General features: G+C 66.5%; 214 protein-coding genes and 4 pseudogenes (2 of these 218 only partly in view). 145 read left to right on the forward strand and 73 right to left on the reverse strand.

Translation table 11 applies throughout. From position 1 onward, the window contains the following. Positions 1–829, reverse strand: the 5' portion of a protein-coding gene (locus tag KXD98_RS09100; RefSeq protein ID WP_260763469.1) for an RNA degradosome polyphosphate kinase. 1,340 nt of this gene lie to the left of the window's left edge; the window shows 829 of its 2,169 coding nt (coding positions 1–829); its start codon is at positions 827–829; its stop codon lies beyond the left edge, outside the window. A 64-nt stretch (positions 830–893) separates the two neighbouring features. Beyond that, positions 894–1,577 carry a 2-phospho-L-lactate guanylyltransferase gene (cofC, locus tag KXD98_RS09105; protein ID WP_396882765.1) on the reverse strand — a complete coding sequence of 228 codons (684 nt, stop codon included), beginning with the start codon at positions 1,575–1,577 and terminating at the stop codon, positions 894–896. A gap of 53 nt (positions 1,578–1,630) precedes the next feature. Between cofC and KXD98_RS09110 the strand changes: the two genes are divergently transcribed. The 3 genes from KXD98_RS09110 to KXD98_RS09120 are packed head-to-tail and all read left to right on the forward strand — an operon-like array spanning position 1,631 to position 4,884. After that, positions 1,631–2,608: an NAD(P)H-dependent glycerol-3-phosphate dehydrogenase gene (locus KXD98_RS09110; RefSeq protein ID WP_260765088.1), complete on the forward strand. Its 978-nt coding sequence runs from the start codon at positions 1,631–1,633 to the stop codon at positions 2,606–2,608. A 3-nt stretch (positions 2,609–2,611) separates the two neighbouring features. Next, positions 2,612–3,721: a cystathionine gamma-lyase gene (locus tag KXD98_RS09115; RefSeq protein WP_260763473.1), complete on the forward strand. Its 1,110-nt coding sequence runs from the start codon at positions 2,612–2,614 to the stop codon at positions 3,719–3,721. A gap of 59 nt (positions 3,722–3,780) precedes the next feature. After that, positions 3,781–4,884 (forward strand): D-alanine--D-alanine ligase family protein, encoded by a 1,104-nt coding sequence (locus KXD98_RS09120; protein WP_260763476.1) that lies wholly within the window; start codon positions 3,781–3,783, stop codon positions 4,882–4,884. 13 nt (positions 4,885–4,897) lie between these two features. Here KXD98_RS09120 and KXD98_RS09125 read toward each other — a convergent pair whose 3' ends face one another. Together KXD98_RS09125 and KXD98_RS09130 are read right to left on the reverse strand one after the other, a co-directional pair. Next, a complete protein-coding gene (locus KXD98_RS09125; protein ID WP_260763478.1) occupies positions 4,898–5,449 on the reverse strand; it encodes a DUF3515 domain-containing protein in 552 nt (183 codons plus the stop codon). Between the two features lie 26 nt (positions 5,450–5,475). After that, a complete protein-coding gene (locus tag KXD98_RS09130) occupies positions 5,476–5,718 on the reverse strand; it encodes an Lrp/AsnC ligand binding domain-containing protein (RefSeq protein ID WP_260763480.1) in 243 nt (80 codons plus the stop codon). Between the two features lie 105 nt (positions 5,719–5,823). Here KXD98_RS09130 and KXD98_RS09135 point away from each other — a divergent pair, with 105 nt between their 5' ends. Together KXD98_RS09135 and KXD98_RS09140 are read left to right on the forward strand one after the other, a co-directional pair. Beyond that, a complete protein-coding gene (locus KXD98_RS09135) occupies positions 5,824–6,786 on the forward strand; it encodes a thiamine-phosphate kinase (protein ID WP_260763481.1) in 963 nt (320 codons plus the stop codon). A gap of 18 nt (positions 6,787–6,804) precedes the next feature. Beyond that, the gene (locus tag KXD98_RS09140) at positions 6,805–7,482 is read left to right on the forward strand and encodes a uracil-DNA glycosylase (protein ID WP_260763484.1); all 678 of its coding nucleotides are present in this window, start codon (positions 6,805–6,807) and stop codon (positions 7,480–7,482) included. 62 nt (positions 7,483–7,544) lie between these two features. Here KXD98_RS09140 and KXD98_RS09145 read toward each other — a convergent pair whose 3' ends face one another. Further along, positions 7,545–7,850 (reverse strand): hypothetical protein, encoded by a 306-nt coding sequence (locus KXD98_RS09145; RefSeq protein ID WP_260763486.1) that lies wholly within the window; start codon positions 7,848–7,850, stop codon positions 7,545–7,547. Positions 7,851–7,961: 111 nt separating this feature from the next. Next, a complete protein-coding gene (rpmB, locus tag KXD98_RS09150) occupies positions 7,962–8,156 on the reverse strand; it encodes a 50S ribosomal protein L28 (RefSeq protein WP_260763489.1) in 195 nt (64 codons plus the stop codon). Between the two features lie 274 nt (positions 8,157–8,430). Between rpmB and KXD98_RS09155 the strand changes: the two genes are divergently transcribed. The 3 genes from KXD98_RS09155 to KXD98_RS09165 are packed head-to-tail and all read left to right on the forward strand — an operon-like array spanning position 8,431 to position 13,047. After that, a complete protein-coding gene (locus KXD98_RS09155) occupies positions 8,431–10,056 on the forward strand; it encodes a DAK2 domain-containing protein (protein ID WP_260763490.1) in 1,626 nt (541 codons plus the stop codon). Position 10,057: 1 nt separating this feature from the next. Continuing rightward, positions 10,058–12,343 carry an ATP-dependent DNA helicase RecG gene (gene recG, locus KXD98_RS09160; protein WP_260763493.1) on the forward strand — a complete coding sequence of 762 codons (2,286 nt, stop codon included), beginning with the start codon at positions 10,058–10,060 and terminating at the stop codon, positions 12,341–12,343. Continuing rightward, complete coding sequence (locus KXD98_RS09165; protein ID WP_260763495.1) at positions 12,340–13,047, forward strand: HNH endonuclease family protein; 708 nt, start codon at positions 12,340–12,342, stop codon at positions 13,045–13,047. The genes recG and KXD98_RS09165 overlap by 4 nt, the downstream gene beginning before the upstream one ends. Positions 13,048–13,052: 5 nt before the next feature. Here the strand turns inward: KXD98_RS09165 and KXD98_RS09170 are convergent, their stop codons facing one another. Then, positions 13,053–13,892 carry an aldo/keto reductase gene (locus KXD98_RS09170; protein WP_260763496.1) on the reverse strand — a complete coding sequence of 280 codons (840 nt, stop codon included), beginning with the start codon at positions 13,890–13,892 and terminating at the stop codon, positions 13,053–13,055. Between the two features lie 191 nt (positions 13,893–14,083). On the opposite strand from KXD98_RS09170, the gene KXD98_RS09175 reads away from it, so the two are divergent. The 14 genes from KXD98_RS09175 (at position 14,084) to smc (ending at position 29,190) form a co-directional block, all read left to right on the forward strand. Continuing rightward, complete coding sequence (locus KXD98_RS09175) at positions 14,084–15,187, forward strand: alpha/beta hydrolase (RefSeq protein ID WP_260763498.1); 1,104 nt, start codon at positions 14,084–14,086, stop codon at positions 15,185–15,187. Positions 15,188–15,217: 30 nt separating this feature from the next. Continuing rightward, positions 15,218–15,985, forward strand: a complete 768-nt coding sequence (locus tag KXD98_RS09180) for a DsbA family protein (RefSeq protein WP_260763500.1) — start codon at positions 15,218–15,220, stop codon at positions 15,983–15,985. Continuing rightward, positions 15,982–16,617, forward strand: coding sequence for a vitamin K epoxide reductase family protein (locus tag KXD98_RS09185; protein ID WP_260763502.1), 636 nt, complete (start codon positions 15,982–15,984; stop codon positions 16,615–16,617). The genes KXD98_RS09180 and KXD98_RS09185 overlap by 4 nt, the downstream gene beginning before the upstream one ends. Positions 16,618–16,658: 41 nt before the next feature. Beyond that, positions 16,659–20,051: a pyruvate carboxylase gene (locus KXD98_RS09190; protein WP_260765089.1), complete on the forward strand. Its 3,393-nt coding sequence runs from the start codon at positions 16,659–16,661 to the stop codon at positions 20,049–20,051. Further along, positions 20,048–20,614, forward strand: a complete 567-nt coding sequence (gene rsmD / locus KXD98_RS09195; RefSeq protein ID WP_260765090.1) for a 16S rRNA (guanine(966)-N(2))-methyltransferase RsmD — start codon at positions 20,048–20,050, stop codon at positions 20,612–20,614. Before KXD98_RS09190 ends, rsmD begins: the two co-directional genes overlap by 4 nt. 42 nt (positions 20,615–20,656) lie before the next feature. Then, the gene (gene coaD / locus KXD98_RS09200) at positions 20,657–21,133 is read left to right on the forward strand and encodes a pantetheine-phosphate adenylyltransferase (RefSeq protein WP_260763504.1); all 477 of its coding nucleotides are present in this window, start codon (positions 20,657–20,659) and stop codon (positions 21,131–21,133) included. An 88-nt stretch (positions 21,134–21,221) separates the two neighbouring features. Beyond that, the gene (locus KXD98_RS09205; protein WP_260763506.1) at positions 21,222–21,788 is read left to right on the forward strand and encodes a hemerythrin domain-containing protein; all 567 of its coding nucleotides are present in this window, start codon (positions 21,222–21,224) and stop codon (positions 21,786–21,788) included. 157 nt (positions 21,789–21,945) lie between these two features. Further along, positions 21,946–22,683 carry a cell division protein SepIVA gene (gene sepIVA / locus KXD98_RS09210; protein ID WP_260763508.1) on the forward strand — a complete coding sequence of 246 codons (738 nt, stop codon included), beginning with the start codon at positions 21,946–21,948 and terminating at the stop codon, positions 22,681–22,683. A gap of 43 nt (positions 22,684–22,726) precedes the next feature. Further along, entirely contained in the window at positions 22,727–23,317 is a 591-nt protein-coding gene (locus KXD98_RS09215; protein WP_260763510.1) for a DUF177 domain-containing protein, read from the forward strand. Continuing rightward, a complete protein-coding gene (gene rnc / locus KXD98_RS09220; RefSeq protein WP_260763512.1) occupies positions 23,314–24,021 on the forward strand; it encodes a ribonuclease III in 708 nt (235 codons plus the stop codon). Before KXD98_RS09215 ends, rnc begins: the two co-directional genes overlap by 4 nt. Before the next feature lie 3 nt (positions 24,022–24,024). Continuing rightward, positions 24,025–24,882: a bifunctional DNA-formamidopyrimidine glycosylase/DNA-(apurinic or apyrimidinic site) lyase gene (mutM, locus tag KXD98_RS09225; RefSeq protein ID WP_260763514.1), complete on the forward strand. Its 858-nt coding sequence runs from the start codon at positions 24,025–24,027 to the stop codon at positions 24,880–24,882. 9 nt (positions 24,883–24,891) lie between these two features. Further along, a complete protein-coding gene (locus KXD98_RS09230) occupies positions 24,892–25,308 on the forward strand; it encodes an OsmC family protein (protein WP_260763516.1) in 417 nt (138 codons plus the stop codon). After that, a complete protein-coding gene (locus KXD98_RS09235; RefSeq protein ID WP_260763517.1) occupies positions 25,292–25,576 on the forward strand; it encodes an acylphosphatase in 285 nt (94 codons plus the stop codon). Before KXD98_RS09230 ends, KXD98_RS09235 begins: the two co-directional genes overlap by 17 nt. Before the next feature lie 26 nt (positions 25,577–25,602). Next, positions 25,603–29,190, forward strand: coding sequence for a chromosome segregation protein SMC (gene smc, locus KXD98_RS09240; protein WP_260763519.1), 3,588 nt, complete (start codon positions 25,603–25,605; stop codon positions 29,188–29,190). Between the two features lie 21 nt (positions 29,191–29,211). Here the strand turns inward: smc and fni are convergent, their stop codons facing one another. After that, entirely contained in the window at positions 29,212–30,240 is a 1,029-nt protein-coding gene (gene fni, locus KXD98_RS09245; protein ID WP_260763521.1) for a type 2 isopentenyl-diphosphate Delta-isomerase, read from the reverse strand. An 81-nt stretch (positions 30,241–30,321) separates the two neighbouring features. On the opposite strand from fni, the gene ftsY reads away from it, so the two are divergent. The 6 genes from ftsY (at position 30,322) to KXD98_RS09275 (ending at position 38,896) form a co-directional block, all read left to right on the forward strand. Next, entirely contained in the window at positions 30,322–31,692 is a 1,371-nt protein-coding gene (gene ftsY, locus KXD98_RS09250) for a signal recognition particle-docking protein FtsY (protein WP_260765091.1), read from the forward strand. A gap of 174 nt (positions 31,693–31,866) precedes the next feature. After that, positions 31,867–33,216 carry an ammonium transporter gene (locus tag KXD98_RS09255; protein ID WP_260765092.1) on the forward strand — a complete coding sequence of 450 codons (1,350 nt, stop codon included), beginning with the start codon at positions 31,867–31,869 and terminating at the stop codon, positions 33,214–33,216. Between the two features lie 33 nt (positions 33,217–33,249). After that, entirely contained in the window at positions 33,250–33,588 is a 339-nt protein-coding gene (locus KXD98_RS09260; RefSeq protein WP_163889424.1) for a P-II family nitrogen regulator, read from the forward strand. A gap of 81 nt (positions 33,589–33,669) precedes the next feature. After that, positions 33,670–36,141 carry a [protein-PII] uridylyltransferase gene (locus KXD98_RS09265; RefSeq protein ID WP_260763527.1) on the forward strand — a complete coding sequence of 824 codons (2,472 nt, stop codon included), beginning with the start codon at positions 33,670–33,672 and terminating at the stop codon, positions 36,139–36,141. 72 nt (positions 36,142–36,213) lie between these two features. Further along, positions 36,214–37,770: a signal recognition particle protein gene (gene ffh, locus KXD98_RS09270; RefSeq protein WP_260763528.1), complete on the forward strand. Its 1,557-nt coding sequence runs from the start codon at positions 36,214–36,216 to the stop codon at positions 37,768–37,770. A 34-nt stretch (positions 37,771–37,804) separates the two neighbouring features. Continuing rightward, positions 37,805–38,896, forward strand: a complete 1,092-nt coding sequence (locus KXD98_RS09275; protein ID WP_260765093.1) for an amidohydrolase family protein — start codon at positions 37,805–37,807, stop codon at positions 38,894–38,896. Between the two features lie 18 nt (positions 38,897–38,914). Here the strand turns inward: KXD98_RS09275 and KXD98_RS09280 are convergent, their stop codons facing one another. Further along, complete coding sequence (locus KXD98_RS09280; RefSeq protein ID WP_260763530.1) at positions 38,915–39,748, reverse strand: D-alanyl-D-alanine carboxypeptidase family protein; 834 nt, start codon at positions 39,746–39,748, stop codon at positions 38,915–38,917. 94 nt (positions 39,749–39,842) lie between these two features. Beyond that, the gene (locus tag KXD98_RS09285; RefSeq protein WP_260763531.1) at positions 39,843–40,742 is read right to left on the reverse strand and encodes a D-alanyl-D-alanine carboxypeptidase family protein; all 900 of its coding nucleotides are present in this window, start codon (positions 40,740–40,742) and stop codon (positions 39,843–39,845) included. Between the two features lie 55 nt (positions 40,743–40,797). Here KXD98_RS09285 and KXD98_RS09290 point away from each other — a divergent pair, with 55 nt between their 5' ends. After that, positions 40,798–41,223, forward strand: coding sequence for a nuclear transport factor 2 family protein (locus KXD98_RS09290; RefSeq protein WP_260763533.1), 426 nt, complete (start codon positions 40,798–40,800; stop codon positions 41,221–41,223). Between the two features lie 21 nt (positions 41,224–41,244). On the opposite strand, the gene KXD98_RS09295 is transcribed toward KXD98_RS09290, so the two are convergent. Beyond that, entirely contained in the window at positions 41,245–41,739 is a 495-nt protein-coding gene (locus tag KXD98_RS09295) for a nuclear transport factor 2 family protein (protein WP_396882780.1), read from the reverse strand. Positions 41,740–41,823: 84 nt separating this feature from the next. On the opposite strand from KXD98_RS09295, the gene mgtE reads away from it, so the two are divergent. From mgtE to trmD, 5 genes are all read left to right on the forward strand, one after another. Next, positions 41,824–43,182 (forward strand): magnesium transporter, encoded by a 1,359-nt coding sequence (gene mgtE / locus KXD98_RS09300; RefSeq protein ID WP_260763535.1) that lies wholly within the window; start codon positions 41,824–41,826, stop codon positions 43,180–43,182. Between the two features lie 172 nt (positions 43,183–43,354). Beyond that, the gene (rpsP, locus tag KXD98_RS09305; RefSeq protein WP_260763537.1) at positions 43,355–43,900 is read left to right on the forward strand and encodes a 30S ribosomal protein S16; all 546 of its coding nucleotides are present in this window, start codon (positions 43,355–43,357) and stop codon (positions 43,898–43,900) included. An 8-nt stretch (positions 43,901–43,908) separates the two neighbouring features. Next, positions 43,909–44,151 (forward strand): RNA-binding protein, encoded by a 243-nt coding sequence (locus KXD98_RS09310; protein WP_098004435.1) that lies wholly within the window; start codon positions 43,909–43,911, stop codon positions 44,149–44,151. 35 nt (positions 44,152–44,186) lie between these two features. Continuing rightward, positions 44,187–44,723 (forward strand): ribosome maturation factor RimM, encoded by a 537-nt coding sequence (gene rimM, locus KXD98_RS09315; RefSeq protein WP_260763542.1) that lies wholly within the window; start codon positions 44,187–44,189, stop codon positions 44,721–44,723. 12 nt (positions 44,724–44,735) lie between these two features. After that, positions 44,736–45,422: a tRNA (guanosine(37)-N1)-methyltransferase TrmD gene (gene trmD, locus KXD98_RS09320; RefSeq protein ID WP_260763544.1), complete on the forward strand. Its 687-nt coding sequence runs from the start codon at positions 44,736–44,738 to the stop codon at positions 45,420–45,422. Here trmD and KXD98_RS09325 read toward each other — a convergent pair. Further along, positions 45,419–46,360, reverse strand: coding sequence for a hypothetical protein (locus tag KXD98_RS09325; protein ID WP_260763546.1), 942 nt, complete (start codon positions 46,358–46,360; stop codon positions 45,419–45,421). The two genes, trmD and KXD98_RS09325, sit on opposite strands and share 4 nt — an antisense overlap. 299 nt (positions 46,361–46,659) lie before the next feature. On the opposite strand from KXD98_RS09325, the gene rplS reads away from it, so the two are divergent. The 4 genes from rplS to KXD98_RS09345 are packed head-to-tail and all read left to right on the forward strand — an operon-like array spanning position 46,660 to position 48,977. Continuing rightward, positions 46,660–47,001 carry a 50S ribosomal protein L19 gene (gene rplS, locus KXD98_RS09330; RefSeq protein WP_098004431.1) on the forward strand — a complete coding sequence of 114 codons (342 nt, stop codon included), beginning with the start codon at positions 46,660–46,662 and terminating at the stop codon, positions 46,999–47,001. Between the two features lie 47 nt (positions 47,002–47,048). Further along, a complete protein-coding gene (gene lepB, locus KXD98_RS09335; RefSeq protein ID WP_260763549.1) occupies positions 47,049–47,876 on the forward strand; it encodes a signal peptidase I in 828 nt (275 codons plus the stop codon). A 16-nt stretch (positions 47,877–47,892) separates the two neighbouring features. Then, the gene (locus tag KXD98_RS09340; protein ID WP_260763552.1) at positions 47,893–48,675 is read left to right on the forward strand and encodes a ribonuclease HII; all 783 of its coding nucleotides are present in this window, start codon (positions 47,893–47,895) and stop codon (positions 48,673–48,675) included. Next, positions 48,672–48,977: a DUF2469 domain-containing protein gene (locus KXD98_RS09345; protein WP_260763554.1), complete on the forward strand. Its 306-nt coding sequence runs from the start codon at positions 48,672–48,674 to the stop codon at positions 48,975–48,977. The genes KXD98_RS09340 and KXD98_RS09345 overlap by 4 nt, the downstream gene beginning before the upstream one ends. Before the next feature lie 271 nt (positions 48,978–49,248). Here the strand turns inward: KXD98_RS09345 and KXD98_RS09350 are convergent, their stop codons facing one another. The 11 genes from KXD98_RS09350 to KXD98_RS09400 all read right to left on the reverse strand — a co-directional run bounded on the left by KXD98_RS09350 (position 49,249) and on the right by KXD98_RS09400 (position 61,726). After that, positions 49,249–49,755 carry a hypothetical protein gene (locus KXD98_RS09350; protein ID WP_260763556.1) on the reverse strand — a complete coding sequence of 169 codons (507 nt, stop codon included), beginning with the start codon at positions 49,753–49,755 and terminating at the stop codon, positions 49,249–49,251. Further along, positions 49,752–51,341 (reverse strand): MCE family protein, encoded by a 1,590-nt coding sequence (locus tag KXD98_RS09355; protein ID WP_260763558.1) that lies wholly within the window; start codon positions 51,339–51,341, stop codon positions 49,752–49,754. The genes KXD98_RS09350 and KXD98_RS09355 overlap by 4 nt, the downstream gene beginning before the upstream one ends. After that, positions 51,341–52,462 carry an MCE family protein gene (locus tag KXD98_RS09360; protein ID WP_260765096.1) on the reverse strand — a complete coding sequence of 374 codons (1,122 nt, stop codon included), beginning with the start codon at positions 52,460–52,462 and terminating at the stop codon, positions 51,341–51,343. The genes KXD98_RS09355 and KXD98_RS09360 overlap by 1 nt, the downstream gene beginning before the upstream one ends. Positions 52,463–52,488: 26 nt before the next feature. Next, complete coding sequence (locus tag KXD98_RS09365) at positions 52,489–53,814, reverse strand: MCE family protein (RefSeq protein ID WP_260763559.1); 1,326 nt, start codon at positions 53,812–53,814, stop codon at positions 52,489–52,491. Then, complete coding sequence (locus KXD98_RS09370) at positions 53,811–54,893, reverse strand: MCE family protein (protein ID WP_260763561.1); 1,083 nt, start codon at positions 54,891–54,893, stop codon at positions 53,811–53,813. The genes KXD98_RS09365 and KXD98_RS09370 overlap by 4 nt, the downstream gene beginning before the upstream one ends. Then, the gene (locus KXD98_RS09375; protein WP_260763563.1) at positions 54,894–55,922 is read right to left on the reverse strand and encodes an MCE family protein; all 1,029 of its coding nucleotides are present in this window, start codon (positions 55,920–55,922) and stop codon (positions 54,894–54,896) included. Beyond that, positions 55,919–57,091 (reverse strand): MCE family protein, encoded by a 1,173-nt coding sequence (locus KXD98_RS09380; RefSeq protein ID WP_260763564.1) that lies wholly within the window; start codon positions 57,089–57,091, stop codon positions 55,919–55,921. Before KXD98_RS09380 ends, KXD98_RS09375 begins: the two co-directional genes overlap by 4 nt. Positions 57,092–57,409: 318 nt before the next feature. After that, positions 57,410–58,750 (reverse strand): TetR/AcrR family transcriptional regulator, encoded by a 1,341-nt coding sequence (locus tag KXD98_RS09385; protein WP_260763565.1) that lies wholly within the window; start codon positions 58,748–58,750, stop codon positions 57,410–57,412. 51 nt (positions 58,751–58,801) lie between these two features. Further along, positions 58,802–59,380, reverse strand: a complete 579-nt coding sequence (locus tag KXD98_RS09390; protein ID WP_260763568.1) for a nuclear transport factor 2 family protein — start codon at positions 59,378–59,380, stop codon at positions 58,802–58,804. Between the two features lie 109 nt (positions 59,381–59,489). Then, on the reverse strand, positions 59,490–60,563 hold the full coding sequence (locus tag KXD98_RS09395) for an acyl-CoA dehydrogenase family protein (protein ID WP_260763570.1): 1,074 nt from the start codon (positions 60,561–60,563) through the stop codon (positions 59,490–59,492). After that, complete coding sequence (locus KXD98_RS09400; RefSeq protein ID WP_260763571.1) at positions 60,560–61,726, reverse strand: acyl-CoA dehydrogenase family protein; 1,167 nt, start codon at positions 61,724–61,726, stop codon at positions 60,560–60,562. The genes KXD98_RS09395 and KXD98_RS09400 overlap by 4 nt, the downstream gene beginning before the upstream one ends. Positions 61,727–61,862: 136 nt before the next feature. Here KXD98_RS09400 and KXD98_RS09405 point away from each other — a divergent pair, with 136 nt between their 5' ends. The 12 genes from KXD98_RS09405 to KXD98_RS09460 all read left to right on the forward strand — a co-directional run bounded on the left by KXD98_RS09405 (position 61,863) and on the right by KXD98_RS09460 (position 75,554). Further along, positions 61,863–63,503, forward strand: a complete 1,641-nt coding sequence (locus tag KXD98_RS09405; RefSeq protein WP_260765097.1) for a nitric oxide reductase activation protein NorD — start codon at positions 61,863–61,865, stop codon at positions 63,501–63,503. A 147-nt stretch (positions 63,504–63,650) separates the two neighbouring features. Further along, a complete protein-coding gene (locus KXD98_RS09410; RefSeq protein WP_260763574.1) occupies positions 63,651–64,502 on the forward strand; it encodes a CbbQ/NirQ/NorQ/GpvN family protein in 852 nt (283 codons plus the stop codon). A 70-nt stretch (positions 64,503–64,572) separates the two neighbouring features. Continuing rightward, positions 64,573–65,685 (forward strand): ABC transporter substrate-binding protein, encoded by a 1,113-nt coding sequence (locus KXD98_RS09415; protein ID WP_260763576.1) that lies wholly within the window; start codon positions 64,573–64,575, stop codon positions 65,683–65,685. Between the two features lie 4 nt (positions 65,686–65,689). After that, entirely contained in the window at positions 65,690–66,832 is a 1,143-nt protein-coding gene (locus KXD98_RS09420) for a spirocyclase AveC family protein (protein WP_260763578.1), read from the forward strand. After that, entirely contained in the window at positions 66,825–67,859 is a 1,035-nt protein-coding gene (locus KXD98_RS09425) for an SDR family oxidoreductase (protein ID WP_260763580.1), read from the forward strand. Before KXD98_RS09420 ends, KXD98_RS09425 begins: the two co-directional genes overlap by 8 nt. Beyond that, the gene (locus KXD98_RS09430) at positions 67,856–69,340 is read left to right on the forward strand and encodes an aldehyde dehydrogenase family protein (RefSeq protein ID WP_260763582.1); all 1,485 of its coding nucleotides are present in this window, start codon (positions 67,856–67,858) and stop codon (positions 69,338–69,340) included. Before KXD98_RS09425 ends, KXD98_RS09430 begins: the two co-directional genes overlap by 4 nt. A gap of 10 nt (positions 69,341–69,350) precedes the next feature. Continuing rightward, positions 69,351–70,565 (forward strand): cytochrome P450, encoded by a 1,215-nt coding sequence (locus KXD98_RS09435; RefSeq protein WP_260765098.1) that lies wholly within the window; start codon positions 69,351–69,353, stop codon positions 70,563–70,565. A 49-nt stretch (positions 70,566–70,614) separates the two neighbouring features. Then, a complete protein-coding gene (locus KXD98_RS09440; RefSeq protein WP_260763584.1) occupies positions 70,615–71,886 on the forward strand; it encodes a cytochrome P450 in 1,272 nt (423 codons plus the stop codon). 49 nt (positions 71,887–71,935) lie between these two features. Continuing rightward, a complete protein-coding gene (locus KXD98_RS09445) occupies positions 71,936–72,373 on the forward strand; it encodes a limonene-1,2-epoxide hydrolase family protein (protein WP_260763586.1) in 438 nt (145 codons plus the stop codon). 24 nt (positions 72,374–72,397) lie between these two features. Then, positions 72,398–74,035, forward strand: coding sequence for an MFS transporter (locus KXD98_RS09450; protein ID WP_260763587.1), 1,638 nt, complete (start codon positions 72,398–72,400; stop codon positions 74,033–74,035). Positions 74,036–74,049: 14 nt separating this feature from the next. Continuing rightward, positions 74,050–75,132 carry an NAD(P)-dependent oxidoreductase gene (locus KXD98_RS09455; protein ID WP_260763593.1) on the forward strand — a complete coding sequence of 361 codons (1,083 nt, stop codon included), beginning with the start codon at positions 74,050–74,052 and terminating at the stop codon, positions 75,130–75,132. Between the two features lie 35 nt (positions 75,133–75,167). Further along, a complete protein-coding gene (locus KXD98_RS09460; RefSeq protein WP_260763595.1) occupies positions 75,168–75,554 on the forward strand; it encodes a nitroreductase family deazaflavin-dependent oxidoreductase in 387 nt (128 codons plus the stop codon). A gap of 33 nt (positions 75,555–75,587) precedes the next feature. On the opposite strand, the gene KXD98_RS09465 is transcribed toward KXD98_RS09460, so the two are convergent. Genes KXD98_RS09465 through KXD98_RS09475 form a run of 3 tightly spaced genes read right to left on the reverse strand, consistent with a single transcriptional unit; the run spans position 75,588 to position 78,092 of the window. Next, complete coding sequence (locus tag KXD98_RS09465) at positions 75,588–76,595, reverse strand: oxidoreductase (RefSeq protein ID WP_260763597.1); 1,008 nt, start codon at positions 76,593–76,595, stop codon at positions 75,588–75,590. Positions 76,596–76,611: 16 nt separating this feature from the next. Next, complete coding sequence (locus tag KXD98_RS09470; RefSeq protein WP_260763599.1) at positions 76,612–76,806, reverse strand: ferredoxin; 195 nt, start codon at positions 76,804–76,806, stop codon at positions 76,612–76,614. Beyond that, a complete protein-coding gene (locus tag KXD98_RS09475) occupies positions 76,803–78,092 on the reverse strand; it encodes a cytochrome P450 (RefSeq protein WP_260763601.1) in 1,290 nt (429 codons plus the stop codon). Before KXD98_RS09475 ends, KXD98_RS09470 begins: the two co-directional genes overlap by 4 nt. A 416-nt stretch (positions 78,093–78,508) precedes the next feature. Here KXD98_RS09475 and KXD98_RS09480 point away from each other — a divergent pair, with 416 nt between their 5' ends. Continuing rightward, positions 78,509–79,213: a TetR/AcrR family transcriptional regulator gene (locus tag KXD98_RS09480; protein WP_260763603.1), complete on the forward strand. Its 705-nt coding sequence runs from the start codon at positions 78,509–78,511 to the stop codon at positions 79,211–79,213. Between the two features lie 3 nt (positions 79,214–79,216). Here KXD98_RS09480 and KXD98_RS28510 read toward each other — a convergent pair whose 3' ends face one another. Next, the gene (locus tag KXD98_RS28510; RefSeq protein WP_396883148.1) at positions 79,217–79,483 is read right to left on the reverse strand and encodes an AMP-binding enzyme; all 267 of its coding nucleotides are present in this window, start codon (positions 79,481–79,483) and stop codon (positions 79,217–79,219) included. A gap of 128 nt (positions 79,484–79,611) precedes the next feature. Between KXD98_RS28510 and KXD98_RS28515 the strand changes: the two are divergent. Then, positions 79,612–79,692: pseudogene (locus KXD98_RS28515) on the forward strand (hypothetical protein); the annotation flags it as partial. Between the two features lie 31 nt (positions 79,693–79,723). Here the strand turns inward: KXD98_RS28515 and KXD98_RS09485 are convergent. Beyond that, positions 79,724–80,920 (reverse strand): annotated as a pseudogene (locus KXD98_RS09485) (AMP-binding protein); the annotation flags it as partial. A gap of 15 nt (positions 80,921–80,935) precedes the next feature. Beyond that, positions 80,936–82,135 carry a MaoC family dehydratase N-terminal domain-containing protein gene (locus KXD98_RS09490; protein WP_260763606.1) on the reverse strand — a complete coding sequence of 400 codons (1,200 nt, stop codon included), beginning with the start codon at positions 82,133–82,135 and terminating at the stop codon, positions 80,936–80,938. A 253-nt stretch (positions 82,136–82,388) separates the two neighbouring features. Here KXD98_RS09490 and KXD98_RS09495 point away from each other — a divergent pair, with 253 nt between their 5' ends. The 7 genes from KXD98_RS09495 (at position 82,389) to KXD98_RS09525 (ending at position 90,669) form a co-directional block, all read left to right on the forward strand. Further along, complete coding sequence (locus KXD98_RS09495; protein WP_260763607.1) at positions 82,389–83,387, forward strand: acyl-CoA dehydrogenase family protein; 999 nt, start codon at positions 82,389–82,391, stop codon at positions 83,385–83,387. Further along, positions 83,371–84,543, forward strand: a complete 1,173-nt coding sequence (locus KXD98_RS09500; protein ID WP_260763627.1) for an acyl-CoA dehydrogenase family protein — start codon at positions 83,371–83,373, stop codon at positions 84,541–84,543. The genes KXD98_RS09495 and KXD98_RS09500 overlap by 17 nt, the downstream gene beginning before the upstream one ends. 137 nt (positions 84,544–84,680) lie before the next feature. Then, on the forward strand, positions 84,681–85,445 hold the full coding sequence (locus tag KXD98_RS09505; protein ID WP_260763629.1) for an enoyl-CoA hydratase/isomerase family protein: 765 nt from the start codon (positions 84,681–84,683) through the stop codon (positions 85,443–85,445). A gap of 50 nt (positions 85,446–85,495) precedes the next feature. Next, positions 85,496–85,864: a nuclear transport factor 2 family protein gene (locus tag KXD98_RS09510; RefSeq protein ID WP_260763632.1), complete on the forward strand. Its 369-nt coding sequence runs from the start codon at positions 85,496–85,498 to the stop codon at positions 85,862–85,864. A 41-nt stretch (positions 85,865–85,905) separates the two neighbouring features. Next, a complete protein-coding gene (locus KXD98_RS09515; protein WP_260763633.1) occupies positions 85,906–87,486 on the forward strand; it encodes an AMP-binding protein in 1,581 nt (526 codons plus the stop codon). Between the two features lie 55 nt (positions 87,487–87,541). Beyond that, positions 87,542–88,822 carry a cytochrome P450 gene (locus tag KXD98_RS09520; protein WP_260763635.1) on the forward strand — a complete coding sequence of 427 codons (1,281 nt, stop codon included), beginning with the start codon at positions 87,542–87,544 and terminating at the stop codon, positions 88,820–88,822. Next, the gene (locus KXD98_RS09525) at positions 88,819–90,669 is read left to right on the forward strand and encodes an NAD(P)/FAD-dependent oxidoreductase (protein ID WP_260763637.1); all 1,851 of its coding nucleotides are present in this window, start codon (positions 88,819–88,821) and stop codon (positions 90,667–90,669) included. Before KXD98_RS09520 ends, KXD98_RS09525 begins: the two co-directional genes overlap by 4 nt. A 100-nt stretch (positions 90,670–90,769) precedes the next feature. On the opposite strand, the gene KXD98_RS09530 is transcribed toward KXD98_RS09525, so the two are convergent. Next, entirely contained in the window at positions 90,770–91,651 is an 882-nt protein-coding gene (locus KXD98_RS09530; RefSeq protein WP_260763640.1) for a mycofactocin-coupled SDR family oxidoreductase, read from the reverse strand. A 405-nt stretch (positions 91,652–92,056) separates the two neighbouring features. Between KXD98_RS09530 and KXD98_RS09535 the strand changes: the two genes are divergently transcribed. Further along, positions 92,057–92,923: a hypothetical protein gene (locus KXD98_RS09535; RefSeq protein ID WP_260763642.1), complete on the forward strand. Its 867-nt coding sequence runs from the start codon at positions 92,057–92,059 to the stop codon at positions 92,921–92,923. A gap of 88 nt (positions 92,924–93,011) precedes the next feature. Beyond that, on the forward strand, positions 93,012–94,229 hold the full coding sequence (locus KXD98_RS09540) for a CaiB/BaiF CoA-transferase family protein (protein ID WP_260763644.1): 1,218 nt from the start codon (positions 93,012–93,014) through the stop codon (positions 94,227–94,229). A gap of 179 nt (positions 94,230–94,408) precedes the next feature. On the opposite strand, the gene KXD98_RS09545 is transcribed toward KXD98_RS09540, so the two are convergent. Beyond that, a complete protein-coding gene (locus KXD98_RS09545; protein WP_260763646.1) occupies positions 94,409–95,047 on the reverse strand; it encodes a TetR/AcrR family transcriptional regulator in 639 nt (212 codons plus the stop codon). 410 nt (positions 95,048–95,457) lie between these two features. On the opposite strand from KXD98_RS09545, the gene KXD98_RS09555 reads away from it, so the two are divergent. Beyond that, positions 95,458–96,753, forward strand: coding sequence for an amidohydrolase family protein (locus KXD98_RS09555; RefSeq protein ID WP_260763652.1), 1,296 nt, complete (start codon positions 95,458–95,460; stop codon positions 96,751–96,753). 248 nt (positions 96,754–97,001) lie between these two features. Here the strand turns inward: KXD98_RS09555 and KXD98_RS28520 are convergent, their stop codons facing one another. Next, on the reverse strand, positions 97,002–97,115 hold the full coding sequence (locus KXD98_RS28520; RefSeq protein ID WP_396882799.1) for a TetR family transcriptional regulator: 114 nt from the start codon (positions 97,113–97,115) through the stop codon (positions 97,002–97,004). Between the two features lie 259 nt (positions 97,116–97,374). Between KXD98_RS28520 and KXD98_RS09565 the strand changes: the two genes are divergently transcribed. The 9 genes from KXD98_RS09565 to KXD98_RS09605 all read left to right on the forward strand — a co-directional run bounded on the left by KXD98_RS09565 (position 97,375) and on the right by KXD98_RS09605 (position 108,146). Next, complete coding sequence (locus KXD98_RS09565; RefSeq protein ID WP_260763654.1) at positions 97,375–98,163, forward strand: spirocyclase AveC family protein; 789 nt, start codon at positions 97,375–97,377, stop codon at positions 98,161–98,163. A gap of 10 nt (positions 98,164–98,173) precedes the next feature. Then, complete coding sequence (locus KXD98_RS09570) at positions 98,174–99,370, forward strand: cytochrome P450 (protein ID WP_260763655.1); 1,197 nt, start codon at positions 98,174–98,176, stop codon at positions 99,368–99,370. 96 nt (positions 99,371–99,466) lie between these two features. Further along, complete coding sequence (locus KXD98_RS09575) at positions 99,467–100,957, forward strand: AAA family ATPase (protein WP_260763658.1); 1,491 nt, start codon at positions 99,467–99,469, stop codon at positions 100,955–100,957. A 21-nt stretch (positions 100,958–100,978) separates the two neighbouring features. Then, positions 100,979–102,025 carry a zinc-dependent alcohol dehydrogenase family protein gene (locus tag KXD98_RS09580; RefSeq protein ID WP_260763660.1) on the forward strand — a complete coding sequence of 349 codons (1,047 nt, stop codon included), beginning with the start codon at positions 100,979–100,981 and terminating at the stop codon, positions 102,023–102,025. A gap of 27 nt (positions 102,026–102,052) precedes the next feature. Next, the gene (gene ppsA, locus KXD98_RS09585) at positions 102,053–104,335 is read left to right on the forward strand and encodes a phosphoenolpyruvate synthase (protein WP_260763662.1); all 2,283 of its coding nucleotides are present in this window, start codon (positions 102,053–102,055) and stop codon (positions 104,333–104,335) included. Positions 104,336–104,371: 36 nt separating this feature from the next. Continuing rightward, positions 104,372–105,253, forward strand: a complete 882-nt coding sequence (locus tag KXD98_RS09590; protein ID WP_260763663.1) for a universal stress protein — start codon at positions 104,372–104,374, stop codon at positions 105,251–105,253. 62 nt (positions 105,254–105,315) lie between these two features. After that, a complete protein-coding gene (locus tag KXD98_RS09595; RefSeq protein ID WP_260763665.1) occupies positions 105,316–106,089 on the forward strand; it encodes an HAD-IIA family hydrolase in 774 nt (257 codons plus the stop codon). Between the two features lie 24 nt (positions 106,090–106,113). After that, positions 106,114–107,322: a CoA transferase gene (locus KXD98_RS09600; RefSeq protein ID WP_260763667.1), complete on the forward strand. Its 1,209-nt coding sequence runs from the start codon at positions 106,114–106,116 to the stop codon at positions 107,320–107,322. Beyond that, the gene (locus KXD98_RS09605; protein ID WP_260763668.1) at positions 107,319–108,146 is read left to right on the forward strand and encodes an acyl-CoA thioesterase II; all 828 of its coding nucleotides are present in this window, start codon (positions 107,319–107,321) and stop codon (positions 108,144–108,146) included. Before KXD98_RS09600 ends, KXD98_RS09605 begins: the two co-directional genes overlap by 4 nt. On the opposite strand, the gene KXD98_RS09610 is transcribed toward KXD98_RS09605, so the two are convergent. The 3 genes from KXD98_RS09610 to KXD98_RS09620 all read right to left on the reverse strand — a co-directional run bounded on the left by KXD98_RS09610 (position 108,103) and on the right by KXD98_RS09620 (position 112,286). Further along, complete coding sequence (locus tag KXD98_RS09610) at positions 108,103–110,598, reverse strand: AMP-binding protein (RefSeq protein ID WP_260763670.1); 2,496 nt, start codon at positions 110,596–110,598, stop codon at positions 108,103–108,105. The genes KXD98_RS09605 and KXD98_RS09610 overlap by 44 nt on opposite strands. A gap of 78 nt (positions 110,599–110,676) precedes the next feature. Beyond that, complete coding sequence (locus KXD98_RS09615; protein ID WP_260763672.1) at positions 110,677–111,516, reverse strand: DUF1206 domain-containing protein; 840 nt, start codon at positions 111,514–111,516, stop codon at positions 110,677–110,679. 95 nt (positions 111,517–111,611) lie between these two features. Continuing rightward, a complete protein-coding gene (locus KXD98_RS09620; protein WP_260763674.1) occupies positions 111,612–112,286 on the reverse strand; it encodes a GntR family transcriptional regulator in 675 nt (224 codons plus the stop codon). A 279-nt stretch (positions 112,287–112,565) separates the two neighbouring features. Between KXD98_RS09620 and car the strand changes: the two genes are divergently transcribed. From car to KXD98_RS09680, 12 genes and pseudogenes are all read left to right on the forward strand, one after another. Then, on the forward strand, positions 112,566–116,117 hold the full coding sequence (gene car, locus KXD98_RS09625; protein ID WP_396882805.1) for a carboxylic acid reductase: 3,552 nt from the start codon (positions 112,566–112,568) through the stop codon (positions 116,115–116,117). After that, positions 116,118–117,110: a hypothetical protein gene (locus tag KXD98_RS09630; protein ID WP_260763687.1), complete on the forward strand. Its 993-nt coding sequence runs from the start codon at positions 116,118–116,120 to the stop codon at positions 117,108–117,110. Positions 117,111–117,241: 131 nt separating this feature from the next. After that, positions 117,242–118,408 (forward strand): MCE family protein, encoded by a 1,167-nt coding sequence (locus KXD98_RS09635; RefSeq protein ID WP_260763689.1) that lies wholly within the window; start codon positions 117,242–117,244, stop codon positions 118,406–118,408. After that, on the forward strand, positions 118,405–119,433 hold the full coding sequence (locus tag KXD98_RS09640) for an MCE family protein (RefSeq protein ID WP_260763691.1): 1,029 nt from the start codon (positions 118,405–118,407) through the stop codon (positions 119,431–119,433). The genes KXD98_RS09635 and KXD98_RS09640 overlap by 4 nt, the downstream gene beginning before the upstream one ends. Beyond that, positions 119,430–120,521 (forward strand): MCE family protein, encoded by a 1,092-nt coding sequence (locus KXD98_RS09645; protein ID WP_260763699.1) that lies wholly within the window; start codon positions 119,430–119,432, stop codon positions 120,519–120,521. Before KXD98_RS09640 ends, KXD98_RS09645 begins: the two co-directional genes overlap by 4 nt. Continuing rightward, a complete protein-coding gene (locus KXD98_RS09650) occupies positions 120,521–121,885 on the forward strand; it encodes an MCE family protein (protein WP_260763700.1) in 1,365 nt (454 codons plus the stop codon). The genes KXD98_RS09645 and KXD98_RS09650 overlap by 1 nt, the downstream gene beginning before the upstream one ends. Continuing rightward, positions 121,882–123,087, forward strand: a complete 1,206-nt coding sequence (locus tag KXD98_RS09655; RefSeq protein ID WP_260763702.1) for an MCE family protein — start codon at positions 121,882–121,884, stop codon at positions 123,085–123,087. Before KXD98_RS09650 ends, KXD98_RS09655 begins: the two co-directional genes overlap by 4 nt. After that, the gene (locus KXD98_RS09660) at positions 123,087–124,637 is read left to right on the forward strand and encodes an MCE family protein (protein ID WP_260763704.1); all 1,551 of its coding nucleotides are present in this window, start codon (positions 123,087–123,089) and stop codon (positions 124,635–124,637) included. The genes KXD98_RS09655 and KXD98_RS09660 overlap by 1 nt, the downstream gene beginning before the upstream one ends. Next, positions 124,634–125,122 carry a hypothetical protein gene (locus KXD98_RS09665; RefSeq protein ID WP_260763706.1) on the forward strand — a complete coding sequence of 163 codons (489 nt, stop codon included), beginning with the start codon at positions 124,634–124,636 and terminating at the stop codon, positions 125,120–125,122. Before KXD98_RS09660 ends, KXD98_RS09665 begins: the two co-directional genes overlap by 4 nt. Positions 125,123–125,237: 115 nt before the next feature. Continuing rightward, positions 125,238–125,615 (forward strand): YraN family protein, encoded by a 378-nt coding sequence (locus KXD98_RS09670; protein ID WP_260763709.1) that lies wholly within the window; start codon positions 125,238–125,240, stop codon positions 125,613–125,615. Continuing rightward, positions 125,615–126,052: pseudogene (locus KXD98_RS09675) on the forward strand (magnesium chelatase domain-containing protein); the annotation flags it as partial. The gene KXD98_RS09670 and the pseudogene KXD98_RS09675, both read left to right, overlap by 1 nt. Positions 126,053–126,083: 31 nt before the next feature. Beyond that, on the forward strand, positions 126,084–127,529 hold the full coding sequence (locus KXD98_RS09680) for a recombinase family protein (RefSeq protein ID WP_260763714.1): 1,446 nt from the start codon (positions 126,084–126,086) through the stop codon (positions 127,527–127,529). A gap of 41 nt (positions 127,530–127,570) precedes the next feature. On the opposite strand, the gene KXD98_RS09685 is transcribed toward KXD98_RS09680, so the two are convergent. Beyond that, positions 127,571–127,888, reverse strand: a complete 318-nt coding sequence (locus KXD98_RS09685; protein WP_260763715.1) for a hypothetical protein — start codon at positions 127,886–127,888, stop codon at positions 127,571–127,573. Then, positions 127,875–128,243, reverse strand: coding sequence for a hypothetical protein (locus KXD98_RS09690; RefSeq protein WP_260763717.1), 369 nt, complete (start codon positions 128,241–128,243; stop codon positions 127,875–127,877). Before KXD98_RS09690 ends, KXD98_RS09685 begins: the two co-directional genes overlap by 14 nt. A gap of 618 nt (positions 128,244–128,861) precedes the next feature. Here KXD98_RS09690 and KXD98_RS09695 point away from each other — a divergent pair. Then, positions 128,862–129,236 (forward strand): WhiB family transcriptional regulator, encoded by a 375-nt coding sequence (locus KXD98_RS09695; RefSeq protein WP_260763719.1) that lies wholly within the window; start codon positions 128,862–128,864, stop codon positions 129,234–129,236. 676 nt (positions 129,237–129,912) lie between these two features. On the opposite strand, the gene KXD98_RS09700 is transcribed toward KXD98_RS09695, so the two are convergent. From KXD98_RS09700 to KXD98_RS09735, 8 genes are all read right to left on the reverse strand, one after another. Continuing rightward, on the reverse strand, positions 129,913–130,776 hold the full coding sequence (locus KXD98_RS09700; RefSeq protein WP_260763721.1) for a phage major capsid protein: 864 nt from the start codon (positions 130,774–130,776) through the stop codon (positions 129,913–129,915). A 157-nt stretch (positions 130,777–130,933) separates the two neighbouring features. After that, positions 130,934–131,473, reverse strand: coding sequence for a hypothetical protein (locus tag KXD98_RS09705; RefSeq protein WP_260763723.1), 540 nt, complete (start codon positions 131,471–131,473; stop codon positions 130,934–130,936). Beyond that, entirely contained in the window at positions 131,470–131,625 is a 156-nt protein-coding gene (locus KXD98_RS09710; protein WP_260763725.1) for a hypothetical protein, read from the reverse strand. Before KXD98_RS09710 ends, KXD98_RS09705 begins: the two co-directional genes overlap by 4 nt. Before the next feature lie 55 nt (positions 131,626–131,680). After that, on the reverse strand, positions 131,681–131,977 hold the full coding sequence (locus KXD98_RS09715) for a hypothetical protein (protein ID WP_260763731.1): 297 nt from the start codon (positions 131,975–131,977) through the stop codon (positions 131,681–131,683). 257 nt (positions 131,978–132,234) lie between these two features. Continuing rightward, positions 132,235–133,173 carry an AAA family ATPase gene (locus KXD98_RS09720; protein WP_260763734.1) on the reverse strand — a complete coding sequence of 313 codons (939 nt, stop codon included), beginning with the start codon at positions 133,171–133,173 and terminating at the stop codon, positions 132,235–132,237. Positions 133,174–133,493: 320 nt separating this feature from the next. Further along, the gene (locus KXD98_RS09725; RefSeq protein ID WP_260763736.1) at positions 133,494–133,655 is read right to left on the reverse strand and encodes a hypothetical protein; all 162 of its coding nucleotides are present in this window, start codon (positions 133,653–133,655) and stop codon (positions 133,494–133,496) included. A 185-nt stretch (positions 133,656–133,840) separates the two neighbouring features. Further along, on the reverse strand, positions 133,841–133,981 hold the full coding sequence (locus KXD98_RS09730; RefSeq protein WP_260763738.1) for a hypothetical protein: 141 nt from the start codon (positions 133,979–133,981) through the stop codon (positions 133,841–133,843). Continuing rightward, complete coding sequence (locus KXD98_RS09735; protein WP_260763741.1) at positions 133,978–134,181, reverse strand: hypothetical protein; 204 nt, start codon at positions 134,179–134,181, stop codon at positions 133,978–133,980. The genes KXD98_RS09730 and KXD98_RS09735 overlap by 4 nt, the downstream gene beginning before the upstream one ends. A gap of 259 nt (positions 134,182–134,440) precedes the next feature. Here KXD98_RS09735 and KXD98_RS09740 point away from each other — a divergent pair. From KXD98_RS09740 to KXD98_RS09760, 5 genes and pseudogenes are all read left to right on the forward strand, one after another. Beyond that, positions 134,441–135,517 (forward strand): annotated as a pseudogene (locus tag KXD98_RS09740) (YifB family Mg chelatase-like AAA ATPase); the annotation flags it as partial. Next, positions 135,517–136,647 (forward strand): DNA-processing protein DprA, encoded by a 1,131-nt coding sequence (gene dprA / locus KXD98_RS09745; protein WP_260763743.1) that lies wholly within the window; start codon positions 135,517–135,519, stop codon positions 136,645–136,647. The pseudogene KXD98_RS09740 and the gene dprA, both read left to right, overlap by 1 nt. 79 nt (positions 136,648–136,726) lie before the next feature. After that, positions 136,727–137,572 (forward strand): siderophore-interacting protein, encoded by an 846-nt coding sequence (locus KXD98_RS09750; RefSeq protein ID WP_260763744.1) that lies wholly within the window; start codon positions 136,727–136,729, stop codon positions 137,570–137,572. A gap of 36 nt (positions 137,573–137,608) precedes the next feature. After that, on the forward strand, positions 137,609–138,769 hold the full coding sequence (locus KXD98_RS09755) for a lactate 2-monooxygenase (protein WP_260763748.1): 1,161 nt from the start codon (positions 137,609–137,611) through the stop codon (positions 138,767–138,769). Between the two features lie 32 nt (positions 138,770–138,801). Continuing rightward, a complete protein-coding gene (locus tag KXD98_RS09760; RefSeq protein ID WP_260763750.1) occupies positions 138,802–139,704 on the forward strand; it encodes a tyrosine recombinase XerC in 903 nt (300 codons plus the stop codon). Positions 139,705–139,709: 5 nt separating this feature from the next. Here the strand turns inward: KXD98_RS09760 and KXD98_RS09765 are convergent, their stop codons facing one another. After that, positions 139,710–140,207 carry a M23 family metallopeptidase gene (locus KXD98_RS09765; RefSeq protein WP_260763753.1) on the reverse strand — a complete coding sequence of 166 codons (498 nt, stop codon included), beginning with the start codon at positions 140,205–140,207 and terminating at the stop codon, positions 139,710–139,712. A gap of 298 nt (positions 140,208–140,505) precedes the next feature. Between KXD98_RS09765 and rpsB the strand changes: the two genes are divergently transcribed. The 8 genes from rpsB to rlmN all read left to right on the forward strand — a co-directional run bounded on the left by rpsB (position 140,506) and on the right by rlmN (position 149,341). Continuing rightward, on the forward strand, positions 140,506–141,336 hold the full coding sequence (rpsB, locus tag KXD98_RS09770; RefSeq protein ID WP_260763755.1) for a 30S ribosomal protein S2: 831 nt from the start codon (positions 140,506–140,508) through the stop codon (positions 141,334–141,336). Between the two features lie 12 nt (positions 141,337–141,348). Further along, positions 141,349–142,164, forward strand: coding sequence for a translation elongation factor Ts (gene tsf, locus KXD98_RS09775; RefSeq protein ID WP_260763757.1), 816 nt, complete (start codon positions 141,349–141,351; stop codon positions 142,162–142,164). 102 nt (positions 142,165–142,266) lie between these two features. Beyond that, positions 142,267–143,682, forward strand: a complete 1,416-nt coding sequence (locus KXD98_RS09780) for an amidase (RefSeq protein WP_260763758.1) — start codon at positions 142,267–142,269, stop codon at positions 143,680–143,682. 106 nt (positions 143,683–143,788) lie between these two features. After that, complete coding sequence (locus KXD98_RS09785; RefSeq protein ID WP_260763760.1) at positions 143,789–145,804, forward strand: primary-amine oxidase; 2,016 nt, start codon at positions 143,789–143,791, stop codon at positions 145,802–145,804. A gap of 144 nt (positions 145,805–145,948) precedes the next feature. Then, on the forward strand, positions 145,949–146,704 hold the full coding sequence (gene pyrH, locus KXD98_RS09790) for a UMP kinase (RefSeq protein ID WP_260763762.1): 756 nt from the start codon (positions 145,949–145,951) through the stop codon (positions 146,702–146,704). 40 nt (positions 146,705–146,744) lie between these two features. Then, positions 146,745–147,302, forward strand: a complete 558-nt coding sequence (gene frr / locus KXD98_RS09795; RefSeq protein WP_260763764.1) for a ribosome recycling factor — start codon at positions 146,745–146,747, stop codon at positions 147,300–147,302. Positions 147,303–147,340: 38 nt separating this feature from the next. After that, a complete protein-coding gene (locus KXD98_RS09800) occupies positions 147,341–148,195 on the forward strand; it encodes a phosphatidate cytidylyltransferase (RefSeq protein ID WP_260763766.1) in 855 nt (284 codons plus the stop codon). 33 nt (positions 148,196–148,228) lie between these two features. Next, the gene (gene rlmN, locus KXD98_RS09805) at positions 148,229–149,341 is read left to right on the forward strand and encodes a 23S rRNA (adenine(2503)-C(2))-methyltransferase RlmN (protein WP_260763769.1); all 1,113 of its coding nucleotides are present in this window, start codon (positions 148,229–148,231) and stop codon (positions 149,339–149,341) included. Between the two features lie 5 nt (positions 149,342–149,346). Here the strand turns inward: rlmN and KXD98_RS09810 are convergent, their stop codons facing one another. The 4 genes from KXD98_RS09810 to KXD98_RS09825 form a co-directional block, all read right to left on the reverse strand. Continuing rightward, a complete protein-coding gene (locus KXD98_RS09810) occupies positions 149,347–149,790 on the reverse strand; it encodes a nuclear transport factor 2 family protein (RefSeq protein ID WP_260763770.1) in 444 nt (147 codons plus the stop codon). Then, positions 149,787–151,274, reverse strand: a complete 1,488-nt coding sequence (locus tag KXD98_RS09815) for an aldehyde dehydrogenase family protein (protein ID WP_260763773.1) — start codon at positions 151,272–151,274, stop codon at positions 149,787–149,789. Before KXD98_RS09815 ends, KXD98_RS09810 begins: the two co-directional genes overlap by 4 nt. Positions 151,275–151,338: 64 nt before the next feature. After that, positions 151,339–151,884 (reverse strand): TetR/AcrR family transcriptional regulator, encoded by a 546-nt coding sequence (locus tag KXD98_RS09820; protein ID WP_260763776.1) that lies wholly within the window; start codon positions 151,882–151,884, stop codon positions 151,339–151,341. An 82-nt stretch (positions 151,885–151,966) separates the two neighbouring features. Then, positions 151,967–153,106: an ecdysteroid 22-kinase family protein gene (locus KXD98_RS09825; RefSeq protein ID WP_260763777.1), complete on the reverse strand. Its 1,140-nt coding sequence runs from the start codon at positions 153,104–153,106 to the stop codon at positions 151,967–151,969. Between the two features lie 81 nt (positions 153,107–153,187). Between KXD98_RS09825 and KXD98_RS09830 the strand changes: the two genes are divergently transcribed. After that, positions 153,188–154,378 carry a CaiB/BaiF CoA-transferase family protein gene (locus tag KXD98_RS09830; protein WP_260763779.1) on the forward strand — a complete coding sequence of 397 codons (1,191 nt, stop codon included), beginning with the start codon at positions 153,188–153,190 and terminating at the stop codon, positions 154,376–154,378. Between the two features lie 4 nt (positions 154,379–154,382). Here KXD98_RS09830 and KXD98_RS09835 read toward each other — a convergent pair whose 3' ends face one another. Continuing rightward, the gene (locus KXD98_RS09835) at positions 154,383–154,946 is read right to left on the reverse strand and encodes a TetR/AcrR family transcriptional regulator (RefSeq protein WP_260763783.1); all 564 of its coding nucleotides are present in this window, start codon (positions 154,944–154,946) and stop codon (positions 154,383–154,385) included. Positions 154,947–155,025: 79 nt separating this feature from the next. Between KXD98_RS09835 and KXD98_RS09840 the strand changes: the two genes are divergently transcribed. Continuing rightward, positions 155,026–155,217 carry a ferredoxin gene (locus KXD98_RS09840; RefSeq protein WP_260763784.1) on the forward strand — a complete coding sequence of 64 codons (192 nt, stop codon included), beginning with the start codon at positions 155,026–155,028 and terminating at the stop codon, positions 155,215–155,217. A gap of 57 nt (positions 155,218–155,274) precedes the next feature. Here the strand turns inward: KXD98_RS09840 and KXD98_RS09845 are convergent, their stop codons facing one another. Beyond that, a complete protein-coding gene (locus tag KXD98_RS09845; RefSeq protein ID WP_260763786.1) occupies positions 155,275–156,105 on the reverse strand; it encodes a thioesterase family protein in 831 nt (276 codons plus the stop codon). A gap of 9 nt (positions 156,106–156,114) precedes the next feature. Then, positions 156,115–156,954: an SMP-30/gluconolactonase/LRE family protein gene (locus KXD98_RS09850; protein WP_260763793.1), complete on the reverse strand. Its 840-nt coding sequence runs from the start codon at positions 156,952–156,954 to the stop codon at positions 156,115–156,117. A gap of 129 nt (positions 156,955–157,083) precedes the next feature. Between KXD98_RS09850 and KXD98_RS09855 the strand changes: the two genes are divergently transcribed. The 7 genes from KXD98_RS09855 to KXD98_RS09885 are packed head-to-tail and all read left to right on the forward strand — an operon-like array spanning position 157,084 to position 163,963. Continuing rightward, entirely contained in the window at positions 157,084–157,788 is a 705-nt protein-coding gene (locus tag KXD98_RS09855) for an NIPSNAP family protein (protein ID WP_260765099.1), read from the forward strand. 13 nt (positions 157,789–157,801) lie between these two features. Next, entirely contained in the window at positions 157,802–159,025 is a 1,224-nt protein-coding gene (locus KXD98_RS09860; RefSeq protein WP_260763795.1) for a cytochrome P450, read from the forward strand. A 1-nt stretch (position 159,026) separates the two neighbouring features. Beyond that, entirely contained in the window at positions 159,027–159,995 is a 969-nt protein-coding gene (locus tag KXD98_RS09865) for a zinc-binding dehydrogenase (RefSeq protein WP_260763797.1), read from the forward strand. After that, positions 159,995–160,786 (forward strand): HpcH/HpaI aldolase/citrate lyase family protein, encoded by a 792-nt coding sequence (locus KXD98_RS09870; RefSeq protein WP_260763800.1) that lies wholly within the window; start codon positions 159,995–159,997, stop codon positions 160,784–160,786. The genes KXD98_RS09865 and KXD98_RS09870 overlap by 1 nt, the downstream gene beginning before the upstream one ends. Continuing rightward, complete coding sequence (locus tag KXD98_RS09875) at positions 160,783–161,517, forward strand: SDR family NAD(P)-dependent oxidoreductase (RefSeq protein WP_260763802.1); 735 nt, start codon at positions 160,783–160,785, stop codon at positions 161,515–161,517. The genes KXD98_RS09870 and KXD98_RS09875 overlap by 4 nt, the downstream gene beginning before the upstream one ends. 8 nt (positions 161,518–161,525) lie before the next feature. Continuing rightward, positions 161,526–163,034 (forward strand): NAD(P)/FAD-dependent oxidoreductase, encoded by a 1,509-nt coding sequence (locus KXD98_RS09880; protein ID WP_260763804.1) that lies wholly within the window; start codon positions 161,526–161,528, stop codon positions 163,032–163,034. Next, the gene (locus KXD98_RS09885; protein ID WP_260763806.1) at positions 163,031–163,963 is read left to right on the forward strand and encodes an alpha/beta hydrolase; all 933 of its coding nucleotides are present in this window, start codon (positions 163,031–163,033) and stop codon (positions 163,961–163,963) included. Before KXD98_RS09880 ends, KXD98_RS09885 begins: the two co-directional genes overlap by 4 nt. On the opposite strand, the gene KXD98_RS09890 is transcribed toward KXD98_RS09885, so the two are convergent. Further along, positions 163,942–164,430 (reverse strand): SRPBCC family protein, encoded by a 489-nt coding sequence (locus KXD98_RS09890; RefSeq protein WP_260763809.1) that lies wholly within the window; start codon positions 164,428–164,430, stop codon positions 163,942–163,944. The genes KXD98_RS09885 and KXD98_RS09890 overlap by 22 nt on opposite strands. Positions 164,431–164,545: 115 nt before the next feature. On the opposite strand from KXD98_RS09890, the gene KXD98_RS09895 reads away from it, so the two are divergent. Further along, positions 164,546–165,706: an acyl-CoA dehydrogenase family protein gene (locus tag KXD98_RS09895; protein WP_260763811.1), complete on the forward strand. Its 1,161-nt coding sequence runs from the start codon at positions 164,546–164,548 to the stop codon at positions 165,704–165,706. Here KXD98_RS09895 and KXD98_RS09900 read toward each other — a convergent pair. Then, positions 165,690–166,622, reverse strand: coding sequence for an LLM class flavin-dependent oxidoreductase (locus tag KXD98_RS09900; protein WP_260763813.1), 933 nt, complete (start codon positions 166,620–166,622; stop codon positions 165,690–165,692). The genes KXD98_RS09895 and KXD98_RS09900 overlap by 17 nt on opposite strands. Positions 166,623–166,726: 104 nt before the next feature. Between KXD98_RS09900 and KXD98_RS09905 the strand changes: the two genes are divergently transcribed. Next, the gene (locus tag KXD98_RS09905) at positions 166,727–167,647 is read left to right on the forward strand and encodes an LLM class F420-dependent oxidoreductase (protein ID WP_260763815.1); all 921 of its coding nucleotides are present in this window, start codon (positions 166,727–166,729) and stop codon (positions 167,645–167,647) included. Between the two features lie 13 nt (positions 167,648–167,660). On the opposite strand, the gene KXD98_RS09910 is transcribed toward KXD98_RS09905, so the two are convergent. Next, positions 167,661–168,722 carry an NADP-dependent oxidoreductase gene (locus KXD98_RS09910; protein ID WP_260763817.1) on the reverse strand — a complete coding sequence of 354 codons (1,062 nt, stop codon included), beginning with the start codon at positions 168,720–168,722 and terminating at the stop codon, positions 167,661–167,663. A 43-nt stretch (positions 168,723–168,765) separates the two neighbouring features. Continuing rightward, entirely contained in the window at positions 168,766–169,455 is a 690-nt protein-coding gene (locus KXD98_RS09915; RefSeq protein WP_260763820.1) for a DUF427 domain-containing protein, read from the reverse strand. A gap of 212 nt (positions 169,456–169,667) precedes the next feature. Between KXD98_RS09915 and KXD98_RS09920 the strand changes: the two genes are divergently transcribed. Further along, positions 169,668–171,098 (forward strand): wax ester/triacylglycerol synthase family O-acyltransferase, encoded by a 1,431-nt coding sequence (locus KXD98_RS09920; protein ID WP_260763822.1) that lies wholly within the window; start codon positions 169,668–169,670, stop codon positions 171,096–171,098. A 154-nt stretch (positions 171,099–171,252) separates the two neighbouring features. Continuing rightward, positions 171,253–171,858 carry a hypothetical protein gene (locus KXD98_RS09925; RefSeq protein ID WP_260763824.1) on the forward strand — a complete coding sequence of 202 codons (606 nt, stop codon included), beginning with the start codon at positions 171,253–171,255 and terminating at the stop codon, positions 171,856–171,858. Between the two features lie 19 nt (positions 171,859–171,877). On the opposite strand, the gene KXD98_RS09930 is transcribed toward KXD98_RS09925, so the two are convergent. Then, entirely contained in the window at positions 171,878–172,132 is a 255-nt protein-coding gene (locus KXD98_RS09930) for a DUF2631 domain-containing protein (RefSeq protein WP_260763826.1), read from the reverse strand. Between the two features lie 100 nt (positions 172,133–172,232). Here KXD98_RS09930 and KXD98_RS09935 point away from each other — a divergent pair, with 100 nt between their 5' ends. Continuing rightward, the gene (locus tag KXD98_RS09935; RefSeq protein WP_260763828.1) at positions 172,233–173,081 is read left to right on the forward strand and encodes a mycofactocin-coupled SDR family oxidoreductase; all 849 of its coding nucleotides are present in this window, start codon (positions 172,233–172,235) and stop codon (positions 173,079–173,081) included. Between the two features lie 12 nt (positions 173,082–173,093). Here KXD98_RS09935 and KXD98_RS09940 read toward each other — a convergent pair whose 3' ends face one another. Further along, complete coding sequence (locus KXD98_RS09940; RefSeq protein WP_260763835.1) at positions 173,094–174,440, reverse strand: deoxyribodipyrimidine photo-lyase; 1,347 nt, start codon at positions 174,438–174,440, stop codon at positions 173,094–173,096. 68 nt (positions 174,441–174,508) lie between these two features. Between KXD98_RS09940 and KXD98_RS09945 the strand changes: the two genes are divergently transcribed. Continuing rightward, complete coding sequence (locus KXD98_RS09945; RefSeq protein ID WP_260763837.1) at positions 174,509–175,390, forward strand: TIGR03619 family F420-dependent LLM class oxidoreductase; 882 nt, start codon at positions 174,509–174,511, stop codon at positions 175,388–175,390. Between the two features lie 96 nt (positions 175,391–175,486). On the opposite strand, the gene KXD98_RS09950 is transcribed toward KXD98_RS09945, so the two are convergent. Together KXD98_RS09950 and KXD98_RS09955 are read right to left on the reverse strand one after the other, a co-directional pair. After that, positions 175,487–176,068 carry a fasciclin domain-containing protein gene (locus tag KXD98_RS09950; protein WP_260763838.1) on the reverse strand — a complete coding sequence of 194 codons (582 nt, stop codon included), beginning with the start codon at positions 176,066–176,068 and terminating at the stop codon, positions 175,487–175,489. 191 nt (positions 176,069–176,259) lie between these two features. After that, the gene (locus KXD98_RS09955; protein WP_260765100.1) at positions 176,260–176,946 is read right to left on the reverse strand and encodes a fasciclin domain-containing protein; all 687 of its coding nucleotides are present in this window, start codon (positions 176,944–176,946) and stop codon (positions 176,260–176,262) included. Between the two features lie 183 nt (positions 176,947–177,129). On the opposite strand from KXD98_RS09955, the gene dxr reads away from it, so the two are divergent. The 7 genes from dxr to KXD98_RS09990 all read left to right on the forward strand — a co-directional run bounded on the left by dxr (position 177,130) and on the right by KXD98_RS09990 (position 184,923). Next, entirely contained in the window at positions 177,130–178,332 is a 1,203-nt protein-coding gene (gene dxr / locus KXD98_RS09960; protein ID WP_260763841.1) for a 1-deoxy-D-xylulose-5-phosphate reductoisomerase, read from the forward strand. Between the two features lie 13 nt (positions 178,333–178,345). Next, complete coding sequence (locus KXD98_RS09965) at positions 178,346–179,584, forward strand: RIP metalloprotease (RefSeq protein ID WP_260763843.1); 1,239 nt, start codon at positions 178,346–178,348, stop codon at positions 179,582–179,584. A gap of 22 nt (positions 179,585–179,606) precedes the next feature. After that, positions 179,607–180,773 carry a flavodoxin-dependent (E)-4-hydroxy-3-methylbut-2-enyl-diphosphate synthase gene (gene ispG, locus KXD98_RS09970; RefSeq protein ID WP_260763862.1) on the forward strand — a complete coding sequence of 389 codons (1,167 nt, stop codon included), beginning with the start codon at positions 179,607–179,609 and terminating at the stop codon, positions 180,771–180,773. 53 nt (positions 180,774–180,826) lie between these two features. Next, positions 180,827–181,690, forward strand: a complete 864-nt coding sequence (locus KXD98_RS09975; protein WP_260763864.1) for a GNAT family N-acetyltransferase — start codon at positions 180,827–180,829, stop codon at positions 181,688–181,690. A gap of 36 nt (positions 181,691–181,726) precedes the next feature. Continuing rightward, the gene (locus KXD98_RS09980; RefSeq protein WP_260763866.1) at positions 181,727–182,389 is read left to right on the forward strand and encodes a GNAT family N-acetyltransferase; all 663 of its coding nucleotides are present in this window, start codon (positions 181,727–181,729) and stop codon (positions 182,387–182,389) included. A 70-nt stretch (positions 182,390–182,459) separates the two neighbouring features. Beyond that, entirely contained in the window at positions 182,460–184,274 is a 1,815-nt protein-coding gene (locus KXD98_RS09985) for a penicillin-binding transpeptidase domain-containing protein (protein WP_260763868.1), read from the forward strand. 34 nt (positions 184,275–184,308) lie between these two features. Continuing rightward, entirely contained in the window at positions 184,309–184,923 is a 615-nt protein-coding gene (locus KXD98_RS09990) for a DUF1707 domain-containing protein (RefSeq protein ID WP_260763873.1), read from the forward strand. Position 184,924: 1 nt separating this feature from the next. On the opposite strand, the gene KXD98_RS09995 is transcribed toward KXD98_RS09990, so the two are convergent. Next, complete coding sequence (locus tag KXD98_RS09995; protein ID WP_260763875.1) at positions 184,925–185,311, reverse strand: PaaI family thioesterase; 387 nt, start codon at positions 185,309–185,311, stop codon at positions 184,925–184,927. 22 nt (positions 185,312–185,333) lie between these two features. On the opposite strand from KXD98_RS09995, the gene map reads away from it, so the two are divergent. From map to KXD98_RS10010, 3 genes are all read left to right on the forward strand, one after another. Next, the gene (gene map / locus KXD98_RS10000) at positions 185,334–186,194 is read left to right on the forward strand and encodes a type I methionyl aminopeptidase (RefSeq protein ID WP_260763877.1); all 861 of its coding nucleotides are present in this window, start codon (positions 185,334–185,336) and stop codon (positions 186,192–186,194) included. Then, positions 186,191–186,847, forward strand: a complete 657-nt coding sequence (locus KXD98_RS10005; protein WP_260763879.1) for a hypothetical protein — start codon at positions 186,191–186,193, stop codon at positions 186,845–186,847. Before map ends, KXD98_RS10005 begins: the two co-directional genes overlap by 4 nt. A gap of 64 nt (positions 186,848–186,911) precedes the next feature. After that, positions 186,912–187,475 carry an alpha/beta fold hydrolase gene (locus KXD98_RS10010; protein WP_260763881.1) on the forward strand — a complete coding sequence of 188 codons (564 nt, stop codon included), beginning with the start codon at positions 186,912–186,914 and terminating at the stop codon, positions 187,473–187,475. Positions 187,476–187,485: 10 nt separating this feature from the next. Here KXD98_RS10010 and ngg read toward each other — a convergent pair whose 3' ends face one another. Together ngg and KXD98_RS10020 are read right to left on the reverse strand one after the other, a co-directional pair. Beyond that, the gene (ngg, locus tag KXD98_RS10015) at positions 187,486–189,258 is read right to left on the reverse strand and encodes an N-acetylglutaminylglutamine synthetase (protein WP_260763891.1); all 1,773 of its coding nucleotides are present in this window, start codon (positions 189,256–189,258) and stop codon (positions 187,486–187,488) included. Further along, positions 189,255–191,060, reverse strand: a complete 1,806-nt coding sequence (locus tag KXD98_RS10020; RefSeq protein ID WP_260763894.1) for an N-acetylglutaminylglutamine amidotransferase — start codon at positions 191,058–191,060, stop codon at positions 189,255–189,257. The genes ngg and KXD98_RS10020 overlap by 4 nt, the downstream gene beginning before the upstream one ends. 266 nt (positions 191,061–191,326) lie before the next feature. Here KXD98_RS10020 and KXD98_RS10025 point away from each other — a divergent pair, with 266 nt between their 5' ends. From KXD98_RS10025 to KXD98_RS10050, 6 genes are read left to right on the forward strand one after another with little or no spacing between them, the layout of a single operon-like run. Next, the gene (locus tag KXD98_RS10025; protein WP_260763897.1) at positions 191,327–192,697 is read left to right on the forward strand and encodes a glutamine synthetase family protein; all 1,371 of its coding nucleotides are present in this window, start codon (positions 191,327–191,329) and stop codon (positions 192,695–192,697) included. Between the two features lie 34 nt (positions 192,698–192,731). Continuing rightward, on the forward strand, positions 192,732–193,472 hold the full coding sequence (locus KXD98_RS10030) for a gamma-glutamyl-gamma-aminobutyrate hydrolase family protein (RefSeq protein ID WP_260763898.1): 741 nt from the start codon (positions 192,732–192,734) through the stop codon (positions 193,470–193,472). Beyond that, a complete protein-coding gene (locus KXD98_RS10035; protein ID WP_260763900.1) occupies positions 193,469–194,833 on the forward strand; it encodes an aldehyde dehydrogenase in 1,365 nt (454 codons plus the stop codon). The genes KXD98_RS10030 and KXD98_RS10035 overlap by 4 nt, the downstream gene beginning before the upstream one ends. A gap of 33 nt (positions 194,834–194,866) precedes the next feature. Further along, the gene (locus tag KXD98_RS10040; protein WP_260763901.1) at positions 194,867–195,640 is read left to right on the forward strand and encodes a 3-oxoacyl-ACP reductase; all 774 of its coding nucleotides are present in this window, start codon (positions 194,867–194,869) and stop codon (positions 195,638–195,640) included. A gap of 5 nt (positions 195,641–195,645) precedes the next feature. After that, positions 195,646–196,368 carry a FadR/GntR family transcriptional regulator gene (locus KXD98_RS10045; RefSeq protein WP_260763903.1) on the forward strand — a complete coding sequence of 241 codons (723 nt, stop codon included), beginning with the start codon at positions 195,646–195,648 and terminating at the stop codon, positions 196,366–196,368. Between the two features lie 55 nt (positions 196,369–196,423). Next, a complete protein-coding gene (locus tag KXD98_RS10050) occupies positions 196,424–196,747 on the forward strand; it encodes a helix-turn-helix transcriptional regulator (RefSeq protein ID WP_260763905.1) in 324 nt (107 codons plus the stop codon). A gap of 138 nt (positions 196,748–196,885) precedes the next feature. On the opposite strand, the gene KXD98_RS10055 is transcribed toward KXD98_RS10050, so the two are convergent. Both KXD98_RS10055 and KXD98_RS10060 read right to left on the reverse strand, forming a co-directional pair. Then, positions 196,886–198,397, reverse strand: coding sequence for a HAMP domain-containing sensor histidine kinase (locus KXD98_RS10055; RefSeq protein WP_260763908.1), 1,512 nt, complete (start codon positions 198,395–198,397; stop codon positions 196,886–196,888). Continuing rightward, complete coding sequence (locus tag KXD98_RS10060) at positions 198,394–199,191, reverse strand: response regulator transcription factor (protein ID WP_313901289.1); 798 nt, start codon at positions 199,189–199,191, stop codon at positions 198,394–198,396. The genes KXD98_RS10055 and KXD98_RS10060 overlap by 4 nt, the downstream gene beginning before the upstream one ends. Before the next feature lie 318 nt (positions 199,192–199,509). Here KXD98_RS10060 and KXD98_RS10065 point away from each other — a divergent pair, with 318 nt between their 5' ends. Continuing rightward, the gene (locus tag KXD98_RS10065; protein ID WP_260765102.1) at positions 199,510–200,094 is read left to right on the forward strand and encodes a sigma-70 family RNA polymerase sigma factor; all 585 of its coding nucleotides are present in this window, start codon (positions 199,510–199,512) and stop codon (positions 200,092–200,094) included. A 43-nt stretch (positions 200,095–200,137) separates the two neighbouring features. On the opposite strand, the gene mtr is transcribed toward KXD98_RS10065, so the two are convergent. Together mtr and KXD98_RS10075 are read right to left on the reverse strand one after the other, a co-directional pair. Further along, positions 200,138–201,550: a mycothione reductase gene (mtr, locus tag KXD98_RS10070; RefSeq protein WP_260763914.1), complete on the reverse strand. Its 1,413-nt coding sequence runs from the start codon at positions 201,548–201,550 to the stop codon at positions 200,138–200,140. Continuing rightward, positions 201,543–202,574, reverse strand: a complete 1,032-nt coding sequence (locus KXD98_RS10075; RefSeq protein WP_260765103.1) for an alpha/beta hydrolase — start codon at positions 202,572–202,574, stop codon at positions 201,543–201,545. Before KXD98_RS10075 ends, mtr begins: the two co-directional genes overlap by 8 nt. A 113-nt stretch (positions 202,575–202,687) precedes the next feature. Between KXD98_RS10075 and mqo the strand changes: the two genes are divergently transcribed. The 8 genes from mqo (at position 202,688) to KXD98_RS10115 (ending at position 213,286) form a co-directional block, all read left to right on the forward strand. Beyond that, a complete protein-coding gene (mqo, locus tag KXD98_RS10080) occupies positions 202,688–204,235 on the forward strand; it encodes a malate dehydrogenase (quinone) (RefSeq protein ID WP_260763917.1) in 1,548 nt (515 codons plus the stop codon). A gap of 14 nt (positions 204,236–204,249) precedes the next feature. Continuing rightward, entirely contained in the window at positions 204,250–204,696 is a 447-nt protein-coding gene (locus KXD98_RS10085) for a GNAT family N-acetyltransferase (protein ID WP_260763920.1), read from the forward strand. Continuing rightward, on the forward strand, positions 204,693–206,573 hold the full coding sequence (locus tag KXD98_RS10090) for a magnesium chelatase subunit D family protein (RefSeq protein ID WP_260763922.1): 1,881 nt from the start codon (positions 204,693–204,695) through the stop codon (positions 206,571–206,573). Before KXD98_RS10085 ends, KXD98_RS10090 begins: the two co-directional genes overlap by 4 nt. Before the next feature lie 13 nt (positions 206,574–206,586). After that, positions 206,587–207,201, forward strand: a complete 615-nt coding sequence (cobO, locus tag KXD98_RS10095; protein WP_260763924.1) for a cob(I)yrinic acid a,c-diamide adenosyltransferase — start codon at positions 206,587–206,589, stop codon at positions 207,199–207,201. Further along, a complete protein-coding gene (locus KXD98_RS10100) occupies positions 207,198–208,568 on the forward strand; it encodes a cobyrinate a,c-diamide synthase (RefSeq protein WP_260763926.1) in 1,371 nt (456 codons plus the stop codon). Before cobO ends, KXD98_RS10100 begins: the two co-directional genes overlap by 4 nt. An 8-nt stretch (positions 208,569–208,576) precedes the next feature. Beyond that, entirely contained in the window at positions 208,577–209,785 is a 1,209-nt protein-coding gene (cobA, locus tag KXD98_RS10105) for a uroporphyrinogen-III C-methyltransferase (RefSeq protein ID WP_260765104.1), read from the forward strand. Positions 209,786–209,818: 33 nt separating this feature from the next. Continuing rightward, positions 209,819–211,450 (forward strand): MFS transporter, encoded by a 1,632-nt coding sequence (locus tag KXD98_RS10110; protein ID WP_260763929.1) that lies wholly within the window; start codon positions 209,819–209,821, stop codon positions 211,448–211,450. Positions 211,451–211,531: 81 nt separating this feature from the next. After that, the gene (locus tag KXD98_RS10115) at positions 211,532–213,286 is read left to right on the forward strand and encodes a proline--tRNA ligase (RefSeq protein ID WP_260763931.1); all 1,755 of its coding nucleotides are present in this window, start codon (positions 211,532–211,534) and stop codon (positions 213,284–213,286) included. A 4-nt stretch (positions 213,287–213,290) separates the two neighbouring features. On the opposite strand, the gene KXD98_RS10120 is transcribed toward KXD98_RS10115, so the two are convergent. Together KXD98_RS10120 and KXD98_RS10125 are read right to left on the reverse strand one after the other, a co-directional pair. After that, positions 213,291–213,758, reverse strand: a complete 468-nt coding sequence (locus tag KXD98_RS10120) for a ferritin-like domain-containing protein (protein ID WP_260763933.1) — start codon at positions 213,756–213,758, stop codon at positions 213,291–213,293. Then, entirely contained in the window at positions 213,755–214,294 is a 540-nt protein-coding gene (locus KXD98_RS10125; protein WP_260763935.1) for a hypothetical protein, read from the reverse strand. The genes KXD98_RS10120 and KXD98_RS10125 overlap by 4 nt, the downstream gene beginning before the upstream one ends. 136 nt (positions 214,295–214,430) lie before the next feature. Here KXD98_RS10125 and rimP point away from each other — a divergent pair, with 136 nt between their 5' ends. From rimP to KXD98_RS10155, 6 genes are all read left to right on the forward strand, one after another. Next, positions 214,431–214,958 (forward strand): ribosome maturation factor RimP, encoded by a 528-nt coding sequence (gene rimP, locus KXD98_RS10130; protein WP_260763942.1) that lies wholly within the window; start codon positions 214,431–214,433, stop codon positions 214,956–214,958. 3 nt (positions 214,959–214,961) lie between these two features. Continuing rightward, a complete protein-coding gene (gene nusA / locus KXD98_RS10135) occupies positions 214,962–216,017 on the forward strand; it encodes a transcription termination factor NusA (protein WP_260763944.1) in 1,056 nt (351 codons plus the stop codon). Positions 216,018–216,208: 191 nt separating this feature from the next. Beyond that, positions 216,209–216,523: a YlxR family protein gene (locus tag KXD98_RS10140; protein ID WP_396882837.1), complete on the forward strand. Its 315-nt coding sequence runs from the start codon at positions 216,209–216,211 to the stop codon at positions 216,521–216,523. 127 nt (positions 216,524–216,650) lie between these two features. After that, the gene (gene infB / locus KXD98_RS10145; RefSeq protein ID WP_260763948.1) at positions 216,651–219,389 is read left to right on the forward strand and encodes a translation initiation factor IF-2; all 2,739 of its coding nucleotides are present in this window, start codon (positions 216,651–216,653) and stop codon (positions 219,387–219,389) included. Next, positions 219,390–219,866: a 30S ribosome-binding factor RbfA gene (gene rbfA, locus KXD98_RS10150; RefSeq protein ID WP_260763949.1), complete on the forward strand. Its 477-nt coding sequence runs from the start codon at positions 219,390–219,392 to the stop codon at positions 219,864–219,866. It begins immediately after the preceding gene. Between the two features lie 1,090 nt (positions 219,867–220,956). Then, positions 220,957–225,549: a PE family protein gene (locus KXD98_RS10155; RefSeq protein WP_260763951.1), complete on the forward strand. Its 4,593-nt coding sequence runs from the start codon at positions 220,957–220,959 to the stop codon at positions 225,547–225,549. 9 nt (positions 225,550–225,558) lie between these two features. Here the strand turns inward: KXD98_RS10155 and KXD98_RS10160 are convergent, their stop codons facing one another. Continuing rightward, positions 225,559–226,368 (reverse strand): sulfotransferase, encoded by an 810-nt coding sequence (locus KXD98_RS10160; RefSeq protein WP_260763953.1) that lies wholly within the window; start codon positions 226,366–226,368, stop codon positions 225,559–225,561. 174 nt (positions 226,369–226,542) lie between these two features. Between KXD98_RS10160 and KXD98_RS10165 the strand changes: the two genes are divergently transcribed. Next, positions 226,543–227,553, forward strand: a complete 1,011-nt coding sequence (locus tag KXD98_RS10165; RefSeq protein ID WP_260763956.1) for a bifunctional oligoribonuclease/PAP phosphatase NrnA — start codon at positions 226,543–226,545, stop codon at positions 227,551–227,553. Between the two features lie 15 nt (positions 227,554–227,568). After that, on the forward strand, positions 227,569–228,888 hold the full coding sequence (locus KXD98_RS10170; RefSeq protein WP_260763964.1) for an MATE family efflux transporter: 1,320 nt from the start codon (positions 227,569–227,571) through the stop codon (positions 228,886–228,888). Positions 228,889–228,900: 12 nt separating this feature from the next. On the opposite strand, the gene KXD98_RS10175 is transcribed toward KXD98_RS10170, so the two are convergent. After that, positions 228,901–229,518: a class I SAM-dependent methyltransferase gene (locus KXD98_RS10175; RefSeq protein WP_260763967.1), complete on the reverse strand. Its 618-nt coding sequence runs from the start codon at positions 229,516–229,518 to the stop codon at positions 228,901–228,903. A gap of 51 nt (positions 229,519–229,569) precedes the next feature. Beyond that, on the reverse strand, positions 229,570–229,910 hold the final stretch of the coding sequence (locus tag KXD98_RS10180) for an enoyl-CoA hydratase (protein WP_260763969.1). 418 nt of this gene lie beyond the right edge of the window; 341 of the gene's 759 nt are visible here — the last part of the coding sequence; its start codon lies beyond the right edge, outside the window — the gene reads right to left on this strand; its stop codon occupies positions 229,570–229,572.

Consider the following 229,910-nt stretch of genomic DNA (forward strand, 5'->3'; position numbering starts at 1 on the left):
CCTCTTCGACTTCGAAGTCGGCGTTGCGGGTGATGCGGAAGGCATGATGCTCGACGATCTCCAGCCCCGGGAACAGCACCGGCAGGAACGCCGCGATCAGTTCCTCCATCGGCAGGAAGCGCACCTCGCGCGCGCTGCCGTCGCGACCGGGAAGCTCCACGAAGCGGTCGACGTTGTCGGGCACCTTGATACGGGCGAAGTGTTGACCGCCATCGTCGGGGTGCCTGACGGTGATGGCCAGGTTCAGGCTCAGACCGCTGACAAATGGGAACGGGTGCGCGGGATCGACCGCCAACGGGGTCAGCACCGGGAAGACCTGCTCGTGGAAGTAGGTCGACAGTTGGGCCCGTTCACCGTCGTCGAGCTGCGCCCAGTTGACGATGACGATGCCCTCGGCGGCCAGGGCGGGGCGCACCGAGTCGAGAAATACGTGTGCGTGCCGACTGGCGATCTGCTGGGTCCGTTCACTGATCTGCCTGAGTTGCTCACGCGGTGACAGACCGTCGGCCGAGCGGACCGACAGGCCCATCTCGTCGCGACGCTTCAGGCCGGCGACGCGCACCATGTAGAACTCGTCGAGATTGGAGGCGAAGATCGCCAGGAACTTCGCGCGCTCCAACAGTGGAAGCGACTGATCGGCCGCCAGTGCGAGCACCCGGGAGTTGAAGTCCAACCAGCTCAGTTCCCGATTGAGGTAGCGATCGTCAGGCAGTGCATCCTCGACAGCGGGCGAGGTAGCCGCCGGCGGCGCCTCGGGCGTGGAATCGGTGGTGGCCACCGGGGGCAGCGCCACCTCCGAGTTCTGCGGCCGGGTTTGAGCTTCGGTCATGGCTTCGATGATTCCCTATCAACCCTGGGTGGGGCCAGCGCACCGAGTGATGTGCGCCAGACGTTCACCGTTGCGCGGCGACGGCCTTGGTTGTGGCGGGGCCGATGCCGATGTCTTGGGCGGCGCGCAGATCGTCCGGGGTGTCGATGTCGCAGCGCAGCCCGGGCCAATCCCCGTTGAGCTCGACCGCACCCGAACGTCGATGTCGCTGCGCCGAATCGACGCCGAACCGCGGATTCAGCGGCGCCGCGAACGCCAACAGCGCCGACGTCCCGCTGCCATGCCGGTCGGCGACGAAACTGCGACCGTGCTCTCGGCCCTGCGCGATCGCCTCGGTCAGCTCGAAAGCTTGCAGTGCCGGCAGATCCCCTTGGAGGACAACGATGTTGGGGCTGTCTCTGGCCGCTGCTTCGGCAGCGGCGATCAAGGCGTTGTTGAGCGGGTCGGCGTGCCCGTCGGGTGTCGGGTCGCTCAACACCCGAGCCCCGGACCGGGCGGCTGCTTCGGCGGCGACGCGGTCAGGGGTGACCACGACGACTGAATGCACCGCCGGCGCGGACACGGCCGCCGAGATGGTGTCGATCAGCATGGCGAGCACCACATCCTCGCGTCCCGCAGCCGAGAACATCGACGAGAGCCGCGTCTTGGCCGCCGTGAGCCGCTTCACCGCGATCACCACTCCGACGTCGGCGTGCTGCGCCCGCACTGGGACGGCCGTGGTGGGGTCGATGCCGCTCACGGTCGCCATCCTGCCAGCCGCGCCGGGGCCGTTACGCTGAAGCGGTGGTCGATGCGGCGGTGATGGGTGCCGGGGCGTGGGGAAGCGCCTTGGCCAAAGTGTTGGCAGATGCCGGGAACAACGTCACGCTGTGGGTCCGTCGTCCCGAACTGGCCGAGGAGATCAATCGCAGCCACCGCAACGCGGACTATCTCGATGTCGCCCTGCCGGAGAGCATCCGTGCCACCAGCGACCCCGCCGAGGCACTTGCCGGTGCATGCACCGTGTTGTTGGCGGTGCCCTCACAGACTTTGCGTCCCAACCTCGGTCAATGGCGGGAATTCATCGGTGCCGACGCGACGTTGGTCAGCCTGGCCAAGGGCATCGAGCTCGACACCCTGATGCGAATGAGTCAGGTGATCGTGGCCGTGACCGGGGCCGACCCGGGCCGGGTGGCGGTGGTCAGCGGACCGAACCTGGCCAGCGAGATCGCCGAGGAGCAGCCTGCAGCGACCGTGGTGGCCTGCTCGGACTCCGGGCGTGCGGTGGCGCTGCAACGCGCGCTGTCCACCAACTACCTCCGGCCCTACACCAATGCCGACGTCATCGGCGCAGAGATCGGCGGCGCGTGCAAGAACGTCATCGCACTGGCCTGCGGGATGGCCGCCGGTGTCGGTCTGGGGGAGAACACCGCCGCGGCGATCATCACCCGCGGCCTTGCCGAGATCATGCGGTTGGGCATCGCGCTGGGGGCCAAGCCCGCCACGTTGGCCGGACTGGCCGGCATCGGTGATCTGGTCGCCACCTGCATGTCGCCGCACTCGCGCAACCGCTCGTTCGGTCAGCGGCTGGGCAGTGGGGGCACCATGCAGGCAGCGCTGGAGGCTACCGGGGGACATGTCGCCGAAGGCGTCACGTCCTGCGTGTCGGTGTTGGCTTTGGCGTCGAGCTACGACGTCGAAATGCCGCTGACCGAGGCGGTGCACCGGGTCTGCCACAAGGGGCTCTCGGTCGACGAGGCTGTTGCGCTGCTGCTGGGGCGCACCACCAAACCGGAGTGAACCGTGCCCGGTTACCACGGTGACTCCACCCGCAGCGTCAAAGCCACCGACAACGACGCGTTTCCGGGTTCGCCGGTGGCGCCCTATCCGGTCCCGGCCGCGGCTTATCATCTCGGGTCCGCCGAGGACGATTCACTCGACACCTACGGGCGCCGCTCCAATCCGTCTTGGCGGCAACTCGAGGCAGCGCTTGCGCAGCTCGAAAGTGCTTCTGAAGCAGTCGCTTTCGGTTCGGGAATGGCTGCCCTGACAGCGGCGCTGCGGGTGCTCGTCGAGCCCGGTCACACGGTGGTCGTGCCTGCCGACGGCTACTACCAGGTCCGCGCCTACGCCCGGGAGTTCTTCGCCCCGCGCGGGGTGACCGTCGTCGAAGCGCCTTGTGCCCAGATGTGCGACGCGGCCGCCGGCGCCGATGTGGTGCTGGCCGAGACGCCGTCGAACCCCGCTCTGGATGTGGTGGATCTGCACCGGCTGGGGCTGATCTGCCGGTCCCGTGGGACCACATTGATCGTCGACAACACCACCGCAACACCACTGGGGCAGCAACCGTTGTCGCTGGGTGCCGACCTGGTGGTGGCCAGTGCCACCAAGGGACTGGCCGGCCACCACGACCTGTTGGCCGGATACGCGGCGGGCAACCATCCGGAACTGATGGAACGGTTGCGGACCGAGCGGCTGCACGCCGGGCCCGTGCTCGGCGCCTTCGAGGCGTGGCTGTTGCTGCGCAGCCTCGGGACGCTCGGCCTGCGTTTCGATCGGCAGTGCCAGAACGCCGCAGCGGTCGCGGTGATGTTGCGCACACATCCGGCGGTGCGGTCGGTGCGCTACCCGGGGTTGCCCGAAGATCCGTCGCACCCGGTGGCGTCGATCCAGATGCGACGCTTCGGCGGGATCGTGGCGATCGAACTGGCCGATGCCCACTGCGTGCACGAACTCGTCGACCGCAGCGAACTGCTGGTCGGGTCGACGAGTTTCGGCGGCATTCACAGCTCGGTCGACCGCCGCGCCAGATGGGGCGACGCGGTGCCGGCCGGATTTGCCCGAATCTCGCTGGGCATCGAAGACACCGATGACCTGCTGGCCGATATCGAGCAGGCGTTGCCGCGGGTTTGACCCGTATCGGCCCCGCTGCGTGACCGCACAGTTCGCGCCGGACGGTAGCCTCTGCGGTTGTGACTGCCCGCACCCGCGTCGCCGTGGTCTACGGAGGACGCAGTTCTGAGCACGCGATCTCGTGTGTCTCGGCCGGTAGCATCCTGCGCAACCTCGATCCGCAGCGCTTCGAGGTGACCGCGGTGGGTATCACCGCGGAGGGGGCCTGGGTGCTGACCGACGGCCGACCCGAGACCTTGGCCATCACCGACGGAAAGCTGCCTGCGGTCGCCGCGTCCTCGGGCACGGAGCTGACGTTGGCCGCCGACCCGCAGCGGCAAGGGCAGCTGGTGTCGCTGGGCGACAGGGCCGGTGCCCTGCTGGCCGCTGTCGACGTGGTCTTCCCGGTTCTGCACGGTCCCTACGGTGAGGACGGCACCATCCAGGGGCTGCTTGAGCTGGCCGGGGTGCCTTATGTGGGGGCAGGGGTGCTGGCCAGCGCGGTGGGCATGGACAAAGAGTTCACCAAGAAACTGCTGGCCGCCGACGGCTTGCCGGTCGGGGAGCACGTCGTACTGCGGCCCGGACGAGGCAACGTGTCGTTCGAAGAACGCGAGCGGCTGGGGCTTCCGGTGTTCGTCAAACCGGCCCGCGGTGGTTCGTCGATCGGTGTCAGCCGGGTCACGTCCTGGGATGAGCTGATCCCCGCGGTCGAGCTGGCCCGACGCCATGACCCGAAGGTCATCGTCGAAGCCGCCGTTGCCGGTCGCGAACTCGAGTGTGGTGTGCTGGAGTTCCCCGACGGACGGGTCGAGGCCAGCACTGTCGGCGAGATCCGGGTGGCCGGTGTCCGTGGCCGCGAGGACGGGTTCTATGACTTCGAGACCAAGTATCTGGCCGACGCCGCCGAGCTCGATGTCCCGGCCAAGGTCGACGACAGCGTCGCCGAGCAGATCCGCGCGCTGTCCGTGCGAGCGTTCTCGGCCATCGACGGTCAGGGGCTGGCCCGCGTCGACTTCTTCCTGACCCCGGGCGGGCCGGTCATCAACGAGATCAACACCATGCCCGGGTTCACCACGATCTCGATGTATCCGCAGATGTGGGCGGCCAGTGGGGTGGACTACCCGACCCTGCTGGCCACCATGGTCGACACTGCTCTCGCCCGCGGTACCGGCCTGCGGTGAGCACACCGGCCGACTAGCGTGGCGGTCCGGGGTCGATCCGACGTTCGGGTAGCGACTCGGTGATCGCCGCCGACAGCACTTGAATGGGTGTCGGACCCGACCCCGCGGGCAGGGTCAGCGCGACATACACCGGTCGGTCGACGGCGAACCAGGTGGTCCGGCCGTCGGCGGAGCCGTCGTCGGTGACCCGCAGCCAGGACACCGCATCGACCATCTGCAGCGGTACGCCCACGACGAACTCACCCGGCCGCGACAGCCCGCAACGCAGAATCACCGCCTCTCCACCGTCTGGGTGCTGCCAGGCCGCCGCCCCCGTCGGTGCGGGCTCGACCAACTCTGCGCGCTGATAGTCGCCGAGCTGTTCGGGCAGTGCGTCGAGCAGGGACCGACAATGCGGGTCCTGCGCCTGCGGCGCGGGAAGTGCGGCCACCGACACCGGCCCCGGCCCGCCAGGGCGCTGCAACACCGCGACGACGACAAGGACGGCCAGGACCGCACCCACTGCCACCACCAGCGCGGCGATCAGTGCCCCGCGCGGCGGCCCGTCCTCGGATCGACTCTCCACCGGCCAAACTCTAAAGCGGGCACCCCTCAGATCTGTGCGCCGGTGCCGATCGGGCAGGTGAGCGTGCGGGTGATGCCCGAGACCTGCGCGACGGTGGGCACCACGGTGGCCTTCAGCTCGGTGAGGTCTGCTGCGCTCACCCGCACCACGACGTCGTAGGGTCCCGTCACATACTCTGCCGACAGCACAGCGGTCAGGCCGGCAAGCTGCTTGGCGACGGTTTCGGCGCGGCCGACCTCGGTCTGGATCAGAACGAAAGCCTCGACCACGCCGTCATCCCTTTCGTCTGGCTGCATAGACTCCACGCCGCAGGGCCCAAACCTACCGCAGGTGGGGCCGGCGTTCAGGTCAGGAAGCCGACCGGAGGAGCTCATATGGCCGCCGACGAGCCTGACTCGACCCTGGCCCAGTCAGGGGAATTCGCCGTCATCGACCGGCTGGTCAGCGGTCGCCGCCAGCCGAGTTGGGTCTCCGTCGGGCCCGGAGACGACGCTGCGGTGGTCGCTGCTCCCGACGGCAGAACCGTGCTGTGCACCGACATGCTGGTGCAGGACCGGCACTTTCGGCTGGACTGGTCCTCGCCATACGATGTGGGACGAAAAGCCATCGCGCAGAACGCCGCTGACATCGAGGCGATGGGCGCGCGCGCCACGGCCTACGTCGTGGGTTTCGCCGCTCCTGCCGACACTGTGACTGCGCGGGCAGTCGAACTCGCCGACGGAATGTGGCGCGAAGCGGAATTGACCGGTGCCGCGGTGGTCGGAGGAGACATGGTCCAGGCTCCGCTGTGGGTGATCTCGGTGGCCGCGATAGGGGACCTCGAGGGGCGCGATCCGGTGCGACGCAGTGGCGCAGCGCCCGGCGACACCGTGGCCCTCTGCGGTGAACTCGGTCGATCTGCAGCCGGATATGCATTGTGGGACAACAAGGTCGATTCTTTCCCGGGGATTCTTCGACGTCACCTCGTGCCGGAACCGCCCTACGGTCAGGGCCGGGTCGCGGCGCAGTGGGGGGCTACGTCGATGATCGACGTCTCCGACGGACTGCTCGCCGATCTCGCCCACGTCACGGCGGCCTCCGATGTCCACATCGAGTTGGCCATCGACGCCCTGACCGACGATATCGACGCGGTCACCGGGGCAGCCCGGGCTGTCGGAGTCGACCCCCGACAGTGGGTGCTCGGCGGTGGGGAGGATCACGCGTTGGTGGCGACGTTCGCGGCGGAGCTGCCGCCCCGTTGGCGCAGGATCGGCACGGTGCTGCCCCGCGACGGCGCGGCCAGGTTGACCGTCGACGGCGCCCAGTGGGGTGGGGCGCCGGGGTGGCAGTCCTACTGACCGCTAAGTTGGCCTCTCGTGACCGCCCGTCCTCTCGCCGAACTGATCGATCCAGCGTGGGCTCGTGAGCTCGCTCCCGTCGAGGCCCAAGTCGCCGAGATGGGGGAGTTCCTGCGCGCGGAGTTGGCCGCAGGCCACCGTTACCTGCCCGCGGGGCCGAACGTGTTGCGAGCGTTCAGCTTTCCGTTTGACCGCGTGCGGGTACTCATCGTCGGGCAGGACCCCTATCCCACCCCGGGGCACGCGGTCGGTCTGAGCTTTTCGGTTGCACCCGACGTGCGTCCGCTACCCCGCAGCCTCGACAATATCTTCAAGGAATACTGCGAGGATCTGGGCTACCCGAAGCCGTCCAGCGGGGATCTGACGCCGTGGGCGCAGCAGGGCGTCATGTTGTTGAACCGGGTCTTGACCGTGCGCCCGGGAACCCCGGCTTCGCATCGCGGCAAAGGGTGGGAAGCGGTCACCGAGCGTGCCATCCGCGCCCTGGTGGCGCGCAGGCAGCCACTGGTTGCAGTGCTCTGGGGGCGAGACGCTGCCACCCTCAAGCCGATGTTGGAAGACACCCGCACGATCGAGTCGGCGCATCCGTCTCCGTTGTCGGCCTCACGGGGCTTCTTCGGTTCGCGACCGTTCAGCCGCGCGAACGACCTGTTGGAGCAGATGGGAGCCGAAATCGTCGACTGGCGGCTGCCCTGACGGCGCGGTGCGGGGGACCCGCTGAACGGGGCCGTCGCGGATCCCGCCGCGCCGTGCTGTGATCAGCCCACCGGGCTGGTGGTCACCTCGGGCAGGTTGATGTCCGGTGCCGGGATCTCGACGGTGCCCGGATCGTCAGCGGGCGGAGCCTGACCATCGGCGGGGGGAGCCGGCTCGGTCATCTCAGGCGGGGTCGTCTCGGTCATCTCGGGTGGAGTGGTCTCGGTCACCGTTTGCTCGGTGTCGTTGACCCGCTCCGGGTCCGTGGTGCCGTTGCCGTTGTCACCGCAGGCTGCGACCAGCCCCGCAGCGGCTAGAGCCCCGAATGCAGTGATCAATGCAGAACGCAGACCTCTACTGTTGCTCATGCTGTATGGCCGTATCCTTCCCGGCCGAACCCTGTGCCCGGCCTCAGGACTGCCCGTACCCGGCCAAACCGGTGCCAAACATGAGCCCGGCGACGAAGCTGCGAAGGCGCTTCAGCCGCGGGTGACCTTGCCCGCCTTCAGGCAGGACGTGCACACGTTGACCCGCTGCTTGTTCCCACCCGGCCGGGTCACCGCGCGCACGGACTGGATGTTCGGGTCCCACCGACGGCTGGTCCGGCGATGGGAGTGCGACACCGACTTGCCGAAGCCGGGGCCCTTCCCGCAGATCTCGCACACGGCAGCCATAGTGAAACTCCTCGAGTCAGTTCTTGGGGTCCGGGTCCTCGGCCACCGGCACGGCGGCGCGACCCGACAACCCGACCAGGATACCGATTGGGCCGCGGTAGCCAAAATTCGCGGCTCGGCCAGGTCGCGACCGGGCAGCGACCGGCACCGCCGACCGGTGTCCACAAGGCTGCAGTCGGGTCTTCAGCCCTGTCGGCGCGGCTGACTAGGCTGACGCCCACGGTGGCGTCGGTGCGACGCCTCTCGGTGTGCGGCGCGGCGATGTGGAGGTGGGATGGCGGCTCGGCGGCTTGATGCACCCGCGTTGCGGCGTTGGGCCCATACCGCGGTGGCCGACTTGATCGCCCACACCGACGAGATCAACCGACTCAACGTGTTTCCGGTCGCCGACGCCGACACGGGTACGAACATGCTGTTCACCATGCGTGCCGCGTGGGCGCAGGCCGACAGCCGCAGCGCCGTCGACGACGTCTCGGTGCTGGCTGCCGCGATGGCTGACGGAGCGCTGCGTGGTGCCCGCGGCAATTCCGGTGTCATCCTGTCGCAGATTTTGCGGGCCGTGGCAGACGTGACCAGCTCGGTGGCCGCCGATCGCGGTGGGGTGCTCGCCGACATCGACGGTGCCGTGCTCGCCGCCACGCTGCGGCACGCCGTGGGTCTGGTGGTCACCTCGATGGGCGAAGCGATAGCAGGCACCATCGTGTCGGTGCTGCAGGCCGCGGCATCGGCAGCCGAGGACGCCGCGGGCGCCCACGCCGAACTCAGGGATGTGGTCGCGTCGGCGTCGGAGGCCGCTGCCGAGGCACTGGAACGCACACCCAGTCAGCTCGATGTGCTCGCCCAGGCCGGGGTGGTCGATGCCGGCGGACGCGGGCTGTTGGTCCTGCTCGACGCCCTGAGCACCACATTGACCGGCCAGGCACCCCGGCGGCGCCGCTATGAACCGGCACCGGCAGGTCCGCCGGCGCCGGCGTGCACGGCGACCCCGCAGTTCGAGGTGATGTACCTGCTTGCCGGGTGTGACGCCGCCGGTGTCGACACGCTGCGCGCCCGGCTCGACGAGTTGGGCGACTCGGTGGCGATCGCCGCTTCCGGGGAGGATGCCGACCGCTATTCGGTCCACGTCCACGCCGACGACGCCGGCGCCGCGGTCGAGGCGGCGTTGGCTGTGGGAACCCCCAGCAACATCCAGATCACCTCGCTGCACGGCGGTGGCCATCGCGCCGGTGCCTGGAGCCGGGAGCGGGCGGTCCTGGCCCTCGTGGACGGAGACGGCGCCGAAGACTTGTTCGGCAAGGAGGGCGCGCAGGTGTTGCGACCCGATCCCGATGCCCCGATCAGTGCTCATCAACTGCTACACGCCCTGGTCAACACCGGTGCAGCGCAGGTGATGGTGTTGCCCAACGGATACGTGGCCGCCGAGGAACTGCTGGCCGGCTGGGCGGTCGCCTCCGAGTGGGGGATCGACATGGTCCCCGTCCCGACGGGATCGATGGTGCAGGGCCTGGCGGCACTGGCGGTTCACGAACCGGATCGCCCACTCGTCGACGACGGTTACACGATGGCGCGGGCGGCCGGCGCGGCCCGGTATGCGTCGGTACGCATGGCCACCGAGGAGGCGCTGACCTGGGCTGGTAGTTGCAAACCCGGCGACGGCCTGGGCATCGCCGGTGACGAGGTTGTCATCGTGGGCGACGATCTCGTCGCCGCCGGGGCAGGGCTGATCGACCTGATGCTGGCGGCCGGCGGCGAACTGGTGACCGTGTTGCTCGGACAGGGCGTCGAACCCCGCATCAGCGATGCGCTGGCCGAGCATGTCCACCGTCAGCACCCCGGCACCGAAATGGTGCGTTTTCACACCGGCCATCGGGGCGACGCGCTGCTGATCGGGGTCGAATGACATGGCGACGCTGGGTGACCGTCTCGACTTCGTGATCGGCCGCAAGGCCGCTGACCAGCTGGCCGAACACCTCGGGCTGCACACCGTCGACGATCTGCTGCGCTACTTCCCGCGCAAGTACAGCGATGCGATGACCGTGCGCGCCGAGGGGGAGGAACTCGACCTGGACGAGGGCGAGCACGTCACGTTCGTCGACGTCATCACCAAGGCCGAGAGGAAGTACACCAACCGGACCCCGAAGCGGGAATTCCTGGTGGTCACCCTCGGCAATCGGCGCCCGAAGGTCACCGCGACGTTCTTCAACCCGCGCTTCCTCAAAGGCAAACTCGTCGAAGGCACCAAGGTGATGCTCTCCGGTGTCGTCGGCTACTACCGCGGGGTGCTGCAGTTGACCCACCCGGCGTTCCTGGTGCTCGACGCGCCCGGGGGCCGCGCCATCGGAACCAAATCGCTGACGGCCATCGCCTCTGCTTCCGAAGCCACCGGCGAAGCCCTGCTCGCCGAGTTCGAGCGCGAGTTCTTCCCGATTTATCCCGCCCATGCCAAGGTGCAGACCTGGGATATCTACGCGTGCGTGCGCCAGCTGCTCGCGGTACTGGATCCGATCGCCGACCCGTTGCCGGATTGGTTTGTCCGCGAGCACGATCTGATGTCGGAGAACGATGCGTTGCGCGCGGTGCACCTGGCCGAAACCCAGCGCGACCGGGCCAGGGCGATCGACCGGTTGACCTATGACGAGGCAGTCGGGTTGCAGTGGGGTTTGGTTGTGCGCCGGCACCGCGAGCTACACGGCACCGGCCCGGTCGCACCGCCCCGCGACGACGGCCTGGCCGCTGCGATGAGCGCACAGCTGCCTTTCGCGCTGACCGCCGGGCAGCGCGAAGTCCTCACGGTATTGTCCGCTGAGCTGGCCACCGCACAACCCATGAACCGGATGCTGCAGGGTGAGGTCGGCTCCGGCAAGACCATCGTGGCGCTGCTGGCGATGCTGCAGATGATCGATGCGGGCTACCAGTGCGCACTGCTGGCGCCCACCGAAGTTCTTGCCGCCCAACATGCCCAGTCCATCCGCGCCATGCTCGGACCGCTTGGCATGGCGGGCCAGCTCGGGGGTTCGGACACTGGAACACATGTGGCGCTACTGACCGGTTCGATGTCGGCGCCGCATAAGCGTGAGGTGCGCGCCTCGGTCGCCTCCGGGCAGGCCGGCATCGTGATCGGCACACACGCGCTGCTGCAAGATGCCGTCGAGTTCGACAGGTTGGGAATGGTCGTCGTCGACGAGCAACACCGCTTTGGCGTCGAGCAACGAGATCGTTTGCGTGCCAAGGCTCCTGACGGAATCACGCCGCACTTGCTGGTGATGACCGCAACTCCGATCCCGCGGACGGTCGCGTTGACGGTCTACGGTGATCTGGAAACTTCCACGCTGCGGGAGCTTCCGAGGGGTCGACAACCGATCACCACCAACACCATCTTCGCCCGCCAGCAACCGAGCTGGCTCGATCGTGCCTGGTCGCGTATCGCCGAGGAGGTACGAGCGGGTCGGCAAGCCTATGTCGTGGCATCGCGCATCGACGAGGGGGACAAGCCCGGTCGGGTCGAGGACGCCGACACCACGCCCAAGAGCAACGACAAGCGCGCGAAAACGTCCAGCAGCACCGACCAACGAGATTCGGGCCCCCCGCCGGTGACCGTCGTCGAACTGTTCGCCCGGCTGCAGCGCGGCCCGCTGGCGGGGCTGCGGCTGGGACTCATGCACGGGCGACTGCCCAGCGACGAAAAAGACGCCGTGATGGCCGCTTTCCGCGCCGGCAATCTCGACGTTCTGGTATGTACGACCGTCATCGAGGTAGGCGTGGACGTACCCAATGCGACCGTCATGGTGGTGATGGACGCGGATCGCTTCGGCATCAGTCAGCTACACCAACTGCGGGGCCGCATCGGGCGCGGTCAGCATCCCAGCCTGTGTCTGCTGGCGACCAACCTTCCCGACTCGTCCAGGGCCGGACAACGGCTGCGCGCAGTGGCCGCGACGCTGGACGGTTTCGCGCTGGCCGACCTCGACCTGCAGGAGCGCAGCGAAGGTGACGTGCTGGGTTTGCACCAGTCGGGCCGGGCTGTCACGCTGCGGTTCCTGTCCCTGGCCCATCACCTCGAGATCATCCTGGCCGCGCGTGAACTGTGCCAGACCGTCTACGAAACCGATCCCGACGACCCGGGAATGGCCGCGCTGTCAGCGCCGTTCACCGTGACCGATCGGGTCCAATTCCTGGACATGTCATGAGCCGCAAGCACATTCTGTGGCTGGCGGTGGCCAGCGCGCTGTCGGTCATCGTCGCCTATCAGGTCACCACCAGCGCGCAACGGCCCTCGGAGTACATCGCGGCCGCCGAGGTGCCCGTCGTCGCGCCCGGTGTCGACGTGCTGGCCGGGATCGCCGAAATCGAGGCCCGAACCCGCAGTAGTGATTACCGCCGCGACGCCTTCGGTGAATCGTGGACTGATGCCACCACCGCGCCCGGTGGGTTCAACGGATGTGACACCCGAAACGACATCCTGGACCGGGATCTGGCCGACAAGACCTATGTGGCGATCTCGCGGTGCCCGACCGCGGTGGCCACCGGCACGCTGCGCGACCCGTACACCAGCGCCACGGTGGCGTTCGTGCGCGGTGCGCAGACCGGCGCGTCGGTCCAGATCGACCACATCGTGGCGCTGTCCTACGCCTGGGATCTGGGTGCACGCGACTGGACCGAAGAGATGCGGACCAGGTTCGCCAACGATCCGGCCAACCTGCTCGCCGTCGACGGCCCCACCAACCAGGACAAGGGTGACAAGGAGCCGGCGGCGTGGATGCCGCCGAACCAGGCGTTCCACTGTCAGTACGCGGTGCAGTACGTCGCGGTCCTGCGCGGCTACCGTCTGCCGGTCGACGCGCCGTCGGCCCGCGTGCTGCGGGAAGCCGCTCAGACCTGTCCGACCGGGTGAGTCGCTCAGGCCCCGGTGTAGGTGTCGGGATCGGGGCGGAACCGGGTGCCGTCATCGAGAGCGTTGAGCGTTGTCATCTGCTCGTCGGTCAGCTCGAAATCGAACACCTCGAGGTTGCTCTTGATGCGCTCGGGCGACGACGAGCGTGGGATGACGGAGTTGCCCAGCTGCACGCTCCACCGGATCAGCACCTGGGCCGGGGTCTTCCCGTGCGCCTCGGCCACACCGGTGACGGTGGCGTGATCCAGGAGGCGGCCGACTCCCAGCGGGCCGTAAGCCTGGGTGACGATGCCGTGCTCGGCGTTGACCGCGCGCAGCTCAGTCTGGTTGAGCAGCGGATGGAGTTCGATCTGATTCACCGCAGGGGTGAAGAAGGACAAGTTGATGATGTCGTCGAGATGGTGGGCATGGAAGTTGCACACGCCGATCGAGCGCGTGTCGCCGAGCTCCTTGGCCTTCATCATGCCGCCCCAGCTGTCGATGTACTTTCCCTGCTCACCGGCCGGCCAGTGGATCAGGTAGAGGTCGACGTAATCCAGGCCGAGCCGATCCAGGCTGGCCTTGAGCGCTTCCCGCGACGCACTGAAGCCCAGGTCTTGGGGCGAGAGCTTGGTGGTGACGAACACTTCCTCACGCGGTACGCCCGAAGCCCTGACCGCCCGGCCCACCGCGGCTTCGTTGCCGTAGGCCTCCGCGGTGTCGATCAGCCGGCAGCCGGCTTCCAGCGCGGCCGTGACGGCACGTTCGGTGTCGGGCTCTGAGAGCTCGGCGACGCCGAGGCCGATCACCGGCATCGTGTGATCGTCGTTGAGAGTCACGCTGGGGATCGAATCCGCCGAGGTCATGTCACCTTCTTCTCTGAAGTGGAACGCTCGCGAAGACTATATTGCCGCCAGATATACCGACCTAATCAGTGCCCGGCCGCGCGCCACGCCGTAGTCTGACGCCCACTGTGCGCCGGTGCGGCAGTTCGCGCAATCGCCGCCTCGAGAGCCGACTGATGGTTGTCCGAGGCTCGGCCAGAGGAGGAACAGATATGACCGCCGACCCGAGCACCCTGCGGCCCTCGGCAGTCAGACTCTCCCGCAAAGACACCGTGATCAACTCAGTTGCGGGGCTGACCCTGCGCGGCATGCCGCATATCCCGCACGGCCTCAAACGGCTCGCGCTGGGCGGGCGTGCGGTGGCCATCGACGGCAACACCCTGGACACCACCCTGCAGTTGATGCTGGCCGGCCAGCAGATGATGGGCATCGACGGACTCGTCGCCGACAATGACCCGGTGATCGCCAGAGCCAACCTGGAGGCGCTGTCGGCCAGTTTCCGGCAGCGCATCGCGGTGCCAGGGGTAAGCGAGCTCACAGTCGACGGCGGGCAGGGTCCCCGCCGCGCGCGGCACTACCGAACCGATGAACCCGACGCGCCACTGCTGCTGTTCTTCCACGGTGGTGGCCAAGTGATCGGCAGTATCGATTCACATGACGACCTGTGCCGTGAGATCTGTCGCACGGGTCGTCTCCACGTGCTGTCGGTCGACTACCGCCTGGCGCCCGAGCACAAGGCGCCGGCCGGCGCTCAGGACGCCTACGCGGCCTACCTTTGGGCGGTCGGGCATGCCACCGAACTCGGTGCCGACCCGCAGCGCATCGCCGTCGGTGGCGACAGCGCCGGAGCAAACCTCTCGGCGCTGGTGGCCTTGCGGGCACGGGACGAGCAGGCACCGCCCCCGGCGCTACAGCTGCTGCTCTACCCGGTCACCGACTACTCCTGCCATACCCGCTCCAAGACGCTGTTCGCCCGTGGGTTCTTCCTCACCCAGCACGATCTCGACTGGTTCACCTCCCGATTTCTCGACGGTTCCGGCCTGTCTGCCGATGATCCGCAGGTGTCTCCGCTGCTGGCCGACGACCTGTCGGGACTGGCCCCAGCGTTGCTGGTGACGGCCGGTTTCGACCCGCTGCGCGACGAGGGGCGGCTCTACGCCGAGGCGTTGCGCGTCGCAGGCACCCCGGTCGACCTGCGTGAATATGGCTCACTCGTGCACGGGTTCGCCAACTTCTTCCCGTTGGGCGGCGACAGTGTCACCGCGATGGCCGAGATCATCTCAGCACTGCGGGCGCATCTGAGCCACGTGGGATAGGACCCTCGGGGACGCCGGTACGCTGTGCTCGTGGCGACCAAACCCAAGAAGAACGCACGGTATGACCTGAAGGCGGCCGACCGTAAGCGCAATCTGTTCGTACAGATCGGTCTGACGTCGGTCGTGGTCCTCTTCGCCGTCGCTCTGGTCCTCTACATCGTGATGTCGGCCGACGAGAAGCCCACCGCCGGGGAGACGAAGTCGGTGCGGGTGGCCTCGGCCAGTCTGATCACCAACGAGGGCACCGACGAGCCGAAGGCCGTGGTGTCGATGTACGAGGACTTCCTGTGCCCGCACTGCGGGCTCTTCGAGCAGCAGTTCGGTCCCACAATCAGCCGGCTCGTCGATTCCGGCGCCATCGCCGCCGACTACTACATGGTCGGGATCATGGACCGGCCACAGAACCGGAACTACTCGTCGCGGGCCGGCGGGGCGGCCTACTGTGTGGCAGACGAGTCGGTCGACGCGTTCCGCCGCTTCCACGCCGCGCTCTACGCCCAGCAGCCCGGTGAGGTCGGCGGGGCCTACCCCGACAACGCTCGGCTCATCGAGGTGGCCCGGCAGGCCGGTGTGGCCGGAACTGTGCCCGACTGCATCAACAAGGGCACCTACGTGGAGATGGTCCGCGGGCTGGCGGCAGCCACCGACATCCAGGCGACTCCGACGGTGCGCATCAACGGCGAGGACTACCAGTACAGCACCCCGGATGCGCTGGTCGACAAGATCAAGGAAATCGTCGGCGACGTGCCCGGCCTGGAGGCGGCACCCCCTGCGGCTGATCCGGTTCCCGCGTCATGACCGTCTCCGCGACCGAAGCCGTCGACTCGACCGACACGTCGGTCGAGAAGCCGACGCCGGCCGCGGTCCCGCGCAGCAGCGCGTTGTGGGTGCTCGTGGCCGGGGTCGTGGGCCTGGCATCGGCACTGGCCCTGACGATCGAGCGCATCGAACTGCTGATCAACCCGGACTACATCCCGACGTGCAGCATCAACCCGGTGTTGTCCTGCGGGTCGGTGATGATCACCCCGCAGGCCTCGTTGTTCGGGTTCCCGAACCCGTTGCTCGGCATCGTGGCGTTCACCATCGTGGTCGTTACCGGCGTGCTCGCGTTGGCCAACGTGGCGCTGCCGCGCTGGTACTGGGCCGGTCTGGCCGGCGGCACGCTGCTGGGCGCCGTCCTGGTGCATTGGCTGATCTTCCAGAGCCTGTACCGGATCGGTGCGCTGTGCCCGTACTGCATGGTGGTCTGGGCGGTGACCATCCCGCTCCTGGTGGTCACCACGGTGCTGGCAGTGCGTCCGCAGCTGTCCGGCAGCGCCGTGGTCAGGGCGCTGTACACCTGGCGCTGGTCGCTGGTCACGCTGTGGTTCACCGCGGTGGCGCTGCTGGCCCTGGAGCGATTCTGGAGCTTCTGGTCGACTCTGATTTGATGACGATCCGACGACGGTTAAGGTGAACCGTGACCGGTCGGATCTCCAAAGTCCTTGTCGCCAATCGTGGTGAGATCGCCATCCGTGCGTTCCGGGCCGCCTACGAGATGGGTATCGCGACCGTTGCGGTCTATCCCCACGAGGACCGCAACTCGTTGCACCGGCTCAAGGCCGACGAGTCCTACCAGATCGGGGAGCCCGGCCATCCGGTCCGGGCCTACCTGTCGGTCGAGGAGATCATGCGGGTGGCCACCGAGGCCGGCGCCGATGCGATCTACCCCGGATACGGGTTCATGTCGGAGAACCCCGAGCTCGCGGCCGCGTGCGCCGCGGCCGGAATCACCTTCGTCGGGCCCGGCGCAGACGTCCTGGAGCTGACCGGAAACAAGTCGCGGGCCATCGCCGCGGCGCGCGCGGCGGGGCTGCCCGTGTTGGCGTCCTCAGAACCCTCGGCCTCGCCCGAGGACTTGCTGGCCGCCGCCGAGGCGATGGAGTTCCCGGTGTTCGTCAAAGCCGTCTCCGGCGGCGGCGGTCGTGGGATGCGCCGGGTCACCGAGCGAGGCGCACTGGCCGAAGCCATCGAGGCCGCCAGCAGGGAGGCCGAATCGGCATTCGGAGATCCGACGGTCTACCTCGAACAGGCGGTACTGCGCCCGCGCCACATCGAGGTCCAGATCCTTGCCGACAACACCGGTGACGTGATGCACCTGTTCGAACGCGACTGCAGTGTGCAGCGCCGCCACCAGAAGGTGATCGAGCTTGCCCCGGCGCCCAACCTCGCCCCGGAGTTGCGGGCCCGGATCTGCGACGACGCCGTCGCTTTCGCCCGCCAGATCGGCTACACCTGCGCCGGCACCGTGGAGTTCCTGCTCGACGAACGCGGGCACCATGTCTTCATCGAGTGCAACCCGCGCATCCAGGTCGAACACACCGTCACCGAGGAGATCACCGACGTCGACCTGGTCGCCTCCCAGCTGCGCATCGCCTCCGGGGAGACGCTGGCCGACCTCGGACTGAGCCAGGACATGCTGACGGCGCCCCGGGGATTCGCCATGCAGTGCCGGATCACCACCGAAGACCCTGCCAACGGGTTCCGTCCCGACACCGGCCGTATCACCGCCTACCGCTCGCCGGGAGGTGCCGGCATCCGGCTGGACGGGGGCACCCATCTGGGTGCCGAGATCGGCGCTCATTTCGACTCCATGCTGGTCAAACTCACCTGTCGCGGAAGAGACTTCGACGCAGCAGTGAAGCGGGCCCACCGGGCTCTGGCCGAGTTCCGGGTGCGTGGCGTATCGACCAACATCCCGTTTTTGCAGGCCGTCATCGACGACGCCGACTTCCGCGCCGGTCACATCAACACGTCGTTCATCGATGACCGGCCCTACCTGCTGACCGCGCGCACGACCGCCGACCGCGGCACCAAGATCCTGAACTACTTGGCCGACGTCACCGTCAACCAGCAGCATGGTCAGCGGCCCTCGTCGGTGTATCCGCAGGACAAGCTGCCCGAGATCGACCTCGACAGCATGCCGCCGCGCGGGAGCAAACACCTGCTCTCCGAGGTGGGTCCAGAGGCCTTCGCCCGATGGATGCGGGAATCCCGGTCGGTCGGGGTGACCGACACGACCTTCCGTGACGCGCACCAGTCGTTGCTGGCCACCCGGATCCGCACCTCCGGTCTGTTGATGGTCGCGCCCTACATCGCGCGGATGACCCCGCAGCTGCTGTCGATCGAATGCTGGGGTGGGGCGACATACGATGTGGCACTTCGGTTTCTGAAGGAAGATCCGTGGGAACGGCTGGCTGCGCTGCGTGAGGCGGTACCCAACATCTGTCTGCAGATGCTGCTGCGGGGCCGTAACACCGTGGGCTACACGCCCTATCCGGAGTCGGTCACCCACGCGTTCGTTGCCGAAGCGACGGCAACGGGTATCGATATCTACCGAATCTTCGATGCGCTCAACAACGTCGATTCGATGCGCCCGGCCATCGACGCTGTGCGCGAGACCGGCACCGCGGTTGCCGAAGTGGCGATGAGTTACACCGGTGACCTGTCGGATCCCGCCGAGAACCTGTACACGCTGGACTACTACCTCAAGCTCGCCGAGCAGATCGTCGACGCGGGCGCCCACGTGCTGGCGATCAAGGACATGGCCGGCCTGTTACGACCTCCCGCCGCGGCCACCCTCGTCAGCGCCTTGCGTAGCCGCTTCGACCTGCCGGTGCATGTGCACACCCACGACACCCCGGGGGGTCAGCTGGCCACGTATCTGGCGGCCTGGCAGGCAGGAGCGAGCGCCGTGGACGGGGCGTCGGCGCCGATGGCGGGCACCACCAGCCAGCCCGCGCTGAGCTCCATCGTGGCCGCCGCGGCGCACACCGAGTACGACACCGGCCTGGCGCTGCCTGCGGTGTGCGACCTGGAGCCGTTCTGGGAAGCGCTGCGAAAGGTGTACGCGCCCTTCGACGTTGCGGCTTCCGGCCCGCCCACCCCGACCGGGCGGGTGTACCGGCACGAGATACCGGGCGGTCAGCTGTCCAACCTTCGGCAGCAGGCGATCGCGCTGGGCCTCGGGGACCGATTCGAGGACATCGAAGAGGCCTATGCCGGCGCTGACCGCGTCCTGGGCCGCCTGGTCAAGGTGACGCCGTCCTCGAAGGTCGTCGGCGATCTGGCGCTGGCCCTGGTGGGTGCGGGCATCACCGCCGACGAGTTCGCCACCGAGCCGGACCGATTCGACATCCCCGACTCGGTGATCGGTTTCCTACGGGGTGAACTCGGCGATCCGCCGGGTGGCTGGCCCGAACCGTTGCGCAGCAAGGCGCTGGCCGGTCGCGCGCCGGCCAAGCCGCCGACCGAGTTGACCTCCGATGACGAGGAGTTGCTGTCCCAGACCGGGCCGAAACGGCAGGCCGCCCTCAACCGGCTGTTGTTCCCCGGGCCCACCAAGGAATTCGAAGCCCACCGCGAGCTCTATGGTGATACGTCGAGTCTGTCGGCCAACCAGTTCTTCTACGGCCTGCGTCACGGCGAGGAACACCGCGTCACGCTCGAACGCGGGGTCGAGCTGATCATCGGCCTAGAAGCCATCTCCGATCCCGACGAGCGCGGCATGCGCACGGTCATGTGCATCATCAACGGCCAGCTGCGCCCGGTGGTGGTCCGCGACCGCAATGTCGCCAGCGAGGTGCCGGTAGCCGAGAAGGCCGATCGCAAGAACCCCGACCATGTTGCCGCACCGTTCGCCGGCGTCGTGAGTGTCAATGTCGCAGAAGGGGAGAGCGTCAGCGCCGGGCAGACCATTGCCACCATCGAGGCGATGAAGATGGAGGCGGCGATCACCGCGCCCAAGGCAGGGACGGTCGAGCGGGTCGCGGTGGCGGGCACCGCGCAGGTCGAAGGGGGCGACCTGCTGGTGGTGGTGAGCTGAGTCGCATCGTCGCCGGCAGGTTCGGAGGGCGACGAATCGTGGTGCCGCAGCACAAATCCGGACGCGGCACCCGGCCCACCACCGACCGGGTCCGCGAATCGCTGTTCAACCTGCTCTCGGCTCGACTCGACTTCGCAGGCCTGCGGGTGCTCGACCTCTACGCGGGTAGCGGTGCGCTGGGCCTGGAGGCGCTGTCACGTGGCGCCGCGTCGGCACTGTTCGTCGAAGCCGACGGCCGGGCCGCGGCGGTCATCGAACGCAACATCGCCGCGTTGGGTGTCGACGGCGCGGTGGTGCGGCGCGGTGCCGTGGCCGCGGTGCTGGCCGGTGCGCCCGGCCGGCCGGCAGATCTGGTGTTTGCCGACCCACCGTATGAGCTGTCCAACGCCGAAGTCGAGGCGACGTTGACGGCGCTGACCGACAACGGGTGGGCCGCGTCCGGCGGCGTCGCGGTCGTCGAGCGGCCGGCCGGCGGTGTCGAACTGACCTGGCCGCAGCAGTGGTCGGTGTGGAAATCCCGCCGCTATGGCGACACCCGCATCGAACTCGCGCAGCGCCGCTGACCCTCAGTGGGCCACCGCGACGTGCTGCTAGCGTCGTGGCCCATGAGCGCAGCGGTGTGCCCGGGATCCTTCGACCCGGTGACCCTTGGTCACATCGACGTCTTCGAACGTGCCGCCGCCCAATTCGACGAGGTCGTCGTCGCGGTTCTGGTCAACCCGAACAAAAAGGGCATGTTCAACCCTGATGAGCGTCTCGCGATGATCGAGGAATCGACGGCCCATCTACCCAATGTGCGAGCCGAGGCGGGCCAGGGGCTCGTTGTCGATTTCGTCCGCGCGCGGGGGATGACCGCGATCGTCAAGGGCCTGCGCAGTGGAACCGACTTCGAGTACGAACTGCAGATGGCGCAGATGAACAAGCACATCGCGGGGGTGGACACGTTCTTCGTCGCCTCCGCGCCGCGCTACTCGTTCGTGTCGTCGTCGTTGGCCAAGGAGGTCGCCACCCTCGGCGGTGACGTCTCTGACCTGCTCCCCGAAGCGGTCAACACGCGACTGCGGGACAAGTTGCGCGGTTGACGCCGCTGCCTGCGGGTATCACCGATACACCGGCGTCCAGCCCATTCGCGCCGGCCGATCGTTGTCCCGTCCGACGGAGGTAACTGCCGTGCCTGAAACATTCGTCCAATCCACCGATGACGTCGTCGCGTTCCTGACCGATCAGCACAATTTGATCAAGGACATGTTCGACGACGTGCTCTACGCCTCGGAGCCCGAGGCGCGGCAGAAGGCCTTCACCGACCTGCGGCAGCTGCTGGCGGTGCACGAGACCGCCGAGGAGATGGTGGTGCATCCGCGCACGCGTCGGGAAGTCGCCGATGGGGATGAGATCGTCGACGCCCGCCTGGACGAGGAACACGCCGCCAAACAGCAACTGGCCTCGCTCGAAGGCATGGACATCGCGTCGCAAAAGTTCCTCGACGAGCTGACGTCGTTTCGCGATGCGGTGCTCGAGCACGCGCAGAACGAGGAGGTCGAGGAGTTCCCCAAGCTCAAGCGTGAACTCGATGCCGATGAGCTCAAGACCATGGCAGCCGCCGTCCGTGCGGCCGAAGCGATCGCTCCTACCCGGCCGCACCTCGGGGTGGAATCGGCCAAACTGAACTTCGCGGTGGGGCCGTTCGCGTCGATGCTCGACCGCGCGCGCGACGCCATCAGCGCGGCGCTGCGCTGACCCTGCCACGCGGCCCCCGGGCTTGACATAATGTGGACACACGCGTCACTTCGTGTGCCGGTGGCGGGGCCCGCGACACACCGGGACGAGAAAGCCGAGTCACAGCCGTAACACCAGGCACACTGGTTACTAACAACTACGCCTGGAAGGTGTCACCGTGTACCGAGTTTTCGAAGCGCTCGACGAGTTGGGTGCCATCGTCGAAGAAGCCCGCGGAGTGCCGATGACGGCCGGCTGCGTGGTGCCCCGTGGCGATGTCCTCGAGTTGATCGACGACATCAAGGACGCGATTCCCGGCGAGCTGGACGACGCCCAGGACGTCCTCGACGCCCGCGACACCGTGCTGCGCGAGGCCAAGGAGCACGCAGAATCCACGGTCTCGACGGCCAACGTCGAGGCGGATTCGATGGTCAACCACGCCCGTGCCGAGGCGGACCGGTTGTTGGCCGACGCCAAGGCCCAGGCTGACCGGATGGTCGCCGAGGCGCGCCAGCACAGCGAGCGGATGGTCGTCGAGGCCCGCGAGGAGGCCGCACGCCTGGCCGCAACCGCCAAGCGCGAGTACGAGGCCAGCACGGGCCGCGCCAAGTCGGAGGCCGACCGGTTGATCGAAAGCGGAAACCTCGCCTACGAGAAGGCCGTTCAGGAGGGCATCAAGGAGCAGCAGCGGCTGGTGTCGCAGACCGAGGTGGTGGCCACCGCCACCGCTGAAGCCACCCGCATGATCGACACCGCCCACGCCGAGGCGGACCGGCTGCGCGGCGAGTGTGACATCTACGTCGACAGCAAACTGGCAGAGTTCGAAGAGTTCCTCAACGGAACGCTGCGCTCGGTCGGTCGGGGCCGTCATCAACTGCGTACCGCCGCAGGTACGCACGATTACGTGTCGCGCTGACCGCCGCTGACCGCGGGATCGGCCTCACCGTACGATTACGGGCATGGCGACGCACGCACGCGCGGCGGCGCACCGGGGGTCACGGTCGCCGCTGGTGATCGATGTTTCTCGGCTCGGCCGACGGCCGGGCTCGATGTCGACGGTGCAGAAGACCGTGCCGAGCCCCTCCCGAATCGGGCTGGAACTCATCGCCGTGGATGCGGGCAGTCCGCTACAGCTGGACCTTCGACTGGAGTCGGTTTCCGAGGGTGTGCTGGTGTCGGGAACCGTGTCAGCGGCCACGACGGGTGAATGTGCGCGCTGCTTGACGGCGCTGGCCGGTGAGATCGAGATCGAGCTGACCGAGCTTTTCGCCTATCCGGACAGCGCCACCGACGAAACCACCGAGGACGACGAGCTTCCCCGGGTGATCCGGGGCGGCGGCACCGAGGCCGTCGACCTCGAGCAGCCCATCATCGACGCGATCGGCTTGGTCCTGCCGTTCTCGCCGATCTGCAACCCGGACTGCGCCGGTTTGTGTCCCGAGTGCGGGGTGGCGCTGGCCACCGCCGGGCCGGGCCATGGCCACGAGCAGATCGATCCGCGCTGGGCCAAGTTGGCCGCCCTGCGCGAGCAGATCGGCGACGACTCGTGACGGTGGACCGCGCACCGCTGCTCAAGGCGCTGGGGGTCGACCTGCCCGACGAACTGCTCACCATCGCACTGACCCACCGCAGCTACTCCTACGAGAATGGTGGTCTGCCGACCAACGAGCGTCTGGAATTCCTCGGTGACTCGGTGTTGGGACTGACCATCACCGAAGAGCTTTATCATCGCCATCCGGATCGGTCCGAGGGCGATCTGGCGAAGCTACGTGCCAGTATCGTCAACACCCAAGCGCTGGCCGACGTCGGCCGCCAGCTCAGCGACCACGGCCTGGGTGCCTACCTGCTGCTGGGCAAGGGCGAAGAGAATTCCGGTGGCGCCGACAAGTCGAGTATCTTGGCCGATGGTGTCGAATCTCTCTTGGGTGCAGTGTATCTGGAGCACGGGGCGACGGTTGTCAAGGACGTGATCCTGCGTCTGTTCGGCACTCTGCTCGACACCGCGCCGACGTTGGGGGCCGGGCTGGACTGGAAGAGCAGCCTGCAGGAGCTGACCGCATCTCGCGGTCTGGGTGTGCCGACCTACCTGGTCACCTCCACCGGGCCAGACCATGACAAGGAGTTCACCGCGACGGTCGTCGTCGCCGAGCTCGAGCGTGGCACCGGAGTGGGCAGAACCAAGAAGGAAGCCGAACTCAAGGCAGCCGCGGCGGCATGGAACGCGTTGAACGACGCACGATCGCCTCAACCGTGACGGATGCCTGAACTTCCCGAAGTCGAGGTGGTTCGTCGTGGTCTCGATGCGCATGTGACAGGCCGAACCATCACCGCGGTGCGGGTGCACCATCCGCGGGCGGTGCGCCGCCACGAAGCGGGCCCGGCCGACCTGACCGGGCGCCTGCTGGATACGACGATCACCGGCACCGGCCGCCGGGGCAAGTACCTGTGGCTGTCGCTCGGCCCCGATGCCGCGCTGGTGGTGCACCTGGGTATGAGCGGGCAGATGTTGTTGGGGCCGCTGGCCGACGACAGCCATCTGCGTATCGGCGCGCTACTCGACGACGGCACCATGCTGAGCTTCGTCGATCAGCGGACCTTCGGTGGCTGGATGATCGCCGATATGGTCATCGTCGACGGCACCGCCGTGCCGATGCCGGTCGCGCACATCGCCCGCGATCCTCTGGATCCGCTCTTCGATCGTGAGGCCGTGGTGAAAGTGTTGCGGGGCAAGCATTCTGAGATCAAACGCCAGCTGCTCGACCAGACGGTCGTCTCGGGTATCGGCAACATCTACGCTGATGAAGCGCTGTGGCGGGCCAGGGTCAACGGTGCCCGGCTGGCCTCGGCGTTGTCGCGGCCCAAGCTGCGGGAGTTACTCGATGCAGCCGCCGAGGTGATGACCGATGCGCTGGGGCAGGGTGGCACGTCGTTCGACTCGCTGTATGTCAACGTCAACGGTGAGTCGGGGTATTTCGACAGGTCGCTGGACGCTTACGGGCGGGCCGGCGAGCCGTGCCGGCGTTGCGGGGCAGTGATGCGGCGCGACAAGTTCATGAACCGCTCGTCGTTTTTCTGCCCCCGCTGCCAACCGCGGCCCCGCGGCGCGAGGTTGTAGAAATAAGCCATGACCGAATTGTGGGTGGAGCGTACCGGGGTGCGGCGTTACACGGGCCGCAGCTCTCGCGGCGCCGAGGTGCAGGTGGGCTCCGAGGACGTCGAAGGCGTGTTCACGCCGGGCGAGCTTCTCAAGATCGCGCTCGCGGCATGCAGCGGAATGGCCAGCGACCAGCCGCTGCGACGCCGTCTGGGCGATGACTACCGGGCCACCGTGCGGGTGACCGGAGCTGCCGATCGCGACCAGGAGCGCTATCCGTCGCTCGAAGAAGTGCTCGAGCTCGATCTGACCCAGCTCGACGCCCAGGAGCTGTCCCGGCTCTTGACCGTCGTCGAACGGGCCATCGACCAGGTGTGCACAGTGGGACGCACGTTAAAGAGTGGGACGAAAGTGACTCTTGAGGTAAAAGATGTTGGACGACAGTGAGGTTCGCCTGGACGCGTGGGTGCACGGACACGTTCAGGGCGTAGGTTTCCGCTGGTGGACACGGTCGCGTGCGCTGGAACTGGGTCTGAGCGGGTTCGCCGCCAACAAGCCCGACGGTCGCGTTCACGTCGTCGCCCAAGGCCCCCGGGGGGCCTGCGAACAGCTACTCGCCCTGCTCAGTGCCGGTGACACGCCAGGTCAGGTGGACAAGGTGATCTCGGACTGGTCCGACCCGGTCGACGCGATCGCGGGCTTCAGCGAACGCTGACCATCTCGGCGGTAGGGTTTGACGTCATGCATCTGAAGAGTCTGACGCTGAAGGGCTTCAAGTCCTTCGCCTCGCCGACGACTCTGCGTTTCGAACCCGGCATCACCTGCGTGGTCGGTCCCAACGGCTCAGGGAAGTCCAACGTCGTCGACGCACTGACCTGGGTGATGGGCGAGCAGGGCGCCAAGACCCTGCGCGGCGGCAAGATGGAGGATGTCATCTTCGCCGGCACATCCTCGCGCGCCCCGTTGGGTCGCGCCGAGGTCACGTTGACGATCGACAACTCCGACAACGCACTACCGATCGAGTACTCCGAGGTGTCCATCACGCGTCGGGTGTTTCGTGATGGTGCCGGCGAGTACGAAATCAACGGCAGCAGTTGCCGATTGATGGATGTGCAGGAGCTGCTGTCGGATTCGGGTATCGGCCGTGAGATGCACGTCATCGTCGGTCAGGGCAAGTTGGCCGAGATCCTCGAATCCCGCCCCGAGGACCGCCGGGCGTTCATCGAGGAGGCCGCAGGTGTGCTCAAGCATCGCAAGCGCAAAGAGAAGGCCGTCCGCAAGCTCGACTCGATGTCGACCAATCTGGCCCGTCTGACCGATCTGACCACCGAGCTGAGGCGACAGCTCAAGCCGCTGGGCCGACAGGCGGAGATGGCGCGGCGGGCACAGACCATCCAGGCCGACCTGCGCGATGCCCGGCTGCGTCTGGCCGCCGACGACCTGGTGGCCCGCAAAGCCGAGTTCGACAACAGTAATCAGGCCGAGACCTCGCTGCGTCGCGAACACGAAGAGTTGAGTCAACGGCTGCAGGCACGCTCGGCCGAACTCGAGGCCCATGAAGCGGCCGTGGAGGATCTGAGCGAGCGGGCAAATGCCGCCCAGCAGCGTTGGTTTCGGCTCTCGGCGCTCGCCGAGCGGGTTGGAGCCACCATCCGTATCGCCAGCGAACGCGCCCAGCATCTCGACACCGAACCGGACTACTCCGGCGGGCCCGATCCCGATGCACTGGATGCGCAGGCCGATGCTGTCGGCGAACAGGAGCGCCAACTCCTCGAAGAGCTCGCCGAGTCCCGGGAGCGGCTCGATGCGGCACGGGCCGAACTGTCCGAGCGCGAGCAGGTCGCCGCCGAAGCCGAGCGCGCTCACATGGCCGCCGCCCGTGCCGAGGCCGACCGACGCGAAGGGCTGGCGCGACTGGCCGGTCAGGTCGACACCATGGCCACTCGGGTGGAGTCGATCGACGACACGCTCGCGCGGTTGTCCGCCGGAATCGACGATGCCGCCCTGCGTGCCCAGCAGACCCAGGCCGAGTTCGAGACGGTGCAGGGGCGTGTCGCAGAACTCGACGCCGGCGAGGTCGGACTCGACGACCACCACGACCGCACCGTCACCGCTTTGCGTCTGGCCGACGAGCGTGTGGCCGAGTTGCAGACCGCCGAGCGTGGCGCCGAACGACTGGTCGCCTCGTTGCAGGCCCGCATCGACGCCCTCTCGGTCGGACTCGACCGTAAGGACGGCGCCGCCTGGTTGCAGGAGAATTCAGACAGCACAAAGCTTTTCGGGTCGATAGCCAGCTTGGTGAAAGTGCACCGGGGGCATGAGGTGGCCATCGGCGCGGTGCTCGGCGCGGCAGCCGACGCGCTGGCGGCACAGGACAGTGGTGCCGCACGCGAGGCCCTGACTGCGCTGAAGACCTCTGATGGTGGGCGCGCGACGCTGGTGCTCGGCGACTGGCCGGCGCCGGCCCCGGCGAACACCACGACATTGCCCGGTGCGGCGCGATGGGCGCTGGACCTGGTCGACCCGGCCCCCCGGGTGCGTGGCGCGATGACGGCACTGCTGACCGGTGTCGCCGTGGTGGACGAGCTTGGCACCGCACTGGAACTTGTTGCAGCACATCCAGATTTGCGGGCAGTGACCGCCGACGGCGATCTCGTCGGGGCCGGGTGGGTCAGCGGTGGTTCCGACCGCAAACCCAGCACGCTGGAGATCGCCTCGGAAGTCGACAAGGCGCGATCCGAACTCGCCGACGCCGAGCGGCAGACCTCCGAATTGTCCGCGGCGCTGGCCGGGGCGCTGGCCGAGCAGTCTGCCCGCCAGGACGCCGCCGAACATGCACTGGCGGCGCTCAACGAATCCGACGCGGCGATTTCGTCGATCTACGAACAGCTGGGCCGGCTGGGCCAGGATGCGCGGGCCGCCGACGACGAATGGCAGCGGCTGATCAAGCAGCGTGAGGAACTCGAAGTCGGCCGCGACCGCACCATCGCCGAACTCCGCGACCTCGAACAAAGGCTGCTCAACGCCCAGCAGGAGCCGATGTTCGAGGCCGAGCCGGTCGATCGGCAGCAGAGTTCGGCTGCCGCCGAAGCCGCCCGCGCTGCCGAGGTCGAAGCCCGGCTCACTGTGCGGACCGCTGAAGAGCGCGCCAACGCCGTTCGGGGAAAAGCGGATTCGCTACGCCGTGCGGCCGCAGCCGAGCGGGAGGCGCGGGTGCGCGCACAGCACGTGCGCGAGGCGCGGGTACGCGCGGCGGCGGTGGCGGCCGCGGTGGCCGAGTCCGGGCGGTTGGTTGCCGCACGGTTGCATGCCGCGGTGGCGGTGGCCTCGCAGATCCGCGACGAGGTGGCCGCCGAGCGGCAGGTGCGCGCCGGTGCGCTGGCTGCCGCGCGCGAGGAGGTCAACGACCTCACCGCCCGTGTCACCGCGTTGACCGACGCACTGCACCGCGACGAGGTCGCCAAAGCCCAAGCGGCGCTTCGTATCGAGCAGCTCGAAGAGCAGGTGCTCGAGCAGTTCGGGATGGCCGTCGACGATCTCATCGCCGAGTACGGGCCCGCGGTCGCGTTGCCGCCGACCGAGCTGGAGATGGCCGAGTACGAGCAGGCCCGTGAACGCGGCGAGCAGGTGAGCGCCCCGGTACCGATGCCGTTCGACCGCGCCACACAGGAGCGCCGCGCCAAGCGGGCTGAGCGCGAACTCAAGGAACTGGGCCGGGTGAACCCGCTGGCGTTGGAGGAGTTCGCAGCTCTGGAGGAGCGCTACAACTTCCTGTCTACTCAGCTCGAGGACGTCAAGGGCGCCCGCAAGGATCTGCTCGATGTCATCGCCGAGGTCGACACCCGCATCCTGCAGGTGTTCGAGGAAGCCTACGCCGACGTCGAACGTGAATTCTCGCAGGTGTTTTCGACCCTGTTTCCCGGCGGCGAGGGCAGGCTGCTGCTCACCGATCCCACCGACATGCTCACCACGGGCATCGAAGTGGAAGCGCGGCCGCCCGGTAAGAAGATCAAGCGATTGTCGCTGCTCTCCGGCGGTGAAAAGTCGTTGACGGCGGTGGCGATGCTGGTCGCGATCTTCCGGGCGCGGCCGTCACCGTTCTATGTGATGGACGAGGTCGAGGCGGCCCTCGACGACGTCAACCTCCGGCGTCTGATCAGTTTGTTCGAACAGTTGCGGGAACGTTCGCAGCTGATCGTCATCACCCATCAGAAGCCGACGATGGAAGTGGCCGACGCGCTCTACGGCGTGACCATGCGCGGCGACGGCATCACCACGGTGATCTCTCAGCGTCTGCGTGGCCACGAACTGGTAGCCAGCCCGTCCTAGGCCAGTTCAGGGCCTGCGGGTTCAGCCGATCTCGACCACTCCGCGACGGCGGAGGGCGGCCAGGTCGGGCGCGCCGCACCCGTGCAGACAGACCAGCAGCTCGTAGAGGAAGTTCTGCAGCCAGTCCACGACCGCGGCCACCGACTCGATGGCCGGTGCCAACAGCGGCCGCGCGATGGCGACCACGTCGGCACCCATCGCCAGGGCCTTGGCCGCGTCTACCCCGGTGCGAATGCCCCCGGATGCCACCAGCGGCATGTTCGGCAGCGCGCGATGCACCTCGATGAGCCCCTGCGCGGTGGGGATGCCCCATTCCGCGAGGGCCGGGTAGCGCACCTCGCCGTACCGGACGTACTGCTCGATGCGTGCCCACGACGTCCCGCCGGCGCCGGCCACATCGACGGCCGAGACGGGCAGGTCGGCGAGTTCTGCGGCCGCCGCGGCACCGAAGCCGTGGCCGACCTCTTTGACCATGACCGGATAACCGATGCCGGCGACCACCTCGCGCAGGCGTCCCAGCGAGCCGGAGAAATCGGTGTCGCCGTGGTGCTGCATCGCTTCCTGTAGCGGATTGGTGTGCACCGCCAACGCGTTGGCGCCGACCTTGTCCAACGCCCTGACCAGGCCGGGAACCAGCGTGTGGTGCAGCTGAGCCATTCCGATGTTGCCGATCAGCAGAACATCGGGAGCGACCTCGCGCACGTCGAAGCTCGCCGCGGTGGCGTCGTCGTCGATCATCACCCGCTGCGAACCCAGCATCATGCCGATGCCGAGTTGCTGCGCGGCGGCGGCCAGGTTGCGGTTGATGATCCCCGACAGCTCCGCCCCGCCGGTCATGGCGCCGATCAGTACCGGGGCCCGCAAGCGGCATCCCAGAAACTGCGTGCCGAGGTCGATGCCGTCGAGGTCGGTCTGGGTCAGCGCGTTGTAGGGCAGCCGGTAGCGCTCGAGGCCGGTGGTGACGCTCTGGTAGTCGACGGCCTCGGTCAGGCACACGTCGATGTGTCGGCGTTTGCGGTGCGCCAGTGCGGCCACGGGGTCGAAGGTCACCGCGAGCACCCCTGCGACAATGACGGGGTGACGGAGAGTATCGGGCTGGGCCTGTGGATCGCGATCGCGGTCATCGCTGTAATGCTGATCGTGGCGCTCGTCGTCGGCCTGGTGCGATACCGGCGTCGCCGCATCAGCTTGAAAGCTCCAGACACCGCCACTCCCGTCGATCGATCCGGCGGCTACACCGCGTCATCAGGCATCACTTTTACCTCGTCGGCGCCGGCCCAAACCCCGCCGGCCGCTGCACCGGCGCCGGAACGAATCGACACCACCGGTTTGCCTGCCGTCGGCGATGATGCCACCATCCCGCGGGACGCGCCGAAACGTCCGATTGCCGACGTCAGACTTCCCGAACCGCCGCCGGCCCCCCCGACCCCGCCGCCGGCCGCGCCGGAGCCTGAACCTGCGCGTGAACCCGAGCCAGAACCTACGCTCGAACCCGAGCCAGGACCTGAGCCCGCACCCGTACCTGCGCCTGAGCCCGCGCCTGCGGTCACCGAAGCGCCCGCGCCCGACATCGAGGCGATCGCGCCGATCGAAGGCCGCCTGGATCGGCTGCGCGGACGGCTGGCCCGGTCTCAGAACACCCTCGGACGCAGCATGCTCGGCCTGCTCGGCGGTGGCGACCTCGACGAGGACTCCTGGGAAGAGGTCGAAGACACCCTGCTCGTCGCTGATCTCGGCCCCGTGGTGACCGAGTCGGTCGTGGCCGCGCTGCGCAGCCGGATGGCCAGCAGCCGGGTCCGCACCGAAGCCGACGCCAGAGCGGTGTTGCGCGAGGTGCTGATCGCCGAGTTGCGGCCCGACCTGGACCGCTCCATCCGGGCCCTGCCGCATGAGGACAAGCCGTCGGTGCTGCTGGTGGTCGGTGTCAACGGCACCGGCAAGACCACAACAGTGGGCAAACTGGCCCGAGTGCTGGTCGCCGACGGACGCCGGGTGGTGCTCGGTGCGGCCGACACCTTCCGTGCGGCTGCCGCCGACCAGCTGCAGACCTGGGCCTCCCGGGTGGGGGCCCAGGTGGTTCGTGGTCCAGAGGGCGCCGACCCGGCGTCGGTGGCCTTCGACGCGGTCGACACCGGCATCGCCGCCGGGGCCGACGTCGTCGTCATCGACACCGCCGGACGGCTGCACACCAAGACCGGCCTGATGGACGAATTGGGCAAGGTCAAGCGGGTGGTGGGCAAGCGCACCGCAGTCGACGAGGTCCTGCTGGTGCTCGACGCGACCATCGGGCAGAACAGCCTGCCCCAGGCGCGGGTGTTCGCCGAGGTCGTGAACATCACCGGCGTGGTGCTGACCAAGCTGGACGGCACCGCCAAGGGCGGGATCGTCTTCCGGGTACAGCAAGAACTCGGCGTCCCGGTCAAGCTGGTGGGCCTGGGAGAGGGTCCCGACGATCTTGCCCCGTTCGAGCCGGCGGCGTTCGTCGACGCACTGCTCGGCTGAGCGCATTCGCCCGGGCGAAACACGAGCGTAACGACTTCGGCGTGTGCGTTCACCTAGCCGAAACACAACAGAATCACCGAGGAAACGCGCTCCGCAGAGTCTCTTCGGGAGGCCGATCCGCGTCGGCCGTCATCCCAAGGAGGTTCACACAAAGTGGCATTCGGCTTACATGATGTGGTCTTGGCCCTGCCAGACGACCAATTCCTTCCGTTCGGGCCGGAGGGCCTGAGCGCGGGAGACACGGCGTGGGTGCTCACATCCGCCGCGTTGGTGTTGCTCATGACACCCGGTTTGGCGTTCTTCTACGGCGGGCTTTCTCGGCAGAAGTCCGTGCTCAATATGATGATGATGTCGTTCGGCTCGATGGGCCTGGTCAGTGTCATCTATGTGCTCTGGGGTTACTCGATGTCGTTTGCTTCGTCGCACACCGGCGGAAGCGACATTCTCGGCCTCTTCGACAATCCGTTCACGCTCTTCGGGGTCAGTCAGCTGACCGAGGTCCGCGAGATCGACGGCGTGGAGACCTTCGTCCTGGGTGGTTTCGGGTCGGTCCCTGCCATCGCCTGGGTGGCCTTCCAGCTCACCTTCGCGGTCATCACGGTGGCGCTGATCAGCGGTGCCGTCGCCGAGCGGATGAAGTTCGGGACCTGGCTGCTCTTCGGTGGCATCTGGGTCACCCTGGTGTATTTCCCACTGGCCCACATGGTCTGGGGTGGCGGTCTGCTCTCTGATTCGGAATCGGGCATCGCGGCAATGATGTTCGGTTCAGAAGACGGCGAGGCCAATGTGGCACCGATCGACTTCGCCGGCGGCACCGTGGTGCACATCAACGCCGGTATGGCGGCGCTGGTGCTGGCGATCCTGCTGGGCAAGCGGGCCGGGTTCGGCCGGAGCGCCTTCCGCCCGCACAACATCCCGTTTGTGATGCTCGGCGCCGCCCTGCTGTGGTTCGGCTGGTTCGGGTTCAACGTCGGCTCCGAGGGCGCGGCCAACATGGTCGCCGGCGCGGTGTGGGTCAACACCACCGCAGCGACGGCGGCAGCGATGCTGGCCTGGTTGGTCGTCGAGCGTATCCGGGACGGCCATGCCACCAGCGTCGGCGCAGCCTCGGGCATCGTCGCGGGTCTGGTGGCGATCACCCCGGCGTGCGGGTCGCTGAGCGCGATCGGCTCATTGATCCTCGGTGCGGTGGCCGGTGTGTTGTCCGCGCTGGCGATCTCGCTGAAGTACAAGTTCGGGTACGACGATTCGCTCGACGTGGTCGGTGTGCACCTGGTCGCCGGCCTGTGGGGCACCGTGGGTGTCGGCTTGCTGGCCACCGAAACCGGGCTGTTCTACGGTGGTGGGATCGAGCAACTCATCGTGCAGATCGTGATCGCCGTAGTCGCCGTCGTGTTCACTGGTGTGATGACCCTCATCATTGCGTTCATCGTCAAGCCGATGGGATGGCGGGTGTCCAAGGAGGACGAGGACACTGGTATCGATGAGACCGAACATGCCGAAACGGCTTACGAGTTCGCCTGATCGGCGACAATTTCCTCGGAAGGGATCGACTACATGAAGCTGATTACTGCGATCGTCAAGCCGTTCACGCTGGAGGATGTCAAGACCGGTCTGGAACAGACGGGCATCCTGGGCATGACCGTCAGCGAGGTTCAGGGTTACGGTCGCCAAAAGGGGCACACCGAGGTGTACCGGGGTGCGGAGTACTCCGTCGACTTCGTCCCGAAGGTCCGGGTGGAGGTTGTCGTCGACGACGCTGCCGTCGACAAGGTGGTGGACGTGATCGTCCAGGCTGCTCGCACCGGCAAGATCGGCGACGGCAAGGTGTGGGTCAGTCCGGTCGACACGGTTGTCCGGGTGCGCACCGGTGAACGGGGGGCAGACGCTCTCTGACCCGGATCGCCCATTGAGAAGTCGTCTCCCGGCAGTAACGCCGCGGAAGCGCTGGATCGTCAAGTGCTGGGAGGACAACTCATGAGCAAGCACCCGCAGCCCGCCGCCGGGCACTCCCGTTGGGAGCGTCCGGCGGCGGGTTCTGCCCGTCCTGCAACAGATCTCACCGCAGCGGCGCAACAACTGGTCAGCGGTGGAAACCGCCCGCTCGATGCGGCGGCGCTGCGCAATGCGTTGCTCGACCTCTTCGACTTCTGGCTCACCACCAAAGCCGCCGAGATCGGCATCACCGCGACAAGCGGGTTCGCCATTGTCGCCACCGGTGGGCTGGGCCGAGGCGAACTGCTTCCGTACTCCGACCTGGACTTGATGTTGCTGCATGACAACATGCCGCCGGAGGCCGTCGGCGGGGTTGCGGAGCTGCTGTGGTACCCGCTGTGGGACGCCAATATCCGACTCGATCACAGCGTCCGCACCGTACCCGAGGCGCTCACGGTCGGCGCTGAGGACATGTCCGCAGGACTGGCGATGCTCGAAGCGCGACACATCGCCGGAGACGCCGATCTGTCGGCGCTGCTGATCGGTGGGGCACGCAGGCAGTGGCGCACCGGGATCGCCTCACGGTTCGACGAACTCGTCGAGCACACCCGCGCGCGCTGGCAGCGCAGTGGTGAGATCGCCCACCGCGCCGAGCCGGATCTCAAGTGCGGCCGAGGCGGCCTGCGCGACGTGCAGCTGCTCAACGCGCTGGCCATCGCCCAGCTCGCCGATGTGTACCCCAGCCGTTCTTTGGCATCGCCCACCGAAACACTTGGGGAGGCGCATCTTTCATTGCTCAATGTGCGAACCGAGCTGCACCGGGTGGCCGGGCGGGGCCGAGAGCTCCTGCTCGCACAGCACGCCGACGAGATCGGTGCGGCACTGAGGATCGGTGACCGGTTCGATCTGGCCCGGATCCTTTCCGATGCCGCTCGCACCGTCAGCTACTACGTCGACGCCGGGATCCGCACGGCGGCCAACGCGCTGCCGCGACGCGGACTGGCCGTGCTGCGCCGGCCGGTCCGGCGCCCACTCGACGAGGGTGTCATCGAATTCAACGGCGAGGTGGTACTGGCTCGCGACGCCCGCCCGGAGCGGGATACCGGGCTGATCTTGCGGGTGGCTGCCGCATCCGCGGTGACCGGGCTGCCGATGGCAGCATCGACGTTGAGCCGGCTGGTGGAGTCGGCGCCGGAACTGCGCGCGCCATGGCCGCGTCAGGCGCTCAAGGACCTGCTGGTGATGCTGGCAGCCGGACCGTCAGTGGTTGCCACCATCGAGGCGCTCGACCGAACCGGACTGTGGGGCCGGCTGTTCCCGGAATGGGGAGCGGTGCGCGACCTGCCGCCTCGCGACGTCGTTCACATCTGGACCGTGGACCGGCATCTGGTCGAAACCGTCTCGCGGGCAAGCGCTCTGACCACCCGGGTGTCTCGGCCCGATCTGCTGGTGCTGGGCGCGCTGGTGCACGACATCGGCAAGGGGCGCGGCGGTGACCACAGCATCATCGGCGCCGAATTGGCGACCCAGATCGGTAACCGCTTGGGTCTGTGGCCCTCCGACATTGACATCCTGGCCGCGGTGGTACGCCACCATCTGCTGCTGGCCAAGACCGCCACCCGGCGCGACCTGCAGGATCCGCGCACCATAGCCACGGTGGTCGACGCACTCGGCGGAGATCTCGTCGTCCTGGAGCTGTTGCACGCGTTGGCCGAAGCCGACTCGCTGGCCACCGGACCGGGCGTGTGGGGCGACTGGAAGGCGTCGCTGATCGGCGACCTGGTGCGGCGTTGCCGTCTGGTGATGGCCGGCGAACCGCTTCCCAAGCCCGACCCCATCGACGCGCGCTTCGTGGCGCTGGCCGCCGGCTCGGGTGTGCACGTTGAACTCGTTCCCGCCGACACGGCGCACATCTACCAGGTCACCATGATCGCCCCGGACAGTCGTGGGCTGTTGTCCAAGACCGCAGGCGTGTTGGCGCTGAACTCGCTGCGGGTGCATTCGGCGTCGGTCAACGGTTGCCACGGCAGCGCGGTGAACACGTTTGTCGTGTCGCCCCATTTCGGCAGCCCGCCGGCTGCCGAGTTGCTGCGCCAGCAACTCATCCTGGCCATCGACGGTGAGCTCGATGTGGTCGGCGGCTTGGAGAAGAAGGCCGCCGATGCGGCTGCATCGGGCCGGGTCGGCGAAGTGCGTCCGGCCGTTCCGATCAACTCGCCTGCGGCACCGCCGCGCGTGCTGTGGCACGACGGCGCCGAGGCAGGGCAGCTGGTGGCCGAGATCCGGGCCACCGATCGAGCCGGTCTGCTGTCCGCGCTGACAGCGGTGTTCGAGCGCGCCGGTGTGGACATCGCCTGGGCGAAGGTCACCACGCTGGGCTCCTCGGTGGTCGACGTCTTCGGCATCGTGTTGCCGCCCGGAAGCACCGTCGAGACGGTGCGGCCGAAGTTGGAACTTCAACTGTTCGCTGTTCTACCCGCTCCGCCGGCCAAGCCGGTGGAGGAAGCCAGCTGAGAGGGGCTGGTCTAACCGGATCCGGGCTACCGATCGCGGTGCGGGCACTCGACGCCAAGTAGGCTTGCCCACGTGTTTGAATCCCTGTCCGACCGGTTGACCGGTGCCCTCTCGGGTCTGCGGGGCAAGGGTCGGCTGACCGACGCCGACATCGATGCCACCGCCCGAGAGATCCGCTTGGCGCTGCTGGAAGCCGACGTATCGCTGCCGGTGGTGCGGCAGTTCGTCGCCCGCATCAAGGATCGTGCCAAGGGTGCGGAGGTATCGGCCGCGCTCAACCCCGCCCAGCAGGTCATCAAGATCGTCAACGAGGAGCTCATCGCGATCCTCGGCGGCGAGACTCGCCAATTGGCCTACGCGCGCAACCCACCGACGGTCATCATGCTGGCCGGTCTGCAAGGTTCGGGTAAGACCACGCTGGCCGGCAAGCTTGCCAAATGGCTGAAGGCCCAAGGACATACACCCCTGCTGGTGGCCTGCGACCTGCAGCGTCCGGGTGCGGTCAACCAGCTGCAGATCGTCGGTGAACGTGCCGGCGTCGACGTCTTCGCACCCCATCCCGGCACGGCGCCCGGCGCCGAAGAGGTCAAAGGGACCGCAGACCCCGTGGCGGTGGCTTCGGCCGGTCTCGGCGAAGCCAAGGCCAAGCTCTACGACGTGGTGATCGTCGACACCGCGGGCCGGCTCGGCATCGACGAGGAGCTGATGAACCAGGCCGCGGCCATCCGCGACGCCGTGAATCCCGACGAGGTGTTGTTCGTCCTGGACGCGATGATCGGTCAGGACGCCGTCAACACCGCCGAGGCCTTCCGGGCAGGTGTCGGATTCACCGGCGTGGTGCTGACAAAACTCGACGGCGACGCCCGCGGCGGCGCGGCGCTGTCGGTGCGCGAGATCACCGGAGTGCCGATCCTGTTCGCCTCGGCGGGGGAGAAGCTGGAAGACTTCGACGTCTTCCACCCCGATCGGATGGCCAGCCGGATCCTGGGCATGGGCGACGTCCTGACCCTCATCGAGCAGGCCGAGCAGCACTTCGATGCGGCACAGGCCGAGGCCACCGCCGCCAAGATCGGCAGCGGAGAGCTCACCCTCGAGGATTTCCTCGAGCAGATGCTGGCCATCCGCAAGATGGGGCCGATCGGCAACCTGCTGGGAATGCTTCCCGGCGCCGGACAGATGAAGGATGCGTTGGCCGCCGTCGACGACAGCCAGCTCGATCGGGTGCAGGCCATCATCCGCGGCATGACGCCCGCGGAACGCGCCGACCCGAAGATCATCAACGCCTCGCGGCGGCTGCGCATCGCCAACGGCTCGGGGGTGGCGGTCTCGGAGGTCAACCAGCTCGTCGACCGATTCTTCGAAGCCCGCAAGATGATGTCGCAGATGGCGGGCCAGATGGGCATGCCCTTTGCCCGCAAGAGCAACCGCAAAGCAGCCAAGGGCAAGAACAAGCGGAAGAAGGGTGGTAAGGGCCCCACGCCGCCCAAGGCGCGCAATCCGCTGGGCGCGGGCATGGCCGGTCTGCCCCCGGGCTTCCCGGACCTGTCGAACATGCCCAAGGGTCTCGACGAACTGCCGCCGGGTCTGGCCGACATCGACCTGTCGAAGCTGAAGTTTCCGAAGAACTAGTGGCGATGAGCGCTTGCGCGAAGAGCGGATGACCATGCCGGCCGGCGCTGCTCTGCACGTCCGTGGACGCGGCCTGCCCGATGGTGAACCCGTCGAGTGGTGGATCGTCCACGGCACATTGAGCGCCGAGCCGGTCCGTGGTGCGCAGACGATCTTCGGCGCCGACGGCGACAGTGGCTGGATTCTGCCCGGCCTGGTCGACGCCCATTGTCACGTGGGCCTGGGCCCGCAGGGAGAGATCCCGCTCGATGAAGCGGTCGAGCAGGCCGAAGCTGAGCGCGCCGTCGGGGCCCTGCTGCTGCGCGACGCGGGTTCGCCGACCGACACCCGAGGCTTCGACGAGCGTCCGGAGCTACCGCGCATCATCCGGGCCGGGCGTCACCTGGCGCGCCCCAAGCGCTACCAGCGGGATTTCGCTCTCGAACTCGAAGACCCCTGGCAGCTTCCCGAGGCGGTGGCCGCCCAGGCTCGCTGGGGAGACGGCTGGGTGAAGCTGGTCGGGGATTGGATCGATCGGGACACCGGGGACCTGGCGCCGCTGTGGGCCGACGACGTACTCGAGGCGGCCATCGCCGCCGCGCACGCCAACGGGGCGCGGGTGACCGCACATGTGTTCAGTGAAGACGCGCTGCCCGGACTCATCACCGCAGGTATCGACTGCATCGAACATGGCACCGGACTGACCGAGGACACCGTGGACCTGATGGTCGAGTACGGGACCGCACTGGTCCCGACGTTGATCAACATCGAGAACTTCCCCGGGATCGCCGACGCGGCGCACCGCTACCCGCGCTATCAGCAGCACATGCGGGCGCTGTACCGCAGCTGTCGGGAGCGCATCGCCGCCGCCCGCGAAGCCGGTGTGCCCATCTACGCCGGATCAGATGCCGGCAGCGCCGTCGCGCATGGTCGCATCGCCGACGAGGTCGAGGCGCTCAAGGGTGTCGGCATGAGCCCCACCGAGGCGCTGGGCGCGGCCTGCTGGGACGCCCGGGAATGGTTGCGCCGGCCGGGGCTGCGGCACGGGGCCTCGGCAGATTTGGTGTGCTTTGCCGACGACCCGCGATCGAGCGCGGCGGTGCTGGCGAACCCGACATTGGTGATGCTGCGCGGTGTCGTCTACTAGCTGGGTAGCGCCACGACCCTAAGGCTGCGCGAAGCCCCAATCCAACAGCCGGATCGCATGCCCGTAGAGATCACCGGTGCCGTACATCTGCACGACGACCAGTCGCCGGTTTCCGCGCTGGGCGGCACCGACGTAGGTCTTGCGGGCCAAGTTGGTGTAGCCGGTCTTCCCGCCGAGGCTGCCCGGATACCGCTTGAGCAGCTCGTTCTGATTGTGGATGGTCTTGCCCGGAAACTGCGCCGACGGTGAACCCATGATGTGGGCGATCAACGGATACCTCAGCGCCGCACGCATGATGACCGCGAGATCGTGTGGTGTGGTTGATGATTCCCAGCCGGGGCCGTCCAGACCGGACGGCGAGGACGCCCTGGTGGCCCTCGCGCCGACGAGTGCGGCCTTGCGATTCATCGCGGCCACAGCCACCCGTTGCCCGCCGAGCATGTCCGCCAACATGTTGGCTGCGTCGTTGCCCGAGACCATCAGAATGGCCTCGACCAGCTGTCGGGTGGTGTAGGCCTGGCCGGGTTTGAGTCCGACACAGGAGCATTCGACGGTGGTGTGGGACGCATTGGCGCGGGCGAAGCTCTCCGGGCGCAGGTGGTCGAGCGCCACCATGGCCATGAGCACCTTGATGGTGCTCGCCGGTGCGTAGTTGCCGTACGGATCGCGACTGGCCAACACGCGACCGGTGTCGAGATCGGCGAGCAGCCACGCTTTGGCGGGGCCATCGGGAACCGGTTGGGCCGCAGCCGCTTCGGCAGGCTGCGCGATCGCTGACGAACCAGGGGGTAGCAGGGCGGTCACCAGGGCCGCGCACAGGGCGAGCGCCAACCCCGCGAACCGTCTTCGCACGCTTGGCGACGTTAACGGCACCCGGACTCGATCCGTGCGCGATCAGGTCTCCATCGGGTATCGACTCCGCGTGTCGCGTTTGGGTTGTCCGGGCTTAGAGTCGACTGACTCCCGCGTCGGGGCTCAGCGCGAAGCCCCAATCGAAAAGGCCCGCCGCCTGGTCCCAATATGTCGGCGCGCCTTCGACGTTGACGCCGTACATCAGAGCGACCACCAGATGCCGGCTGCCGCGTTGGGCACCACCGACGAAGGTCTTGCGCGCGATGTCGGTGTATCCGCTCTTGCCGCCGAATGTTCCGGGGTAACGGTGCAGCAGCTCGTCCTGGTTGACCAACACCCGGTCACCGGTTGCGGTGGGGAAGACCGCCGTCGGCTGCGCGGTGATCTGGGCAAACACCGGATTGGCCATGGCGGCCCGGAAGATGACGGCCAGATCCCGCGGAGAGGACCAGATCTCGATTCCTGGGCCGTCCAGTCCGGAGGGCGAGCCCGCCTGGGTCGCGTGGGCTCCGAGTGCGGCGGCCTTGGCGTTCATCTTGGCCAGCGCGACGTCGTGTCCACCGAGCATGGTCGCCAGGGTGTTGGCCGCGTCGTTGCCCGACACCAGCAGCAGCGCCTCCAGCAGTTGGCGCGTGGTGTAGGTCATGCCCGGTGTCACACCCGCGCAGTTGCATTCGACCTCGGTGTCGGCTTGGTTGGCCACGACGGTGGCCTCGAGCGGCAACTCGTCGAGGACAGTCTGGGCGAGCAGCACCTTGATGGTGCTTGCCGGGGCGTACCGGCCGTCCTGGTTACGTCCGGCCAGAATGGCGCCGGTATCCATGTCGGCCAGGACCCACGCCTGCGCCGGACCGTCGGGTACCGGTGCAGAACCCGCCGGCTGGCTGATGCCCGCCGGCACCCCGACCGCGGGCGCAGCGGTGACAACGCCGGCTGTGGCGGTTGCGACCAGGCTGAGCGTGACACCCACACATACGAGAAGCCGTGACGTCATGACGGTCGAGTGTAAGCACGGTCCCGGGGATCGTGCATCGTGTTGAATCGTGCAGGTGATGACTCTTGGGGAGATCTCGGACCGCCTGGAGATCCAGCAGTTGCTGGTCGATTACTCCACGGCCATCGACCAGCGCCGCTTCGACGACCTCGATGCGGTGTTCACCAGCGACGCCTACATCGACTACCGGGTATCGGGTGGCATCGACGGTCGCTTCGGCGAGGTCAAGGCCTGGCTGAAAGAGGTGCTGCCGAACTTCCCCGCGTACTACCACATGCTCGGCAACATCGACGTGCGGTTGAACGGCGACCAGGCGACGTCGCGGGCGATCTGCTTCAACCCGATGGTGCTCGGGGGCGCGGCCGAGCAGCCCCAGATCTACTTCGTTGGGATCTGGTACGTCGACGAGTTCGTGCGTACCGAGCAGGGCTGGCGGATGAGCCGACGGGTGGAGGAGAAGTGCTTCGACAAGCTGGTCTGAGCCGGTTCCGGACCGGCTTTCTCAGCGCACGAGCCGGCGCGCCACTGCACCGGCAGCCTTCTTGATGCGGTCGGACAGGTACACCGACGTCAGCATGTTGAAGATGTCTTCCCTAATCCGGGTCAACGTGGAGCTGGTGAAATACCACTGCCCGTCCACCTTCTCGTAGGTCTCGTGATAGTGCCCATAGCCGCGCAGATTGACGCCGGGGGCCAGCCGCACCACGTCTTCGAGCGCCCATATCGCGCGGGCCGTTGTGGTTGAGGTGAACTCGATCTCGGGTGCGTGCACCTGGTGCACGGTGGCGCGTTCGCCCACGCTGCGCCGGGTGAACGCGACGAAATCGTCGGCGCCGACGATGAGTTTGCCGCCAGCCGGTGAGGTGTCGCTGCGAAAGTCGTCGGCGAACAGCATCCGCCATTCGGCCCATTTCTTGGTGTCCAGCAGGCGGCAGTACCGGGCTTTGAGCTGTTTGATCTCCTCCAGCTCGGCCAGCCGCGCGCTCCCGTCGGTCACGGTCGCAGCGTACGGCACAGTCACCGGTGATTGTGGCCGGTGCATCGGGTTCTGCAAGCCGGTGTTCACCGCCATCGTGTAGTGATGACCGACATGGCAGCTACTCCGTCGGAAACCCAGGTCAAGTCGATCAGGCGGGCATTGGAGGACGTTGATCTGCCGGCTTTGACCGCTGCTTTGCGGCCGCTGTCGGCGGTTCAGATCGTCGGTCTGCTGGAACGGTTGGACAGCCGGGACCAGGCGGTGCTCTACCGGGTGTTGCCCAAGGGGCAGGCCCTGGAGGTGTTCGAGCGGCTCGACCCGAGTTTGCAGCGCGATATCGTCGGCGGGCTGCAGGACGACGCGGTGGCCACATTGTTCGCCGACCTCGACCCCGACGACCGGGTGGAGTTGCTCGACGAACTCCCGGCGAAGGTGGCAGCGCGGTTGCTGCGCGGGTTGCCGGCACCGGAACGCGACCTCACCGCGGGGATGCTGGGCTACCCGCAGAACTCCATCGGCCGGCGAATGAGCCCGGAGTTCGTTTCCGTGCGCTCGTCGATGACCGCGGCGCAAGCCATCGCCCGGGTGACGGGCAGGCTCCGCGACGCCGAAACGATCTACACGTTGCCCGTGGTCGAGGAGGAACGCGTCCTGGTCGGCGTGGTCAGCTTGCGTGCGCTATTGGCCGCAGCCTCGGACACCACGGTCGGTGCGGTGATGTCGGCTCCGCACTGGGCGCGTTCCACCGAGAGCGCCGAAATCGCCGCCCGCCGCTGTGCAGACCTCAAAGTGCTGGCACTTCCGGTCGTCGACAACGAGACACGACTGGTGGGAATCCTCACCGTGGACGACGCGCTGCGGATCTTGGAGACCGCCGAATCCGAGGATCAGGCCCGCATCAGTGGTACCGAGCCGTTGCGCCGGCCCTATCTGACCGCGCCGGTGACCAGCCTGGTCCGCGCTCGGGTGGTGTGGCTGCTGGTGCTGGCGATCGGCGCGACGCTGACCGTGCAGGTACTCGAAGTCTTCGAGTCCACCCTGGAGGAAGTCGTCACGCTTGCACTGTTCGTGCCACTGCTCATCGGCACCGGCGGCAACACCGGCAACCAGGCTGCCACGACGGTCACCCGCGCGCTGGCGCTCGGCGACGTCGGGCCACGCGACCTCGGCAAGGTGTTGTTCCGCGAACTGCGCGTCGGGGTTGCGCTGGGTGTGTTGCTCGGCGGCCTGGCCTACCTGGTGACCAGCCTGATCTACGACCCGGCGATCGGCTCGGTGATCGGGTTGACTCTGGTGAGCCTGTGCACCATGGCCGCGACCGTCGGGGGTGTGATGCCGCTGTTCGCCCGGGCGATCCGGGTCGACCCGGCGGTCTTCTCCAACCCGTTCATCTCGACGTTTGTCGACGCGACCGGACTGATGATCTATTTCCTGATCGCCAAGTCGGTGCTGGGCATCTGAATTGCGATTTCCGCTGCGGCGAGCCGTTCTGGCACAATGAGCCGCTGTCCACGTGCGGCTTCCCGTCAGGGATGGGCCGTACGGCGGTCACACACGTAAGGCAAAACCGGATCGGGCAACCCGCCCGCATCGCTGAATTGTCAGCGTGGCAAACGCAGTAGGAGTGTCGTTCATGGCTGTCAAGATCAAGCTGACCCGGCTGGGCAAGATCCGCAATCCCCAGTACCGCATCATCGTCGCCGATGCCCGAACCCGCCGCGACGGACGCGCCATCGAGGTCATCGGCCGTTACCACCCCAAAGAAGACCCCAGCCTGATCGAGGTGAACTCCGAGCGCGCGCAGTACTGGCTGGGCGTCGGTGCGCAACCGACCGAGCCGGTCCTGCAGCTGCTCAAGATCACCGGTGACTGGCAGAAGTTCAAGGGCCTGCCGGGCGCGGAGGGCACGCTGAAGGTCAAGGAACCCAAGCCATCCAAGCTGGACCTGTTCAACGCCGCGCTGGCCGAGGCCGAGGGCGGCGCCACCACCGAGGCCACCACGCCGAAGAAGAAGAAGGCGCCCGCAGCCAAGAAAGCCGAGCCGGCGGCATCCGACGTCGAGGCCACCGCTGACCCTGCCGGCAACGCCGACAAGTCCGAACCCGCCGCCGAAGGCGAGGATGCCACCGTCGCCGGTGCCACCGAGGGTTCGGGCGATTCAGCGCCGGCGCAGAGCTGAGACCGACGATGAGCTCTGTCGTCGTTGACGCCGTAGAACACCTGGTCCGCGGCATCGTCGACAATCCCGACGACGTGCGTGTCGACATGGTGACCAACCGGCGCGGCCGTACCGTCGAGGTGCACGTGCATCCCGATGACCTCGGTAAGGTCATCGGTCGCGGAGGTCGGACCGCCACCGCATTGCGCACCCTGGTCGCCGGCATCGGCGGCCGTGGCATCCGCGTCGACGTCGTCGACACCGACCGGTAGCACCGCTTGCGCAGCGCAGGATCGAACGGGGCCTGATGGAACTGGTGATCGGTCGTGTGGTCAAGGCGCACGGCGTCACCGGTGAAGTCGCCGTCGAAGTCCGTACCGACGACCCCGAAGCCCGCTTCGTCGCCGGCGCGACGCTGCGGGGCCGTGCCCCAAAGGGGGGCGCGCAGCGCGACTATGTGGTCGACTCGGTGCGGTCCCACGGTGGACGCCTGTTGATGCGCTTGGCCGGGGTCGGCGATCGTGCAGCCGCAGACCAGTTGCGTGGGACGTTGTTCGTCGTCGATTCCTCGGAGCTGCCCCCGATCGAAGACCCCGACGAGTACTACGATCACCAGCTCGAAGGGCTGACGGTCTGGACGGTCCACGGAGAACGGGTCGGCACCGTGGCAGAGGTGCTGCACACGGCCGCAGGCGAATTACTGTCGGTGCGCACCGGCGCCCATGCCGGCGCTGCCGGAGACGCCGAGGTGCTGGTGCCGTTCGTGTCGGCGATCGTGGTGGCGGTATCGCTGGAAGATCAGAAGGTGACCATCGATCCCCCCGAGGGCCTGCTCGATCTTTAGAGAGGTGGATCCGTGCGGATAGACGTCGTCACCATCTTCCCGGAATTTTTGCAGCCGCTGCGACAATCGTTGCCCGGCAAGGCAATCGAGACGGGTATCGTCAACCTGGCGGTGCACGATCTGCGTAACTGGACCCACGACGTCCACCGGTCGGTCGACGATTCGCCCTACGGAGGTGGTCCGGGGATGGTGATGAAAGCCCCGGTGTGGGGTGAAGCACTCGATGAGATCTGTTCTCCGGAAACGCTTCTGGTGGTTCCGTCGCCGGCGGGCCGACTTTTCCGGCAATCGGTGGCCCAACGCTGGAGCGGCGAGGCCCACCTGGTGTTCGCCTGCGGCCGTTATGAGGGTATCGACCAGCGGGTGATGGACGACGCCGCGCGGCGGATGCGGGTCGAAGAGGTGTCGATCGGTGATTACGTCCTGCCGGGTGGGGAGTCGGCAGCGGTGGTGATGATCGAGGCGGTGGTGCGGTTGCTACCTGATGTACTTGGTAATCCTGCTTCGCACCAGGATGATTCGCATTCGGAGGCGGTTGACGGCTTGCTGGAAGGGCCGAGCTACACGCGTCCGCCGAGCTGGCGGGGTCTGGACGTGCCCGAGGTGCTGCGCACCGGTGACCATGCTCGCATTGCCGCGTGGCGCCGCGAGCAGAGCCGCCAGCGCACCGCCGAGCGCCGGCCAGACCTGCTCGACTAGATGCGGCCCTCCGGGAACATCGTGCGCACCGCGTCGGTGATGGTGGCGCGCGCGGTGTCGGCGTCGGTCGGCTGCATGGAGCCGATGGCCATCACGTAGCGGTGGTCGGTGCCGATGACTCCGGTCGACAGATGCATCCAATCGGCGCCCACGCAGCACATCCAGCCCTGCTTGACTGCGACGCGCTCGGCGGGCAGACCCTCGGGGATGCCGAAGCGCTGCGGGTAGACCCCGCCGGGCACCATCCCGTCTGGTGCGGTCGGTGTGGAGGCGGCCAGGTTGTCGAGGATGATGCGGGCCTGTGCTGCCGGCAGCCCGCCGGAACCGGCCAGCAGCATGTCGTAGTAGCGGACCAGGTCAGTAGCGGTGCTGGTGGTGTTGAACCAACGCCCATTGCTGGGCGGGCGGGTTGCCGACAGCCGGTAGCGGTCGACGATCCGGTCGACGATCGCGCTGCCTCCGCTGCGGTTCCAGAACACCTCCGCGGCGCTGTCGTCGGAGGCGCGCAACATCACGTCGAGGTCTCGTCGGTCCTGCGGCGACAGCGTGGTTTTGCCCTGGGCCACCTGCAGCAGCAGGTCGTCGGCGATGAACACCTTGACCACCGAGGCGATGGCGATGGTTCGGTTGTCCCCGTTGGTCACCAACTGGCCGGTGTTGCGATCGAGCACGGCCGAGGTGATGTCAGCGCCGGCCCGGGCGGCTTGCGCGGTGGCCTGCCGTTCGCGTTCGGCGAGGCCGACGAAGGCCAGAGCAGGCTCATCTGGGGGACGGACGGGCAGCGGGGCCATCGTGCCCAGGGGCGCGACGACAGTGGAAGGCGGGCCCGAAGGCACCGGTGGCACGCCGTGGACCTGCGTGTGACACGCGGTGAGGGTCAGCAGGGTGGCCATCAGCGCAGCCGTGGTGGTGACCAGCCGGTACGGCCGCCGTCGCATCGGTCGCCTCCGTGATCGATCGAATCCACACCCTGTCCGGCGGGGTACCCCCGCGCCGTAGCCCGTCCGTCCCAGGTTAGACGCAGCCGAACAGATGTGCTCTGATGCCGCTGAGGCATCCGTCACCGGATTTCGGGGATCGGCCCTTCGTCTGGCACAATTGGGCAGTTGTCTGTGCACGGCCGGAAACGGACGAGCCACCGCTCCGCCGCACGACCGCACCCCAGACGCCCGACAAACCTACGGCTCTGCGCGTCAAGACGTCGCACGCAGCCGCGATCAGCAAGGAAGTGTCACCGATGAACACGCTCGATTTCGTCGACCAGACGTCGTTGCGCGACGATGTCCCCGATTTCGGCCCCGGCGACACCCTCAACGTCCACGTCAAGGTCATCGAGGGCTCCAAGGAGCGCATCCAGGTCTTCAAGGGCGTTGTGATCCGCCGCCAGGGTGGCGGGGTGCGCGAGACATTCACCGTGCGCAAGGAGAGCTACGGCGTCGGTGTCGAGCGCACGTTCCCCGTGCACTCGCCCAACATCGACCACATCGATGTCGTCACCCGCGGCGACGTCCGCCGTGCGAAGCTCTACTACCTGCGTGAGCTGCGCGGCAAGAAAGCCAAGATCAAGGAAAAGCGCTGACCTGCCTGCCGGCCGGGTCCAGGATGTCTGCTGACTAGTCTGACCTTGTGACCGGACCCGCCACGCCTGAGGATTCCCAGCCCGAGCACACCGCCGATCCCGCGGACGTTGATGCGTCGGCGCAGGACGAAAGGGACTCCGGCAAGAAGAAGGGCGGCGCGCTTCGCGAAGCCGCGATCCTGACCACCATCGCCGTGGTCCTGTACTACGTCATGCTGACGTTCATCGCGCGTCCGTACCTGATCCCGTCGGAGTCGATGGAGCCCACGCTGCACGGTTGTGAGGGCTGTGTCGGGGACCGGATCATGGTCGACAAGTTGAGCTATCACTTCACCTCGCCGCGACCCGGTGATGTGGTCGTGTTCAAGGGTCCGCCCAACTGGAGTATCGGCTATCAGTCGATCCGTTCGGACAACCCGGCGATCCGCTGGATGCAGAACGCGCTGTCGGTGGTCGGATTCGTCCCACCGGACCAGAACGATCTGGTCAAGCGCATCATCGCCGTGGGTGGTCAGACGGTGCAGTGCCGACTCGACACCGGGTTGACCGTCGACGGTAAGCCCCTCGACGAGCCCTACCTGGACCGCGACACCCTCAACGCCGACCCGGCTGTCTACCCGTGCCTGGGCAACGAGTTCGGCCCGGTCGAGGTTCCCCCGGACCGGCTGTGGGTGATGGGCGACAATCGCACCCATTCGGCGGACTCGCGCACCCATTGCGGCAACGATCCCGACGACGTGCAGCGTGGCCTGATTTGTACCGGTGACCCGATCCCCGGCACCATTCCGGTGGAGAATGTCATCGGCAAGGCACAGTTCATCGCCTGGCCGCCGTCGCGGTGGGGTGGGGTGAGCTCGTTCAACCCGCAGACCTGAACAGGAGGCCTCGGACTTGCGTGCTGCGTGGCCACCGCGTGCGGTGATCCGCAAATCCTCGGGCTTGCGCACCCTGGAGTCGGCGTTGTACCGCGCCGGACTGGGCCCGGTGGCCGGTGTCGACGAGGTCGGGCGGGGCGCTTGCGCCGGACCGCTGGTCGTGGCCGCCTGTGTGCTCGGACCCAACCGGCTGGAGAGCCTGTCGGCGCTCGATGATTCCAAGAAGCTCGGCGAGGCCGAGCGGGAGAGGCTGTTTCCGCTGATCAGGCGGTATGCACTGGCCTACCATGTGGTCTTCATCCCGTCGGTGGAAGTGGACCGCCGCGGCGTGCACGTGGCCAATATCGAGGGGATGCGGCGGGCAATCGCGGGACTGCCGGTTCGGCCGGGTTATGTGCTCTCCGACGGCTTCCGGGTGCCCGGTTTGCCGATGCCGTCGCTGCCGGTCGTGGGCGGCGACGCAGCGGCCGCCTGCATCGCGGCCGCAAGCGTGCTGGCCAAGGTGAGCCGCGACCGGCTGATGGTCAAGATGGACGACGAGCACCCCGGTTACGGGTTCGCCGAGCACAAGGGCTACAGCACCCGTGCTCACAGCGCTGCGCTGGCCGCACTCGGCCCGTCCCGTCAGCACCGGTACTCCTTCATCAACGTCCGCCGGCTGGTGGTGTGCGACGCGCAAGTCATTGGGTCGGCTGAGCTGGAATGGGAACCCGGAGAGCATGCCGAACACGCGTGCGGGAAGATGAGCGCAATGGGGCCGATGGACTCCGACCGACATGAAGGACAGCTGAGCCGATGAGTGCCGAGGATCTCGAGAAGTACGAAACCGAGATGGAGCTCTCGCTCTACCGCGAGTACAAGGACATCGTCGGACAGTTCAGCTACGTCGTCGAAACCGAGCGGCGCTTTTACCTGGCCAACAGTGTCGAACTGTTGCCTCGCAACGCCGACGGCGAGGTCTACTTCGAGCTCCGACTCGGGGATGCGTGGGTGTGGGACATGTACCGGCCGGCGCGCTTCGTCAAGCACGTGCGGGTCATCACGTTCAAGGACGTCAACATCGAAGAGGTCGAGAAGCCCGAGCTGCGGCTGCCGGAGTAGTCGTGCATCCCGGCGAACCCATGTGGGCGGCGCGGACGGTCGCCTCAGAGTGCCGACGACGCCCGGAGACGGTGCCGCTGAGGCGTCCTGCCTCGAATGAGTCAATGCCGTGCCGCCGTCAATCCATCACTCGGATGGCTCGCGACGTCGCGCTGGACTGGCTGCACGGAATCGACGCGACCTATCGCGTGGCTGCATCTGCCAACCACGTTGCCGCGACACGTGTTTGAGTGACGCAACCAAAGGTCGGCCGTGGACGTGGTTCAGCAACTCATCGTCGGGTGACGGTCAGGGGCATGCGCACATTCATCCACCTGTTCACCCCGCACGCACCGCTGGGACCGATCGTCTCGTCGAAGCCGACCATGCGATCCAATCGCTCCGGCACGTCGAATCGACGAGCCCAGAAGGTGAACGACTGGGTGCCGTCAGCTGTGGTGCCATCCGGACACTTGAGCCAGCCGGGGATCACCCGCGTGGCCCGCCAACGCTGGCTCAGATAGACCAGAGGGGCAGACCACCCCTGGTCGCTGACGAGTGTTCCGGTGCAGTCCTGAAAGCTTGTGCACGACGACGTCAGGGTCCACACGCTGGTCACGCTCGGGCGTGGCTCGAAGCGTTCGCGGGTCTTGGACCACTGGCCGTCGGAGAACGCCACGAAGGTGCCGTTGAGTGCGACGTCGTTGGGCCCCGCGTCGGCGGGTGCCGCAGCGGCGATAGCCGCGGCCGACATGACCACGGCGGACGCAACGCTCAGCGTCCTGCGCGCGGTCATCATCGAGTGGCCCCCGACGCCGGCGGCAGAACAAGCTCCTGCCACGTGCGGACCCGCCCGCCCTCGGCGAGGTTCGTCTGCGAAAACACGTGGCCATCGGGGCCGGCGACTGCTCCTGAAGCGGGGTCGTAGGGGGCGATTGCGAGCGGCGGTCTTGCATCCGATGCGTTCCCGAAGCTGCTCGGGGCGGCCGCCTGTGGAAGGACTGGGTTGTCCGGCCGGATCGGCGGCGGAGGCGCGGCGGGTGCCGGAGGTGCGCCCGGACCCGGCGATGCGCCGGGCGGCAGAGGCGTTCCCGTGATGGGTCCGAAGATCCGCTCGTCCTCGTTCACCCGGCTATCCGGCGGAACTCCCTGGCCCACCAGGTTGGGATCGAACGGTCCCGGGCCCAGCGCATGCTCACGAGCCGCCAGCGGCTTGTACGGCTCGTCGCTCTTGCAGATCTCGACAGTGGGCGCGTACTTGCCGGGCTTGTCCATGCAAGGCGTGTTCCGGACACCGCGCACGGAAATCGGCGAGTCCTGCGGAAGCTTGCAGTAGAGACCGTCGGGGGTGTCCAACGTGGTGGTGTCGGCCGGATTGCGCCGCTGCGAGGCCGGGAGGAATCCCACCGTGCACGCCGGAGGGTCGTCGACCGAAATCCGGAAGTCCCCGACGGGGATGCCGGTCGCATTGTTGTCGCCGACTGCGGCCTGGTACATGGCCGTCAACGGTGGCAGCAGCACCAGAAGCTGCTTCAGGCCGGGATGGTAGGTCACGGCCACCTGGCTCAGCGAGCCCATGTTGGCCAATAACACAGGGAGGGTGGGCTGCACCTGTTGGAGCAACTGCGAAACCTCCTCTGCTGCAGACGGTCCCGTCTCCAGCACAGTGCGAAGATCGGGGTCGTTGGCCGCCACTTGTCGACTTACCGAAGCCAGCCTCGCCGCCCAGGTTCGCAGCGCATCGGAAGTGGCCACCTGTCCTTCCAAGAAGGGTTGGGCGTCCTCGACCAACTGCGCCGTGCGTCCGGATGTGCGATCGAGTTCAGCGGCGAGGCGTGCGGTGGAATCAGTCAGAGACTGCAGATCGCTCCCCGCACCGTTGAAGGCGAGAAAGGTCTCGTCGAGCAGTGTGCCCAGATTTTCGGTGGGCACGCTGGCGATCAAGCCGCTGACCCGGTCGAGCATGGGTGCCACTCGTTTCGGCACGGTGACGTCCGACGCCGGGATCACCGATCCCTCGCTGAGGTAGGGGCCGTCCTCGCTGTCCGGTTGCAGATCGACGTACTGCTCGCCCACGGCCGACACGCTGCGTACCTGGACCCGCAGATCCGAAGGTACCCGGGGAGACGTGGTCAGGGACAGGGTCGCGACGGCTCCATCAGCATTCACATCGACGTCGGTTACTTTCCCGATCTGGACACCGCGGTAGGTGACGTTGGCGAAGCGGTAGAGGCCGCCCGCGTCGGGCATGTTCATTGTCACCGCAATGCGCCCGACCCCGAGCAACGTGGGCACTTTGAGGTATTGCACGACAAGGACGCTCATCCCGACCACCGAGGCGATGGTGAACAGTGTGAGCTGAATCCTGACGAAACGGGTGAGCATCAGGGATTCGCCTGTGTCTCTGGGGGAAGCCGATCGGGTCCCATGACCCCCGGCGGCAGTGCGACGGCCTCTCCGAGCGGGTTTTTCGAATAGAACCTCTCGTAACCGGGATCGCCGGGGGCGGGAACGAGTGGGGCATTGGGGTCGGCGAACGACGTGCCCGACAGCAGGCCACGCCGGAAGCGGCTGAGCGTGAGATCGACAGTGACGAAGAGGTTCAAGTAATCGCCTCGCATACCCCGGTCGATGAGATTCTGATTCAGCGGGAACGTCGTGGCGAAGGCCAGGGCGGTGGCGATGTCGGGCCCGATGTCGTTCAGCGCGGCGAGGACCGGGCCGAGGTGGCCGAGATTGGTGACGAGGTCGGCTTTGGTGTCTGCGACGACTTTGGTGGCGGTGTCGCTGAACGTGCGCAACGCATCGAGCGCCGCGGTGAGTGCGGGTCGCTGCTCACGAAGGATGTCCAGCGCAGGCTGGATCTCGCGCAGCGCCGTGGCTAGGGTGTCTCGTTGCTGGGCCAAGGTGCCGGCGAACCGGTTCAACTCGGAGACGGTGGAGATGATGTCTTCGCGTTGGTCGTCAAGGGTGCCGACGAAGGTGTCGAGGTTGCTCATCAGCTCGCGAATGTCGTCGGTGCGCCCACTGAATGCGTTGTTCAACGAATGAACGATGTCACCGATTTGACCCAGCCCGCCGGCGTTCACGACGGTCGAGAGTGCTGCGAGCGTCTGTTCGGTCGATGGATAGGCAGACGAGCGCTCCAGCGGAATCACGGATCCGGGCTGGAGTTTGGCATCGCGTTGGCCGTTGGGCGCGGTGAGCTGAAGGTTCATCGACCCGAGTAGGCTCGTCTGTCCCACGGCTGCGGTTGCATCCGCGGGAACGTGCACTCCTGGGACGATGGTGATCTCGACCTCGGCGTGGCGGTCGACGACACCGATCCGGCGCACACTGCCCACCACCACGTCGTTCATGAGGACTGGTGAATTCGGTTCCAACGTTCCGACATTGAGCAGCTCGACTGTGTAGGTCGATGCTCCCGCGCCGTGCCCGACGGTCCCGGGGAGAGGTAGTGAATTGACTCCTCCGAAACCGCATGCTGTGGCGACCGTCGTCAGCATCGCGATGGGGACGATATGGCGGACCCTCACGGTGTTGGCCTTTCGGCAGGTAGGAGGACTTGCGGCAACGTGGGTGTGCCCTGCGAAGTGGGAGCGTCCGGCGGTGGGGGAGCGTCCGGCGGCGGAGGAGGTTGATCGGCGTATGCCGAGTCTGACGGCGAGACGGGCATCGGTCCCGACCGGGTGCCCGGGCCCCCGGGCCGCAGCGCGGGGTCGGTGTAGATCAGCTTCGATTCCGGCGGGACCGAGGTGAGCAGCGGGTTGACCGGGAAGGGTAGGTAGTTGAAGTTGATGCGGTTGAACGCCGGACCCAGGGATTGGGCGCACAGCTTGCTGGTCGTAGGAGCGGTGACGTTCTCCAGGGCAGAGATCATCCCGCACAGGAAAGCTTGAGGGTCGGCCATGTTCTTGAGCACGAACACTCCGGTTGCACCCCCGACCCGGGGGTCCATCATGTTGTACGAGTTGGCGATCGCGTTGGGCGCGACATGGAGAACCTGCTCGAGATCTTCCTGCTGATTCACCACGATCTGCGTGAGGTCGGTCAACCGCCGCACTTGGTCGACAGCCTGGTCACGGGTACCGGTAACGAAGCGACGGACGTCGGCCACGGCGACCGACAGATTCTTCAGCGCGGCATCGAGATCGCTTCGCCCACCGTCGAGAACGCTGGTCAGTGTCGCGAACCGACCCTGAAACTGGACAATCTGCTCGTTGGCCTGGCGCAGCACTGCGACGAAGGTCTGAAGGTTCTCCAGGATCTGACCGATGTCACCGCTGCCGTCGGCGAGGATCCTGCTGACCGACGACAGTTCATGCAGCGTGTCGCGCAGCTTCTGGCCGTTGTCTTCCATGGCGCCTGCCGCGCTGTCGATGAAGCGGCCGATCGAACTGGTGTTCAGACCTGCTTGCGGTCCGAGATCTGTTGCCAGACGAGTCAATTGCTCCTTGATCTCATCCCACTCGACAGGCACTGCGGTGCGATCGATCGGGATGGTGCTGTGGTCGGCCATCACCGGGCCGCCGGAGTATGCGGTCAGCTGAACGAAGCGCGCGGACACCAGGTTGGGGGCGACTACGACGGCCTTGGCATTCGCGGGCACCCGCACCCCGTGGTCGACCTCGAGGGTCAACTTGACATGTTTTCCGGCCGGCTGGATCTCTGCGATGGATCCCACCGGTACGCCGGCGATGCGGACCTCATCGCCGGCGTAGATCGCGCGAGCGGAGGAGAACGTGGCGACGATGGTCGCGGGTGCGAATAGATGGCGCACCAGCAGGAAACCGCCCGCCGACACGGACAGTGCAATCAGTACGAGGGCGATGACCAGGGCTTGCAGGCGGCGGGTCACCGTGGTGGCTCCGGAATACCGTTGTACGGGAACGGAAATTCGGCGCGAGGGCCGACGTCGTCGGGCGGCTGGCCGGCATCTACTCCGCGCCGGAAACCGAAGGCGTAGTCCAGAAAAGGTTGCAGAAACGGCGGCAGATCGAGGTTGGGGATGTACGCGCTGTAGTAGGGACCATTGGAGACGGTTTCGCCGAGCGTGGTCATGTACTTCGCGAACCGGGGCAGCGCAACGGCAATGTTGTCTCGCTGGCGTTGCAGCATGTCGATTGTGGAATTCAGGCGGTCCAGTGTGGGAGCAAGTTCGGCCTCGTTGTCGGCGACCAGACCTGATATCTCGCGCGCCAACACCGACGTATTGGCGAGCAGTTCGACGATGGCGCTTCGGCGTCGGGACAGCATGTCCACGAGTTCGTTGGCACTGAGTATCAGCGCGGCGACCTGATTGCTGCGCTGCGCCAGAATTTCTGTCACCTCGCGTCCGCTCGTGAACAGCCCTGCCAGTGCGGTGTTCCGTTCCTCGAGGGCCGCAGAAATCCGGGTCAGCCCGTCGAATGTCGGTCCCAGCTGCGGCGCGATCTGGTCGATGGCGTCAGACAGGGTGTCCAAGGCTTGGTTGACGTCCCCGGTGTCGGTGGCCGCCACGTTCGTGGTGAGCTCGCCGACAGCCTCGGTGAGTGAGTAGGGAGCGAACGTCCGACTGATCGGAATGACAGACAGGGGGCGCAGCAGGTCATCGCCTGCCGATTCCAGCGTCAGCGTGCGCTCACCGAGCAGTGTGCCGGTTCGGATGTGCGCCGTTGTCTGCGAGCCCAGGGTCACACCGGATTTGACGACGAAGCTGATCACCGCGTTCGGATCCTGCAGGGTGATCGCGGTGACCTTGCCGACCGCCATCCCGGCGACAGTCACGTCGTTGCCCGTTGCCAGGCCGCCGGCGTCGACGAACACCGCCTGGTAACGAATGCCCGTCGCCCAGGCGGCGAGGCGTTCGGGAGCAAGCCCGACGGCTATCACCAGAACGGTGAGCACCACGCCGATCACGCCCGCACGGATGAGATGGCGTCCGCGGTACTTCAGCATCTAGTTCTCCTCACACCGACCCCCGTCCTGTCGGAAGACTGGGAACTGGGCGGTGCGGCCCTGCAGGTCGGTGACGCGCACCGCCAGTGAGCAGATGTAGTAGTTCACGAAGCTGCCGTAAGAGCCGAGCCGGGCCAGCTTGCGGTAGTTCTCGGGTGCTTTCACCAGCGCTGTCTCGATACGATCCTTCTTGTCATCGATGTTGGGCGCCAGCCTCGTCAGCTCGTCGACGGCGCCGGCCAGCGGCGGACGCGCCTCGGTTAATAGATCGGCCAGCGATGCAGTTCCCGCGTTGAGTGAGTCAATGGCTGCCCCGATGGGTTCGCGATCGCCGGCGAGTTCGGTGACCAACCGCTGTAGTCGGTCGATCGCTCCCGAGAACTCGGTGCCCTCATCGGACAGGGTCGCCAGCGTCGTCTGAAGATTGTCGATGAGTTGTTGTACGACTTCCCGCTTGTCTCCAAGCGCCTGCGTGAAAGACGACGTACGCGAAAGCAGCGACGTCATCGTCGGGCCCTGACCCTGGACGATCTGGACCAGCGAAACGGCCAGTGCGTTGACGTCCTGGGCGTTCAGTCCGCGGATGACCGGCTTCAGCCCGCCCAGGAGCACGTCGAGGTCGAGCGCGGGTGCGGTCTGTGTCTTGGGGATCGTCGATCCTGGCGTGAGGATCGCGGAGCTTCCCTGGCCGTCGACGAGATCGAGATAGCGGTCGCCGACGAGGTTGAGATAGCGCACCGCTACGGTGGTGCCTGCTGTGAGGGCTATCTCGCGGTCGGTGTCGAAGGTGACCACAACGGTGTGATCGGGCTGCATCACGAGTCGGTTGACGCTGCCCACCTGTACGCCGGCGAAGCGGACAGTGTCACCCGCCTTGAGTTTGGATACGTCGGTGAAGATTGCCGAGTATGTGTTCGTGGTCGCCGAACGGTAGTTGCCGAACACTGCGAAGAGGCACGCGGTCAGAAATGCGGTGATCATTGTGAAGATCGCGAACTTGACGATCGTCGAATTCCCGCGCTGCCTCATCCTGGTTGGCCGATCTGAGCGCTGTTCCGGGGTGGCCCGTCGAACGGGCCGAACAGGATCTTTTTCAGCAGATCAGAGTTCAGCACCACTCCTGGGTTGTTGTACTTCCACGGGTTGGAGCCGGTGTCGGCAACGACGAATTCGGGTGCCTTTCCGTAAGGAACCTTCGGGAGATTCGCACACTGCGGACCGCCAGATGCGGCGATCTTCGGCAGGTCCGCAGGGTAGCGGTATCGCTCCTGGCCCCATTGGAATCCGGCCAGAATATCGACTCCCGGCGGCCCCAGCGGCGGGTTGTTCGCCATCACGAGCATGCCACCGATACCGCAGGTCAGTGCTTGCCGATACTCGTTGACCAGCGAGGTTGTGGGCACCAATAATTCGAGCGCGCGATCCAGCGGCGGTCCGTTCACGGTCAGCACGTCGTTGCCGATGGCGCCGAGACCGGTTGTGCTCATCAGCAACGCGTCCAAATCGTCGGCCTTGTCGACGATAGTCGCGGACAGCCGCGTGACGGTGTCGGCTACCGACAGAAGATCTGGTGCCGCGTCGGCGTATGCGGCGGCCACCTGGGGGGCGGCTGCCAAGTCGCTGCGTAACGCATCGAGCCGTGGGTTCACTGTTCGCAGTGCGGAATTGAGGTCTGTGAGCGTCTGGCCCAGCTGAGCGCCCCTGCCCTGCAGGGCGGTGGTGAGCGCGCCGAGAGTCTCGTTGAGTTTCTGGGGGTGGATCGAAGCCAGCAATGTGACCAGCTCTTGGAACAGCGTGTTCGCTTCGAGCATGACGTGCTCGGCGGATATGGTCTGGCCGGCGCGCAAAGGATCCGGCGATGGTTCCGGCGGTGCGACGAGACGAATCTGCTTGGCGCCGAACACAGTGGTCGATGAGATGTCCACCTCGACGTTGGCGGGGATGAGCGCCATGCGGGCGGGGTCGATTTTGAGGTGGATGGTCGCTTGATTGCTCGGAAGGTTCTCGATGGAGCCCACGGTGCCCACCTGCACGCCGTGCAGGGTGACTTTTGCGTCGGGGTTCATCACCAGGCCCGCGCGGGGCGAGACGATGGTCACGGGCACGGATTCGGTGAAGGCTCCGCGGAACAGGGCGGCACTGAGAAGGACGACGCCGATGACGCAGAGCACGCTCAGCAGGCCGACGAGGGGGCGCATCACGGATCCTGTCACCGAGCTGATCCGGATCCGGACATTGCGTCACCTCCCGGTCTGGGCCGCTGTCACATGTCTACGACCGAGCAGACCAAATGTTTGATCCGAAACATAACAGCGGGATTGAGGGATGGTCAACGGCCGTGTGAAAGTTTGTTCGCTCCCTAGCATTTCCGCTGAATTAGCATCTCCGTCAATAATTTCCCTATTGCGATGACGGGCCCAAAAAGATGGAATCCAGGTTGAGGCCCTGAGTAACACGTTGGCGACGCGTGAGCCGGAGCGGTGGCCGTCACTGCGCCCGGAGTGGCCGGCGCTGTCCTACTGATGCCGGACTGCGATGCCCCGCAAGGTCGTATCGCGAGCCAATACCAGCGCGTTACGCGTGCCGATCTCCTGGAGGATGTTCTCGGGAATCCACTGCTCGCCGATGATGCATCGGGCCAACAGATCTGCCGTGGGACTCTCGACCTGAATCTCACCGGCACGTATGCCCTCGGAGAGAAGAGCTTTCATCTGACGGATCCGGGTCGTGAAGGACCACGCCGGGGTCGACGTGTCGGGGGGTGTCTGGCGCAGCCACGCGAGTTGGATTCTGAACTCGTCGGGGAACTGGTCGAGGGCATTGACGTTCAGCCAGCTCAGCGCGTCCAACTTCTCGACGGTCGTCGAGTCCGAACGGACGATGTCTGCCCACGCGCCACCGACCTTGTGCCCGAACTCGAGCATGATCGACATCAAAAGCTCGTCCTTCGAGCCGATCACCCGATACACCGTGCCGGTACCCAGACCTGCAGCCGCCGCGATGTCACGAATGGTCGTCATCTCGTAGCCGCGTCGGCCGAATTCGGCGCGTGCGACGGCGCGCACATGAGCGGCCTTGAGATCGGTCTCTGCCTCGGTGTGGTCCCAGCTGTCGATGACCTGCTGCGCTGCCGCGAACGCGTTCGACTTGTCGAGGTCGGCATCCGACGGCGGATCGACCGCGAGCCCTTCCAGGGCGATCCGGCTCTTGAGCTTGGCCACCTCGGTGGTCGAGGCTTTGTGGCGAACGACGTCGAGGCCGGCGTGCAACATGCTCTGGCACAGGCGGTCGGCCAGCGTCGGAAGGTCGATATCGGACCGGATGTATCCGCTCCAGCGGCCGGCGCGTAACGCCTGCAACATGGCGGCCTGGATCTTGGTGGGCGGGCGCTTCGCCAACTCCAGAAGCTCAGGGTCGGTGCCGGGGCCCTCGTAGAACGACATCTGCAGCGCTGCGCGATGCTCCACTGCGCAACGCGCGATATCGCACCCGAGTTCGGTGATCTGCTCCGCAGCCGGGCGGGGGTCAGGGCGGTCGATGCGTTCGAGAGCGGTATCGCCGACGAGGTCCAGATCAACGTGGTAGCGCCGGATCAACTCGACGAGGATGGCTTCCTTGGATTCGAAATGATGGTACAGACTGCCGGCGAGAATGCCCGCGGCGTCGGCAATCTGTTGGAGCGAGCTGCGCAGGCCCGTCGTCGCGATGACGGTATCGGCAGTCTTGAGGATCTCGGTGCGTCGGGTGGCGTCGGCTGTGGGCTCGTCGGCGACCGCCGTGAGTTTGGCCGAGCGGGGGCTCTTCTTGTTCGCGGGCCGGCTGCGGGCGCGACTCCGCCTGGCGTCGGCGTCGGCCATCGCTCCTCCTTCACCGAACGTTTCGGCGGGTGTGAACCCACGAAATCGATCCTACCGAGTGCGGTGCGATCGGCGTTCACCTCGGTCATGCGGCCGTGTCGCCGCCAGTGGACGGTCGTAGGAAGGATCCGACGTGTCATGAGCGGCGACCCTCATCGTTGCGGCCATCATCGCGATCACCTCGTCGGTCACCAACGATGTCGACTCGGCGTTCCATTCGACGACGCACACCCGGTCTGTGATCGCCCAGCGGCCATCCCGCCGTTGCAGGCGATCCACGTAGCGACCGCCTGACAGGGTCAGATGATTCTCGGGCTCCCTGTCGGTGCCCACGAACAGGTAGTACGTCTCGGCATGCGCGTCGTCTCCGTCGATATCGGCGGTGTGGTTCAGCAGGTAGTGCTGGTAGCGGGTCTGTGTCGAGTGGTAAGCGAAGGCCCAGTCGATGAAGTCCTCGACGCCACCGACGAAGCCGACATGGTCGTCAACTGCGCCGTCGTGGTAGGCCGACCGCAGTACTTCACGATCTCTGCGGTCCATACCCCGCGCGTACCGCTCGATGCATTCCCGGATCTCCGCGTGTGCCTCGAGTCGGGCAATGCGGTCCAGCAATTCGGCGCCTATGGTCATCGACTCTCCATCCGTGGTCAGTGCTCTGTGGTCGGCGGTTCCGGAAACGAGACATCGGCATTGGCGGGCATCGCGCTGACGCCGAGGCGGTCGCAGACATCGAAGTCGATCACCCGGCGCTCCCGACCAGTTCAGCACCCACCCGCTTGAGATAGTCATCCGGGCTGCCGAGAAACCGGCTGAAGCTCAGCAGCCGCTTCAGGTAGAGCTGCGCATCGTGCTCCCACGTGAAGCCGATTCCGCCGAAGACCTGGATGGCCGTGTCGCCGACACCGACCAGTGCGCCGGAATACGCCTTGACGCGTAACGCAGCGAGGTGGCGCTCCGCCGGATCGGCGCAGTCTGCGGCCCACACCGCGTACTGGACGCCACTGCGGGCCAGTTCCACCGTCTCGTACATGTCGGCGCACAGATGAGCGACAGCCTGGAAGCTGCCGATCGGCGCCCCGAACTGGCGGCGAACCTTCGCGTATTCGACCGTTGTGTGCAAGATCTGACGCGCGGCCCCGACGGCGTCGACGGCCCACGCGACAATCATGTCGTCACGTAGAGATGTGAGTGCCGCGCTGGAGGCGGAGGCGGCCACGATACCTGCAGCACCGTCGAATGCGACGCGAAAAACCTTGCGCGACCTGTCGATTCCCTGAGTCTGCGTGATCCGTACGCCGGACGCGGACGTCTGCACGGCAACCAGCACCGGTCGCACATCACCTATGGGGACGAACAGCGTGTCTGCCGCTGCGGCATCGGGAACCTCGTCCAATTCACCATGCAGCAACCCGGCCCCGTCGAGGGCGACCTCGCTGGGCCCGGGTAACGAGACCGCCGCCCGTGTCGTGCCGTCGGCAAGTCCGGTGAACCACTTCGCTTCGGCGCCGAACCGCATGAGCGCCCGTGGCGCGGCGACGGCACTCGACAGCCACGGTCCCGGGTGCAGGGCCGCACCCAGTTCCTCACCCACGATCGCGGCCTCCACCATCGACATGCCCTCACCGCCGTGTTCGACGGGGACCAACAGGCCGGTCGTCCCCAAATCGGCCAGACCGCGCCACACGTCGTCCGTCGTGCCGACCGCATCGTCGAGCATCGGTCGCACGTGACTGGTGACGCTCGCCTTCGCAGAGAGGAACTCGCGGACGGAGTCGCGCAGCGCGAGCTGCTCGGGGGTCAATTCCAGGTTCATGCTCGGGGCAGTCCCAGCACTCGCTGTGCGGTGATGTTCTTGCTGATCTGGGTGGTTCCGCCGGCGATCGTCAGCGCATGCGAGGTCAACCGGTACGCATCCCACCGGCCCTCGGCCACGCCTGGGCCGAGCGTGTCGAAGGCCAGAGCGGCCAGGTCCTTGCCGATCTGACCCCACACCGACTTGGCGAGGCCGGCAGTCGCGAATGCGTCACCACCGTGCATGCCCGCTGATATCGAGCGCTGGCAGAGGACTTCCAGGTTCTTGATGCGGGTGTCGAGTTCGCCGAGGCGTCGAAGCGTAGAAGCGTCATCGAAGGTGGACGTGGTCGTGGCACGCAGATCGGCGACCAGATCCCGAAGGCGCACCTGCATCTCGGCGTACAGGCGTGCCGCTCCGGCGCGCTCATAGCTCAATGTGGTGGTCGCGACCTGCCAGCCCTTGTTCAGCGGTCCGAGCAGGGCATCGCCTGGAACCCGTACGTCGTTGAAGAACACTTCAGCGAAGTCGGTATCGCCCGACAGCGTCATCAGGGGACGCGCCTCGATCCCGGGCAGCGACATGTCGACGATCAGGCAGGAAATGCCCTTGTGCTTGGGCGCTTCGGGGTCGGTACGCACGTACAACTGACACCAGTCCGCCCGGTGGCCCAGCGACGTCCAGATCTTCTGACCGGATACCACGAAGTCGTCGCCGTCCTGGACGGCCCTGGTACGCAGCGAGGCCAGGTCGGATCCGGCGTCGGGTTCCGACATGCCCTGGCACCAGATGTCGTCGGCGCGCAGCATTCGCGGTAGGAGGGTGGACTTCTGCGCTTCCGTTCCGTACTGCATGACCGCCGGTGCGATGTTGTTGATGCCGATGGTGTTGAGCGGATGGGGGACCCTGGCTCGCGTCGCCTCTTCGGCGTAGACGAGCTGTTCAATAGCGCCGGCGCCGCGTCCGCCGTACGCCTGGGGCCACGACACCGCCGCCCACCCGGCGTCGGCGATCTTTGCATTCCATTCGCGCAGCAACTCGAAGGCCTCTTCATCGTTGCCGCGGTGTGCGCTGGCTTCGACGACGGTGTCGGTGAGATTCGCCGACAACCACTCCCGCAGCTCTTTACGGAACTGCTCAGCGGATTGAGGGTAGGAAAAATCCACGTGCCCGATCGACCTCATCTGAATCGACGATTGATTGACTCAACTTCACGCGGACTCTACGGTGGAACAATTATTAGGTCAATATGTCGAAGGTGGGCAAGGTAGGTGACCTGTGACGGTTGAGGTTGAAGGCGACCCGCTGCAGAGCCTCGGTATGCTGGCGTCCGCACTAGCGGGTCGACCCATGGCCGTGGCCGCCGGTGTCGCCGGCGAACCATCGTGGACCGACGGACAAACGGTGTTCCTCGATCCTTTGGCGCACAGCCAGGCCCATCGCGAGTCCGTTGCCGTGCATGCGTCCCTCATCGCGGCTGACAGCCTGCCGACCGATGTCGTCGATCGGCTTGTACGACACCCCAGAATCGCCCGCCGGTATCTCGCCGTCGAAGGGCACCGCGCTCTGGTCGCCAACGAGCTCCTGCTGCCGGGGGTGTTGACGTCGCTGGCCGATCGAGAGGTGGCGGCACTCAGCGATTCCGCCGAGTCGTCTCTGGCCATAGCGACCGCCAAGGTGGCTCTTGCCGACCCGCCTCCGGGTTTCGGTGTCATTCGTGCCAAGAAGTTGGCGTCGGCGTTGAAGAGGACCGGCGTCGACGAGCCGAAGGGCGGTCACGTTGCCCGCAAAGAGGCCAAGGGTGAATTGGAGGAGCTCGCCGAGGACGCAGTCGACGACACCGACGATCAGGACGTGTTCACCAGCCCCGTCGGCGGGGCCAGTTTCCTCGGCAAAGTGTTCAAGAAGCTGCTGTCGGCGGCCCGCAAGAGCGGAGGCGATGGTGCCGGTCCGCCGGGAGCGGACACCCCGACCCATCGTACGAACTCGACCAGGCGTGGGGCGTACGCGGTGTCCTCGACCGCGTCGACTCCAGCCGAGGATCCTGCCGACGTCGCGGTGGACGGCGTGAGATATCCGGAGTGGGATGCGTCCCGTGGTGCCTACCGACCAGACTGGTGCACGGTGCGTGAAGTGGAGCCGAAGATCAAGCCCTTCGCCACCCAGGCCATCGACAATGCGATCGGCGTGCGCCGGCCGCTTGCGCGCCTCGGTATGGGCTTGCATCGCCGGCATAGGCAGCCGCAGGGAGACGACATCGACATCGATGCGGCGGTGGAGGCGCGTGTCGAGGTGATGGCGGGCTCGGTACCCGACGAGGCGGTCTATATCGACAGCCTGCGTAAGCGGCGCGATCTGTCCGTCCTGCTCCTGTTGGATATCTCAGGTTCGGTGTCCGAGCCGGGCACGCTAGGACGCACCGTGCACCAGCAACAGCGGACTGCAATCGCCAACCTCGCTGTTGCCCTGCACGATCTGGGTGATCGGGTGTCGATTTACGGGTACTACTCGCAGGGCCGTGCGGCGGTGAGTATGGTACCGGTGAAACGCTTCGATGAGCACCTCGAAGCCAGTATCCTCCGGCGACTCAACAGCCTTGAGCCAGGGGCATATTCGCGACTGGGGGCGGCAATCCGGCATGGGTCGTCGGTGTTGGAGCGCCGAGGCGGGACCGCTCGTCGACTACTGGTCGTATTGACGGACGGACTGGCCTACGACCACGGTTATGAGCGTGACTACGGCGCCGCAGATTCGCGTCGAGCAATCAACGAGGCGCGGCGCCGGGGAATCGGGTGCGTCTGCCTGACGGTGGGTGCGGGCACCGACGCGCGATCGCTGAAGAAGGTCTTCGGCAGCGCCGCACACGCCACAGTCGGCCAGCCTGAGCGACTCGTCGGCATCATCGCCCCGTTGTTCCGATCAGCCGTTCGCTCGGCTGAGGTTCGCAGGCGGATCGCCTGAATCGGCACAGCATGAAAAGAATTGTGCAGCAGCGAGTATCGGCCAGTTCAGGAGTCCCGACACCAGTGCCCGCAAAAGCTTGAACCAAATATCTGTTCCCGCTAGGCTCTAGAGGTCGCAACGGTGCGGCCGGCATGGAAGGGCGCTATGGCAAACGACACTCGACTCGCGCACCAGAACGGCACCGCACCGCACGTGGAGGCCCAGCGCCCCTACTACCAGCCGGTGGGCAATGAGCAGGCGGTGTTCAAGGCAGCGTATCGCCAGGGCCTCTCGCTGGTGTTGAAGGGCCCGACGGGCTGCGGCAAGACCCGCTTCGTCGAGGCGATGGCCTATGACCTGGGCCGACAGCTGATCACCGTGTCCTGCCACGACGATCTGACCACGGCGGACCTGGTGGGCCGGTATCTGCTGCGGGGCGACGAAACTGTCTGGGTCGACGGGCCTCTGACTCGCGCGGTTCGCGAGGGTGCAATCTGCTATCTCGATGAGGTGGTGGAGGCTCGGCAGGACACCACTGTCGTATTGCACCCGTTGGGCGATCATCGACGGCAGCTGCCGATCGAGCGACTCGGTGTCACCCTGGACGCAGCCCCGGGGTTTGGTCTGGTCGTGTCCTACAACCCGGGGTATCAGAGTGTCCTCAAGGATCTGAAGGACTCGACCCGGCAGCGCATGGTGGCGATCGAATTCGGCTACCCCGCTCCCGAGGTAGAAGAGGGCATCGTCATCCACGAATCGGGAGTGGACGCGACGGTCGCTGCTGCGCTGGTGAAGTTCGGCCAGGCCATACGTCGCCTGGAGACCGGAGGATTGCGGGAGGTGGCGTCCACCCGTGTGCTGATCGCGGCCGGACAATTGATCTCCGAGGGGCTGCCGATCAGTGATGCGGCCAGAGCGGCGATCGCGGGACCGCTGACCGACGACCCCACCGTGGGTCGCGGCCTCAACGAAATGATCGACGTGTACCTGGGTGCGGGTGCACGCGATCTCCGGTGATTGACGTTGCGCCTCAGCGGACGTTAGTGTCTGAACAAATATTAGGTCAAGCTTCACAATGGAGGTGGCGGTGTCGTACGAGAGCAAAACCGACCCGATCAAAGTCGGTTACCTGATGGACTTCACGCTGGCTGCGGATTTCCCGAAGGAGCTGTTGGACTCGTTCGTGCAATCGTTGGACCTTGTGTTCGAAGATGCTTTGGAGAAGGGCATTCTTGACCGCCCCGTAGAGGTGATCTACAAGGAGGTCGAAGGTCTCCCTAAGGGGACGGTCAAGGCGGTGATCGACGCGTACGCCGAACTGGTCGACGAAGGGTGCCTGGTTGTTTTCGGCCCCAACATCACCGACAACGTCGTCCCGACGCGCGAGGCGATCGAGGAGCGCTTCAAAGTGCCGGCGCTCAGTGTGACCGGCACCGACGACTGGCTGGGGGAGTGGACGTTCTCGTTCCCACAGGGGTCGATGACCGATGAGCCCATCTTCATCGCCGACCTCATCGCCAAGCGGGGATTGACCACTGTCGGCGTCTTGGTCGAGCAGAATCTGATCGGTGAGAGCTACCTCGGCAACATGCGGAAGGCATGTTTGCGCAAGGGAATTCGGATCGTGGCGGAGGCGCCGATCGCCCAGACAGCGCAGGACATCAGTTCCGCCGTGTCCACGCTGCACGCCGCCGGCGCGGAAGCGATCGTCCACTTCGGCTTCGGCTTCGGCGTCGTCTTCATCAACCCGGCTCTCGAAGCTCTCGACTGGGATCCGCCGCGCTTCACCACCACCGCGTTCCAGAACGCGTGGATCAACCCCGTGATGTGGAAGGCGTTCATGGGGTGGATCGGCGTGGACCAGTACGACGAGGAGAACAAGCTGGGTCAGGAATTCCTGGACCGCTACGAGGCCAAGTACGGGAACCGTCCCGAGTACTGCGTTTCGGTGGTCAACCATGACATCGCGTGGACGCTGGTACGAGCCTTCGCCGATGCGCACCCGCTGAGCCCCCGCGGGGTCAAAGAGGCGATCGAGCGGGTCAAGATGATGCCCGCGGCAGCCGGAGCTCCGGGGACACGAGTGTCCTTCGGCAAGTGGACCCGCCGGGCGTGGATGGGTGCGGGATACCTCGTCGCCCGGACCTTGGATGCTGACGGTGTCAATTCACATCTAGTCGACCGATTCGGTCAGGAGTGAACCCATGAGTACCGAAGAATCCAGCCCCCTGCTCGTCGACCCCGAGAAGCGACCGCCCACTCGACGCAAACGCGGCGGATCGTTGGGCTCGTGGTTGGCCGGCATCGGCCTGCTTGCGTTCATCGGGTTGTTCCTCGCGGTGTCGCGCACCGAACTCGATCCGCGCGTGGCCAATCCGGAAACGGTCGGCAGGCCGCGTCCGGTCAATTACCTCTTCGACTTCGACGGCTGGATGTGGTTCATCCAGATCGGCACGGCGCTCATGCTCGTGGCTCTCGTCGTCGTTTTCATCGTTGGCTGGAGGCGCAATCCAGGCAGTCCGTTGATGCTGATGTTCCTGTGCACGACGCTGATCGTGTGGCAGGACCCCATCATGAACTGGGCGCCCTACGCGGTGTATAACCCGGATCTCCTGCACTGGCCGGAATCCTGGTACCTGATCATGATGTCGCCGACTGTGGAGCCGTTCATCGTGTTCGGCTACGTGATCTTCTATTTCGGCCCGTATTTCCCCGCGGTGTGGATCATGCGTAGGTGGCAGGCCAAGAAAGGCCCAGAGGCGTTCGTCAGCAGACATCCGCTGATCACCCTTGGTCTGCTCGTGCTCGTCATCGGGTTCTGGTTCGACGCGGCGCTCGAGGTCGGATCCATACGCACGGGCCTTTACATTTACTCTCAGGTCATCCCGTTCGGCTCGATCTTTGTCGGGACCCCCTTCCAGTTCCCGTTGATATGGGAGTCCTTCGCGGTGACGTTCGTGATGATCCCGGCTGCGATTCTGGTCTACCGCGATGACACCGGGAAGTCAGTGGCTGAGAAGCTGGCCGCAAAGGCGAAGCTGTTTCCGACCAAACCCGTACTGGGCACCTTCCTGGTGATGTTCGCCATCATCAACGCGTCCTATTTTGCCTACGGGGCGTGGTTCTGGGGGATCAAGGCAAGCGGTCTGGCGACGTCGGTGGCGTGCCCGTGGCCGTATCCGGAGGCGAAGGTCTACGACCCCCAGGGCTTCTACCGGGCCAACGGCGCCGAGGGGCCGTACTCGGTGGGCAAATGGGCCACCTGGCAACAGGGCCCGTTCGCCGATACCGATGTCGAACTGGGTTCGAAGAGCAACCGTTGCGCCACAGAGGGGTCCAATGACTGAGCCACAGAGTGTTTCGACGGTCGGGCCGCGCAGCGTGGTTATCACCGGCGCCTCGCGTGGGCTTGGATTCGCCTCGGCGGTGCGACTCTACCGTGAGGGCTGGCAGGTGTTTGCCACCATGCGCACACCCGAACGCGGTATGCCGCTTCTACGCGAGGCCACCGGAGCCGCAGACGACGACGAGCGCCTCATCGGAATTCAGCTCGATCTGATGGACGCCGAGTCGATCTCGGCGGCGGCCAAGGAGATCGAGGAGCGTGCCGGCGCGCCATACGCCATCGTGCACAACGCCGGGATCTCGGCGGCGGGCATGGTTGAAGAAACCGATACGACGCTGTGGCAGAACATGTTCACCACCCATGTGGTCGCACCGGTGGCCTTGACGAAAGCTCTGCTGCCGTCAATGCGAGCAGCCGGGCAGGGACGCATCGTGCTCGTCAGCAGCGCGGCCGGAGTCCGTGGTCAGCCTGCGACCGGACCGTACTCGGCGAGTAAGGGTGCGATGGAGCGGTGGGGTGAGTCGCTGGCGTTCGAGTTGGCTCCGTTCGGTATCGGGGTGACGGTGCTGGTCACCGGCACCTACGACACCGAGATCATCACCGACGCGGGCTCCACCGACGTACGGGACTTCTCGGGCCCGTACGCCCGGCTGCACCAGACCATGGACAGCCGTGGCCGGTACGCGATCAAGTTCGCCCGGTCCCCCCAGCTCTTCACCGATGGGCTCGTGAAGGCCCTCGATGACCAAGGTGCCTTCCGGCGGCACGGACTCGGTCCGGACGCGTCGATGCTGCTCGTATCCAACAGGGTTCTGCCCGCCTCGGGCATGCATCACATGTCGCGCATCGTGTTGGGTATTCCCCGCTTCGGCTCGATGCGCGACGGCGCATGGCCACTGACGACGGCGCAGCGCGCGATGGTGTCGGCAGCCAAGGTGATCCCGCAGCCGGTCCTGACGAAGCTGGTGTCGCTGGCGTCACGGCTCTCGCCGGCACGATCCGCGGCCGACGAGAGTGAGAACCGATGACCGAGGCCACCACGGTGCGGTTCGAGTCGAAGATGATGATCGACGGCGAGCTCGTCGACGGTCAGTCGGGAACGTTCACCAACATCAATCCCGCCACCGAAGAGGTGATCGGCGAGGTCGCCGATGCGTCGCCAGCCGACATGAACCGTGCGATCGACGCAGCCCGCCGATCGTTCGACGAGACCGACTGGTCGACGAACCGCGAGCTGCGCAAGCGCTGCCTGCTGCAATTGCATGAGGCCATCGAAAATGAGCTCGAAGAACTGCGTGAAGAACTGATCCTCGAGGTCGGCGCACCGCGGGCGGTCACGCACGGGCCTCAGCTGGACGCGCCGTTCGAGGACGGGCTCAAGTACCCAGCCCGGCTGATCGATTCGTTCGAATGGGAAACCGATCTCGGCGATGCCGTGGTCACGGTGACCGGGGTCAATTCCACCCGGAAGGTGTGGCGCGAGCCGGTAGGAGTGGTCGGGGCGATCGTGCCGTGGAACTTTCCGTTCGAGGTGACGATCAACAAGCTCGGACAGGCGCTCGCCACCGGTAACACCGTGGTCCTCAAGCCCGCACCGGACACGCCCTTCAACGCCACCCGGTTGGGCCGGCTGATCGCCGAGAAGACCGACATCCCTGCCGGTGTCGTCAATGTGGTGACGGCGTCGGACCACCTCGTCGGCGAGGAGCTCACGCTGTCGCCCAAGGTCGACATGATCTCGTTCACCGGCTCGACCGCAGTAGGTAAGCGCATCATGGAGAAGGGTGCGGCCACCATGAAGCGGTTGTTCCTGGAACTCGGGGGGAAGTCCGCGACGATCGTTCTCGACGACGCCGACTTCTCCACGGCATGTCTCATCGGTATCGGCCCGCTGATGCACGCAGGTCAGGGCTGCGCCACGCCGACTCGAATGCTGCTTCCGCGCAGCCGTTATGACGAGGGTGTCGCAGTCCTGAAGGTGCTGTACGAGAACATCAAGGCGGCCGATCCCCAAGACCCGGCCACCATCTGCGGACCGATCGTGTCGGGCAAGCAGCAGCAGCGCATCCTCGGGTACATCCGCAAGGGCGTCGACGAAGGCGCGACCCTGCTCGTCGGCAGCACCGAACCGCCTCCGGAGTTCGACCGTGGATTCTGGGTCGGTCCCACGCTGTTCACTGATGTGGACAACTCGATGACCATCGCGCAGGAGGAGATCTTCGGTCCGGTGCTGGCCGTCATCCCTTATGACGACGAGGACGACGCAGTGCGCATCGCCAACGACAGTGTCTATGGACTCGCCGGAATGGTGATGTCGGGCTCGAACGAACGGGCACTGGCCGTGGCGCGCCGCCTGCGCGCCGGATTCATCGGGTTGAACGGCACTGCGGGTTACAGCGCGGATGTGCCTTTCGGCGGCTACAAGAACAGCGGTGTCGGACGCCAGAACGGACTGGCCGGTTTCCACCAGTACACCGAGATCAAATCCGTGGCCTACCCGGCCATCTGATAGGAGCACCATGTCGGAGCTTTTCGAGGAACTCGAGGATTTCGCGTCGTTCGACGATGTCGTCTCGGGAGATGTCCGCGATCCCTACCCCGAGCTGGCCAGGCAGCGTCACGACACACCGATCCAGCGGATCGACATGTCGACCATGCCCGGCGAGGAGGGCAAGCCTGTCTTCATCGTCTACCGTCACGAAGACATTCAGACGATGCTGAAGGACCACGAGACCTTCTCATCTCAGGCCGTCACCCAGATCTTCGGTGACGTGCTGGGCCACGGCGTCATGCTGGGCATGGACGAGCCTGTCCACGGCCGCCTGCGCTCCCTGGTGACCAAGGCGTTTACCCAGAAGGCCCTCGTCCGTTGGGAAGACGAGATCGTCGGCCGAATCGGGAACGAGTTGATCGACGGGTTCGCCGCCGATGGTTCAACGGATCTGGTCAAGACGTTCACCTTCCCGTATCCCAGTCGCATCATTGCCGCGCTGCTCGGACTTCCAGAGGAGGATTTCCCGCAATTCCAGCGCTGGTCGGTCTCGATGCTGAGCTACACGATCAATCCCGAGCGCGGTTTGGCGGCGTCGAAAGCGCTCGTCGACTACTTCACCCCCATCCTCGAAGCGCGCCGTGTTGAGCCCCGCGAGGACCTGATCAGCAGTCTCGCCGCCGCCGAGATCGACGGCCAGAAGCTCGCCGACGAGGACATCTACTCCTTTATCCGGCTTCTCCTCCCGGCCGGCGTCGAAACCACGTACCGCTCCCTCGGCAACCTGCTGTTCGCGTTGCTCACCCATCGCGACCAGTTCGAGGCCGTTCGCGCCGACCGCTCGTTGCTCCCGCAGGCCATCGAGGAAGCTGTGCGCTGGGATGCGCCGCTGCTCAACATCACCCGTGTCGCCACCCGTGACACTGAACTGGCCGGGGTGCCCATTCCCCAGGGGTCGTCGGTCATGCCGATGCTCGGTGCGGCCAACCGGCAGGAAGACCGGTACGCCAACCCCGACAACTTCGATATCTTCCGGCAGGCGAAGGTGCCGATCAGCTGGGGGCACGGCGTGCACGTGTGTCTGGGCATGCACCTCGCGCGCCTCGAGATGCGAACCGCCTTCAACTTGCTGGTCGACCGGCTGCCCGATCTGCGCCTCGACCCCGATGCCGACGATCCGCACATCCGTGGCATGGTCTTCCGCTCACCGACGTCACTGCCGGTCCTGTTTGATCCGGCCTGAGCGCCGCCGACCACCACCCGTGTTCATTGAGAGGAATGACGAGAAGCACATGACAGACACCGACTTCGACACGGCTGATTTCTTCACTGATGAATCGCTGGTCCCGAATCCGTACCCGTACTTCGATCACCTCCGCTCGAAGTGCCCGGTGACCGAGGCGACCCCGTTCAAGGTGATGGCAGTCACCGGCTACGAAGAGGCTGTCTCGGTCTACAAGAACCCGGCGTTCTCGTCCTGCAACTCACTGGCGGGTCCGTTCTCGGGCCTGCCTTTCGGACCGGGCGATGCCGACGACGTCACGGATCTCATCGAGGAGCATCGCCACATCGCCCCGATGGCCGAGCACATCTCGAACCAGGACCCGCCATTGCACGCTCGGACGAGAAGCCTGATGAACAAGCTGATCACCCCGAAGCGCCTCAAAGAGAACGAAGAGTTCATGTGGCGACTGGCCGACGAACAGCTCGACACGTTCATCGAACGAGGCAGCTGCGAGTTCCTCGCCGACTACGCGAAGCCTTTCTCGCTGCTGGTCATCGCCGACCTGCTCGGGGTCCCGCAGGAGGATCACCAGGAGTTCCAGGTGCATTTCGGGACCCAGATCGCCGGTGAGCTCGGTGAGGGGACCACCGAGCTCAACCCTCTGGAGTGGCTGAACGAGAAGTTCTACGCCTACATCGAAGATCGCAGACGCTCGCCGCGCCAGGATGTGCTGACCGAACTGGCCGAAGCCAAGTACGACGACGGGTCGACGCCCGAGATCGAGGACGTCATGAACCTGTCGACGTTCCTTTTCGCCGCAGGCACCGAGACCACGACCAAGCTCACCAGCGCGGCGGTTCGTGTGCTGGGTGAGGATCCGCAACTGCAGGCGACGATACGCGCGGACCGCAGCAGAATACCCGCGTTCCTAGAAGAGACCTTACGCATGGAAAGCCCTGTGAAAGCCCACTTCCGAATGGCACGCACGACCACGAAGATCGGCGACGTGGAAGTGCCTGCGGGAACCACGGTGATGTTGCTCCCCGGCGCCTGCAATCGCGACGCGAGGAAGTTCGAGTCGCCGGACACCTTCAATCCCGGACGGCCCAACGTTCGCGAGCAGATCGCCTTCGTCCGCGGCCCCCACTCGTGCCCCGGTGCTCCGCTCGCAAGAGCCGAAGGCCGGATCACGATGATGCGAGTGCTCGACCGCATGGCGGATATCGCAATCTCCGAGGAGCATCACGGGCCGGCCGGCCAACGCCGCTACGACTACGACCCGACGTTCATCCTGCGAGGTCTACGCGAACTTCATGTGACGTTCACACCTGTCGGTTGACGCTCGTCGCCACAAACAACTCCGAATGCGTCTTCAAACTGGAGGTTCCGTGTCTGATCAGAAAGCGACGTCCGATCCGGTGGCGGTGGTCCGCGAATTCTGCGCGCTGATGGAGCGTCGCGATCCTGAAGCGCTGCGTCCACTTCTCGCCGAGAACGCCGTGTACCAGAATGTCGGCATGCCGGCGTTCACGGGCATCGACGCGATCGTGGAGAACATGGGTGCGCAGTTCTCGATGTTCCCAGACGCCTATGCATTCGAGATCGTCAACATCGCCAACGACGGTCCAGTTGTCCTGACCGAACGCCTCGACTACATCCAGGCCTCCGACGGATCCAAGCCTGCAATTCCAGTGATGGGGACCTTCGTCGTTGGAGCTGACGGCAGGATCACCCGTTGGACTGATTACTTCGATGTCACGCTGACGATCAAAGTTCTTCAAGGAGAGGACATCAGCACCCTAGTTCCCGCCCCGCCGCCCAGTTGATCGGCCAGTGACAGGCATCGGGCGGTGAATGCGCACAGGCTGAACGACAAGGTCGGGGCCGTCGAGTCAGGTTTTCTGACCGGGCGTTCGAGAACCTGGCTCCTTGTCGTCTGCTCGCTGGGCGTACTGCTGGTCATCTCTTCGATGGTGGCCTTGAATGCCGCGTTGGGTGCGATTGCGACCGATACCCTCGCAACCCAGGCTCAGCTGACGTGGATTGTCGACGGCTACACGTTGGTGATGGCGTGCCTTTTACTACCGGCCGGCGCATTGGGGGATCGGTACGGCAGGCGCGGAGTCATGCTCGTCGGACTGCTCATCTTCGCCGCAGCGTCGCTGGCGCCGATCTTCTTCGACAGTCCGTTGGCGTTGATCATCGCGCGGAGCATCACCGGAGTCGGTGCGGCGGCGGTATTGCCGGCTACCTTGTCATTGTTGACAGCGGCGTATCCAGACGAGGAGCGCACCAAGGCAATTGGCATCTGGGCGGGTGTCTGTGCATCCAGCGCCATTGTCGGATTCATGGGGACCGCCATCATCACGCAGTTCGGGTCGTGGCGGACCATATTCTGGGCCTTCGCCGGGGCTGCGGTTCTCCTCTTCGCGCTCGCCCTGACCATCACGTCGTCGAAGGACCCCAATCCCACCCCCATCGACTGGTGGGGTGCTCTGCTCATCGGTTCAGCAATAGCTGCGTTCGTCTATGGTGTCATCGAAGCTCCGCTGCACGGTTGGGGTGATCCGCTGGTGTACGGATGCCTGGCCGGTGGAGTCGTGCTCGCGATCGTATTCGGCTTCGTCGAACTTCGGCGGCCGAATCCACTACTCGACATCCGCGTCTTCAAGAAGCCTGACATGCTGACGGGCTCAGTCGGCATGACAACCCTTTTCTTCGCCATCTTCGGGTTCTTCTTCCTGATCATGCAGTACATGGCACTGGTGATGGGCTACACCCCGTTGCAAACCGCTGTCGCGCTCACCCCTCTGGCCATCCCGATGATGGTCCTCGCCGGGCTCACGCAGTGGTTCCTTCCTCGTCTCGGGCTGCGACTCTCGGTAGCTGGGGGCCTGGCAATCTTGGCCGCGGGACTGCTGTGTATGCGCCCGCTGGGCGTCGACTCGACATACTTCGATCTGGCTTGGCCGATGTTGATCCTCAGCGCCGGTATGGGAATCTGCAACGCGCCGGCTACCACTGCGATCACGGGTGCAGTCCCCCTGAGCAAGCAGGGAGTGGCGTCGGCAATCAACGACACGACTCGCGAGTTGGGTGGTGCTCTGGGCATCGCACTCGCCGGTTCTCTACTTGCTGCCGGATACAGCAGTGCATTTGCGTCCAGCGTTGAGACACTGCCGTCGACGCTGCGCGAACCTGCGCTCGGTTCGCTTGCGCAAGCTCTTCATATTGCCGGCGGCCTGGGCCCGCAGGGAGGCGATCTTGCGCGACAAGCCAACGACGCGTTCCTGGCCGGTATGCAGTCATCTCTGCTGTTCTTGGCGGTAGTGGTGTTCAGTTCCGCAGCCGTCGTTGCGGTCTGGGGACCCGGGCGCGATGGCGGCCAGTGGCGAATCCTGCGTCGGTTCACGGCGAACGGGTCCACGACCCATGATCGTTCGGTGAAACGAGGCGATGAGGCGCTAGAACTTCGAATCAGTCACTAGATATCGGGAGAAAAATGTCCAACACCGTCCTTGTCACCGGTGGTTTCGGCCTGGTGGGCTCCGCCACTGTTAAGCGATTGGCTGAACTCGGTTGTCGGGTCATAGCAACCGACCTTGACACCCCAGCCAACCGAAAGGCCGTGAAGAATCTGCCGGGTGGTGTCGATGTCCGGTTGGCAGATCTGACTGACCAAGAACAGGTGCGTCGTCTTGTTTCCGGTGTCTCGCCGGACGTCGTCGTTCATCTCGCGGCCGTCATCGCTCCGGCCATCTATCCGATTCCTCACGTCGGACGACGGGTCAACGTCGACGCGACGGCGAATTTGGTTCGGGTTGTCGAGGAGCAGCAGAAGTCTCCGCGTTTCGTTCATGCGTCGAGCATCACGGTGATGGGTCCCCGCAATCCGCATCGTACGACTCCTCCGCTCACAGCCGAGGAGCCGATGCGGCCCTACGACGTGTATAGCGGCCAGAAGTCGGAGGCCGAAGACATCGTGCGGGGATCAGCGCTGGAATGGGTGGTTCTGCGACTCGGGGCGGTGCTCAGCCCGGACCTGGGTGCATTGCCCGTCACGTCGGACGCCATGTACTTCCAGGCGGCGCTGCCCAGCGACGGCCGGGTGCAGACCGTCGATGTCCGAGATGTCGCCTGGGCCTTCGCCGCGGCGACCACCGCCGATGTCGCCCACGAGATCCTGTTGATCGGCGGTGATGACTCCCACCGGCTGACGTATGCCGAGGTAACCTCGGAACTCGTTGCAGCCCTGGGGCTACCGGGTGCGATGCCGCCGGGGCGCCCCGGCGATCCACAGAGCGACGACGACTGGTTCGTCACCGACTGGATGGATACGACTCGGGCCCAGGAGGCTCTGAAGTTCCAGAATCATTCGTTCCCTGACCTCACCGCGGAGTTGGCGGAGAAGTTTCGGCTGCTGCACTACCCGGGCCGGCTGCTCGCCCCCGTCGTACGACAGGTCATGGCACGACGCTCGCCGTACCGAAATGCGCCCGGTGGGTACGCTGACCCGTGGGGGATGATCCGCGCCAAGCTGGGGGAGCCACTGTGGGACCGGCCCAAGAAGTCGCCGACCCTGTAGTCGTGCAGAAAAGCCCCGGCTAGGAAAGGACATTCATGCGGGTACCCCGTGCTGTCGCGCACTTCAATCGCCGTGTCACCAACCCGATCGCCCGGTCGCTGACGCCGTGGCTTCCGTTGCTGGGGACCCTCGAGCACACAGGTCGTAAGTCGGGACGGCGGTATCGCACCCCCCTGTTGGTGTTCACCACCCGCACCGGCTATGCCATCCTGATCGGCTACGGGATGGGCACGGACTGGCTGAAGAACGTCCTCGCCGGCGGGGCCGCGACCATGCACAAGCGGGGCAGGATCATCGAGTTGGCCAACCCCCAGATCGTGAGCAAGGTCGAGGCCGCGCGCCTCATCGCGCCGGGGCCCCGGATGTTCTATCGCCTGTTCCCTTACAACGAAGCAACTCTGCTTCTGACGAGAAGCACCTGAGCATGTCGATTCGGGCGCTCGAGACCCCGGAGGTCAGAACCCACCGGCGACGCGAACGACCGCGCGCCCCGAGTATCGCCCAGCGCGGACCTCGTCGAGCACGCTCTGCACGTCTTTGACGTCCACGTCGTGCAGTACGTCGGAAAGATGTTGTGGCCGCAGTGAATCGCCCAGTTGATCCCAGAGTGCGCGCCGCGGTGTGATCGACATCTGTACCGAGTCGATGCCCAGCAACGAGACGCCGCGCAGGATGAACGGCATCACGGTGGTGTTCAGGCCGGCGCCTCCGGTGAGGCCACTGGCCGCCACGGCACCTCCGTACTGTGTGCTACTGAGCACGTCCGCCAACGTGGCCCCGCCCACGCAGTCGACCGCGCCCGCCCAACGGGTCTTGCCCAGCGGGCGGGGCTTGGCGTCCGGGTCTTCGGGCAGCCGACCGATGACGTCGGTCGCGCCCAGCGCTTTCAAATGCGCAGCCGCCTCGGGTTTGCCGGTCGACGCCACCACCTCGTAGCCCGCAGCAGACAACAGATCGACGCTGACCGAGCCGACGCCGCCCGTCGCGCCCGTCACCAGGATCGGACCGTCCTGCGGCACGATGCCGTGTCTTTGCAGCGCCTGCACACTCATCGCTGCGGTGAATCCGGCGGTACCTATCGCAGCACCTTCGCGCGGGCTCAGCGCACCCAGCTTGACGACCTGATCGGCGGGAACGCGCGCGAATTCGGCGTAGCCGCCGTGTCTGCCCGTACCGATGTCGTAGCCGTGGGCGAGGACGGCCTCTCCGACGGCGAACTCATCGGATTCCGACGAGACGACCTCACCGGCGAGGTCGATGCCGGGAACGATCGGATACGTGCGGACCACGCCGCCTTTGGGGGTGACGGCCAAAGCGTCCTTGTAGTTGACGCCGGAGTAGTGCACTCGGATGGTGACCTCTCCGGGAGGGAGATCGGTGTCGTGCAGAGTCTCGACTGCCAGCGTGATGCCGTCGTCGTCTTGACGGGCGACGAGTGCCTGGAAAGAGGTGGCGTGAGTCATGGGAAGCGATGCCTTTCTAGCTGGTGATTTCGGCGATGGCTCGTTCGGGGCAGTTCGCGATCGCGTCCTTCACCGCCCCCTCGAGGTGTTCGGGTATCTCTGAGGGTTGCGCAACGGCCCAGCCGTCGTCATTGAGTTCGAATACCTCGGGGCACAAGGTCAGGCACATTCCATGGCCGGCGCAGCGGTCCTCGTCGACGGTGATCCTCATCGTTGGTTCCCGACCAGGTCGAACTCCAGGTGCAGCTGCGTCAGGCCGCGCAGGATGTACGTGGGGATGTAGCGATACCTGCGGTCACCCGGCGGACCATGGTGTTTCTCACTGATGCGGATGTCGGTGGTGCGATCGAGAAGCCGCTCGATCCCCACGCGGGTTTCGGCACGGGCCAGCGGCGCGCCGGGGCAGCTGTGGATGCCGCGACCGAAAGCCAGATGCTGGCGCGCGTTCTTGCGTTCCGGGTCGAACGTGTCGGGATCGACGAACCGCCTGGGGTCACGGTTGGCGGCCGCGTTGAGCACCATCAGAGTGCTGCCTGCGCTGATGGGCTGGTCACCGACGACCGTCGGCACGCGCGACAAGCGGAAGTCACCCTTGACCGGGCTCTCGATCCTCAGACATTCCTCGATGAAGTTCGGCAGCAGGCTGCGATCGGCCCGCAACCTGGCCTGGATGTCCGGCCGGTCACCGATCACCTTCAAGGCCGTGGACAGCAATCGCACCGTGGTCTCCTGCCCGGCCGAGAACACATTTGTCGCCACCCGAACGACGTCGCCGACGTCGGGCACGGTTCCGTCAGGGAAGGTCGCGGTCGCCAGGCCGGTCAGCACGTCGTCGCGGGGCTCGGCACGCCTGTCCTCGATGTACGTCGCGAAAACGTCGTACAGGTACTCGAGCGGTGTCTTGCTCAACGTCTTGTCCGCGTTTCCCAGACCGCCACCGTGGGTGCCACGCGCGAGCCGCTCGAGCAATTCCGGGCGATCCTGTTCCGGCACGCCCAACAGATCGGCGATCACCCGCAGCGTGAAGGGTCCGGCGAACCCGGCGATGAACTCACCCTCGCCATCGGCCAGGAATTCGTCGAGAATGTCATCGGCCAGCTGCCACATGGCGTCCTCATTCTCCTTGAGGCGCTTGGGAGTGATCAGGCGCATCAGCAGGCCCCGGTGATTGGTGTGCACCGGTGGATCCAATGTCGGGAGCTGATCACTGAAGGGCAATTCGTCGCGGTGCTGCGCGATCACATCGGTGACATCGTCACCTTCGAGGGGAACCGGGAAGCCCGGGAAGGGGCCCGACACCGAGATGCATGAGGAGAAGGTGGTGGCGTCGTTGTAGACGTCGACCGCTTCCTGCCAGCCGGTCACCATCGTCACCCCGTAGTGGTTCTCACGACTGACGGGACACTTCGAGCGAAGGGCCTCGTACAACGGGAATGGGTCGTCGGTCAGCCGCGGATCACGGAAGAAATCTACGGAACTCACATCCTCCGTCGTCATGCGCTCCTCGCTTCTCATCAATCGTCTCGGGCCCGGGTGATCGGGTCCCTGCGCGAGATGAACGTCGACTCCGCGGCCGCCGCCGATGGGCTGCTCCGCGAAAAGTCCGCACGCCGAAGAATGTTCCGTACTAGCGGGCAGGCCTGCTGCAGAGCTGCGGACACGTGGGCTCGACGGGTTCGCGCCACCTCAGAGTAGCAGATTCTGCGCATCACCATAGGCGTTGAACGCATTCGTGTATTCTCACTTTGTCAGAAGAAAACTTGCCTTTTTAGAGAGCAACGTTCTCATAGTTCTCGGGAGGGTGGCGTGTCGGCGATCAGCACTTCGGGCCTTCCGTGTGATGCCGATATGGTGACCGTTATGCCGCCGTCGGAGACCACCCGTGACCGCGCACGTCGTCGCGACGACGTCCGATGACCACGCCGGGCAGACCCCAGTCGGGGCGAACAGGCGAAGCGGCCACGTCATGGCAGGAACGCGCTATCGAGCGCCGCCTCGGCGAGGCGCGCGCCCGGGCGGTGGAGCGGAGTACGCAGTTCCTGGCGACAGCCCTCGAACTCGTCGAGGAGTCCGGCCCGGCGAGCCTCACCCTGCAAACCCTCGCTGATCGCGCGAACCTGAGTCTTCGTACCTTCTACCAGCACTTCGCCGGTAAGGAAGAACTGCTGTTGGCGTTGTACGAAGACGTCACCTCGAAGTACACCGAAGCAATCAGAGAGATGGTCGAGGCCGCTGACGGCCCGATGGCACAGCTCGAAGCCTGGTGTCGGGGCGTCCTTTCCCGTCCGGGCGCGTCGGAAGCGGTGGGCGGTCGTCTGGTCTTGCTCTACAACCTCAGCCTCGAGTTGAACAATCCAGAGGCTTTCGCCAAGGTGTGGGAGCCGCACCGGAAGCTGCTGACGGAGATCCTCACGGCCTGCGCCGAAGCAGGTCTCATCCGTGACGATCTGACCCTGCCGCAATTGACGTCGCTCCTGGGTTACACGCTGACCTCGTTCGGTCAGTTCAACGCGGTTCACGAGGGATTGGACGGCGCCAGCCTCACCGAGGAGGTCGTCTGGTCCTGGTGCCGTCAGGCAATCATGCCCCGCCCCGACGGGTCGACCGGCACGTCATAGATGTCACTGTCCGGCAACCGTTTTGGACATTCGCACCATCGCGAGATCGCGCAGATCACTCGACTTGATCTTGTCGCTCCCGGTGAGGGTGATGTCGGCGTCCTCGAAGAACAGCACATGACGCGGCACCTTGTAGCTCGCCAGCCGACCCCGCAGGTAGCGCCGTATCTCCTCCGGATCCATGCTCGCGTTCTCGCGGGGCACGACACAGGCGACGACGACCTCGCCGAGCGAGGGATGGGGTAGGCCTACCGTTTTGCCCACCTTCACGTCGGGATGTGTCCTCAGGGCATCGTCGACTTCGAGTGGTGAAACATTGGCTCCGCCGGTCTTGATGACGTCGGACAGCCTGCCGTCCCAGTAGAGCCGCCCCTCTTCGTCCAGATAACCGTTGTCGCCGGTGTGGAAGAACCCTTCGGAATCCAGCGTCTCGTCCAGTGGGACCCCCACGTATCCCAGCATCAAAGTCGGCCCCTTGACGCAGATCTCGCCCATTTCGCCGCGCGGGAGCACCGTGTCGCCGATCGGGTCGACGATCTTGAGCGTGACACCCGGAAGCGGAATACCCCAACTGCCGCGGTGGACCTCATCCGGTGTACCGTACTCGAAAATGGTTGAGATCGTGAAGGTTTCGGTGTTGCCGTAGGCGTGATCGGGAAGATGCCACTCATGGGTGACAGTTGGGTGACGTGCTATCGGAGTCTTGACGTCGGCGAACCTCATGCAGCTGAGGTCAACGGAGTGCCAGTTGGGCGCGGACTCGACCTGTGCCCACTGATGGGGCCATGCGAAGGGATAATTGACCCGTTCGGCAGCCATCAACTCGAGTGCCTCGACCGCATCGAATGTGGGCTGCAGGACCAGGCATCCACCGGCGGCCAGTGTGGCGCCCAGGGACATGACGAAGTTGCCCGACCAGAAATAGCCGTTCGCCGACCAGCAGCGGAGGTGATCGTCGGGCCCGAAGTGGCACACCCTGCGGAAGCGCCACATCTGAATGGTGACACCCCGGTGAGCGCTGAGGATACCCTTCGGCTTGCTCGTGGTGCCCGAGGAGAAGAACAGCACGCCGACATCGCTGGGTCGCGTTGCCCCGGCGGTCGCATGGATCAACTGATGCGGTTGGTCGTGGCCACGGGCGACGAAGGCATCCCAGGAGTCGATGCCCGGCGTCGCATCGCCGACGGTCGCGAGGTGGCGCAGGTACGGCAACGTCTCACACTGCAGAGCACCGGGGTCGGCTGTGGCGATTTCAGGTGCCAGTTCGCAAAGGACAGCGGTGAAGTCGGTCTTGAGCACGCGCCGCTCGAACAACAACACGGCGACGCTCGAGGCGTTGAGTAGGTACTCGAGCTCTGCGGCGGTGGAGAAGGTGCTCAGCGTCACCGCGACGCCGCCCGCCAGTGAGATGCCGAAGAACGCCGACAACCATTCCGGCCGGTTGGTCATCAGGACGCCGACGCGGGCGTCCTTGCCGATCCCGACCGCACGCAGAGCGCGCGCAACATCGACGGCCCGGTTCCACAGCTCGTCGTATGACCATCGGGCGGGGGTGCCCTCGGCGCTGAACACCAAAGCCTCGCGGTCGCGGTACATCGTGGTCACATCACGGAGGAATCCCGGTAAGGTGAGGGAGCCGAGCCCCGGCTCATCGCTCAACGGTGGACCGGAGACCAGCGAAAGCGTTTCGCTCGCTTCAGTGTTCATGGCGGATGCTTCTGCTTATGCCGGGAGCTCGATTTCGGCCACGCACTTGACCAACTCCTCGCCGTTCTGGTTGGTCAGGTGGAGCCTGACCTGCACGACGGGGACCCCCCAGGGTGAGTCGTACTCCTTGCCGACGATCTCGGCATCGAAATACGTGACGTCACCTTCGAAGGCGGGTCCGCGGAAATCGGCTTTACTGTGGCGGACCATCCCGTCATGGCCGGCCCAGAACGCGAGATAGTCGGTGCACCAGGCGCCCATTGTCGCGCCATACCCGTACGCGCGTGCCATCCCCACTTCAGACGCCCTCTCGGCATCGATGTGGCCCCGCGACGGTCCCAGATAGAGCCCATCTCGCTTGCGGGGGTCGATGAAGGCGTCCTCCTCATCGAAGGCGAAATCCTTCCCGAAGCCCGGATCCTGATAGACCCACGGATCCTCGATGTCGGGGGGTGCCACCCATTCGAAACCACCCCAGATGTTGAAAACGAACGCTCGGTACTCGGTGGTGAAGGTGGCGATACTGTGCGGTCCGATGACCCGGCGGGGCAGTGTGTCGCCGACCTTCACCTCATCGAAGTGCGGCGATATTCCGAGCCGGTTGGACTCCAGCCAGTCGCGGCGAACTTTGTCGATCTCGTCGAGCTCCTGTGCCGACCACCGCTTGATGTCCCCGAGCTGACTTTCGAACATGCCCCGTTTGGCTGCCTCCTCGTAGAGGTAACGGATCGCCGTGGATCTCTCACGGGCCACCAGAACACCGTGTTGGTTCCGGTGAGTGGTATCGCCGCGCGAGAACATGGTGGGCCCGGCGAATTTGGTCTCCACCACCTTGTAGTCGTGGAAACGCCGTTCCTGGAACAGTTTGTCCCCCGGGCGGACTGGGCAGCCGTAAAACCACCACTCCTCGCCACCGAAGATGAGGTGGCTGTTCGGTATGTGTCCGACGCAGGCGGGCCCCGCACCGTGACCGTAGTCGAGCGCGACCGCGATGGACTGCGGCGCGATGATTCCGCCGAACTTCGATGAACGCGCGAACGTTTCGTTCCAGTGGATGGGGTTCGGGTAGTCCATGGCCATCACCCACCGGCGGATGTCCGACGAGCTGCACGGATCCCACAGCTGACCGCCGCCGACAGGCTTGCCGACTCGGTGGTCGACGTCCGACAGGTCGAGTTCGACCCGCGATGTCCCCGGGCTGGATGTGCTGGTCATGGTGTCTCCTCGAGCTCGGCGTGGCCTGGGCGCGAAGCTCGGGCGCCACTGGGTCCGTGCACCGACGTAGCACTCACAGCTCGTCGCGCCACGGCCGCCGGCGTGCTCCACGAGCGCTGCGCCGTCCTCGATCTCCGCGTCCTGTCAATCATGGATGCTGTTATTAGCTCATGAGTATTGTCAAGATTTGTCAACGTTGACTTTCGCAGAATGAGAACAGTATTCTCGCTGCAGTCGAGGAGATTGGAGCGCAGTGCTACTAGAGCTCGACGACGACCAGCGTTTCTGGCGGCAGACAGTCGAGGATGCTCTGGCCAAACAGTGCCCGCCATCTCTCGTGCGGCGTGTTGCCCAAGGTGAGGAGAGCGGCGACGCCCTGTGGCAGTGGTACTGCGATCAAGGTTGGACAGAACTTTCCGGCGCGGAGAGTTTCGTCGAACTCGCACTCGCGGTCGAAGAGCTCGGCCGAGCGACCGACCCCACTCCGTTCCTCGCCACCACCACGCAGTTCGCACCCCTGGCGGGACGGCACTTCGATCCGCAGAGGTCAGGCGCCGCTGTCTATGAGGGCGTTTCCGCACATCGCAGAGGTGCCGGATGGGCGCTCGACGGCGTTGCGCGTTTCGTCCTCGACGCGGACCGGGCGCAACGCTTCGCGGTCGTCACCGCCGCCGGCGTCTTCATGGTGGCCGACGATCAAGTGACGACGCGCCGGGCGGGTGTGTTCGATCCAGTGCTGCACGTCGCTGACGTGATCTTCGACGGAGTCGAGGTGGCTGACGAGAACCGGAACGTCGTCGACACGGAACGCGCCACGCACATCGCCCGCACCGGCATGGCGATCCACACGGTGGGTGCCTGCCAACGGATTCTCGATATGGTGCTCCACCATGTCAGAGAACGCCGTCAGTTCGGGGTTCCCATCGGTTCCTTCCAAGCCATTCAGCACAAAGCCGCTGACATGCATGTGGCGATCGAACGGGCACGTGCGCTGTCCTACTTCGCCGCCCTGACCATCGCCGTTGATGATCCACGGCGCGCCCTGACCTCGCGGATGGCGAAAGCTGCGGCGGGAGAAGCGCAGTCGGATGTCGTCAGGAACGGCATGCAATGTTTCGGAGCCATGGGGCTCACGTGGGAGAACGACCTGCAGTTCGCGGTCAAGCGCGCACGGGCGGGTGAAGTGATGCTCGGTGGAGCAGCAGAGCATCGCGCAGTCATCGCAAGGGAGTACCGTGCAGCTGACTTTTGACGACGACGTCGAGACTTTCCGTGCCGAGTTCTCGGCGTTCCTGGACGAGCATCTCCCGGCCGAGTCGGAGACGCACGAGCGTCCGCAATCGGTCTCGCACATGCCGCAGTGGGCAAGGGACTGGCAACGCCTTCTGTTCGACAACGGCTGGCTGCTCCCCGCCCAGCCACCGGAGTTCGGGGGCCGCAATGCCACTGTCCTGCAGCAATTCGTGCACCTCGACGAGCTGTGCAGGCGCAGGATCTATCACAGTTTCAACCCCCAGGGCGTCAACATCGTCGCCACGTCGCTGATCGCATTCGGTAGTGACGAACAGAAGCGGCGATGGGCGATTCCGGTGCTGCGCGGGGAGATGACGGCGTCGCTGGGAATGAGCGAACCGAACGCGGGATCCGATCTGGCCTCGCTGAGCACCAAGGCCGTCCGGGACGGCGACGAGTTCGTCGTCAACGGTCAGAAGGTGTGGACATCGGGCGCGCACCACGCCGACTTCCTCCTGACATTCGTGCGCACCGACCCGGAAGCTCCCAAACACAAGGGCATCTCCGCGCTGATCATTCCCACGAGCAGTGATGGCCTGGTGTGCCGTCCGTTCGCCGACGTCGCCGGTCAGGATCGCCTCGACTTCAACGAGGTCTTCTTCGCCGACGTCCGAGTACCGGCGGACAACCTGGTCGGCGAGCTCAACCAAGGCTGGCGGGTCGCCAACGGGTCTCTGGGACACGAGCGGACCATGATGTGGCTGCTGTTCGCCGACCGCATCGACAACTTGATCGCGGACTGCCGGCCGAGCACATCGGTCGAGTGCGACCAGTACGCCTCGATGATCATGGACTACCACGCTCTGCGGGCAATGGGATCAGCAGCCCTGGCCCGCGCGGCCCGCGGCGAGGCGGACACGGCCTCGGTGTCGGTGCTCAAACTGTTCGGCTCCGAGGCGGAACAGCGCGCCGCCGACGTCCTGCTGGCGACGGCGGGCATCACGGGCCTGCTGCATCCCGTGACCGGCCGGTACGAACACATGAACTTCGACGAATACTTCGCGAGCAGTTTCGAGCGCTACACCCGCGGTATCGCCGCCACCATTGCCGGAGGGACATCTGAGATCCAGCGCAACGTCATCGCCCAGCACGTTCTCGGACTACCTCGATCCTGAGACCGTGATGATGGCCGAATACCAGGCAAGCGAACAGGAGATCCACTGTGCCTGAATCTGATTGGTCTGACATGACGTGCCTCAAGGTGCAACGGCAGTCGAGCATCGTCTCCGTACGTCTGAACCGACCCGAGAAGATGAACGCCATCAACAGCACGATGGAAAAGGAGTTCTACTCGGTCCTCGCCGATTGCGACCGCATCGACGACATCAGGTGTGTCGTGTTGACGGCGGAAGGCCCGAACTTCTCCTCCGGTCACGATATCTCCCAGGTTGCCGCGGAAACAGTCGGGGGCCAGGAGCCCGCGACGATCGAGGACAAGTACTGGGTCCACACAGGCGACCTGTTACCTCCATGGCGTTTCACCAAGGGCCTCGTCGTTGCCGCCAAAGGGTTCGTCGGACCTCACGCCAACACCTTCCTCTTGGCGGCAGATGTCGTTGTGGCCGCCGAGAATTCGCGGTTCAGTTGGGAGGAATCTCGGGTCGGCGTCGGCGCACCGTACGGTCCCTATGCCCTCATGCCGTTCCACTTTCCGATTCGCGTCATGAAGCATTTGTGGATGACAGGTGGGTGGCTGGACGCCGAGACCGCCCATCGGCTGTTCTACGTCAACCGCGTGGTCGCACTCGGTGAGGAGGAGCACGAGGCGATGCGCTTTGCTCAACAGATCGCGCGGATGCAGACCGACGACCTGGTGGCGAACAAACGTGGTACGCACCGCATCTACGAGGCCGCGGGACTGTCGGCGATGGTCGATGTGGGCCGGGTTCCATACGCCCCCAGTGCTCAAGCAGCAGTCGCCAAAGAGCGCCACCTGCGGCTGATCTACGAAAAGGGAGTCAAAGCCGCTGTGCAGGAACGTGATACAGGATGGGACGATGAGTTGAGCAAAGTCTAGACAGCTTCGAGTGCGATCACAAACGTCACTGTGAGAAGGGAACCCCAAAAATGCCGGACGCCAATGCCATCGTCGCAGCGATCAACGCCCACTGCGACACGCTGAGCAACCACGACAAGGAGGGGTGGCTAGCCCTGTGGGCTGATGACACCGTCCTGGAGGACCCGGTAGGAGTGGACACCTACACAGGGATCGAAAGCCTTCGAACGGATTTTTGGAAGCTGGTTTCCGACCTTTCCCCGATGAAGTTGTGGCTTGAGCGCGACATCATCGTGTGCGGCAACGAGGCCATCGCGATCCTGCAGGGTGTGGTGACCCGCGAGGGCGCGATGCAGCACGTCGGCCCTCTTGTCGACCACTTCACGTTTGACGAGCGGGGAAAAATCTCGAAAATGCGGGCATTCTGGAAGTACGCGTGACGTCGACGTCGGCGGAAACGCTGCCCGCCATCGTAAACCGGATGGCCGAAGAGCACCCCGACGTGACGTTCATCCGAACCGTGGACGGCCCGTCGGCGACGTGGGGTCACCTGCATTCGTTGACCGCCGAGTGGGCGGCACGCTTCCTCGCGCTCGGTGTCCAGCGAGGCGACGTCGTCGTGACGGTCCTCGATGCGGGTCTGGACTCAGTGGCCATCTGGCTAGGGCTCGCCAGCATCGGTGCCATCGATGCGGCCACAAACCCGGAGTTCCGTGGGCGCATGCTGGCATACGCGATCAACAACTGTGCCCCCGAACTGCTGGTGATCGCGCCCCAGCATGTCGGCGTCGTCGAGGCCGTGGCCGCGGATCTGCGCGGAGTCAAGCGCGTGTTGGTGCTCGACGGTGGCGAATTCGATTCCGGCAACAATTCCCTGCTGCCCGGCGTAACCCGACCCGGCGATCTGCGGCCCGACATCGCATCCGCCCACGACCTGATGAGCGTGCCGCAGTTTCACGACATCGCCTGCATCACATATACATCCGGAACCACCGGACCCTCGAAAGCGGTGCGATTGCCGTGGGGTCAATTGCACTCCATCAACACGGGCACATTTCCCATCGAGGATCTCACGCCCGAGGACGTCTTCTATTGCACGACATCCCACGCCCACTTTGGTTCGAAGTCGATTCCCTACAACGCGGCGATGGTCGGCGGTCAGGTCGTCATGCGGTCACGCTTCGCGTTGATCAGCTTCTGGGACGATGTCACGACGTTCGGGATCACGACCGGCATGCTCGTCGGGTCAATGGCCGAGGTGCTCCTGCGCGACTCAGAGAGTCCCTCCGGGCCGACGACGCTGAAGAACCTGTTCATGGCGCCACTGGGCTCGAGCTATCAACAGTTCAGCGAGCGCTTCGGCGTCCGCATCTGCACCGTGTACAACAGCACCGAGGGTGGGGTGGCCATCCGGTCGGGCTGGAATCCCACGGACTCACGCACGGTGGGCCGGCTGCGGAGCGGTTATCCCGGTTTCGAAGTCCGCCTGGTCGATTCGAACGACTACGAGGTACCCGACGGAACGGTGGGGGAGTGTGTGGTGCGCTCCGCGGTGCCGTGGGTGATGAATGCGGGATACCTGAACAACGACGCCGCGACGGCCGCCGCGTGGCGCAACGGATGGTTTCACACCGGCGATGCGCTCATGCGTACCGAAGACGGTGATTACATCTTCGTCGACCGCCTCAAGGACGCCATCCGTCGCCGTGGTGAGAACATCTCGTCATTCGAGGTCGAAGCCGACGTGCTACGTAACCCGGAGATCCTCGAGTGTGCCGCGGTTGCGGTGCCCGCCGGCGACGCCGAAGACGAGGTGATGCTGTTCGCCGTGAAACGGCAGGGATCGACGATCAGCGCGAAAGAACTGTACGCGGATCTGCGTAGTCGAATGGCCCGCTTCATGGTTCCCCGCTACATAGAGTTTGTCGACATCCTTCCGAAAACGCAGGCGACACTTCGTGTTATCAAGGCTGATCTGCGTCGCCGGGGCGTAGGTCCCGACACGTGGGATGGCAAGAAGCAATCATTCGTGCGTACGCGCGCGGGTGCCGATACACGATGAATGAAGGGTACAGCTTGTGACGACAGAAGGACCAGCGACGCAGTCCGATTGCCCAGTGAGCGTTGAGCGACTGGACTCGTTGGACGATGCGTCTTTCGTCGACCCCGCCATCCAGCAGAAGCCGTTTGCGTACTACCGCACGCTGCGCTACGAGGCTCCCGTCCACTTCGAAAAGGACCTCGGGATGTACCTGGTGTCAAGGCATGAGGACCTGACCGCCGTCATGCGCGATCCCGTCGTGTTTTCCCAGGAGCTCGGCTACTACCAGCAGATGGCACATGGGCACCTCGACGCGGTGAAAGAAGTCCTGCAACGGCACGGGGGCGGTTTTTTCCCCGACGTTGCCAACATCGATCCGCCGCGCCACACCCGGGTTCGTCGGCTCCTGTCGCAGGCGTTCAGCAGAAAGCGGATGCGCTCTCTCGAGCCGCAATTCCAGAAGATCGTCGACGACCTCATCGACGGCTTCAGCGGGCGGGGGAACGTCGACGGTTTGCATGAACTGGCACTTCCGATGGCGATCGCGTTCAGCATGCAGCAACTCCAGGTCGACGATCTCGACATGAGCACCATCAAGAAGTGGGGTAGTGCCTATCTGTCCCAGTTCAGCCTTACGAACACCCGAGAAGACATGCTGCGAGCTGCCCACGAGCTCGCAGAGATGCAGAACTACCTGATAGCGCTCGTTCGTAGACGCATGGACAGTCCCGAGGACGATATGTTGTCCGACATCATCAGGGCCGAAACGCAGGAAGAGGAACCGCTGAGCTTTGAAGAGCTGGTTGCCACCGCGCGGGCACTCCTCATCAACACCCATGACTCGATGTCGACGGCGTTCGCAAACATCCTCTTCCATGTGGCCACCGATGCCGGCATCGCCACTCACTTCTACGACACTGCCGACGACGACGCCGGCATGGGCCGCTTCATCGAAGAATTGTTGCGTCTCGACCCACCGGTGCGAGCGCTGTCCCGGGTGACCACCGAAGCGGTGACGCTTGGGGGTACCGAGCTGCCGAAGGGTGCGCACCTGTTGGTGCTCTTCGCCTCTGCCAATGACGACGAGTCGGTTTTCGAATGTCCGCGCCAGTTCGATCCGAGCCGGGTCAACCTTCGAAAGAGCTTGACGTTCGGCGCCGGTGTGCATCTGTGCCTGGGCGTATCTCTTGCCCGAATGCAGCTGCTGGTTGCCGCCAGGCAGACCGCCCGGCGCTTGCGGAACCTCAGTCTGGGCATACCCGTCGACGAGATCCGCTACCTCCCCAACGCGGCGCTGCTGGCGATGGAGAGCCTTCCCCTGACCTTCACCCCGGAAAGCAAAGGCGCAGATCGATGACGTGTGAACCCTCGCATGTACCAGATCCGGACGACGTGGACATCACCGCGTTGCGCGAAAAGTATCGCTGGGAGAGAGATGTGCGGCTGCGCCCGGACGGTCAGGAGCAGTATGCTCCGGCGGCCGAGGCGGCGGGACCGGTGGACTACGGCGATCCGCACATGCCCCGGATGTCGCGCGATCCGGTCAGCGACGAGTTCGACGTTGCCGTCCTCGGAGGTGGTTGGGCCGGGATCCTTGCCGCATATCATCTGCGTGCGGCCGGTGTCGACGACGTACGAATCATCGAGCAGGCCGGCGACTTCGGAGGGGTCTGGTACTGGAACCGATATCCCGGGCTCTCGTGTGACAATGACTCCTACTGCTATCTCCCTCTCCTCGAAGAGACGAAGTTCTTCCCCTCCAGAAAGTTCGCGGATGGACTCGAGATACGTCGATACTGCCAGGACGTCGCAACGAAGTTCGACCTCTATCGCGGTGCACTGTTTCACACGTGTGTGAGCGGGCTCGATTGGGACGAGAACGGCAAGCGATGGCACATCGAGACCGACCGCGGAGACGACTTGCGAGCGCGTTTCGTGGTCATGGCACTTGGGCCGATCAATACCCCGAAGGTCCCACGCGTGGCTGGGCTGGACGACTTCGGCGGCAAGGTCTTCCACACCGCGCGTTGGGATTATGGATACACCGGAGGCAGCCAGGAATCCCCGGTTCTGGATAAGCTCGTCGACAAGCGGGTGGCGATCGTCGGAACCGGTGCCTCCGCGATCCAGGCGGTGCCGTACCTGGCCCGGTATGCCAAGCAGTTGTACGTCCTTCAACGGACTGCGTCCACCGTCGACGAGCGCCACAACACGCCGACCGACCCTGCATGGCTGGCTTCGCTGAAGCCCGGTTGGCAACGAGAACGACAGATCAACTTCCACCATGCTGCGATTGACGGTCTGGCGCCCGGCGAGGCTGATGGCATCTGCGACATCTGGACCGAGATCAACCGCAATCTGTCGGCCGAGTTCGAACAGGTGGGCTGGCCGGCGTCACCCGAAGAGTTCCTCGCCCGCCGAGAGGTGATGGACTATCAAGTCATGGAGCGTTTGCGGCGCCGTGTCGACGCTACGGTGAAAGACCCAGAGACGGCGGCGATTCTGAAGCCGTGGTACCGACACATGTGTAAGCGCCCAGCCTCAAGCGACGAGTTCTACCCAGCTTTCAACAGGCCGAATGTCACGCTACTCGATGTGTCGCGGACGCGTGGCGTTGAGAGGATCACCAGCCGCGGGTTCATCCACGAATCCACCGAGTACGACATCGACTGCTTGATCTTCGCCAGTGGCTTCGAGGTCACCAGTGACCTTCGACGAAGGTGGGGAATCGAGAAGATCTGCGGCCGCGGAGGCGTGTCGCTCTACGATCAGTGGAAGCACGAATTCCGCACGCTACACGGGGTCATGACGCACAGTTTCCCAAATCAGTTCTATATCGGCTTCTTCCAGGGTGGCTTCAACGCGTCGACCACCGAGACATTCAACAACCAGGGTCGCCATATTGCGTGGATCATCAGCCAGGTTGTGCACCGCGGTGCGCGCGTCGTCGAGCCGAGCCTCGAGGCCCAGGATGCCTACGTCCGCCACGTCCGGGAAGTGGCCGTCGACACCTCCGCCTTCATTCGGGAGTGCACGCCAGGTTATTTCAACAACGACGGGCAGGAAATCGCCGACGAGTCCGGCGAACTGCGGCCCAGGACCTATACGGGCGAGACATACGGCTTGGGGTACTACGCGTTCGAGAAGCTGCTAGAAGACTGGCGGTCCGACGACAGCCTCGCAGGACTGAGAACGGAAAGCTGAGTCGATCAGCCGGCACGCCGGTCCCCACCGACGTGTAGGCACGCGAAACGCCCGGGTGATTCACCCGGGCGTTTCGCAGACCCCTCGGTAACCCTTCCCTTTAACCACCGGGGCCGTTGGGCCACCTCAGCAACGAACCGGCATCGACCCGGATCTGCTGACCGGTGATGTAACGACTCTCCTCGCTGGCGAGAAAGACGCCGAGATTGGCGATGTCCTCGGGCTCGACGTACGGAATCGGCATCGCCTGGAAGATCGTGAAGAGCGGCTCCGCATCCTCCCGTGTGGCCTGCTTGCCTTGCTGGGTGAGATCCGGACGGAACATGTTGTACATGCCGTCGTTCTGCAGGAGACGGGTATTGCAGTTCGTCGGGTGGATCGCATTGACGCGAATCATGCGGTCGGCCAGGACCAATGACATCTCCTCGACGTACTCGATGAGTGTGCGCTTGCTCCAACCGTAACCCCGTCCACCGGGACCCATGTCTGGGCTATCGGTGGTGCCCCGAATCATGCCCGCGGTCGACCCGGTGATGATGACCGATGAACCGTCTGGAAGGTGTGGGAGCGACACCGCGACGGTGTTCATGACCCCGAGCAGGTCGACGTCGGTCGCATCGACGAACCACGCGGCATCGGGTTGACGCCCCATGGCCATGGGGAGAATGCCCGCGTTGGCCAACACGATGTCAATCCTGCCCAGGTCGGCCAACCCCGCTTCGACGGCTTCCCGAAGCTCGTGACGCTCTCGGACATCAGCCACACGGGCAACGACCCGACGCCCTGTTTCCTTCACTGACCGTTCAGTTTCCGCCAGATCGTCAGGTGTGGCCAGCGGGTAAGGATTCGACGGGATGTCGCGACAGATGTCGATCGCGATGATGTCGGCGCCCTCCCTGGCCATCGCGATTGCGTGGGCGCGACCTTGACCACGGGCTGCGCCGGTGATGAAAGCGACTTTTCCCTCGAGCCGACCAGACATCCAACCTCCTGACATCGCCAGCTGCGCCGACGCCCAAATATTTGTTCCGAACTCTATAGGCCGGGGCGGTTCTTCGGCAAGCCCCGACCGGGCGAGACTTCGACTGCGTCGGCCGAAAGTGGACTCGAAGCGACTGCGGATCCGTCGCTGGCGTCTCGGTGCGTGTCGATGGCGGCGGCTTGTCGCCGATCCCGCACCGACATTGGTCGATCTGTACAGTCGCCCGGTTGGGTTGTACAGTCCCCAGTACGTACCTGTGCAGTAGCACAGTGCAGCGGTGGCTGTGGCGCCCGGGAGGTGGCGGAGAGCGGAGCGCTTCGTCGATCAGTCAAGCGAAACAGCATGATTCGTCGATATCGTGTGACCGGCCGGCTCTGCGGCGCGATCGACTGGAAGGATCTGCGCGTGTCTGAGCAATTGCGGGACATCCGGGAACTGAGCGGCGATGCCGATGCCTACCGCGAGGAGCTCTATCGGCGGTGGACCGGGCTGCTGAGCTATCGCTACATCGGCCGCCACCACTCCGAGATGAACACCGGAGACATTGACAACACCGTGGCGATTCGGTGCGATATGCGCAACGAGGCCGGCGGGATCATGGTGGCGCCCTTGGCCATCTCGTCGCCCGAGGGGTGCCAGACCGATCTCGTTGCCGTGCCCAATCCCGTCATCGCATCGGTGCAGATCGTCGATCCCGGGTTCGATGTCACGCGCATCGAGATCGTCGGATCGGGGAACATCCATCAAGGCCGGACGATGGGGTACGGCCGGTGCGTGATCGTCGATGCCGACAATCCGGAGAAGGTGATCGCGTTCAACGAGGGGCAGGGCGCCGTCATCGGAGTTCCGCCCGAAGGGTTGGGCAGAATGGATGTCTCCGGCACCGAGCTGGAGATTCAGGATTCCGCCACCTTACCCCCGTTGTGGCAGGCATTCGGCGCTTCGCTGCGGGCCGATGGACACTGGGTGCTACCACCGCTGAGTGCCGAGCTTGCCTCGCCGGACGCCGCACTCCACATCGGTCCACAACACGTCGTATTGGAAACGGCGGCAACCGATCTTGCGGCGGCCGCGGTGGGCACCCGAAAGCTCCAGGTTGTGAGTTGGCATGTGATGTTCATGGCGCGCGGCAAGATCGGACCGTTCCGGGTGGAGGGGACAGCGCACCCCGGCCGGGACGGTCGGGTCGGAGTGCGCATGCTCCTGCATGACGAGGGCAACGACGACAAACCCATCACCACAGCAGCCGCGATCTTCGACGTTCTCGTCTGAGCGGCCGAAGTCGGTGACGGTCGATATCTGCAGCGCAAGGACCGCGACGAAATACGCGCGGATTACTCGAAGTGAGGACTGGTGATCGATGAGTGACAAACCCCTGGCCGGAATTCGCGTACTCGAGGCGGCCGCATGGACTTTCGTACCTGCTGCGGGCGCGGTGCTGGCTGAATGGGGAGCCGAGGTCATCAAGATCGAACCCCGTGAGGGTGGTGATCCGCAGCGGGGCCTGGTCACCATGGGATTGATCCCCGGCGGCGCCGACGGTGTGAACTACATGATCGAAGTGCCCAACCGGGGAAAGAAGTCGATCGGTATCGATATGACGACCAGCGGCGGGCAAGAAGTCGTGCATGAGCTCGCGAAAACCTGCGATGTCTTCCTGACCAGCTATCTCCCGCACCGGCGCAAGCGATTCCGGATCGATGTCGACGACATCAGGGCAGTCAACCCCGACATCATCTATGTGCGTGGATCGGGATACGGCCCGCAAGGGCCAGATGTCGACAAAGCGGGTTACGACGGAGTGTCCTTCTGGTCGCGCGGCGGAATCTGTGATGCGTTCACCCGGGACTTGCCCGAACCGGTCATGCAGACTCCGGCGTTCGGCGACCTTCTCGGAGGGCTGACCATCGCCGGCGGAATCGCCACGGCGCTCTACAAACGGAAGAACTCCGGCGAGACCTCGATCGTCGATGTGTCGCTTCTGGGCCTGGCCGCGTGGTCGATGAGTCCCGGGGTGACCGCGTCGATGCTCTACGGCGGAGACCCGATGCCCAACTTCTCCCATCGTGAGATGCCCAATCCACTGACCAGCACGTACAAGACGAAAGACGGCCGGTTTATCACGCTGATGATGTTGCAGGGCGACAAGTTCTACCCCGAGTTCATGACCGTGATCGGGCGGTCGGACCTGGTGAGTGACCCACGGTTCGCGCAGGGACATGCGCGATTCGAGAACCGCGGTGAGCTGATCGACATTCTCGACGAGGAGTTCGCCGCCCGCTCGGTTGACGAATGGCGCGAGGTTCTCGCGCCCCTGTCGGGAGCGTGGAGTGTGCTCCAGAAGCCGAGTGAACTCCGGTCCGACCCCGCCGTGGTGGCCAATGGCTACATCCCCGACGTGCGGGCCATGAACGGCGCACCCTTCGTGGTGCCGACCAACCCCGTTCAGTTCGACGAGGCTCATGTCGTTCCCACGGGAGCCCCCGAGCACGGCCAGCACACCGAGGAGGTTCTGCTCGAAGCCGGTGTGCCGTGGGAGAAGATCGAGCAGTATAAGGAGCAGGGCGCTGTGCTCTGAGGCCCGCTAGATTGGAGAACGCAGCGCGGCGTCGATCATCCGCCGGGTGAAATCGGCGTCCCAGCCGCGAAATTGCTGTTCGCTAGGTGAATCGGCGTCGTACACCGGGAGCCTCCTCGGGGTCGACGATCAACCCTGAAGGTACTTCAGAACAAGTATTTGGTTACCGGTGACGTAGATTACGGACGGTGCAGGAAGCCGTGGAGAATGGCTTGTACCAGTTCATCGACAATCGCCTCGCGGGAGGGCGCCTCTGGACCGTAGAAAGTCGAGCGCAGCGCGACCATTCCCACGATCATCGCCACCGTCGAGTGGGCCGGCAGGTCAGGGTGGCTTGACCGCATTCCACGAATGCGCATTCCTTCCCTGCTGATGCGACCAAGGACTGTCAGTGTGCGCCGGATGTCGGCGATGCCCGCGCTCTCGATCTCCTCCTCGCTGAGTCCGTCCGACGCCACGAGGGTCAGTAGCAGGCCCCGATGCCGCACCAGCACGTCATAGAGCTCGCCGACGAACTGCGTGGCGAGCTGTGCCTCGTCGGTCTCCTCGGGAATGACGGTCTGCCACGTCTTGCCGAACTCGTCGACGACATCGGTGAACGGCAGAACCAGCGCTTCGCGGAACATCCCGGCCTTCGATCCGAAGTGGCGAAACACGAGGTACTCGCTAACGCCGGCAGCCTCTGCGATTTCGCGGGTGGTGGTGCGGCGATAGTCCTGGCGAGCGAACAGTTCTCGCGCCGCCTCTAGCAGGAGCATGCGCGCCGTACCACGCGGGCGCCGGGTGGGCGACCCCTTCGACGACACACGCTGCGGCATGGGGACTGACGATAGTCGTATCTTGACCGTCGCGCTTTAATAGCGTCCACTATTCAACAGTGCACAGGAGGGCACGTTGTCTCGGATCGGCGTTGGCGCGATTGGAGGCACGAGCGACCTTCGAAGCGGTTCTTAGAAGGTGGACCTATTGGGATCGTCGACCGTGGCTCCGCGGTGCGGGAACGGACCTCCAGCGTCTCGGGTTGGGCACGACTGCCCGTGGTCACCAAACACTCCGAGGTGTTGCGCCGGACCTAGCCATGCGGATCAACGTCCTCTACTATCGGTGTAATAGTAGACACTATTTTGGTTGATTGTGTGCTGCGACATCCCATGCGCACCACGACCATTGCGCGTCAGTGTGCCTCTGCGGTCACCAATCTGGCCGCCGACCAATGAAGGGAACGGTCATGAACAAGGACGACATGATTTTGATCAGTGTGGATGATCACATTGTTGAGCCGCCGGACATGTTCAAGAACCATTTGTCGAAGAAGTATTTGGATGAGGCGCCGCGGTTGGTGCATAACCCGGATGGGTCGGATACCTGGCAGTTCCGCGATGTGGTGATTCCGAATGTGGCGTTGAATGCGGTGGCGGGTCGTCCGAAGGAGGAGTACGGGCTGGAGCCGCAGGGGCTCGATGAGATCCGGCCGGGGTGTTGGCAGGTTGATGAGCGGGTCAAGGATATGAACGCCGGCGGGATTTTGGGGTCGATGTGTTTCCCGTCGTTTCCGGGTTTCGCGGGGCGGTTGTTCGCCACCGAGGACGCGGAGTTTTCGTTGGCGTTGGTGCAGGCCTACAACGATTGGCATGTCGAGGAGTGGTGCGGGGCCTATCCGGCGCGGTTCATTCCGATGACGTTGCCGGTGATCTGGGATCCCCAGGCGTGTGCGGCCGAGATTCGGCGTAACGCCGATCGTGGGGTGCATTCGTTGACGTTCACCGAGAATCCGGCGGCGATGGGCTATCCGAGTTTCCACGATTTCGAGCATTGGAAGCCGATGTGGGATGCGCTGGTCGATACCGACACGGTGCTCAATGTGCATATCGGGTCCTCGGGGCGGTTGGCGATCACCGCCCCGGATGCGCCGATGGATGTGATGATCACGTTGCAGCCGATGAATATCGTGCAGGCGGCCGCGGATTTGTTGTGGTCGCGTCCGATCAAGGAGTACCCGGATCTGAAGATCGCGTTGAGTGAGGGTGGGACGGGTTGGATTCCGTATTTCCTGGAGCGGGTGGACCGCACCTATGAGATGCATTCGACCTGGACCGGTCAGGACTTCGGCGGCAAACTGCCCAGCGAGGTGTTCCGGGAGCATTTCCTGACCTGTTTCATCGCTGATCCGGTCGGGGTCACTACTCGGCATCAGATCGGGGTCGACAACATCTGCTGGGAGGCCGACTACCCCCACAGCGACTCGATGTGGCCCGGGGCCCCCGAACAACTCGACGAAGTCCTCACCGCCAACAACGTCCCCGATGACGAGATCGACAAGATGACCTACCAGAACGCCATGCGTTGGTATCACTGGGACCCGTTCACCCACATTTCGCGCGAGCAGGCCACTGTGGGGGCGTTGCGCAAGGCTGCCGAGGGCCATGATGTGTCGATTCAGGCCCTGTCCAACAAGGAGAAGACCGGTGCGACGTTCGCCGACTTCGCCGCCAACGCCAAGGAACTCACCGGAAACAAGGACTAGGGACAGACCATCAGCTCTGTGACGGGCCATGGGTTGGGCACGCCACCGCAACCATGCCGCGGGGCTGACGTGGCGGTCGACCCGCCAACGCAATGGCATTCGTACGAGACGTTGCGCGCGCCAGCCCGACCTGATCGATGTCGAGACCTAGGACGTTCTGACATAAGCGCCGGAGTCGACTACACCGTCAATACGGCGATCAGATTCCCACTCGCCACCGGGCTGGCCAGCGTGACCGAACCGGTCCATCACGTGCTGCCTGCCCGGGCTATCTCGCTGCCCTCGGCGGCCTCGGCGATCTCCCCAGTGGTCGTAGCGCGATAGTCCCTGCGCGCGAACAGGTTACGAGCGGCATCAAGCAATAACCGACGTGCTTCACCGAGAGGTCGACAGCGGGTGCTCGCCTCGGTGGCGCGGTGTTGGGGCAGCGAACTTCATTGGTGCGCCGGAGTTCAACATCGTCGGACCTTGACCGACACCGTGTAATAGTGTGCACTATTACACGGTGTCGAACGATGGAAGGAACGGGCGTGGGAGCGTTGATCATGGTCGGGTCGCTAGCCGGATTGGCCGCACTCGTCGTCGGACTGGTGCTCTACTTCGACCCGGAGGCGAGAAAACGTGAACGGTGAACTGTCACCGGCCCTGATCGCCGGTCTGTCCTTCGCCTACGTCGGCGGGATCCTGTTCCTGGCCCTCGGTGTCTACCTGAGCATCCGCCGCGGCCGCCTGCATCCGCTGCTGCTGGTGTCGATCTCGGCGATCTCGTTCTCGTGGATCGAAGCGCCCTACGACTGGGCCATGTACGCGCAGTTCCCCCCGGAGCTGCCGCGGATGCCGTCGTGGTGGCCGATGAACATGACCTGGGGTGGCGGACTGCCGTCGGCGGTGCCCATCGGCTATATCGCCTACTTCGTGTTGCCCGCGGTCATCGGCGCGGCGCTCGGGCGCAAAGTGATCAGTCAATTCGGCTGGCGCCGGCCACAGACGCTGCTGGTCGTCGGTTTCCTGGTCGGGTTCTGCTGGGCACTGCTGTTCAACGGCTTCTTCGGACCCCGTCTGGGGGTCTTCTACTACGGCTACGTAATCGACGGTTTGGCGTTGTTCCAGGGCAGCAGGTTCCAGTACCCGGTCTACGACGCCGTCGCGATGGGCCTGCAGATGATGGTGTTCACCTACCTGCTCGGGCGGGTCGACGGACAGGGTCGCAACGTCATCGAGGTGTGGTCGGACAAGCGGTCGTCGACCAAGGTGGGTTCCTCGCTGTTGTCGGTGGCTGCTGTGGTGGTGGTCGGACATCTGATGTACGGCGCGGTGTTCGCGCCGCATCTTGCGACCAAGCTGGGCGGATATGTGACCGAGGGGCCATCCGAGCAACTCTTCCCAGGCATCGAAAACCAACCGAGGTAAGGGGTATCCCATGCCGGCCAATCGCACCGCCGAGGTGTACTACGACCCGTTCGATCACGCGATCGACGACGATCCGTACCCGGTGTGGCGGCGCATGCGCGAAGAAGCGCCGCTGTATCACAACGACACGTACAACTTCTACGCGCTGAGCCGCTACGACGATGTGGCCAAGGCGCTTCCGGACTGGGAAACCTACCGTTCCGGGAAGGGCACCACCGCCGACATCCTGTTCAACGGAATCGAGGTGCCGCCCGGCATCCTGTTGTTCGAGGACCCTCCACTGCACGATCTGCACCGGCGTCTGCTGTCCCGGGTCTTCACCCCGCGCAGGATGCTCGCCGTCGAGGACCTGGTGCGCGGATTCTGTTCGCGCGCACTGGATCCACTCATCGACGGTGACGGATTCGACTTCGTGGCCGATTTGGGGGCCGTCATGCCGATGCGCACCATCGGCTACCTGCTCGGCATCCCGGAAGAGGGTCAGGAGAAGATCCGCGAGCGCACCGACCAGAGCATCACCGTCGGCGACGATGTCGCCGACGTCAGCGCGACGGTGTTCGCCGAGTCCATGGCGCTGTTCGCCGAATACATCGAATGGCGCGCCACCCACCCCTCCGATGACCTGATGACCGAGTTGCTCAACGCCGAGATCGAGGAATCCGACGGCAGACGCCGCCAGCTCGAACGCACCGAGGTCCTCGCCTACACCGCGATGATCGCCGGCGCCGGCGGCGAGACGACCGCCCGGTTGATCGGCTTCATGGGCGAGCTGCTGGGCCGGCACCCCGATCAGCGGCGCGAATTGGTCGCCGACCCGGCACTGATCCCGATGGCCGTCGAGGAGACGCTGCGCTTCGAGCCGCCGTCGCCGGTACAGGCCCGCTACGTCGCCCACGACGTGGAGCTCTACGGACAGACGATCACCGAAGGCTCGTACATGCTGCTGCTCAACGGATCCGCCAACCGTGACGACACCCGGTACATCGACCCGGACCGGTACGACATCCATCGCACCGGCGGGCACCTGAGCTTCGGGCAGGGCATCCACTTCTGCCTGGGCTCGGCGCTGGCCCGGCTGGAGGCCAGAGTCGCCTTTGAGGAGGTCCTGAAGAGATGGAGCGACTGGGACGTCGACTATGACAACGCAGTACGGGCCCGGACATCCAGTGTGCGGGGCTGGTCCCGGATGCCGGTCCGGACCGGCTGATGACTGCGACCTGAGCCGACACTAGGGACTTTCGTCCCCGGCGCGGAGTCGGAAGGACTGCTGTGAAGGTGTGCGCCGTTCGGGCACCATGGGGTTATGAGCGGCGACGACGCATCCGGTGTTCGCGTGCCGGCCGGCCCGGAGATCCACGAGACCCACACCGGCATCGTCGCCCTCGTCGGGGACCGCGCGTACAAGGTCAAGAAATGCATCCGCACAGACTTCCTCGATTTTTCCGGGGTTGAACAGCGCGAGCGCGCGTGCAGGCACGAAGTCGAGCTGAACCGCCGGCTGGCGCCGCAGGCCTATCTGGGGGTGGCCCATCTCAGCGACGTCGCCGACGGGCCCGCTGAGCCGGTGATCGTGATGCGCCGCTATGCCGATCGCGACCGCCTCAGCACCCGCGTGCAACGCGGGGTGTCCGTCGATGACGAGCTGAGGTCCATCGCCGAGGTCCTGGCACGCTTCCACGCGGGGGCGGACCGTGGCGCCGACATCGATGCCGATGCGACCCCGACCAGGGTCGAGCAACGCTGGCGGGACAATCTGGTCGAACTGCACGGGTATGCGCCGACACTGCTGCCTGCAGCTGCCGTCGATCAGGTCGAACGGCTTTGTGCTGAGTTCCTCGCGGGGCGCGCCGCGCTGTTCGCCGAGCGCATCGCCACCCACCGCATCGTCGACGGCCACGCCGATCTGCTGGCCGACGACATCTTCTGCCGCCCGGAGGGGCCGGTGCTGCTGGACTGCTTGGAGTTCGATGCCGCGCTGCGCCACGTCGACGGCATCGACGACGCGGCGTTCCTGGCGATGGATCTGGAGTTCCTGGGCCGCGGGGATCTGGCCGCGGCCTTCCTCGACCACTACCGCCGCGCTGCGCAGGATCCGGCGCCGCCCTCGCTGGTGCACTTCTACATCGCCTACCGGGCCGTGGTGCGCGCCAAGACCGACTGCATCCGCGCCCAGCAGGGCCGCGCCGAAGCAGCTGCCGACGCCCGCCGCCATCTGGATCTCGCCGTCGAGCACCTGCGAGCCGGGGCGGTGCGTCTGATCCTGGTGGGGGGTGGTCCCGGCACCGGGAAAACGACTCTGGCACGCGGGTTGTCCGGGCATCTGCAGGCCGAGGTCATCTCCACCGATGACGTGCGGCGGGAGTTGGTGCGCGACGGGGTCCTCACCGGCCAGGCCGGTGCGCTGAGCTCCGGGCTCTACAGCCCTGAGCAGGTCGAGAAGGTTTATGACGCCGTGCTGGACAGGGCCGCGCGACTGTTGGGTGCCGGACAGACGGTGATCCTCGACGGCACCTGGCGAGACCCCCACCACCGCGCCCGGGCTCGTGAGCTTGCCGAGCTGATGCATTGCCGCAGTGTCGAATTCGCGTGCACGCTACCGCTGGCCGAAGCCGAGGCGCGCATCGAAGGCCGGCGTCACACCACCTCGGACGCCACCCCCGGCATCGCTGCGGCCCTGGCGGTGAGCACCGCTGAGCACGACGGTGCCTGGGACGGCGCCCACCGGTTGGACACCGGTCGTCCCTTGGGTGACACCATCGCAGAGGCGCATGAAATCTGCTGTCTGGCAATTTAACTCAAAGACAAGGGACGGGCGATGAAGGCAATGGCATACCACGGACCAGGCCGACGGTCATGGGAAGAGGTCCCCGATCCGGTCCTGCGTGCGGCCACCGACGCCATCGTCCGCGTCGACGCCGTCACCATCTGCGGCACCGACCTGCACATCCTCAAAGGCGACGTGCCCGAGGTCACCGACGGGCGCATCCTTGGACACGAAGCAGTCGGCACCGTCGTCTCCGTCGGCGACGCAGTGCAGACGTTGTCGGTGGGGGACCGTGTCCTCGTCTCGTGCATTTCGTCATGCGGCAGCTGTCGCTACTGCCGCGAGGGCCAGTACAGCCAGTGTCTGGGTGGCGGCGGCTGGATTCTTGGCCACCTCATCGATGGCACCCAGGCCGAGCTCGTGCGAGTGCCGTTCGCCGACAATTCAACCCACAAAGTACCCGACGGCGTCACCGACGAACAGATGCTGATGCTTGCCGATATCCTGCCCACCTCCTATGAGGTGGGGGTGCTCAACGGTGCGGTGCGACCGGGTGACGTGGTGGCGATCGTCGGCGCCGGGCCCATCGGTCTGGCCGCCATCCTGACCGCGCGGCTCTACAGCCCCAGTCACATAGTGGCCGTCGACCTCGCCGACTCCCGACTGGAGGCCGCACGCACGTTCGGCGCAGACATCGTCGTGAACTCGGCCACGCAGTCGGTCCGCGAGGTCATCGACGAGTTGACCGGAGGGCTCGGCGCCGATGTCTCGATGGAGGCTGTCGGGGTGCCGGAGACCTTCGAGCAGTGCGTGAGCCTGGTGCGTCCGGGCGGGCACGTGGCCAACATCGGCGTGCACGGCGCCCCGGCCACACTGCACCTGGAGGACATCTGGATCAAGAACCTCACGATCACCACGGGACTGGTGGACACCTACTCCACCCCGACGCTGATCGAGCTGGTCGCAAGCAAACGGCTCGACACGACCGCGATGATCACCCACCGGTTCGTCCTCGACGACTTCGAGGACGCCTACGACGTGTTCGGCCGTGCCGGCGAAACGGGCGCGCTCAAAGTCTTGCTGACCGGTAACAACTAGACACGCCAACGGATTCGGAGAACAGCGATGACGAACTCGAACCTGGTGCGCGATTTCGCGCATCTGCGGCTCAGCGACGCCGAGGACGCCGGAGGCAAAGGGGCAAACCTCGGCGAGATGATCGCCGCCGGGCTGCCGGTACCGCCCGGCTTCGTCTTGCTGCGCGACTGCTACCGGGACTCCATGCGCGCCGGCGGGGTAGCCGACGAGCTCAACGCCGCACACCGCACGGCCATGGAGCAGGTCGCCAACCCGGACCGGCTGATCGAGATGTGCGAGCAGATGCAGACCTTGGTGTGGAAGGGCGGCATCGCCGACGAGGTTCGCGAACATGTACTCAGCGCCTACCGCGCGCTCGGAGACGACGTGCTGGTGGCGGTGCGATCCTCGGCGACTGGAGAGGATGGCAAAGATGCGTCCTTTGCCGGCATGAATGCCACCTTCACCAACATCAGCGGCGAAGACGACCTCATCGAGGCAGTCCAGCGGTGCTGGGCTTCGCTGTTCAGCCCGCGCGTGGTCACCTACCGCGCCAGCCGCAACTTCGTCTCCGACCCGGCGATGGCCGTGGTGGTGCAACAGATGATCGCCTCTGAGCGCTCGGGAGTGGCGTTCACCGCCGATCCCAGTACCGGAGCCGAGGACCGTGTCGTGGTGGAGGCGGCGTTCGGACAGGGTGAAGTCGTGGTGTCGGGGTCGGTGGAACCGGACACCTACATCGTGTCGAAGGAGCATCGCAAGATTCTCAGCACGCGGCTGGGGTACAAGTCGTTCAAGATCGTTCGGGGCGCCGACGGCAACGACGAGAACGTGGATCTCAGCGAGGAGGAGGCCAGGTCGAAGGTGCTCAGTGATGTCGAGCTACGGGAGATCGTGGACCTGGCGCTCGCTATCGAAAACCACCACGGCTGTGCCCAAGACACCGAATGGGCCATCGCCGAAGGGAAAACGTGGTTCGTTCAGGCCCGCCCGGTAACCACCCTGCACCACACCACGATGCCCGCGCCCGAGCCTCACGACGTGGTGGCACGCGGTCTGCCGGCCGCGCCCGGCGAAGCCGCCGGCACCGTGCGGGTACTGCTGACCCCGGAGGAGGGATCGCGTCTGCAGGCCGGCGAAGTCCTGGTGTCGCAGATGACCAACCCGGACTGGCTGCCTACCATGCGCAGGGCCGCGGCGCTGGTCACCGACACCGGCGGAATGACCTGCCACGCAGCGATTGTCGCCCGCGAGTTGGGCGTGCCATGCATTGTCGGGGCGCGGACGGCCACCACCGACCTCAAGGACGGCATGCTGGTGACCGTCGACGGCACCCACGGCCGGGTGCTGACCGGTGACGCCGTCGCGAGCGCTCAGACCTCGGCGGTCGACCGTCCCGCCGGCCCGGTGACCACCGTCGCGGCCGCGGAGGTGACCGCAACCAAGATCTATGTCAACCTCGCGATGCCGGACACCGCAGAAGCCGTTGCGGCACAAGAGGTCGACGGCGTGGGCTTGCTGCGCGCGGAGTTGATGCTGACCGAGGCGCTGCGCAACCGCCACCCCCGGGACCTGATCGCTCGCGGGGAGCAGGACATATTGGTCGACTCGATGGTCGAGGCCGTCGGACGGATCGCCGCCGCGTTCGCCCCGCGCCCGGTCATCTATCGCGCCACCGATTTCCGCACCAACGAGTTCCGCAGCCTGCAGGGCGGCGATACCTACGAGCCGGTCGAGCACAACCCGATGATCGGATTCCGGGGCTGCTATCGCTACGTCAACCAGCCCGACGTGTTCGCCCTGGAACTGGCTGCGCTGGCCCGGGTGCGCGAGCAGAGTCCTAATTTGCACCTGATGATCCCGTTCGTGCGCACCCGATGGGAACTCGAACAGTGTCTGGCTCTGGTCGATGCCAGCCCGCTGGGGCGTCAACGCGGTCTGCACCGCTGGGTGATGGCCGAGGTGCCGTCGGTGGTGTACTGGCTGCCGGAGTATGTCGGGATGGGCATCGACGGGGTCTCCATAGGCAGCAACGACCTGACCCAGCTGATGCTGGGTGTGGATCGTGATTCCGACATCTGCGCCGAGTTGTTCGACGAGTCCGACGCCGCGGTGCTCGACGCGATCGGCCACATCATCGCCACCGCGCGCCGGCAGGGGATCACATCGTCGCTATGCGGTCAGGCGCCCTCCACCAATCCGGCGTTCGCCGAACACCTGGTACGGATGGGTATTACCTCGGTGTCGGTCAACCCCGACGCCGCACTGGCCGCGCGGCGTACGGTGGCAGCTGCCGAACGTCGGGTGTTGCTGGAGTCGGTGCGCACGTAGGACACGCCTGAGGAAACGACCACGGAGGAACTCGTCATGTCAGAACACACCGGGGCAGTGGTCGTCGGGGTGGACGGCAGCGACCTGGCCATCGCGGCGGCCCGCTGGGCGGGAGCGGTCGCTGCACGTGTGGGTGCGCCGCTGCACATCGTGCACGCCATGGTGGGTGTGGGTCGCGGCCTGACCGAAGCGGGTGCCGCGATCCAGGCCGCGATCATGTCCTACCAGGCAGACACCGCACCGATCTTCCTCAAAGACGCCACTGACGCAGTCCACGCCGACTACCCGGACCTGACCGTGACGACAGCGTCGCACCGCGAGCCCGCCGATCATGTCCTCACCGCGGCGAGTCGGGAGGCGCGCCTGATTGTGTTGGGTGGCAACGAGATCAACGCCGCGTCGCTGTTGCTGCTGGGGTCCACCACGCTGGCGGTGGCCGCCCACGCGCACTGCCCGGTGGTGGCGTGGCGCGGCGGACAGACAGCGCTGAACGGCCAACCGGTGGTGGTCGGGACCGACGGTAGCCCGTCGGGCGCGGCGGCGCTGGCGGCCGCGTTCGACTTCGCCGACCGGTTCGGCGTCAGTGTGCGCGCGGTGCGGGCGTGGTCGCCGCGGATTCCAGCTGCCGCGGTCGACGCGCAGCTGGGGGAGGCGCTGCACTCGGCGCAGCGGGCCCAACTGCTCGGTGAGGTCAACCGGCTCACCGAACGGTATCCCGCCGTCGCAGTGGACTGCCTGGTCGAGCAGGATACGCCGGCGCAGGCTGTCATCAGCCATTGTGAGGGTGCTCAGCTGGTGATCGTGGGCACTCGCGGGCGCAATGCGCTGGCCAGCACTCTGTTGGGTTCGACGAGCCTGAACCTGCTGCAGCACAGCCCTGTTCCGGTGATGGTGTGCCGCGCCGAGGGCACCGAGTGAGTGCCGGTTGGCGTTTCGCTCGGATGCTGGCGGGACGGGCCGCCCACTGACACACTGGGTCGATGCGCCCCACCCCGCAGTGTTGGCTGACCGATATGGACGGTGTGCTCGTCCGCGAAGAACACGCACTGCCCGGAGCCGCGGAGTTCCTCCAGCGTCTGGCCGAGCGTGAGCGGCCGTTCCTGGTTCTCACCAACAACTCGATCTTCACGCCGCGCGATCTGGCTGCTCGCCTGACCCGCTCCGGACTGATCGTGCCCGAGGAGGCGATCTGGACGTCGGCGCTGGCGACGGCGACGTTCCTGGCTGACCAACAGCCCGGTGGGTCGGCGTACGTGATCGGCGAAGCCGGCCTGACCACCGCGCTGCACGAGGCCGGATACACGATGACCGACGTCGAACCGGATTTCGTCGTGCTGGGTGAAACCCGCACCTACTCGTTCGAGGCGGTCACCAAGGCGGTACGCCTCATCCTGGCCGGCGCCCGGTTCATCGCCACCAACCCCGACGTCACCGGGCCCTCGGCGGAGGGCCCGCTTCCGGCCACCGGGTCGGTCGCCGCGATGATCACCAAGGCCACCGGCCGCGAACCGTACTTCGTGGGCAAGCCCAATCCGATGATGTTCCGCAGCGCGCTGAACCGCATCGAGGCGCACTCGGAGAGCACGGTGATGGTCGGTGACCGGATGGACACCGACGTCGTCGCCGGCATCGAGGCCGGTTTGGAGACGATCCTGGTGCTCACCGGCTCGACCTCGATGGCCGATGTGGACCGCTACCCGTTCCGGCCCAGCCGCGTGCTGCCCTCGATCGCCGAAGCGATCGAACTGATCTGAACGCGCGCTTGCTAGCTTGATCGAGTGACCGAATCAGAGCCGGACCCGGCGCGGCCGCTGGCCGGAGTGCGCATTGTCGAGATCTCGAGTTTCGTCGCGGTTCCGCTGGCCGGGATGACCTTGGCTCAGCTCGGCGCGGAGGTCCTGCGCGTCGACCCGGTCGGCGGGGCGGCGGACTACCGTCGGTGGCCGCTCACCGAGGCCGGCGACAGCATCTATTGGGCCGGCCTGAACAAGGGCAAGCGGTCGCTGGCCGTCGACATGCGTTCCGACGCCGGACAACAGCTGGTGAGCCGTCTGGTCGCCGACGCCGGGGTGTTCATCACCAATGTCGCTGGCCGGCAGTGGCATTCCTATCCGGCCTTGAGCAGGGTCCGCGCCGACCTGATTCACGTCGAGGTGTCCGGGCGCTACGACGGCGGCACCGGCGTCGACTACACCGTCAATGCGGCCATCGGATTCCCGTTGGTGACCGGGCCGGCCGAACTGAACACCCCGGTCAACCACGTGTTGCCGGCCTGGGATGTCAGCTGCGGCCTCTACGCCGCAATGTCGGTGGTCACGGCCTTGCGTCACCGCGACATAACCGGTCACGGTCAGCAGATCAGCATTCCTCTGGAGAACGTCGCGTTGGCCACCGCGGGCAACCTCAGCTTGTTGACCGAGGCCATGGTCAACGGCACGTCCCGGCAACGTATCGGCAACGCTGTGTACGGCACCTACGGGCAGAACTTCACCAGCGCCGACGGCGTTTCCTACATGGTCGTCGCATTGACGGGCCGCCACTTCCGTGACTTGACGACACTGACGGGTACCACCGAAGCTGTTGGGGCGTTGGCTGATTCGTTGCAGGCCGACTTTTCCGACGAAGGGCAGCGCTACCGGCATCGGGAAGCGCTGAGCGCTCTGTTCGCCGAGTGGTTCAGCGCCCACAGCGGCGCCGAGATCGCGGCGGCGCTGTCGGCGTCGTCGGTGCTGTGGGAGCGCTACCAGAGCTTCGGTGAAACGGCCGCCGATCCCAGGGTGACCGAGAACCCGTTGTTCACCGAGCTCGACCAGCCGCGGGTGGGCCGGTATCTGGCCGCGGGCCTGCCGGTGTCGATCGACGGCGCCTACCCGCCGGCCGCCGCTGCTCCGGCGCTCGGAGACGACACGGCCACCGTGTTGGGTGACTGGCTGGCCCTGGACCGGAACGAGATCGATGAGATGTTCAGATCGGGCACCGTCGCGTGAGTGCGCTGCAGCATCTGCTCGATGTCACCGAGCTCGGTGACGACACGTGGCGCGGACCGCCCAGCGGCCCAGCCGGTAAGCGTGCCTACGGAGGATTGCTGGTCGCCCAGAGTTTGGCCGCGGCATGGCGCACTGTGGATGAGGTCAAGGCACCCACCGCGCTGCACCTGCAATTCCTGCGCGGTGGCGACGCCGGAGAGGCCGTCGACTATCGGGTCGCGCGGGTCTATGACGGCCGGACCGCGGCGTCGCGACGCGTCGACGCCTTCCAGGCCGGTCGGCTGCTGACCACCGCGACGGTGTCCTTCTCCGCAGCATTGACCGGCCCCGAGCACGGACGGGCGAGACTGCCGGTGCAGGATCCCGACCGGCTGCCACAGACCGGCCCGCCCGGCCCCGCGCCGTCGCTGCCTCTCGACGAACTCGACATCCGGGTTACCGACGAAGGCGTCGGTACCGAGGATTTCGTGCGGTGGACGTGGTGGCGCACCAGAGCCGACCTACCCGCCGACGCGCGGTTGCACACGTTGATCGCCGCCTACATCACCGATCTGTACCTGATCGACCCAGCGCTGCAGGTGCACGGACATTCAATGCGGTCGCGCAGTCACCGCTCTGGCACCACCGACTCGTCGATGTGGCTGCACCGTCCGGTGCGTGCCGACCGGTGGAACCTGCTGGAATGCCGGTCTCCGGCGGCGGCGCGCGGGCGTGGCGTCGTGTCCGCACGCCTGATCAGCCGACACGGCGCGGTCGCGGCGACCCTGGTTCAGGAAGGGCTCATCGCAGAGCGCGAGCCGGGAACTGATGGGCCGGCACGCTGACCTGGCGGCGGTGCAGACGTCTGCGTAGCCACGCGAGGGCGGTGCTCAGTGCGATGCCGACGAGAACCGACGCGATGACACCGGCGAGGCGGTGCTCGCCGAACAGCGGATAGATCTGGTAGTGCGTCAGGTAGGTGTACAGCGACGCCTCGGCCACGACGCCGGCCATCGTGGCAACCAGAGCAGGGCCGCGCAGCGTGGGCAGCCAGATCAGCAACACCAGCCCGGCCAGGACCAGCGCCTCGCGCTGAAGGTTCTCGAAATAGCCGACCAGGCCGATCAACAGAACCACGGTCACCGCCGCGCGCTGCAATGTGGTCGACGCCTTGGCCGCCGCCCATCCCAGCGCGAAGAACCAGAACGTCAAGACGGTGAACTTGGCATCGTGTGTCGCCCCCGGGCCGAACCGCAAAGCCAGCCCGACCGCCAGGAATGCCGCGGCCACTGCAAACGGGTACCGGCGTTCGATCCGATCCACTGCGGGCAGCCAGAACAGCACAGCCAGCGCCACCAAAGTCCACACCAGCACCTCGACAAACCACAGCCGCCCCGCGGTCATGCTGTCGGATGGGCCGAGGAGCTTGTTGGCCAGGAGCAGGTTGGTCAGGTGGTAATCGTCGGTGATCAGCAAGGCAATCGAGACCCACAACATCGACGGGACGGCGATCCAGGCGATGGTGTTGCGCAGGTGCCGGATTCGAGAGGTCCGCGGTAGCGGGGTCAGACAGAAGCGGCCGAAGTTGTATCCGGCCACCCCGAGCAGGATGTGCGCCCCGCCCCAGAGCTCAAACAGTTCGGCGTGCGAGACAACGACCAGCACGATGGCGGCAGCGCGCAATGCGACGCTGGTCTCCATCGTGGTGCTCCACAACCGTCGACGGCTGGGCCTGGGCGCGGGCAGGTCCTGTAGCTCCCGCAACGACATCTGCTGCCACCCGGCCGGAAGTTGACCGAGTACGCGTTCGAGCCGGACCGACATCGTCACGTAGGACAGCGAATTGCCGCCGAGGTCGACGAAGCTGGCGTCCTCGTCGATGTGGCCGGGATCGAGCTGGAGCACCTCGGCGAATACGGCGCGCAGGTCGCCGTGCTCGTCGCCGCGTTCGGCCTCGGTGTCGCGTGCCAGCGTGCGCGCCGTCTGATAGTCGGGTTTACCCGAGGACAACATCGGTAGCTCGGCGACGGTCACGGCGTGCACCCCCTCGGCCGGAATGCCGGCGGCGGCTGCCGCGGACCGGCGCACCTTCGTCGCGTCGTGACCACCGCTGGCCACCACGGCGATACCGTCGTCATGGTCGACACACAGCGCGGCGACACCGTCGTCGCGCAGTGCCGTCTCCACCTGGTGCAGATCGATGCGCAAGCCGTACATCTTCACAAAGCGACTCTTGCGGCCGACGATCTCGTAGAGACCGTCGGCGGCCTGCCGAGCCAGGTCGCCGGTACGCAGCGTCTCGACAGAGCCGGCCGAAGCCAGATCGGTACCGCTCTCGGCATAGCCCATCATGACATTGGGACCGTGGTAGATCAGCTCACCGACCTCGCCGTCGGGCCACTCGTCGCAGGGTTCGATGGAGAAGGTGCCGCCGGGAATCGGCACGCCGATCGCCTCCGGGCGGCTGCGGGCCAGATCTGGGGGTAGGTAGGCCATGCGCGCGGTCGCCTCGGTGGCGCCGTACATGACAAACAGATCCCAGCCCCGCCGCTGACCCAGCTCGGCGAAGCGCCGGACTCGTTCGGCGGGCATGCGTCCACCGGCTTGGGTCAGATACCGCAGATGCGGCAGGTCCATCTCGGCGAAGCCGATCCGTTCCAGCAGCTCGAAGGTGTAGGGCACGCCGGCGAAAGTGCTGCCCTGATGACGGCGGAACAGCGTCCAGAACTGCTCATCGGCGACCGACAGATCGGTCAGGATCAGTGCCGCCCCGACCAGCAGATGACTGTGCACCACTGAGAGCCCGTAGCAGTAGGACATCGGCAGAGTCGTTGCTGCTCGGTCATTTTGGCGGATCCCGAGATATTCTGCGATCGCCGAGGCGTTGGACGCCACGTTGTCGTAGGAGAGCCGCACCAGTTTCGGCGATCCGGTGCTGCCCGACGTGGACAGCAGCAACGCGAGGTCGTCGTGCAGTTCGTGGTCGTGGAGACAGTGCCGCCGCGCACCTGTGCGATCGACAATCACATTCGGTCGATAGGTGTCGATGATGGCCGCGTGGTCGCGTCCATCGGAGACCGGCAGCACGACGTGACCGCCGGCCAACGCGCCCAGGTAGTGAACCAGGGTGTCGACGGTGTTGGCGGTCTGCACCATCACCAGCTGACGGCGCGGACCCAGGTCGGCCACGACAGCGGCCACCCGGTCGGCGAGGTCGTGGTAGGTGAGTCGCTGCGTCTGGGTCAGTACCGCCGGTCGGTCGCCGCATTCACGCAGGTGGTCGATCAGCGGACGCATGGGCCGCCTGGCGACAACTGCGGTGACATGGCGGTGACGATACCGTCGACGCCGAGTCGGGGCGCCGCGAAGAGGGGGTCACATGCGGTTGTAACGGCTCCGGATGAAGTTGTAGACACCGAACGCGGCGATCCCGAGAGCGGCCGCGACCAGCAAGAACTTGCCGAAGGGTGCCTCGCCGAGCGTCTTGACCGCGGCGTCGATGCCGCTGGCCTTCGACGGGTCGGCTTGCAGCGTCGCGACCACCACCAGCAAACCGGCGCCGCCGAGGACGATCCCTTTGGCGACGTATCCGACCACGCCGGCAGCGGTGATACCGGTGCCGCCGGAGACCTTCAGTTCGTCGAGGAACTTCTGCGACACGCCCTTGTACACGTGATAGGCGCCCACGCCCAGTACGCCGACGCCGACCCCGATCAGCAGCGCCCTACCCCAGCCTGACTGCATCAGTTGCGCCGACATCCCCGAGTTCTGCTGACCGCTCGACTGCCCGCTGCCCATCGCAAAGCGCGCTGCGGAGAACGCGATGGCGAAGTTCACGATGGCCAAACCCGCCGATTTGCCGCGTTTCCACGCAGGGTTGTCTTGACCGGTCGAGCGCTCGCCGGGTTTGGAGCCGATGACGGCCTCGGCGATACGCCACAAGCCGAGCGCGACCAGCCCGACCGCGACCACCCACAACATGACCGCGCCGCCGGTCTGGCTGCCCAGGGTGGCCAGCGCCCCGGACTGGTCGGCACTGCCTGCCCCGCCCACGAAGGCCAGTCGCCCGATGATGTAGGCGACGAGCAGGTGCAGCACACCACTGGCCGCGAACCCGATGCGAGCGGTGTACTCGAACGCGGTGCTGTCGGTTGCGCGGTCGGCGGCACCGTGCGCTGAGCGGTGCAGCGACGAAGCTGAAGGTCGGGCGTCCATCGGGCTCCTCCTGTTCGGATGATCGCCCGGGTACCCCAGATTTGACGCCGGTGAAACCACGGCCGTGAACGGCTGTGTCGACCTCCGACGACCGACTAATCGTGCCTGTTTTCGACGGCGGCCAGCAACAGCTTCATACATCTGCGCTGCATTCTCGCGTGGGCCGCGACCGCGCGGTCGGTGTCTTTGTTGCGAAGTGCCTTGATCACGGCCAGCGTGCCGGTGCGGCTCACCTCTATCGTCTCCGGTGCCGCGTCGAAGATCGCGTCGATCGCAACCGCTCTCGTCCGCCGTACGGTGCGTGCCACCGCCGGCGCGCTCCCGACGTCGAAGAGCACGTCGAGGTACTCTTCGCACAGCGAGCCCACGGTCGCGGGGTCAGGCTCCGCGGCGAGTTCGACGGCGATCTTTGCCAGCTGCGAATCCGATTCCGGCGTCATTCGCTCGACGGCACGCCGGGCGATCAGCCCGTAAACCAACTCCCAGACCTCGGCGTTGTCGGCGATCGCGGTATCAAGCGGCAACACGAAGGCGCCGCGGTGCATTTCCAGCTTCACCCAGCCTTCCTGCTCAAGGATGACCAAAGCCTCGCGAACGGGCACCCGGCTTGTCCCGAGCCGTGCGGCGATGTCCTCTTGGGTCAGATGTTGGCCGTCGCGCAGCTCGCCGGACAGAATCTGGCGGCGTAGCCGGTCGGCGACGAGGTCACCACTACTTCGGCGCAACAATGCGGCGCTCCGCCGTGATCGTTGATTCAACTGCTGTGTCACCGCTTTCATTGCCCGGCGACACTCCGGCGCGGCCCGGTCCCGCGCGACGTACCGCCGGGGTGGCTTGGCTGAGCGACGCTTCAATCAGGTGACTGAGTATAGACGCCCCGAACCCGACGGACTGCTTTCCTCTGTCAAAAGCCTTATGCCGAGGCGACGGCGTAGGGTACCGTCAGAATGCAGAATGCAGAATGTATTCAATCGGTGGTGTCGGTCCGTGTGGAAGTGAGGAAGTGACGGTGCTCGACATCAGTCACTACCAGAGCAAGGCAACTGCCGGTGCTCGCTAAGGAAATTGAGAAGCTGGCCCAGCGGGTGAGTGAGTTGTTGGCCAGTGATCCGCAATTTCGCGAAGCGGTACCGGACCGACAGCTATCCGAGCACATGGTTCAAAGCGACTGCACGCTAACGGAACTGATGTGCATAGTCTGTGAGGGCTACAGTGACCGTCCGGCGCTGGGGCAACGCGCTCGCCAGATCAGCACCTCCGCCGAGGGGGAAGCCCTGCACCTGCTCCCGCGGTTCGACACGATCAGCTATCGGGATCTCTGGCGCCGGGTGGACGCCCTGAGTTCGGCTTTGGCCGATGCCGGTGTTCATGCTGGTGACCGGATAGCCATCCACGGATTTCCGAGTGTGGACTACACCACGGTCGACATGGCCATTCCGGTTCTGGGCGCGGTCGCGGTGCCGCTGCACGACGGCGCACCGATCGCGCAGCTGCAACCCATGGTCGATGAGACAGAACCGTCGGTGATGGCCTGCAGTGCCGATCGGCTGGGGCTGACTGTAACCCTCGCGATGGACGCCCAGACCCCGCGGCTGATCGTGTTGTTCGACGTCGTCGAGGAAGGGGCCGTGCATCGCGAGGCGCTCGAATCGGCTCGCTGCCGGCTCAGCGCCGCGGGCCGGCCGGTGGAGGTGGTAACACTGGCCGACCTGGTGACGCGGGGAGTCGCGTTGCCGGCTCCACCCTCACCCTGTTTCGACGATGAGCGCCTGGCGGCGATCATCTACACCTCGGGAAGCAGCGGGTCCCCCAAAGGCGCCATGCAACCGGAGGGCCAGGCCAAATCGGTGTGGGCGGCCGTGGCCGGCACCGTCGTCGAACACGGATTCGCGATTCCGGCGATCACGTTGAATTACCTGCCGATGAGCCACACCGGCGGCCGGGCCATGTTGTATTCGACGCTGGGAGCAGGCGGCACCGCCTACTTCACCGGCGCCAGCGATATGTCGACCATCCTCGATGACCTCCAGATGGTGCGTCCCACCCAACTGAACTTCGTACCCCGGGTCTGGGAGATGCTCTACCGTGACTTCTCCGACACGTTGGGCGATGGACGCGTCAGCGAGGATGAGGTGCTGGCGGACTGGCGATCGCGCGCGCTCGGCGGGCGCTATGTGACGGCGCTGACCGGATCCGCGCCCATCTCGGCAGACCTCGCGGCCTGGGTGGAGAAGCTGCTCGATTCCCACCTGATCGACGCGATGGGGGCCACCGAATCGGGTGCGGTGCTCGTCGACGGTCAAATTCAGCGACCGCCGGTAACCGACTACAAGCTCGTTGACGTGCCGGAACTCGGATACTTCAGCACCGACAGACCCCACCCGCGCGGCGAGCTGCTGATCAAATCGCGTGCGTTGTTCAGCGGCTACTACCGGCGGCCGGCGCTGACTGCGGCAGTGTTCGACGAGCAGGGCTTCTACCGAACGGGCGACATCGTGGCCCAGAGTGGTCCAGATCAGCTGCGGTTCATCGAACGGCGCAACAACGTGATCAAACTCTCCCAGGGTGAGTTTGTCACCATCTCGACCCTCGAATCGATATACGTCAATTGCGAACTAGTGCAACAGATTTACATCTACGGCAGCAGTGAGCAGGCTTATCTGCTGGCGGTCGTGGTTCCCAGCGCAGATGCGCTGGCCGCCCACCGGCCCGACGAGCTCAAGGAAGAGATCCTTCGCTCGCTTCGTCGCGGCGCCCACGCTGCCGAACTTGAACCCTATGAGATCCCGCGTGACATCCTCGTCGAGCCCGAACCGTTCAGCCTCGACAACGGTCTGCTCAGCGGCATCGGTAAACCATCTCGGCCGAAACTCAGGCAGCGCTACGGCGAGGTCCTGGAGCGGTTGTACGCGCAGTTCGCCGACGAACAGAGTCGCCGGCTTGCCCAGCTCAAAGAGTCCGCCACCGACCTGCCGACAATCCAGATCGTCCGCGCCGCTGCAGCGATCCTGTTGGGAATCTCAGAGCACAGTTGTCCCCCATCAGAACAGTTCACCAACTTGGGTGGAGATTCGCTGTCGGCGTTGACCTTTGCGCGCAGTTTGAAGGACATTGTCGGAGTCGATGTTCCGGTGGGACACATCGTCAGTCCGGCCGCCGACCTGCAGTCACTCGCGGACTACATCGACGAGGAGCGTCGATGCTCAGGTGCGCGGGCCACCTTCGACCAGGTCCATACCGGGGATTCTGCGATGGTGTCAGCTAACGAGCTGACGTTGGAGAAACTCATCGACGCGGACACCCTTCAGGGGGCGCCGACGCTGGCGAGCCCGACCTCCGATGTGAGAACAGTACTCATCACCGGTGCCACCGGGTTCCTCGGCAGGTATCTGATGTTGGATTGGTTACACCGAATGAGCAAGGTCGGTGGTCGGGTGATCTGCCCGGTGCGTGCCAGAGACGATGCTCATGCGCGCGCGCGGCTGGACGCGGTGATCGACAGCGGTGATTCCGCTGTGCTGGCGCGATATCGTGCGCTGGCGGCCGAGCATCTCGAGGTGCTCGCGGCCGACAAGGCGGCAACCGGTCTCGGGCTGGACGAGGTCACGTGGCAGCGTCTGGCGGATACGGTGGATCTGATCGTCGACTCTGCTGCTCTGGTCAACCATCTCTTGCCCTATCAGCAGCTGTTCGGCCCCAACGTCACCGGTACGGCTGAACTCATCCGACTGGCTCTGACGTCGAAGCAAAAACCAATTGCCTTCGTATCCACCATCGGCGTGGCAGCCGGCATCATGCTCGACGAGTCCGCCGAGGACGCCGACGTACGTCGGGTCGGAGCATCACGGCGGCTTGACAACGGCTATGCCAGTGGCTATTCCACCAGCAAATGGGCCGCAGAAGTGTTGCTGCGTGAGGCCCACGACCTGTGCGGTCTGCCGGTCACGGTCTATCGCTGCGACATGATCATGGCCGAGTGCACCTGGGTCGGGCAGCTCAACATCCCCGATGCGGTCACTCGGCTGATCCTCAGTGTCGCGCTCACTGGACTCGCGCCGCGGTCCTTCTATGCCGGCGATTCTGCGGACGGACGGCCGAGAGCTCATTTCGACGGTCTGCCCGTTGATTTCGTCACCGAAGCGATCACCACGCTGGCGTCCCGCCCATCCGGGGAATTCAAGGGTTTCCAGACGTTTCACGTGATGAACCCCCACGACGACGGCATCGGTCTGGATCAGTTCGTGGATTGGCTGGCCGAGGCCGGTTGCCGTATCGAACGTATTGCCGACTACCCAGAATGGCTGTCTCGGTTCGAGACGGCCTTGCGCAACCTGCCCGAGCGGCAGCGGCAGGCTTCGTTGCTGCCCGTGCTGGACGTGTACCGCCACCCGCAGATACCCATCAACGGCGCGTTCTGTTCCACCCGCCGCTTCCAAGCCGCTGTTGCCGAAGCCGGCATCGGGGTCGAGGGAGCCATTCCGCACATCGATGCGCCCATCGTCGAGAAGTACCTATGTGACCTCGAATTCCTCGGATTACTCGACAGCCAACGTCGCGGTGAGCACACCGACAACGACGTAACAACCGACAAGGAGCAATAAGTGTTCGACCACCTTGAGTTCGACGTCACCGGCTACCGGCCGACGCTGCAGCACTACCGTCGTGACTGGACTCCTGGACCGGGCCTGGCGTTGGCCGGGATATGGATCGGTGCCGTGGTCAGTGACAGCGCGGGTAACACCTACTGGGGAGTGCGCGGCTGTGACGACTTCATCGCAGGAATGACGCACGTGGTGTCGCCCATCTGTGGCTTCCGCAAGCTACCGAAACAACTGGACGCCGAGGCATCTCACCTGTTCACCGAATACTCGACCTTGGACTGGTTCGAACCGATGATGTACACAGCCGCCGAGGACAGCGTTGCTCTGATCTATCCCAGCGGACGCATTGAACGCAAAGACAGCGGCTTCCATTGGGTCGACGCATCCAACCGGTGGGAGCTACACGGTCACACGGTCAGCGATGCCGTGGTCACCCAGGTCCCCCGACAAGAAGGAATTGCCGACGACGTCTGTTATCGGCATGAGCTGATGTATCTGACCGGCACGATCGACGGTGTCGAGGTCTCGGGTTATGGGCATCAGGACTTCGCCTACGGCCCTCCGGGAAAGATCTACACCGAGCTGCCCATTGCGCGTCATCTGCAGGGTATGTGGGTGTCGTGGCTGCATGAGTACACCGATGGCGAGTTCGGTGGTGGCAGCTTCTGGCAGGGTCGCGACGGAATCTCCTTCGGCCCTGGGTATCTGCTCGAGGATGGCGTGACCACGACCTATAAGGACATCGAGACCACGGAGAAGTTCAACGAGGCGGGCAAGATGACGGAATTGCACGCCACGTTCGGTTCGGCGACGTATTCCTTCGACTTCGACTCCAGTGGCAGTCCGCTCCATGTATTCGGCCCGCTCACCTCCGCGCCGACGGGCAAGGAGTGCGCCCGCAGCTGGTGCTGGGTCGAGTACAGCGGGAACCTGCTGAACCCAGAACTGCTCGACGCTGCGAACGCGGTGTACGCGCTGGCGCGCGGAAAGTGACCGAAGGAGTTGCCCAGTGACGCCCTCGATGACGGTGCACCGTTGGTGATCGCGAGCCGCAGACCGTAACCATGACAAAGACGGACCGTGACCAGAGCAATGCGCGCCCCAGGCGCGATCTTGTTCGCCCGATGGTGGGACTGACCGCTCTGCTCGCCCTGGTGGGCATTGTGGTTCTGGCGCTAAGCATGTTTCGCGGCAGCTTCGCTGACACCGTCGCTGTGACCGTGGTCTCGTCACGGGCCGGCCTGGTGATGAACCCCGACGCCAAGGTCAAGCTCAATGACATCCAGGTCGGAACCGTAGCCGCGATCGAGCATCGATCCGACGGCAAGGCCGAACTGAGGCTCGCGATCGATCGCTCACAAATCTCGATGATCCCCTCAAACGTGGCGGTCAGTGTCGCCTCGTCGACCGTGTTCGGCGCGAAGTTCGTCGAGTTCACCCTGCCGGGTGATCCTGCGGCCACCCCGATCCGTGCGGGACAGATCATCGAAGGTGACCATGTCACCGTCGAAATCAACACGGTATTCGAGCAACTGACCTCCGTGTTGTCGCAGATCCAGCCCGAGCATCTCAACCAGACGCTCACTGCGCTGTCATCCGGCGTCAGCGGTCGCGGAGCAAAAATGGGCCAGATCATCAGCGACGTCGACGTGACGTTGGCTGCCTTGGAACCCAGCCTGGATATCCTCAGTCACGACATTGCGGTGGCGCCTCGGGTGTTGAACATCTACGCCGATGTGGTCGAAGATCTGGTCACTGTTGCCGATCGCACGGCGTCGATCGGCCGCATCGTGGTCGAGCAGCAACACGAACTCGACACGGTGCTGCTCAGCATCATCGGGTTCGGCGCCGCCGGGACCGACGTGCTGTCCACCAATCACCGGCCGTTGGCCGAACTGGTGGGACTGCTCGCACCCGTCACCGCTTTGACGCGGCAATACGATCAAGCACTGTATTGCATTCTGGCCGGCGCGGTGCCGCTGGCCAAAATTCCACCGGCTCGGGTGCCGGGTGCCGAGGTGATGGCCAGCTTCCAATGGGGGATGGACCCATACCGGTACCCGTCGGATCTGCCCAAGGTCGCGGCCACGGGAGGGCCCCAGTGTCAGGGTTTGCCCCGAATTCCTTATGAGACGCGCCCGCCCTACGTGGTCGCCGATACGGGCACCAATCCCTGGAAGTACGGAAACCGCGGTATCACGCTCAATACGGCCGGAATGAAGGAGTTTCTGCTGGGGCGTCCGCTCGATGGTCCACCACGCAATTCGTCGCAGATCGGAATGCCCGGATGAGCCGCTCCGGGGTCACCATGGCCAAGTTCGGCGTGTTCGTGACCGTCATGTCGCTGTTGACGGTGTGTTTGTTCGCGGTATTCGGCGAGTACCGGGGTGGGGCGAGCACTCGATATTCGGTGGTCTTCGACGATGTCTCCGACTTGCAGCCGGGTGACTCTGTGCGGGTCGCCGGTATCCGGATCGGCTCGGTGAACTCCGTGTCGTTGCGACCGGACAAACGGGTGCTGGTCGGCTTCGACGCTGATCGGCACGTTGTGCTCACCACCGGAACTCGTGCGGCGGTGCGGTACTTGAACCTGGTCGGGGATCGCTACCTCGAGCTGATTGACGGCCCTGGCGATACGGTCAGCCTGCCCGCGAATGCAGAAATACCGGTTGACCGCACGATGCCCGCTCTTGATCTCGACGTTCTGCTGCACGGACTCAAGCCCGTGGTCCGGGGCCTGGACCCGCGCGACGTCAATCAGTTGACCTCGGCGTTGATCCAGATCATGCAGGGACAAGGTGGAACGGTGGAATCACTGCTGTCGCAGACCTCCTCGTTCACCAACGCCCTCGCCAACAACGGACAGGTGATCGAAACACTGATTGACAATCTCAACATCGCAATGGAGACGCTGCGCACCGAGGGCGAGCACTTCGGCGGTGCGGTCGACAAGCTGCACCGACTCGTCGAAGAGCTCGCGACAGAACGTGAGCCGATCGGTGCAGCAATCGAGGCGCTCAGCGATGGCACCGCCTCGCTGGTCGGGCTTCTCGGCGAGGCGCGCGCGCCGTTGGCGGCCGGTGTTGATCAGCTCCACCGGCTTGCTCCCGCCATCGATGCGCAGAAAGATCTCCTCGATGGCGTTCTGCAGAGGTCGCCGGAGAACTATCGCAAGCTCGCACGCATGGGTGCATACGGGAGCTTCTTCAACTACTACCTGTGCGGGGTGACCGTCCGCGTCTCGGATCTGCAGGGCCGCACGGCGGTGTTCCCGTGGATCAAACAAGACACGGGCAGGTGTGCGGAGAATCCATGAACAGATACCGCGGCAACAAGCTCATTCGTTCCGGTTTCATCGGCGTGACGCTGGTCGTGTTGGTGATCGCGATCGGACTTCGACCCGAGCACGTGACTTCCTGGGCGAGCGCGATTCGTTACCAGGCGGTGTTCTCCGAGGCAGGGGGGTTGGCCGCCGGCAACGCCGTGAAGATCGCCGGGGTGACCGTCGGCAGTGTGACCGACGTGTCGCTCCAGCGTGGCGAAGCGCTGGTCACCTTCACGGTCAGGAGCAGCGTCAGTCTGGGATCGGAAACAACTGCACACATCCGGACCGGAACGCTACTCGGCCAGCGGGTGTTGACGCTGGAGTCGTCCGGCGATGACTCGATGTCCTCGATGCAGCGCATCCCCGTCACGCGCACCTCGTCACCGTATTCGCTGAGCGAGGCGGTGGGCGATCTGACCACCAACGTCGCAGGTACCGACACCGAATCGCTGAACCATTCACTCGACGTGCTTTCGGAGACACTCGACCAGATAGCACCCCAACTCGGACCGACCTTCGAGGGTCTGACGCGACTGTCTCGGTCGTTGAACAGCCGCGACCAGACAGTGGCCGAATTGCTGGCGCACACCTCGGATGTCACGAGCATACTGGCCGAACGCAGCGACCAGGTGAACAGCCTGATCCTCAACGCCAACGACCTGACCAGCGTTCTGGTGGAGCGTCGTGAGGCGATCGTTTCTCTGCTGGCATCGACATCATTGCTGGCCCAGCTGATTTCGGGAATCATCGAGGACAACGAGGAAGAACTGGCGCCGACGCTGGAAAAACTCAATGACATCGCGGCGATGCTGGAGAAGAATCGCGACAACATCGGCAAAGCGATCCCCGGCCTGGCCAAGTTCCAGAGCGGGCTCAGCGAGTTGGTGTCGAGCGGGCCGTATTACATCGGGTACATCCCGAATCTGACTCAGGGAGCACTGCTCCAGCCGTTCCTCGACTACGCTTTCGGATTCCGTCGTGGCGTGGACGCCGGCCAGCCGCCAGACAATGCCGGTCCCCGCGCCGAGATTCCGTTCCCCTACAACGGCATTCCGGAACGTCAGGAGCACGCCGGGTGATGAACCGCAAGAAGTTGCTCACCATCACGATGAGTCTGCTGACCGTCACACTGTTCGCCGCGACTGTGTTCCTGGTCCGACAACACCACTTCGGTCCGGTAACCATCACCGCCGACTTCAGCACTGCGACTGCGATATATCCCGGTGACGAGGTACGGGTGGCCGGAGTCAAGGTCGGCACCATCTCCGCGATCACGCCCCAGCCGAGCTTCACCCGGGTGAGCATGAGTGTCGATCGTGGTGTGCCGATTCCCGCCGACGCCGGCGCGGTCATCGTCGCGCCCAACCTGATCTCGGCGCGCTACGTGCAATTGACGCCGGCCTATCTGGACAGCGGGCCGCAGATGGCCGACGGAGCGTCAATTCCGCTCGGGAAAACCGCAGTGCCCGTGGAATGGGATGAAGTCAAGAAACAGTTGACACGCCTGGCGACAGAGTTGGGACCGAGCGGCGCAGATCCCGATACAGCCACCGCCAGGTTCATCGACAGCGCTGCCACCGCGATGGCCGGCAACGGCGATGCTCTGCGTCAGACGTTGACCCAATTGTCCGGCGTCGGACGCATTCTTGCCGAGGGCAGCGGTGACATCGTCGAGGTCATCAAGAATCTTCAGACGTTCATCTCCACGCTACGCGCCAGCAGCACACAGATCGTGCAGTTCCAGGACCGGTTGGCGACGCTGACCAGTGTGCTGGACGGCAGCAGATCCGACCTGGACCAGGCTCTGGTCAATGTCTCCGAGGTCGTCACCGACGTCGAGCGCTTCGTGCGGGGGAGTCGCAACCAAACCGCGGAGCAGATCCAGCGGCTTGCCAATGTGACGCAGAATGTCGTCGACCATCAACGCGACCTCGAACAGATCCTGCATGTCGCCCCCACGTCGATTGCGAACACCCTCAACATGTTCGACCCCCGCGACGGCGGTGCCACCGGCATCTTCACCCTGTCCAACATCAGCAATCCGGTGCAGTTCCTCTGCGGCGCGATTGGTGCCATCGAGAACACCACAGCACCCGAGACCGCCAAGCTGTGCGCCCAGTACCTGGGGCCGGCATTGCGGCTGATGAACGTCAATTACATACCGCTACCGCTCAATCCGCTGCTGAACCCGGCGCCGGCGCCGGAGTACCTTGTCTACACCGACCCCGCACTGGCGCCCGGGGGTTCGGGTGGCGCGCCGGTCCCTCAGACTGCGCCCTCGGTGTCGGCCTACACCGGTGCCGGCGACGTAGCCCCACCCCCGGGTTATGGGCCGGTGCCGCCAGTGACCGCAACCGACCTGGAAGGCTTGATGCTGCCACCGGCCGCGGTCCCGCCGACCGCAGCTGCACCACCCCTTGCTGCCGAAGGACCCACATCATGAGCACCATCGGAACCGCAAAAGCGGGAATTGCCGCGGCCTGTTCTGTCGTGTTGGTCACCACCGGATGCAGCTTCCAGGGCGTGAACTCGCTGCCTCTGCCGGGGGTGGTCGGCCGCGGATCTGATGCCGCGGTGTATCACGTGCAGGTCAGTAACGTCGGTACGCTGGAAACGAATTCACCGGTCATGGTCGATGACGTCATCGTCGGCAGCGTCGCCAAGATGACTGTTTCAGACTGGCGAGCCAACGTCGAGATCTCGGTGCGACCCGACGTTGAACTGCCCGCCAACGTGTTCGCCAGGGTCGGGCAGACGAGTCTGCTCGGCTCGATGCACATCGCGCTGGACCCACCGCTGGGCCAAGCGCCCCAGGGGCGCCTCACTCCCGGGGCGACCATCCCGATCTCGCAGTCGGCGGTGTTTCCTTCGACAGAACGCACGCTGTCCAGCGTGTCGACCGTGGTCAACGCCGGTGGGTTGGGTCAGATCGGCGACATCATCCACAGCTTCAACGCAGCGTTGAGTGGTCGTGAGTCCGAAGCACGCGACATCTTGGCGCGGCTGGACAGATTCGTCGGTGTCTTCGACCGTCAGCGTGGAGATGTCATCGCATCCCTGCAGGCGCTCGACAGACTGGCGTCAGGACTGGTCGTCCAACGCGAAGCGGTTCGCCGGGCGCTGAACGATATTCCGCCGGCACTGGATGTGCTCATCGCCCAACGAGCGCAATTCACCACCGCTTTGGAGCACTTGCGGACGTTCAGTGACATCACTCGTACCGTGGTCAGAGACACCCAGACCGACCTTGTCGAGACGCTGTCCAATCTCGACCCCACCCTACGGGCGCTGGCCGATGTCGGACCCGACATCGGCGTGGCACTGGCCTTTCTTCCCGTCATGCCCTTCGGCCAGAACCTGATCGACCGCGGCGTCCGTGGCGACTACATGAACCTCTTCGCCGTCATGGACCTCACCGTCCCTCGGTTGAAGCGCACCTTGTTCTCGGGAACGAGGTGGGGCGACCCGCACGCCCTGTTGGTCCCCGCCCCCGGCGATCCCGGTTATGACACGTTCTACGGATCCAACCCGCTGACAGCTCCGTTGGCGGCACCACCGGCCGATGACCCGCCACCCGAGAATCCGACACCCTCCGAGCCGCACAGCGCAGGCCCGGTGCCTGCCACCCCGCCGGGAGCACGCTGATGCTGACTCGTTTTGTGCGCCTTCAGCTGATCATTTTCACGATTGCGTCGATCATCGGCGTCACCACGATGGTCGTTAGCTACCTGCAGGTGCCTACGCTGCTGGGCGTCGGGCGAATCACGGTCACCCTCGAATTACCGCGTGGCGGTGGGCTTTACCGGCTCGCCAACGTCACCTACCGGGGCGCGCAGATCGGTAAGGTGGCCGATGTGACGCTGGCTGGGCCGGGGGCCGAAGTCACGTTGCTGCTGGACAGGTCGACGAAAGTTCCCGCCGATCTCGTGGCCGAGGTGCGTAGTGTCTCGGCGATCGGTGAACAGTACGTCGACCTGCGGCCGCGCAGCGCCGGGCCGCCCTACCTGGCTGACGGATCGGTCATTTCGATCCGCGACACCGAGGTGCCCCAGCCGGTGGGGCCGATGCTGGACCGCACCAGCGCGCTGCTGGGTAGCATCCCCGGTGAGCAGGTGTCGGCTCTGCTGGACGAAACGGCCCGGGCCTTCGATGGCGCGGGTTACGACGTCGGGTCCCTGATCGATTCTGCGGCAGTGGTGGCCAAGGACAGCCGTGGCGCGGCCGAGCAACTGCGCATGCTCATCGACGACTCCCGGCCGCTGCTCGACGGACAGATCGAGTCCGAACAGGACACCCGCACCTGGACTCGCAGTCTGGCCAACGTCACCGATCAGTTGGTGACCAATGATCCGCAATTGCGCACCATCCTGGCCTCGGCGCCGGGTGCACTAGGGGAAGTGACGGAGCTGCTCGACAGCGTGCGGCCGACACTGCCGGTGTTGCTGGCCAACCTGACCAGCGTCGGCCAGGTGGCGGTGACCTATTTGCCGTCCTTGGAACAGCTGCTGGTCCTGGTGCCGCCGTTCTTTGCCAATCTTCAGGCGATCGCGCCGAACAACAATGCGACCGGACTACCGCTGGGTGACTTCCGGATCCAGATGAACGACCCGCCGGCGTGCACCGTCGGATTCCTGCCACCATCGCAGTGGCGCTCACCGGCGGACACCACGACGGTCGACACGCCTGAAGGCCTCTACTGCAAATTGCCTCAGGACTCACCGATTGCAGTACGAGGTGCGCGGAATTTGCCCTGCATGGCTCGGCCCGGCAAGCGGGCGCCGACGGTGGAAATCTGTGACAGCGACGAACCATATGTGCCGCTGGCGATGCGCCAGCATGCGTTGGGTCCGGCACCCTTCGACCCCAATCTGGTGTCACAAGGTGTTGCGCCCGACGACCGAACCACATTCCAGGAGCGGATCTTCGCCCCGCCCGAGGGCACGCGCCCACCGGCCGAGGCAGGGGTGGCGCCGCCGCCCCCGCCATCTGCATCCGGCGCGCCGCCGGCAGCACCGAGCTCGGCGCAGAGTCCCGCAGAGGTGGCGCCCGCGGTCGCGGTGCGGACCTACGATCCGCGTACCGGGCGCTATCTCGCGCCTGGTGGAACGGTGGGACAGCAGTCCAACCTGGCAACGGCCACGCAGCCGACGGGTTGGCAGGATCTGGTCATCGCCCCGGAGTATCTGTCGCCATGATCCACCTGAACGTTGGAATTGCCGCCGCGACAACGCTGTCGACGGTCGTCGCGGCCGCTGTCGCCACGCCGGCCAATGCCGCGGTGAACCCTGCGTTGAACGGGGTCTACACCGCGACATCCGACGGCCAACGGTCAAAGACGAACGAAAAATTCCGTGTGATGCCCAGCGTCGTCAGCAGGTGGACCATGGAATCAACGTGCTTGGGTGCCTACGACTGCTCCGGCACGGTCAGCAGCGATGCCGGCTGGACGGCGGACCTTCTCTACGCCAGCGGAATGTGGTTCGTCCAACGTACGCTCCCGGGTTGGCAGCACTGCGAAGACGGCAGCACCGCCGACGGTAGGCAGATCATCAAGTTCCACGAGGATCCGAACGACACACTGCGCTACGTCGGATGGGACACCACAGCAGGGCCCAGCGGTGCCTGCGGGGTCAACCGCCCGGTGTTCATCGAGATCCCCTTCTCCCTGGTGCCACAGTAGGTCTGGCCCCACCGGGGGCGAAGCCGGTGGCCCGCGCTGGGCGGTGCATTTGTGGATGAAGTCGCCGTTGGGGATAACTGCGCGTTCGTGTCGGAATCTGTCGGCGGGCCGGGTCATGGTTGCGTACGTGACCGGAACACAGAGTCGCGGCGAACTCGGGGCTTGGGGCGAGCAACTGGCCGTTGACTATCTTCAGCGGATTGGACTCTCTGTGCTGCAACGTAATTGGCGGTGCCGCTACGGCGAGCTGGACATCATCGCTGCCGAGCTCAACACGGTGGTTTTCGTCGAGGTGAAAACCCGTGCCGGTGATCAGTTCGGCGGGGCGGTCACCGCGGTCACCCCGGCCAAGCTGCGGCGGTTGCGCCGCCTGGCCGGGCTGTGGCTGGCGGGCCAGGACCGCAGCTGGGCGCACATACGAATCGACGTGATCGCCATTCAGGCGGGGCGACGCCGGGATCCGGAGATCACCCATCTACAGGCGGTGGCGTGATGGCGTTGGGGCGGGCGTTCTCGGTGGCGGTGCGCGGTGTCGACGGTGAAATCGTCGAGATCGAGGCAGATATCTCCTCGGGTCTGCCGGGTGTGCATCTGGTCGGCCTGGGAGACACGGCCTTGCAGGAGTCGCGCGATCGGGTGCGCGCGGCCATTTCCAACTGCGGTTTCGATTGGCCCAAGACCCGGCTGACGCTGGCGTTGTCGCCGGCAACCCTGCCGAAAGTGGGGTCGGTTTATGACCTGGCGCTGGCCACGGTGGTGCTGGCCGCCCAAGGGAGGAAAAGCTGGCCTGGCTTGGAGAAGACGGTGTTGCTCGGTGAGCTCGCCCTCGACGGCCGGGTGCGGCCGATCAAAGGGGTGCTGCCGGCAGTGCTGGCCGCTCGCAAACACGGCTGGCCCGCCGCTGTGGTGCCCATCGACAACCTGGCCGAACCGACATATGAGTAAAGACAGTTATTGCGGTATGATGCTCCGCATGTCTAGAACGAAAGAAACGCCGAGGTCAGCGGCTATATATGCGCGTATCAGCCGGGATCGGCGGGGTGCTGGTCTTGGTGTGCAACGGCAAGAGCAAGAGTGCCGCGACCTTGCGGCGCGGCTCGGGTGGGGAGTCGCGGAGGTCTATGCCGACAACGATCTGTCGGCGTACAGCGGTAAGCGGCGACCGGAGTATGAGCGGATGCTTGCGGACGTGGCGGCGGGTCGGGTCGGTGCGGTGCTGGCGTGGCACACTGACCGGCTTCACCGTTCGCCGGTCGAGTTGGAGCGGTATATCGACGTGTGTGAGGGGCGGCGGGTGCCGACGCACACGGTCCAGGCGGGACCGATTGATCTGGCAACGCCGTCAGGGCGCATGGTGGCCCGACAGTTGGGTGCGGTGGCCCGGTATGAAAGCGAAGTGAAGACGGAGCGGTTGAGGTCAACGATGCGTCAGCAAGCGGCGCTGGGGAAGTACCACGGAGGCAGTCGGCCATTCGGCTATGAGAAAGACGGTGTGACCGTTGTGCCGGAGGAAGCCGCCGAGATTGCGAAGGCGGCGAGCGCGGTCGCGGGCGGTGAAAGTTTGCGGAGCGTTGTCCGTGATCTGAACGTGCGGGGTGTGCCGACAGCTACCGGCAAGGTGGGCAAGTGGACTTCGCAACAGTTACGAGAATTGTTGCTACGCCCACGCATTGCGGGGCTATCGAGTCACAACGGTGAGGTGGTCGGTGCCGCCCAGTGGCCCGCGATTATTGACGAGCCGTTGTGGCGGGCGGTCGTGGCGGTGCTGAGCAACCCGGCGCGTCAGACGAATGTGGGCCGCGCTGGGACGGCCAAATGGTTGGGGTCGGGTTTGTATGTGTGCGGTGTGTGCGATGAGCGGCAGATGCGGGTCAGTCTCGGAAAGTCGGGCGCTGACAGCCGTATCCCGATGTATCGGTGCAATAACCGGGATGCGGTTCCCGGTCGGCACGTGACCCGCAACGCGGTCGCGCTGGACACGTTCGTTGAGGAATTGGTGATCGAACGGTTGAGCCGACCGGGTGAGGTCGAACGGCTGACGCGGCGCGATGACACGGTGGACACCTCGAAACTTCGCGCCGAGCATGTGGAGATCGCGGAGCGTAAGGACGAGCTGGCGGCGTTGTTCGGTGACGGCACCATCGACGCGGGCCAGTTCGCCACCGCGAGCAAGCGGCTGAGCGCACGCGAGGACGAGATAACGGACGCGCTGGCGTCGGCGGGATGGCGGTCGCCGCTGGCACCGCTGGCGGGCGGCGACGTTCGGGAGTTGTGGGCGGGTCTGACGTTGGGTGCGAAACGGGCGATCCTGTCCACGGTCGTGGACATTGTGGTGTTGCCGAGCAAGCGTCAGCCGAAGGGCTGTATCGACCCTAACGCGGTCGGGGTGCGTTGGCGTATCGACTGAACGGCCCGCCCATAGGGGAGCGATGGACGGGCCGACACTACTTACGACGCAGCGGTGGGTGTCTCGGTTCCCCTCAGTTTTCGCCGCGCATGGATAAGCCGGTCGCCGCGCAAGGTGTAGACGATGGTGCCGTCACGGGGCGGGGTGTGTTCGGGCGGTAGCTCATGCCGGTACACGGCGGTCACGTCCGCACCGTCGAGCAAGGCGTCGACCCGGTCACGCTGACGCTGTAGCTCGGGGCCAAAGTTGTACCAGTCGCACTCGGCGGCGGCGAGACGGGCCACCTCGGCGCGGACCTTGCCGATGAGGTGCTCGCGGAGACCGTGCGCGACGGCGGGGTCGCGGTCAGCCCGTGGCACCGCGATCCTTCGCCCAGCGGGACAGCGCGGCGTGTTGCGCGCGGCGGCTCCGCTGACTCACGGGCTTGGGGGTGGGGTCGTCGGTGCTGATCTGTTTCAGCAACCGCGCCACCAGCCCGTCGCACAGCCGAATTTCCGTCGACAACCGGCACAGGTTCTTCGCGTCGGTCGGGTCAGTGTTGTCATACCGCCCTTGCAAGTGGACCCGGCGGTCAACTGTCGCGGCGATCATGTCGAGGTGTTGCCGCTCGGCGGGTGTCCACGACAACCGCACACCAGCGGCCTCCGCAGACTTCGACAGCTCCGAATCCAGTTCCGCGAGCAGCTGTTCCGCCTCCCGCGACCGCTTCACCATAAGACCGAGAATAACCCTGGCAACCCCCGAAACGAACGCCAACTACGTCCAGAGCACAATCCACAGTCCTGGCCGTGGGGGGTTTTGGTGCCGGGGAGGGGGTGGTGCCGGGGGTGGTGTTTTGGGTGGCTGTGTGGCTGTGTGCGGGTCGTTTGTGGTTGGTGTGGGGTGGTGGTGGCTGGGCGGGTGTGGGGTGGCTGTGAGCGGGGTGGGGTGAGGTGTCCAGTTTTGGACAGTGGTGGTGTGGATTAGGTTGGTGTGCAGCTTGTCTATCGTGCGCGGAGACGGCGGTGAGGAAGCCGGTGAAGGTGTGCGAACAGAGTGCGGGGGCGAGTTCACGGCGGCGCGACGAGATGCCCGGTTCTGTTGTGGCCGTTGCCGGGTGGCCGCGCACCGTGCCCAGTCTGTCGAGTCGCACGCAACGTCACAGCGGAGAAGGCAACGGGGCAACACGAGCCCGCCAGAACTAGCGGGCACCGAACGACGTTGTCTGACTTCGCTCGTGAGTGCTGACGTGGGCGTGGGAAAGCGTGAGAAGAATGTCGTGATCCCGTGCCGAATTGAGCGCGGTGGTCGATGCTTGACGGTGTGTTGAGCCGTGAGGGCCGGTGTCGGCGGGTGGCGCGTCAGCGTGGGTGGTCGGTGTTGGTGCGGCGGTCGGTGCCGGGGCTGTATGGGTTGCGGCAACCTCACAGCAGGTGTCGCATCGACCTCGACATCACCGCCCTAGAAGCGGCGCTCGGTATCGGCCCGGTACCGACCTCAGCTCCGACGTGGATGGCATTGGCCGCGTGTCGCGGCGTAGACCCTGAGACGTTCTACCCGCCCCGAGGTGACCGCGCGGCGGTCCAGCGGGCACGCAAGGTCTGTCGCCGGTGCCCAGTCGCTGTGGAGTGTCTGGCCTTCGCGGTGGAGCGTCGTGATCCGTTCGGTGTGTGGGGCGGCACGACTCGCAACGAGCGCGTGGCCCTGCGTCGGGAGTCGGCACACTGAGTTGTCGGCGTGTCTGACCGTGTCGTGACCGGATGGTCGCTTACCATCTACGCAGGCCCCTCCACCGTTTTCCCGAGAGAGAAGGTGGGACATTGGTCGCCACAGCGAAATCACTGTTGCTTGAACTTCAACGCCGGGGTTACGGCGGTTCATGGGGTCATACCAAAGAGGGTGCTGATTGCACGATCCTTCGAGGCCCGAACGGCAGGATCGACCCGCCGTTCGTCATTCACCGACGTAACCCGCTGTACCCAGACAACGGCGACTTCTGGTGGAAGCTCGGATCGACTGTTCACCGCGTACCCCTCGACACGGACACGTCCCAACTGGCGGACGCATTGATCGCGTCGTTGGAGGAGGCCGGAGTCTGACCGTTCACAACGGTGGGCACAATTCGCGGAGCGGTTCCCACTGAGGACAAGGTGTCCAACGTGTTTGGACACCTTCGGTTCGTGGACCCAGGTCAAAGCGAACTTGCCGAAACCGCCTACGTCTCAGCCTTAGCCGAAGCGACAGGCCCGTTTGTCGACACCAAAGCGCCCCGACGTGGTGTGCCTGATTGAACACGTCGGGGCGCTGGCCCGCCCACCGGCCTCGTTGAAGGAGGAGTGAGGAACCCCGAGGCAGTGGGCGGGTGGCCGGTGCTATGGCTGATGGAACCGGCCACCCGTGTCTATCAGCTTCCGCCGACGCCGACCGCGACGATGGCTTGCTGGTGTGGGAATCCGAACCCGACACGGCAGGTGACCCGGACGGCCAGCGAATCGGAGCCGAAGAAATAGTCAGTGCTCACGTCGAGGGTCACGTCACGCCGGATCACCACGAACACCTTCGCCTTGTCGACGGCCCACACCCGTCCATCGGGGAGGTTGGTGCCGTCCGCGACCGACACTAGGGGCACGCCGAGCACGCTGTCGGCCACGGCTTTGGTGGCATCGCCGACCGTGGACGCCAGCAAGGGTTGGTTGCTGTTGGCCTCGGTTTTGAGGGTTTCGATGTCAGCGACGGTGTCAGCGGCGGCAACGAACGCGGTGGCGGTGGAGCCGACCTTGCGCAGTTTCGTCTTAGCTTCGACGGCCCAGTCGAGGTTGGTGAACGCCGATCCGGCGGTGACGAACTGGGTGTCGGCCAGGGATTGCAACCCGCTGGGTCCGTTGGTGACGCTGTCTCCGAAAAACGCGCTGTCGATTCGTCTCGCAACGCTTCGGGCGAGGGATGCCTGGACGACGGCGGTCGCCTCGGGCGAGCTGTCCTGAGCCAGTTCGGAACTGACTTTCACCAGCGCGGCGACCTTGAGCGGTCGGACGACGAGTTCTCGGGTGACGGGGTCGGTCAGGTCGATGTCGAAGCCTTCGGGCACCCACGCGGCGGCAGCATCTATGTCCACGATGGGGATGCGGAAGTCGCGGGCGTTGGTGTTGACGACGGTTGCGACTTCGGGCCGCAGGGCGACGGATTCGTCTTGGATCGGGCGGGTGATGAGTTCGCCGACTTCCTCGGGGGTGAGGATGCCGGATGCAGCGTCGGACAGGAAAGCCATTGTCGGAACCTTCGGTAAGGCAACGACGGTGGGCCGTCCCGCTGTGGGGACAGCCAGCGTCGTTGTTCAGTTACCGCAGACGCCGACCGGCTGGCCTACGTCAGCCCGACCGGGCCGAAAGCCGAATTGCCCTACCGGGCAACCGTTGTCAGCGATCTTACCGCCGTCCTCGGACAGCCCCTTGGAGCAAGTCTTGAAAGCTCTTTGTCTTCGCGTCGGACAGGTCGGGGACACCTCGGGCGGTCACCGCGCTGGCGGGCGCAGCGGCATGGACTCCATGCCGCTTGGATAGGTGGGGGTGCTGTTGGACGACAACAGTGAGAGCGGCGTGCACCAGCCCGGGGTCGACATCGCCGTGCGCGTCTCGCAGTTCGGCCAGCGGTGGCCCGTAATGCGTGAAGTCGGAGGGATCGTGAAGCCGGTCGCTTACCAGCGATTCGACCTCTCGTTGCTGGACGGTGTCCAGGCGGCTTTGAAGGTGGTCGCGTTCGGCGGTCAGCGTCTCGATGGTGCTGGCGTGTTCGCGGGCCTTGGCTTTCCACCATTCGAGGGAGCGGGGCGCTGGTGGCTTGTCCTCTTCGGCAGCCGGCGGCTGGTCCTCGGTGGGAGTGTCCGTCACATCGGTGTCCTGGGGTGGTGGGGTGGTTCGTGCGTCTCCGGGCGTCTCGGAGCCAGGAGCGGGGGTGTGGGTCGTCATTGGTCCTCCAAAGATTGTTGGTGCAAGGCGATTTCGATGGTCCGGTACAGGAAAGCGAGGGTGACGTGCCCCTGCAAGTGATTGAGGCGGGCGACAGCGGCGAACAGGCGAGGATCACGGTCACGCGCCGCGATCACCGCCAGTTCAGCCATCAGCCGCTCCTCGTCATGGAGCCGGATGCCGGTTGCCCGGTCGATGTCATGGCCGTTATCCATCGTCTCGTGTGGCGGTGCGGCGGGCGATGTCCTCGGCTTCCTCGGCGGCGTAGCGTGCGATGGCCCGTTCGAGCCGCTTCATGGCCTCCTCGTCGCCACGCAGCTTGAGAATCTCGGCAAGCTGGGCGCACAGCGCCGCGAGGAGGTGGTAGCCGCGATGTTCCTCGGTGGCCTCAGCAGTGAGGTAGCCCAGCATTCGAAGGTCATTTTGCACCCAGGCGCGTACGGCCATACCTGCCCGCTTACGGTCACCGGCGGTGGGGTTCGGATCAAGGTCTGGCACAGTCATACGTTCGATTCCCCCTTTGAGGTTGCCCGCCAGGTCAAGTCTTGGGTGCTGGGATCGAAGCCCATGACGAGTTCGCCTCGGTGCCACATGTTTAGCGCGGCAGCGTCGACGTACATGTCGGATAGTCGGTCACACGCCGCCCGAACGTCATTCTCAGACAGTGGGCCATCTCCCAGTATCTCCGTGAGGAACCGCTTCTGGTCCACCTGCGTGATGAAGTTGGTATCGGTCATCGGTAGTGATTCCTCTCTTTGTGTTCATCTTTCTTCTCGCCAGACGCGGTAGGCGCGGTTGGCGCGGTCTTTGTTGCACCGCAGTACCTTCCGTGCGTCTTCGGCGGTTCTCGGTGGCGGGTCAGCGGCGTTGAGTAGTGCAATGTCGGCGGGGTCGGCGGTTTCGTCGGGGTCGCGGTCGCAACGTGACGGGTTGAGGACACGCCACGGGCCGAGGCCGGTGCTGACCTCGTAGTCGGTCGCGAGGACGAACGTGCCAGCCGATTGCTCGGAGCCGTGCTCGGGTCGTGCCGCGTGACGACGGACGCCGCCGTGCCGGTCCTTGTTGACGAGTAACAGGGCGGTACCACCGTTGCCGGGACTGAACGGGCGGGTGGCTTTCACGCGCAGCGAAGTACCGCCCAGCGCACGGCGTTTTGCGGCGGTGCCGCCTGGACCCTTGGCGCGACTGTCGTTGTTCTTCGCGAGGTGGTCAATCGCGATGACGGCGGCACCAGCGCGGGCGAGCGGTTTAAGCACGTTCGTGTGGGCGCGAGTGAAGTCGTCGGCGTTGTTGGAGTCGGCCTTGAGAGTCGGAAGCAGCTCACCAATTGAATCCACGACCGCGACCGTGGGTTGCCAGTCCTTGCAATCCTTGACCACCTCGAAGATGTCGAGAGCACTTTCCGGTTCGCAGTACCGGAAGCGGTTGAGGTCGGCGAGCGCGGCGCGGTTCGCGCCCAGCATGAGCAATCGAGCGACAGTGGCCTCGACGCCGTTGTGGTCGAGGTCCAACACGAGGGCGGTGCGGCCCGCGTTGAGCGCTTCGACGGTGGCGGCGAGTGCAACGAATGTCTTGCCAGATTCGGGGTCGCCGAACAGGACGTTGACCTGTCCTCGGTAGAGAAGCCGGTGCCCGTCGATTCGTTGCAGCAAGTCCGGTTCGGGTGGCTCGGGTAGTTTGCCCGCAAGCAATGCGGCCACGTCGAAGTAGCGAGGCGGCGTGTTGATTTCAGCGTCCCAGGACCGAGGACCGGACCCCTTAGTCCTGTTTTCGGTCCTGGCATGTTTGCGCTGGTCAGTGCTATGCGGGTTTTCGTCAGGACTCTCACAGGACCGAGCGGACCCTACGCCAGGACCGCCTACCGAGTCCGGACCGAGTCCGGAGTCCGCTGTTTGCTCGTCAGGTGGTTCCGGACCGGGGTCGTCGGGATGCACGTCATGCAGGGCTTGGCCGTTGTGGCGGGCCTGAGCCGCGTAATACTCAGCCCGTTCCTTGCCGTAGGCGGGGTCGGAGTAGTTCTTCACGCAGCCCCCCGGCGCGCCAAGTCCTCAAGACGGCTCCGGTGCTCGGGGAGTAGTCGCCACACGGCGCGGAGCGTGCGTGAATCGAACAGTGGTGCCACACCCAGGCTTTCGAGGTAGTTCGCGGCGGCGATCACGGCGTCGGCCTCGGCAAGCGTCATGTCTCCGTGACAGCGGTGTCGGTCGTGGTCCGGGTCGCGCACGCACCCGCACGGTTCCAGCGGCGGTAGCCGTAGAGCAGCGGTTCGGCGGGCACCGTTGGCGGGGCGGTGCGGTAGGCTTAGGTCCGCGTTTGTGCGACGTGTTCGGAGCGGGGCCGGTGGATTCGGCCCCGTTTCTGTTTTGGTCATTCGTAGTCGGTGTCCTCGGGGGTTACGCCCATAAGAAGCAGGCGGATACGGGTGATCTGGGCTTCGGTGAGCGGGGGCGCGTCCGCAACATGGCGGCGGATCGCTTCACGCTCGGCGTCGGTGAGGTGGCGGCTCACGACGCGGTGAGTGGGGTGGGGGTGACCATGCGTCGCACGTCGTCGCGGTGGACGAGGAATCGGCCCGCGCCGACTTGGAGGGCGCGGATTCGTCCCGACTTAGCCCACCGTAGGACGGTCTTGTCGGTCGGAGTGTTGAGGCCGTCGCGGCTCAGTTCAGCGAGGACGCGGGAGATGCGGTCGAAGTCAGCAGGGTTCATCGGGGGGCGGTCCTTAGCGGCTCAGCGGTCAGTTACGCGCCGTTCCGCTGTTCCAGCCTCACCCGTTCGGTGGCGTCAGTGGCTTACCGCCAAGTACCGGACGTGACGCCCGCCCGTGTTCAGAAGACTAGCCCTCGTCGGACCCTTCGGGCAAGACCGACATAGCCGACAAAGTGGCTGTGAGAGAACAGGTTCCGTGTCATTCTGTGTACTACGCGATCACAACTGTCGGTATTTGTGGGTTTGTCTCAATTCAAGACTCGCCGAGGCCAGCCTGGTCGACGGGATCGAGGTGTGGGGTGCACGCACCCTGCGCCAGTTGCACACATGGTTGCGGGGCAGGGGGGAGCTCGACGGCCGGATCGACCATCCCGCCCAGAGTCCGGACTGCGCCATGGATCTGGCCGACGTGGTGGGCCAGCCGCAGGCCCGTTTCGCCGTGGAGGTGGCTGCCGCCGGAGGGCACAACCTGATGATGACCGGACCACCGGGCGTGGGAAAGACCATGTTGGCGCAGCGGCTGCCCGGCCTGTTGCCGGCGTTGTCGCACACCGAGGCGCTCGAGGTCACCGCGATCCACTCGGTGGCCGGGATGCTCAGTGGACAGGCCCCGCTGATCACCCGGCCACCGTTTGTGGCACCGCATCACACTTCCAGTGTCGCCGCACTTGTCGGCGGCGGCTCGAACATGGCCCGCCCTGGCGCGGTCAGCCGGGCCCACCGCGGCGTGCTCTTCCTCGACGAGTTCGCCGAGATCACCACCAGCGCATTGGAGGCGTTGAGAACGCCACTGGAAGACGGTCATATTCGGTTGGCCCGCCGCGACGGCGTGGCAACCTATCCGTGCCGCATCCAGCTGGTGCTTGCGGCCAACCTGTGTCCGTGCGCACCGCCGGACCCGCGGGACTGCCAATGCGGAGCCACTGAACGGCGGCGATACCGCAGCAAGCTCTCCGGCCCACTCCTCGATCGTGTCGACCTTCGAGTGGAGATGCACACGTCGCGCGCCGGGCCTTTCGTCGATACGGCGGAGGAGTCCACATCGGCTGTGCGTGAACGTGTCTGGGCTGCCCGCCAGGCGGCGCGAGAGCGCTGGCGACCCTATGGCATCGCGACCAACGCCGAAGCCGGCGGGACGTTGCTCCGTCGAAAATTCCGACTCGGCGCCGAGGCGATGACCCCGGTGCGAACCGCTGTCGACCGGGGCGCACTGAGCATTCGCGGGATGGACCGCACACTGCGCGTCGCGTGGAGCCTGGCCGACCTGGCCGGGCGGACGTCGCCGACCAAGCAGGATGTCGCCACGGCGCTCAGTTTCCGGCAGGGGACACACTGATGGACAACACCGATCGCCGCGCCTGGGCGTACCTGTCGCGGATCTGCGAACCGCCCAATTCATTTCTGGCCGAACTCGTCGGCGCGGAGGGACCGGTCGCAGCGGCGCAACGCATCCGGGCACGTCAGGTCGACGGTGAGCTTGCCCGCGTCACCGAAGCGCGCCATCACATCGACTCCAGCCACGCCGATCTCGAGGTGCTCGACCGACTCGGCGGACGTCTGATCACCCCCAGCGACGACGAATGGCCGCACCTGGCGTTTGCCTCCTTCGGCCGCCCGGCACTGGCGAAGCGGCCCTACGGACATCCTCCGCTGGTGCTGTGGGCGGTGGGTCCCTCCAACCTGACCGACGTCGCGGCGCGGTCGGCTGCGCTGGTGGGCACGCGGGCGGCCAGCCCATACGGCGAACACGTCACCGCCGAGTTCGCTGCCGGGCTGGCCGAGCGCGACGTGACGGTGGTCTCCGGCGGGGCCTACGGCATCGACGGAGCAGCACACCGTACGACGCTGGCCTGTGACGGGGACACCGTGGCGGTACTGGCCGCCGGTATCGATGTCCCCTACCCGTCAGGTCACTCGGCCTTACTGCACCGCATCGCCCGCAGCGGGCTGGTTCTCACCGAGTATCCGCCAGGAATGCGGCCCACCCGTCGGCAGTTCCTGGCACGCAACCGATTGGTCGCCGCGCTTTCCGGAGCCACAGTGGTGATGGAAGCCGGGGTACGCAGTGGCGCGGCCAACACCGCCGCGTGGGCCACCGCGCTGGGCCGTCAGGTGTGCGCCCTGCCTGGACCGGTGACCTCGGCGAGTTCGGCGGGATGCCACATCATGATCGCCAACGGCACCGCACGGTTGGTCACCCGCGCCGCCGACGTGGTCGAAGCCGTCGGCCGCGTCGGTGAGCTCGCGCCCGAACCGGATCGGCCCACCACCGAGCTCGACGGTCTCGACGACACCGAATTGACGGTGTACGACGCAATACCGCGCCGAGGTGCCCGCACCGTGGCCGAGATCGCGATCCGGGCCGGTCTGCCGGTGGCCGACGTGTTGGGACCGCTGGCCATGCTCGATCTACGGGGATTGGTCCGACAGGGGGAGGACGGCTGGAAGCTGGCCAAACGTTCATGACGTCCCAGGGCGGCCCCTACGGCCTGCGCAGCGCTCGTATAGTCGCAGACAAAGGTCGTCGGAAGTTAGGGTTGATCACGTGGCAGGACGTCCAGTCCACACCTTCGAAGTGGTGCGCACCGAGAAGATTGCACCGCACATGGTTCGAGTTGTCCTCGGCGGCAACGGCTTTGACACGTTCACGCCCAACGAGCACACCGATGCGTATGTCAAGTTGGTGTTCGTCGACGACGACTTGGACGTCAGCGGACTTGATCAGCCGCTGATGCTGGACAGCTTCAACGCGCTGCCCGAAGTCAAACGGCCGGTGGTGCGGACCTATACCGTGCGGCGCGCCGACAGCCAGCGCCGTGAGCTGACCATCGACTTCGTCGTGCACGGCGACCACGGTGTGGCCGGCCCGTGGGCCGCCAACGCCGTCCCGGGCCGGCGGCTGTTCGTGGTGGGGCCCAGCGGTGCCTTCGCGCCCGACCCGGCCGCCGACTGGTATCTGTTCGCCGGCGATGAAGCCGCTCTGCCGGCCATCGCCGCCGCGCTGGAAGCACTGCCGCCCAGCGCGGTCGGACGTGCGTTCATCGAGATCTCCGGGCCCGACGACGAGATCGAGCTGACCGCACCCGACGGTGTCGAGGTGCGTTGGATCTACCGTGGCGGACGGGCCGATCTGGTCGGCGACGAGATCGCCGGGGATCACGCACCGCTGATCGACACCGTCAAGGAAACCCCCTGGCTACCCGGTCAGGTTCAGGTATTCATCCACGGAGAGGCGCAGGCCGTGATGCACAACCTGCGTCCCTACATCCGCAATGAACGCGGGATCCCCGCCAAGTGGGCGTCCTCGATCTCGGGCTACTGGCGCCGGGGGCGCACCGAAGAGACCTTCCGGCAGTGGAAGCGCGAACTCGCCGAGGCGGAAGCCAAATAACCCGAGCCGGAGCGGTGACGATGGCAGGCTGACGCCATGACCTTCGGCAACTATCAGCTCGAGATCTACCTGCAGGGCCTGTCCGGGATCTTGCCGACCCTCCCGATGGATTATGCCGGCTGGGAAGCCAAAGCCGAGGTCGCGATGCCGCCCTCGATCTGGTCCTACGTGGCCGGTGGAGCCGGCGACGAGCACACCCAGCGCGCCAACCGCACCGCCTTCGACCGCTGGGGGCTGATGCCGCGCATGCTGGTCGGGGCCACCGAGCGCGATCTGACCGTCGACCTGTTCGGCATGACGTTGCCCTCGCCGCTGTTCATGGCTCCCGTCGGTGTCATCGGGATCTGCGGGCAGAGCGGCCACGGTGACCTGGCCGCCGCCCGCGCAGCCGCGCGCACCGGGGTGCCGATGATGGTGTCCACCTTGACCGAGGACCCACTCGAGGACGTGGCCGCCGAGTTCGGCGACACTCCGGGGATCTTCCAGCTCTACACGCCGGCCGATCGCGACCTGGCGGCCAACCTGGTCCAGCGCGCCGAAAAAGCCGGATACCGGGCGCTGGTCGTCACCCTGGACACCTGGATCCCCGGGTGGCGACCGCGAGACTTGGCGACGTCGAACTTTCCTCAGCTGCGTGGCCGCTGCCTGGCCAACTACACCAGCGACCCGGTGTTCCGCGCGAGCCTGGCCCAGCCGCCGGAGGAGAACATGCAGGCGACTGTCCTACAGTGGGTCCAGCAGTTCGGCAACCCGCTGACTTGGGATGACCTGCCTTGGCTGCGGTCGCTGACCGACCTGCCGCTGGTACTCAAGGGCATCTGCCACCCCGACGATGTGCGGCGCGCCAGGGATGGCGGTGTGGACGGAATCTACTGCTCGACCCACGGAGGTCGCCAGGCCAACGGCGGACTGCCCGCGCTGGACTGTCTGCCCGGCGTGGTGGAGGCCGCCGACGGGATGCCGGTGCTGTTCGACTCCGGGATCCGCAGCGGCGCCGACATCATCAAGGCGCTCGCCCTCGGTGCCACCGCGGTCGGCGTCGGCCGGCCCTACACCTACGGGCTGGCCATCGGTGGCGAGGACGGCGTCGTGCACGTGCTGCGGTCACTGCTCGCCGAGGCCGACCTGATCATGGCCGTCGACGGTTATCGCAGCCTGGCCGAGTTGACGCCCGAGGTGCTGCGGCGCGTCGGCTGACCTGCGGCGCGACTGTCTGCCACGGTAGATCGGTGGACGCTGTGCTCGAGGACTTCGACCAGTACCTGGCGTTGCAACGGGGGCGTTCCGAGCACACCCGGCGCGCCTACCTCGGCGACTTGCGGGCGCTGCTGGCCTTCGTCGATCATCGAAGCCCCGGCGCCGGGCTACGCGGGCTGACGCTGCCACTGCTGCGGTCCTGGCTGGCCACCCAGGCCGCCGCCGGCGTCGCGCGCTCCACGCTGGCCCGCCGCACCTCAGCCACCAAGACGTTCACCGCTTGGGCGCTGCGGCGCGGCCTGCTCACCGAGGACCCCGCAGCCCGGCTGCAGATGCCCAAGGCTCGTCGTACCCTGCCTGCCGTGCTGCGTCAGGACCAAGCCATCGAAGCGTTGGATGCTGCGAAGACCGGTGCACAACAGAATGACCCACTCGCGCTACGTGACCGACTGATCGTCGAGATGCTCTACGCCACCGGCATCCGGGTCAGCGAGCTGTGTGGGCTGGACATCGATGACGTCGACACGTCCCGGCGGCTGATTCGGGTGCTGGGCAAAGGCAACAAGCAGCGCACCGTGCCCTACGGCACACCGGCTGACGCGGCACTCACAGCTTGGCTGGCCGAAGGTCGCCCGAAGCTGGCCACCGATCGCTCCGGCCCCGCGCTGCTGCTCGGCGCCCGAGGCGGACGGATCGACCCCCGACAGGCACGCACCGTCGTGCACCAGACCGTGTCGGCCGTCACGGGAGCTCCCGACATCGGCCCACACGGTCTGCGCCACAGCGCAGCCACCCACCTGCTCGAAGGAGGCGCCGACCTGCGCGTGGTCCAAGAGCTGCTCGGTCATTCGTCGCTGGCCACCACCCAGCTCTACACCCACGTCAGCGTCGCGCGACTGCGCGCCGTGCACGACCAGGCCCACCCTCGGGCCTGAGGCGCTCATCGCACCGGCTTGAGCCGGATGCGGGTCTCGGCCAGCAGGCCCAGCGGATCGACATAGTCGGCGCGTCTGGCCGGCCCCCACATCGCGCCCCAATGGAGGCAGGCCACCGCCGTGCAGCCGGCGTGTCCGGCGACGAGCGTTCCGATCGCGCTACCCGACTGCACCGTCTGTCCCGGCCGTACCGACGGGCGCACCGGTTCGTAGCTGCTGCGCAGCCCACCGGGATGGGCGATCGAGACCACCGGACGGCCGGCCAACGGGCCGGCGAACACCACGGTGCCCGCCGCCGCGGAGTACACCGGTTGCCCCTCGAACCCGGCCAGATCAACCCCGCGGTGTCCGCGTTGCCAGTTCGGCGACGGTGCGTCGAAGGCGCGCACCACCGGGGGCCGTGGTCGAAGCGGCCACGAGAACCGGTCTGCGTCGGCCGCCGCCGGGACCGCGGTGAGCACCATGAGCACGCAAAGCGCGACCAATACCATTGCTGCACGCATCGGCCCAGTTCAGCGCACAGTTCCGGGGCGGGCCAAGCCCGACCGTACTAACCCTGGGGATGAGCGACGCGCTGGTCAAAGCACCTGCTCTGAGCGTGTAAACTGCTATCCGCAGCTCGTTCGCGCGAGCTGACTTCGCGCGTCTGCGACACGGACCGGAGTGGTTCGTCACCTCGTATGCCGGGCGGTCCCGTTGCAGGAGTTCTCTCCGAAGACGGGTCCGGCATCGAAGCAGACGCCAGGGTCCGGCTCACCCGATGCCGGACGACAACCGACAACCAAAGAGGTATGGCCAATCATGGCTGTTGTAACCATGAAGCAGCTGCTCGACAGCGGCACCCATTTCGGGCACCAGACTCGGCGCTGGAACCCGAAGATGAAGCGGTTCATCTTCACCGACCGCAACGGCATCTACATCATCGATCTCCAGCAGACGCTGACCTACATCGACAAAGCGTATGAGTTCGTCAAAGAGACCGTCGCACACGGCGGTTCGATCATGTTCGTCGGCACCAAGAAGCAGGCCCAAGAATCGATCGCCGAGGAAGCCACCCGCGTCGGCATGCCCTATGTGAACCAGCGCTGGCTGGGCGGCATGCTCACCAACTTCTCCACCGTGCACAAGCGTCTGCAGCGCCTCAAGGAACTCGAGGCCATGGAGCAGACCGGCGGGTTCGAGGGTCGCACCAAGAAGGAAATCCTGATGCTGACCCGCGAGAAGAACAAGCTGGAGCGCAGCCTCGGTGGTATCCGGGACATGCAGAAGGTGCCCTCGGCGATCTGGGTCGTCGACACCAACAAAGAGCACCTGGCCGTTGCCGAGGCCCGCAAGCTGAACATCCCGATCATCGCGATCCTCGACACCAACTGCGACCCCGATCTGGTCGACTACCCGATCCCGGGTAACGACGACGCGATCCGTTCGGCCGCGCTGCTGACCAAGGTGATCGCCTCGGCGGTGGCCGAAGGCCTGCAGGCCCGTGCCGGTGCCGGCAAGGCGCAGGCCGACGACTCGGCCGAACCGCTGCCCGAGTGGGAGCAGGAGTTGCTGGCCGGCGCCACCGCCGCGACCCCGGGCACCCCCGAGGCCGAGGTACACACCGAACCCACCCCCACCCCGAATCCGTAGGGAAAGGCTCAGATGGCTAACTACACCGCTGCCGACGTCAAGCGTCTCCGCGAGCTGACCGGTGCCGGAATGCTGGACTCGAAGAACGCACTGGTCGAGGCCGGTGGCGATTTCGACAAGGCGGTCGAATTGCTGCGTATCAAGGGCGCCAAGGACGTCGGTAAGCGCGCCGAGCGCGCCACGGCCGAAGGTCTGGTTGCGGCCAAGAACGGCGCGTTGATCGAGCTCAACTCCGAGACCGACTTCGTCGCCAAGAACAGCGAGTTCCAGGCGCTGGCCGACCAGGTCGTCGCCGCGGCCGCCGAGGCCAAGGCCGCTGACGTCGACGCCCTCAAAGCCGCCAAGCTGGGTGACACCACTGTCGAGCAGGCCATCGCTGACCTGTCGGCCAAGATCGGTGAGAAGCTCGAACTGCGCCGCGCCACGTATCTCGACGGCAAAGTCGAGACCTACCTGCACAAGCGGGCCGCCGACCTGCCCCCGGCGGTGGGCGTACTGGTCGAGTACGAGGGTGACTCCGTAGAGGCGGCGCACTCGGTCGCGTTGCAGATCGCTGCGCTGAAGGCCAAGTACCTCACCCGCGAGGACGTGCCCGAGGACATCGTCGCCAACGAGCGGCGCATCGCCGAGGAGACCGCCCGCAACGAAGGCAAGCCCGAGCAGGCGCTGCCCAAGATCGTCGAGGGGCGGGTGACCGGCTACTACAAGGACGTCGTGCTGCTCGACCAGCCGTCGGTCTCGGACAACAAGAAGACCGTCAAGGCGCTGCTCGACGAGGCCGGCGTGACCGTGACCCGGTTCGTCCGGTTCGAGGTCGGGCAGGCGTAGCACCCTTGCGTCACAGGACCCTCGGAACCTCGGTTCCGAGGGTCCTGTGCGTTGTCCGCCGAGACCAGCCGCACCGGCGGTACGCTTTGGTACCGTCGGCGCATGGATCGGATTTCGGCATTCCGCGACGATGCGCTCGGTGAGCTTGACGCGGTCGGCCTGGTGCAGGCACTGCGCGCCGGGGACGTGGCACCGGCCGAGGTCGTCGAGGCGGCGATAGCACGGGCCGAGTCGGTGAACTCGACGCTGAACGGTCTGGCTTTCGAGGCGTTCGACCGGGCTCGTGCCCGCGCCGTCCAACGCCATCGCCACGGCGGATTCTTCGACGGCGTGCCGTCGTTCATCAAGGACAACGTCGCCGTGGCCGGGATGCCGACGATGAGCGGCACCGACGCGTGGCACCCCCGCCCGGTCGCCGACAACGGGGACTTCGCACGCTCCTACCTGTCGACCGGCCTGGTCCCGCTGGGCAAGACCGCGCTGTCGGAATTCGGCTTCAGCGCTTCGGCCGAACACCCGCGGCTGGGTCCGGTGCGCAACCCATGGAACCCTGAACACACCGCCGGTGCGTCGTCGTCGGGCTCGGGTGCCTTCGTCGCCGCCGGTGTGGTTCCGATCGCCCACGCCAATGACGGCGGCGGCTCGATCCGCATCCCCGCCGCATGTAACGGGCTGGTGGGACTCAAGCCCTCGCGCGGGCGGCTACCGCTGGACAAGGACATGCGCCAGATGCCGCTGCGTATCGTGCACAACGGTGTCGTGACCCGCTCGGTACGCGACACGGCGGCGTTCTTCCGCGAAATGGAGAGAGTCACCGCCAACCCGAAGCTGCCGCCCATCGGTGATGTCACCGGACCCGGTGCGAAGCGCCTGCGCATCGCGGTCTGTACGAAATCCATTGAGCGCGAGGCAAGCCCGGAAGTCACTCGGCTGACCCTGGACACTGCCGAACTGCTCGAGAACCTCGGGCACCGGGTCAGCGTCGTGGACAATCCGGTTCCGAAACGGTTCGTCGACGATTTCCTGCTGTACTGGTCGTTCCTGGCCTTCGCGTTGGTGCGCGGCGGTCGGCGCACGTTCGGGCCGAGCTTCGACCGCGATCAGCTCGACAACCTGACCCGCGGTCTGGAGTCGCACGCCGCGCGCAATCTGCACCGGCTTCCCGCCGCGATAGCCCGGCTGGCCCGTGTCCGGCGGGTCACCTCGCGACTGCACGCCGACCATGACGTGGTGTTGACCCCCACGCTGGCCGACGTCACCCCGCCCATCGGCCACCTCGATCCGACCGCGCCATTCGGCCAGGTCATGGACCGGCTCACCGAATGGGTGGCGTTCACGCCGTTGCAGAATGCCACCGGTGAACCGGCGATCTCGTTGCCGCTGGCCCAGTCGCAGTCCGGTCTGCCGGTGGGGATGATGTTCGCCGCGCGCCTCGGCGAGGACGCCCTGCTGCTCGAGCTGGCCTATGAGCTCGAGCAAGCCCGGCCCTGGCCGCGTATCGACGATACCCCCACGTAACCCGACCGCCGCGGTGTTAACCATGCCGACATCGGCGGCGGCGACGGGTGAAACGTTGGGCTTCCACCATCGCTGTCGTGGACGGCGATGCTCAGCGATCTCTCGCATGACCCTGGAGCGCTCCACGCTGGGTGCCGAGCCCGGTGAGCGGACACAGCGGTACCCCCTGGATCCGCTGACCGGCGCCGAGATCGAAGCTGCCGCGGCGGTCATCGGCGAATCCGACTATGCGACATCGACGTTGAAATTCGTCATGATCCAACTCGCCGAGCCGGCCAAGAACGACACGCTCACGTTCCGCGCCGTCGGAGACGTTCCGCGGCAGGCGTTCGTCACGATGTACGACCCGGCGGTCAAGCTGCTCCATGAAGCCGTCGTCGACCTCGACACCCGGGTGATCGACTCATGGACACCGATACCCGGACGGTTCCCGTCCTATCTTGTCGAGCACATGACCGGTGTCGAGGAGCGGGTCCGCGAGGACCACCGCTGGCAGGAGGCCATGCGTCGGCGCGGGATCACCGACTTCAGCCTCGCGATGATCGATCCTTGGCCAGCGGGGTATTACGGGGCGCGTGACGACTACGAGAGCTCACCGCTGATCTGCCGGCCACTGACTTTTGTGCGGGCCGCTCCGGCGGAGAATGGCTACGCAAGACCCGTCGAGGGCCTGATTGTGATCTTCGACCTGGACTCGATGACCGTCCTGGACATCGAAGACCACGGGGTGGTGCCGCTGCCGCCCAAGGCCGGCAACTACACCGGGAAGTACATGTTCGACGCCGGCAACCGGCCTGCCTTCACCCAGTGGCGCGACGACGTCACATCCATCGAGATCACCCAGCCCGACGGGCCGAGCTTCACCGTCGACGGGTGGAACGTCCGATGGCAGAAGTGGTCTGTGCGCATCGGATTCAACCCCCGCGAGGGCCTCACGCTGCACGAGGTGACCTACACCGACCGCGGCGAGGTACGGCCTGTCATGTATCGGGCCGCGCTCTCGGAGATGGTGGTGCCCTACGGGGATTCCTCGCCGACGCACTGGAACAAGAACGTCTTCGACATGGGTGAAGTCGGGATGGGATTCTCGGCCAACCCGCTGACGCTGGGCTGTGACTGTCTGGGCGAGATCTACTACTTCGACGCAACGGTCAACGACTCCGATGGCAACGCGGTGACCATCCCCAACGCGATCTGCATGCACGAGGAGGACTACGGCATCTCGTGGAAGCACACTGATTTCCGCACCGGCGAGGTCGAGGTCCGCCGCTCACGGAGACTCGTGATATCGATGATCTGCACCGTCGGCAACTACGAGTACGGGTTTTTCTGGTACTTCTACAACGATGCGTCGATCGAAGTGGAGATCAAGCTCACCGGTGTGCTGACCACCGGCGCCATCGCCGAGGGAGATTCACCGCGCTGGGGCAAGATGGTCGCTCCGGGAATGTACGGACCCAACCACCAGCACTTCTTCAACTTCCGCCTGGACATGACCATTGACGGACCGAAAAACACTGTCTACGAGGTCGACTCGGTCCCAGAACCAGATCCTGAGCTCAACCCGCACCACAATGCCTGGATCACCCGCGACACCCTGGTGGCCTCCGAGGCCGACGGGGCGCGGGACTGGGACTGCTCGACCGGACGGTACTGGAAGGTCGTCAACCCGTCGAAGCTCAACGAGCTCGGCATGCCGGTGGGGTACAAGCTGATGCCCAGGGGCATCGTGCCGGTGATGGTGCAGCCGGGATCGACCATCTACGACCGGGCCCGGTTCGTTCAGCACAACCTGTGGGTGACCCGTTACGACCCGCGGGAGCGCTACGCGGCGGGTGACTACATGTACCAGTGCGCCGAGGCGCAGGGGTTACCGCGCTACATCGCCGACGACGCGCCACTCGAGGACACCGACATCGTGCTTTGGTACACCGTCGGCGCCCATCACGTGGTGTGCCCAGAGGACTGGCCGGTGATGCCGTGCCACTACACCGGCTTCAAGATCAAGCCGGTCGGCTTCTTCGACGGTAACCCCGCGCTGGACCTGCCCCCCTCGGCGCCCAAGCAATGCCATCAGGGTCACGGCGGCGCTCCGGTCGCCGAACGTGCGATGGAGTCCTGAGGCCGGTCGCCGGTCTGGTTGCGCTGGTGACGGCTGACGCGCCGGCCCACCCCGACGCCGTGTCGCGCCCCCGATGAGGCAGGATGAGGGTGCCGTCCGCCGCTGCGGGGTCGGCGCTGCACGCCAGGACCGCGAAGGAGTCGGATGTCGGAGGACGCCACCGGCCACGGTAAGGGAATATCGTCGGCGATCAGGCCCGCCTATTCGCGAGTGCTTCTCAAACTCGGTGGCGAGATGTTCGGCGGCGGGTCGGTCGGACTGGATCCCGACGTCGTCGCACTGGTCGCCCGCCAGATCGCCGACGTGGTTCGCAGCGGCGTCCAGGTCGCCGTCGTGATCGGCGGCGGCAACTTCTTCCGCGGTGCGCAACTGCAGCAGCGCGGCATGGAACGCACCCGCTCGGACTACATGGGCATGCTCGGCACCGTGATGAACAGCCTGGCCTTACAGGACTTCCTGGAAAAAGAAGGTATCCAGACCCGGGTGCAGACTGCCATCACCATGGGCCAGGTCGCCGAGCCCTACATTCCGCTGCGCGCCCGCCGACACCTCGAGAAGGGCCGGGTGGTGATTTTCGGGGCAGGTATGGGACTGCCGTACTTCTCCACCGACACCACCGCGGCGCAACGTGCGCTGGAGATCGGCGCGGACGTGGTGCTGATGGCCAAGGCGGTCGACGGCGTGTTCACCAAAGATCCACGTGTGCATTCCGACGCCGAACTGCTCATTGCCATCAGCCACCGCGAGGTCATCGACCGCGGCCTGAAGGTCGCCGACGCGACCGCATTCAGCCTGTGCATGGACAATGGCATGCCGATCCTGGTGTTCAACCTGCTCGTCGACGGCAATATCGCGCGCGCCGTGGCGGGTGAGAAGATCGGAACCCTGGTCACCACGTGAGGCGTGACACCGGGCCAGACAGCGACGGGAGAGAGCGACAGTGATCGAGGAAACCCTCTTCGACGCCGAGGAGAAAATGGAAAAGGCCGTGTCGGTAGCACGAGACGACCTTGCGTCGATCCGCACCGGACGCGCCAACCCCGCGATGTTCAACCGGGTCCATGTGGACTACTACGGAGCCGCCACTCCGATCACCCAGCTGTCGAGCATCAACGTGCCCGAGGCCCGGCTGGTGGTCATCAAACCCTACGAAGCCAACCAGCTGCGCACCATCGAAGACGCGATCCGCAACTCCGACCTGGGGGTCAACCCCAGCAACGACGGCAACGTCATCCGGGTGGCGATCCCGCAGTTGACCGAGGAGCGCCGCCGTGAACTGGTGAAACAAGCCAAGTCCAAAGGCGAAGACGCAAAGGTGTCGGTGCGCAACATCCGGCGCAAGGCGATGGAAGAGCTGACGCGCATCAAGAAAGACGGGGACGCCGGCGAGGACGAGGTCACCCGCGCCGAGAAGGACCTCGACAAGACCACTCACCAGTACACCGCCCAGATCGACGAGCTGGTCAAGCACAAGGAAGGCGAGCTGCTGGAGGTTTGAGCTCCACAGCAACCGATTCCCCACATGACGATCTCCTGATGAGCTCTCCGGTCAACGAACCGCCCGCCCAGAAGCCCTCACGCGCCGGGCGTAACCTGCCCGCAGCGATCGGCGTCGGCGTCCTGCTCGGCGGCGGCCTGATCGCGATCCTGCTCTTCGCTCCGTATCTGTGGTTGGCCCTGGTGGCCACCGCGGTGGCCATCGCCACCTATGAGGTCAGCAGCCGACTCGGCGAAGCCGGTTACCGCATGCCGCTCGTGCCGCTGCTGGTCGGGGGCCAGGCCACACTGTGGCTGACCTGGCCGTTCGGTCCCGCCGGAGCGCTGGGCGGATTCGCCGGCACCGTCGTGGTGTGCATGATCTGGCGGCTGGTCGGTCAAGGGCTGAACCACGCACCGCAGAACTACACCCGCGACATCGGCGCCACGGTGTTCCTGGCGACCTGGGTGCCGCTGTTCGCCAGCTTCGGTGCGCTGCTCATCTATCCCGACGACGGTGCCAACCGGGTGTTCGCCCTGATGCTCGGTGTGGTGTTCTCCGACATCGGCGGCTACATCGCCGGGGTGCTGTTCGGCAGGCACACCATGGCTCCCGCGATCAGCCCCAAGAAGTCCTGGGAGGGCCTGGCCGGCTCGCTGCTGTTCGGGACCACCGCATCGGTGCTGGCCGTGGTGTTCCTGCTCGACAAACCCTGGTGGGCGGGTGTGGCACTGGGCCTGATGCTGGTCATCACCGGCACGCTCGGCGACCTGGTCGAATCACAGTTCAAGCGTGACCTCGGCATCAAGGACATGAGCAACCTGCTGCCCGGTCACGGCGGCATGATGGACCGCATCGACGCCATGCTGCCTTCGGCTGTGGCCACCTGGATCGTGCTGACGCTGTTGGCCTGAGGTTGGATCAGCAGGGGATACTGGACGGCAGCCATGCCCGATCCGCTTCCTCTGGTCTTCGATGCTCCGCGCCGCGCGTTGCCGCCGCGGCATTTCGCCGACCTCGACGACACCGAACGCGCCGCCGCGATCGCCGAACTCGGCATCCCGGCTTTTCGCGGGAAGCAGCTGGCCAACCAGTATTTCGGCCGCCTGATCGCTGACGCGCAACAGATGACCGATCTGCCCGCGGGGATACGCGAACAGGTGGGGGCCACGCTGTTCCCCACGCTCCTGGAGGCCACCCGCGAGATCGCGTGTGATGCGGGCGAAACCCGCAAGGTGCTCTGGCGCGCGGTCGACAAGTCCACGTTCGAGTCGGTGCTGATGCGCTATCCCGACCGCAACACCGTGTGCATCTCGTCACAGGCCGGCTGCGGCATGGCGTGCCCGTTCTGTGCGACGGGACAGGGGGGACTCCAGCGCAACCTGTCGACCGCCGAGATCCTCGAACAGATCCGATTCGCCGGTGCGGATCTGCGTGCCCGCGGCTCCGGCCCGACTGCGCGCGGCCGGCTGTCGAACATCGTCTTCATGGGCATGGGTGAACCGCTGGCCAACTACAACCGGGTGGTGGCGGCGGTCCGCAGAATCACGGCCCCGACGCCCAACGGCTTCGGGATCTCTGCCCGCTCGGTGACGGTGTCCACGGTGGGCCTGGCACCGGCGATCCGCAAGCTGGCCGACGAGAAGCTCAACGTGACATTGGCGGTGTCGTTGCACACGCCTGACGACGAGCTGCGCGACACGCTTGTGCCGGTGAACAACCGCTGGAAGGTCGACGAGGTCCTCGACGCGGCACGCTACTACGCCGACGTGACCGGCCGGCGGGTGTCGATCGAGTACGCACTGATCCGTGATGTCAACGACCAGCCCTGGCGGGCCGACCTTCTCGGCCGGTTGCTGCATACCAAGCTCGGTCCGCTGGCGCACGTGAATCTGATCCCGCTGAACCCGACACCGGGCAGCGAGTGGGACGCCAGTCCCAAACCGGTGGAACGCGAGTTCGTCCGACGCGTGCGGGCCAAGGGCGTGTCATGCACCGTGCGCGACACCCGGGGCCGGGAGATCGCGGCGGCCTGCGGGCAGTTGGCTGCTCAGGGCTGACCACCTTACGGGGCCGCACCCGGCCTGTTGACGAACCATACGTTGTCCTCCCGCAGGTGCCGGCTACGCCATCCGTCGGGTGTGCGGACCAGATCGTGGTGGTAGTACCCGCCGCACGCACTCTGCTCGGCCATGCCCGGCAGCTGCATCGGGTTGTAGAACATCGCCCGGACGCTGGCGGTGTCACCGTCGATCTCGGTGATCTCGACATTGGTGATGTAGTGCATCGTCCACGGGATGGCCTCGAAAGTCCTGCTGAACAGGTCGACGATCTCGTCCCGTAACCCCGGCGGGATACCGGCCGACGAGTAGTCGATCACCGCATTCTCGGTGAACACCGATCGGTACAGTTCCCAATCTTTGGTGTCGACGCCGCGGGCATACCGACTGAGCAGTCCACGGATCTCCAGCTCGTCGACGACCTGCTGGGGGACCGGCGCGAACGTCACTGGTCGGGCATACCGATCGTCTTGGCCTCCAGGTACTCCTTGAAGCCTTCTTCGCCGTTGCGATAACCCAGCCCAGACTGCTTGGTTCCGCCGAACGGGCTGTTGATGCCGAAGTGGCTCTTGCCGTTGATGGTCACATTGCCGGTGCGCATCCGGCACGCGACCGCGAACGCGCGGTCCACATCGGCACTGCTGACCTCCCCGGACAGTCCGTAGATGGTGTTGTTGGCAATGGCGATCGCTTCGTCGTCGGTGTCGTACGGCGTCACCGTCAACACCGGCCCGAAGATCTCCTCCTGCGCCACTTGCGAATTGGGGTCGACGTCGGCCAGTAGTGTGGCTTGGGTGTAGTAGCCGGTCGGCAGGTTCTCCGGGACGCCGCCGCCGGTGACCAGCCGCGCACCGGAATCGATGCCACTCTTGATCAGGCCGAGCACCTTCTGACGTTGGGTCTCGCTGATCTGGGGACCTTGCATGTTGCCCGGCGTCCACGGATCACCGATCGGGAAATTCTCCATCACCGCTTTGAGGTTTTCGATCCCCTCGTCATATCGACTGCGTGGCAACAGAATCCGGGACGGCAGAATGCAGGACTGTCCACTCATCACGCAGGCCATCATCGCCGCCAGCGGCAACGTCGCACCGAAATCGGCGTCGTCGAGCACGATGTGGGCCGACTTTCCGCCCAGCTCCAGCAGAGTCTTCTTCACTGTCGGAGCGCCCGTGGCCAGAATCGCCCGCCCGGTGGCCGTCGATCCGGTGAAGGTGATCATGTCGACCCGCGGGTCGGCCGACAGTGCCGCGCCCACCTCGTTGGCATTCGACACGACCACGTTGAACACGCCGGCCGGGATGTCGGTCTCCTCGGCCACGATGCGGCCGTACTCACTGCCCGACCACGGCGTGAGCTGTGCGGGCTTGAGCACCACCGTGTTTCCGGCCATCAGCGCCGGGACCGTCTCGGCGATGTTGAGGTAGAGCGGCACGTTCCACGGCGTGATGGCCCCGACGACCCCGACAGCCTCGTAGTGGATCTTGCGTCGGGCCGGCCCCAGCGGGGTCTCGTGGACCCCGTTGTCGACCAGGTAGTTGAACTTCTTGCCGTGCTCGGCCCAGTGCCTGACCTCGGCGATCGGACTCTCGATCTGGCTGCCGGTGACCGACACCGGGCAGCCCACCTCGGTGATCAGGATCCGGCGCAACCGTTCCTTGTTGCGGTCCAACGCCTCGTGCAACTGGGTCAGGCAGTGGTACCGGAACTCCGGATCCCGCGACCAGTCGGTCTCGTCGAAGGCGCGCCGCGCTGCGCCGATTGCTCGCTCCATGTCTCCGACGGTGCCGTCGGTCGCCTGACCGACCACCTGTTCGGAGGCTGGGTGCACCACATCGAACGTCGCACCACTGGCTGTCAGCGTCAACTCGCCGTCAATGAGCATCCGCTCGTCGCCGGCCAGCACCCCGGTTTCCGTCTCTGCCGTCGTCATGATGAACAGCTTTACAAAATTTGAGCGCGGTGTCACCCATTCGTGGGTGCTCGACGACTCCCGTTCAGGTCGTCTTGAGTCCGACGGCGTGGCGCAACTGGTCGAGGAACTGATCGTCGTCGTCACTTCGCACGATGTAGTGCGACACCGCAACTCGGATCGCAGTTGCTGCTTTGACCGCCCCGTTGGATCCGGGCAGGAGCTTTTCTAGCTGTGCACGCATGGCGGGAAGGATGCGGCCCAGTTGGGCGATGACGACTTCGGGTTCGATGTCGACCAACCGAACACCCGAATAGGACCGCTGATAGTCGACGATGAACCGCATCGCCGCATCGACCCGTTCGGGGCCGCGCAGTCCGGCGGTGGCCCGGGCTATGCCGGTCTGGAACATGTCGCGCTCGTAGACGCCAAACGCCTCCAACAAGGCCTGCTTGTCGGCGAACCACCGATAGAGCGTGGGCCGGGACACTCCGGCCTGCAGCGCGACCTCGGAGAGGCTGAGCTTCGTCTGTCCGCTACGGGCGAGCACCTCGGCGGTCGCCACCAGGATTCGATGCCGGGTCGAGGTGTCCTCGGCGGTGTCGGATCGTTCAGATACGGGATGGTTCACAGAGCCGGCCTTCGCTGTCGGGTCGGTTTCGATCGTAGAGCCTGCTGAGGCCGGGCAGTCGCGACGCGCGCGGCGGCGTCGGTCACAGCGCCTTCTCCAGCAACGCGACGGTGTCCAGGTCGTCGAGCGCGGCCAGCGCGCGCTCCAGGCCCTTCAGTGCGATGTCCTCTGTCTGCATGCCGCCGATCCCGGCGGTGATCAGTGCCGCGACATAGGGGTACATCGCCCCCTGGCGGTAGCGGTCCCACAACTCCTCGCGCGCGATCTCGGGCCCGCCTCCGGCACCGAGCACCCGCCGGTACACGTCGAGCAGGTCCCGCTGGGCAGCGATGCGGTCGTCGGCGGTCATGCTCGTCACCAAGGTGTAGGCCAGCTCCCGGCTGGGATGACCGCGCCGCACCGCCTGCCAGTCCAACAGCCCGGCCCGGCCGTCCCGGAAGTAGAGATTGCCGGGGTGGGCGTCGCCGTGCATGACGGTGTGCGGCGGGGTGTCGACCAGCGCCGCCGCCGCACGGTAATGCTCGTTGACGAACCGGCCGCGGCCCAACGGCAGGTCGGTGCGCTCGGCCAGTCGCCGTGTCGACGAACGCAGCAGCCGCGCCGTCAGCAGGGACACGCTGTCCTCCGACGCGCTGTAGAGCCAGCCCAACGGGCCGTACCCGCGCCGGGCCGGCAACCGCTTCCAGAACGTTGCGTGCACCGTCGCCAAGAGTTCGACAACCTGCTCAGCCTGGTCGACGCCGATCGGGTGCAAGGTGTCGGGAAACTCACATCCGGTGGCCGCCAGATCCTCCAGGACCAGCGCGAAACGCCCGGTCCACGAATCGAACCCGATCCCGTGCGCGCGCGGGACGTCGGCCAGTTCGGGGGCCAGCTGACGGTAGAAGCGTGTCTCGGTGTCGGCGAGGTTGCCTAACTCGCCCAGCACGCGGGTGGCCAGGGCCGGGGCGGCGGTCTTGACGAACACCGTCTCGGGAACGCCGTCGCCGGTCAGTGCGAGGCGGGCGCGCGATGAGGTTCCGGCGTCCGCGTCGAGCGCCGATACCGATGTCACCGAGCGGCCGATCAGTGCCGACAGCGCCGTGGGGTCGATGTCGGCGACGGTCCGGGGAACTGTCCGTACCCGCCCGATCAGCGCGTCGGTGCCGATGCGGCCAGCTGCGCGGCTCAGGTGCGAAGCCAAGCCCACACTGGGCGCAATCCGTTCGGCGAAAACTGACACCGCGGCCTCCTAGGCTTGACCGATAGCCACACCAGGCTTACAAAGTCTTACTACTTTGTAAAGTACAAGGAGGGTATCGCGATGGCCGGTCCGTTGCAGGGAGTTCGTGTCGTCGAGCTCGGCGTCTGGGTGGCGGGCCCGGCAGCGGGCGGAATCCTCGCAGACTGGGGTGCCGACGTCGTCAAGATTGAACCGCCGGCCGGTGATCCGGCGCGGACGTTCGGGCGCATGCTGGGTATCACCGCGGCCGACGGCGAGGACTCCAGCCCGCCTTTCGAAATGGACAACCGAGGTAAGCGCAGCGTCGTGCTCGACCTGGCCACCGAGGACGGCCGCACACACGTGCGGGAGTTGCTCGCTGACGCCGACGTGTTCCTGACCAACATCCGCACCGGGGCACTGCGCCGTATCGGGCTGGACTTCGATGCGGTCGCGGCCGCCAATCCGCGGCTGATCTACGGTTTGATCACCGGCTACGGCGCAGTGGGTCCGGATGCCGACCGGCCCGCCTACGACGTGGCCGCGTTCTGGGCGCGGTCGGGGCTGGCGCACCTGCTGACCCGGCCCGGCGACGTCCCGCCGTTTCAGCGCGGCGGCATGGGCGACCACATGGCCGCAATGACGCTGGCCGGTGCGCTGTGTGCGGCGCTGGTTTCGCGCACGCGCACAGGCGTCGGGCAACTGGTTACCACCTCGCTCTATCGTCAAGGCGCCTACACCGTCAGCTTCGACCTCAACACCTTTCTGCTGACCGGTCATTCGATTGCGATCGGCCAGCGTGAGGCAATGGCCAACCCGTGCATGAACAACTACACCGCCGGCGACGGGCGGCGGTTCTGGCTCGTCGGTCTACAGGGTGAACGTCACTGGCCGGCGCTGTGTGCCGCAGTGCAGCGGCTCAGTTGGCTGACCGACGAACGCTACGCCACCGGCCGCGCCCGCGCGGTCAACGCCACCGCACTGATCGCCGAGCTCGACGTCATCTTCGCCGGCAAGTCACTCGACGAGTGGTCCGAAGTCTTTGACGGGCAACCGGATCTGTTCTGGTCTCCGATCAACTCGCCCGAAGACGTCCTGGCAGACGAGCAGTTCCACGCTGCCGGCGGAGTGGTCTACGTTCCTGACGGGGACGGTGCCAGCGTGCCGATGATCGCCTCGCCGGCGGACTTTCACGGCACGCCCACGCAGATCCGGTCCGTTGCTCCGGCGCTTGGGCAGCACACCGACGAAGTGCTCGCCGAACTTGACGCGCGCACGCACGGTCGCGGCTAGGCGGTCACGGCGACCGGTGCTTGACGCGGGCGGCGTGGCGCAGCTGGGCCAGGAAATCTGCGCTGTCATCACTGCGGACCAGGTACTGCGATACCGCCACTCGCACCGCTGTGGCGGCCGACAGCCCAGCATCGGGCCCAGTGCACAAGCGCTGCAGACGATCTCGCATCAACGGCAGCACCCGCGCCAACCGTCGGATGACCTGCTCGGGCTCAACGTCGACCATGCGCAGGCCGGGATAGGACAGTTGGTAGTCCACGATGATGCGCAATGCCGCGTCGAGCCGTTCATGGGCGGGTAGCCCGGCAGTCGCTTCGGCTACGGCGTGTTCGTAGAGCAGGCGCTCCCACACCACGAACGCGTCGAGCAGCTCGCGCTTGTCGCCGAAGTAGCGGTACAGCGTCGGCCGGGACACCCCGGCCTGGGCTGCGACGTCGGACAACGAAAGTTTCGCCGTGCCGTTGCGGCCCAGAACTTCCGCGGTCGCCGCCAGGATCCGTGCGCGCGTCGGAGTGTCCGGGCCGTCGGCATCGGGCGGCTCGTGACGTGCAACCGGCGGTTGCGGCATGCAGATACTTTACAAAAATCTGATGGAATGTCACGGTATTTGGATGGCAGCCCCTGCGGTGCGGCGATCGGAGCAACCCATGCGAGTGTCAGTGGATCTGAGCAGATGCACCGGCCACGGTATCTGCGAGACGATCGCCGAAGAGATCTTCGAGGTGCTCGACGAGGGCAGCGTGGTGATCCACGAGCCCGTGCGGCCCGCCGAGGACCGTGAGCGGATGCAGCAGGCGGTCACCCAGTGCCCGGTGGCCGCACTGCGGTTGATCGACTGACTTTCCCGCGGAGTAGCGTTCCCGGCTGCGGTCAAAGCTCAATCCGAGACTGGAATACTATTCCGCGGGAGGATTTTTCGGGGGGCGGGGGCGAACCAGGACCGATTGCTGGATGGCGCCGACGGGCCCTGATTCGTCGAACAACGTTCCGATCGTGGTACCGACGCCGTCGGGTCCGTAGCTCGTCTCTGCCCGGACGCCGACCCATTCGCCGTCGGGAACCCGGTGAACGTGGACCACCAGGTCGGTGTTGAGGAAGGTGAATTGACGCGGATTCAGCGTGGTGCCGATACCGTTGGCCACATCGGCCACGGCGAACAACCGTTCCAGCGGGGTCATCTTTTCGCCCTTGACCAGATCGACCTCGGGCCGCAGCCAGGATTCGCCGCCTCCGGGGGCCAGCGGACGGGTGAGCCAACGCCAGTCCAGGCTGTGCACGTAGTTGGGATCCCAGTCCTTCTTCATGTCGTGGCGTGTCGCCTCTGCGAGCGCAGCCAACGGTTCGGCAGCCGCATGCGCGATCGCCGGGGTGTCGAGTGTCTGCAGCCGCCAGCCGCTGGCCCGTGCCACCGGGCGGGGCCGGCCATCGGGTCCCGGGGCCGCCATCTCGGCGCTGAACAACTCGATCTGCTTGCCGGGGCGTTCTCGCCAGGCACGCACCCACAGGTCACCCTCGGCCGGGACGGGCCCGAGCAGATCGATCAACACCCGGCTCAACCGGGTGTCGTCCCGTGGTTCGCAGTGCTGCAGCGCCCGCACCAGCAGCGCCGACACCGGGGCGGCGTGTTGGATGGCCGCCGACCAGGTGCTGCGCACGAAATCGGTGGCGAGGAAGCGTTCGCCGTGCTCACTTTCGGCGTCGAGGAGTTCGTAGTAGGAATCGGACATCGGGACCTTTCAGGGCTGGGCGGGGGCGGGAATGTCGACGGTGGTGGCATCCAGGCGAGACAGCGTGGTGCCGCGGAGCCGTTCGGGATAGGCGTCAGCAGCTGACACCAGGAACAGGGTGCGGCCCTCGGGCCCGCCCAGTGCGCAGGCGATCGCGACGCGCTCGCCGATGTCGATGCGGTCGGTGACCGTCGCTACGCCATCGACGGACACGATGCGCTGGAACTGGTTTGCCAGCGTCATCGCCGTCCACACGCCGCCCTCGGTGTCCAGGCAGAGACCGTCCGGCGGACCGTCCAGGGCCTCGGCGAAGGCGCGCCGCTCACCCAGCGTCCGGTCGGCGGCGACGGTGAACGCGGTCAGTCGCCGACCGACCGATTCCGCAACGATCAAGGTGGCGCCGTCGGGGGTGAGAACCATACCGTTGGGAAAGTCCAGATGCTGGGCGACCACCGTGGCCGCCGCGGCCACACCGTCACCCGGGTCGAGTCGCACGATGACGCCGGCTGCGCGCGCTTGGGAGCCGACGTAGACGGTGCCGCCGCAGTCGATCACCATGTCGCCGAGGGCGGCCGGCGCGAGCTCGCTCAGATCGGCGTAGACGTCGACGGATTCACCGTCGTAACGCAGCACCTCGCGACGCTCGGTGGATACGATCAGCAACGACCCGTCCGGGCAGAACCCGAGTCCCGACGGCGAATGACCGGGTAGCGCAAGGGTACTGAGCAGACCGTCGAGCGTCACCGTGTGCACGGCTTCGCCGAGCATGTCGGAGAACCACACCAGGTCCTCGAACCACCGTGGACCTTCGCCGAAGCAGAACCCGTCGGCCAACGGGGTCAACGTCATCGGCGCAGTATCCGGTGCCATGACCCCCGGCCCGACAACACTTTACAAAACACGGGACAAGTGTCACGCTGCCTGGGTGCAGCTGTCAACCGCCTGCGGCCCGTGCCAGATCGGGGTTCGGACATGAACATGAAGAAGTATCACAGCCACACGCTGATGTACCTGCACGAGACGATCGACCTGGGATCGGCGTGCGCCGAGGAGTTCGTCGCCGAGTTCGACGCCAACTACCACCCGATGATGAGGGAGCTGGGGGCGAGGTTGTTCTCGATCTGGGAGACCACGCCTTACAACGGACACTGGCCGCAGGCGACCGTCATCTGGGAAATCGACTCGTTCGCCGATTACGCCCGCATCGGCCGGGCCCAAGCCGCCGGCGGCCGTCACCAGGCCGCCGCCCGAAAATGGGCGACATATCTGCGTGGTGCCGGTGCCCGGGGCGAGGGCCGCATCATGTATGCCGGTCGCAGCAACCGGCCGCTGTCCCAGTTGCAGGCCGAAGGGTTCACCGCAGGGCTGGTGATCCAGGAGATCATGCAAACCAAGCCGGGCCGCCAAGACGACTACATCCGTGAGCTCGAACGGCTCTACGTGCCCTGGTCGGAGTCGACCGGCAAACGCTGGCTCGGTTCGTTCATCACCACTTTCCGGTTCAACGAGGTCATCCATTACTGGGCCTTGGAAGGAGACTGGGACTGCTTCGAGAACCACTACCCGTCGTGGAAGGAACACCCGCCGGCCGAGATCGTGACGTGGATGAGCGTGGCCCCGGCGCTACGCGACGGGTGGGAGGACTCCATCCTGGCCGCGCTGCCACCATCCCCGCTGCGGTGATCGGACAGCCGCGATGACGCTGACAGAGTCGTTCACCTACGACCCGTTCGACCCGGTGGTGATGGCCGACCCGCTGCCGTTCTACCGCACGCTGCGCGATCGTCACCCGGTGTACTACCTGCCCCGATGGGACACCTACGCGCTGTCGCGATTCGACGACATCTGGAACGTGTTGGAGAGCAACGACGGAACGTTCGTCGCTTCCGAGGGCACGTTGCCCTCGGCCGCGGTGCTCGCTGACCACAACCACGGCCCGGTGCCCGACCCACCGCTGCACCCGATGCCGTTCCACGCCAACTTCGGCTCACCCCTCTACGAAGACGTCCGGCGGTGCACGGCCACACCGTTTCGGCCCAAGAGCATCACCGGACTCGCCGAGCGAATCCGGGTATTGGCCAACGAACGCCTCGACGAGCTGCTGGCCCGAGGACGATTCGACCTGACTCAGGACTATGGTGGCATCGTCGCGGCCTCAGTGGTCTGTGAACTTGTCGGTCTTCCAACGGATCTGGCTGCCGATGTGCTCGCAACCGTCAATGCCGGAAGTCTCGCGCAGCCGGGCAGCGGCGTGGAGGTGGCCGATGCCCGGCCCGGTTATCTCGAGTATCTGACCCCGGTCGTGCAGCGCCGACGAGCCGGACATGACGCGCCGGTGCCTATCGTCGACAATCTGCTGGCCTACCGGCTGCCCGACGGTACCGCGTTGTCCGACACCGAGGCGGCCGTGCAGTTGCTCGGTGTGTTCATCGGGGGCACCGAAACCGTGCCGAAGATCGTCGCGCACGGGCTGTGGGAATTGTTCGCCCGCCCTGAGCAACTCGCCGCCGTGCGTGCCGATCTCGACGTCAACATCGCGATGGCGCGCGAGGAGATGATCCGGTTCTGTGCACCGGCGCAGTGGTTCGCACGCACACTGCGCCGTCAGTTCACCCTGCATGGCACCACAATGCAGCCCGGCCAGCGCATCATCACCCTGCTGGCGTCGGCCAGTCGGGACGAGCGTGAGTACCGCGACCCCGAAGATTTCCTCTGGAACCGGCCGATCAAACGACTGCTCGCGTTCGGCCGCGGTCAGCACTTCTGTCTCGGCGCGCACCTGGCTCGTCTGGAGATCACCATCATGGTCACCGAATGGCTCAAGCGTGTCGACGAGTTCGCCGTGGATACCGACCAGGCCTGGCGGCCGCCGTCGAGCTTCCAGTGGGGCTGGAACAGCATTCCGGTGGAGGTCGGTTGACGTGTGGGCCTACCGTCTGGTCGCACCCTTCACCTTCGCCGAATCCGAGGTTGCACAGCCGCATCCCGAAGATCTGGGCCATGGACACGTGCTACTGCGGTTCCTGGCGGCCGGAATCTGCGGCAGCGATCTGCCAGGCTTCCGCGGCACCAAGGGCAGACTGGCGTTCGACACCGGCCCGTGTGTGGCGGACAAGGACGGATTCCCGATCCACGAGGTGGTCGGTGAGGTGATCGCCAGCCGGCACCCGGCACACCGGCCGGGGGACCACGTGGTGGGCTGGGCCTCGGGGTTCGACGGCCTGATGGAGTGCATCATCTCCGACGGCGACGGCCTCGCGCCCTACGACCCCGCGCTGGATCCCGCCCACGCCGTCGGTCTGCAACCGCTGGCGTGCGTGCTCTACGCGGTCGAACAGCTGCCCGAGCTTGCCGGGCGCCACGTCGCGGTGATCGGCCAGGGGTCGATCGGATTGCTGTTCAGCTACGTCATCAAGGCGCGAGGCGCCACTCATGTCACCGGCATCGACCCGGTCGACCGCGCCGAGATCGGTCCGGCGTTCGGCGTCGACACCGTCGTGCGCGCTACCAGCGATCGCTGGGTCAGCCGGCTTGACGCCGACGAACGTCCTGATGTCGTCATCGAGACCGTCGGTCACCAGGTCGCCACACTGGCTCACGCGATCGAGGCCGCCGCGTTCGGCGGCACCGTGTTCTACTTCGGCGTTCCCGACGACGATACGTACCCGATCAGCATGCGCACCATCCTGCGCAACAACCTGACCCTCAAGGCCGGCGTCACCTTGGAACGGCGCCGAATGTTGAGGGCAGCCGACGACTTCGCCCGCGCCCATCCCGGGCTGCTGGACCGCTACCTGACCCAGACGTTCCCGGTCGCCGAGGTGCAGCAGGCATTCGAGTTGGCCTGCCGTCCAGATCCGCGGCGAATCAAGATTGCGATGGTGCCCTGATGGCGCAGAGCAGACTGCAGCAGGCCCTGAGCACCCGGCCGCATCTGTGGGGAGGATGGGTGATCGGGCCGTCTGCGATCGGACCTGAGGAGTTCGCCGCGGCCGGCTACGACTACGTCGGATTCGACGTCCAGCACGGCTATCTCGACGACGCCGAGGTCGCGCAGACATTGCGCCGACTCGAGCATGTGCCGATCGCCACCGTCGTCCGGCTGCCCAACGCCGACCCGGCGCCGATCGGTAGGGTTCTCGACGCCGGTGCCGACGGCGTCATCATCGCGATGGTGGACACCCCCGAGCAGGCCGCGGCCGCGGTCTCGGCGACCCGCTACCCACCGGCCGGCGAGCGCAGTTTCGGGCCGCTGCGCGCCGGGCTCGGGCTCGATCCCGCCGAGCTGCAGTCCCGGGCTTCGGTATTCGCGATGGTCGAGACCGCAGCAGCAGCGGCGGCGATCGAAGACATCTGCGCGGTGCCGGGTCTGACCGGTGTGTACGTCGGCCCCGCAGATCTGGCGATCTCGCTGGGACAGCCGCCGGTCGGTGCGCTCACACATCCCATCGTTCGCGATGCCGTCACCGACATCGCGCAGCGGGTCACCGCAGCTGGACGGGTATGTGGTATCCATGCCGGCGCAGGAGTTGCGGGAAAGATGCTGGCGCAAAATGGCTTTCAGCTCATCACACTGGCATCGGAAGGGCACGCACTGCGCCGCGGGGCAACAGCACACCTCCAAGAGGCTCGCGGAGGTGCGCCGCACGACGACGCCAGTTCATCGCGGCGGTACCCATGACAACCGGCGGGCGTATCGCGCTGGTCACCGGGGCCGCACGTGGCCAGGGTGCGGCGATCACCGAACGGTTGCTCGCCGATGGTTTCCGGGTGCTGGCCTGCGACAGGCTGACCGACGAGCTCACCGCGACGGTGCAGCGGCACGACACCGCCCGGGTTGCGGGTTTCACCTTCGACGTCACCTCGGCCCACCAGTGGCAGGCCGCCGTCGCAGCTGTCGTCGACAGATTCGGCGGGCTGACGACACTGGTCAACAATGCCGGTGTACTGCACCGGGCGTCGCTGACCGACGAGACCGAGGCCGGATTCGAGTACAGCTGGCGGGTGAACTGCCTGGGACCGTTTCTCGGGATCCAGGCCGCCCTGCCGCAGCTGCGTCGGGCCACCGGCGCGGCGATCGTCAACACATGCAGCACCGGGGCGGTTCGGCCGTTCCCGAACCACAGCGCCTACGGATCCTCGAAATGGGCGTTGCGCGGGCTCACCCAGGTGGCCGCGGTCGAGCTGGCCGCCGACCGAATTCGGGTCAACGCGGTGTTTCCCGGCCCGGTCGAGACCCCTATGCTCGACGCGGCCACCCAGACCAGACTCGCCGAACGCGCATTGCTCGGCCGTATCGGCAAAACGACAGAGATCGCCGACGCGGTAGCGTTCCTTGTCTCCGAGCATGCGTCGTTCATCACGGGTTCCGAGCTCATCGTCGACGGTGGGCAATCGCTGCAGATTGGATGAAAACGACTATGGCGAAGGGTCTTTCGGTCGGAATCATCGGTGCCGGCCCCGGGGGTCTGGCCTTGGGAATCTTCCTGCGCAAGGCGGGATTCGACGACTTCACGATCTTCGACCGCGAGGACGGGGTGGGCGGAACGTGGCGAATCAACACGTACCCGGGTCTGGCCTGCGACGTCAAGTCCCATCTGTATTCGTACTCCTTCGACCTCAATCCGCGGTGGTCTCGGCTGTGGTCGGGCCAGCGCGAAATCCTCGAGTACTTCGAGAGGTGCGCGCAGCGGTACCGGCTCGGTTCCCATCTGATGCTCAACACCGAGGTCGTGGCGGCCAGGTGGGACGAGGCGGATCGGACCTGGCAGCTGGACACCAGCGACGGTCGGGTTTACACCTTCGACATCGTGGTGTCGGCGGTCGGCATGTTCACCCGGCCGGTGATGCCGACGCTGGCCGAAGAAGAGCCGTTCACCGGCACGGTCATGCACACCGCGCGGTGGGACCACTCGGTGGATCTGCGAGGTGCTCGGGTCGCGGTGCTGGGCACTGGTTCCACTGCCGCGCAGCTCGTTCCGGAGGTCGCCCGGGTCGCCGAGCGGGTCTACTCGGTGCAGCGCTCGCCGACCTGGGTGCTTCCCAAGCCCGACCGGCCCTATACCGAGCGGGAGAAGTGGGTTTTCGCGCACGTTCCGCTGGCGCGGAAGTTCTACCGGACGCGGTTGTGGCTGCGCAGCGAGTCCAACATCTCGGTGATCGAGAACGGCAGCGACAAGACCCAGGAGTTCAGGAACATCGCCCTGAACGCGCTGCAGAACGCGATCCCTGACCAGGCGCTGCGTGAGCGGCTGACCCCGGACCACCCGCTGGGGTGCAAGCGTCTGGTTTTCGCGACGAACTACCTGCAGGCGTTGGCCGCACCACACGTCGAGGTGATCTCCAGCGCCGCAAGCGCGTTGAGGTCGCGCACGCTGATCACCGAGGACGGTACCGAACTCGACGTCGACGTGGTGTTGTGTGCGACCGGGTACGCCGCCGCCGACTATCTGGGCCAGATCGAGGTCATCGGCGCAGACGCCACCCCGCTGGCCAGCACCTGGCGCGACGGTGCGTTTGCGTACCTCGGCATGACGGTGCCGGGCTATCCGAACTTCTTCATGCTCTACGGTCCGAATACCAATGTCGGCTCCAACAGTGTGATCTTCATGCTGGAAGCGCAGGCGCACTACATCGTGCGGGTCCTGAAATACCTGCGGCGCAGAAACCGCAACTACATCGAGGTGCGCTCGGAGGTGACCGCCCGATTCCTGGACAAGGTCGACCAGTGGATGCAGGGCACCGTGTGGCTGACCCGGTGTAGCAGCTACTTTCGCGCCGCCAACGGCCGCGTGGTCACCCAGTGGCCGCGCAGCGCCCGCGACTTCTGGACGATGACGCGGAGGTTTCGGGCCGGCGATTACACCTTCGGGCCGCCGGCCGGCCGCCCGGTCATCGAGGTGCGGTCCGAGACCGCCCAGCGGCGATGACCGAGGTGATCTCCCGGCTCGATCCCGCGCTGCGTCACCTGGTCGCAGCCCGGACCGATCTGTCGCCGCCCGTGCTCGGCACGGTGCGCGACAGCGTGAACCAGCGCCGCGCCGAAGCTGCACTGCACACCGACACCATCGGCATCGAGATCGAACAGCGCGACGTCGTCGCACCCGACGGTCACCGCATCACGGTTCGGATCTATCGGGGCGGTCCGCCGCCGTCGCCGGCGGTGATCTATTGTCACTCTGGAGCTTTCGTACTCGGCAATCTCGACACCGACCACCGGCAGTGCGTCGAGCTGGCTCGACGGGCACGGGTCTGTGTGTTGTCCCTGGATTACCGCCTGGCCCCCGAACACCCGTTCCCGGCGGCGATCGACGACGCCGCGACGGTCCTGGATTGGGTGGTGAACAGTGCAGCCGAACTCGGCGTCGATGCCACCGCGGTCGCGGTGGCCGGCAACAGTGCAGGTGGTGGCCTGGCGGCCGGGTTGGCCCAACGGTCTGCCGCCGCACGCCTGCCACCGGTGGCCTTCACCCTGCTGCACCAGCCGGTGCTCGATGACCGGGACACTGCGTCCAAGGACGAGTTCACCGCCACGCCCGGCTTCGACGCCGAAGCCGTGCAGTGGATGTGGACGCACTACCTTGCCGGCAGCGACCCCAGCAGCGAGTCGGTACCGGCACGATCGGCGGAGCTGAGCGCGCTGCCGGCGACGATGATCACCTGCTCGGAACTCGATCCGTTGCGCGACGAGGCGATCGACTACGGCCGGCGGTTGATGCGATCCGGGGTCGGCACCGGGCTGCACGTGTTCGCCGGCACCTGTCACGGTTTCGATTCGCTGTTGCCCGACTGGCAGACCAGCACCCGGCTGTTCGAATGGCAGAGCGCCGCGCTGCGTCAGGCGTTGCTGCCGGACTGACCAGCCAACTCGCGCGCGACGGCCCGGTGGTAGGCGTCGATATTGGCCGGGTTGACGATCTTGAAGAAGCTGTCCGGGAGGGGTGACTCCGGGTAGGCCTCGACGGTCATCGTGCGGCGGAACAACGTGACATCCAGTCCGGGCTGAGAAATCGCGTATCTGACCGTGATCCGTCCCGGCATTCCGCCGCTACCGTCGGCGTCATGGCCGAGGTTGCCGACCGAGTTGAACACCCACAGTCGCGGACGCATCGCGATCGCGAGGTGCCAGGTGAAGATGCGGTTGCCGTCGGGACCGGTCTCGGTCCAGGAGTCGCCGATCGCCAGGGGCAGTGTGTCGGGCACCGTACCGACATGCGCACTGCCCGGGTATGTCTTGGGCCAGTTGGCCGGGTTGGTCACGAAGTCGTAGACCTCCTCAGCGGACTGCGTGAACGCGTTCTCCGACGTCGTCGTCACGATTCCCACGATGCTCCGTTCGCCAGGGTCCGCCACTGCGGTCCGTCCATACACTTTACAAAATGGCATCGCAGTGTCACGCTTCGGGAGATGTCGCCGGTACCCGGAGGAGTGTGACGCGACGATGGATTTCGCGACAGTCGAGCTCACTGAACAGGATCGGATCTTTCGTCGAGAGCTGCGCGCGTTCCTGGCGTCGGTGGTCACCGCCGATGTGATCGCCCGCGACCGCGAGAGCGGAGAGAACTTCGTCGAAGAGGTCCATCTCGCGCTGGGCGCCGCGGGGTATCTGGAGCGGGATTTCCGCGCCGAGGCTGACGGTGGATTCACCGCCGTCCAGCGCCGGATCTTCGAACTCGAAGTCGGCCGTGCGCACACGCCCTGGTTTCACTGGGGTACCACCGCGATGGTGGCCGGTGCGGTGGACCGCTTCGGCTCCGAGGACCTCAAGAACGAGATCCTGCCCCCGGTGCTGTCCGGGCACCACCGGCTGTGTCTGGGCTACACCGAACCCGACGGTGGATCGGATGTGGCGACCTGCAGGACGCGGGCCGTGCGAGATGGTTCGGGCTGGATCATCAACGGCGCGAAGATGTTCACCTCCAATGCGCACAACGCCCACTTCGTCTTCCTGATCACCAACACCGATCCGCAGGCGCCCAAGCACCAGAGCCTGACCATGTTCCTGGTGCCGTTGGACGCCGCCGGGGTGCAGATCCAGCCGCTGCGTACCGTCGACGGTGACCGCACCAACATCACCTACTACAGCGATGTCCGTGTCGAGGATCGCTACCGGATCGGTCCGGTCAACGGCGGCTGGTCAGTGCTGCGCGAAGCGCTGAGCGTCGAGCACGGCACGGTCGAGCGTGACGACAGCGGTCTGCAGAAGCTGGCGACCATGACCGAACATGCGTTGTTGCTGGCCGAGGAGGTCGATCGGATCGCGGCAGAGGTTTCGGCCGACGGGCGCCTCGCCGACGGGGCGGTGAGTTATCGGCTGGGGCGCGGCATTGCCCGCCTCGAAGTCGCGCTCAGCAGTGCGGAGATGTTCGGGCGGGTGGCGATCGCCCAGACACTGCGCGACATCACCGGTGATCTGATGGATATCGGCGGGGCTTCGGCGGCGGTGCCCGACGAGCTGCGCGCCGAGTATCTGTTCCGCCTGGCCGGGCCCACTGGCATCTACGGCGGCACACTGGAAGTGTTCCGCAACATGATCGCCCAGCACGTCTTGGGCCTGGGCCGGCCGGTCTACGCGGCGCCGAAACCTACAGGTGCGGGATGACCTCACCGGCCAGCAACTCCAGCGTCTGGTCGGAGGCCCGGTCATGGGTGAACAGCACCAACTGCCGAAAACCCATCTCGACCAGCCCGGCCAGTCGCTCGACGATCTGGTCTGGCGTGCCGATCAGCTCGGTGTCGTGCAGGCCGAATCCCGGTCCTCCGAACCGCTTTTCGGCGAGGCTGCGGACCTGGGGCAGCGATGCGTCGTCGGGCGCCAGTGCCATCACCGCCTCGATCGACAGCACGATGGTGGCCGGGTCGCGGCCGATCTGTCCGCAGGCGGCCTGCAGCGCGGAGATCTTCTGATCGATGACACCGAGCGCGTAGGTCGGCACGTTCCAGACATCGGCATAGCGGGCCACCAGCGGCAAGGTGTACTTCTCGCCGACGCCGCCGATGACGATCGGCGGACGCGGACGCTGCACCGGACCGGGTTTGATGGGCATGTCGGCGACGGTGAAGTGCGCTCCGCGGAAGTCGATGCGCTCGTCCTCGAAGGCCTGGTGCAGGATCTGCAATGTCTCGCCCAGCAGTGTCGAGCGTTCGGCGAACGTCCCCCAGGGTAGACCTGCCCGTCGGTGCTCGTCTTCGATCGATCCGCTGCCCAGGCCCAGCGTGAGCCGTCCGCCGCTGATCTGGTCCAGTGTGGTGGCCATCTTCGCAAGGGCGACGGGATGGCGGAACTGGTTGCACAACACCATGTGTCCGACACGCAGGCGGCGGGTACGGCTCAGTAGCGCGGTGGCCAACGTCCACGCCTCCAACGACGGGATCTCGGGCATGCCGGGCCCGTAGAGGTGGTCGTAGAGCCATAGTGAATCGATGCCGAGGTCCTCGCATCGTTGCGCGCGGTGTGCGACGTCGTCGAAAGAAAAACCCATCTGCGGGACATACACGCCGATTTCTGGTCGCTTCACGTTTCTCCGCTCGGTGGGTGCTGTACTTTACGCCGCCTGCATGGTAACGACATTCTCGTAAATGAAGAAGAAGATTCTGGACCGGGTGCGAGGAGCATTGAGCAATGAAATTCACCATCACCCATCCGATGCACACCCACCCGTACAACCCGGAACTTGTCACCGGCACCGGTATCGCCACGGTCGCAGCCGCCGCCGAGCGGGCCGGATTTGCCGGGTTCGGTTTCACCGACCACCCGGCGCCCACCCAGCGCTGGTTGCAGGCCGGTGGCCATGACGCCTTGGACCCTTTCGTGGCGATGGGGTTCGCGGCCGCCCACACCAGTACGATCCGGCTGGTTCCTAACATCGTCGTGCTGCCCTACCGCAACCCGTTTGTCGTCGCCAAGGCCGGCGCAACGTTGGACCTGATGTCCGACGGCCGCTTCACACTCGCCGTCGGCGTCGGCTATCTCAAGCGTGAGTTCCAGGCTTTGGGCGTCGATTTCGAGCAGCGCGCCGAACTGTTCGAAGAGTCCCTGCGGGTGATCCGCGACGTCTGGACCACCGACGACCTCACCGTCGAGGGCAGGCACTTCACCGCCTCCGGTATCACGGCCCATCCTCGACCCGTCACCCGACCGCACCCGCCGATCTGGATCGGCGGCAACACGGCCGCGGCCCGCGCCCGGGTGGCCCGCTACGGCCAGGGGTGGTGTCCGTTCCGGGCTCCGGCGGTGCTCGCGCAGACCGCCCGCACCGCAGCGCTGGACTCCAACGACCAACTCACTCGTCACATCGACGACTTGCGCCGCCGCCTCGAGGATGCAGGCCGCGACCCGCACGAGATCGACATCGCCATCACCAACGACGCCGGCGGTAATCCGGGTGCCGAGGACTTCGACGCCGATGCGTTCCTGGCCGGGGTGAAACAGTTGGCGGACCTCGGCGTGACCTGGGTTCAGGTCGGGATCCCCGGCGACAGCCTGGCGCACGCGCTGGACGCGATCGAGCAATTCGGGACCACGGTCATCGCCATGCAGTGACCGCCGTGGCGGATCACCGAGGACGTGCTGACTGCCCGGAAAGCTGCGAGACAGTTTGCACCTCAGCGAGTTTGACCAGCGTCTTGCCGATGTTCACCCCGGTGAACAGCCCGTTGAGCGCGTCCACGCAGGATTCGATGCCGTCAAAGACATGCTCGCGGTGCACCAGCAAGCCCTCGTCGTGCCAGCGCCTCAGGTCGGCGAATGCCTCGTCGAAGCGTCCCCATTCGTCGAGCGCGTTGAAACCCTGCATCAGCGCCGTCTTGGACAGTAGGTTCACATAGTTCGACGGCCCAGGGTGCTCGCCGGTCAGGTAGCTGGAGATCACCCCGCAGAGCACCACGCGGGCTTTGTGCGCCAGTCGCCCGAGCACGGCGTCGAGGATCGGTCCGCCGACGTTGTCGAAGTACACGTCGACTCCGCGTGGACAGTGCTGCTTCAATGCGGCGGGCAGGTCGTCATTGCGGTAGTCGACACAGGCGTCGAACCCGAAATCCTCCACCACGGCGCGGCACTTGCGCGCGCCACCGGCGATGCCGACCACCCGGGCGCCGGCGATCTTGGCGATCTGGCCGGCCACCGACCCCGTGGCGCCGGCCGCCGCCGACACCACGACGGTCTCGCCGGGCCGGGGGCGGCCGATGCCGGTCATCCCGAAGTATGCGGTGGCCCCGGTCGGTCCGTAGATCGACATCACCGCACGCTGGTCGACCTGCTCGGGTGTCCCGTGCACCGGGGTGGTGAAGATGTCGTCGCGGACGGTGGTGTACTCCTGGAATCCGGTCAGTGTGGTGACGATGTCGCCGACGGCGTAAGCGGGACAGCGCGATTGCACCACCTGTCCGATTCCGGCGGCGCGGATCACCTCGCCGAGGCCGACCGGCGGCAGGTAACCGGGCTGGTCGTCGAGCCACGTCCGGACAGCCGCATCGATGCCCACGTAGGTGGTGCGTACCAGTGCTTCGCCGTCGGCAAGTTCGGGCGCGCAGGCTGTGACCAGTTCGGTGTCCCCGGGTCCGACCAGGCCGTGGGGGCGGCGGCGCAATAGGATCTGGCGGTTCGTCAGCGTCGACACCCGGCCGAAGTTACCGAACGAAGGTTCGTCGGGGACCGGTTCTTCAGGACTGCGCCGGTGGGCGCGGTAGCTCGGCTTGCAGGGCGACGCGCGTCTCGTCGAAGCTCATCAACGATGCGATCGCCTGGCTTTCCGGCAACGGGTCCTCATAACTCCACGCGACGTCGTCGACGACATGATCGCCGACGACCGCGTGAAAGTACGTGGCGTATCCCTTGTAGTTGCAGTAGCTGCGCGTCGACGACGGTGCCAACAGGTCGGTGCGCACCTGCGAGCGCGCGACGTAGAGCCGGGGCAACAGCGCGGTCTCGAACAGGATCACGGTGTCGGTGGTGTCGACCAGCGTGGTTCCCGCGACCGTCACGTGTAGCCGCCGCGACGTCGGTCGGCAGTCGACGCGGTGGTACGGGTTCGGGGGATAGTGCACCAGTTCTCGCCCCTCTTCCCGCCACTGGTCGGCCGCCTCCCACGGCACCGTGACATACCCGGGTGCCTCCGGCACCGGCTGGGCCGGAAGGTCGCCGACCTCGTCGACCGGAAACGCGTACCGCAGCACGTCACCGCGGCGGTGGACCAACAGCGCTCGTTCGGTGTGCAGCACGCGGTGCTCACCGCGGAAGGCCTCGATGCGTCGAGGGTGAGGCTCGACGTAGACCAGATCTCCGCTGACCGGCGGCACCAACACCCCGGCCCGCTCGCTGCTGAGCGGGCCGTAACCCACCACCAGGCTCATCGAATGCTCCGGTACTCGACCGGTCTCGGGCAGAGCGTCATCGCCGTGGGGCCTCTCCGTGATTCGGAGCACCGAGTCTACAAACCGCGGTTGACACCGAGTACCGAAACTGTCACGGCGGCACGATAGCCGACTGCACCGCGGTGGCGTGCGGGACAATCGTGTGACGAATGGGTACCCGGCCTACGTCGGACGGAACGGGGGTGGCGGTGGTGAAACGTCTCAACGGGGTGGACGCCATGATGCTCTACAGCGAGACTCCCGAGGTGCATATGCACACTCTCAAGATCGGCGTCCTCGACGTCTCCGGAAGCGGTGGCTTCGACTTCGAGTTGTTCCGCAAGGCGGCACTGCCGCGGTTGCATGCGTTGGCGCCGCTGCGTTATCAGCTCATCGACATCCCGGGCAAGGTCCACCACCCGATGTGGGTGCAGAACGCCGAGATCGACGCCGATTACCATATTCGCCGCGCCCGTGTCCCGGCGCCGGGAGGGCGGCGTGAGCTCGACCGGTTGATCGGAGAGATCGCCGGTACGCCGCTGGACCGCAAGCGTCCGCTGTGGGAGATGTATGTCGCAGAAGGTTTGGCGGACAACAAGATCGCCGTGATCCATAAAGTTCATCACGTGCTCGCCGACGGTGTTGCCTCGGCCAACCAGCTCGCGATGGTGATTCAGGGCGGCGAGCCCATGGTGTGCGGCGAGTTACCGGCGGGTTCAGGGGAGTCCCGGGAGACCGCACATCTGCTCTGGGACGCCGGTCGCGACCACTGGCGGCAGGTCCGTCGCCTCCCGCGCCTGATGAACGAAACGATCACCGGGATCTCGCGGGTCCGTCAGCAGTCCCGTGCCCGCGGTCGCCATCCGGAGCTGGCCCGCAACTTCGCCCCGCCGCCGTCGTTCATCAACCACGTCGTCACGCCCGGGCGCCGCTTTGCGACCGCGCCGTTGGCGCTGGCCGACGTCAAGCAGACGGCACGCCAGCTGCAGGTCACGCTCAACGACATCGTGCTCGCCACGGCCGCCGGTGCACTGCGCGAACTGCAGCTGCGCTACGACAAGAGGGCCGATGCGCCGCTGATCGCCGGTGTCCCGGTCAGCGTCGACCCGTCACCGGATCGGTTGACCGGAAACGAATTCACCTACATGACGCCGTCATTGCCGGTCCACCTCGGCGACCCGTTGGAGCGGGTCCGGCTGACCGCCACCGCGACGAAGATCGCCAAGGAGAACCATCAGCTGCTCGGACCCGAGTTACTCCCGTCGTGGTTGACGTATCTGCCGCCGACGCTGACTCCGAGTGTCTTCCGCAGTCAGGCGCGAAAGTTGGACACCGCGAGGGTGATGAACCTGACCATCTCCAATGTCCCGGGACCCCGGCAACGCGGGGTGTTCGAGGGCGCGACGATCGACGAGATCTATTCGGTGGGGCCGGTCGTCGCGGGCAGCGGGATGAACATCACGGTGTGGAGCTACGTCGACCAGTTGTCGATCTCGGTGCTCACCGACGATCAGACACTGCGCGACCCGCACGAGGCCACCGACGCGATGCTCAACTCCTTCGGCGAGATTCGGCGGGCCGCCGGCCTGCCCGACGACTTGACACCCGTCGAGACCGCACTGCCGCTGGCGCCGGCTTCATGATCGCGGAACCTGTTGCCGGCGTGCCACATTGGTGACGCCGCGGACCGTGGGGCGTGCTGCAAGTCAGTATTGATGCTTTACAGTCGGTTGAAAAAGTGTCACGCTGGAGGGGTGTGGCGCGGGTCGCGCTGTGCGCGCGTGAAGGAGGCCGACGGTGAGTGCTGGCACGTTCGAGGTGCATGAGGGGCGCCAGAGCAAGGGCGCCCGGTCCGATCGAGACCGCATGGCCGCGACGCAGGCCGAACCGCACCTGACCTATGACCTCACCGTGCTCGCCGCCGACGTCCCGAGCGTGGTCAGCTTCGCGGCAGGTTGGCTGTGCGATCGGGTCCGCGCCGGCTGGCGGGTCACCGTCGTGGTGCCAGTCGGCCAGGACGTGCGCCCGTTGCAGATCATGGGTGTCGACGTCGTGACGGCCGAGCCCGAGGTGGACGCGCTGCGCGGTCGGTCGGCCGCAGCGTGGGCCGTCGACGCGGCGGTGCTCGACGCCGACCCCGATATCCGGTACGAGGTGAAGCGGGCGCTCGATCGCGCCCAGACCGAGATCACAGTCTGGGGCGCGGCCGAATCATGGGCGAAAAACCGTCGGTTCACCGCGGTGCGGCATCGGCTCAGTGCCGCAGCGCGGGCGTTCAAGCAGCACGCGTTGCTGACCTCGGGTCAGGACGCGCAGGTGCCGGCGGTCGAGAACTTCCTCAGCGCAGCGTTGTGGTACGCGCCAGACGGCGCCGATCTGGTGCCGATCTCGGCCGGCGAGTAAACCCTTGCAGTCGCGAGGATCAATGGCGATCCGGGTGGCGATGCACCCACCAGTGGCGTGCGGTGATGGCGAACACCAAGGCGGCGAAGCCGACCATGAACCAGTCCTCGACGCGGCCGACGTGGTTGCCGTGGATCATCAGCAGCAGGAACGCACCGCCCAGCAAGCCGCCGATCTGGATGAACCGCGGGTTCTCCGACGACCAGCCCCACTCCGCGGACGGCACCTCCTCGACGTCAACGCCGGTACGTCGTTCCACCTCGGTGCTTGCCACAGCTGCTCCTCACAATCGGGCGGCATGTCTTGCGGTCATTCTGGCACAGCTCTACTACGGGCCGCCGTAGTGTCGCCGGTCCGGGGTTAGGCTGACCCGGGTGTCAGGACACAAACGGACCGGTGCTCTGGCCGGCAAGGTGGTCTTCATCACCGGTGCCGCGCGCGGACAGGGCCGGGCCCATGCGGTCAGGTTCGCCCAGGAGGGCGCCGACGTCATCGCGGTGGACCTGTGCGAGCAGATCGACAGCGTGGCCTACCCGATGGCCACCCGCGAGGACCTGCAGGAGACGGTCCGGCTGGTGGAGTCCACCGGGCGGCGCATCATTGCCGAGCCCGCCGACGTCCGCGACCGCGACCGGCTGGCCGCGTTGGTTGCCCGCGGCACCGAGGAGTTCGGCCGACTGGACTTCGTGCTCGCCAACGCCGGGATCTTGCCCGCAGCCGGCCCGCAGGCACACGACATCACCGCCTACACCGACGCGGTGGCTGTGATGCTCAACGGCGTGTATTTCACCATCGATGCCGCGTTGCCGGCGATGCTGAGCAATCCCGAGGGCGGTGCGGTGGTGATCACCAGCTCGGCTGCCGGGTTCAAGACGGTCAGTACCGAATTCGCCACCATGAACCACGGCGCCGCCGGCTACACCGCTGCCAAGCACGGCGTCGTCGGACTCATGCGGCACTTCGCCCGCTCACTGGCCGAGAAGAACATCCGTGTCAACTCGGTGCACCCCGGCGGTGTTGCCACCCCCATGGTCCTCAACGAAGCGCTCGCCGATTGGGTGGGCGAGCATCCGTCGTTCGGAGAGTCACAACGGCCGCTGCTGAGCCTGCCGATGATGGAGCCCGGCGACGTCAGCGACACCATGGTCTATCTGTGCAGTCCGGCCGGGCGCTACATCACCGGTGTGGCGCTGCCGGTGGACGCCGGCCTGACGCTGAAGTAGCGCCGAAACAGCTCAGCGCGTCGCGTTGTAGCGGCGCAGTGCCTCAGCGCGCTCGGTTTTGTGGTCGACCATCGGTTCGGGGTAGGTGGCCGGCCTGTTCTTGCCGAGCTGGTGGACGTCGACGCCGTCGGGCAGTCCGGCGAGCTCCTCGACCCAGCGCCGGACGTAGTTGCCGGTGGGATCGAACTTGGCGCCCTGCAGGTTCGGGTTGAAGACCCGGAAATACGGCGCGGCGTCGGTTCCGCTTCCGGCCACCCACTGCCAGCCGTGCTGGTTGTTGGCCATGTCGGCGTCGACGAGCTGCTCCAGGAACCAGCGGGCGCCCCACTGCCACGGCAGGTGCAGATCTTTGACCAGGAACGACGCTGCGATCATCCGCACCCGGTTGGGCAGGAAGCCGGTCGCTGCCAGCTGACGCATGCCGGCGTCGACGACCGGGAAGCCGGTCCGGCCGGTCTTCCAGGCGTCGAACGCGTGCCGGGCGTCGCTGCCGTCGTCGACCTCGATGGTGTCGAAGGCGGTATTCCAGTTCCACCACGCACTGTCCGGCCATTCGTGCAGCACCGACGCATAGAAGTCGCGGAATGCCAGTTCCCGCAGGTAGGCCTGCGGCCCCTGGCCGGAATCGATGTCGGCGGCCAGTGTGCGGGGATGGATGGTGCCGAACTTCAAGTGCGCCGACATCCGGCTGGTGCCGGCCACGTCGAGTCGGTTTCGCCGGTCACCGTAGGACGACAGGCCGTCGCGCACGAACTGCTTCCACGACCGGCGGGCCGCGGACTCTCCGGCCGGCACGTCGAGGTCGACGCCGGTCTCAGGCAGGGCGGTGAGGTTGTGCACTCCGTCGACCTGCGCCGGATCGATCCACTCGGCCGAGCCCGCCGACGATTGCGCGGGTTCACGCCAACCGTGCTCCCGCCAGGCTGCGAAGAACGGGGTGAAGACCTTGAACGCGGTGCCGTCACCTTTGCGGACCCGGCCCGGCGACACCAGATACGGGGATCCGGTGGCCACCCACTCGACGCTGCCCAAGGCCGCGCGCACCTGCTCGTCGCGACGCGCCGCAAACGGGGTGAACTCCTGTGAGACGTGTACCGCGGACGCCCCAATCGCAGCGGCCACCCGGGGGATGGCGGTGCGCGGGTCGCCCTCGACGATCAGCAACCGACCGCCCAGATCGGTCCGCAACTGCGTCAGCGCGTCGTAGAGGTACTGCAACCGTCGCAAACCTGCTGCTGCGGTGAGTCGTGGATCGAGCACGAAGCAGGCAAGCACTTCACCGTCGTCCTCGGTGGCGGCCAGCAGCGCAGGGTGGTCGCAAAGCCGGAGATCGCGGCGGAACCACAACACGGTGGGCATGGCATTGATGCTGCCCGCAAAGTCCGATAAAGAAACCAGTAAGCGGGGCAACCGAGAGGACGGGTGGGGTGCAATTCTGGTCAGGAACAGCTTTCATGAAGACAACCGAGGCCGTCGCGGTCGCCCGGATGCTCGACGAAGCCGGCTACGACGGCATGGTGACCTCAGACCACATGATCTATCCCCGTCGTCTGCAGTCCACCTACCCCGACTCCGACAGCGGAACCCCGCCGTGGCCTCCGGAGACACCATGGCCCGATGCGTGGGTGCTCACCGGTGCCATGGCAGCGGTCACGACCCGGCTGCGGTTCTCCAACGCCGTCTACATCGCGCCGGCCCGCCCGCTGCTCGAGGTCGCCAAACAGGTCGCCACCGCCGCGGTGCTCTCCGGCGGGCGGGTCTCACTGGCCGTCGGAGTGGGGTGGATGCGCGAGGAGTATGCGCTGATGGGGCAGGACTTCACCACCCGGGGCAAGCGGCTCGACGAGATGATCCCGGCGCTGCGGTCGCTGTGGCGCGGAGGTTGGGTGTCCTGGCAGGGCGAGCACTATCAGGTTCCGGAGTTGATGCTCGAACCACACCCGCCTTCTGCGGTGCCGATTCTGGCCGGCGGTGAGTCCGAGGCCGCGCTGCGCCGGGCCGCGGGGATGTGCGATGGCTGGGTCGGTTACGCCTACCGGTGGGATGAAGCCATGGGTTATGTCCGACGGCTGGGTGAACTTCGGCGCGAATGCGGGCGCTCTGGCGAGCCGTTCGACATTCTGCTCGCGCTGATGGAACCGCCCAGCGCGGATCTGTATCAGCGGGCCCGCGACGCCGGAATCACCGCGGTGATGTGTGCGCCATGGATGACCGCCGAATCACACGCTGACCCGAGCGGTGGTGTCGAGCGATTCCGCGGCCCGATCGAGCGGTTCGCCGAGACTGTGATCGCCAAGGTGAGAGAATGAAAGTAGCTCGGCGGCAACGATATTGGTGTCAGCAGGGAGCCCAGGGCGTCAGGGGCTGGTCTGCCTGACGCCCTGGGCACGACTGTGCCGCGATCGTCAGGCCGGCGGAAGCAGAACCGAGTCGATCAGATACACCGTCGCGTTGGCCGTCTGAACGCCGCCGCACACCACCGAGGCGTCGTTGACCATCAATTCCTCGCCGTGGCCGGTGACCGTCACGTCGGCACCCTGCACCGTGGTGTGCGTGCCGACCACCGCGGCCGGGTCGGCCTGACCCGGAACCACGTGGTAGGTCAGGATATTGGTCAACAGGGGTGCGTCGGTCTTCAGCTGCTCGATGGTGGCCGGATCCAGTTTGGCGAACGCGTCGTCGGTGGGTGCGAAGACGGTGAACTCAGCGCCGTTGAGCGTATCGACGAGGTTCACCTCAGGGTTGAGTTGCCCTGATACCGCTTGGGTGAGCGTGGTCAGCAGCGGATTGTTCGATGCCGCAACGGTCAGTGGTGAGTCTGCCATTCCCTGCACCGAGCCGGGGCCGTCCGGGACCTGCTCAACGTAGCCGGCGCAGCCGGGTCCGACCGGTGCGGCGCCGGCTGTGGCGGTGGTTCCCAACGCGAGGCTGATCGCCGCCGCAGCCGCAAATCCCGCTCCCGCCAAAGCTTTTCCGTTGACAATCATATCCTCGAATTCCTTTCGCCGCAGTGCGCCGCCGGCGGCGGCCGCATGTCGTTGTCGTCCTACATTTCTCATTCGGAGCCGGTCCTCACACGGATGGGTTTGCCGGACTGAACTTTTCGGCTGGGTGCAGACGCACAAGATCCCCCGCCACGGGGCCGTGGCGGGGGATCTCGCGACTTCTCAGGTCTCGGTCAGTTGGCCGGGGGCGGCATCAAGACCGTGTCGATCATGTATACCGTGGCATTGGCGGTCTGCACACCACCGCACACCAGGCCGGCATCGTTGACCATCAGGTCATCACCCTCGCCGGTGACGTTCACGGCCTCGCCCTGCACCGTGGTGTGCTCACCGGGCACCTGATCGGGCGCGGCCTGGCCGGGCACCACGTGATAGGTGAGGATGCCGGTCAGCAGGTCGGCGTCGGTACCGAGCTGATCCAGCGTGGCGGCATCGAGCTTGGCGAACGCGTCGTCGGTGGGCGCGAAGACGGTGAATTCGTCGCTGTTGAGCGTGTCGACGAGGTTGACGTCGGGATTCAGCTGGCCGGAGAGCGCCGAGGTCAGTGTCGTGAGCATCGGGTTGTTCGACGCGGCAACGGTCACCGGGTCCGCGGCCATTCCGGCCACCGACCCGGGCCCCTCGGGCACCTGCTCGGCGTAGGCGGCGCATCCGGTGCCGACCAGGTTGGCGGCCGGATCGGCCATGGTGCCCTCCGGCGTCGTGGCGGGGGCGGTGGTGGTCGGGTCAGCCATCGCCGGCGTGGTGGCGGTGTCTTCGGTCGCCTCCGGAGAGCTGTCGTTACCGCAGGCAGCGACGCCGAACATGGCCATGGCCGCCAGGCTTGCCGCCGCGACCGTCTTCCGGTGAACTGTGATCATCACTTTCCATCCCTTCGCGGACAGGCTCCGTCGCCCGCCCTGTGGTGACACTCGTGATTCCCCGCTGCGGACTCGTTGGATGGCACAGCACCGAGTACGTCACATTTACGTCATATTTGGCCGCCGGTCACGCCGGGTCCGCGGCAGTGCGGTGATCCGGTCGCGGCACGGCACAATGAACGGGTGACCGGAGCCGGCGAGCGACACGACAGGTTGCGGGTGCTGATCTTGGGCAGTACCGGATCGATCGGTACCCAGGCCCTCGATGTGATCGCTGCCAACCCCGACCGCTTCGAGGTGGTCGGGCTCGCCGCCGGCGGTGGCAACGTTGGGTTGCTGGCGCGGCAATGTCGCCAGACCGGAGTCACCAATGTCGCGGTCGCGGATCCGGCCGCCGGTTCCGCTCTGGGCGACATCGCGTTCACCGGGCCACACGCGGCCACCCGACTCGTGCACTCCGTGGCTGAGACCCGCGGCGTCGACGTGGTGCTCAACGCGCTGGTCGGGGCACTCGGGCTGGAGCCCACGTTGGCCGCGCTGTCCACCGGGGCCCGGCTCGCGCTGGCCAACAAGGAATCCCTGGTCGCCGGGGGACCGTTGGTGGTCAAGGCTGCGGCGCCGGGCCAGATCGTGCCGGTGGACTCCGAACACTCGGCGCTGGCGCAGTGTCTGCGCGGCGGCAGCGCCGACGAGGTCGCCACGCTGGTGCTGACCGCCTCCGGAGGTCCGTTCCGCGGCTGGACCGCTGAGCAGCTCGAACACGTCACCCCCGAGCAGGCGGGCGCGCATCCCACCTGGTCGATGGGTCCGATGAACACGCTGAATTCGGCGTCGCTGGTCAACAAGGGGCTCGAACTCATCGAGACCCACCTGCTGTTCGGTATCGACTACGAGCGCATCGACGTGGTTGTGCATCCGCAGTCGATCGTGCATTCCATGGTCACCTTCACCGACGGCTCGACCCTGGCTCAAGCCAGCCCGCCGGACATGAAACTGCCCATCGCACTGGCGCTGGGCTGGCCGCAGCGGATTCCCGGCGCTGCCGCGGCCTGTGACTTCAGCACTGCCGCGACCTGGGAATTCGAACCCCTCGACCACTCGGTGTTCCCCGCCGTCGAGCTGGCCCGTGAGGCCGGCCGGCGCGGCGGCTGCCTGACCGCGGTCTACAACGCCGCCAACGAAGAGGCCGCCGAGGCCTTCCTGGACGGACGCATCCGGTTCCCGGCGATCGTGCGCACCGTGGAATCGGTGCTGCGCGCTGCCGACCAGTGGGCGGCAGAACCAGCTACCGTGGATGAGGTGCTCGACGCGCAGCACTGGGCTCGTGACCGGGCCCGTCGCGCGGTCGAGCACGAAACCGCAGGTACGCAACGCGCGAGAAGGTAGAGGCTGCCGCCCCATGATGTTCACGATTGGCATCGTGCTGTTTGCACTGGCCATATTGCTGTCGGTGGCCCTGCATGAGTGCGGTCACATGTGGGTGGCCCGCGCGACCGGGATGAAGGTGCGCCGCTACTTCGTCGGCTTCGGCCCGACACTGTGGTCCACCCACCGGCCCAATAAACTCGGTCAGACCGAGTACGGCATCAAGGCCGTTCCGCTGGGTGGATTCTGCGACATCGCCGGGATGACGGCGGTCGAAGAACTGGCGCCCGGCGAGTCGCGCTATGCGATGTACAAGCAGAAGACCTGGAAACGGGTCGCGGTGCTGGGAGCCGGCCCCGGAATGAACTTCGCCATCGGGCTGGCGCTGATCTACATGATCGCCATCGTCTGGGGCCTGCCGAACCTGCATCAGCCCACCAACGCCATGGTGGGTGAAACGTCGTGTGTGAAATCCGAAGTGACGCAAGGAACTTTGGGGGACTGCATCACTTCCAGTCCCGCAGCCGCGGCCGGTATCCAAGCCGGCGACGTCGTCGTCCGGGTCGGGGACACCCCGGTCGCCAACTTCGACGAGATGGTCTCTGCGGTGCGGGCGCTCAACGGCCCGACCGACTTCACCGTGGTGCGCGAGCGCGACGGCCAGTCCCGGGAGTTCACCACCACCGTCGACGTCGTCCCCAGCCAGCGCTTCGTGGCCGGCGCCGACGGCGCGCCCCCGCAACCCACCGATGTGGGCACGATCGGCGTCACCGCGGCCAGCTTCGCGCCGACGCAGTACAACCCGCTCTCGGCCGTGCCGGCGACGTTCGCGTTCACCGGTGACCTGGCCGTCGAACTGGGTAAGGCGCTGGCCAAGATCCCGACGAAAGTCGGCGCGCTGGTGTCGTCCATCGGTGGCGGTGAACGCGACCCCGAGACCCCGATCAGCGTGGTCGGAGCAAGCATCATCGGTGGTGACACCGTCGATGCCGGTCTATGGGTGGCGTTCTGGTTCTTCCTGGCCCAGCTCAACTTCGTGCTCGGCGCGATCAACCTGGTTCCGCTGCTGCCGTTCGACGGCGGCCACATTGCGATCGCGGTGTTCGAGAAGATCCGCAATCTGTTCCGCTCGGCGCGCGGCATCCTGCCCGCCGCGCCGGTGAACTATCTCAAGCTGATGCCGGCCACCTATGTGGTGCTGGTGCTGGTGGCGGGCTACATGCTGCTGACCGTGACCGCCGACCTGGTCAACCCGATCAGGTTGTTCCAATGACACTGATACGAGGAGCGCTGCGATGACCTCCATCGGTCTGGGGATGCCGCCGGCGCCGCCGCCGGTGCTGGCTCCCCGCCGCAAGACCCGCCAGTTGATGGTGCGCAATGTCGGGGTGGGCAGCGATCACCCGATCTCGGTCCAGTCGATGTGCACCACCAAGACCCACGACATCAACGCCACCCTGCAGCAGATCGCCGAACTGACCGCCTCGGGCTGCGACATCGTGCGGGTGGCCTGCCCGCGCCAGGAAGACGCCGACGCGCTGCCGGTGATCGCCAAGAAGTCGAAGATCCCGGTGATCGCCGACATCCACTTCCAGCCCAAGTACATCTTCGCCGCGATCGAGGCCGGCTGCGCAGCGGTGCGCGTCAACCCGGGCAACATCAAGGAGTTCGACGGCCGGGTCAAGGAGGTCGCCAGGGCGGCCGGCGAGGCCGGCATCCCGATCCGAATCGGCGTGAACGCGGGCTCGCTGGATAAGCGTTTCCTGGAGAAGTACGGCAAGGCCACCCCCGAGGCGCTCGTCGAGTCGGCGTTGTGGGAGGCCTCGCTCTTCGAGGAGCACGGTTTCGGCGACATCAAGATCAGCGTCAAGCACAACGACCCCGTCATCATGGTCGCGGCCTACGAGCAACTCGCCGCGCAGTGTGACTACCCGCTGCACCTCGGGGTCACCGAGGCCGGACCGGCTTTCCAGGGGACCATCAAGTCCGCCGTCGCGTTCGGCGCGTTGCTGTCCAAGGGCATCGGAGACACCATCCGGGTGTCGCTGTCCGCACCGCCCGCCGAAGAGGTCAAGGTCGGCAACCAGATCCTGGAATCACTGAACCTGCGGCCCCGCGGGCTGGAGATCGTGTCGTGCCCGTCGTGCGGACGTGCCCAGGTCGACGTCTACACCCTGGCCAACGAAGTGACCGCCGGCCTGGAGGGAATGGACGTCCCGCTTCGGGTGGCGGTGATGGGCTGCGTGGTCAACGGGCCCGGCGAGGCCAGGGAAGCCGACCTCGGGGTGGCCTCGGGCAACGGCAAGGGACAGATCTTCGTCAAGGGCGAGGTCATCAAGACCGTTCCGGAGGCGCAGATCGTCGAAACCCTGATCGAGGAAGCCCTGCGGCTGGCCGAGGAAATCGGCCTGCAGCCAGGTGCGCAGGATGCACCCGGTTCGCCCGTCGTGACCGTAAGCTGAGGGTTGTAGCCGCCTGATCGGGTCGGCCGCCGGATTGTCGAGAAAGAGTCCAGATGTCGGCTCCTCCGCTTTTTCGCCTCGTTGATGAGCGAAGGGTGTCGGTGGTCCGCGATGTCCGGGATTTGACGGCGGTGCGGCGGGTGCTCGACGAGGACCCGGTGGCGTCCTGCATGGTCGCTGCGCGAGTGGCCGAACACGGCATCGAGCCGGCGGCCATCGGTGGAGAACTGTGGACGCGGCGGCGCGCCGGCGAGTCGCTCTGCTACGCCGGGGCAAACCTGATTCCGCTGCGCGGCGGCGCCGGTGATCTGAATGCTTTCGCCGACAAGGCGATGAGCACCTCGCGGCGATGCTCGTCGCTGGTGGGCCGTTCCGAACTGGTGTTGCCGATGTGGCAGCGGCTGGAACCGGTGTGGGGGCCGGCCCGCGACGTACGTGCCCACCAACCCCTGATGGCGCTGGACACGTCCCCGGCAAGCCCGCTGGATCCGGCGGTGCGGCCGGTGCGCATGGAGGAGCTCGACGCCTACCTCATCGCCGCGATCGACATGTTCATCGGCGAGGTCGGTATCGACCCCCGCAGCGGTGACGGTGGCCGAGGGTATCGGCGCCGGGTGGCCGGTCTCATCGCGGCGGGACGTGCGTGGGCCCGGTTCGAGCGCGGTCAGGTGGTGTTCAAGGCCGAGATCGGGTCGCAGTCGCCCGCCGTCGGCCAGATCCAGGGCGTCTGGGTGCACCCGGACTACCGCGGTCGCGGCCTCGGCACCGCCGGCACCGCGACGCTGGCAGCCGCGATTGTGGCCGGCGGTCGTATCGCCAGCCTGTACGTCAACAGTTTCAACACCGTCGCGCGCGCGACCTACGCGCGGGTCGGGTTCACCGAGATCGCGTCTTTCGCCACCGTGCTGCTCGACTGATCCGTCCGTCCGTAGGACAGCGCCTACGCTTCCGACATGACCGACGACGCGCAGACGCAACGCAGACTGATCGCCGATACGCTCGTCACCGCCCTGGAACGCCGTCACGAAGTCCTCGATGCGGTCGTCGGCGCCGAGGATTACGACGCGGCCATCGAGGCGATCGCCGATCTGCTCGACGTGCCGGCCTCGGCGGCGGAGGCGGTGTTGCGGCTGTCCTTCGATCGGCTCACCAAGGTGGCACGCCGTCGAATCGCCACCGAATTGGAGAATCTGGCTGCCGAGGAATCCGTGATGGCGGTCGTCGACCCGACACCGGGACCGGCACGCCGGCTGCAACTGCGGCCGTTCGACCCGGAGCGCGATCGCGATGTCTTCGCCGCGCGCACCGCCGACGTACCGTCGGCCGGCGACGGTACCGCCAAGCCTGCCGGTGAGCTCGACGACGAGATCCGCGACGCGGCGGCCCGCGTTGCCGCCGAAGAGGCCGCATGGTTGGTCGCCGAGGTCGGCGCCGCCAAGGTCGGCATGGTCTTCGGCGAACTGTCCGACGGCGAGATCGACGTGCGCATCTGGATCCACCCTGGCCACCGCAAACAGGGTTACGGGACTGCCGCGTTGCGCGCGTCACGGTCGGAGCTGGCGGCGTACTTCCCGGCGGTGCCGCTGGTTGTGCGCGCGCCCGCCGTGGGCGGCTGACCGAGGAAGCCGGCTGTTACTGCGGTGCGCCTGCGTCGAAATCGCGCCGTGACTTTTAACATCAGTCTCGATGACAACATTAGTCTCACCCGCATCACGAGTAGCAGTACTGGCGACGGCTGTGTCCGTTGTCGTGGCACTCGCCGGCTGCACCCCGCGCCCCAACGGTCCCGGTCCGACGGCCGAACAGTTCTTCGCGGCATTGGCCACCGGCGACATGGCCTCGGCGGCCCAGTTCGCCGACCGGCCGGATCCGGCGCGAGCGGCGCTCAGCCAGGCCTGGGCCGGACTGCAGGCCACCGGACTCGATGCGCGGATCCTCAGCTCGCGGTACGCCGAGGACACCGGGACCGTCAATTATCGCTACACCTGGCACCTGCCCAGGAATCGCACCTGGACCTACGACGGTGCGTTGAACATGGTGCGCGACGAGGGCCGCTGGGAGGTGCGCTGGAGCGCCACCGGTCTGCATCCCCGCCTCGGTGAGAATCAGACCTTTGCGCTGCGTGCCGAGACTCCACCCCGGGCCTCCGTGCACGAGCGCACCGGTACCAACGTGCTGATCCCCGGATTCCGGTACCACTTCGCCCTGGACGCCGAAGGAGCCGGTGCCGAACTGATGACCACGGCGCGCGTCGTCGCGGAGACTCTGCACCGGTTCGATCCGGCGCTGGACCCGCAGCGCCTGGCCGAACAGGCCAGCTCCGCCGACGGTGCGCTGGGCTTGCTGACGTTGCGTCAGGCCGACCACGATGCAGTGGTGGGGGTACTGGCCCCGTTGCCCGGTGTGGTCATCACCCCGCACCCCGACATGGTGCCCACCGACGACACGTTCGCGCCTGCGGTGGTCAGCGACGTCAAGAACAGCGTGGCCGATCAACTCGACGGCGTGGCCGGGTGGCGCGTCGTGACCGTCAACCAGAACGGCGTCGACGTCGACGTATTGCACGAGGTTGCCGGCGAGCCGGCCCCGTCGGTGCGCATCACCCTGGATCGCTCGGTGCAGAACGCCGCCCAGAACGCCGTCGACACCACCGGTAAGCAGGCCATGATCGTGGTCCTCAAACCGTCGACCGGGGAGATCCTGGCGGTGGCGCAGAATGCCGCGGCCGACCGGGACGGCCCGGTGGCGACGATGGGTCTCTATCCGCCCGGATCGACGTTCAAGATCGTCACCGCCGCTGCCGCGATGGAACGCGACATGGCCACCCCCAACACGCTGCTGGGCTGCCCCGGCCGGATGGACATCGGTCATCGCACGGTGCCCAACTATGGCGGGTTCGACCTCGGGACCGTCCCGATGTCTCGGGCGTTCGCGAGCTCGTGCAACACCACGTTCGCCGAGCTCGCCAGCCGGATGCCGCCGCGCGGCCTGACCCAGGCCGCGTCGCAGTACGGCATCGGACCTGACTTCAAGGTCGAAGGTCTGCGGACGGTCACCGGTTCGGTTCCTCCCACGGTGAACTTGATCGAGCGCACCGAGGACGGGTTCGGCCAGGGCAAGGTGCTGGCCAGTCCGTTCGGGATGGCGCTGGCCGCGGCCACTGTCGCCGCCGGCCATACCCCGGTGCCGCACTTGATCGACGGCCGGGAGACCGAGGTCATCGGCGATGCGCAGCCGGTCCGGCCCGAAGTGGTCGAGGGGCTTCGGCCGATGATGCGCCTGGTGGTCACCAACGGCACCGCCAAGGACCTCCAGGGCGCCGGAGATGTCCGCGGTAAGACCGGTGAAGCCGAGTTCCCCGGCGGATCACACTCGTGGTTCACCGGTTATCGCGGCGACATGGCTTTCGCCGCGCTGATCGTGGGCGGTGGCAGCTCGGAGTACGCGGTGCGCATGCTCAAGGGCATGCTCGACGCCTTGCCGCCGGATTATCAGCCCTGATCGCAGCCCGCCTGCGGCGTACCGTAGAAGGGCCATGACTGCAAACCAGCACCCTCAGTACCTGCCCGACACGGTCGAGATGAGGATCTCCGATGCCGACCGCAACGGCACTTTGCGCCGTTTGCACAACGCGGTGGCGCTCGGCCTGATCGACATCGGGGAGTTCGAGGAGCGCTCGGCGATGGTGTCGCAGGCGCGGCTGCGCTCCGACCTCGACGCGCTGGTCGGCGACCTGCCCGGCCCCGGCGCGATCGTGACCTCCGCTGCGGACCGGGTGGAATTGCGCGGTGTACTGGGATCGCTCAAACGGCACGGCGAGTGGGTCGTGCCCACCAGGCTGGCGCTGCACCGCCGGTTGGGGTCGGTCGACCTGGACCTGACCCGCGCCAAGTTCGCCGGGCCCATCGTGGTCATCGAGCTCGATATCCGGTTCGGCGGCCTGGACCTGCGGTTACCGGACGGCGCCAGCGCATCCATCGACGACGTCGAAGTCAACGTCGGCAGCGCCCATGATCACCGCAGGGATGCGCCCGCGGAGGGCAATCCGCACGTGATCCTCACGGGCAAGGTGGTGTGCGGGTCGGTTGACGTGCGGGGTCCGCGCAAGTCGTGGTTGGGCCGCGGGCCCCGGTCGCTGCGCGCCGACTGAGTCAGCGCGGGTCCAGGATTGCGAAACTGAGGGTGGCGCGCGCGGCCAATCGGTCCCGTGCGGCGTCGGTGACGTCGACGGCGATCACCGAGAGCCGCCGCCCGGCACGCACCACGGTGGCCTCGGCGCGGGCGGGTCCGGTAAGAACGGGTGCCAGGAAGTGGATCGTCATGTCCGCGGTCGTGACGTCCTGCTCGGCCGCGATGTGCCGGTCGGCCAGCCGACCGGCCGCGATGTCGATGAGCGTGGCGACCAAGCCGCCCTGCAGCGCACCGCGCCGATTGACCAGATCCGGGCGGTTGTCCAACTCGATCACCACACGCTCGTCGGTGTCCTCGACGTCGCGGAAGTCCAGCTGGGCGAACAAATGTCCCGGGGTGACCTGCATGGGCGAACGCTAGCATTGCGTCATGACGCTACGGACCGCCCTACGACCCGGTGTGGTCTCGCCGATGCTGCCGGTACCCAAGTCGATCCCGCGCCCGGAATATGTCGGCAAGCCGACCGCTGCGGAAGGCTCCGAGCCTTGGGTGCAGACCCCTGAGGTGATCGAGAAGATGCGGATCGCCGGCCGTATCGCCGCCGGCGCGCTGGCCGAGGCGGGTAAGGCGGTCGCGCCGGGTGTGACCACCGAGCGGCTGGACCGCATCGCCCACGACTACATGATCGACCACGGCGCCTACCCGTCCACCCTCGGCTACCGAGGCTTCCCGAAGTCCTGCTGCACGTCGCTCAACGAGGTGATCTGCCACGGCATCCCCGACTCCACGGTCATCGAGGACGGGGACATCGTCAACATCGATGTAACGGCCTACAAGGACGGCGTGCATGGTGACACCAATGCCACCTTCTTGGCCGGAGACGTCTCCGAAGAGCACCGGCTGCTGGTGGAGCGTACCCACGAGGCCACCATGCGCGCGATCAAGGCGGTCAAACCCGGGCGGGCGCTGTCCATCGTCGGCCGCGTCATCGAGGCCTACGCGAACCGCTTCGGCTACAACGTCGTTCGGGACTTCACCGGGCACGGAATCGGCACCACCTTCCACAATGGGCTGGTGGTGCTGCACTACGACCAGCCGTCGGTGCAGACGGTTCTGGAGCCCGGAATGACATTCACCATCGAGCCGATGATCAACATCGGCAGCCTGGACTACGAGATCTGGGATGACGACTGGACCGTGGTCACCAAGGACAAGAAGTGGACCGCGCAATTCGAGCACACGCTGGTGGTCACCGACTCGGGCGCTGAGATCCTGACGCCGGCGCCATGACCAGGTGGGCCGCATACGCAGCGCTGATGGTGCTGCTGACGGCCGCCTGCTCGACGGGCGTCGGTGGCACCCCGACCTGGCCGGGCGCCCGGCTGGAACGCGTGGTCCTGACCGAAGCCGACTTCCCAGCCGGCGTGCGCTACGAACGCGTCGTCAAAGAGGCCGGACAACCCGACGGTGCCGGGATGCCGCCGCCGATGATGTCGCGACCGCAGGGCTGCACCGACGCGTTGACCCGCGACATCGCCGCGACCGCCGAGCGTGGCCCCGGCAGCGCCGAGGAGTACGTCGTCGCCTACGACGGCGTGCGCATGGTCATCACAGTGTTGAGTTGGCCGCTGGATCTCGAAAGGTTGGCCGCGACCGCGCTACGCTGCGCCGAGTTCCGAACCTTCTTCGACCCGTCGGACCCGGGCATCGCGATGACCACCACCAAGATCGACGGTCCGCGGCCGGACGCGCTGGTGTACCAGCAGACCATGCTGCTACCCGGGTCGCAGAGCAGCATCTACTTCTCCTTCGAGAACATCGGCGCCACAGCGGTTTTCGGCATCGCGTTTCCCACCCCGGATCCGTCGATACCGGTCAAAGGGACACTGCCGCAGACCTTTTTGGACGTCATCGACCATCAGGCGCAGCGGGCGCAGTCGTAGTGGGGTCGCGTTAACAGCAAGAAAAGCTGCACGCGACCGGCACCGCGGGCGGTAGCGTGACGCAATGCCCTCACCCATGATCACCGTCGATGGCTTCGGCGTACCCGTCGAGGTCGCCGGACCCCAGAAGGGGTCGGTCGTGGTGCTGCTCAGCGCGGCGCAGAAGGTGCCGGCGGCCTACGAGGCGGTGTGCCAGCGGCTGCACACGGCGTCACTGAAGACCGTCGTGATCGGCCCTGATCCGCGGTTGACGGCCAAGTCGGTGCTCGGCATCCTCGACTCCCTCGACGTCCGGTGGGCGCTGCTGGTGGGGGACCGCTCCGGCGGCGAGCTGGCCTGGGAGCTGGCCGCCACCCGGCTGGACCGGTTCATCGGCCTGGTGGTCATCGACCGCGGGCACCCGCGCGTGGCCGACCACACCGGCGTGGTGCGCGACCAGGATTGCCCCCCGGTCGAGCTCAACACCACTGCGCTGGTCAGCAACAGCGCATCGCGGGCGGTGGCCAGCGCCAGTCAGCGCTATGTCTACGGCGAATACCGGGTCGTCGACCTGCTGGGCCGGCGCCACGCCGCGGACTCGACGGCTCAGCTGGCTGCCGAGATCGTGCTGCGCACCAGCACCTGGTGATCCATGCGCGCTACGGCGCGGGCGCTTCCTCGGGCGTCCAGGCCTGCGGCAAACCGGGCTGATTGGGGAACAGGAAGTCGACGAACGCCGCCGCCGTCGGTTGCGGCTCGTGATTGGCCAATCCGGGACGCTCATTGGCCTCGATGAACACGTATTCCGGCTTGGTCACGTCGGGCACCAACAGGTCGATCCCGGTCACCGGGATGCCGATGGCTGCCGCGGCAGCTACCCCGACCCGGCACAGTTCGGGATGCACGGTCGCGGTGACGTCGTGAATTGTGCCGCCCTGGTGCAGGTTCGCCGTCCGCCGCACCCGCAGGTGCTCTCCCTCGGCCAACACGTCGTCGAGCGTGAAACCCGCCTCCTTGACCGTGTTCTCGGTGACCGCATCCATCGGGATGCGGGACTCCCCGCCGGTGACTGCCGCGCGGCGGCGGCTCTGGGCTTCGATGAGTTCCCGGATGGTGTGGCGCCCGGTGCCCACCACCTCAGCGGGCATGCGCAGCGCCGCGGCGACGACCTTGCCATCGATCACCACCAGCCGCAGGTCGTCACCCGGGGCGCGCTGCTCGATGAGCACCTCGGGATGCTGTTCACGGGCGCGGGCCAGCGCGGCGTCGAGTTCGGCGGGACCGTCGACACCGACGGTGATGCCCTTGCCTTGTTCACCTCGGGTGGGTTTGACCACGACGTCGCCGACCTCGGACAGGAAGTCGTGGTCAGCCTGGTCGAACGTCGCCAGCCGGCCCCTGGGCACGGCGATGCCGGCTTCGGAGACGATGCGGCGGGTCAGGCGCTTGTCGTCGCATCGGCTCATCGCGACCGCAGAAGTGTACTCCGACAATGACTCTCGGGTGATGACACTGCGTCCGCCGTGGGACAGCCGCATCTCGCCCGCTTCGGCGTCGAGCACCTCCACCCAGATGCCGCGGCGCATCGCCTCGTCGGCGATGATGCGCGCGTAGGGGTTGAGGTCGTCGACGGTCTCGGGGGGATGGGTGAACAGCGGCTCGTTGATCGCGTTCTTGCGTTTGACGGCCATCACCGGAACGCGGGCGAAGCCGAGCTTCTCGTACAGCGCGATCGCCGCGGCGTTGTCGTGGGTGACCGACAGATCCATGTAGGCGCGGCCGCGTTTGCGGTACAACGAGGCCAGCGCGCGGGTGAGAGCGGCCCCGACGCCGGGCAGGGTCGCTGCGGGGTCCACGGCCAGTGTCCACAGACTCGAACCGTTCTCCGGATCATCGAACAGTGTCGTGTGGTCGACGCCGGTGACCGTGCCGATCACCGTCCCGTCCTCGGTGACCGCGACCAGGTAGTCCACCGACGGCTGGTTGCGGTGGTTGTCCCAGATCACGTCGGTGGGGGCGGGGACCATGCCGCACCGCACATAGACCCGGTTGATCGCGTCGGCGTCACCGCGGCTGTGCAGCGTGCGCACGGTGAACCCGCTGAAGGCCACATCTGGTTCGTCGGCGTCGGCGAAGCGCAGGCGATAGGTGTGACTGGGATCGATGAACAGCTCAGCCGGAGCCTTGGACACCAGCACATGCGGCTCGCGCGGGTAGATGCAGATATCGCGGCGGCCTTGGGCCTCACCGCGCAGCGCGCTGGCCAGTTGCGCCGGGTCGGCGAAGGTCTGACCGAAAAGTAGCCGGCCCCAACCGAGTTCGAGGGCGACATTGGAGTCCATCGCGTCGACGAGCTCGGGCGGTGACGCCTCGTGCAGCGCCATGGTGATGGCTTCGCTGCCGTGCTCGCCGCCTGCGGCGGTGTCGGTCATGCCGCCGGTCCGCTGATTCCGTGGTGCTGCAACCACAGTTCCAGCAGGGCGATCTGCCAGAGCTCGTTGCCCCGCAGCGGTGTCAACTTGCCGTTCGGGTCGGCCAGCAGCCGGTCGACCGCCGCCGGCCGGAACAGTCCGCGCTCCTTGGCCGCCGGTGCGTACAGTGCGTCGCGGACCAGGTCCAGATAGGGGCCTTCCAGGTGGGTCAGCGCCGGCACCGGGAAGTAGCCTTTGGGTCGGTCGATGACATCGGCCGGAATCACCTGCCGGGCAGCCTGTTTGAGCACCCCTTTGCCCTCGTGGGCGGTCTTGAGCTGAGGCGGGCAGGTTGCCGCCAACTCGACGAGCTCGTGATCGAGGAAGGGCACCCGGCCCTCCAGGCCCCACGCCATGGTCATGTTGTCGACCCGTTTGACCGGGTCGTCGACCAGCATGACGGTGGTATCCAGGCGCAGCGCCCGATCGATGCCGGTCTGGGCTCCGCTGCGAGCGAAGTGTTCGGTGATGTAGGCCTTGCTGGGATCGTCGGCGGTGGCGAAGGCCGGGGACACCAGTGCCGAGTAGGCGGCGTGGTCGCGATCGAAGAACGCGGCGCGGTAACTGGCGACCGACCCTTCCAGCGATGCCGCCGCGGGCTCACCCATCGGCGGATACCAGTGATAGCCGGCGAACACCTCGTCGGCTCCCTGGCCGGACTGCACCACCTTGACGTGCTTGGCCACCTCCTGGGAGAGCAGATAGAACGCCACGCAGTCGTGACTGACCATCGGCTCGCTCATCGCCCCGATCGCACCGGCCAGCGCAGGCAACATTCTGTCGGTGTCGATGCGTATCTGGTGGTGGTCGGTACCGAAGCGATCGGCGATGATGTCGGAATACCGGAACTCGTCACCTTGGACTCCGCCGACGGATTCGAACCCGATGGAGAACGTCTTGAGTCCGGCCTGGCCCGCTTCGGCGAGCAGGCCCACGATCAGGCTGGAGTCCACGCCGCCCGAGAGCAGGCAGCCGACCGGTACATCGGCGACCAGGCGCCGTTTCACCGCCACCCGAAGGGACTCCAGAACTGCTTCTTCCCAGTCTTTTTCGGTCCAATCGGCACGATCGGACCGGCGGGTGAAGTCGGGCACCCAGTAGGTCGTGGTGGTGCGGGTGCCGTCGGGTTCGATCGCCACCAGCGTGGCCGGCGGCACCTTGGTGACCCCGCGCAGGATCGTTCGAGGCGGCGGCACCACCGAGTGGAAACTCAGGTAGTGGTTCAGCGCCACCGGGTCGATCCGGGTGTCGATGTCACCCCCGGCCAGCAGTGCCGGCAGCGAGGACGCGAACCGGATCCGGTCGGCGTTCTCGCTCAGGTACAGCGGCTTGATGCCGAGCCGGTCGCGGCCCAGCAGTACCCGGCCACTGTCGCGTTCGACGATGGCGAAGGCGAACATGCCTTTGAGGTGGTCGACGAATCGGTCACCCCAGTGGTGGTAACCCTTCAGCAACACCTCGGTATCGCTGTGGGAGAAGAAGCGGTAGCCGTGCGCGCTCAGCTGGTCGCGCAGCTCCTCGTAGTTGTAGATGCAACCGTTCCAGGCCACCGCCAACCCGAGCTCGGAGTCGACCATCGGCTGGGCGCCGGCCTCGCTGAGGTCGATGATCTTGAGCCGTCGATGGCCCAGCGCCACCCGGCCCTGCGACCACGCTCCCGCGGCGTCCGGCCCGCGCGGGGCCATGACCTCGGCCATCTGGGTGACCGCGCTGATATCGGGTGTTCTTCCGTCAAGGCGTACCTCGCCGGTGGCTCCACACACCTGTTCGACCCTATCTGAGACGGCGTTCACTGACCACACAACGGCCGCGGCTGGAGCCTCGGCGCGGGGGTAATTTACCCCGGCTTCAGTGCGTCAAACCGGGCCGGAGCTTCGCGATCGAGACACGTGTCACATCACCTCCGGATGCCACCGCGGCGCGCCGATCGGTCTATTGGTCTGGCGCCCGACCTTTGGGCGTGGCAACCTGGTGGCCCGTGAGCAGCCCACTGCTCGTAACCTTCCCACCCGATGCGAGGCAGGTACCGATGAGCGCAGGCACACGCGGATTGCTGTCCAGGGGCGAGCTCGAGGAGCTGGTCGCTGCCGGAACCATCGACACGGTCCTGGTGGCGTTCTGCGATATGCAGGGGCGGCTGACCGGCAAGCGGATCTCGGCTCGGTTGTTCGTCGAGGATGTGATCGAGCACGGCGCCGAATGCTGCAACTATCTGCTGGCCGTCGACGTGGACATGAACACTGTCGACGGCTATGCGATCTCGAGCTGGGAAAAGGGTTACGGCGACATGGTGATGACGCCTGACATGTCCACTCTGCGGATGGTGCCCTGGCAGCCGGGCACCGCGCTGGTGATGGCAGACCTGTCGTGGACCGACGCCAGCCCTGTTCGGCAGGCGCCGCGCGGCATCCTGCGCGCGCAGCTCGACCTGCTCGCGCGGCGTGAACTCGACGCGATCGCCGCCACCGAACTCGAGTTCATGGTGTTCGACACGGGTTTTCGCGATGCCTGGGCGGCCGGCTACCGAGACCTGACCCCCGCCACCGACTACAACATCGACTACGCCATGCACGCGTCGACCCGGATGGAGCCACTGTTGCGCGATATCCGCCTCGGGATGGACGGCGCAGGCATGTTCTGCGAAGGCGTCAAAGGCGAGTGCAACCTGGGGCAGCAGGAGATCGGTTTCCGCTACGACAAGGCGCTGGTCACCTGCGACAACCACACGATCTACAAGAACGGCGCGAAGGAGATCGCCGACCAGCATGGTAAGAGCCTGACGTTCATGGCCAAATTCGACGAGAGGGAGGGCAACAGCTGTCACATCCACATCTCGTTTCGCGGTCAGGACGGGTCCCCGGTGTTCGCCGATGACAGCGACGAGCTCGGGATGTCGCCGATGTTCCGTAGCTTCATCGCCGGGCAACTGGCCACGCTGCGCGAATTCACTCTGTTTTATGCGCCGAACATCAACTCCTACAAGCGGTTTGCCGAGGGAAGTTTCGCGCCGACGGCGGTGGCCTGGGGGCTGGACAATCGCACCTGTGCGCTGCGGGTGGTCGGTCACGGCCCTGGCATGCGGATGGAGAACCGGGCCCCCGGCGGGGACGTGAATCAGTACCTGGCGGTCGCGGCGCTGATTGCCGGCGGCCTGTATGGCATCGACAACGAGCTCGAGCTCGGGGACGCGGTGGACGGCAACGCCTACACCAGCGGCGCCGACCGACTGCCCACCACGTTGGGGGAGGCGGTCGAGTTGTTCGAGCACTCGCGTATCGCCCGCGATGCGTTCGGCGACGACGTCGTCGAACACTACGTCAACAACGCGCGGGTGGAGCTGAAGGCATTCAACTCCGCCGTCACCGACTGGGAGAGGTTCCGCGGTTTTGAGCGTCTCTGATCCAGTCCGGCCCGGGGTGCGCCCGGTGATCGGCATGACGACGTATCTGCAGCAGGCGCAGACCGGGGTCTGGGATGTGCGGGCCAGCTTCCTGCCGGCGATCTATTTCGAGGGCGTCGGTCTGGCCGGGGGCATCGCGGTGCTGTTACCGCCCCAGCCGGTCGACGATGCGGTCACCGACCGCGTCCTGGACAGTCTGGATGCCCTGGTGATCACCGGGGGCCGCGACGTCGATCCGGCCACCTACGGGCATCCACGCCATCCGGCCACCGACGAGCCGATGCCCGACAGTCGAGCCCGGGATGCGTTCGAGTTGGCGTTGGTAGATGCGGCGTTGCGTCGCGGGATGCCGGTGCTGGGGATCTGTCGCGGCGCGCAGGTGCTCAACGTCGCACGTGGCGGGACGCTGCACCAGCACCTGCCCGAGGTGGTCGGACACACCCGCCACCAGCAGGGCAACGCAGTGTTCAGCACGTCATCGATAGTCACCGTGCCGCGGACCCGGGTCGCTGCGCTCGTCGGTCCCAGCACCGATGCGCAGTGTTACCACCATCAGGCCATCGACCGGCTCGGTGACGGGCTGATCGTGTCGGCCGCCGACTCCGACGGCATCATCGAAGCCGTCGAGACCGACCCTGCCCGCTATCCCGACCATTGGGTGGTGGCTGTGCAGTGGCACCCCGAGGAACGCCTCGATGATCTGCGGCTGTTCGCCGGGTTGGTCGGCGCCGCGGGAGCCTATGCCGCCCAGAAGACACAGAAGGTGAGCCCATGACCGTCAGCGAAGTCATCAATCCCGCGACCGAGGAAGTGCTGCGCACCGTCGAGCATTGTGACGAGGCCGCCGTCGATGACGCGGTCGCGCGGGCAGCTGTCGCACAGCGGATCTGGGCGCGCCAGGCGCCGGCCGAGCGTGCCGCGGCGCTGCGTGCGTTCGCCGCGGTGGTCGACGCCCATGTCGAGGAGCTGGCAACGCTGGAAGTCGCCAACTCGGGTCATCCGATCGGCAACGCGCGCTGGGAGGCCGGGCACGTGCGCGACGTCCTGCAGTATTACGCCGCCGCCCCGGAGCGGTTGTCCGGCAAGCAGATTCCGGTGGCCGGCGGCTGGGACGTGACGTTCAACGAACCGCTCGGGGTGGTAGCGGTCATCACGCCCTGGAACTTCCCGATGACGATCGCATCCTGGGGTTTCGCCCCGGCGCTGGCCGCCGGCAACGCGGTGCTGATCAAACCCGCCGAGTGGACGCCACTGACCACGATCCGGCTGGGTGAGCTGGCCCGCGAGGCAGGTCTGCCCGCCGACCTGTTCCAGGTGTTGCCGGGACGCGGATCGGTGGTGGGGGAGCGCTTCGTGACCCACCCGGGTGTGCGCAAGATTGTCTTCACCGGATCCACCGAGGTCGGGACCCGGGTGATGGCCGGCGCCGCCCGCCAGGTCAAGCGGGTCACCCTGGAGTTGGGTGGCAAGAGCGCCAACATCATCTTCGATGACTGTGACCTCGAGCGTGCTGCGGCCACCGCGCCGTACGGCGTATTCGACAACGCCGGGCAGGACTGCTGTGCGCGAAGTCGGATCCTGGTGCAGCGCAGTGTTTTCGACCGCTTCATGGAATTGCTGGAGCCGGCCGTGCAAGCGGTCGCCGTCGGTGACCCGCGTGCCGAGGCCACCGAGATGGGTCCGTTGGTGTCGAAGAAACACTTCGACACCGTGTCGGCGTATGTGCCCGACGATGCGCCGGTGGCCTTCCGGGGTGTGGCGCCGTCGGGCCCCGGATTCTGGTTTCCGCCGACGGTGCTGACCCCGCAACGCCACGACCGCACCGTCACCGAGGAGATCTTCGGGCCCGTGGTCGCGGTGCTTCCCTTCGACGACGAAGCCGACGCGATCGCGGTCGCCAACGACACCGACTACGGGCTGTCCGGTTCGATCTGGACCGACAACCTGTCCCGCGCGCTGCGGGTGTCGCGCGCCATCGAGGCGGGCAACCTGTCGGTCAACTCGCACTCCTCGGTGCGCTACAGCACGCCGTTCGGCGGATTCAAGCAGTCCGGTCTCGGTCGCGAGCTCGGACCCGATGCGCCGCTGTCCTTCACCGAGGCCAAGAACGTGTTCATCGCCGTAGAAGAGCCCTAGCAGGGCCGGACGAGCCCGAGAAGAGGAGTACCGATGGATCTCACCCAACGCCTTGCCGGCAAGGTCGCCGTCATCACCGGCGGCGCCAGCGGGATCGGGCTGGCCAGTGCCCGGCGGATGCGCGCCGAAGGCGCATCGATCGTCATCGGGGACATCGACCCGGCCACCGGCAAAAGTGTCGCCGACGATCTGAACGGCACATTCGTCCAGGTGGATGTCTCCGACCAGGTGGCCGTGGATGCGTTGTTCGACACCGCCGCCGAGGCGCACGGTTCGGTTGACATCGCGTTCAACAATGCCGGCATCTCCCCGCCCGAGGACGACCTCATCGAGAACACCGGCATCGAGGCGTGGCAGCGGGTGCAGGACATCAACCTCAAGTCGGTTTTCCTGTGCTGCAAGGCGGCGTTGCGACACATGGTGCCGCAGCAGAAGGGGTCGATCATCAACACGGCATCGTTCGTCGCGGTGATGGGGTCGGCGACGTCGCAGATCTCCTACACCGCGTCCAAGGGCGGCGTGCTGGCGATGTCGCGGGAGCTGGGCGTGCAGTATGCGCGGCAGGGGATCCGGGTCAACGCGCTGTGTCCGGGACCGGTCAACACCCCGCTGCTGCAGGAGTTGTTCGCCAAGGAGCCCGAACGCGCGGCGCGCCGACTGGTGCACGTACCGGTCGGGCGGTTCGCCGAGCCCGAGGAACTGGCGGCCGCGGTCGCGTTTCTGGCCAGCGACGACGCGTCGTTCATCACGGCGGCATCCTTTCTGGTCGACGGCGGTATCAGCGGCGCCTACGTCACGCCGCTGTAGTCGTCATGGCGGGTTCACCGGAATTAACCGACGTCAGCGCGGCGTTGCTGCGTCCGGACCGCCCGGTCAACGCGTTCGAGGACACCGTCGAGCGGTTGCTGCAGACGATCCGGTTGGGTGTGCTGGCCCCTGGTGAGTCGCTGCCTCCGGAACGGGAACTGGCTGCAAGCCTGGGTGTCAGCCGTGACACGGTTCGCGAGGCGATCAAGTCGCTGTCGGAGGCCGGTTACCTGGTGTCGCGTCGCGGCCGCTACGGGGGAACCTTTCTGTCCGAGGAGTTGCCCGCGGCGCGCGGCGGCGATGTGCGCCTGGGCGCGGCAGAGATCGATGACATCGTGCGATTGCGCGAGATTCTCGAGGTCGGCGCGGCCCGGATGGCGGCGAAACGCAGGCTGGGCACCGACGAGCGCCGGGCATTGCGGGCCCGGCTGGCCGATGTGCGTGACGCGCCGCCAGAGGACTACCGCCGGCTGGACTCCCGCCTGCATCTGGCGGTGGCTGAGGCAGCCGGGGTGCCCTCACTGGTGCCGTTGGTCGCCCAGAACCGGATGCGGCTGAACCAACTGCTGGACGCCATCCCGCTGCTCAGGCGAAACATCGTGCACTCCGACGAACAACACGACGCGATTGTGACGGCGATCCTGGCCGGTGATGCCGATACTGCTGCCCAGACGATGACCGCGCATCTGCGCGGCACCTCAGCCCTGCTGCACGGGTTCTTGGACTGACCGCATCCGGGGACGACGCGGCGACGGGCGCCGGCCGCGGGCTAAATTGACTCACATGGAGGATGCGCAGCTTGTCGAACAGGCGGCGTCGGCGCTGGCCGAGGTCGACACATCAGGCTGGGCGCAGCGCTTCGACCTGGTGTCCGACCCGCACCGGCTGGAAATTCTGCTGTGTCTGCACCGCGCTCCGGACATCTGTGTCAGCGACCTGGCCGCGGCGCTGGGCCGATCGGAGAACGCGGTCTCGCAAGCGCTGCGGGTGCTGCGCCAGCAGGGCTGGGTCAACAACACCCGCGCGGGCCGGTCGGTGACCTACCGACTCGAGGACGAGACGGTTCATGACCTGCTGCATTGGATCGGGGCTCGGCACCACCACTGAGGGTTCTCACGGGTTGGCCATGGCGGCTGATGTGCTGCATCGACGCCGCTCACGGCCAACCTCGCCGGGCCAGACTAACACGGATATGAATATCTGAACAGTCAGACAGATATCCGGTGTCGACAGGTTCGCCTGCGATCAGGTCGGCACCGGTTGCGCGACACTGACCGCCACGGTGGGCAACCGGATGCGAAACGACGTCGCTCCCGGCCGCGAGGTCACGTCGATCGTGCCGCCGTGCGTGGCGACGATCGACGCCACGATCGACAGACCCAGGCCGAAGCTTCCGTTCTGACGTGACCGCGACTTGTCGGCACGCACGAAGCGCTCGAAAAGGTGCGGCAGCAGACCAGTGTCAATGCCCGGACCGTCGTCGAGCACCGTCACCTCGGCGTATCCGATGCCGCGGGCCGCCGCGGAGGTCACCACCGTGGTCGTCACCGTGGTGCCCGGGGGGGTGTGTACTCGGGCGTTGGACAACAGGTTGGTCAACATCTGATGCAGCTGGGAGCGATCACCGCGCACCAGCATGTCGTCGGAGGAAATCGACGTCTGCCAGCGGTGCCCGGGCGCGCATACGGCTGCGTCGTTGACCGCGTCGACGACGAGGTCGCCAAGATCGACCTCGCTGTGGTGCCGGTCCTGCCCCTCGTCCAGGCGGGCCAGCAACAGCAGGTCCGCCACCAACGTGTGCATCCGCTGCGCTTCGGCTTCGATCCGGGCCAGCGAGTACTCCGTGGTCTCGGGCAGGACCGAGCTGTCCTGACGAGTCAGCTCGGCATATCCGTGAATGGCGGCCAAGGGGGTCCGTAGCTCATGGCTGGCGTCGGTGATGAACTGCCGCATCCGTCGGTCGGACGCAGCGACGTCGGCGAGAGCCCTTTCCACATGGTCGAGCAGTTGGTTGAGGGTGTCACCGACCAGCCCAACCTCGGTGCTGGGATCGGTGTCACCTTCCGGGACGCGTGGCGTGATCGCGTGGTTGTCCCGGTCGAGGGGCAGGCCGGTCACCTCCGCGGCCGTTGCGGCGACGCGGCGCAGCGGGCGCAGCGCGAACCGGACGATGCCCACGGTGCACAGAGCGGTGAGTGCCAGTGCCAGCGCGGTGATACCCACGACGATCGCGGTCTCGCGGATCATCGCATCCCATGCCGCGGCCCGCGACACCCCGGTCACCAGGACCTCGCCACCGCCGTTGGGGCGGCCGGCCATGCGGTACCAGCCCAGCTCGGGGATCTCGACGGTCTGCGGCTGCGGATCCATCCACGACATGGCGGCGATCTTCTCGACAGCTGCGGGCGGCGCCGTTTGCGCCTCACCGTCGCCGAAGTATGCCGAATCCACCACTCGCCCGTCTTGGATGAGCGCGACGACGTTGCCGGGTGCCTGCCCAATGAGAGCTGTCAGTGGTTTCATCGAGCCCGGCGCAGGCATTCGTCCGTCGGGTAGTGGGGTGCTGCGGTATTTGGCCACCGAGCTGACGCCGGCGTCTGTTGCAGCCGACAGTTGGCTGTCGATGATGCCCACCACCGCTGAGCGCAGGGTCATCACGGTCGTGGTTCCGACGGATACGAGCGCGATCATCACAAGGACGGATACTCCGACAACGAGTTGTCGCAGCAGGGTCCAGTTTTTCCAGGCGCGTGTCATGGGCCGGGCCGCAGCATGTATCCGACGCCGCGCACGGTGTGGATCATCGGGTCGCGGCCCGCGTCGATCTTCTTCCGGAGGTAGGACACGTAGAGGTCGACGATGCTGGTTCGGCCACCGAAGTCGTAGTCCCACACCCGCTTGAGGATCTCTTGACGGCTCAGCGCTTTTCGCTGATGACGCATCATCAGCCGGAGCAGCTCGAACTCCGTGGAGGTCAACGAGACCGGTTCGCCGGCGCGGGTGACCTCGCGGCTGGCGGCGTCGAGCGTGAGATCCCCGACCGCCAAAGACTCATCGTCGGCTGGGGTGAGGTACGCCGAGCGGCGCAGCAGTCCGCGCAGCCTCGCGACGAGTTCTTCCAACGAGAACGGTTTGGTCATGTAATCGTCGCCGCCGGCGGTCAGGCCGGTCACGCGGTCGGCGATGGAGTCGCGCGCGGTCAGAAACAGGGTGGGGGTGTAGGTGTCGGACCCGCGCAGGGTCGCCAATACCCCCAGTCCGTCCATGTCGGGCAGCATGATGTCCAGAACAAGCAGGTCAGGTGTATTGGCGCGGTATTTGGCGACGGCCTCCGCGGCGTCGTGAGCGACGTCGATCTCCCACCCCTCGTACTGCAGCGCCAACCGCACCAGGTTGGTCAGCGCACGCTCATCGTCGACCAGCAGCACGCGTATCGGGGATCCATCCGCGCGATACATCCGGGGCAACTTGCCCAGAATGGCGCGACGGGGGCCATGTTGTTCGACTGGCGCAGACGTCACCGGATCATTGTCGCTGCCCAGAGCCCGCATGGCACCCGCCTTCATAGAGTTCTCATATGTAAACGGCGAATGTGTGTGCGATTGCTGGGCGAATCGTCGACGGGGTTAACCCCCGCGGGATCGTCCGGAAAACACTGTGTCGGGAAAGTGTCGACATCCATAGGTTGAAGACATGTCCGCCGTAACTGCCATCGTCGACACCGACAGCGTCGAGAGCAGGTCGCCGCGTTCGACCCTTGCCCCCTCGCACGGCGATTCGTGTGTAAATGCTATGCGAATCGTCGGTGTGCGGGCCAGCGTCCATAGCGTGGAAGCCACAGTCAAGGAATCGATGTGAAGGGTTCAGTGATGGCGCCACCGCAAGACAGTGTCCCGCAACGATTCGAGCGCGACGTGCTGCCGCTCCTCGACCAGCTTTATCGCGCCGCACGCCGCTACACCAACAGTGTCGCCGACGCCGAGGATCTGGTGCAGGAGACGATCATCAAGGCATATCGCGGATTCCACCGATTCGAAGACGGCACCAATGTCCGTGCCTGGCTGCTGAGGATCATGACCACCACCTGGATCACCTCCTATCGCAAAGCGCAGTGCCGGCCGAAAGAAGTTCTCTCCGAGGTCATCACAGACACCCAGCTGGCCGGTCAGGCCCGTCACTCATCCACCGGATTGCCGTCCGCCGAGATCGCCGCGCTCGAAGCGCTCGGCGATGAGGAGGTTCGAGCTGCCCTCGGTCGACTTCGTGAGGACCAACGGCTGGTGGTGTTCTACGCCGACGTAGAGGGTCTGCGCTACCGGGAGATCGCCCTGATTCTCGACATCCCACTCGGCACCGTGATGTCACGCCTGCATCGGGGTCGTCGCGCATTGCGCGAACTCCTGGTCGATGTCGCGGCCAAGCGCGGTTATCTGCGCGCAGACCGGGTGGCATGATCGCCGCCGAATACCCTAATGCCGCCGTGCCGGCGGCTCCGGCCTAATGCCGCCGTGCCGGCGGCCAGGGCGGCTCACCGCACAGCTCCAGCAGGGCATTCTCGATCACTTCGGGCAGTGCGGGGTGTATCCAGTACTGCCCGCGGGCCATTTCTCGGGCCGGCAGGTCGAACGCCATCGCCTGGATGACCGGCTGGATGATCGACGACGCCTGATGGCCCATGATGTGGGCGCCCAGGAGCAGGCCCGTATCGTCGTCGACGATCACCTTGGCGAACCCGTGAGTGTCCTCCATCGCCCAGCCGTACCCCACATCGCTGTAGTCCTGAACCTTGGAGCGGATGCGGTAACCGGCTGCGCGCGCCTGGTTTTCGGTCAGCCCGACCGAGGCGATCTGAGGCTCGGTGAACACCGCCGAGGGCACGTACCGGTGGTTGGCCGGCATCAGCGCGTCGGTGTCGCCCCAGTCCTGGAGCAGGTTGTGTTTGACCACCCGGGCTTCGTGATTGGCGACGTGCTTGAGCTGGTACGGCGAACTCACGTCACCCAGCGCGTAGACGTTGCGCGCGGTGGTGCGTTGGAACTCGTCGACGACAACCCGGCCGTCCTCGACAACCACACCGGCGTGGTGGACGTCGAGTTGGTCGCCGTTGGGCACCCGGCCGGTGGCCACCAAGAGCACGTCGCCGCGCAGGGTGGACCCGTCGTCGAGGTTGAGCGTCACTCCGGACTGATCGGAGCTGCCGCCGACGATGTTGCGGCGGCTGCGAATCTCCCACTTCTTGCCCGCGATGTCGGTGAACCGCTCGCAGATGGTGTCGTCGGTGTGGCTGAGCATCGTGGTACCGCGCAGCACGATCGTGACTCGGGCGCCCAGCGAGGAGAACACGTGGGCAAACTCGGCCGCCACGAATCCACCCCCGACGATGATGATGTGCTCAGGAAGCTCCGAGATGCGCATGATGGTGTCGCTGGTGTGGTAGGCGACGCCGCAGTCGAGGATCGCCGGCGGCACCACTGCCCGCGCACCCGCGGCGATGACCACCTGCTCGGCGGTGAACTCATCGCCTTCGTCGGTGCGGAGCCGATGGTGCGAATCACCGCTGCTGCCGGCAAATTTGGTGTGGCTGGCGAATACCTCGACATTGGGCGAGGACCTGCGGTAGTGCTCACCGCCGGAGGCCAGCGGATCGATCCGGCCGAACACCCGGGAGACGATGTCGGGCCAGCGTACGCCGGTGAGCACACCGTCGACGCCGAACCGTGCCGAATCGGCGATCTGGGTGGCCACGCCCGCGGCGTAGACGAACATCTTGGTCGGCAGGCACCCCACGTTCAGGCAGGTCCCGCCGAACACCCCCTTTTCGCAGATCGCGACCCGCTTGTCGAGGTACCGGTCATCGAGAATGCTGTTGCCTGAACCAGTTCCGATGATCGCGATATCGAAATCAGCCATGCTCGCGCCTTCTCTCCGATGCTGCGGCCCCGGGCGCGTCGCCGAGGTGATGGGTCAGATACCAGTCCAGCCAGCGATCCAGCTCGGCATAGGCGGCCGCGCGTGGCTCGGCCAGTGACAGGAACACGTCGTGCTTGGCGTCGGTGATCGGCACGACGGTGCTGCGGTTGCCGATGCAGCCGGCGCGGCGGGCTATCTGGCTGACGTCGAGCACCGCGTCGCCTCGCTGGATCAACTGCGCATCGTCGACCTCGCGAACGCTGCGGTCCGAGCGCAGGATCAAGTTGGGCACTCCGACATCCAGGCCGCGGTGCAGCTGGGCGTGACCGCGCCGGATCGCGTGCAGCCAGCCGAACGTCACCGGGAAGCCGCCGATCGGCTTCCACTCCAGGTTGTAGTCGAACTCACCGGAGTACCGGCGATGCAGCGAGGTCCCGTAGCCGCCCTGCCCGGACCGGCGCACCACCGTGCGTGAACGGAGCCGGCCCATAGCCCGCAGAGCCGCCGACGTCGGCGCAGAACGCAGCACGGCGGGTCCGTGCAGGTCCAGAAACGGGCTGTTCAGGACCAGTCCGGAGACCCCGAGTGCGGTGGTGCGCCGGGCACGGCGTAGCCGATCCAGCCACAACGCGACCACCAAACCGCCGGCCGAGTGCCCGCACACCAGGACCTCGGCGGGCGCCACCGCCGCGATGGTCTGGAGGGCCAACTCGAGCTCGACGTCATAACGCGCCAGATCGGTGGTGAAGTGCGGGGTCTGCCCGTGCCGGTGCGAGCGTCCGCACTTGTGGAGGTCCAGCGCGTAACACGCGAAATCGCGCTTGGCGAAATGGTCGGCCAACTCGGTGTGGAAGAAATAGTCGGTGTAGCCGTGGACCATCAGCACGGCGTGACGGGCCGAGGGATCCGGTTCCCCGCGGCGCACCAGGGTGGCTACCAGCTCGCCCTCCCCATCGGGGTCAGGGCCGAGGGCAAAGGTGCGCTGCCAGTATCCCGGCAGCACGTCGGGCTCCCAACCAGACACGTCAGCCACACTAGTGCGAGGGTGGTCGGAAGGTTGGCCACCGGCGTGCCGGGATAATCTGAACACCGGTAAGCCGTGACCAACGGACCGCGACCACGAAGGACCACGAACAGGTGTCGGAAGCAGAGAAGACAGACGTCCTGCTGGTAGGGGCGGGCATCATGAGCGCGACCCTCGGCGCGTTGTTGCGGTTGGTCGAACCCAACTGGTCGATCACGTTGGTCGAACGCCTCGACGGTGCGGCGGCCGAGAGCAGCGACGCCTGGAACAACGCCGGCACCGGCCACTCGGCGCTGTGCGAGTTGAACTACACCCCGGCCCGACCGGACGGCTCGATCGACATCGCCAAGGCGGTCAGCGTCAACGAGCAGTTCCAGGTGTCACGTCAGTTCTGGGCCTACGCCGTGGAGAACGGTGTGATACCCGACGTCCGCAGCTTCCTCAACCCCATCCCGCACGTCAGTTTCGTCGCCGGTGAGGACAACGTGCGCTATCTGCGGCGCCGCTACGACGCACTGGTGACCAATCCGCTGTTCGGCTCGATGGAGTTCATCGACAGTCCCGACGAGTTCGCACGGCGGTTGCCACTGATGGCGGCCGGCCGCGACTTCACCGAGCCGGTGGGCCTGAACTGGACCCAGGACGGCACCGACGTCGACTTCGGGTCGCTGTCACGTCAGCTCATCGGCTACTGCGCCAAGAAGGGCATGACGACGCTGTTCGGTAACGACGTGCGAAACCTGAGCCAGAACTCCGATGGCAGCTGGACGGTCAAGGTCGTCAACCGGCGCAACGGACGCAAGCGCACCATCAACGCCCGGTTCGTCTTCGTCGGAGCCGGCGGTGGCGCGCTGCCGCTGTTGCAGAAGGCGGGCATCAAGGAAGCAAAGGGCTTCGGCGGATTCCCGGTCGGCGGCCAATGGTTGCGCAGCGGCAATCCCGAGCTCACCGCCGCGCACCAGGCCAAGGTGTACGGTCTGCCACCGCTGGGCGCGCCACCGATGTCGGTACCCCACCTCGACACCCGGGTGATCAACCGCCAGTCCTACCTGTTGTTCGGGCCGTTCGCCGGCTGGTCGCCGAAGTTCCTCAAGCAGGGCAAGGTCACCGATCTGCCGTTCTCGGTCAAACCCGACAACTTGGTCTCGATGCTGGGCGTCGGTCTGACCGAGATGGGTCTGCTGCGGTATCTGATCGGTCAGCTGTTGCTCAGCGAATCTGCACGCGTGGACTCGCTGCGCGAATTCGCGCCCACGGCCAAGGATTCCGACTGGGAGCTCGACATCGCCGGGCAGCGGGTGCAGGTGATCCGCAAGGCCAAGGGCAAGGGCGGGGTGTTGGAGTTCGGCACCACTGTGCTGGCCGCCGCCGATGGCAGCATGGCCGGTCTGCTCGGCGCCTCGCCGGGCGCATCGACAGCGGTACCGGCGATGCTCGACGTGATGCAGCGCTGCTTCCCGGACCGCTACCAGGGCTGGACCCCCACGCTCAAGGCGATGATTCCATCGCTGGGGACTCAGTTGTCGGACGAGCCAGGTCTTTTCGAGGAAGTGTGGGCGCACGGCACCAAGGTGCTCAAACTCGACAGGCCGGCCAGCGGTGTTCCCGATCTGGCCACCGACGCCGGGACCGAACATTCTTCGACCGCGGCGACCGCTTGACACCGGAACCTGCCGTGACCGTCGCGCTGCGCCGCAGCTGGGCCAAGGACCTCGACGCCGCGACGCTCTACGAACTGCTCAAACTGCGCGTCGAGGTGTTCGTGGTCGAGCAGGCCACGCCGTACCCCGAACTCGACGGTCGTGACCTGCTGGCCGAGACGCGCCACTTCTGGCTCGAAAACCCCGACGCGACAGTGGTGTCCACCCTGCGACTGATGGAAGAACATCCCGGCGGCCTCAAGGCCTTCCGCATCGGCAGGGTGTGCACCCGGCGGGGTGACCGCGGACGCGGCCACGCCGCCCGTCTGCTGCAGGCAGCGTTGGCCGAGGTCGGAGACCATCCCTGCCGCATCAACGCACAGACCTACCTGACCGAGATGTATTACAGACATGGGTTCGTGCGCGATGGCGACGAATTCCTCGACGACGGGATACCCCACGTGCCCATGGTGAAGCCGTGACCGCCACTGCGCCGCAGGCGCTTTATCCGTTCAGCGCGTTGGTCGGCCACGACCGTCTGCGGCTCGCGCTGCTGCTGTGCGCGGTGCGGCCCGACATCGGTGGAGTGCTGATCCGAGGCGAGAAGGGCACCGCGAAATCCACTGCGGTACGGGCGCTGGCCCATGTTCTGAGCGCCGCTTCGGGCGGCGACGGCGGGCAGCTGGTGGAACTGCCCATCGGCGCCACCGAGGACCGCGTGGTGGGCTCGCTGGACCTGCAGAAGGTACTGGCCGACGGCGAACACGCCTTTTCGCCGGGACTGCTGGCGCGTGCACACCGCGGCGTGCTCTACGTCGACGAGGTGAACCTACTGCACGACCATCTGGTCGACGTGTTGCTCGATGCCGCCGCGATGGGCCGGGTCCACATCGAACGTGATGGGGTGTCACACAGCCATGACGCCAGGTTTGTGCTGATCGGCACGATGAACCCGGAAGAGGGGGAGTTGCGCCCGCAGCTGCTGGACCGCTTCGGCCTGACCGTCGACGTGACGGCCTCGCGTGAAGTCGATGTGCGAGCCGAGGTCATCCGGCAGCGACTGGCCTATGAAGCAGACCCCGACGGGTTCGCCGCGCGCTACGCCGATGCCGATGGCGAGCTGGCCGCGCGGGTGGCACACGCCCGGGTGCTGGTTCCCGAGGTCGTGTTACCCGACGGGGAGCTGCGACGCATCGCGGCGCTATGTGCTGCTTTCGACGTCGACGGCATGCGTGCCGATCTGGTTGTCGCCCGCACGGCGGTGGCGCACGCAGCGTGGCGCGGCGCCCGGGAGGTCACCGAAGACGACATCCGGGTGGCCGCCGAGTATGCGCTGCCGCACCGTCGTCGTCGCGATCCGTTCGACGATCCCGGTCTGGATCAGGATCGACTCGACGACGCGATGCAGCAGGCGGGGGAGTCGGCGCAGGAAGAACCTCCCAGCCCCGACTCCGACCCTGAGCCCGAGCCGCCCGGCGGTGGCGGCGGGTCCGCCGACCAACCGTCGAGCGGTTCGACCGGACAGGGCGCGGGATCCACCCGGCCGAGCGCACCACCGACAGAGACGTTTCGCACCCGGGCGCTTGTCGTGCCCGGCGTCGGCGAGGGCGCCCCGGGTCGGCGTTCACGGGCCCGCAACCGCACCGGCACCGTGGTTGCGGCCGCCACCGAGCCGGCCGACGGATACGGCGTGCATCTGTTCGGCACCGTGCTGTCGGGCGCCGCGCGCCACACCGGATCGGGTCCGTTGCGGCTGGCGCCCGACGATGTGCGTCGGGCGGTCCGCGAAGGCCGCGAAGGCAACCTGGTGATCTTCGTCGTCGACGCGTCGGGGTCGATGGCCGCACGCGACCGGATGTCGGCGGTCAGCGGCGCCACCATGTCGCTGTTGCGGGACGCCTACCAGCGCCGCGACAAGGTCGCGGTCATCAGTTTCCGGCAGCAGGATGCTCAGGTGCTGTTGCCTCCGACCAACTCGGTCTACATCGCCAGCCGTCGATTGGCGCGCTTTGACACCGGCGGCCGGACCCCGCTGGCCCACGGGCTGCTCGCGGCGCGCGACATGGTGGTGCGCGAACGGGCCCGCGACCGGGCACGCCGCAGCCTGGTCGTGGTGCTGACCGACGGTCGGGCCACTGGCGGCCCGGATCCGCTGGGCCGCACCCGTCTGGCGGCAGCCCGACTGGTGGCCGAGGGTGCTGCTGCTGTGGTGGTCGATTGCGAAACTTCATTCGTCCGACTGGGTTTGGCCTCGGAGCTGGCGCGAGTACTGCGCGCGCCCGCGGTGCGGCTCGACCAACTCCGCGCTGACGCTCTCACCGCGCTGGTGCGGGGTCGGGCCGACCTCGGCGCGGCGTGAGAAAGGTGACCTGATGCCTCAGGGCCAACCATTGACCGTCCCCCAGGACGGCCTGACCACCAGGGCGCGGCGCAATGCGCCCCTGCTGGCCGTGCACACCGGCCCGGGCAAGGGAAAGTCCACTGCGGCGTTCGGTATGGCGCTGCGGGCCTGGAACCAGGGATTCGACATCGCGGTGTTCCAGTTCGTCAAGAGTGCCAAATGGAAGGTGGGCGAAGAGACCGCGCTTCGTGAACTCGGTCGCGTGCACGACGAGCGCGGGGTGGGTGGGCCGGTGGAGTGGCACAAGATGGGCGCGGGGTGGTCATGGTCGCGGAAAGCCGGCAGCGCAGCCGACCACGCCGCCGCGGCCGCCGAGGGCTGGGCCGAGATCGCCCGCCGGCTCGCCGAGCAGCAGCACACCTTCTATGTGCTCGACGAGTTCACCTATCCGCTCAAGTGGGGATGGGTCGATGTCGACGAGGTGATCACGACGCTGACGGCGCGCCCCGGTACCCAACACGTGGTGATCACCGGCCGCGACGCTCCACAGGCCTTGCTCGACGCTGCGGACCTGGTCACCGAGATGACGAAGGTCAAGCATCCGATGGATGTGGGGCGCAAGGGTCAACGAGGAATCGAGTGGTGAGTACGCCGGCGGTGGTGATCGCCGCGCCGGCCTCCGGGAGCGGGAAGACCACCGTCGCGACCGGTGTGATGAGCGCGTTGCGGCGCGCCGGTCACCGGGTGGCGCCATTCAAGGTGGGCCCGGACTTCATCGACCCCGGTTACCACGCGCTGGCGGCCGAACGTCCCGGTCGCAATCTCGATCCGGTGCTGGTCGGCGAGCAGCTGATCGGCCCGCTCTACCGGCACGGCAGCGACGATGCTGACATCGCCGTCGTGGAGGGCGTCATGGGCTTGTTCGACGGACGGATCAGCGAGGTCGCGACACCCGGCGCCGCCCGTGGTTCCACCGCACATGTCGCCGCGCTGCTGGGCGCGCCGGTGGTGCTGGTGGTGGACGCGCGCGGGCAGAGCCACAGCGTCGCGGCGCTGCTGCATGGGTTCGCCACCTTCGACCCCGCCGTGCGCATCGCCGGGGTGATCCTCAATCGAGTCGGCTCCCCGCGTCACGATGCGGTGTTGCGGCAGGCCTGTGAGCAGGCGGGGGTCCCCGTGCTGGGCGCCATCCCGCGGGCCGACGAGCTCGCTGTGCCCTCGCGCCATCTGGGTCTGGTCACCGCGATCGAGCACGGTGCGCACGCCGAATCCGCGGTCGAGGCGATGGCCGGGCTGGTCGCCCGCCACGTCGATCTGCCCGCATTGGTCGCTGCGGCGCGCAGCCACGTCGCCGATTCACCCTGGACGCCGGCGGTGGGTGAACCCGTCAGTGCACCGGTGACCGTGGCGCTGGCAGCCGGGCGGGCCTTCAGCTTCGGTTACGCCGAGCACGTGGAGATGCTGCGCGCCGCCGGATCTGAGGTGGCCGCGTTCGATCCGCTGCGCGAGCCGCTGCCCGCCGACGCCGACGCTCTGGTTTTGCCCGGTGGGTTCCCCGAGGAGTTCGGCGCCGAGCTCTCGGCCAACGAGGCCGTACGCGCGCAGATCGCCGTGCTGGCCGCGCGCGGCGCACCGATCCACGCCGAGTGCGCCGGACTGACCTATCTGGTCGACGATCTCGACGGCGTGCCGATGTGCGGGGTGATCGGCGGGTCGGCGAGGTTCACCGACAGGCTGACGCTGGGCTACCGCGATGCAGTCGCGGTGGTCGATTCGCCGCTGCACACCGCCGGTGAGCGGGTGGTGGGACACGAGTTCCATCGCACCACCGTCGACTTCGCGCAGGCTGTACAGCCGGCCTGGCGGCTGCGCGGACAGGGCGGCCGGGTCGCCGACGACGGTGTCGTCCAGGACCGGGTGCACGCGGCCTACCTGCACACCCATCCGGCCGCCCAACCGCACGCCGTCGCCGGCTTCGTGGGTGCGGCCGCAACCTCTAAGCTCGCCGGGTGACACGCTCCATGGGTACCGATGACGCCTATCTGGTGGGCCTGCGGCTGGCCGGCAAGAAGGTCGTGGTCGTCGGCGGCGGCACGGTGGCGCAGCGGCGGTTGCCGCTGCTGGTAGCCAGTGGTGCCGACGTGCATGTCATCACCAAGGCCGCCACTCCGGTGGTCGAAGCCATCGACGGAATCACCCTGACATTGCGGGAGTTTCGGGAGGGCGACCTCGAAGGTGCCTGGTATGTGATTGCCGCCACCGATGACCCGGGCGTCAACGCCGCGATCGTGGCCGAAGCCGAGAGCAGACACGTGTTCTGCGTGCGCGCCGACGTGGCAGTCGAAGGCACCGCGGTCACGCCCGCGACGTTCGACCACGAGGGGTTGTCGGTGGGTGTGCTTGCCGGTGGCGAACACCGCCGCTCGGCGGCGATCCGCACCGCGATCCGGGAAGCCCTGCACCAGGGCTTGATCTCGGAGAACGACGGTGATGTGCCGGGGGTCGTCAAGGGCGGTGTGGCACTGGTCGGTGGCGGCCCGGGCGACCCGGAGCTGATGACGGTGCGCGGTCGGCGCCTGCTCGCCCATGCCGACGTCGTCGTCGCCGACCGACTGGCCCCCCAGGAACTGCTCGCCGAACTCTCGCCGGATATCGAGGTCATCGACGCGGCCAAGATTCCGTATGGGCGGGCCATGGCGCAGGAGGCGATCAACAACGTGCTCGTCGAGCGGGCCCGGCAGGGCAAGTTCGTCGTCCGGCTCAAAGGCGGCGATCCGTTCGTCTTCGCGCGCGGGTACGAAGAGGTCATCGCGTGCGCCGAGGCCGGGATTCCGGTCACGGTGGTTCCTGGTGTGACCAGCGCCATAGCGGTGCCCGCTCTGGCCGGGGTGCCGGTCACCCACCGCGGCCTGACCCACGAATTCGTCGTGGTCAGCGGCCACCTGGCACCCGACCACCCCGAATCGTTAGTGAATTGGGATGCGCTGGCCGCGATGAGCGGCACGATCGTGTTGCTGATGGCCGTGGAGCGCATCGAACTCTTCGTCAGGGCTCTGCTGGAAGGGGGTAGACCAGCGGATACGCCGGTCCTTGTGGTCCAACACGGCACCACGAGCGCCCAACGCACATTGCGGGCGACGCTGGCCGAGGCGCCGGAGAGCATCCGGTCGGAGGGCATTCGGCCGCCGGCGATCATCGTGATAGGAACGGTGGCAGGCTTCGGCGCTTAGAGGATTCTTAATATTACTGTAGGGTAGCCCGTTATGACGGCTCTCAACGATGCGGAGCGTGCCGCCATCCACCGTGATGCTGAAAGCAGGGACAAGCGAGGTCCGGACGAGGCCTCGGGCCGAGCCCTGCCCGCACGGATCTCGGGTTCGGGTGAGACGGCCGGTGGCCGCGGAGGCGACGGAGCGCGGGTAGGTAGAACACCGGGATGGCTGCCGTCACGGCGCTTCATCGCCGCGGTGATCGCGATCGGCGGCATGCAGCTACTGGCCACGATGGACAGCACCATCGCCATCGTCGCGCTGCCGCGGATCCAGGACGAACTCAACCTGTCCGACGCCGGTCGCAGCTGGGTGATCACCGCCTACGTACTGACGTTCGGCGGTCTGATGCTGCTCGGCGGCCGGCTCGGCGACACCATCGGCCGCAAGCGGACATTCATCGTCGGCGTCACCCTGTTCACCATCGCCTCGGTGCTGTGTGGCATCGCCTGGGATGAGGCCACCCTGGTCACCGCCCGGCTGCTGCAGGGTGTCGGCGCGGCGATCGCGTCTCCGACAGCGTTGGCGCTGATCGCCACCACCTTCCCCAAGGGCCCCGCGCGAAACACCGCGACCGCGGTGTTTGCCGCGATGACCGGTGTCGGCTCGGTGATGGGCCTGGTGGTCGGCGGCGCGTTGACCGAGGTCTCCTGGCGCTTGGCGTTCCTGGTGAACGTCCCGATCGGTCTGCTGATGATCTACCTGGCGCGCAAGACCCTGCGGGAAACCACCCGCGAGCGCCTCAAGCTCGACGCGGCCGGAGCGCTGCTGGCCACCATGGGTTGTACCGCGGCGGTGTTCGCGTTCTCGATGGGACCCGAGGCCGGTTGGTCCTCACCGATCACGGTCGGGTCGGGGGTCGCCGCAGTGGGCTGTCTGATCGCATTCCTGTGGGTCGAGCGCACCGCCGAGAACCCGGTCGTGCCGTTCGAGTTGTTCCGCGACCGCAATCGGGTCGCCACGTTCGCGGCGATCTTCCTGGCCGGCGGGGTGATGTTCACGCTGACCGTGCTCATCGGTCTCTACGTGCAGGACATCATGGGATACAGCGCCTTGCGGGCGGGGGTCGGTTTCATCCCGTTCGTCGTCGCGCTGGGCATCGGTCTGGGGCTGTCCTCGGCACTGGTGTCGAAGTTCCCGCCGCGTGTGCTGGTCATCGGCGGTGGCGTTCTGGTGCTGGCGGCGATGCTCTACGGCTCCACGCTCGACGCCGGCATCCCGTACTTCCCGAACCTCGTGATACCCATCACCGTCGGCGGGCTCGGGATCGGCATGATCGTGGTGCCGCTGATGATCTCGGCCATCGCCGGAGTCGGGTTCGACCAGATCGGCCCGGTGTCGGCTATCGCGCTGATGCTGCAGAACCTGGGTGGTCCGGTCGTGCTGGCCATCATCCAGGCGGTCATCACCTCGCGGACGCTGTACCTGGGCGGCACCACCGGCCCGGTCAAGGACATGAATCCGGCGCAGTTGCATGCGCTCGACCAGGGCTATACCTATGGGCTGTTGTGGGTGGCGGCGGTCGCGGTCGTCGTCGGCGGCGCGGCGTTGTTCATCAAGTACACCGCTGAGCAGGTGGCGCACGCGCAGGAAGTCAAGGACGCGATCGACGCCGGAGAGCTCTAGCTTCCCCGCGATTTCGGCGCGAAAAGTGACGCTCAGCGTCGGTTTCCGCGCCGAAATCACCGGGCAGTAGGGTGGTCGCCTGTGATCACCCGTATGTCCGAGCTGTTCCTGCGCACGCTGCGCGACGACCCGGCCGACGCCGAGGTTCCCAGCCACAAGCTGCTCATCCGGGCCGGCTACGTCCGTCCTGTCGGACCCGGTCTGTACAGCTGGTTGCCACTCGGGCTGAAGGTGCTGCGCAAGATCGAGCAGATCGTGCGCGAGGAGATGAATGCCATCAGGGGACAGGAGATCCTGTTTCCCGCGCTGTTGCCGCGCGCCCCGTATGAGACCACCAACCGCTGGACCGAATACGGCGACAACCTGTTCCGGTTGCAGGACCGCCGCCGCAACGACTACCTGCTGGGCCCCACGCACGAGGAGATGTTCACCCTGACTGTCAAGGGTGAGTACTCCTCGTACAAGGATTTCCCGCTGCGGCTCTACCAGATTCAGACCAAGTACCGCGACGAGGCGCGGCCGCGGGCCGGCATCCTGCGTGGACGCGAGTTCCTGATGAAGGATTCCTATTCCTTCGACGTCGACGACGATGGCCTGAAGCAGGCCTATGCCGCGCACCGTGAGGCTTATCAGCGGATCTTCGACCGACTGCAGGTCCGCTATGTCATCGTCTCGGCGGTCTCGGGTGCGATGGGCGGCAGCGCCTCCGAGGAGTTCCTCGCCGACAGCGAGGTGGGTGAGGACACCTACGTGCGCTGCCCGGAATCCGGGTACGCCGCCAACGTCGAGGCAGTGCTCACCAAGGTGCCCGACCCGCTGCCCATCGACGGCCAGCCGCCGGCCACGGTGTACGACACCCCGGGCACCCCGACGATCGCCACGCTCGTGGACTGGGCCAACGGCGCCGACCTGCCACAGTTCGCCGGTCGGACGGTATCTGCTGCTGACACTCTGAAGAACGTTTTGGTCAAAGTCCGTGAACCGGGCGGTGATTGGGAGCTGCTGGCGGTCGGCGTCCCTGGCGACCGCGAGGTGGACGACAAGCGCCTGGGTGCGGCTCTGGAACCCGCCGAGTACGCGCTGCTCGACGACGCCGACTTCGCCCGGTACCACTTCCTGGTGAAAGGCTATATCGGTCCGAAGGCGCTGCAGGCCAACGGCGTTCGCTACCTCGTCGACCCGCGTATCGTCGACGGAACGTCCTGGATCACCGGCGCCGACGAGCAGGGCCGACACGTCGTGGGTCTGGTCGCCGGGCGCGACTTCACCCCGGACGGCACCATCGAGGCCGCCGAGGTCCGCGAGGGGGACCCCTCACCGGACGGGGCGGGCCGGCTGGTCGCCGCACGTGGCATCGAGATCGGACACGTCTTTCAGTTGGGCCGCAAGTACACCGACGCGTTCGCCGCTGATGTCCTCGGCGAGGACGGTAAACCAGTCCGGCTGACCATGGGCAGCTACGGCGTCGGTGTGTCGCGTCTGGTGGCGGTGATCGCCGAACAGCAGCATGATGAGCTCGGTTTGCGCTGGCCGGCCTCGGTGTCCCCGTTCGGCGTGCACATGGTGATCGCCAACAAGGACGCGCAAGCCCGGGCCGGTGCCACCGAGCTGGCCGAAGCGCTGGACCGGATGGGCATCGACGTACTGCTCGACGACCGGCAGGCCTCGCCGGGGGTGAAGTTCAAAGATGCCGAACTGCTCGGCGTGCCCTGGATCGTCGTGGTCGGGCGCGGCTGGGCCGACGGTGTAGTGGAGTTGCGCAACCGGTTCAGCGGGGAAAAGCGCGACCTGCCGGCGGCGGCTGCCGCGACCGACATTGCGGGCGTGATCCGCTGAGGACCTACTCGCTGCCACCCGGAAACGCGACGGTGACCGGGGTGGTGCCCTGTTCGGCGCGCCAACGCGCCGCGGCGACCGCGCTTTCGATCATCGCCGCTACCGCGAACGCACGCATCGTCTCGTCGGGCGCCTGCTCGACCACGGCCCGCCACGCGGTGGCGGTATCCTGCTCCATCCGAACGGCCAGCTGGGCGGCCTCGGTGTGGGTGTCGACATCCATCGGGAGCTGATACCCGGCCGCTGGTAGCGGAACGGCGGCATCGCGTTCCCCGAGCAACGCGATCGCCTTTTCGCGCCGGCGCCGGTGCTCGGCCATCGCGTCGGCAACCAGGTAGTTGATCTCGGGTCGGGAACGTGCCGAGACCAGGCCGTAGCCGTAGATGGTCGCGTGTTCGGTGGCCACCGCGTCGAACAGCGAACCGTTCACGCTGTCGCTGGGCCGGGTCGGAACCGGTTCGGGAGAGGTCACTGCGACCCTCCGGGCGAGGCCAGCGCGACAGTATACGCGGCGGTGCACGCGGCGGCGATGGACGCGAGCAGTCCGGCCCGGTAGCCGGACAGCGCGGCCGCGGCGGTGGCCGCGCTGTCGGCCGACGAACGTAACGCGCCGACCACATCGGCCGCCGTCGGTGGGGCAGGCGAGGGTGTACTGGCCGGCGAAGTCGGGGCGGTGGTGACCGTCACCGTCGTTGTCGGTGCCGGCTGGCCGGTCATCCGAACGATCTCGTTCGACAACGCCTCGGCGTGCGCGGCGCGCAGGGCGGCGACGTCGGTGAGCGTGTCAGCCGCCGTGCCGTGCGCGGTGGCGGCTGCCTCGGCGGCCAGCGTGCTGTCGGCGCGCGCCCGATCCAGGGCCGTGCTCAGATCGGCGAGTTCGGGCGGCGGCGGGGGTGCAGCACAACCGGCCGGACTCAGAGTCGCGACACCGAGCACGGCCAGCCCGGCCGCGCCGGCCAGCACACGTCGGCGGCTGACGGTCGGCGGGCGGCTCGGCACGTGCAACATCCTGCCAGGCGGGCCTCGGGCCGAGATGACCACCTATTCGGACGGGCGGCCGCTGTTGCAGGCGTATCGTGGGCAGCGGTCCGCAGGAGATGTCGCTGCCGACCGGGTCCGGACAATTCAACACGAGGAGCTCGCCGTGGCTGAGCGGTCTGCGGGATTACCGTCGCAAGGACAGGTGACCGAACTGCTCGAGGGAGCTTTCGCGCGCGCCGGATACGACATCGAGGACGTGGTGATCGATTTCGCGGCCCGTCCGCCGCGCATCACCGTGGTCACCGACAGCGACTCCGGACTGGACCTCGACGCGATCGCAGAGTTGTCGCGCACGGCGTCGGGCCTGCTCGATGCGCTCGACAGCCCCGCCTACGTGTTGGAGGTGACCTCTCCGGGCGTGGACCGCCCGTTGACGACACCCACGCATTTTCGCCGGGCGCAGGGTCGGCGGGTGGAGTTCACCCTGTCGGACGGGACGACGCTGACCGGGCGACTCGGACCCCTCGACGGTGATTCCGTGCGGGTGGTGGTTCGCCAAGGCGCTTCCACGGGGTACACCATTCGTGACCTCGCTCTGGAGGGCATTGTCAAAGCTGTTGTCCAGGTGGAGTTCTCGCCGCCCAATCCGCGTGAGCTGGAGCTGGCCGGCCAATCCGGAAAGGAGGGCTAGAGCGTGAACATCGACATGGCTGCCCTGCACGCAATCGAGTCCGACAAGGGGATCAGCGTCGACGTCGTCGTCGACACCATCAAATCCGCGCTCTTGACCGCCTATCGACACACCGAAGGCCACGAGCCCGACGCACGGATCGACATCGACCGCAAGACCGGTGTGGTCAAGGTGATGGCCCGCCAGACCGACGCGGACGGCAACGTGCTCCACGAGTGGGACGACACCCCGGAGGGCTTCGGCCGCATCGCGGCGACCACAGCGCGCCAGGTCATCCTGCAGCGTCTGCGCGACGCGGAGAACGAGAAGAACTACGGCGAGTTCTCTGCGCGGGAGGGCGACATCGTCGCCGGTGTCATCCAGCGTGACGCGCGCGCCAACGCCCGCGGGCTGGTGGTGGTGCGGATGGGCAGCGAAACCAAGGGCTCCGAGGGCGTGATACCAGTCGCCGAACAGGTGCCCGGCGAACGTTACGAACACGGTGACCGGCTGCGTTGTTATGTCGTCGGTGTGACCCGTGGGGCGCGCGAGCCGCTGATCACTTTGTCGCGCACGCATCCCAATCTGGTCCGTAAATTGTTTTCCCTGGAGGTACCCGAGATCGCCGACGGCTCCGTCGAGATCGTCGCCGTAGCCCGTGAGGCCGGCCACCGCTCCAAGATCGCGGTCGCGTCGCGGTTGCCTGGTCTCAACGCCAAGGGCGCCTGCATCGGGCCGATGGGGCAGCGCGTGCGTAACGTCATGAGCGAATTGTCCGGCGAGAAGATCGACATCATCGACTACGACGAGGACCCGGCGCGCTTTGTGGCCAATGCGCTCTCGCCGGCCAAGGTGATCTCGGTGACGGTTATCGATGAGACCACCCGGGCAGCGCGGGTGATCGTGCCCGATTTCCAGTTGTCGCTGGCCATCGGCAAGGAGGGGCAGAACGCGCGGCTGGCGGCCCGGTTGACCGGGTGGCGCATCGACATCCGTAGTGACGACGCTGCAGCTGACGGTGAACCGGAGCGGCGGCCGGCTCGCCCGGACGCGGCGCGCGGCGTGCGGGGAGAGCACTGAGCGCGAGCGGAGATCGGGGACTGAGCGCGAGCGGAGATCGGGGACTGAGCGCGAGCGGAGATCGGGGACTGAGCGCGAGCGGAGATCGGGGACTGGGACGCCGCGCCGATTTGGCTTATCGCACCGGTTTTCTTTTCGCCCCTGCTGTGGCGGTAGACTCAGCTGTGATCCAGCGCGAGACATCGGCTCGGATGCGCAGACGCACCGCCCACCCTTCCGAGGGACCAGTGCGGACGTGCATCGGATGCCGGAAACGAGAGCTGGCCGTCGAACTGCTTCGGGTTGTCGTTGCCGCCGACGGGATCGATCCTGGGAATGGTCCCAGCATCGTGACCGTTGACGCAGCGGGGACATTGCCGGGGCGGGGTGCCTGGCTGCATCCCGATCCGCAGTGTCTGCACGCGGCGATTCGCCGGCGGGCATTCGGCCGAGCGTTACGGATCACCGGTTCACCGGACATCACCGCGGTGATGGTGCATTTCGGAGCATGTGCCGAGACGCGCTGATCACCCGGCCGCAGAAGAACAGGTAGCGAAGAACATGAGCACACCGTGAAGTCCCGATGACCATGCGTCATAGCTAAACCGAGGCGCGGCGCCGACCACCGCTGTCGCCTCTCAGACAGGAGATGTAGTGGCAGGTAAGGCCCGCGTGCACGAGTTGGCTAAGGAACTCGGTGTCACAAGCAAAGAAGTGCTCGCCCGACTCAGTGATCAGGGTGAATTCGTCAAATCGGCATCGTCGACGGTCGAGGCGCCGGTAGCCCGCCGCCTGCGCGAGTCGTTCGGTGGCGGCAAGCCCGCCGTCGAGAAGGCCCAGCCCGGCGGCAATGGCGCGCCCAAGCCCGCCCCCCAGAAGAGGCCGGCACCCAAGCCGTCGGCGCCGGCGGCACAGCAGCCCGCCGCTGCCCCGCCTGAACCACCCCAGCCCACGCCGGCGCCGCCCACGCCCGCGGCAGCCGCTCCGACGCCTGCCCCGGCTGCCCCCGCCCCGCCCCGGCCCGGCCCGACTCCGGGCCCACGCCCGGGACCGGCGGCCCCCAAGCCCGGTGCTCCCAAGCCCGCGGCGCGGACGCCGCGCGTCGGCAACAACCCGTTCTCCACCCAGCAGCCCGTCGAACGAGCGATGCCCAGGCCGCAGAGTCCGGGTGGCCCCCGACCCGGCCCTGGTGGTCCCCGCCCCGGCGGCGGTCCGCGACCCGGTGCCAGCCCCGGCAACATGCCGCCGCGCCCGCCCGGTGCGCGGCCGGTCCCCGGTGGAGGCCCCCGGCCCGGTGGCGGACCTCGCCCCGGTGGCGGCCCGCGGCCGGGCCCCGGCGGTGGTGGTCGTCCAGGTGGCGGCGGCGGTGGTGGCAACTACCGCGGTGGCGGTGCCGGAGCTCCCGCCGGTGGCGGTGGTGGCGGCTTCCGCGGTCGTCCCGGTGGTGGCGGTGGCCGCCCCGGCCAGCGTGGCGGTGCTGCCGGCGCGTTCGGTCGCCCCGGCGGTGCACCCAAGCGCGGCCGCAAGTCGAAGCGGGCAAAACGCGCCGAGTACGAGAACATGCAGGCGCCGGTCGTCGGTGGCGTGCGGTTGCCGCACGGCAACGGCGAGACGATTCGGCTGGCCCGCGGCGCGTCGCTGTCGGACTTCGCCGAGAAGATCGACGCCAACCCGGCCTCGCTGGTGCAGGCGCTGTTCAACCTCGGTGAGATGGTCACCGCGACCCAGTCGGTCGGTGACGACATTCTCGAGCTGCTCGGCGGCGAGATGAACTACAAGGTTCAGGTCGTGTCCCCCGAGGACGAGGACCGCGAACTGCTGCAGTCCTTCGACCTGTCCTACGGCGAAGACTCCGGGGACGAGGAGGATCTGGAGTTCCGTCCGCCGGTCGTCACCGTCATGGGTCACGTCGACCACGGCAAGACCCGACTGCTGGACACCATCCGCAACGCCACCGTCCGTGAGGGCGAGGCGGGCGGTATCACCCAGCACATCGGTGCCTACCAGGTGACTGTCGACCTCGACGGCAACGAACGACCGATCACCTTCATCGACACCCCGGGTCACGAGGCGTTCACCGCCATGCGAGCCCGTGGTGCCAAGGCCACCGACATCGCGATCCTGGTCGTGGCCGCCGACGACGGTGTGATGCCACAGACGGTGGAGGCGGTCAATCACGCGCAGGCGGCCGACGTGCCGATCGTGGTGGCGGTCAACAAGATCGACAAGGAAGGCGCCGATCCGGCCAAGATCCGCGGCCAACTCACCGAATACGGGTTGATTCCCGAGGAGTACGGCGGCGACACCATGTTCGTCGACATCTCGGCGAAGAACAACGTCAACATCGAAGCGCTGCTCGAAGCGGTGGTGCTGACCGCCGATGCCTCGCTGGATCTGCGGGCCAACCCCGACATGGAAGCCCAGGGTGTGGCGATCGAGGCGCACCTCGACCGAGGCCGCGGACCGGTGGCGACCGTGCTGATTCAGCGCGGCACGCTGCGCGTCGGCGACTCGGTGGTGGCCGGCGACGCCTACGGGCGTGTCCGTCGCATGGTCGACGAGCACGGCGAAGACGTCGAAGAGGCGCTGCCGTCGCGTCCGGTGCAGGTCATCGGCTTTACGTCGGTGCCGGGCGCGGGTGACAACTTCCTCGTCGTCGACGAGGACCGCATCGCCCGCCAGATTGCCGACCGGCGCAGTGCACGCAAGCGCAACGCACTGGCCGCACGCACTCGCAAGCGCATCAGCCTGGAGGACCTGGATTCGGCGCTGAAGGAAACCAGCCAGCTGAACCTGATCCTCAAGGGCGACAACGCCGGTACGGTCGAGGCGCTCGAAGAGGCCCTGCTGGGCATCCAGGTCGACGACGAAGTGCAGCTGCGGGTCATCGACCGCGGAGTCGGCGGGGTCACCGAGACCAACGTCAACCTGGCGTCGGCCTCGGATGCGATCATCATCGGCTTCAACGTGCGCGCCGAGGGCAAGGCCACCGAGCTGGCCAACCGCGAGGGCGTCGAGATCCGCTACTACTCGATCATCTACCAGGCGATCGATGAGATCGAGGCCGCGCTCAAGGGCATGCTCAAGCCGGTCTACGAGGAGAAGGAGCTCGGTCGTGCCGAGATCCGTGCGGTCTTCCGCTCGTCGAAGGTCGGCAACATCGCCGGCTGCCTGGTGCAGTCGGGGATCATGCGCCGCAACGCCAAGGCCCGGCTGCTCCGCGACAACGTGGTGGTCGCCGAGAACCTCACCGTGTCCTCGCTCAAGCGGGAGAAGGACGACGTCACCGAGGTGCGCGAAGGGTACGAATGCGGTCTGACGCTGACGTACTCCGACATCAAGGAAGGCGACGTCATCGAGACCTACGAGTTGGTCGAAAAGGAACGCGTCTAAATGCCAGATCCCGCACGGGCGCGTCGGCTGGCCAAGCGCATCTCGACGATCGTCGCGTCGGCCATCGAGTACGAGATCAAGGATCCTCGGCTCGCCGGCGTGACGATCACCGACGCCAAGGTCACCAACGACCTGCACGACGCCACGCTGTACTACACGGTGATGGGCAGTTCGCTGACCGAGGAACCGGACTTCGCCGGTGCTGCGGCGGGACTGGACAAGGCCACCGGGGTGCTGCGCTCCAAGGTGGGCGCCAGCCTCGGTGTCCGGTTCACCCCGACACTGGCGTTCGTGCGGGACACGGTGCCTGACGCCGCGCACCGGATGGAGGAGTTGCTCGCCCGCGCGCGGGCAGCCGATGAGGATTTGGCCCGGGTCAGGCAGGGGGCCAAGCCCGCTGGTGAGGCCGACCCGTATCGGCTCAGCGAGGCGCAGGACGAGGTCGGCGACGATGGGGCCCGCGACGACGGGGCCTGAGCCCAGCCCCGCTGCGCGATGCTGCTGTTGCTCGCCCGCGCCCGGTCGCACCGGGATTCCGGTTGCGCCCCGTGGGGTCGACATGCGCTTGAACCCGTAGCGCGCGCATCCGAACACGGTGCTGACCCGTCAACGCTCGCCGCAGTGTTCTACGCCGAAGGTTAGCCAGGACCGCAGGCTCTAGCGCGCCGTCGGCCCGGTCTTCGGGCGGCCGCGGTGAGCAAGTCGGTGCTGTCGGCAAATCTTGATCGGATGCTGTCAGGCTTTGCCAAATCCGCGATTCTATTGTTAATTTCTAGCACGTCAATTACCGTTTGTGCCCATTAGCCGATGTCAAACGGCGAGCACACGGTCGAGAAACCAGCGACTGCTCTGGTAGCTGTATCGACCGGTACGTGCGCGTTACCGACGTCACCTCAGGGACGGGAATGTGCTGATGCAACGAGACCTGCAAGCCGGTTCGCGGTGGCAATCGCAGAAGAACAGGCAGGTCCGGCCCAGGCGCACGGCCGTCAAGCGCACCCCCAAGCATGCGATGCCCAAGGCAGATGTCGGAGCGGCAACTGTCGTCGGCCGGGTCGGGGCGCTGGCTGTGGCATTGGGAATCGGCTGGGCGGTCACGGGTTGGACCCCGACGGCGTTTGCCGATACCACAAGCTCAGATGCTTCGGCGGGCTCGGGATCGTCCCCGCGGGGAACGGCTGCGTCATCGGCGGGCGCATCGTCGCAAGGCTCGACGGTCTCCTCCGACGGCTCGGATGCATCCTCCGGCGATTCTGTTGATTCGCCGCGAAAGGCGAAGCGCCCATCGGTGGACGGCGACACCGAGTCCGCTGCCACAGAAGAGGCGAATGCTCTGGATCGGGAGCCCGCGGGTGCGCCGAGCACCGGGACCAGGCGCAGCGGACCCGATCGCGCTGCAGCAGTGACTCGTTCACCCCGGAGGGCCACAACCGCGGAAGGGGTCACTACCGCGGTCACGCCGCCGACCGCGGCCCAGGACACGTCACCGGCGGCGGATGATGAATCGGCTGATGTCGACAGCGAGCCGGCAGCTGCAGGGCAGGCACCGGCCGCCACCGTAATTCCGGTGGTGACTGTCCCGATGACGCCGGCGTTGGTCGAGGTCATCTCCGACACCGCCGTTCCGGTCGTGGCTGTCGTGGTGCAGAGCAACCAGCTCGACCAGGCGCCGACGGATTCTCCGATGACGGAGTCGTTGATGATGGCCACCATCGCCGGCGTTACTCGCCGTGACGACGAACAGCGGTCCGTGACAGGTGACGCGAACACCGAAAAGCTTTCTGCACCGGTCTTTTCGGCGATGATGCAGCAGCCGGCCACGACCGCCGCACCCTTCCAGATCTGGTTCGGCTATCTGCTCCTGGTGGGTAACGGCACCCCAGAGCATCCCAACGGCGGCATCCTGATCGGCAACGGATACACCTGGACCGGTGCGACCTGTAACAGCGGGCTGGCCTGCATCGGTGGCAACGGCGGCTTGGTGGGCAGCGGCGGTGGTGGCTACAACGGCGGCGATGGTGGTAACGCCGGCTGGATCGGCAATGGCGGTAAGGGCGGCACCGGTGTCGTCGGGATCAACGGCGGAGCCGGCGGTAACGGCGGAACCGGCGGCTTGTTGTTGGGCCGGGGTGGTGATGGCGGGGCCGGCGCCGATGTCTCCACCGGCACCGGCGGTCACGGTGGCAACGGTGGTAACGCCGGATATCTGTCCTTCTCGGGTACTGGTGGGTCCGGCGGCGAGGGTGGTTCCGGCCCTGTCGAAGGTACCGGCGGTAACGGAGGTACCGGCGGCAACGCCCGTCTGAGCGGCGCCGGCGGCAGCGGTGGTACCGGCGGCCAGGGTGGTGCCGGTGGGTCCGGCGGAGCCGGCGGCCGTGCAGGGATGTTCCTGGGTAGCGGTGGCGCGGGAGGTACCGGCGGCAAGGCCCTGGACTCGGGATTTGACGGTGGGGTCGGCGGCGCCGGCGGCAGTGTCGGCGAGTACTCCCTGTGGGGCAGCGGTGGCGCCGGTGGCGCCGGCGGCGAGGGAGCAGACGGCGCAGCAGGCACCCTCACCACGATCGGCGGAGACGGTGGCGCGGGTGGTCGAGGTGGCGACGGCGGTCACGGCGGTTGGCTGTGGGGACTTGCCGGCGCCGGAGGCCTCGGTGGTCGCGGTGGTCGTGGCGGTCACGGTTACGACGGCGCGGATGGCATCGACGGTGGTGATGGCCAGGACGGCACAGACGGCGGCGACGGCGGAGTCGGCGGAGCCGGCGGCAACGCCGGGCAGGCCCGGTTCTTGTTGCTGTTCAGCGCCAAAGGCGCCAATGGCAGCGGTGGTGCGGGCGGTGCGGGCGGCGACGCCGGCAATGCCGGCAATGGCGGCGTGGGCAGGCAGGGCGATTCCGCCGACCCGGATGGCGGTCGCGGCGGCGATGGCGGGACCCGTGCCAGTGCCGGGACCGGTGGCCTCGGCGGTGCTCCGGGCACCGGCGGGCAGGGCGGCTCGACGGGCGCTGTCGGTCCCGACGGTGCGAGTGCCACCGGCGGCGACGGTGGCGCCGGCGGGGCCGGATGGGACAGCGACGACCCGACCCGCACAGGTGGAAACGGTGGCGACGGCGGTGACGCGGGACCGATCGGCGCGGGCGGTGTCGGTGGGCGCGGTGGCAACGGTGCCGCGGGTGACTTCAGCACGTCGGCCTCCGGCAGCGGCAGCGCCGGTGGCGCGGGTGGTAGCGGCGGCCTCGGCTCCGGCGGCGGTGTCCACGGCGCCGGTGGTGCGGGCGGGGCCGGTGGTGCCGGAGCAAGCCGTGGTGCCGGTGCGACCGCAGGTTTGGGCGGGGCCGGTGGTGCCGGCTCCGCGGCCACTCCGACGGTGGGTGGTGTCGGTGGCGGTGGTGGCGGCGGCGGCGGCGGTGCCCGGGTCGAAGGCATCGACGGCGGCGTTGTGGACGGCACGGCCACCGGCGGTGCCGGCGGAAGCGGTGGTGAAGGTTCGGCGACCGGTGTCGGTGGTACCGGCGGCAACGGCGGCGCGGCCAGTGTGTTCGCCGATGGTGTCGGCAGCAGCGCTTCCGGTGAGGCGATCGGTGGCGCCGGAGGTGCCGGCGGCCTCAACGGCGGCGCCGGTGGCGCGGGCGGCAAGGGCGGGGTGGAAGCCGTCGGCGCCAACAGCGTCGCTGCCGGAACCGGCATTGGTGGTTCGGGCGGTCACGGCGTCGACGGCGGTGCCGGTGGTGCCGGTGGCGAGGGCGTTACCACCGCCGGCGAGGACGGTCAGGCCGACGGGACCAGCACCGGCGGTGCCGGCGGTACCGCGACCGGAGTCGGCAGTGTCGGCGGTGCCGGCGGCGGTGCGTGGGTGCAGGCCGGCTTTACCGGCATCCCCGGAGGCGTCTCGTCCGGCTCTGCGACCGGTGGCATCGGCGGTGGCGCCGCGAACGGTGGCGTCGGCGGAGACGGTGGATACGGGCTGATTTTGTCGGTCGGACTCACCGGCGGTGCAGAAGGTACGGCCGAGGGTGGCGCCGGGGGTAGTGCTGCTGTCGGCGGTGCGTCTGGCGGAGACGGCGGTTCGGCGCAGGTGGCCGGGTTCCACGGGGTGACGACAGCGAGCCATGCCAGGGGTGGTGCCGGCGGTGCCGGCCACGGTGGCGACGGCGGGGCCGGCAACCAGGGCTGGGTCGGCGTGTACGACTACGGCGGTCCGGTCGGCAGCACGGTGATCGATGGCTCGGCCACCGGTGGGGCCGGCGGCGACGGAGGCTACAACGACGCGGTCAACAACACCCGCGGCGGCGCCGGCGGTCTTGGTGGTCAGGCCCTGGTCGGCACTGACGGCGGCGGTGCGGTCGACGGCGCCGCCGCAACGGCCGGCGCTGGCGCCCACGGCGGTAACGGCACGGCGGCCGGTGATGGTGGCACCGGTGGTGCCGGCGGGTATGCCGAGGTCTGGGCCGGCGGTACGGACAGTCGGGCCGACGGCACGGTCACCGGTGGTGCCGGTGGCGCGGCGGTCGGCACCGGCACCGGTGGTGCCGGCGGCAAGGGCTACCTGCTGGCTCAGAACGGCGGGCATGCGTCGGCGACCGGTGCCGGCGCGGTCGGGGCGCACGGCGGTGCGGGCGCCAACGGCGGTACCGGCGGCCAAGGCGGGGCCGGCACCATATCGGCTACAGCTGCCCTGAGCACGGCCGACGGAATCGCCACCGGTGGACTCGGTGGCGCGGGGGATGCTGCTACCGGTGGTGCCGGTGGTGAAGGCAAGATCTCGGCCACCGCAACTGGGGCTCAGGCGAGTGGCACCGGGACGGGTGGCGCCGGCGGGGCCGGCGCCAACGGCGCGCTCGGCGGAGCCGGCGGCCAGGGCGGAGTGTTCGCCCAGCGAACCGGTAGCACGGCCACCGGGACGGGTGTCGGCGGTGTCGGTGGGGATGCTGACGGGTCCACCAGCACCGGCGGAAGGGGTGGCGGCGGCTGGATCCAGACCGGCTACTCGTCGCAGCCCACCCTCGGTGTCAACAGCTCAGCCAGCGGCTACGCCCTCGGCGGCGTCGGCGGCGGCGCGACCACCGGCGGCACGGGTGGCGCCGGCGGCGGCGGCGTCGTGCTCGCGTACGGCGACAACGCCACGGCCAGCGGCAATGCCTACGGGGGTGCCGGCGGTGCCGGTTCCAACGGCGGTACCGGCGGCGCGGGTTGGACCGGCCAGGTGGTGGGTCAGGGCGCCGGGTCCTCCGCGACCGGTACGGGCACCGGCGGGGCCGGCGGCAGCGGCGACGGCGCCGGCGTCACCGGCGGTACGGGCCGGCCTGGTGGCGTGCTGGCCATCGGCGCGGACAGCACCGCAGACGGCACCGCGACCGGCGGTAACGGCGGCGCCGGCCAGGGTGGTGTCAACGGCCGCAGCGGCGGCGAGGGCATGATTCGGGTGCAAGGTGCCCAAGACTCGGTTACCGGCAGCAGTGCCACCGGCGGCCACGGCTTCACCGGTACCAGCGGCCAGGGGACCAGCGGGAACATCACCGTCAACGGCGGCACGGTGACCAACAGCAGTGTGACGGCCGGGGTCAGCTCCACCTATGCGGCAGGCGGCGGCGCCAATATGAACGTCCGAGGGGGCGGATCGGTTTCCAACACTCACCTCACCGGCGGAGATGCCGGGGCCTACGCAGCCGGCGGCGGTGCCACCGCGACCGCCGGCAATGCCAGCAGCGCCGGCACCATCGCCGATAGTTCGGCCACCGGTGGCAACGGTGGAAACGGCGGGCCCACAACTGCACTCGGTCGCGCCGGTGGCAGCGCCACGCTCAGTGCGATCAACAACAGCACGGTGAGCGCCAGCACGGCCGCCGGCGGCAACGGCGGCAACGGCGGGGCCGCTGGAACGGGCGGTGCCGTGGGCGGTAACGGCGGTAATGCCGGTGCGGCGACGATCAGTGTCAACAACGGCACGGCCCTGACCGGCCAGATCGCGGTGGGTGGCGACGGCGGCGACGGCAGTGCGCCCGGTGTCGGCGGCTCCGGCAACGGTGGCAACGGCGGCAACGGCGGAGCCGGCGGCAAGCTCAACGTCGGCGGTGGTATCGGCGGCAACGGAGGCGACGGTGGCGACGGCGCGCCGAACGGCACACCCGGCACGACCGGCGCCAACGGTGCCAACGTCCCGGCCTAGTGTCGAGGCTCAGACGATGCGCAGGCCTTCGGGAACCTTGCTCGGATCCCGCCAGAATGCGTCGTGGACAAAGCGTTCGAAGAGATCCGGCGGAAGCACGGTCTCGCGCGGTTCGGCTTTCACCGCGCCGCTGACGACGTGCAGTCCGGGTGTCCCGGCCCGTTCGTCGAACCCGGTGACCTCATAGTCGACGTGGGCGAAGTCATGCTGGAAGTCCGGTTCACTGATGAACTGGTAGATGGCGTGCATGACCTTGGCCGGTTCGGTGGTCAGGGTCTCGTACTGCACCACCAACAGGCGGTCGCGTTGAGCGCCGTAACACGCCTGTTTGAGAGCGTCGTACGGACCGCCGACCATGCCGTCCTGCCCGGCGACCTGACTTGCCCTGGTGTAGACGGTGCCGCCGGGGCGGTAATCGAAGATCGACGAGGGACTGAAGACGTTGCGCTGGACCAGCCGTTCGATGCTGTCGACCACCCATGGCAGTTCACGCACGCAGGCAATGACTTTCGCTTCCGGGAAAAGCGCGGCAAGCGCCGGCATCCGGGCACACCAGCTGCGGTTGGTGTCGAAGATGACCCCGGCAGCGCAGTCGGCGTAGTAGGACTCGAAGAGCCCGAGCAGGATGCGTCGGCGCTTGGCGTCGTCGAGGAACATCGAGAACTCGTTGCGGGCGCTCATCTCAGCGAGCAGGCCGTCAAATAATCCGGCCAACGGTCCCGACATCGCGGCGTGTATATTCGGGTTCTGTCGCAGCAGCGCCCCCAACAGCGTCGAGCCTGATCGCGGTAAGCCTGAGATGAAGTGCAGCGCCGCCACCGCGCCGAGTCTGCATCCAGATCGGCAGAACCGCAAGCAATGCAAGGTCTCCGGAGCCGGATCGCGGATCGAGGCAGACCGAGGGTACGGTGGTCAGCCTGCGGCGTCGACCCGTAGCGTGTTCACTGTGCGGAATGGGAGGGGGCCCGGAGCGCACCGGATCCGAGGACGGCGATGAGGACGATCGAATCGAAGGCTGACGGGACCCATGTGGGTCCCCAGGCAGGCCCTCTGGTGGATGCGCGGCAGGCCGCTGATCTCCTCGATGGCGCTGACAACATCGTCGTCGTCGGTCACGTCTTTCCTGACGCGGACACCATCGGCGCGGGTCTGGCCCTGGCGCAGGTGCTGGCGCGGGTGGGTAAGGATGTGGCCGTCAGTTTCGCCACGCCCGCGGAGCTGCCGGAGTCGCTGCGTACGCTGCCCGGCGGGCACTTGCTGGCGCGACCGGGGCAGGTTCGGCCGAACCCGGATCTGGTCGTCACGGTCGACATCCCCAGCGTGAACCGGTTGGGATCGTTGGCCGAGCTGGCCGCACCCGGCCGCGACGTGCTGGTCGTCGACCACCACGCGTCGAACACGCTGTTCGGGTCGGCCAACTTCGTCGATCCGTCGGCGGACTCGACGACGATGCTGGTGGCGGAGTTGCTCGACGCCTGGGACAAGCCCATCGACGTCGGCGTGGCGCACTGTCTGTACGCCGGTCTGACCACCGACACCGGATCCTTTCGGTGGGCCACCGCGCGGGCACACCGGCTGGCTGCCCGACTGATCGAGCTCGGTGTCGACAACGCCGGTATCAGCCGAACCCTGCTCGATACCCATCCATTCGCCTGGCTGCCCATGTTGTCGCGGGTATTGGGTTCGGCGCGGCTGGTCGCCGAGGCGGCGCAGGGCCGTGGTCTGGTCTACGCGGTCGTGCCGCACGACGAGTGGTCGGCGGCGCGCCCCGAAGAAGTCGAGAGCATCGTCGACATCGTCCGCACCACTGCGCAAGCTGAAGTCGCGGCGGTCTTCAAAGAGATTGCGCCGCAACAGTGGTCGGTGTCCATGCGGTCGAAGGCGTTGGACGTCTCGGCTGTCGGTGCCACGTTCGGTGGCGGCGGGCACCGGTTGGCCGCCGGGTACACCGCGTCGGGAACGGCTGACGAGGTGGTCGCCGCGCTGCGCAGTGCGCTCGCCTGACCACGTCGGCACACCGTGACGGACTCCTTGGCGCCGGCGACCGGTCGGCGGATCGCCGCGTTGGCCTTCCCCGCGCTGGGGGTGTTGGCCGCTGAGCCGCTGTACTTGTTGTTCGACCTCGCTGTGATCGGCCGACTGGGCGCGCTCAGTCTGGCGGGGTTGGCCATCGGTGCACTGATCATGGGCGTGCTCAGTTCTCAGCTGACGTTTTTGTCCTACGGCACCACGGCGCGCGCCGCAAGGTTCTACGGTGCAGGCGACCGCGGCGCGGCGGTCGAGGAGGGAGTGCAGGCCACCTGGCTGGCCCTCGGGATCGGCACCGCGATCGTCGTCGCCGTCCAATGGTCAGCTGTCCCACTGGTTTCCGCATTGGCTGCCGGCGGCGACATCGCCGAGGCCGCGTTGCCGTGGGTGCGGATCGCCAGCCTGGCGGTCCCCGCCATCCTGGTGGCGGCCGCCGGGAACGGATGGATGCGCGGGGTGCAGGACACCGTCCGCCCGTTGCGCTACGTGGTTTTCGGCTTCGCTGTGTCGGCGGTGTTGTGCCCGCTGCTGGTGTACGGCTGGTTGGGCGCCCCGGAACTCGGGTTGCCGGGTTCGGCGCTGGCCAACATCGTCGGGCAGTGGTTGGCCGCCGTGTTGTTCTTCCGTGCATTGATCGTCGAGGGGGTCCCGCTTCGCCCGCGGATCGAGGTGCTGCGCGCTCAGGTGGTGATGGGCCGTGACCTGGTGTTGCGAACGTTGGCTTTCCAGGCGTGCTTCGTCTCGGCGGGAGCGGTGGCCGCCCGCTTCGGGGCCGCTGCGGTGGCCGCCCACCAGGTCGTGCTGCAGCTGTGGAGTTTCCTTGCCCTGGTGCTGGATTCGTTGGCGATCGCCGCGCAATCGCTGGTGGGTGCGGCGCTGGGGGCGGGCCAGGTGGCGCACGCCAAATCCGTTGCGTGGCGGGTGACGGCTTTCTCCGCCGTGGCTGCCGCAGTGCTGGCCGCACTGTTCGCGCTCGGCGCGCCGGTGCTGCCGGGGGTGTTCACCGACGACCGTGCGGTGCTCGACGAGATGTCGGTGCCGTGGTGGTTCCTGGTGGCTCAATTGCCGATCGCGGGCATCGTTTTCGCGGTGGACGGCGTGCTGCTGGGGGCCGGGGACGCGAAGTTCATGCGCAACGCGACATTGGCCAGTGCGCTGCTGGGCTTCCTGCCGGCAATCTGGCTGTCGCTGGCGTTTGGCTGGGGACTGCTGGGTATCTGGGCCGGGCTGAGCACGTTCATGGTGTTGAGGTTGCTGTTCGTGGGCGCGCGGGTGCTCTCTGGGCGCTGGCTGGTCCCCGGCACGGTGTGACTCGGGGCCTGATCAGGGCCGAGAAGCGCTGACGGCCCAGACCGGGCGCCGTCCGACGTGGTCGGTGTTGACCGCGACGTCGGCGAACCCCGCCGCCCGGCACAATTGTGCGAAAACCTGCGCCTGTTCGCCCGTCCAGCCGTGGCTGGCGAATCCGGTGGCCCTGGGCGGACTCTGGCGTTCCACGGCCAGCAGTCGCCCGCCGGGAGCGAGCACCCGGTGCGCCTCGGCCAGGCCCGCCTCCACGTCATGCCAATGGTGCACCGTGGCCAGCGCCCACAAGACAGTCGCCGAGGAGTCGGCCAACGGAAGCGCCTCGGCATCGCCTTGGACCAGGGCGACGCCGGCACGACGAGGTATTGCTCGACCCACTCTGAGCATCGTCGCCGACGGGTCGACACCGGTGGCGCGGGCACCACAGCGGGCGGCCCGGCGCACCGCCGTGCCGGGGCCGCACCCGACGTCGACGACGTGGTCTGCGGCCGTCACCGCGGTCAACGCGACGGCCCGCTGGGCGGGACGCCGGCCGGTCAACAGGAAGACCAGCGCACACAGGGCACCGGTGGGGCCGCTGAACCCAGGATGGTCGCGGTGGTGGTTGACCGCTGGGCGGGCCGGTTGGTCGGACATGTCTCGACTGTGCCGGGTGCCACCGGGGTGCTGTCAACGCCGAAACGCGACTTAGCGGACCTGCGAGCGACCCCGTTCGATGACCGCGCTTCTGCTGGCCGCGATGTCGTCACCGGTCGCGCTGCTCATCCATTCCCGCGCCGCGGCCGCCTCCTGCCACAGCGCCGAGCTGGTCTGCAGGTCATCGATGTGGTGGTAGGACGCCAGCAGGGCCCGCACCGCCTTCTGGTTGTTGCCGACGATCGACGTGGCGATCTGGCGCGCGGTGTCGAGCAGTTGCTCGTGCGGCACCACCTGGGTGACCAGCCCGCAGCGCAGCGCCTCGTCGGCCGACAGGTAGTCACCGGTCATGCTCATCCGGCGCGCCATCCCGACTCCGACCTTCTGCGGCA

This window comes from Mycobacterium sp. SMC-4, assembly GCF_025263265.1.
Taxonomy (GTDB): domain Bacteria; phylum Actinomycetota; class Actinomycetes; order Mycobacteriales; family Mycobacteriaceae; genus Mycobacterium.

Bases quoted from the DNA above. Each gene is read 5' to 3' on its own strand.
- KXD98_RS09665 (WP_260763706.1), top strand. From the start codon at position 124,634: ATGATCCACCTGAACGTTGGAATTGCCGCCGCGACAACGCTGTCGACG.
- KXD98_RS10010 (WP_260763881.1), top strand. From the start codon at position 186,912: ATGCCCTCACCCATGATCACCGTCGATGGCTTCGGCGTACCCGTCGAG.
- KXD98_RS09475 (WP_260763601.1), bottom strand. From the start codon at position 78,092: ATGACGACGGAGGATGTGAGTTCCGTAGATTTCTTCCGTGATCCGCGG.
- rplS (WP_098004431.1), top strand. From the start codon at position 46,660: ATGAACACGCTCGATTTCGTCGACCAGACGTCGTTGCGCGACGATGTC.
- KXD98_RS09905 (WP_260763815.1), top strand. From the start codon at position 166,727: ATGAAATTCACCATCACCCATCCGATGCACACCCACCCGTACAACCCG.
- KXD98_RS09405 (WP_260765097.1), top strand. From the start codon at position 61,863: ATGCTGGCGTCCGCACTAGCGGGTCGACCCATGGCCGTGGCCGCCGGT.
- KXD98_RS09510 (WP_260763632.1), top strand. From the start codon at position 85,496: ATGCCGGACGCCAATGCCATCGTCGCAGCGATCAACGCCCACTGCGAC.
- KXD98_RS09145 (WP_260763486.1), bottom strand. From the start codon at position 7,850: ATGAGCAACAGTAGAGGTCTGCGTTCTGCATTGATCACTGCATTCGGG.
- coaD (WP_260763504.1), top strand. From the start codon at position 20,657: ATGAGCGCAGCGGTGTGCCCGGGATCCTTCGACCCGGTGACCCTTGGT.
- recG (WP_260763493.1), top strand. From the start codon at position 10,058: ATGGCGACGCTGGGTGACCGTCTCGACTTCGTGATCGGCCGCAAGGCC.
- KXD98_RS09650 (WP_260763700.1), top strand. From the start codon at position 120,521: ATGAACCGCAAGAAGTTGCTCACCATCACGATGAGTCTGCTGACCGTC.
- KXD98_RS09895 (WP_260763811.1), top strand. From the start codon at position 164,546: ATGGATTTCGCGACAGTCGAGCTCACTGAACAGGATCGGATCTTTCGT.
- KXD98_RS10140 (WP_396882837.1), top strand. From the start codon at position 216,209: ATGCGCAGACGCACCGCCCACCCTTCCGAGGGACCAGTGCGGACGTGC.
- KXD98_RS09360 (WP_260765096.1), bottom strand. From the start codon at position 52,462: ATGCTGACGACGGTCGCCACAGCATGCGGTTTCGGAGGAGTCAATTCA.
- KXD98_RS09375 (WP_260763563.1), bottom strand. From the start codon at position 55,922: ATGAGGCAGCGCGGGAATTCGACGATCGTCAAGTTCGCGATCTTCACA.
- smc (WP_260763519.1), top strand. From the start codon at position 25,603: ATGCATCTGAAGAGTCTGACGCTGAAGGGCTTCAAGTCCTTCGCCTCG.
- cofC (WP_396882765.1), bottom strand. From the start codon at position 1,577: ATGGCGACCGTGAGCGGCATCGACCCCACCACGGCCGTCCCAGTGCGG.
- KXD98_RS09355 (WP_260763558.1), bottom strand. From the start codon at position 51,341: ATGCTCACCCGTTTCGTCAGGATTCAGCTCACACTGTTCACCATCGCC.
- tsf (WP_260763757.1), top strand. From the start codon at position 141,349: ATGGCTAACTACACCGCTGCCGACGTCAAGCGTCTCCGCGAGCTGACC.
- KXD98_RS09505 (WP_260763629.1), top strand. From the start codon at position 84,681: ATGAACGCCATCAACAGCACGATGGAAAAGGAGTTCTACTCGGTCCTC.
- KXD98_RS09765 (WP_260763753.1), bottom strand. From the start codon at position 140,207: ATGCGTGCAGCAATGGTATTGGTCGCGCTTTGCGTGCTCATGGTGCTC.
- KXD98_RS09310 (WP_098004435.1), top strand. From the start codon at position 43,909: ATGAGCTCTGTCGTCGTTGACGCCGTAGAACACCTGGTCCGCGGCATC.
- KXD98_RS09840 (WP_260763784.1), top strand. From the start codon at position 155,026: ATGCGAGTGTCAGTGGATCTGAGCAGATGCACCGGCCACGGTATCTGC.
- dprA (WP_260763743.1), top strand. From the start codon at position 135,517: ATGGACAACACCGATCGCCGCGCCTGGGCGTACCTGTCGCGGATCTGC.
- KXD98_RS09850 (WP_260763793.1), bottom strand. From the start codon at position 156,954: ATGACGTTGACCCCGTTGGCCGACGGGTTCTGCTTCGGCGAAGGTCCA.
- rpsB (WP_260763755.1), top strand. From the start codon at position 140,506: ATGGCTGTTGTAACCATGAAGCAGCTGCTCGACAGCGGCACCCATTTC.
- pyrH (WP_260763762.1), top strand. From the start codon at position 145,949: ATGTCGGAGGACGCCACCGGCCACGGTAAGGGAATATCGTCGGCGATC.
- KXD98_RS10035 (WP_260763900.1), top strand. From the start codon at position 193,469: ATGACCGTCAGCGAAGTCATCAATCCCGCGACCGAGGAAGTGCTGCGC.
- KXD98_RS09580 (WP_260763660.1), top strand. From the start codon at position 100,979: ATGAAGGCAATGGCATACCACGGACCAGGCCGACGGTCATGGGAAGAG.
- KXD98_RS09845 (WP_260763786.1), bottom strand. From the start codon at position 156,105: ATGTCCGATTCCTACTACGAACTCCTCGACGCCGAAAGTGAGCACGGC.
- KXD98_RS09780 (WP_260763758.1), top strand. From the start codon at position 142,267: ATGGATCGGATTTCGGCATTCCGCGACGATGCGCTCGGTGAGCTTGAC.
- KXD98_RS09725 (WP_260763736.1), bottom strand. From the start codon at position 133,655: ATGACGCTTGCCGAGGCCGACGCCGTGATCGCCGCCGCGAACTACCTC.
- KXD98_RS09705 (WP_260763723.1), bottom strand. From the start codon at position 131,473: ATGACGACCCACACCCCCGCTCCTGGCTCCGAGACGCCCGGAGACGCA.
- KXD98_RS09690 (WP_260763717.1), bottom strand. From the start codon at position 128,243: ATGGTGAAGCGGTCGCGGGAGGCGGAACAGCTGCTCGCGGAACTGGAT.
- KXD98_RS09555 (WP_260763652.1), top strand. From the start codon at position 95,458: ATGAACAAGGACGACATGATTTTGATCAGTGTGGATGATCACATTGTT.
- KXD98_RS09525 (WP_260763637.1), top strand. From the start codon at position 88,819: ATGACGTGTGAACCCTCGCATGTACCAGATCCGGACGACGTGGACATC.
- KXD98_RS09975 (WP_260763864.1), top strand. From the start codon at position 180,827: ATGTCGGCTCCTCCGCTTTTTCGCCTCGTTGATGAGCGAAGGGTGTCG.
- cobO (WP_260763924.1), top strand. From the start codon at position 206,587: ATGCCTCAGGGCCAACCATTGACCGTCCCCCAGGACGGCCTGACCACC.
- KXD98_RS10005 (WP_260763879.1), top strand. From the start codon at position 186,191: ATGACCAGGTGGGCCGCATACGCAGCGCTGATGGTGCTGCTGACGGCC.
- KXD98_RS10110 (WP_260763929.1), top strand. From the start codon at position 209,819: ATGACGGCTCTCAACGATGCGGAGCGTGCCGCCATCCACCGTGATGCT.
- KXD98_RS10060 (WP_313901289.1), bottom strand. From the start codon at position 199,191: ATGCGGGCTCTGGGCAGCGACAATGATCCGGTGACGTCTGCGCCAGTC.
- KXD98_RS09350 (WP_260763556.1), bottom strand. From the start codon at position 49,755: ATGATGACCGCGCGCAGGACGCTGAGCGTTGCGTCCGCCGTGGTCATG.
- KXD98_RS09660 (WP_260763704.1), top strand. From the start codon at position 123,087: ATGCTGACTCGTTTTGTGCGCCTTCAGCTGATCATTTTCACGATTGCG.
- ngg (WP_260763891.1), bottom strand. From the start codon at position 189,258: ATGACCGACACCGCCGCAGGCGGCGAGCACGGCAGCGAAGCCATCACC.
- KXD98_RS09610 (WP_260763670.1), bottom strand. From the start codon at position 110,598: ATGCGTCCGCTGATCGACCACCTGCGTGAATGCGGCGACCGACCGGCG.
- KXD98_RS09545 (WP_260763646.1), bottom strand. From the start codon at position 95,047: ATGCCGCAGCGTGTGTCGTCGAAGGGGTCGCCCACCCGGCGCCCGCGT.
- KXD98_RS09755 (WP_260763748.1), top strand. From the start codon at position 137,609: ATGACCTTCGGCAACTATCAGCTCGAGATCTACCTGCAGGGCCTGTCC.
- KXD98_RS09110 (WP_260765088.1), top strand. From the start codon at position 1,631: ATGGGTGCCGGGGCGTGGGGAAGCGCCTTGGCCAAAGTGTTGGCAGAT.
- KXD98_RS09815 (WP_260763773.1), bottom strand. From the start codon at position 151,274: ATGACGACGGCAGAGACGGAAACCGGGGTGCTGGCCGGCGACGAGCGG.
- mtr (WP_260763914.1), bottom strand. From the start codon at position 201,550: ATGGCTGATTTCGATATCGCGATCATCGGAACTGGTTCAGGCAACAGC.
- KXD98_RS09870 (WP_260763800.1), top strand. From the start codon at position 159,995: ATGGCGCAGAGCAGACTGCAGCAGGCCCTGAGCACCCGGCCGCATCTG.
- KXD98_RS10045 (WP_260763903.1), top strand. From the start codon at position 195,646: ATGGCGGGTTCACCGGAATTAACCGACGTCAGCGCGGCGTTGCTGCGT.
- KXD98_RS09515 (WP_260763633.1), top strand. From the start codon at position 85,906: ATGGCCGAAGAGCACCCCGACGTGACGTTCATCCGAACCGTGGACGGC.
- KXD98_RS09940 (WP_260763835.1), bottom strand. From the start codon at position 174,440: ATGCCCACCGTGTTGTGGTTCCGCCGCGATCTCCGGCTTTGCGACCAC.
- KXD98_RS09165 (WP_260763495.1), top strand. From the start codon at position 12,340: ATGAGCCGCAAGCACATTCTGTGGCTGGCGGTGGCCAGCGCGCTGTCG.
- KXD98_RS09430 (WP_260763582.1), top strand. From the start codon at position 67,856: ATGACCGAGGCCACCACGGTGCGGTTCGAGTCGAAGATGATGATCGAC.
- KXD98_RS09440 (WP_260763584.1), top strand. From the start codon at position 70,615: ATGACAGACACCGACTTCGACACGGCTGATTTCTTCACTGATGAATCG.
- KXD98_RS09490 (WP_260763606.1), bottom strand. From the start codon at position 82,135: ATGACCAGCACATCCAGCCCGGGGACATCGCGGGTCGAACTCGACCTG.
- KXD98_RS09390 (WP_260763568.1), bottom strand. From the start codon at position 59,380: ATGACCATAGGCGCCGAATTGCTGGACCGCATTGCCCGACTCGAGGCA.
- KXD98_RS09735 (WP_260763741.1), bottom strand. From the start codon at position 134,181: ATGAACCCTGCTGACTTCGACCGCATCTCCCGCGTCCTCGCTGAACTG.
- KXD98_RS09460 (WP_260763595.1), top strand. From the start codon at position 75,168: ATGCGGGTACCCCGTGCTGTCGCGCACTTCAATCGCCGTGTCACCAAC.
- KXD98_RS09995 (WP_260763875.1), bottom strand. From the start codon at position 185,311: ATGCAGGTCACCCCGGGACATTTGTTCGCCCAGCTGGACTTCCGCGAC.
- mutM (WP_260763514.1), top strand. From the start codon at position 24,025: ATGCCTGAACTTCCCGAAGTCGAGGTGGTTCGTCGTGGTCTCGATGCG.
- KXD98_RS09155 (WP_260763490.1), top strand. From the start codon at position 8,431: ATGGCGGCTCGGCGGCTTGATGCACCCGCGTTGCGGCGTTGGGCCCAT.
- KXD98_RS09800 (WP_260763766.1), top strand. From the start codon at position 147,341: ATGAGCTCTCCGGTCAACGAACCGCCCGCCCAGAAGCCCTCACGCGCC.
- KXD98_RS09950 (WP_260763838.1), bottom strand. From the start codon at position 176,068: ATGATTGTCAACGGAAAAGCTTTGGCGGGAGCGGGATTTGCGGCTGCG.
- KXD98_RS09885 (WP_260763806.1), top strand. From the start codon at position 163,031: ATGACCGAGGTGATCTCCCGGCTCGATCCCGCGCTGCGTCACCTGGTC.
- KXD98_RS09480 (WP_260763603.1), top strand. From the start codon at position 78,509: ATGACCACGCCGGGCAGACCCCAGTCGGGGCGAACAGGCGAAGCGGCC.
- KXD98_RS09470 (WP_260763599.1), bottom strand. From the start codon at position 76,806: ATGAGGATCACCGTCGACGAGGACCGCTGCGCCGGCCATGGAATGTGC.
- KXD98_RS09635 (WP_260763689.1), top strand. From the start codon at position 117,242: ATGGTGGGACTGACCGCTCTGCTCGCCCTGGTGGGCATTGTGGTTCTG.
- KXD98_RS09955 (WP_260765100.1), bottom strand. From the start codon at position 176,946: ATGATCACAGTTCACCGGAAGACGGTCGCGGCGGCAAGCCTGGCGGCC.
- rbfA (WP_260763949.1), top strand. From the start codon at position 219,390: ATGCCAGATCCCGCACGGGCGCGTCGGCTGGCCAAGCGCATCTCGACG.
- KXD98_RS09835 (WP_260763783.1), bottom strand. From the start codon at position 154,946: ATGCCGCAACCGCCGGTTGCACGTCACGAGCCGCCCGATGCCGACGGC.
- KXD98_RS09465 (WP_260763597.1), bottom strand. From the start codon at position 76,595: ATGACTCACGCCACCTCTTTCCAGGCACTCGTCGCCCGTCAAGACGAC.
- KXD98_RS09135 (WP_260763481.1), top strand. From the start codon at position 5,824: ATGGCCGCCGACGAGCCTGACTCGACCCTGGCCCAGTCAGGGGAATTC.
- KXD98_RS09595 (WP_260763665.1), top strand. From the start codon at position 105,316: ATGCGCCCCACCCCGCAGTGTTGGCTGACCGATATGGACGGTGTGCTC.
- KXD98_RS10125 (WP_260763935.1), bottom strand. From the start codon at position 214,294: ATGTTGCACGTGCCGAGCCGCCCGCCGACCGTCAGCCGCCGACGTGTG.
- KXD98_RS09260 (WP_163889424.1), top strand. From the start codon at position 33,250: ATGAAGCTGATTACTGCGATCGTCAAGCCGTTCACGCTGGAGGATGTC.
- KXD98_RS09570 (WP_260763655.1), top strand. From the start codon at position 98,174: ATGCCGGCCAATCGCACCGCCGAGGTGTACTACGACCCGTTCGATCAC.
- KXD98_RS09170 (WP_260763496.1), bottom strand. From the start codon at position 13,892: ATGACCTCGGCGGATTCGATCCCCAGCGTGACTCTCAACGACGATCAC.
- KXD98_RS09380 (WP_260763564.1), bottom strand. From the start codon at position 57,091: ATGCGCCCCCTCGTCGGCCTGCTGAGCGTGCTCTGCGTCATCGGCGTC.
- KXD98_RS10025 (WP_260763897.1), top strand. From the start codon at position 191,327: ATGAGCGCAGGCACACGCGGATTGCTGTCCAGGGGCGAGCTCGAGGAG.
- KXD98_RS09615 (WP_260763672.1), bottom strand. From the start codon at position 111,516: ATGGACGCCCGACCTTCAGCTTCGTCGCTGCACCGCTCAGCGCACGGT.
- KXD98_RS09235 (WP_260763517.1), top strand. From the start codon at position 25,292: ATGTTGGACGACAGTGAGGTTCGCCTGGACGCGTGGGTGCACGGACAC.
- KXD98_RS10065 (WP_260765102.1), top strand. From the start codon at position 199,510: ATGGCGCCACCGCAAGACAGTGTCCCGCAACGATTCGAGCGCGACGTG.
- KXD98_RS10055 (WP_260763908.1), bottom strand. From the start codon at position 198,397: ATGACACGCGCCTGGAAAAACTGGACCCTGCTGCGACAACTCGTTGTC.
- KXD98_RS10050 (WP_260763905.1), top strand. From the start codon at position 196,424: ATGGAGGATGCGCAGCTTGTCGAACAGGCGGCGTCGGCGCTGGCCGAG.
- KXD98_RS09980 (WP_260763866.1), top strand. From the start codon at position 181,727: ATGACCGACGACGCGCAGACGCAACGCAGACTGATCGCCGATACGCTC.
- KXD98_RS09215 (WP_260763510.1), top strand. From the start codon at position 22,727: ATGGCGACGCACGCACGCGCGGCGGCGCACCGGGGGTCACGGTCGCCG.
- KXD98_RS09425 (WP_260763580.1), top strand. From the start codon at position 66,825: ATGACTGAGCCACAGAGTGTTTCGACGGTCGGGCCGCGCAGCGTGGTT.
- KXD98_RS09410 (WP_260763574.1), top strand. From the start codon at position 63,651: ATGGCAAACGACACTCGACTCGCGCACCAGAACGGCACCGCACCGCAC.
- KXD98_RS09710 (WP_260763725.1), bottom strand. From the start codon at position 131,625: ATGGCTGAACTGGCGGTGATCGCGGCGCGTGACCGTGATCCTCGCCTG.
- KXD98_RS09655 (WP_260763702.1), top strand. From the start codon at position 121,882: ATGAGCACCATCGGAACCGCAAAAGCGGGAATTGCCGCGGCCTGTTCT.
- KXD98_RS09325 (WP_260763546.1), bottom strand. From the start codon at position 46,360: ATGCGACGGCGGCCGTACCGGCTGGTCACCACCACGGCTGCGCTGATG.
- KXD98_RS09540 (WP_260763644.1), top strand. From the start codon at position 93,012: ATGAGTGACAAACCCCTGGCCGGAATTCGCGTACTCGAGGCGGCCGCA.
- KXD98_RS09420 (WP_260763578.1), top strand. From the start codon at position 65,690: ATGAGTACCGAAGAATCCAGCCCCCTGCTCGTCGACCCCGAGAAGCGA.
- KXD98_RS09985 (WP_260763868.1), top strand. From the start codon at position 182,460: ATGACAACATTAGTCTCACCCGCATCACGAGTAGCAGTACTGGCGACG.
- KXD98_RS09715 (WP_260763731.1), bottom strand. From the start codon at position 131,977: ATGACTGTGCCAGACCTTGATCCGAACCCCACCGCCGGTGACCGTAAG.
- KXD98_RS09345 (WP_260763554.1), top strand. From the start codon at position 48,672: ATGAGTGCCGAGGATCTCGAGAAGTACGAAACCGAGATGGAGCTCTCG.
- KXD98_RS09370 (WP_260763561.1), bottom strand. From the start codon at position 54,893: ATGCTGAAGTACCGCGGACGCCATCTCATCCGTGCGGGCGTGATCGGC.
- rimM (WP_260763542.1), top strand. From the start codon at position 44,187: ATGGAACTGGTGATCGGTCGTGTGGTCAAGGCGCACGGCGTCACCGGT.
- KXD98_RS10030 (WP_260763898.1), top strand. From the start codon at position 192,732: ATGACGACGTATCTGCAGCAGGCGCAGACCGGGGTCTGGGATGTGCGG.
- mgtE (WP_260763535.1), top strand. From the start codon at position 41,824: ATGACCGACATGGCAGCTACTCCGTCGGAAACCCAGGTCAAGTCGATC.
- rpsP (WP_260763537.1), top strand. From the start codon at position 43,355: ATGGCTGTCAAGATCAAGCTGACCCGGCTGGGCAAGATCCGCAATCCC.
- map (WP_260763877.1), top strand. From the start codon at position 185,334: ATGACGCTACGGACCGCCCTACGACCCGGTGTGGTCTCGCCGATGCTG.
- KXD98_RS10175 (WP_260763967.1), bottom strand. From the start codon at position 229,518: ATGTCCGACCAACCGGCCCGCCCAGCGGTCAACCACCACCGCGACCAT.
- ppsA (WP_260763662.1), top strand. From the start codon at position 102,053: ATGACGAACTCGAACCTGGTGCGCGATTTCGCGCATCTGCGGCTCAGC.
- KXD98_RS09530 (WP_260763640.1), bottom strand. From the start codon at position 91,651: ATGTCTGGTCGGCTCGAGGGAAAAGTCGCTTTCATCACCGGCGCAGCC.
- KXD98_RS09860 (WP_260763795.1), top strand. From the start codon at position 157,802: ATGACGCTGACAGAGTCGTTCACCTACGACCCGTTCGACCCGGTGGTG.
- KXD98_RS09275 (WP_260765093.1), top strand. From the start codon at position 37,805: ATGCCGGCCGGCGCTGCTCTGCACGTCCGTGGACGCGGCCTGCCCGAT.
- KXD98_RS09830 (WP_260763779.1), top strand. From the start codon at position 153,188: ATGGCCGGTCCGTTGCAGGGAGTTCGTGTCGTCGAGCTCGGCGTCTGG.
- KXD98_RS09175 (WP_260763498.1), top strand. From the start codon at position 14,084: ATGACCGCCGACCCGAGCACCCTGCGGCCCTCGGCAGTCAGACTCTCC.
- KXD98_RS09400 (WP_260763571.1), bottom strand. From the start codon at position 61,726: ATGAGGTCGATCGGGCACGTGGATTTTTCCTACCCTCAATCCGCTGAG.
- cobA (WP_260765104.1), top strand. From the start codon at position 208,577: ATGGGTACCGATGACGCCTATCTGGTGGGCCTGCGGCTGGCCGGCAAG.
- KXD98_RS09395 (WP_260763570.1), bottom strand. From the start codon at position 60,563: ATGAACCTGGAATTGACCCCCGAGCAGCTCGCGCTGCGCGACTCCGTC.
- KXD98_RS09875 (WP_260763802.1), top strand. From the start codon at position 160,783: ATGACAACCGGCGGGCGTATCGCGCTGGTCACCGGGGCCGCACGTGGC.
- KXD98_RS09230 (WP_260763516.1), top strand. From the start codon at position 24,892: ATGACCGAATTGTGGGTGGAGCGTACCGGGGTGCGGCGTTACACGGGC.
- rpmB (WP_260763489.1), bottom strand. From the start codon at position 8,156: ATGGCTGCCGTGTGCGAGATCTGCGGGAAGGGCCCCGGCTTCGGCAAG.
- KXD98_RS09435 (WP_260765098.1), top strand. From the start codon at position 69,351: ATGTCGGAGCTTTTCGAGGAACTCGAGGATTTCGCGTCGTTCGACGAT.
- KXD98_RS09185 (WP_260763502.1), top strand. From the start codon at position 15,982: ATGACCGTCTCCGCGACCGAAGCCGTCGACTCGACCGACACGTCGGTC.
- KXD98_RS09680 (WP_260763714.1), top strand. From the start codon at position 126,084: ATGATGCTCCGCATGTCTAGAACGAAAGAAACGCCGAGGTCAGCGGCT.
- KXD98_RS09785 (WP_260763760.1), top strand. From the start codon at position 143,789: ATGACCCTGGAGCGCTCCACGCTGGGTGCCGAGCCCGGTGAGCGGACA.
- KXD98_RS09455 (WP_260763593.1), top strand. From the start codon at position 74,050: ATGTCCAACACCGTCCTTGTCACCGGTGGTTTCGGCCTGGTGGGCTCC.
- KXD98_RS09915 (WP_260763820.1), bottom strand. From the start codon at position 169,455: ATGAGCCTGGTGGTGGGTTACGGCCCGCTCAGCAGCGAGCGGGCCGGG.
- KXD98_RS09990 (WP_260763873.1), top strand. From the start codon at position 184,309: ATGACTGCAAACCAGCACCCTCAGTACCTGCCCGACACGGTCGAGATG.
- KXD98_RS09645 (WP_260763699.1), top strand. From the start codon at position 119,430: ATGAACAGATACCGCGGCAACAAGCTCATTCGTTCCGGTTTCATCGGC.
- KXD98_RS10040 (WP_260763901.1), top strand. From the start codon at position 194,867: ATGGATCTCACCCAACGCCTTGCCGGCAAGGTCGCCGTCATCACCGGC.
- KXD98_RS09855 (WP_260765099.1), top strand. From the start codon at position 157,084: ATGAAGAAGTATCACAGCCACACGCTGATGTACCTGCACGAGACGATC.
- KXD98_RS09590 (WP_260763663.1), top strand. From the start codon at position 104,372: ATGTCAGAACACACCGGGGCAGTGGTCGTCGGGGTGGACGGCAGCGAC.
- ftsY (WP_260765091.1), top strand. From the start codon at position 30,322: ATGCTGATCGTGGCGCTCGTCGTCGGCCTGGTGCGATACCGGCGTCGC.
- rlmN (WP_260763769.1), top strand. From the start codon at position 148,229: ATGCCCGATCCGCTTCCTCTGGTCTTCGATGCTCCGCGCCGCGCGTTG.
- KXD98_RS09670 (WP_260763709.1), top strand. From the start codon at position 125,238: ATGGTTGCGTACGTGACCGGAACACAGAGTCGCGGCGAACTCGGGGCT.
- ispG (WP_260763862.1), top strand. From the start codon at position 179,607: ATGACCTCCATCGGTCTGGGGATGCCGCCGGCGCCGCCGCCGGTGCTG.
- KXD98_RS09285 (WP_260763531.1), bottom strand. From the start codon at position 40,742: ATGACGTCACGGCTTCTCGTATGTGTGGGTGTCACGCTCAGCCTGGTC.
- KXD98_RS09880 (WP_260763804.1), top strand. From the start codon at position 161,526: ATGGCGAAGGGTCTTTCGGTCGGAATCATCGGTGCCGGCCCCGGGGGT.
- KXD98_RS09265 (WP_260763527.1), top strand. From the start codon at position 33,670: ATGAGCAAGCACCCGCAGCCCGCCGCCGGGCACTCCCGTTGGGAGCGT.
- KXD98_RS09700 (WP_260763721.1), bottom strand. From the start codon at position 130,776: ATGGCTTTCCTGTCCGACGCTGCATCCGGCATCCTCACCCCCGAGGAA.
- KXD98_RS09640 (WP_260763691.1), top strand. From the start codon at position 118,405: ATGAGCCGCTCCGGGGTCACCATGGCCAAGTTCGGCGTGTTCGTGACC.
- KXD98_RS10165 (WP_260763956.1), top strand. From the start codon at position 226,543: ATGAGGACGATCGAATCGAAGGCTGACGGGACCCATGTGGGTCCCCAG.
- KXD98_RS09575 (WP_260763658.1), top strand. From the start codon at position 99,467: ATGAGCGGCGACGACGCATCCGGTGTTCGCGTGCCGGCCGGCCCGGAG.
- KXD98_RS09385 (WP_260763565.1), bottom strand. From the start codon at position 58,750: ATGGCCGACGCCGACGCCAGGCGGAGTCGCGCCCGCAGCCGGCCCGCG.
- KXD98_RS09965 (WP_260763843.1), top strand. From the start codon at position 178,346: ATGATGTTCACGATTGGCATCGTGCTGTTTGCACTGGCCATATTGCTG.